This is a genomic window from Leisingera sp. ABD4_442, from assembly GCF_056160905.1.
Map to the genome: position 1 here is coordinate 1 of NZ_JBSWYB010000008.1, position 167,189 is coordinate 167,189.

139 protein-coding genes, 1 tRNA gene, 1 pseudogene and 1 riboswitch are annotated in these 167,189 nt (G+C 62.6%); of the genes and pseudogenes, 55 read left to right on the forward strand and 86 right to left on the reverse strand.

Going from position 1 to position 167,189, the window contains the following annotated elements:
• Positions 1-176 precede the first annotated feature (176 nt).
• Positions 177-770: a DsbA family protein gene (locus ACXAHG_RS08605; protein ID WP_475056844.1), complete on the reverse strand. Its 594-nt coding sequence runs from the start codon at positions 768-770 to the stop codon at positions 177-179.
• Between the two features lie 189 nt (positions 771-959).
• Between ACXAHG_RS08605 and soxC the strand changes: the two genes are divergently transcribed.
• A complete protein-coding gene (soxC, locus tag ACXAHG_RS08610; RefSeq protein ID WP_475056845.1) occupies positions 960-2,243 on the forward strand; it encodes a sulfite dehydrogenase in 1,284 nt (427 codons plus the stop codon).
• Positions 2,230-2,763 (forward strand): c-type cytochrome, encoded by a 534-nt coding sequence (locus ACXAHG_RS08615; RefSeq protein ID WP_475056846.1) that lies wholly within the window; start codon positions 2,230-2,232, stop codon positions 2,761-2,763. The genes soxC and ACXAHG_RS08615 overlap by 14 nt, the downstream gene beginning before the upstream one ends.
• Positions 2,764-2,804: 41 nt before the next feature.
• On the opposite strand, the gene ACXAHG_RS08620 is transcribed toward ACXAHG_RS08615, so the two are convergent.
• From ACXAHG_RS08620 to ACXAHG_RS08630, 3 genes are all read right to left on the reverse strand, one after another.
• A complete protein-coding gene (locus tag ACXAHG_RS08620; RefSeq protein WP_475056847.1) occupies positions 2,805-3,563 on the reverse strand; it encodes a nuclear transport factor 2 family protein in 759 nt (252 codons plus the stop codon).
• Positions 3,564-3,637: 74 nt separating this feature from the next.
• Positions 3,638-4,438: an alpha/beta fold hydrolase gene (locus ACXAHG_RS08625; RefSeq protein ID WP_475056849.1), complete on the reverse strand. Its 801-nt coding sequence runs from the start codon at positions 4,436-4,438 to the stop codon at positions 3,638-3,640.
• A complete protein-coding gene (locus tag ACXAHG_RS08630) occupies positions 4,435-5,037 on the reverse strand; it encodes a DsbA family protein (RefSeq protein WP_475056850.1) in 603 nt (200 codons plus the stop codon). The genes ACXAHG_RS08625 and ACXAHG_RS08630 overlap by 4 nt, the downstream gene beginning before the upstream one ends.
• Positions 5,038-5,144: 107 nt before the next feature.
• Here ACXAHG_RS08630 and ACXAHG_RS08635 point away from each other — a divergent pair, with 107 nt between their 5' ends.
• Positions 5,145-6,167: a ribose-phosphate pyrophosphokinase gene (locus ACXAHG_RS08635; protein ID WP_475056852.1), complete on the forward strand. Its 1,023-nt coding sequence runs from the start codon at positions 5,145-5,147 to the stop codon at positions 6,165-6,167.
• Between the two features lie 78 nt (positions 6,168-6,245).
• Here the strand turns inward: ACXAHG_RS08635 and ACXAHG_RS08640 are convergent, their stop codons facing one another.
• On the reverse strand, positions 6,246-6,743 hold the full coding sequence (locus ACXAHG_RS08640; protein ID WP_475056853.1) for a DUF2938 domain-containing protein: 498 nt from the start codon (positions 6,741-6,743) through the stop codon (positions 6,246-6,248).
• A gap of 154 nt (positions 6,744-6,897) precedes the next feature.
• Here ACXAHG_RS08640 and ACXAHG_RS08645 point away from each other — a divergent pair, with 154 nt between their 5' ends.
• Entirely contained in the window at positions 6,898-7,335 is a 438-nt protein-coding gene (locus ACXAHG_RS08645; protein ID WP_475056854.1) for a helix-turn-helix domain-containing protein, read from the forward strand.
• Between the two features lie 104 nt (positions 7,336-7,439).
• Positions 7,440-8,462, forward strand: a complete 1,023-nt coding sequence (locus ACXAHG_RS08650; RefSeq protein WP_475056856.1) for a hypothetical protein — start codon at positions 7,440-7,442, stop codon at positions 8,460-8,462.
• Between the two features lie 14 nt (positions 8,463-8,476).
• On the opposite strand, the gene ACXAHG_RS08655 is transcribed toward ACXAHG_RS08650, so the two are convergent.
• On the reverse strand, positions 8,477-8,827 hold the full coding sequence (locus ACXAHG_RS08655; RefSeq protein WP_475041867.1) for an H-type lectin domain-containing protein: 351 nt from the start codon (positions 8,825-8,827) through the stop codon (positions 8,477-8,479).
• 369 nt (positions 8,828-9,196) lie between these two features.
• Between ACXAHG_RS08655 and ACXAHG_RS08660 the strand changes: the two genes are divergently transcribed.
• The 3 genes from ACXAHG_RS08660 (at position 9,197) to ACXAHG_RS08670 (ending at position 13,489) form a co-directional block, all read left to right on the forward strand.
• On the forward strand, positions 9,197-10,693 hold the full coding sequence (locus ACXAHG_RS08660) for a methyl-accepting chemotaxis protein (RefSeq protein ID WP_475056858.1): 1,497 nt from the start codon (positions 9,197-9,199) through the stop codon (positions 10,691-10,693).
• A gap of 239 nt (positions 10,694-10,932) precedes the next feature.
• The gene (nhaC, locus tag ACXAHG_RS08665) at positions 10,933-12,405 is read left to right on the forward strand and encodes a Na+/H+ antiporter NhaC (RefSeq protein ID WP_475056859.1); all 1,473 of its coding nucleotides are present in this window, start codon (positions 10,933-10,935) and stop codon (positions 12,403-12,405) included.
• A gap of 67 nt (positions 12,406-12,472) precedes the next feature.
• Positions 12,473-13,489: a GlxA family transcriptional regulator gene (locus ACXAHG_RS08670; RefSeq protein ID WP_475056861.1), complete on the forward strand. Its 1,017-nt coding sequence runs from the start codon at positions 12,473-12,475 to the stop codon at positions 13,487-13,489.
• A 267-nt stretch (positions 13,490-13,756) separates the two neighbouring features.
• Here the strand turns inward: ACXAHG_RS08670 and ACXAHG_RS08675 are convergent, their stop codons facing one another.
• The 7 genes from ACXAHG_RS08675 to ACXAHG_RS08705 form a co-directional block, all read right to left on the reverse strand.
• Positions 13,757-14,974, reverse strand: coding sequence for a PAS domain-containing protein (locus ACXAHG_RS08675; protein ID WP_475056862.1), 1,218 nt, complete (start codon positions 14,972-14,974; stop codon positions 13,757-13,759).
• Positions 14,975-15,089: 115 nt separating this feature from the next.
• Positions 15,090-16,676, reverse strand: coding sequence for a methyltransferase regulatory domain-containing protein (locus ACXAHG_RS08680; protein WP_475041860.1), 1,587 nt, complete (start codon positions 16,674-16,676; stop codon positions 15,090-15,092).
• 230 nt (positions 16,677-16,906) lie between these two features.
• A complete protein-coding gene (locus tag ACXAHG_RS08685; protein ID WP_475041858.1) occupies positions 16,907-17,320 on the reverse strand; it encodes a F0F1 ATP synthase subunit epsilon in 414 nt (137 codons plus the stop codon).
• 58 nt (positions 17,321-17,378) lie between these two features.
• Positions 17,379-18,803 carry a F0F1 ATP synthase subunit beta gene (atpD, locus tag ACXAHG_RS08690; protein ID WP_475041856.1) on the reverse strand — a complete coding sequence of 475 codons (1,425 nt, stop codon included), beginning with the start codon at positions 18,801-18,803 and terminating at the stop codon, positions 17,379-17,381.
• Positions 18,804-18,824: 21 nt separating this feature from the next.
• The gene (locus ACXAHG_RS08695) at positions 18,825-19,700 is read right to left on the reverse strand and encodes a F0F1 ATP synthase subunit gamma (protein ID WP_475056863.1); all 876 of its coding nucleotides are present in this window, start codon (positions 19,698-19,700) and stop codon (positions 18,825-18,827) included.
• A gap of 14 nt (positions 19,701-19,714) precedes the next feature.
• Positions 19,715-21,253, reverse strand: coding sequence for a F0F1 ATP synthase subunit alpha (gene atpA / locus ACXAHG_RS08700; RefSeq protein WP_475041853.1), 1,539 nt, complete (start codon positions 21,251-21,253; stop codon positions 19,715-19,717).
• Entirely contained in the window at positions 21,254-21,814 is a 561-nt protein-coding gene (locus ACXAHG_RS08705; RefSeq protein ID WP_475041851.1) for a F0F1 ATP synthase subunit delta, read from the reverse strand.
• 500 nt (positions 21,815-22,314) lie between these two features.
• On the opposite strand from ACXAHG_RS08705, the gene ACXAHG_RS08710 reads away from it, so the two are divergent.
• Positions 22,315-23,130, forward strand: coding sequence for a hypothetical protein (locus ACXAHG_RS08710; RefSeq protein ID WP_475056865.1), 816 nt, complete (start codon positions 22,315-22,317; stop codon positions 23,128-23,130).
• Positions 23,131-23,205: 75 nt separating this feature from the next.
• Here ACXAHG_RS08710 and ACXAHG_RS08715 read toward each other — a convergent pair whose 3' ends face one another.
• On the reverse strand, positions 23,206-23,952 hold the full coding sequence (locus tag ACXAHG_RS08715) for a class I SAM-dependent methyltransferase (protein ID WP_475041849.1): 747 nt from the start codon (positions 23,950-23,952) through the stop codon (positions 23,206-23,208).
• 55 nt (positions 23,953-24,007) lie between these two features.
• Between ACXAHG_RS08715 and gloB the strand changes: the two genes are divergently transcribed.
• The 3 genes from gloB to ACXAHG_RS08730 all read left to right on the forward strand — a co-directional run bounded on the left by gloB (position 24,008) and on the right by ACXAHG_RS08730 (position 28,271).
• A complete protein-coding gene (gene gloB, locus ACXAHG_RS08720) occupies positions 24,008-24,781 on the forward strand; it encodes a hydroxyacylglutathione hydrolase (protein ID WP_475041848.1) in 774 nt (257 codons plus the stop codon).
• A gap of 176 nt (positions 24,782-24,957) precedes the next feature.
• Positions 24,958-27,282, forward strand: a complete 2,325-nt coding sequence (gene clpA / locus ACXAHG_RS08725; RefSeq protein WP_475056866.1) for an ATP-dependent Clp protease ATP-binding subunit ClpA — start codon at positions 24,958-24,960, stop codon at positions 27,280-27,282.
• Complete coding sequence (locus ACXAHG_RS08730; RefSeq protein ID WP_475056867.1) at positions 27,282-28,271, forward strand: M23 family metallopeptidase; 990 nt, start codon at positions 27,282-27,284, stop codon at positions 28,269-28,271. Before clpA ends, ACXAHG_RS08730 begins: the two co-directional genes overlap by 1 nt.
• 345 nt (positions 28,272-28,616) lie before the next feature.
• Here the strand turns inward: ACXAHG_RS08730 and ACXAHG_RS08735 are convergent, their stop codons facing one another.
• The 3 genes from ACXAHG_RS08735 to ACXAHG_RS08745 form a co-directional block, all read right to left on the reverse strand.
• Positions 28,617-30,491, reverse strand: a complete 1,875-nt coding sequence (locus ACXAHG_RS08735; protein ID WP_475056869.1) for a peptidoglycan -binding protein — start codon at positions 30,489-30,491, stop codon at positions 28,617-28,619.
• Positions 30,492-30,494: 3 nt separating this feature from the next.
• A complete protein-coding gene (locus ACXAHG_RS08740) occupies positions 30,495-31,685 on the reverse strand; it encodes a biopolymer transporter ExbB (RefSeq protein WP_475041842.1) in 1,191 nt (396 codons plus the stop codon).
• Positions 31,686-31,979: 294 nt separating this feature from the next.
• On the reverse strand, positions 31,980-32,510 hold the full coding sequence (locus ACXAHG_RS08745; protein WP_475041840.1) for a gamma-glutamylcyclotransferase: 531 nt from the start codon (positions 32,508-32,510) through the stop codon (positions 31,980-31,982).
• Between the two features lie 67 nt (positions 32,511-32,577).
• Between ACXAHG_RS08745 and ACXAHG_RS08750 the strand changes: the two genes are divergently transcribed.
• Positions 32,578-33,576, forward strand: a complete 999-nt coding sequence (locus ACXAHG_RS08750; RefSeq protein WP_475056870.1) for a DUF2125 domain-containing protein — start codon at positions 32,578-32,580, stop codon at positions 33,574-33,576.
• Positions 33,577-33,904: 328 nt separating this feature from the next.
• Here the strand turns inward: ACXAHG_RS08750 and ACXAHG_RS08755 are convergent, their stop codons facing one another.
• The 5 genes from ACXAHG_RS08755 to ACXAHG_RS08775 all read right to left on the reverse strand — a co-directional run bounded on the left by ACXAHG_RS08755 (position 33,905) and on the right by ACXAHG_RS08775 (position 40,097).
• The gene (locus ACXAHG_RS08755; protein WP_475041836.1) at positions 33,905-34,729 is read right to left on the reverse strand and encodes an extensin-like domain-containing protein; all 825 of its coding nucleotides are present in this window, start codon (positions 34,727-34,729) and stop codon (positions 33,905-33,907) included.
• A complete protein-coding gene (locus tag ACXAHG_RS08760) occupies positions 34,729-35,649 on the reverse strand; it encodes a prephenate/arogenate dehydrogenase family protein (RefSeq protein WP_475056871.1) in 921 nt (306 codons plus the stop codon). The genes ACXAHG_RS08755 and ACXAHG_RS08760 overlap by 1 nt, the downstream gene beginning before the upstream one ends.
• Positions 35,646-36,731, reverse strand: coding sequence for a histidinol-phosphate transaminase (hisC, locus tag ACXAHG_RS08765; RefSeq protein WP_475056872.1), 1,086 nt, complete (start codon positions 36,729-36,731; stop codon positions 35,646-35,648). Before hisC ends, ACXAHG_RS08760 begins: the two co-directional genes overlap by 4 nt.
• A gap of 122 nt (positions 36,732-36,853) precedes the next feature.
• Positions 36,854-38,500 (reverse strand): peptidoglycan-binding protein, encoded by a 1,647-nt coding sequence (locus ACXAHG_RS08770; protein ID WP_475056874.1) that lies wholly within the window; start codon positions 38,498-38,500, stop codon positions 36,854-36,856.
• Between the two features lie 172 nt (positions 38,501-38,672).
• Complete coding sequence (locus ACXAHG_RS08775; RefSeq protein ID WP_475056875.1) at positions 38,673-40,097, reverse strand: aminotransferase class V-fold PLP-dependent enzyme; 1,425 nt, start codon at positions 40,095-40,097, stop codon at positions 38,673-38,675.
• A gap of 104 nt (positions 40,098-40,201) precedes the next feature.
• Between ACXAHG_RS08775 and ACXAHG_RS08780 the strand changes: the two genes are divergently transcribed.
• Positions 40,202-40,663, forward strand: coding sequence for an Lrp/AsnC family transcriptional regulator (locus tag ACXAHG_RS08780; protein ID WP_475056876.1), 462 nt, complete (start codon positions 40,202-40,204; stop codon positions 40,661-40,663).
• Between the two features lie 76 nt (positions 40,664-40,739).
• On the opposite strand, the gene ACXAHG_RS08785 is transcribed toward ACXAHG_RS08780, so the two are convergent.
• From ACXAHG_RS08785 to ACXAHG_RS08800, 4 genes are all read right to left on the reverse strand, one after another.
• On the reverse strand, positions 40,740-41,312 hold the full coding sequence (locus ACXAHG_RS08785; RefSeq protein ID WP_475056878.1) for a PA14 domain-containing protein: 573 nt from the start codon (positions 41,310-41,312) through the stop codon (positions 40,740-40,742).
• Between the two features lie 148 nt (positions 41,313-41,460).
• Complete coding sequence (gene rpsD / locus ACXAHG_RS08790; protein ID WP_475041827.1) at positions 41,461-42,081, reverse strand: 30S ribosomal protein S4; 621 nt, start codon at positions 42,079-42,081, stop codon at positions 41,461-41,463.
• Positions 42,082-42,421: 340 nt separating this feature from the next.
• The gene (locus ACXAHG_RS08795) at positions 42,422-43,483 is read right to left on the reverse strand and encodes a Hint domain-containing protein (protein WP_475041826.1); all 1,062 of its coding nucleotides are present in this window, start codon (positions 43,481-43,483) and stop codon (positions 42,422-42,424) included.
• Positions 43,484-43,672: 189 nt separating this feature from the next.
• The gene (locus ACXAHG_RS08800) at positions 43,673-44,590 is read right to left on the reverse strand and encodes a LysR substrate-binding domain-containing protein (RefSeq protein WP_475041824.1); all 918 of its coding nucleotides are present in this window, start codon (positions 44,588-44,590) and stop codon (positions 43,673-43,675) included.
• 217 nt (positions 44,591-44,807) lie between these two features.
• Between ACXAHG_RS08800 and katG the strand changes: the two genes are divergently transcribed.
• A complete protein-coding gene (gene katG / locus ACXAHG_RS08805) occupies positions 44,808-47,009 on the forward strand; it encodes a catalase/peroxidase HPI (RefSeq protein ID WP_475056879.1) in 2,202 nt (733 codons plus the stop codon).
• A 165-nt stretch (positions 47,010-47,174) separates the two neighbouring features.
• On the opposite strand, the gene ACXAHG_RS08810 is transcribed toward katG, so the two are convergent.
• The 6 genes from ACXAHG_RS08810 to ACXAHG_RS08835 all read right to left on the reverse strand — a co-directional run bounded on the left by ACXAHG_RS08810 (position 47,175) and on the right by ACXAHG_RS08835 (position 54,437).
• Positions 47,175-47,546: a cytochrome C oxidase subunit IV family protein gene (locus tag ACXAHG_RS08810; RefSeq protein ID WP_475041820.1), complete on the reverse strand. Its 372-nt coding sequence runs from the start codon at positions 47,544-47,546 to the stop codon at positions 47,175-47,177.
• A 9-nt stretch (positions 47,547-47,555) separates the two neighbouring features.
• On the reverse strand, positions 47,556-48,272 hold the full coding sequence (locus ACXAHG_RS08815) for a heme-copper oxidase subunit III family protein (RefSeq protein WP_475041819.1): 717 nt from the start codon (positions 48,270-48,272) through the stop codon (positions 47,556-47,558).
• Positions 48,273-48,286: 14 nt separating this feature from the next.
• On the reverse strand, positions 48,287-48,985 hold the full coding sequence (locus ACXAHG_RS08820) for a cytochrome c oxidase subunit 3 (RefSeq protein ID WP_475041818.1): 699 nt from the start codon (positions 48,983-48,985) through the stop codon (positions 48,287-48,289).
• The gene (locus tag ACXAHG_RS08825) at positions 48,982-50,754 is read right to left on the reverse strand and encodes a cbb3-type cytochrome c oxidase subunit I (protein WP_475056880.1); all 1,773 of its coding nucleotides are present in this window, start codon (positions 50,752-50,754) and stop codon (positions 48,982-48,984) included. The genes ACXAHG_RS08820 and ACXAHG_RS08825 overlap by 4 nt, the downstream gene beginning before the upstream one ends.
• A 160-nt stretch (positions 50,755-50,914) precedes the next feature.
• On the reverse strand, positions 50,915-51,742 hold the full coding sequence (locus ACXAHG_RS08830) for a cytochrome c oxidase subunit II (RefSeq protein ID WP_475041816.1): 828 nt from the start codon (positions 51,740-51,742) through the stop codon (positions 50,915-50,917).
• A 229-nt stretch (positions 51,743-51,971) separates the two neighbouring features.
• A complete protein-coding gene (locus tag ACXAHG_RS08835; RefSeq protein WP_475041815.1) occupies positions 51,972-54,437 on the reverse strand; it encodes a CoA transferase in 2,466 nt (821 codons plus the stop codon).
• Between the two features lie 108 nt (positions 54,438-54,545).
• On the opposite strand from ACXAHG_RS08835, the gene ACXAHG_RS08840 reads away from it, so the two are divergent.
• Positions 54,546-55,451, forward strand: coding sequence for a LysR family transcriptional regulator (locus ACXAHG_RS08840; RefSeq protein ID WP_475041813.1), 906 nt, complete (start codon positions 54,546-54,548; stop codon positions 55,449-55,451).
• A 69-nt stretch (positions 55,452-55,520) separates the two neighbouring features.
• On the opposite strand, the gene ACXAHG_RS08845 is transcribed toward ACXAHG_RS08840, so the two are convergent.
• The 6 genes from ACXAHG_RS08845 to ACXAHG_RS08870 form a co-directional block, all read right to left on the reverse strand.
• Entirely contained in the window at positions 55,521-57,350 is a 1,830-nt protein-coding gene (locus ACXAHG_RS08845; RefSeq protein WP_475056882.1) for a BCCT family transporter, read from the reverse strand.
• A gap of 77 nt (positions 57,351-57,427) precedes the next feature.
• Positions 57,428-58,438: an Ldh family oxidoreductase gene (locus tag ACXAHG_RS08850; protein WP_475056883.1), complete on the reverse strand. Its 1,011-nt coding sequence runs from the start codon at positions 58,436-58,438 to the stop codon at positions 57,428-57,430.
• Between the two features lie 12 nt (positions 58,439-58,450).
• Positions 58,451-59,080: a DUF3726 domain-containing protein gene (locus ACXAHG_RS08855; RefSeq protein ID WP_475056884.1), complete on the reverse strand. Its 630-nt coding sequence runs from the start codon at positions 59,078-59,080 to the stop codon at positions 58,451-58,453.
• Positions 59,077-60,765, reverse strand: a complete 1,689-nt coding sequence (locus ACXAHG_RS08860; RefSeq protein WP_475056885.1) for a hypothetical protein — start codon at positions 60,763-60,765, stop codon at positions 59,077-59,079. Before ACXAHG_RS08860 ends, ACXAHG_RS08855 begins: the two co-directional genes overlap by 4 nt.
• Before the next feature lie 3 nt (positions 60,766-60,768).
• A complete protein-coding gene (locus ACXAHG_RS08865; protein ID WP_475056887.1) occupies positions 60,769-61,752 on the reverse strand; it encodes a membrane dipeptidase in 984 nt (327 codons plus the stop codon).
• 138 nt (positions 61,753-61,890) lie between these two features.
• On the reverse strand, positions 61,891-63,336 hold the full coding sequence (locus ACXAHG_RS08870) for an aldehyde dehydrogenase family protein (RefSeq protein WP_475056888.1): 1,446 nt from the start codon (positions 63,334-63,336) through the stop codon (positions 61,891-61,893).
• Between the two features lie 106 nt (positions 63,337-63,442).
• On the opposite strand from ACXAHG_RS08870, the gene ACXAHG_RS08875 reads away from it, so the two are divergent.
• Positions 63,443-64,330: a LysR family transcriptional regulator gene (locus ACXAHG_RS08875; RefSeq protein ID WP_475041803.1), complete on the forward strand. Its 888-nt coding sequence runs from the start codon at positions 63,443-63,445 to the stop codon at positions 64,328-64,330.
• Between the two features lie 11 nt (positions 64,331-64,341).
• Here ACXAHG_RS08875 and ACXAHG_RS08880 read toward each other — a convergent pair whose 3' ends face one another.
• Entirely contained in the window at positions 64,342-65,118 is a 777-nt protein-coding gene (locus ACXAHG_RS08880; RefSeq protein ID WP_475041801.1) for a pyrroline-5-carboxylate reductase, read from the reverse strand.
• Positions 65,119-65,131: 13 nt separating this feature from the next.
• Positions 65,132-66,154, reverse strand: coding sequence for a LacI family DNA-binding transcriptional regulator (locus ACXAHG_RS08885; RefSeq protein WP_475056889.1), 1,023 nt, complete (start codon positions 66,152-66,154; stop codon positions 65,132-65,134).
• Positions 66,155-66,267: 113 nt separating this feature from the next.
• Here ACXAHG_RS08885 and ACXAHG_RS08890 point away from each other — a divergent pair, with 113 nt between their 5' ends.
• From ACXAHG_RS08890 to ACXAHG_RS08910, 5 genes are all read left to right on the forward strand, one after another.
• Complete coding sequence (locus ACXAHG_RS08890) at positions 66,268-67,779, forward strand: tripartite tricarboxylate transporter permease (protein WP_475056891.1); 1,512 nt, start codon at positions 66,268-66,270, stop codon at positions 67,777-67,779.
• Positions 67,776-68,231: a tripartite tricarboxylate transporter TctB family protein gene (locus tag ACXAHG_RS08895; protein WP_475056892.1), complete on the forward strand. Its 456-nt coding sequence runs from the start codon at positions 67,776-67,778 to the stop codon at positions 68,229-68,231. Before ACXAHG_RS08890 ends, ACXAHG_RS08895 begins: the two co-directional genes overlap by 4 nt.
• Positions 68,232-68,273: 42 nt before the next feature.
• A complete protein-coding gene (locus ACXAHG_RS08900) occupies positions 68,274-69,233 on the forward strand; it encodes a Bug family tripartite tricarboxylate transporter substrate binding protein (protein ID WP_475056893.1) in 960 nt (319 codons plus the stop codon).
• 330 nt (positions 69,234-69,563) lie between these two features.
• Positions 69,564-70,985, forward strand: coding sequence for an acylating sulfoacetaldehyde dehydrogenase (gene sauS / locus ACXAHG_RS08905; protein WP_475056894.1), 1,422 nt, complete (start codon positions 69,564-69,566; stop codon positions 70,983-70,985).
• Entirely contained in the window at positions 70,982-72,478 is a 1,497-nt protein-coding gene (locus ACXAHG_RS08910) for an AMP-binding protein (RefSeq protein ID WP_475056895.1), read from the forward strand. The genes sauS and ACXAHG_RS08910 overlap by 4 nt, the downstream gene beginning before the upstream one ends.
• A 30-nt stretch (positions 72,479-72,508) precedes the next feature.
• Here the strand turns inward: ACXAHG_RS08910 and ACXAHG_RS08915 are convergent, their stop codons facing one another.
• The 3 genes from ACXAHG_RS08915 to ACXAHG_RS08925 are packed head-to-tail and all read right to left on the reverse strand — an operon-like array spanning position 72,509 to position 75,323.
• Complete coding sequence (locus tag ACXAHG_RS08915; RefSeq protein ID WP_475056896.1) at positions 72,509-73,270, reverse strand: ABC transporter ATP-binding protein; 762 nt, start codon at positions 73,268-73,270, stop codon at positions 72,509-72,511.
• Positions 73,267-74,316 carry a FecCD family ABC transporter permease gene (locus ACXAHG_RS08920; protein ID WP_475056897.1) on the reverse strand — a complete coding sequence of 350 codons (1,050 nt, stop codon included), beginning with the start codon at positions 74,314-74,316 and terminating at the stop codon, positions 73,267-73,269. The genes ACXAHG_RS08915 and ACXAHG_RS08920 overlap by 4 nt, the downstream gene beginning before the upstream one ends.
• Positions 74,313-75,323: an ABC transporter substrate-binding protein gene (locus tag ACXAHG_RS08925; protein ID WP_475041789.1), complete on the reverse strand. Its 1,011-nt coding sequence runs from the start codon at positions 75,321-75,323 to the stop codon at positions 74,313-74,315. Before ACXAHG_RS08925 ends, ACXAHG_RS08920 begins: the two co-directional genes overlap by 4 nt.
• Positions 75,324-75,463: 140 nt before the next feature.
• Positions 75,464-75,656, reverse strand: a riboswitch (cobalamin riboswitch).
• A gap of 127 nt (positions 75,657-75,783) precedes the next feature.
• Between ACXAHG_RS08925 and ACXAHG_RS08930 the strand changes: the two genes are divergently transcribed.
• Positions 75,784-76,305, forward strand: a complete 522-nt coding sequence (locus ACXAHG_RS08930) for an N-acetyltransferase family protein (protein WP_475041787.1) — start codon at positions 75,784-75,786, stop codon at positions 76,303-76,305.
• Between the two features lie 50 nt (positions 76,306-76,355).
• Here the strand turns inward: ACXAHG_RS08930 and ACXAHG_RS08935 are convergent, their stop codons facing one another.
• The 5 genes from ACXAHG_RS08935 to ACXAHG_RS08955 are packed head-to-tail and all read right to left on the reverse strand — an operon-like array spanning position 76,356 to position 82,664.
• On the reverse strand, positions 76,356-77,177 hold the full coding sequence (locus ACXAHG_RS08935) for an enoyl-CoA hydratase/isomerase family protein (protein WP_475056898.1): 822 nt from the start codon (positions 77,175-77,177) through the stop codon (positions 76,356-76,358).
• Between the two features lie 3 nt (positions 77,178-77,180).
• Positions 77,181-79,235 (reverse strand): acetate--CoA ligase family protein, encoded by a 2,055-nt coding sequence (locus ACXAHG_RS08940; RefSeq protein ID WP_475056900.1) that lies wholly within the window; start codon positions 79,233-79,235, stop codon positions 77,181-77,183.
• On the reverse strand, positions 79,232-80,347 hold the full coding sequence (locus ACXAHG_RS08945; RefSeq protein WP_475041783.1) for a mandelate racemase/muconate lactonizing enzyme family protein: 1,116 nt from the start codon (positions 80,345-80,347) through the stop codon (positions 79,232-79,234). The genes ACXAHG_RS08940 and ACXAHG_RS08945 overlap by 4 nt, the downstream gene beginning before the upstream one ends.
• The gene (locus ACXAHG_RS08950; RefSeq protein WP_475056901.1) at positions 80,344-81,480 is read right to left on the reverse strand and encodes an alcohol dehydrogenase family protein; all 1,137 of its coding nucleotides are present in this window, start codon (positions 81,478-81,480) and stop codon (positions 80,344-80,346) included. The genes ACXAHG_RS08945 and ACXAHG_RS08950 overlap by 4 nt, the downstream gene beginning before the upstream one ends.
• A complete protein-coding gene (locus ACXAHG_RS08955; RefSeq protein WP_475056902.1) occupies positions 81,477-82,664 on the reverse strand; it encodes a TauD/TfdA family dioxygenase in 1,188 nt (395 codons plus the stop codon). The genes ACXAHG_RS08950 and ACXAHG_RS08955 overlap by 4 nt, the downstream gene beginning before the upstream one ends.
• 101 nt (positions 82,665-82,765) lie before the next feature.
• Here ACXAHG_RS08955 and ACXAHG_RS08960 point away from each other — a divergent pair, with 101 nt between their 5' ends.
• Complete coding sequence (locus tag ACXAHG_RS08960; RefSeq protein WP_475041779.1) at positions 82,766-83,704, forward strand: GlxA family transcriptional regulator; 939 nt, start codon at positions 82,766-82,768, stop codon at positions 83,702-83,704.
• Positions 83,705-83,738: 34 nt separating this feature from the next.
• On the opposite strand, the gene ACXAHG_RS08965 is transcribed toward ACXAHG_RS08960, so the two are convergent.
• Genes ACXAHG_RS08965 through ACXAHG_RS08985 form a run of 5 tightly spaced genes read right to left on the reverse strand, consistent with a single transcriptional unit; the run spans position 83,739 to position 88,457 of the window.
• The gene (locus tag ACXAHG_RS08965; RefSeq protein WP_475041776.1) at positions 83,739-84,293 is read right to left on the reverse strand and encodes a DUF3833 family protein; all 555 of its coding nucleotides are present in this window, start codon (positions 84,291-84,293) and stop codon (positions 83,739-83,741) included.
• Positions 84,290-85,516 carry an MFS transporter gene (locus ACXAHG_RS08970; RefSeq protein WP_475056903.1) on the reverse strand — a complete coding sequence of 409 codons (1,227 nt, stop codon included), beginning with the start codon at positions 85,514-85,516 and terminating at the stop codon, positions 84,290-84,292. Before ACXAHG_RS08970 ends, ACXAHG_RS08965 begins: the two co-directional genes overlap by 4 nt.
• The gene (locus ACXAHG_RS08975) at positions 85,516-86,025 is read right to left on the reverse strand and encodes a hypothetical protein (RefSeq protein WP_475056904.1); all 510 of its coding nucleotides are present in this window, start codon (positions 86,023-86,025) and stop codon (positions 85,516-85,518) included. The genes ACXAHG_RS08970 and ACXAHG_RS08975 overlap by 1 nt, the downstream gene beginning before the upstream one ends.
• A complete protein-coding gene (locus ACXAHG_RS08980; protein ID WP_475041770.1) occupies positions 86,006-87,175 on the reverse strand; it encodes a class I SAM-dependent methyltransferase in 1,170 nt (389 codons plus the stop codon). The genes ACXAHG_RS08975 and ACXAHG_RS08980 overlap by 20 nt, the downstream gene beginning before the upstream one ends.
• The gene (locus tag ACXAHG_RS08985; protein WP_475056905.1) at positions 87,114-88,457 is read right to left on the reverse strand and encodes an NAD(P)/FAD-dependent oxidoreductase; all 1,344 of its coding nucleotides are present in this window, start codon (positions 88,455-88,457) and stop codon (positions 87,114-87,116) included. The genes ACXAHG_RS08980 and ACXAHG_RS08985 overlap by 62 nt, the downstream gene beginning before the upstream one ends.
• A 170-nt stretch (positions 88,458-88,627) precedes the next feature.
• Here ACXAHG_RS08985 and ACXAHG_RS08990 point away from each other — a divergent pair, with 170 nt between their 5' ends.
• Positions 88,628-89,401, forward strand: a complete 774-nt coding sequence (locus tag ACXAHG_RS08990; RefSeq protein ID WP_475041767.1) for a DUF1365 domain-containing protein — start codon at positions 88,628-88,630, stop codon at positions 89,399-89,401.
• Entirely contained in the window at positions 89,398-90,123 is a 726-nt protein-coding gene (locus tag ACXAHG_RS08995) for an SDR family NAD(P)-dependent oxidoreductase (RefSeq protein WP_475041765.1), read from the forward strand. The genes ACXAHG_RS08990 and ACXAHG_RS08995 overlap by 4 nt, the downstream gene beginning before the upstream one ends.
• Positions 90,124-90,141: 18 nt before the next feature.
• Here ACXAHG_RS08995 and ACXAHG_RS09000 read toward each other — a convergent pair whose 3' ends face one another.
• The 3 genes from ACXAHG_RS09000 to ACXAHG_RS09010 are packed head-to-tail and all read right to left on the reverse strand — an operon-like array spanning position 90,142 to position 92,367.
• On the reverse strand, positions 90,142-90,777 hold the full coding sequence (locus tag ACXAHG_RS09000; protein WP_475041764.1) for a ChrR family anti-sigma-E factor: 636 nt from the start codon (positions 90,775-90,777) through the stop codon (positions 90,142-90,144).
• Positions 90,774-91,415: a sigma-70 family RNA polymerase sigma factor gene (locus ACXAHG_RS09005; RefSeq protein ID WP_475041762.1), complete on the reverse strand. Its 642-nt coding sequence runs from the start codon at positions 91,413-91,415 to the stop codon at positions 90,774-90,776. The genes ACXAHG_RS09000 and ACXAHG_RS09005 overlap by 4 nt, the downstream gene beginning before the upstream one ends.
• Positions 91,416-91,458: 43 nt before the next feature.
• Positions 91,459-92,367 (reverse strand): LysR family transcriptional regulator, encoded by a 909-nt coding sequence (locus tag ACXAHG_RS09010; protein WP_475041761.1) that lies wholly within the window; start codon positions 92,365-92,367, stop codon positions 91,459-91,461.
• 114 nt (positions 92,368-92,481) lie between these two features.
• On the opposite strand from ACXAHG_RS09010, the gene ACXAHG_RS09015 reads away from it, so the two are divergent.
• Positions 92,482-94,032, forward strand: a complete 1,551-nt coding sequence (locus ACXAHG_RS09015) for a proton-conducting transporter transmembrane domain-containing protein (protein ID WP_475056906.1) — start codon at positions 92,482-92,484, stop codon at positions 94,030-94,032.
• Between the two features lie 11 nt (positions 94,033-94,043).
• Positions 94,044-96,458 carry a YbcC family protein gene (locus ACXAHG_RS09020; RefSeq protein ID WP_475056908.1) on the forward strand — a complete coding sequence of 805 codons (2,415 nt, stop codon included), beginning with the start codon at positions 94,044-94,046 and terminating at the stop codon, positions 96,456-96,458.
• Between the two features lie 49 nt (positions 96,459-96,507).
• On the opposite strand, the gene ACXAHG_RS09025 is transcribed toward ACXAHG_RS09020, so the two are convergent.
• Positions 96,508-97,287 (reverse strand): DeoR/GlpR family DNA-binding transcription regulator, encoded by a 780-nt coding sequence (locus ACXAHG_RS09025; RefSeq protein ID WP_475056909.1) that lies wholly within the window; start codon positions 97,285-97,287, stop codon positions 96,508-96,510.
• A 209-nt stretch (positions 97,288-97,496) separates the two neighbouring features.
• Between ACXAHG_RS09025 and ACXAHG_RS09030 the strand changes: the two genes are divergently transcribed.
• From ACXAHG_RS09030 to ACXAHG_RS09050, 5 genes are all read left to right on the forward strand, one after another.
• Positions 97,497-98,444 carry an ABC transporter substrate-binding protein gene (locus ACXAHG_RS09030; RefSeq protein WP_475035709.1) on the forward strand — a complete coding sequence of 316 codons (948 nt, stop codon included), beginning with the start codon at positions 97,497-97,499 and terminating at the stop codon, positions 98,442-98,444.
• 105 nt (positions 98,445-98,549) lie between these two features.
• A complete protein-coding gene (locus ACXAHG_RS09035) occupies positions 98,550-99,572 on the forward strand; it encodes a quaternary amine ABC transporter ATP-binding protein (protein WP_475041753.1) in 1,023 nt (340 codons plus the stop codon).
• Entirely contained in the window at positions 99,569-101,575 is a 2,007-nt protein-coding gene (locus ACXAHG_RS09040; RefSeq protein WP_475056910.1) for an ABC transporter permease, read from the forward strand. Before ACXAHG_RS09035 ends, ACXAHG_RS09040 begins: the two co-directional genes overlap by 4 nt.
• A gap of 2 nt (positions 101,576-101,577) precedes the next feature.
• Positions 101,578-102,459, forward strand: coding sequence for a phosphotransferase (locus ACXAHG_RS09045; RefSeq protein WP_475041750.1), 882 nt, complete (start codon positions 101,578-101,580; stop codon positions 102,457-102,459).
• Between the two features lie 8 nt (positions 102,460-102,467).
• On the forward strand, positions 102,468-104,915 hold the full coding sequence (locus ACXAHG_RS09050; RefSeq protein ID WP_475056911.1) for a GcvT family protein: 2,448 nt from the start codon (positions 102,468-102,470) through the stop codon (positions 104,913-104,915).
• 88 nt (positions 104,916-105,003) lie between these two features.
• On the opposite strand, the gene ACXAHG_RS09055 is transcribed toward ACXAHG_RS09050, so the two are convergent.
• The 4 genes from ACXAHG_RS09055 to ACXAHG_RS09070 form a co-directional block, all read right to left on the reverse strand.
• A complete protein-coding gene (locus ACXAHG_RS09055) occupies positions 105,004-106,695 on the reverse strand; it encodes a BCCT family transporter (RefSeq protein WP_475041746.1) in 1,692 nt (563 codons plus the stop codon).
• 223 nt (positions 106,696-106,918) lie between these two features.
• A complete protein-coding gene (locus ACXAHG_RS09060) occupies positions 106,919-108,340 on the reverse strand; it encodes a carnitine 3-dehydrogenase (protein WP_475056913.1) in 1,422 nt (473 codons plus the stop codon).
• 151 nt (positions 108,341-108,491) lie between these two features.
• Positions 108,492-109,409 carry a 3-dehydrocarnitine:acetyl-CoA trimethylamine transferase BcoG gene (gene bcoG, locus ACXAHG_RS09065; RefSeq protein WP_475056914.1) on the reverse strand — a complete coding sequence of 306 codons (918 nt, stop codon included), beginning with the start codon at positions 109,407-109,409 and terminating at the stop codon, positions 108,492-108,494.
• Positions 109,410-109,427: 18 nt separating this feature from the next.
• Positions 109,428-111,374, reverse strand: a complete 1,947-nt coding sequence (locus tag ACXAHG_RS09070; protein WP_475056915.1) for an acetoacetate--CoA ligase — start codon at positions 111,372-111,374, stop codon at positions 109,428-109,430.
• Between the two features lie 121 nt (positions 111,375-111,495).
• On the opposite strand from ACXAHG_RS09070, the gene ACXAHG_RS09075 reads away from it, so the two are divergent.
• On the forward strand, positions 111,496-112,545 hold the full coding sequence (locus tag ACXAHG_RS09075; protein ID WP_475056917.1) for a GlxA family transcriptional regulator: 1,050 nt from the start codon (positions 111,496-111,498) through the stop codon (positions 112,543-112,545).
• A gap of 439 nt (positions 112,546-112,984) precedes the next feature.
• Here ACXAHG_RS09075 and ACXAHG_RS09080 read toward each other — a convergent pair whose 3' ends face one another.
• The 12 genes from ACXAHG_RS09080 to ACXAHG_RS09135 form a co-directional block, all read right to left on the reverse strand.
• Complete coding sequence (locus ACXAHG_RS09080) at positions 112,985-113,581, reverse strand: amino acid synthesis family protein (protein ID WP_475056918.1); 597 nt, start codon at positions 113,579-113,581, stop codon at positions 112,985-112,987.
• A complete protein-coding gene (locus tag ACXAHG_RS09085) occupies positions 113,578-114,384 on the reverse strand; it encodes an alpha/beta fold hydrolase (RefSeq protein ID WP_475041737.1) in 807 nt (268 codons plus the stop codon). The genes ACXAHG_RS09080 and ACXAHG_RS09085 overlap by 4 nt, the downstream gene beginning before the upstream one ends.
• Positions 114,377-115,450: an ABC transporter ATP-binding protein gene (locus tag ACXAHG_RS09090; protein ID WP_475056919.1), complete on the reverse strand. Its 1,074-nt coding sequence runs from the start codon at positions 115,448-115,450 to the stop codon at positions 114,377-114,379. The genes ACXAHG_RS09085 and ACXAHG_RS09090 overlap by 8 nt, the downstream gene beginning before the upstream one ends.
• A 20-nt stretch (positions 115,451-115,470) precedes the next feature.
• On the reverse strand, positions 115,471-116,274 hold the full coding sequence (locus ACXAHG_RS09095; RefSeq protein ID WP_475041734.1) for an ABC transporter permease: 804 nt from the start codon (positions 116,272-116,274) through the stop codon (positions 115,471-115,473).
• The gene (locus ACXAHG_RS09100) at positions 116,274-117,098 is read right to left on the reverse strand and encodes an ABC transporter permease (protein WP_475056920.1); all 825 of its coding nucleotides are present in this window, start codon (positions 117,096-117,098) and stop codon (positions 116,274-116,276) included. The genes ACXAHG_RS09095 and ACXAHG_RS09100 overlap by 1 nt, the downstream gene beginning before the upstream one ends.
• A gap of 27 nt (positions 117,099-117,125) precedes the next feature.
• Positions 117,126-118,202 carry an ABC transporter substrate-binding protein gene (locus tag ACXAHG_RS09105; RefSeq protein ID WP_475056921.1) on the reverse strand — a complete coding sequence of 359 codons (1,077 nt, stop codon included), beginning with the start codon at positions 118,200-118,202 and terminating at the stop codon, positions 117,126-117,128.
• Between the two features lie 51 nt (positions 118,203-118,253).
• Complete coding sequence (locus tag ACXAHG_RS09110; protein ID WP_475056923.1) at positions 118,254-119,303, reverse strand: LLM class flavin-dependent oxidoreductase; 1,050 nt, start codon at positions 119,301-119,303, stop codon at positions 118,254-118,256.
• A gap of 10 nt (positions 119,304-119,313) precedes the next feature.
• Positions 119,314-120,822, reverse strand: coding sequence for an aldehyde dehydrogenase (locus ACXAHG_RS09115; protein ID WP_475041727.1), 1,509 nt, complete (start codon positions 120,820-120,822; stop codon positions 119,314-119,316).
• On the reverse strand, positions 120,819-121,814 hold the full coding sequence (locus tag ACXAHG_RS09120; protein WP_475056924.1) for a flavin reductase: 996 nt from the start codon (positions 121,812-121,814) through the stop codon (positions 120,819-120,821). Before ACXAHG_RS09120 ends, ACXAHG_RS09115 begins: the two co-directional genes overlap by 4 nt.
• Before the next feature lie 96 nt (positions 121,815-121,910).
• Positions 121,911-123,614 (reverse strand): helix-turn-helix domain-containing protein, encoded by a 1,704-nt coding sequence (locus tag ACXAHG_RS09125; RefSeq protein ID WP_475056925.1) that lies wholly within the window; start codon positions 123,612-123,614, stop codon positions 121,911-121,913.
• A gap of 1,042 nt (positions 123,615-124,656) precedes the next feature.
• Positions 124,657-126,954 carry a molybdopterin-dependent oxidoreductase gene (locus ACXAHG_RS09130; RefSeq protein ID WP_475056926.1) on the reverse strand — a complete coding sequence of 766 codons (2,298 nt, stop codon included), beginning with the start codon at positions 126,952-126,954 and terminating at the stop codon, positions 124,657-124,659.
• A 98-nt stretch (positions 126,955-127,052) separates the two neighbouring features.
• Positions 127,053-127,967, reverse strand: coding sequence for a LysR substrate-binding domain-containing protein (locus ACXAHG_RS09135; protein ID WP_475056927.1), 915 nt, complete (start codon positions 127,965-127,967; stop codon positions 127,053-127,055).
• A 97-nt stretch (positions 127,968-128,064) separates the two neighbouring features.
• Between ACXAHG_RS09135 and ACXAHG_RS09140 the strand changes: the two genes are divergently transcribed.
• The 5 genes from ACXAHG_RS09140 (at position 128,065) to ACXAHG_RS09160 (ending at position 134,794) form a co-directional block, all read left to right on the forward strand.
• On the forward strand, positions 128,065-129,000 hold the full coding sequence (locus ACXAHG_RS09140; RefSeq protein ID WP_475056928.1) for a glycine/sarcosine/betaine reductase selenoprotein B family protein: 936 nt from the start codon (positions 128,065-128,067) through the stop codon (positions 128,998-129,000).
• Positions 129,000-131,129 (forward strand): acetate--CoA ligase family protein, encoded by a 2,130-nt coding sequence (locus ACXAHG_RS09145; protein ID WP_475056929.1) that lies wholly within the window; start codon positions 129,000-129,002, stop codon positions 131,127-131,129. Before ACXAHG_RS09140 ends, ACXAHG_RS09145 begins: the two co-directional genes overlap by 1 nt.
• A 49-nt stretch (positions 131,130-131,178) precedes the next feature.
• On the forward strand, positions 131,179-132,393 hold the full coding sequence (locus ACXAHG_RS09150; protein ID WP_475056930.1) for a TauD/TfdA family dioxygenase: 1,215 nt from the start codon (positions 131,179-131,181) through the stop codon (positions 132,391-132,393).
• Positions 132,394-132,605: 212 nt separating this feature from the next.
• Positions 132,606-133,223 carry a hypothetical protein gene (locus ACXAHG_RS09155; RefSeq protein ID WP_475056931.1) on the forward strand — a complete coding sequence of 206 codons (618 nt, stop codon included), beginning with the start codon at positions 132,606-132,608 and terminating at the stop codon, positions 133,221-133,223.
• Positions 133,220-134,794: a rhodanese-like domain-containing protein gene (locus ACXAHG_RS09160; RefSeq protein ID WP_475056932.1), complete on the forward strand. Its 1,575-nt coding sequence runs from the start codon at positions 133,220-133,222 to the stop codon at positions 134,792-134,794. Before ACXAHG_RS09155 ends, ACXAHG_RS09160 begins: the two co-directional genes overlap by 4 nt.
• 302 nt (positions 134,795-135,096) lie before the next feature.
• On the opposite strand, the gene ACXAHG_RS09165 is transcribed toward ACXAHG_RS09160, so the two are convergent.
• On the reverse strand, positions 135,097-136,239 hold the full coding sequence (locus ACXAHG_RS09165; RefSeq protein WP_475056933.1) for a trimethylamine methyltransferase family protein: 1,143 nt from the start codon (positions 136,237-136,239) through the stop codon (positions 135,097-135,099).
• Entirely contained in the window at positions 136,202-137,077 is an 876-nt protein-coding gene (locus tag ACXAHG_RS09170) for a LysR family transcriptional regulator (protein WP_475056934.1), read from the reverse strand. The genes ACXAHG_RS09165 and ACXAHG_RS09170 overlap by 38 nt, the downstream gene beginning before the upstream one ends.
• A 104-nt stretch (positions 137,078-137,181) precedes the next feature.
• On the opposite strand from ACXAHG_RS09170, the gene ACXAHG_RS09175 reads away from it, so the two are divergent.
• The 4 genes and pseudogenes from ACXAHG_RS09175 to ACXAHG_RS09190 form a co-directional block, all read left to right on the forward strand.
• Complete coding sequence (locus ACXAHG_RS09175) at positions 137,182-138,030, forward strand: alpha/beta fold hydrolase (RefSeq protein ID WP_475056935.1); 849 nt, start codon at positions 137,182-137,184, stop codon at positions 138,028-138,030.
• A 3-nt stretch (positions 138,031-138,033) separates the two neighbouring features.
• On the forward strand, positions 138,034-138,294 hold the full coding sequence (locus ACXAHG_RS09180) for a hypothetical protein (protein ID WP_475056937.1): 261 nt from the start codon (positions 138,034-138,036) through the stop codon (positions 138,292-138,294).
• A 75-nt stretch (positions 138,295-138,369) separates the two neighbouring features.
• Positions 138,370-139,158 (forward strand): aspartate/glutamate racemase family protein, encoded by a 789-nt coding sequence (locus tag ACXAHG_RS09185; RefSeq protein ID WP_475056938.1) that lies wholly within the window; start codon positions 138,370-138,372, stop codon positions 139,156-139,158.
• A gap of 100 nt (positions 139,159-139,258) precedes the next feature.
• Positions 139,259-139,464 (forward strand): annotated as a pseudogene (locus ACXAHG_RS09190) (IS5-like element ISNeu3 family transposase); the annotation flags it as partial.
• 204 nt (positions 139,465-139,668) lie between these two features.
• On the opposite strand, the gene ACXAHG_RS09195 reads toward ACXAHG_RS09190, so the two are convergent.
• From ACXAHG_RS09195 to ACXAHG_RS09205, 3 genes are all read right to left on the reverse strand, one after another.
• Complete coding sequence (locus ACXAHG_RS09195) at positions 139,669-140,928, reverse strand: aromatic ring-hydroxylating oxygenase subunit alpha (protein ID WP_475056939.1); 1,260 nt, start codon at positions 140,926-140,928, stop codon at positions 139,669-139,671.
• Between the two features lie 2 nt (positions 140,929-140,930).
• Positions 140,931-141,866, reverse strand: a complete 936-nt coding sequence (locus ACXAHG_RS09200; RefSeq protein WP_475056940.1) for an aminotransferase class IV — start codon at positions 141,864-141,866, stop codon at positions 140,931-140,933.
• Between the two features lie 394 nt (positions 141,867-142,260).
• Positions 142,261-143,157 carry a LysR family transcriptional regulator gene (locus tag ACXAHG_RS09205; RefSeq protein WP_475041722.1) on the reverse strand — a complete coding sequence of 299 codons (897 nt, stop codon included), beginning with the start codon at positions 143,155-143,157 and terminating at the stop codon, positions 142,261-142,263.
• A gap of 105 nt (positions 143,158-143,262) precedes the next feature.
• Here ACXAHG_RS09205 and ACXAHG_RS09210 point away from each other — a divergent pair, with 105 nt between their 5' ends.
• Genes ACXAHG_RS09210 through ACXAHG_RS09220 form a run of 3 tightly spaced genes read left to right on the forward strand, consistent with a single transcriptional unit; the run spans position 143,263 to position 147,532 of the window.
• Positions 143,263-143,886 carry an HD domain-containing protein gene (locus ACXAHG_RS09210; protein ID WP_475056942.1) on the forward strand — a complete coding sequence of 208 codons (624 nt, stop codon included), beginning with the start codon at positions 143,263-143,265 and terminating at the stop codon, positions 143,884-143,886.
• A 23-nt stretch (positions 143,887-143,909) separates the two neighbouring features.
• Positions 143,910-145,067 (forward strand): aromatic ring-hydroxylating oxygenase subunit alpha, encoded by a 1,158-nt coding sequence (locus tag ACXAHG_RS09215; protein WP_475056943.1) that lies wholly within the window; start codon positions 143,910-143,912, stop codon positions 145,065-145,067.
• Entirely contained in the window at positions 145,064-147,532 is a 2,469-nt protein-coding gene (locus tag ACXAHG_RS09220) for a CoA transferase (RefSeq protein ID WP_475056944.1), read from the forward strand. Before ACXAHG_RS09215 ends, ACXAHG_RS09220 begins: the two co-directional genes overlap by 4 nt.
• 242 nt (positions 147,533-147,774) lie before the next feature.
• Here ACXAHG_RS09220 and ACXAHG_RS09225 read toward each other — a convergent pair whose 3' ends face one another.
• Both ACXAHG_RS09225 and ACXAHG_RS09230 read right to left on the reverse strand, forming a co-directional pair.
• Positions 147,775-148,959, reverse strand: coding sequence for an alpha/beta hydrolase (locus ACXAHG_RS09225; RefSeq protein WP_475056945.1), 1,185 nt, complete (start codon positions 148,957-148,959; stop codon positions 147,775-147,777).
• A gap of 650 nt (positions 148,960-149,609) precedes the next feature.
• On the reverse strand, positions 149,610-150,233 hold the full coding sequence (locus ACXAHG_RS09230; RefSeq protein ID WP_475041715.1) for a TetR/AcrR family transcriptional regulator: 624 nt from the start codon (positions 150,231-150,233) through the stop codon (positions 149,610-149,612).
• A 95-nt stretch (positions 150,234-150,328) separates the two neighbouring features.
• Here ACXAHG_RS09230 and ACXAHG_RS09235 point away from each other — a divergent pair, with 95 nt between their 5' ends.
• The 3 genes from ACXAHG_RS09235 to ACXAHG_RS09245 all read left to right on the forward strand — a co-directional run bounded on the left by ACXAHG_RS09235 (position 150,329) and on the right by ACXAHG_RS09245 (position 152,094).
• On the forward strand, positions 150,329-151,195 hold the full coding sequence (locus ACXAHG_RS09235; RefSeq protein ID WP_475041713.1) for an MBL fold metallo-hydrolase: 867 nt from the start codon (positions 150,329-150,331) through the stop codon (positions 151,193-151,195).
• A 65-nt stretch (positions 151,196-151,260) separates the two neighbouring features.
• Entirely contained in the window at positions 151,261-151,608 is a 348-nt protein-coding gene (locus tag ACXAHG_RS09240; RefSeq protein ID WP_475041711.1) for a DUF1330 domain-containing protein, read from the forward strand.
• An 18-nt stretch (positions 151,609-151,626) separates the two neighbouring features.
• Positions 151,627-152,094: a DUF4437 domain-containing protein gene (locus tag ACXAHG_RS09245; RefSeq protein WP_475041710.1), complete on the forward strand. Its 468-nt coding sequence runs from the start codon at positions 151,627-151,629 to the stop codon at positions 152,092-152,094.
• 404 nt (positions 152,095-152,498) lie between these two features.
• On the opposite strand, the gene ACXAHG_RS09250 is transcribed toward ACXAHG_RS09245, so the two are convergent.
• Positions 152,499-153,653 (reverse strand): acyltransferase family protein, encoded by a 1,155-nt coding sequence (locus ACXAHG_RS09250; protein ID WP_475041704.1) that lies wholly within the window; start codon positions 153,651-153,653, stop codon positions 152,499-152,501.
• Positions 153,654-154,080: 427 nt separating this feature from the next.
• Here ACXAHG_RS09250 and ACXAHG_RS09255 point away from each other — a divergent pair, with 427 nt between their 5' ends.
• Entirely contained in the window at positions 154,081-154,713 is a 633-nt protein-coding gene (locus tag ACXAHG_RS09255) for a tyrosine-type recombinase/integrase (protein WP_475041702.1), read from the forward strand.
• Positions 154,714-154,951: 238 nt separating this feature from the next.
• On the opposite strand, the gene leuB is transcribed toward ACXAHG_RS09255, so the two are convergent.
• Together leuB and ACXAHG_RS09265 are read right to left on the reverse strand one after the other, a co-directional pair.
• The gene (leuB, locus tag ACXAHG_RS09260; RefSeq protein WP_475041700.1) at positions 154,952-156,061 is read right to left on the reverse strand and encodes a 3-isopropylmalate dehydrogenase; all 1,110 of its coding nucleotides are present in this window, start codon (positions 156,059-156,061) and stop codon (positions 154,952-154,954) included.
• Positions 156,058-157,251, reverse strand: a complete 1,194-nt coding sequence (locus ACXAHG_RS09265; protein ID WP_475041699.1) for a TauD/TfdA family dioxygenase — start codon at positions 157,249-157,251, stop codon at positions 156,058-156,060. Before ACXAHG_RS09265 ends, leuB begins: the two co-directional genes overlap by 4 nt.
• 109 nt (positions 157,252-157,360) lie before the next feature.
• Between ACXAHG_RS09265 and ACXAHG_RS09270 the strand changes: the two genes are divergently transcribed.
• Positions 157,361-158,260 carry a LysR family transcriptional regulator gene (locus ACXAHG_RS09270; protein WP_475041698.1) on the forward strand — a complete coding sequence of 300 codons (900 nt, stop codon included), beginning with the start codon at positions 157,361-157,363 and terminating at the stop codon, positions 158,258-158,260.
• A gap of 406 nt (positions 158,261-158,666) precedes the next feature.
• Here ACXAHG_RS09270 and ACXAHG_RS09275 read toward each other — a convergent pair whose 3' ends face one another.
• Entirely contained in the window at positions 158,667-160,388 is a 1,722-nt protein-coding gene (locus ACXAHG_RS09275) for a plasmid recombination protein (RefSeq protein WP_475056946.1), read from the reverse strand.
• Between the two features lie 328 nt (positions 160,389-160,716).
• Positions 160,717-160,890 (reverse strand): hypothetical protein, encoded by a 174-nt coding sequence (locus tag ACXAHG_RS09280; RefSeq protein ID WP_475056947.1) that lies wholly within the window; start codon positions 160,888-160,890, stop codon positions 160,717-160,719.
• A gap of 130 nt (positions 160,891-161,020) precedes the next feature.
• On the opposite strand from ACXAHG_RS09280, the gene ACXAHG_RS09285 reads away from it, so the two are divergent.
• The 4 genes from ACXAHG_RS09285 to ACXAHG_RS09300 all read left to right on the forward strand — a co-directional run bounded on the left by ACXAHG_RS09285 (position 161,021) and on the right by ACXAHG_RS09300 (position 167,142).
• Positions 161,021-161,512, forward strand: a complete 492-nt coding sequence (locus ACXAHG_RS09285; protein ID WP_475056949.1) for a hypothetical protein — start codon at positions 161,021-161,023, stop codon at positions 161,510-161,512.
• A 141-nt stretch (positions 161,513-161,653) separates the two neighbouring features.
• Entirely contained in the window at positions 161,654-162,559 is a 906-nt protein-coding gene (locus ACXAHG_RS09290) for a GIY-YIG nuclease family protein (protein WP_475056950.1), read from the forward strand.
• An 89-nt stretch (positions 162,560-162,648) separates the two neighbouring features.
• Positions 162,649-164,880, forward strand: a complete 2,232-nt coding sequence (locus ACXAHG_RS09295) for an AAA family ATPase (RefSeq protein WP_475056951.1) — start codon at positions 162,649-162,651, stop codon at positions 164,878-164,880.
• 561 nt (positions 164,881-165,441) lie between these two features.
• A complete protein-coding gene (locus tag ACXAHG_RS09300) occupies positions 165,442-167,142 on the forward strand; it encodes a recombinase family protein (RefSeq protein ID WP_475056952.1) in 1,701 nt (566 codons plus the stop codon).
• On the opposite strand, the gene ACXAHG_RS09305 is transcribed toward ACXAHG_RS09300, so the two are convergent.
• A tRNA-Met gene (locus tag ACXAHG_RS09305) sits at positions 167,099-167,175 on the reverse strand. The genes ACXAHG_RS09300 and ACXAHG_RS09305 overlap by 44 nt on opposite strands.
• Between the last annotated feature and the right edge of the window lie 14 nt (positions 167,176-167,189).

Consider the following 167,189-nt stretch of genomic DNA (forward strand, 5'->3'; position numbering starts at 1 on the left):
AACTGTAATTGCCCAAATCCTACGGCAGCCGAACCGCCGCAAAAAAGCGGTGCGCATTGCCATGCGCAATTCCTTTGACAGGAGACATGGAGGGGGCTTTGCCCCCTCGGCCCGTTACGGGCCTCACCCCCAGAGTATTTTAACCAGAAAGAAGCAACGGGCTTAGGGTTCTGGCCCTAGTGGCGGCCCTGCGCCCAGAGCAGCGCGTCCTCCAGCCGGTCGTCGCCCCAGAAGACCTCCCCCGCCACGACAAAGCTTGGGGCGCCGAAGATGCCCAGCGCCATCGCTTCCTCGGTTGCGTCTGCCAGCATCTTGACGGTCTTGTCCGACACCGCCTCAGCCACCACCCGGGCCGGATCCTGGCCTGCGGCCTGCAGGCTGGCGCTGAGGTTCGGGTCCTCGCCGGCGGGCTGGCCGGCCTCGAACCAGCAGCGGTAGGCGGCCTGGGTATAGGCCTCTGCCCAGCCCTCAGCCGCGCCCAGCGCCGCCACCTGGTTGGCCAGCACCAGTTCCGGCAGCGGATAAGGCGCGGGCAGACGCACATGCAGGCCGTAGCGCCCGGCGCGGCGTTCGATGTCGCGCCACATATAGGCGCTCTTTTCCGGCTTGTCCGCGAAGGGGATGTTGTTCTGCACCGTCATCACATGGCGCACGTTGAAGGGGCGCCAGCGGACCGGAACGCTGGCCTGCGCCGCCGCATCGCCGATGCGCATCACGGTGAGGTAGCTGTAGGTGCTGCCGATCGAATACCAGAAATCCAGTCCGGGCATGGGGGCCTCCTGTCACTCTTTACCTGCGGTAGAGATTAGCAGCGGGCCGCCGTTAATCCACTTCCGCCCTCTGCCCTCCCCCTCCTGCTGCAGCGGGTTTTGTGATAAGATTACGGCAGCAGCGGGTGGCAAGACCCGCGTCCTGGGGCCCTGTGCGAGCAGCAATTGCCAGCAAGGGAGGGGACATTCATGACACGATCCGACATTGACGGCGCGGCGCTGGACTATGCCGCGGGCGGCGGGCTGCTGAGCCGCCGGATGCTGCTGGCTTCAGCCGCTGCGGGCGGCGCCGCGGGGCTGCTGCAGCCGCGTATAGCGCGGGCAGAGGCGGAGATCCCGGAATGGGCCAGGACCGCCGGGGCGCGGGCGCGCGGCTATGGCGCGCCTGCCGCGGCGGAGGCATCGGTGCAGCGCGCCATCATCGAGCCCTGGCAGGATGTGGCGCCGGCCTTCAGCCTGTCGGGCACGCCGCATCACCGCTTGCGCGGCACCCTCACCCCCAGCGGGCTGCATTTCGAGGTGCATCACGGCGGCCGCCCGGACATTGACCCGGCGCGCCACCGGCTGATGATCCACGGGCTGGTGGAGCGCCCGTTGCAGTTCGATCTGGAGGCGCTGGAGCGCTATCCGATGGTAACGGCGGCCCATTTCCTGGAATGCGCCGGCAACAGCCTGTTCAACGCGGTGATGCCGGAACCGATGCAGGCAGGCTGCGACATGCTGCATGGGCTGGTGTCGAACACTGAATGGACCGGCATTCCTATGCGCGTGCTGATGGAGGAAGCGGGCGTCAGGCCCGGGGGCAAGTGGGTGGTTGCCGCCGGCGCCGACGGGCCGAGCCTGGCGCGCTCAATCCCGATGGAGAAGGTGATGAGCGACGGGATGCTGGCGCTCTACCAGAACGGCGAGCGGATCCGGCCCGAGCAGGGCTACCCGATGCGGCTGCTGCTGCCCGGGTGGGAGGGCAACATGAACATCAAGTGGCTGACCAGCCTGTGGGTGACGGAGGCGCCGGTGCATACCAAGGATGAATCGGGCGAATACACCGAGATCCTGGCGGATGGTTCCTCAGTCCAGTTCACTTTTGGCATGGGGGTGAAGAGCTTTATCACCCACCCCTCCGCCACCATGACGATGAGCGGACCCGGGTTTTATGAAATCTCCGGGCTGGCCTGGACCGGGGCGGGCAAGGTCGCCAAGGTTGAGGTCTCAGCCGACGGCGGTCAGAGCTGGGCCGAGGCGGCGCTGGCCGGGCCGGTGCTGCCGCAGGCGCTGACACGGTTCAGCCTGCCCTGGCACTGGGACGGATCGCCCTTGGTGCTGATGAGCCGCGCTTGGGACGAGACCGGTGCGGTGCAGCCTGCGCGCGCGGACTGGAAGGCGCGCTATCACGCGTCGAACTTCCTGCATTACAACGCCATCCAGCCCTGGCAGATCACAGCAGAGGGAGCGGTTCAGAATGTCTATCTTTAAACTCACAGCCTTAAAACCCGCAGCCGCCGCCCTGCTGCTAACCGCCGCCGCCGCCCGGGCCGAAGGGCCGGGGCTGGGGCAGCCCTTGGAGGCTGCGGATATTCCGTTTTACGCCACTTATGTGGCACCTGAGGGCGCCGGCCTGCCTGCGGGCAGCGGCACCGCGGCACAAGGCGCGGCGATCTATGCTGCGAAATGCGCGGCCTGCCACGGCGCGACGGGCAGCGAAGGGCCGGTGATGCCGCCGGTTGGCCCCAATGATGTCTGGGCCAAGCCCGCAGGCCGCTATTGGCCCTATGCCACCACGCTGTTCGACTACATCCGCCGGGCGATGCCGCTGGAGGCGCCGAAGTCGCTGAGCGACGACGAAGCTTACGCGCTGGCGGCCTATATCCTGGAGCGCAACGGGGTGATTGATGCGGACACCGCGATGACGGCAGAGACCCTGCCCGCGGTGCAGATGCCGAACAACGGCAATTTCCTCGACGTCTGGACCAGGCAGGGAGCGAAACCCTGGTGAGGACGGGCCGGGCTTAGGGTCAGGGCCTTAGGGTCAGGGCCTCAGAACTTGCCGTTGTCGTTCTTCCACGCGCTGCGAGGGGGGATGGCCTCGATGGTGTCCCAGTGTTCGGCGATCCTGCCGGCCTCGATACGGTAGAGATCGTAGAAGCTGGTGTGGACGCCGCCGAGATGGCCTTCGCAAGCGCAGAGCACGAAGTTGCCCTCTGCCAGTACCCGGTGGAGCTGCTGGTACTGGATCGCGGGTGTGCCGTTCTGCGTTGCCGCGAGGGAGTCGCGCAAGGCGGGCAGGCCGTCGGCGAGGCCGGAATTGTGCTGGATGAGGTCATCGCGGACATAGTCCGGCAGCAGGTCCAGCTGCCGCTGGATCAATACATTCTCAGTATAGCTGCGCGCGAGGACGCGGTTGTCTTCGGTCCTGTCCAGGTCAGTGATTTCAGTGGTGCCGTCCTGCATCCCCCGGCCCGAGGGGTTGGGGCCGCGCAAAGGCTGGATGTTGTCCCAATGCTCCACCGCCTTGCCGTCCTCAAAGCGGAACACCTCAAACGCCGCGCGCAGGGAGGAGAAATCATATTCGATATGGGCAAAGGCGAAATCGCCATCTTCGAACACCCGCTTGAAGGTGACGCGGGGCGAGGTCTTGGCGAGGCGGTCAAAGAGCACCGCCAGCCCCTCGCTGCCCTCATGGGTCTGCGGGTTGTGCTGGATGTATTCCGCCTCGTTGACGACAGCGGCGGAGGCCGGGTCGCCGGTCTCCAGCCCTTTGAGGAGGGTTTTCAGCAAGTCCTTCTTAGATGCCATCTGTGCGGTCTCCCTTGCTGCTGGTGCCGGTCTATCCCGCCCTGGCTGCAGCGGCGGCGCAAAGGCTCAATGGGTCAAAGCGGCTGCCAGAAACCGCGCAGCAGCGCAGCGGTTTCCGCCGGGTGCGTCACCGGCAGCATATGGCCTGCGCCGGGCAGCACCGTAGCGCGGGCATCGCCCAGGCGGCGGGCCAGGCCCGCGGCGATGGCGGCCATCACCGGCGGGCTGTCCGAGCCGGTGATCAGCAGCACGGGCATGGCTACGGGGGCCAGCGCGCCCGGCGCCAGGGTTTGATTTTCATCCTCGTATAGCGTGGCGTGGCTGGCCGGGATCACCGGCATCGCGCGCATCATCGCGGCGCGCAGCTGGTCCGGCAGATCGGGCCATTTCGGCTCTCCCGGCCCCCAAAGGCGGTTGAACAGCCGGGTGGTCAGCTCCAGATCGCCCGCGGCCCAGGCGGCGTCGATGGGGCGGCTGTCCGCCTCTACCGCGGCCAGCAGCTCCGGCGCGCCGGCCCGGGCTGCCGCAAACAGGACCGGCTCGATCAGGGTCAGGCTGCGCACCAGATGCGGGCGGGCCATTGCCATGCGCAGGGCCACGGTGGCGCCAAAGGAATGGCCCACCAGGTCCACCGGAGCGGTCAGCAGGTCCAGCCCTGCCTGCACGTTCAACAGCTGGTAGTTGCCCTGCCCGTCCCAGTCCGGGCTGCGGCCGTGGCTGAGCATGTCAAAACCGGTGAGGGTGATCTCCTCCGCCAGCTCCGCGGCCAGGCCGCGCCAGGCGCCGGAATGGGCCAGCGAACAATGCACCGCCAGCACCTGCCGCGGACCCTGGCCGAAGCTGCGGGCGAAGATCTCCTGAGGCTGGTCCTTCACGCCGCCTGCCCCGCCAGATGCGCGTCCAGATCCGCCAGCCGGTCCTGGCCCCAGAACCGCGCCCCGTCCGCCGTCACCCAGAACGGCGCGCCGAACACGCCTGCGGTGACCGCATCCTCGAGGTTTTGCGCATAGGTCTCCGCGCCGGCCAGGAGACCGCTGTCGGCCAGCGCGGGGTCAAAGCCGGCGCCGCTGAGGCAGCCGCGGATCACCGCGTCATCAGCAATGTCCTTCTCCTCCGTCCAGCAGGCGCGCAGGATGGAATGCACCAGCTGGCCCATATCGCCGCCGCCGGCCGCTTGCGCCGCGATGATCGCATAAGACGACGGCGCGGCGTTGGTTGGCCAATGGGCAGGCTTCAGGTTGAGCGGCATATCGAGCTTGGCGGCCTGCCGCTGCAGCTCAATCAGGCGGTATTCCTGGCGCGAGGGGTGGCGCTCGCCAGGGGGGGTGCCGCCAGTGCGGGAAAACAGCGTCAGGATGTCCAGCGGCTTGCAATGCACCTTTGCCCCGTGGCGCCCGGCAATCTCCCAGGGGCGGGTGCCTGCGAGATAGGCAAAGGGCGACAAGGTTGAGAAGTAGAAATCGAACGCTGCCATAGGCTGTATCTCCCGCTTAGAACTATGCGCGAGGGTAAGTGCATGATAAGCGGGGTTCAATATCACGAATCTGACACATTGCCATTGCTGCCTGGGGATAACAGCCAATGCCGACCTTGAACGAACCCAAGCTGATTGCTGGGAACGCCAACCTTCCTCTTGCCCAAGCCATTACCCGCCGCATGAGCCTGCACCGCGGTGTCGACCAGGGGCTGGTGGATGCCCGCGTCGAGCGGTTCAACGACGGCGAGATCTTCGTCGAAGTCTATGAAAACGTCCGCGGCGAGGACATGTTCATCATCCAGCCGACCTCAAACCCGGCCAATGACAACCTGATGGAGCTCTTGATCATCGCCGACGCGCTGCGCCGCTCCTCGGCCCAGCGGATTACCGCGGTGATCCCCTATTTCGGCTATGCCCGCCAGGACCGCCGCACCAAGGCGCGCACGCCGATCTCGGCCAAGCTGGTGGCGAACATGCTGACCGGTGCCGGCATTGAGCGGGTGCTGACCATGGACCTGCACGCGGCGCAGATTCAGGGCTTCTTCGACATTCCGGTGGACAACCTTTACGCCAGCCCGATCTTTGCGCTGGACGTGAAGGACCAGTTCAAGGACCGGATGGACGAGCTGATGGTGGTGTCGCCCGACGTTGGCGGCGTGGCCCGTGCGCGTGAGCTGGCCAAGCGCATCAGCGCGCCGCTGTCGATCGTCGACAAGCGCCGCGAGAAGGCTGGCGAAGTGGCGGAAATGACCGTGATCGGCGACGTGAAGGACAAGATCTGCCTGATCGTCGACGACATGTGCGACACCGCCGGCACCCTGTGCAAGGCGGCTCAGGTGCTGCTGGACAACGGTGCCAAGGAAGTGCACGCCTATATCACCCACGGCGTGATGAGCGGCCCGGCGGTGGAGCGTGTCACCAATTCGGTGATGAAATCGCTGGTGCTGACCGACTCGATCCAGCCGACTGACGAGGTGAAGGCCGCGCCGAATATCCGCATCGTGCCGACCGCACCGCTGTTCACCCAGGCGATCCTGAACATCTGGCACGGCACCTCGGTGTCGTCGCTGTTCGAGGACAAGACGCTGGTTCCGATCTACGAGAGCCTTTATTCCAACGGCGGCTGAGACAGCCCCGGTTTCCGAATCTGAGAAAGCCCCGCAGTTTGCGGGGCTTTTTGCTGCCGCCCTCCCCTGTGCCGGCGCTTAGCCCGCAGGCGCTGCGGCAAGCCATTGTGCCGACAGCCACAGCCCTGCCCCGAACGTCAGATGTGTTGCCAGGCTTTTCAGCCGGGCCTGGTTCGGGGCCGGCGTCCGCCGCGCCGCCAGGCCTGCACCCATGCCCGGCTGCAGGATCAGGAACGGCGCCGCCAGTGTCAGAACGCCAAATGCCAGGGCCGGCAACAGGCTGGGCTCCTCGAGCCAGGCCTCCCCTGTTGCCGCCAGAAAAACGGCTGCAAACAGCATGCCGGTCAGGTAGTGCGCCCCCCAGCCGATCAGCCGCTCGCCGCGGACCGGCGGGCTGGCCGTGATCGGGCGATGGATCAGACGCCCCCGGGCAGCATGGCCCAGCCACCTCCCCGCCATCGCATAATCAAGCGTCTGCAGCGACAGCAGGTGTTTCTGGACCAGCGTCCCAAGGTCCATCACCGCCGTTGCACCCGCACCCATTAGTAACGCATTGATAAAGAAAGAACTTTCCATGCCGACCCTCCGTATTCTTCTGATTGGGGCTTCACGCCTGAGAATGGCCTACAACTTTAAGTCCGCTTTAAGTCAAGCCTGATTGCAAGGGCCGCCTTGCCTGCACGGCCGCGGCATGTCAGCCTTGCGCCTTGAAGCTGGCTTGAGGTGTGGAATGAAGGCATTGGATATCGCAGAGGTGGCGGAGCAGTCGGGCGTCGCAGCCTCTGCCCTGCGGTATTACGAGGATCTGGGGCTGATCACCTCGATCGGGCGCAAGGGGCTCAGACGGCAGTTCGGGCCGGAGGTCCTGCTGCAGCTGGCGCTGATCACGCTGGGCAAGGCGGCCGGGTTTTCGCTGCAGGAGATTGCGGCGATGTTCACCAGGGGCGGCCAAGCCGATTTGCCGCGCGGACAGCTGCATGCGCGCGCCGATGCGCTGGAGGAGCAGATCCGGGAGCTGTCCGTTCTGCGCGACGCCCTGCGCCATGTGGCGGACTGCCCGGCGCCCAGCCATCTGGAGTGCCCCAAGTTCCAGAAGCTGCTGCGGATCGCCCCGCGGACGGGCAGCCGGGCGGGCAGCCGGACCGGCAAGGCGCGGGCCGCGACCTGACTGCTGCGCTGATGGGGGAAATCAAGACTGGTTTCACCGCCCTGCCCGGCTAGTCTGAACACCGTGCTGCCAGTTTACTGTTAGGACCCAGGAAGGATTTTTCCATGTTCACGGTTTCGATTTCCCGCAAGACACTTACCTGCGAAATGTCAGAGGCGCCCAAGGGGCACAAGTTCCTGAAGCCGGTCGAAATGGCCTGCAAGATCGAGATGGATCTGGGGGTTGCCCCGTCGAAACCCGCGGCAAAGGTGCTGAGGGACGGGATGGACAAGGCCTTCAATGCGCTGGTCAAGGCGCGCTCGGCCAATTTTCTGAAGCAGCTGAACGGCGATATCGCGGCGCTGGGGGCAGTGATCGAAAATGACGGGATGGACAGCGCCAAGGCCTCGAAGTTCCTGCAGGACGAGGAAAAGAACATCAAGGCGCTGTGGGAGAACTGGAGCCAGCGGGTGGCACCCAAGATGGCGGATCAGGTGCTGGTGGAGATCGTCAAGAAGGCCCGCGAGCCGGAGCTGAAGAGCCTGCAGAAGCAGAAGATCAAGACGGTGGGCCGGGTGACGGTGGTGCCGGTGCTGGCGATTGCCTCGGCGGTGGCGTCGGCGGTCACGGGCAATGTGGCGGGGGTGGCCTCAGCCGCGCTGAAGGGCGCCAGTGCCAGCATGAAGATGAAGGAGGACCTGGCAAAGGCGCTGAATGCCTATGACACCGAGCTGGGGGCGGCCAAGCGCGATCTGGCGGCGGTGGCCGATGCGCTGAAGGGCGTGGCAAAGCGGATCAAGGCGATGGAAGCGCACCGGAAGTCCTCGGAGATGGCGGTGGCGCAGCTGACCGCGGAGCAGCGCAGCCTGAAGCGGGCGCTGAAGCAGGTCGAGGACAGCGGCGGCAAGGAGGCGGCCGGGCTGCAGAAGCAGCTGGACGCCAATGCCGCCAAGGTGCAGGCGCTGGTCAAGGACTGGCCGGACAGCGCCGCCATGCGGGCCGCGCTGGCGCGGATGGCCGAGGATCACAAGGCGATGGTGCAGGCCCTGGGCACGGTTGCGGCCGGCAGCGCCAAATCGCTGCGCGATGCCCGCGACCTGACCGACGGCGGCAAGGAAATCCTGAGCGTTCTTTCGAAGATGACCTGAGCCTAGAAAGGTCCCTAGTCCACATCCCAATCATCAGCGTGGGGCAGCGCACCGATGGCCATCCAGGCGGCGCGCAGGCGGGCGGCGCGGCTGTCGGCCCAGGTGCGGAAGACGATGTCGAAGCCCTGACAGGTGACATTTTCCGCCACCAGCTCTGCCCGGATGGCGGCAGAGGTATCCATATCCCAGAGCGACACCGAAACCTGCACCGCGGGCGGGCTGGCAAAGGTTTCGCGGAAGGCCACCGCGCGGCGCCGTTCGCGCGGGCCGGCGCCGGTCCACATCACCCCGCCGTCCTCGAAATCCGAGAACACCTCAATATCCCCCTGGTCAACGCCGGTACGGGGGTTGCGCAGTCGTTTCATCCCTAGCCTCAAGCTTGCCGCCTGGGCGGACGTTGGCCGATCGCAGCCAAAGACGCCAGCCCGGACGGGTAGGACGGAGCCATTCTGCGGCTGCGGTATTGAAGATCTGCATCACTGCGGCCCTGGTTCCGGAGCGGGGCGAATCGCCCGGCGCCGCCGGCCGCCGCCGGGACCACCCCAACAACCTGAGGCCGAGACGCGCAGCCCTAGAGGGTTTTAAAGTGGAAATGATTCCCGGGATGAGAATCTTTAGCCTGAATAAAAGTTAGAAAGTCAAGCCAAAACAGCTCCGCAACGGATTGTTAACGGCTGATCACCCGACAATGCACGGATTGACCCTTTTGGAGGCCCCGTTTGGAGATTTGCAGCATGAGTGCGCATGGTACTACACAGACGATTTCGAAATTCGCCCTGGATGGAGACCAGAAAAAAGACCTGGAGCGTGCCGGCGCTTTGGTCGGGCCGAAACTGGACCAGGTGCTGGACTATTTCTATGCCTTTGCCAAATCGGATGAAGAGGCGTCCGGGTTCTTTCGCAGCCAGGACACGCTGGATCATGCGCGCGGTGCGCAGAAGCGGCATTGGCAGCTGCTGCTGAGCGGCGAATTCTCCGACGAATATTTCAAATCCGCGGATACCATCGGCCGGGTGCATTTCCGCATCCAGCTGCCGTTCGACCTGTATCTGGCGGGCTATGCCCGGGCGACCTCCTATATTCAGGAGGTGCTGTCGCAGCAGTTCGGTGCCGCCTATACGCCGATGGGGCGCAAACGGATGATCCGGCTGCTGGGGGCGCTGAACCGGGTCTTTGCCATGGACACCTATCAGGTGATCGAGGCCTATTTCGCGGCGCAGCGCGAAGAGCAGGAGACCGCCTTCCGCTATATGACCGAGGGCATTCAGCGGATGTCCGCCCGCGACCTGACCCAGCCGATCCCCAGCCCGGAGGAAAGCGATTTTCCGGCCCGCTATAATGAGGTGCGGGAATCCTTCAACACCCTGATGGGCAGCATGGGCAGCGTGATCGGCACCATTCAGGACTCGGCGGCCAATCTCAGCAGCTCTGCCGGGGAGATTTCGGATGCTGCCGAAGATCTGTCCAGCCGGACCGAGACCCAGGCCGCGACGCTGGAGGAGACCGCCGCCGCGGTGGAGGAGATCACCGCCAGCATGAAGCAATCCTCGGACGCGACCGCAGAGACCAGCACCCTGGCATTGGAGGCGCAGGGGAACGCAGAAGAAGGCATGGCGGTTGCGTCGGATGCGGTGGAGAAGATGAATGAAATCTCGGCCTCTTCCGCCCAGATTTCGCAGATCATCAGCGTGATTGATGACATTGCCTTTCAGACCAACCTGCTGGCGCTGAATGCCGGGGTGGAGGCGGCGCGGGCCGGCGAAGCGGGCCGCGGCTTTGCGGTGGTTGCGTCCGAAGTGCGGGCGCTGGCGCAGCGGGCGGCGGTTTCGGCCAAGGAGATCAAGGATCTGATCAACGTCAGCACAGGCCATGTGGAGGCAGGTGTCGAACTGGTGAGCAAGGCCGGCGAGGTGCTGGACCGGATTGTCGGCGATGTGAAACGGGTGACCGAGCTTTCGTCCGGTGTTGCCTCCTCGGCGCAGGAGCAGTTCACGGGGCTTTCCGAGATCAACACCGGCGTGTCGCATATGGACAGCGTCACCCAGCAAAACGCTGCGATGGTGGAACAGACCACCGCTGCAACCGTGACCATGCGGCAGGATACCCAGGTGCTGGCCGATCTGGTGCAGACGTTCCGGGTGGCCGGCGCGGCGACTGCCGCAGCAGCCGCAGCCCCCATGGCCGGGGACTGGGAGCATGAGACGACCGGCCCGGAGGCCTCTGCCGCCTGACACCCCTGCCCCGCTGCCCCAGCGCTGCGCCGCCGGTGTCCGGCGGCGCCGTTGGGTCCGGCCGCGAGCGCCCGCAGCCTTCCCCGATCGGAAACTTTTCCCGAATCCGGCCCAACCTCCCCCATCTGTCGCAAATGCTGAGTCTTCCGGCGCGCTGGCATCGAGTCCCGGGCGCTGTTCTCTGGTCTTTGGCTGCATCCGCCTGAGACAGGCGATCAGACCCAAGGGAGGAGAAGCCCATGTCACCATCTGATCCGAACACAGTCAAACCCGGCCTGGGGATGGCGCTGCTGCCCATCGTGCTGACGCTGGCCGTTCTGGGGGTTCAGCTGTTCTATTTCGGGGATTTCACCCCGCATATCCCGCTGGCCATCGGCATTGCCATCACCGCGCTGGTCGGCCTGAAACTGGGCCACAAGTGGGACAACATCGAGGAAGGCGTGTTCCACGTCATCAATATCTCGCTGCCGTCGGTGTCGATCCTGATCACAGTTGGCATGATCGTCGGCATCTGGATTGCCAGCGGCACCGTGCCGACGCTGATCTATTACGGGCTGAAGATCCTGTCGCCGGAGCTGTTCCTGGCTGCCGGCATGGTGCTCTGCTCTATCGTGTCGGTGTCGCTGGGCACCTCCTGGGGCACCGTGGGCACCGTCGGTCTGGCGCTGATGGGGATCGGCGCGGGCTTTGGCATTCCGATGTACTGGACCGCAGGCGCGGTGGTTTCAGGTGCCTTCTTCGGCGACAAGATCTCACCCTTGTCGGACACCACCAACCTGGCCCCGGCGGTAACCGGCACCAACCTGTTCGACCACATCCGCAACATGCTGCCAACCACCGTGCCGTCGATGCTGATTGCGCTGGTGATCTATCTGGTAGTGGGCTTCACACTGATCGACACCTCGCAAGTCTCTTTTGAGCGGATCGACGCGATCACCGCGGCGCTGGACGAGGCGTTCTGGATTTCGCCGCTGATGCTGCTGCCCGCACTGCTGGTCATCGTGCTGGCGGTGAAGAAGCAGCCGCCGATCCCGTCGCTGTTTGCCGGTGCGGTTGTCGGCGGCATCATGGCGATGGCGTGCCAGGGTGCGGGCCTGCATGAGACCTTCACCTTCGCCAACAGCGGCTATTCCATCGACACCGGTGTCGCGGAAATCGACCCGCTGCTGAACCGCGGCGGTATCCAGTCGATGATGTGGACCATCTCGCTGGTGCTGCTGGCGCTGGGGTTCGGCGGCGCGCTGGAGCGGACCGGCTGCCTGCAGGCGATCATCGAGGTGATCATCGCGCGGGTGAAGAGCTTTGCCGGCATCCAGACTTCGGCGATCCTGACCTCGGTGGCGACCAACACCGTGGCGGGCGATCCGTATCTGTCGATTGCCCTGCCGGGCCGGATGTATGCGCCGGTTTACCGCGGCATGAAGTACTCGCCGCTGAACCTGTCGCGCGCCATCGAGGAAGGCGGCACGCTGGTATCGCCGCTGATCCCCTGGAACGCAGGCGGTGCATTCGTAATCTCGGCGCTGGCGCTGGGGATTGCCGACGGCAACTTTGAGAACCTGCTGTATATCCCGCTGGCCTTTGCCTGCTGGCTGTCGCCGCTGATCGGCATCTTCTATGCGATGACCGGGCTGTTCTCGCCCAAGGCCAGCGAGGATGAGATCGCCGCCTGGGAAGACAGCGGGGAGCCGGTGGCCGAACTGCGCGCCTGATCCCCCTCGCGCGCCGGAGCCTCCCCTCCGGCGCGCATTCCGATGTGATTTCTGTTAGGTTACCAATATGCATCCGCGCAGCTTTGTCCCGAAGGGTGCGGCCAGTTTCCGGGTTGAATACGACGGGCCGCCCAAAGACATCTATTTCCTGCTTCTGCCGAAGCTGACCATGCTGGCCTTCAGCGCCGCGGTGGAACCCCTAAGGATCGCCAATCAGGTGACCGGCAAGGAGCTGTACCGCTGGTTCCTGATGAGCGAGGACGGCGCGCCGGTGCCCTGCTCCAACGGGATCGGGATCAATACCGATCTGGACCTGGAGGACCTGCCGCGCGGCAGCTTTGCCTTTGTCTGTTCCGGCATTGAGCCGTCGGACAGCACCAGCCCCCGGACGCTGGCCTGGATCCGGCGGCAGAATGCCCATGGCAGCCAGTTCGGCGGCATCTGCACCGGCGCCTTTGCCCTGGCGCAGGCCGGTATCCTGCAGGATCAGCGCTTTACCCTGCATTGGGAGAACCAGCCGTCGTTCTCCGAATATTTCCCGGGGCTGGAGCCAAGTGCGAACCTCTATGAGATCGACAGGGGGCTGATGACCTGCGGCGGCGGCAATGCGGCCACTGACATGATGCTGGAGATGATCGAGACCGATCACGGCAAGGATCTGGCGGTGATCGTGTCGGACATGTGCATCCACTTCCGCTCCAACAACCGCGAGGCGCTGCAGAAGTCGGCCTATTCGGTTGCCCTCAGCAGCCGCAACCAGCATCTGATCAACGCCATGCAGTTCATGCATGACACCATCGAGGAGCCGGTGGAGATTGGCATGGTGGCAGAGCAGGCGCAGATTTCGCGGCGCCAGCTGGAGCGGCTGTTCCAGCGCTATGTCGGCACCTCGCCGGTGCAGTTCTATATCGACCTCCGCGTGGGCCGGGCGCTGGCGCTGTTGAATGAGACCAATATGACGGTGGCAGAGATTTCCGCCGCCACCGGGTTTAGCAGCGCAACCCAGCTGTCGATCCGCTTCAAGAAACGCTACGGGCAGTCGCCCGCCTCCTTCCGCAAGAGCTGGGCGGAGAAGACGGGTTAGGGTCAGGCCTGCTTTATCCTGCACCGCTGGTTTGTCTGATTTTGTTCCTGACCAGGCACAGTCTCGCAGGAATAGTGGTTCTATTTCAAGGGACTGTAACGCAGTTCAGGGGCAAAATCAGACAGATCCTGCGGACGCGTGAACCGCTGCACAGCAGCGGCTTTGACCGCTTGGAATTGACACCGCCAGTCCCAGCGCGCTCAAAACCACTGCTTTCCTGCCGTTCGCGCGCCAGCAGTGCATGATAAAGGGGGCCTGACCCTAGGGTCAGGCCTCTTCGCTGGCGAGGGCGGTGCTGAGTTCGGAAATCTTTTCCAGCCGCGCCGAGATCCGGTCCTGGAACAGGCCCAGCTCATCAATGATAGAGTTCAGCGCCTCCCCGACATGGCCCAGCCGGGCGCATTCGATCTTGCACAGCACCCGGGTGGTGGTCAGCGCCATGAAATGCCGGTGCAGGGTCAGGCAGGCCTTCTGGATGCGGTCGGCCTCGAACCGGACATCCTGCAGGCTGGCGCGGGCCTTGCCGTTCTGATCATCGGTCAGCTGCCGCAGGATCGCCTGCTCGCGCTGGATGTCGACATCTGCGGCGGCGTCTTCCTGTTCCAGCTGGTGGCCGCATTCGGTCAGGATCCGGGCCAGGCCTTCGACGAAGATGGCCGCCGTTACCGTCCCCTTGATAGCGCGGAAATTGCTGTTCTTGCCCCAGACATGCGCCTCGAACCAGTTCGACATCTCTCGCGACATGGCGCTGTAGTTCTGGGACAGCACCGTCACTGGCCCGCCCGCCGGTTCAATCCGCGAGGCAATGACCCGCAGATTATGGGGAATGGTGCGCATGGATTCAAACTCCTGCACCAGCGCCTCTGTCTCCTCCACCAGCTGGCCGGCCGTAGCGTGCATGGCGCGGCGTTCAGCCAGCCGGGCATCCGCCGGGCGGCGCAGGCCTGCGTCGCGGGCCAGCAGCTCCTCTGCCAGGGCATGGCCGGCAAAATCGCTGTAGGTGGCAAAGCCAAGCTCCTGCAGGCGGGCCAGCAGCAATGCGGCGCCGTCCTGCGGGCATAGCCCCTCTGCTTGCTCTGCCTGGCGCAGGCGGCTGTATTCCTGCTCCACCGTCTTGAGCAGCGGGCTGGCGGGTTTGATGCGCGCCGAGAGGTAGCCGCCTTCGCAGGGAGTGACGACGGCAAAAACCCAATAGAAGCTGCCGTCGCTGGCGCGGTTTTTGACATAGGCGCCGACAGTGCCGCCGGCCTTGATCGTATCCCAAAAGAGCTGGAACACGGCGCGGGGCATGTCCGGGTGGCGGATGATCTTGTGCGGCGCGCCCAGTAATTCCTGCAGCGGGTATTTGGCGACCCGGCTGAACACGGCATTGCCGGCCAGGATCACGCCGCGGCTGTCAGTGCGGGAAAAGAAGACTTCGTCCAAGGCAAAGGGGGCTTCCTTGCCCCGGGAAGGCGCGGTCAGCGTGCGGTCTTCGAAAGACACGTTTCAGTTCCTGTCGTGATTGTCTCGTGCGCCTACCTGTTTACGCGCCACTGCTTTTCAAAATCCTAATGAGGGGCGGAGCACGCATGATTTCCGCCCCCTTAAAAGCTGGCCGTCAGGCCGCCGCTTCCTGTGCCTTCTGCTGCTGGGCCGGCTCTTCCAGGGTCAGGCCCAGGCTGATGCACAGCGGCAGCCGGCGGGCCGCGAAATTGCCCGCGCGGGCGCGCAGCAGGGCGATGTTTTCCGCATCGGTTTCCAGCACGCGCCCCTCGTGCTGCAGCCGCTGGCCCTGCGGTGCCAGGATGCGCCAGGCCAGATCGGCCCAGTCTGCCGGGGTTTCCAGCCCCTCGCTGCGGGCCAGCAGGAACAGCTGCTCCAACCGGTCCAGCTCTACCCCGCCGCCGGTGACGGGCGAGGCCAGGAAGCGCAGGGTGTCGCTGTCCTCTGCCCGTTTGCAGACGGCCAGGTTGAAGGCGCGGCAGGCGGCGGCGCGGTCTGCTAGCCCCTCCTGCGGCGGGCAAGGGGCGATGCAGCCGGTGCCTGCCAGGATTCGCAGCATCCGGGCGATGCTGCCCCAGTCCATGGCGCCGAACACCCCCTGGTCCAGCAGCGCACGCACGGTCGCGGGCCCCTCTGCCAGGGCCTGCAGCACGGGGGCGTATTGATCCTGCTCCAGCGGGATCTCCTGGCCGCGGTGGTGGAATTTCAGCGCGCCGCCGCCATAGGGGCGCGTCAGGGCCAGCGGCGTGGCAAACCAGGCGCCGATTTCACCGCGCGGCGTGTGGGCCAGGCGGCCCTTTACAAATATGTCGGTGCGGAACTGCTCATTCAGCAGCACATCGCGCAGGCCTTCGCGGCGGTCCGGGTCGGGTTCGCTGTCCAGGAGCGCCTGCTGCTGCGGCGTGAAGCGGATGCAATCCAGGTTGTCCAGCGGGTGCACGGAGCCCGCAAAGTTCAGCTTGGCCTGCGCCAGCTCTGCCGCCAGGTCCTCGAAATAGAAGGGGGTCCAGTCCTTATTGAAATACTCATGCGCCAGGTAGTTGGCGGGCATGGCTCCCATATGCTCCAGCCGGGCGGCGGCAGAGGGATTCTTGGCAAAGAAGCCGGCACCGGCCCCGGCCAGGTCCTTGGCAAAGGCCATGGCATCGCTGATCCGCTCTGTCAGCGGGCCGCCGCCCTGTTCCGCCCGGCCGGCCAGCAGGCGGCGCAGCGGCATTGCCGTGGCCCAGCCCGGCTGCGCGTTGCAGCTGACATAGACCAGCCCGCCCGGCCGCAGCCGTTCGGAAATGAAGCGCAGGATATGCTGGCGGTTTTCTGCGGAAACCCAGCTGTAGACCCCGTGCAGCGCGATGATGTCGAAGGTTTCAGGCAGATCCGGCGTTTCGGCAAAATCCGCAAAGCTGCGTTCGTGGAACTGCATGTTGGCAAGCTCCGCCTCCGCTGCCAGTTCACGGGCGCCCGCGATATGCGAAGGGCTGAAATCCATCGCGTGGAAGTCGATATGCGGGTTGGCCGCGGCCAGCAGATTGGCCGAGAACCCCTGGCCGCAGCCCAGCTCGCAATAGCGAAGCCTGCCAGTGTCCAGCCCGTGCCTGTGCCCCTGGCTCATCGCGCCGAACTGCAGCAGGGCGGGCGTCAGCTGGCTGTGGAAGTCATAGGTGTAGTCGATGCCGGCGACATAGCCGGAAGTCCAATCGGTCACGGGGGCTCCTGCAGGTTGGAAACACGTCATGCAGGGCAATTTCGGAAAATTTGGTGAGAATAGGGTTAATTTCGCTCCGCCCGAAAAACCGATCACCCGAACGTGACGCCGCAGGGCTTGCAGCCGGAGTTTTGGCATAACTCCGGCCAGGAACACGCTTCCCGCCTTCCCCAAAAGAAAACCGGCCCCCATCGGGAGCCGGTTTCAAAATCGTCCAATCCGCGGCTGGATCAGAGGGACATATGGGTGCCAAGGGCTTCCATGTCGGCGAGCAGCTTGGCTGCGTCCTCAACCAACCCGTGGGGCTGGTCTTCCTCTTTTGCGGTCTTGTACATCTCGCGGGCTTCCTCGATCAGCGTGTTCATCTGATCGCGGGTCATCTCGGCCATCGGGATCGCGCGTTCGGCCAGAACCGACAGGCTGTCGCCTGCGATTTCGGCAAAACCGCCGGTCACCAGATACTCCGAGTTACCTTCCGGGCTTTCGACCTTCAGCACGCCGGGGCGCAGGGTGGTGATGGTCGGCGCGTGCTGAGGCATCGCCGTCATGTCACCCTCGGCTCCGGGGATCTGAACCGCGCTGGCCTGCAGCGAAGCCAGGCTCCGCTCGGGGCTGACGAGGTCGAATTGCATCGTTTGTGCCATTGGGGCCTCCTTTCAGGGTTCCCCTGCCCCGCCGAACGGCGCAGGGGAAAATCCGTGCTTAGGCGGCTTCCGCAGCCATCTTCTCGGCTTTGGCCAGCACTTCGTCGATGCCGCCAACCATGTAGAAGGCGCCTTCGGGCAGGTGGTCGTATTCGCCGGCCACAACCGCCTTGAACGACGAGATGGTGTCTTCCAGGGAAACCTGGACACCGTCGGAGCCGGTGAAGACCTTCGCAACGTCGAACGGCTGGGACAGGAAACGCTGGATCTTACGCGCACGCGCAACGGTCAGCTTGTCCTCTTCCGACAGTTCGTCCATGCCGAGGATCGCGATGATGTCCTGCAGCGACTTGTAGCGCTGGAGGATCTGCTGAACGTCGGAAGCCACTGCGTAGTGCTCTTCGCCAACGATCTGCGGGTCCATCAGGCGCGAGGAGGAGTCCAGCGGGTCCACAGCGGGGTAGATGCCGAGCTCGGAGATCGCACGGTTAAGAACGGTGGTCGCGTCCAGGTGGGCAAAGGTGGTTGCCGGTGCCGGGTCGGTAAGGTCGTCCGCGGGAACGTAGACGGCCTGGATCGAGGTGATCGAGCCGTTCTTGGTCGAGGTGATGCGTTCCTGCATGGCGCCCATGTCGGTTGCCAGGGTCGGCTGGTAGCCCACAGCCGAAGGAATACGGCCGAGCAGAGCGGACACTTCCGAACCCGCCTGGGTGAAGCGGAAGATGTTGTCCACGAAGAACAGAACGTCGGTGCCGGACTGGTCGCGGAACTGTTCGGCCAGGGTCAGGCCGGTCAGTGCAACACGGGCACGGGCTCCCGGAGGTTCGTTCATCTGACCGTAAACCAGGGCAACCTGGGATTCTTCCAGGTTGTCGGGCTTGATCACGTTGGATTCGATCATTTCCCAGTAGAGGTCGTTGCCTTCACGGGTCCGTTCGCCAACACCGGCGAACACGGAGTAGCCCGAGTGCACCTTGGCGATGTTGTTGATCAGTTCCATGATGAGAACGGTCTTGCCCACGCCGGCGCCGCCGAACAGGCCGATCTTGCCGCCTTTGGAGTAAGGCGCCAGCAGGTCGATCACCTTAATGCCGGTCACCAGAACTTCCGACTCGGTCGACTGTTCGTTGAACTCGGGTGCAGGCTGGTGGATGGCGCGGGTCTCGGATGCGTTGACCGGGCCCTTTTCGTCCACGGGCTCGCCCACGACGTTCAGGATGCGGCCCAGGGTGGCGTTGCCGACCGGGATCGAGATCGGGGCGCCGGTGTCGGTCACTTCCTGACCGCGGACCAGGCCCTCGGTTGCGTCCATTGCGATGGTGCGGACGGTGTTTTCGCCGAGGTGCTGAGCCACTTCGAGAACCAGGGTCTTGCCGTCGTTCTCGGTGTTCAGTGCGTTCAGAATTGCGGGCAGGTGGTCGTCAAACTGGACGTCCACAACGGCGCCGATGATCTGAGTCACCTTGCCTTTTGCTTGTGCCATTTGTTGGTCTCCGGTTGTCTCTTAGAGCGCCTCAGCGCCCGAAATGATTTCAATCAGCTCATTGGTGATCACGGCCTGGCGCGAGCGGTTGAACTGGATGGTCAGCTTGTCGATCATGTCGCCCGCGTTGCGGGTTGCGTTGTCCATCGCGCTCATCCGCGCACCCTGTTCGGATGCACCGTTTTCCAGCAGGGCGGAAAAGATCTGGGTCGCCACGCCGCGCGGCAGCAGGTCCGCCAGGATCTGCTCTTCGCCGGGCTCGTAGTCATAGACGGCGCCAGTGCCTTCGCCTTCCGATGCCTCGAAGGACGCCGGAATGATCTGCTGTGCGGTGGGGATCTGGGTCACGACGTTGACGAACTCCGCGTAGAAGATCGTGGCAACGTCGAATTCACCTGCGTCAAAGCGGGTGAGGATCCCCTTGGCGATGTCCTGCGCGTTGGCATAGCCAACCCGTTTGACCTCGCTCAGGTCCACATGGCCGATGAAGTCATCGCCAAGGTCGCGCTTCAGGGCGTCGCGGCCCTTCTTGCCGACAGTCAGAATTTTGACTGTCTTGCCCGCGGCCTTCAGCTCAGCCGCCTTTTGGCGGGCGAGCTTGGCAATGTTCGAGTTGAAGCCGCCGCACAGACCGCGTTCGGCGGTCATCACGACAAGCAGCTGGTTCTGGTCGCTGCCGGTGCCGCGAAGCAGCTTGGGCGCTGACTCGCTGCCGCCGACCGAGGCCGCCAGCCCTGCCATCACGGCATTGAACCGCTTGGTGTAGGGACGGGAGTCTTCGGCAGCTTCCTGGGCGCGGCGAAGTTTCGCCGCGGCCACCATCTGCATGGCTTTGGTGATCTTGCGGGTCGATTTGACCGACTCGATCCTGGTTTTAAGGTCCTTAAGACTCGGCATTGCCTCGTCCCCCCTTAAGCGAAGCTAGCGGCGAACTCGTCCAGCGCAGCCTTAACCTTGTCAGCCAGCTCGTCCTTCACCTTACGGTCGTTGTTGGTGATGTCGGCAAGCAGGTCGGCATGTTTGCCGCGCAGGTGGCTCAGCAGGCCGGCCTCGTAGCGGCCAACGTCCTTGACGTCGACTTTGTCGAGGTAACCGTTGGTGCCGGCGAAGATGACGCAGACGATTTCAGCGTTGGTCAGCGGCGAGTACTGGGCTTGCTTCATCAGCTCGGTCAGACGGGCGCCACGGGCCAGCAGCTGCTGGGTGGCGGCGTCCAGATCGGAGCCGAACTGCGCGAAGGCAGCCATTTCGCGGTACTGGGCCAGCGACAGTTTAACCGGGCCTGCAACCGAGGACATCGCCTTGGTCTGGGCCGAGGAGCCAACGCGCGAAACCGACAGACCGGTGTTCACGGCGGGGCGGATGCCCTGGTAGAACAGTTCGGTTTCCAGGAAGATCTGGCCGTCGGTGATCGAGATCACGTTGGTCGGAATAAACGCGGACACGTCGCCGCCCTGGGTTTCGATGATCGGCAGCGCGGTCAGCGAGCCGGCACCGAAGTCCTCGTTCAGCTTGGCCGAACGCTCCAGCAGGCGGGAGTGCAGGTAGAAAACGTCGCCCGGGTAGGCTTCACGTCCCGGCGGACGGCGCAGCAGCAGCGACATCTGACGGTAAGCAACCGCCTGTTTGGACAGGTCATCATAGATGATCAGCGCGTGGCGGCCGTTGTCGCGGAAGAATTCCGCCATTGCGGTTGCGGCGTAGGGTGCCAGGAACTGCAGCGGTGCCGGGTCGGACGCGGTTGCGGCCACGACGATGGAGTATTCCATCGCGCCGGACTCTTCCAGTTTCTTCACCAGCTGGGCCACGGTGGAGCGCTTCTGGCCAACCGCGACGTAAACGCAGTACAGCTTCTTGCTCTCGTCGTCGCCGGCGGCGTCGTTGTAGGACTTCTGGTTCAGCATCGCGTCCAGAGCAACGGCGGTCTTGCCGGTCTGACGGTCGCCAATGATCAGCTCGCGCTGGCCGCGGCCGATCGGGATCATCGCGTCAACCGACTTGAGGCCGGTTGCCATCGGCTCGTGAACCGATTTACGCGGGATGATGCCCGGTGCCTTCACGTCAGCAACGCCGCGGGTGACGTCTTCGATCGGGCCCTTGCCGTCCAGCGGGTTGCCCAGGCCGTCAACAACACGGCCCAGCAGGCCGTTGCCGGTGGGCACGTCCACGATGGAGTTGGTGCGCTTGACGGTATCGCCTTCTTTAATGTCGCGGTCAGAGCCGAAGATCACGATACCGACGTTGTCGGCCTCGAGGTTCAGCGCCATGCCCATGATGCCGCCCGGGAATTCGACCATTTCACCGGCCTGAACGTTGTCGAGGCCGTAGACGCGGGCAATACCGTCACCGACGGACAGCACGCGGCCGATTTCTGCCACTTCGGCTTCTTGACCAAAATTCTTGATCTGGTCTTTAAGGATCGCAGAAATCTCTGCTGCTTGGATACCCATTTATCCGACCTCTTTCATTGCATTCTGTAGGGAGTTGAGCTTGGAGCGGATCGAGCTGTCGATCATCTTCGAGCCCACTTTAACGACAAGACCGCCGATGATGGAGGCATCGACGGAAGCATTGATGGTAACTTTCTTGCCCACGCGCTCGGCCAGGGTTTTGGCCAGCTTTTCGCTTTGGGTCTTGGTCAGCGCCTTGGCTGAGACCACTTCGGCGGTCACTTCGCCGCGGGCATCGGCCAGGCGGGCGCGCAGCGCCTCGATCAGCGCAGGCACCACAAACAGGCGGCGCTTGTCGGCCATCAGAGCCAGGGTATTGCGCAGGACGGGATCGAGTCCCATCTTGTCTGCCACCGCGGTGATGGCGGCGCCCTGCTCTTCGCGCGACACGAGCGGCGAGTTGATCAGGCCGTTGAGGTCGTCGCTGCCAGCCAGCGCGGCTGCCAGGTCATTGATGCTGGATTCAAGGCTGTCGAGCGCCTTGTTTTCTTCCGCGATGTCGAACACCGCCGTGGCATAGCGCGCAGCAATGCCTGCAGAAATCGAAGCTGGTTCGGACACGTCCACCCTTCCGATATGTTTTTGGCCCCGGTTGGCGTACCTGGCATCAGGAGGCGTCCGGGGGCGTGAGTCATCCCCCATTGGCAGCGGGGCGTTGAAATCAGCGTGGGTCTAGCAGAGCGGATGCGACCTATCAACTCTCTATAACGGTAACACGGGAAAGCAAGTTTCCCATGTTTTCAATAGCTTGCGGGAAGTGCGGCCCTTTGACCACAGTATATTATTAAAAAAGTGCGGCTGAACTGCAGGATTTGGCGATTCCGGAAAGCGGCATTTGCGGCAAAAATCGTCACATATGGGGGGAAATCCACCATTTCGGGCAGCTGTTGCGGCTTTGGCGACATTCAGGGAATCGAAATGAAGCGGCACCGGCCCCGGCTTCCATCCGCGGCGGCGGCCGCCACCGCAGCCGCGTCCAAAAGGCATGGACACTGGACATAACAGCTGGCCCTTGCAATTAATGCGTTTGTTTTGAGAGCACTTTCAACCGGGACCTCTTCATGCTTGCAGCCATTCTGATCGCAACTGCTGGTGTTGCCATTGCGGCAGCCGTTATCGACAGCGATGATGAAGATCAAAGCGCCGAACCCTCAGAGGAAGGCCGCACGCCGCCAGTCGAAGAGGACGGTCTGACAATCGTCACCGAGGATGGCGAACCGGAGCAGATCGACCCTGAAACGCTCGACGAACTTTACGGTGCCAAAGTATTTGAAGGAACCGGTGAAGACGAGACGGTCTACATAGATCCGGACACCACCAGCGAGTTCCGCATCTGGCTTGGCCAGGGCGGTGCGGACACAGTGGTCACGGGGCTTGGCCAGAACATCGACACCACGGACGAAGACGCCGGGAACAACGGGGAAACTGCCGATACCGTTCGGCTGATCTATACGCCCGGGCAGCCGGAGGAAGTGTTTGAACGCGGCACCGTGCGCGGCAGCTTCCGAATGGATGAAGAGGACGAGCTGGATCTGGAGTTTCCGGAAGGCACCGGGGGAACCATTCTGCCGGTCTATTATGTGACCTCCTATTACCCGGCTGATGCCTGCTGCTCTGGCGGTGAAGATCACGGGCTGGCGCTGATCTATGTTCCGGAGGGCGTCGAGTACTCGGAAGAGGATCTGGTGGAAAACTACGAAACCTCCTGGGAGGACCGGGGAATGGTTCCAATCGCAGAACTCAACCTGGGGCAAAACGGCTGGGTTGATAATACGCACGACGGCGGCGAAGCCTATGAATACGACAATGTCACCAATCCGCCCGTGCTGAGCAGCAATCTGGAGTTTGCTTCTCAGATCACAATCAATACGGCCTGAGCAAATACGGCCTGAGAACAGCTCCGGACAGCAGCAAGCTGCCCTGCGGAAGCGCGGCGCTTGGCGGTGCCGGGATCAGGCCGGTTCCGGCATCGGATTGGACAGGCCTTCCAGCACCCGGATGCGGCTGGGGGTCTTGCTGCGGATCATATGGCCCTTTTGCGGGTAGGTCTGCTTGCTGACCTCGACCATGAACACCCCGCCGGCCAGCATCGCGGGCAGTTTGCGGCCCATCTTTTCCAGCATGGCGCCGGATTTCAGCCAAAACCGCTTGTGGCTGGGCAGCCGGTAGAGCGCGGCGGTGTGCTGTTCGATGGCAAATTGGTGCGCGCGCAGCTGTGCCTCCAGCTGACGCAAGGTATAGGGGCGGCCAAAGCCGAAAGGGGTCCGGTCCGAGCGCGCCCAGAACCCCGCCCGGTTCGGGACGACGAAAATCGCCCTGCCCCCCGGCCCCAGCGTCCGCCAGCACTCTTCCAGCAGCTTGGAGGGCTGTTCCGAGGTCTCCAGCCCGTGCATCACCACCAGCCGGTCGATGCGGCCGGTGTCCATGGGCCAGCTGGTCTCCTCGCACAGGACCGAAACATTGGGCATGCCTGCAGGCCATTGCATCACCCCCTGCGGCCCCGGCATCAAGGCCATCACCCGGCGCGCCTGCGGCAAGTAGGGGCGCAGCAAGGGCGCAGCAAAACCGAAGCCTGCCACAGTTTGCCCCTCTGCCTCCGGCCATAATTCCAGCAGGCGGCCGCGGATCGAGGCCTGCGCTGCACGCCCCAGCGTGCTGCGGTAGTAGAAATTCCTCAGATCCTGAACATCAAGATGCATTGCGGGCGCCTGCTGCTTCGGCCAATCTGGGCGCAGTTTAGCAATGTAAAGGCGAATGACCATGCCTCTTGAGATCATCACCCTGCCCTGCCTGTCGGATAACTATGCCTTTTTGATCCATAATCCGGCGTCGGGCGAGACCGCGCTGGTGGATGCGCCCGAGGCCGGCGCCATCAAAGCCGCCTTGTCGGAGCGCGGCTGGGGATTGGACTGGATCCTGCTGACCCATCACCATTGGGACCACGTGGACGGGGTGGCAGAGCTGCGCGAGGCCTATGGCGCCAAGGTGATCGGTGCTGAGGCGGACGCGCACCGGCTTCCGCCGCTGGATATGGCGGTGCAGGACGGCGGCAGCTTCACCCTGATGGGCGAAGAGGTGCAGGTGATGGATGTATCCGGCCATACGGTGGGCCATATCGCCTTTTACATGCCCGGCGCCGCGGCGGTTTTCACCGCCGACAGCCTGATGGCGCTGGGGTGCGGGCGGCTGTTTGAGGGCTCCCCGCAGCAGATGTGGGCCAGCCTGTCGCGCCTTGCCGCGCTGCCGCCGCAAACTATGGTTTATTCAGGACATGAATACACCCAGGCTAACGGTGCCTTTGCAGTCGCCGTGGACCCCGGCAACCCGGCGTTGCAGGCGCGGGTAAGCGATATCGCAAAGGACCGGGCGGACGGGGTGCCGACGGTGCCGTCCTTGCTGCAGCTGGAACTTGACACCAACCCGTTCCTGCGCGCTGGTGACAGTGCGGTGAGAGCCCATCTGGGCATGCAAGACGCTGAAGATTCAGACGTTTTTGCCGAAATCCGCAGCCGCAAGGACAATTTCTGAGCCAATCAAGTGTATCGGGGCGCAACAGGGAGAAAATAATTGTGACCCCAAAATGAAGAAAAGACCTTGAAGCCGGCGCTCTATCAACCAAACTCTAACCTTATAAGCACATGGTTGAACTGAGGGGTTGGTTAATACCGCCCCACCGGCCAACCCAAGATCAGAGGAGCACGCCCGTGCCTTCATTCTCGAGCACCCTGGAACAGGCCATTCACGCAGCGCTGGCGCTGGCGAATGAACGCCGTCATGAATTCGCAACACTGGAACATCTGCTTCTGGCCCTGATCGACGAGCCCGACGCGGCCCGCGTGATGCGCGCCTGCAGCGTCGACCTAAGTGAGTTGCGATCCTCGCTGGTGGAGTTCGTGGATGAGGATCTTGCCAACCTTGTGACCGATATCGACGGATCGGAGGCGGTGCCGACTGCCGCCTTCCAGCGCGTCATTCAGCGTGCCGCGATCCACGTGCAGAGTTCGGGGCGGACTGAGGTAACGGGGGCGAATGTGCTGGTCGCCATCTTTGCCGAACGCGAGAGCGACGCCGCCTATTTCCTGCAGGATCAGGAGATGACCCGCTATGACGCGGTGAATTTCATCGCCCATGGCGTGGCCAAGGACCCGGCCTACGGCGAATCCCGCCCGGTGAGCGGCGCGACGGAGCAGGAAGAGGACAATCTGACCGCTGCGCCCGAGGGCGAGAAGAAAGAGTCGGCGCTGGCGAAATACTGCGTTGACCTGAACGCCAAATCCCGCGATGGCGATATCGACCCGCTGATCGGACGCGACCACGAGGTGGAGCGCTGCATCCAGGTGCTGTGCCGCCGCCGCAAGAACAACCCGCTGCTGGTCGGCGACCCCGGTGTCGGCAAGACCGCCATCGCCGAGGGCCTGGCGCGCCGCATCGTCTCTGGCGAGACCCCGGAGATCCTGTCGGAAACCACGATTTACTCCCTGGATATGGGCGCGCTGCTGGCCGGCACCCGCTACCGCGGCGATTTCGAGGAACGGCTGAAGGCGGTGGTGACTGAACTGGAAGATCACCCGGATGCGGTGCTGTTCATCGACGAAATCCACACTGTGATCGGCGCCGGTGCAACCTCTGGCGGCGCGATGGATGCGTCCAACCTGCTGAAACCTGCCCTGCAGGGCGGCAAGCTGCGCACCATGGGCTCCACCACCTATAAGGAGTTCCGCCAGCATTTCGAAAAGGACCGGGCGCTCTCCCGCCGGTTCCAGAAAATCGACGTGAATGAGCCGACGGTAGAAGACTCCATCGAGATCCTGAAAGGGCTGAAACCCTATTTCGAGGAGCATCACGGCATCAAGTTCACTGGCGATGCGATCAAGACCGCGGTGGAGCTGTCGGCGCGCTACATCAACGACCGCAAGCTGCCGGACAAGGCGATCGACGTCATTGATGAGGCTGGTGCTGCACAGCATCTGATCATCGAGAGCAAGCGCCGCAAGACCATTGGCGTCAAGGAGATCGAGGCTGTGGTGGCCAAGATCGCCCGCATCCCGCCCAAGAACGTGTCGAAGGACGACGCCGAGGTTCTGAAGGATCTGGAGAAGTCGCTGAAGCGCGTGGTCTTTGGCCAGGATGATGCGATCACTGCACTGTCCAGCGCCATCAAACTGGCCCGCGCGGGCCTGCGCGAGCCGGAAAAACCCATCGGCAACTACCTGTTTGCAGGTCCGACCGGCGTCGGCAAGACCGAGGTTGCGAAACAGCTGGCCGACCAGCTGGGCGTCGAACTGCTGCGCTTTGACATGTCGGAATACATGGAGAAACACGCGGTCTCCCGCCTGATCGGCGCGCCTCCGGGCTATGTCGGATTTGATCAGGGCGGCCTTTTGACAGATGGCGTTGATCAGCATCCGCATTGTGTGCTGCTGCTCGACGAGATCGAGAAGGCGCATCCGGATGTCTACAACATCCTGCTGCAGGTGATGGATAACGGCCAACTGACCGACCACAACGGCCGCACAGTGAATTTCCGCAACGTGATCCTGATCATGACCTCCAACGCCGGAGCCTCGGATATGGCAAAGGCCGCCATCGGCTTTGGCCGCGACCGCCGCGAGGGCGAGGACACCGCCGCGATTGAGCGCACCTTCACGCCGGAATTCCGCAACCGCCTGGATGCAGTGATCTCCTTCGCGCCGCTGGGCAAAGAGGTGATCTTGCAGGTGGTCGAGAAATTCGTGCTGCAACTGGAAGCGCAGCTGATGGACCGCAACGTCTCGATCGAACTGACCCGCAAGGCGGCTGAATGGCTGGCCGACAAGGGCTACGACGACCGCATGGGTGCGCGCCCCTTGGGCCGTGTCATTCAGGAGCACATCAAAAAGCCGCTGGCCGAGGAGCTGTTGTTCGGCAAGCTGACCAAGGGCGGCGTGGTGCAGGTCGGCATCAAGGACGGCAAGCTGGATCTGCGCCTGGAAGGCCCGGGCAAGCCGCGGATCTCCGGCGACAAGCCGCCGCTTCTGACCGCGGATTGATGCGCCGCGCCATCGCCTTGATTTCCCTATCGCTCGCCGCGCCTGCCGCGGCGGGCGATTTTCGTTTGCAGTTGCCGCTTGACTGCACCTTAGGCGAGGATTGCCACATCCAGCAGTTCGTGGATCATGACCCCGGCCCTGGAGCGGCGGATTTCACCTGCGGCAGTTTGAGTTATGAAGGCCACAAGGGCACGGATTTTGCCCTGCCCTACCTGTCGGACATGGAGGCGGGTGTTGCTGTCCGCGCGGCCGCGGACGGGGTTGTCCTGGGTACCCGCAACAGCATGGCCGACCAATATGCTACGGAGGCAAATGCCGCCGCGATTGAGGGCAAAGAATGCGGCAATGGCGTGGTGCTGCGCCACGGCGGCGGCTGGGAAACCCAGTATTGCCATATGAAAAGGGGCTCTGTCAGGGTGGAACCCGGCGCCAGGGTCAAGGCCGGCGATGTGCTGGGCGAGGCCGGCCTGTCCGGCAAGACCCAATTCCCGCATCTGCACCTTTCGGTGCGCAAGGAGGGCGCGGTCGTGGACCCGTTTGCACCGGAGGCTTTGAATGCCTGCGGCTCCGGCGGCGGCACGACGCTTTGGGCGGAGCCGCCGGCCTATCAGCCGGGCGGCTTCCTGGGTGCGGGCTTCAGCCCTGCCCTGCCGGACTATGAGGCCATCAAGGCGGGCCGCGCGGATGCGGCGCCGCTGGCCCCGGATGCACCTGCCTTTGTGTTCTGGGCCTATGCCTTTGGCGGCCGGACGGGCGACGGAATTGCGCTGACGGTGACCGGCCCGGGCGGAGAGCTCATCTCCCACAGCGAGACCCTGGAGAAGACCCAGGCGCAGTTCTACCGCGCGGCGGGGCGCCGCCTGCGCGGCGGGCACTGGCCGGCCGGCACCTATACCGGCACCGCCCGGCTGCTGCGCGGCGGGCAGGAAGTGGACCGTTTCACTGCTGCCATGACGGTCCCGGCCCCCGCGGCAAACGCCGCCGACTAGACCCGTCGCCCGCAGCCGCCGGGGCGCAAGCCGCGGCGGCTGCGCGACCCAACCTGCGCGGACAGCCCCCGGGCTGGCCTGGCGCCGGGCGGGAGATTGCCGGAGCTGCAAGGCCCCTGCAGGACCGCCTTCAAATTTGATAATTCCCGCCTTCGCAATAGTTTAAGAAGGGCCCTGCTGCCCGGTGGGGCCGCAACCCGTGTGTAACTAGTAGCTTGTCTCCATTAGTGAAGCGGGTTGCACCCCGCAAGCCGCCGCCGTCAGGTGCCGGGCAGACGACAGGCGGGACCGGGCGGACCGGACAGAGCGGACGGACCCAGGCCGCAGCACGGCAGCGGCGGAGCCCTACTTCTCGGTGAACTTCAGCTCGATCCGGCGGTTCTGGGCGCGGGCCTCCGGAGTGTCCGCGGGATTGACCGGCTGGTATTCCCCGAACCCGTTGGCCGCCAGGCGCGAAGGCGGCACCCCCAGCGCCTCCACCATGTAGCGCACCACCGACAGCGCCCGGCCCTGGCTGAGTTCCCAGTTGTCGGCAAATTTCGGATGCCCCAGCAGCGGCGAATTATCAGTGTGCCCATCCACCCGGATGATCCAGCTGATCTCCGGCGGGATCGCCGCCACCACGCTTTGCAGGATCGACACCACCTTGGCGATCTCCACCCGGCCTGCCGGTGACAGGGTGGCGCTGCCCGGGTCGAACAGCACCTCAGAGGCAAAGACAAAGCGGTCGCCCTGAATCCGCACCCCCTCTTGCGTGCCCAGGAGATCGCGCAAGCGGCCAAAGAATTCGGACCGGTAGCGCGCCAGATCCTGCGCCTCATCCGCAAGGCGGCCTGCTTCGGCTTCCAGCCGCGCAGCCTCGGCCTCAAGCCGTTTGCGCTCCTGCTCTTCCAAGAGCCGCCGCTTGCGTTCTTCGGAGGCCGCCCGGGCCAGGGCTGCGTTCAAATCCTGGCCCAAGTTCTGCAATTGCACCTGCTGTGCGGCATCACGCGCCTGGAAGTCATCCAGAATGGCCTGCAAACCGCCCAGCTGTTCGCGCAGGGCCGCCACCTGCTGGTTGAGCAGCGCGGTTTCGCGGCGGGCCTCTTCTGACACCGCCTGTTCCTGCGACAGCGCATCCCGGGCCTGGGCCAGCAAGGCGGCGCGTTCCTCCGCCTGGGTCAGCCGTTCGGAGGCGCTCGCCTCTGCCGTTTCCTGTGCGGCCAAGGCCGCCAGCAGGCGCTGGCGCAGCACATCCAGCTCACCAGCCTGCTCACCGGCCTGGGTTTGTGCAGCCGCCAGGGCGGCCCTGGCCTCTGCCAGTTCGGCCGCCAGCCGGCCGGCTTCGGCATCAGAGCCTGCACGGGCGGCCTCCAGTTCCGAGAGCTGTGCGTCCAGTTGTTTCTTTGCGGCCTCCGCCGCTGCCAGCAGGGTCAGCGTGTCCTCTGCCTGCTGCCGCTGCGCCTCCAGCGCCAGGGTCATCGCGGTCAGCTCCGCATCCGCGGATTGCAGTTTCTCCCGCAGCGCCTCGGCAGCGGCGGCCTCGACCAGGCGGGCCGCTTCCTCGGCGCTCAGCTGTTCCTGAAGGCCGGCGATTTCCTCGGTCTTTTCGGCCTGTTCCGTCTCAAGGCTGGCGATCAGCGCTTCCATCGCCGCGCGCTCCGCTGCGGCCAGGCGAGCGGCCTCTGCCTGGGCGTCGATCTCGCCGCGGGCCTGAGCCAAAGCGAGGTTCAAGGCGTCCTGCTCGCTCAGAAGAGCGGCGCGGGCCGCCTCCAGAGTTTCGCGCTCTGCGCTCAGGTCCGCAACCCGTGCCTGGGCAGCGTCGCGGCTGGCGATCAGGGCCGCCACTTGGGCTTCGAAACTGGTGAGGCGGCTGGCGGCCTCGGCCAGTTCCCCAGCCTGGCGGTCGCGTTCCGCGGTGAGCGAGGTGATCAGGCTGCGGGCCTGCGCCAGGTCCTGTTCGGCTGTGTTGAGGGTCGAGGTCAGCGCCCCCAGCCGGGCGTTCAGGCGGCTGTTTTCGCGTTCTTCCAGCCCTAGGGCAGAGGCCAGCGCGCTGACTTCGGCGGACAGCTCATCCAGCTGGCTTTCCTGGCCGGTGATCGTCTCGCGCAGCACAAATTGCACCACCATGAAGATGGTTAGCACAAACATCAGCACCAACAGGAGCCCGGTCATCGCATCGACGAACCCCGGCCAGATCGAGGCCTGGAACCGCTGTCCTGTGCGCCGGGAAAGGGCCATGGATTATTCCCCCGCGTCCCGGCCCGGCAGGCCGCCGCGTGACAGTCCGCGCGGCCGTGCAAAGGCCTTGATCAGCAGTTCGATGTCTTTGCGCAGCTCTGTCAGGCTTTCCTGACGCCCGGCTGAAATTTCCTCGAGGATGCGCAGCATCTGCACGTCGATCGATCGCAGCCGCATCCGGCTTTCGGCGTCAATGCCGCCCTGTTCGCTCTGGCTGCGCAGGATTTCGGTCAGCGCCTCCTGCCCCACCGCAACCCGGTCCAGCGCCGCAGTAATGGTGCCGGTCTGATCCTGGCGGCGGTTCATTTCCTCGATGGTTTCGACCAAGTCAGAAAGCCGCTGATCCACCGCCGCGCGGCCCTCGGCGGTTTCAACGAACATGACCTGCAGCGCCTCCATCTGCTCTGCCATGGTGTCGAGCACCTGGGAGACCACACCGCTGTCGCTGGCGCCGTCCTCGCCCGAGGAGAAGCTGACCCGGGTGATCGAGGAGAGCCATTCCTCCAGCTCGCGGTAGAACCGGTTCTGGCCGTGGCCTGCGAAGAGTTCGAGCAGACCGACAATCAGGGAACCGGCCAGGCCGAGGAGCGAGGAGGCGAAGGCGACACCCATGCCACCCAACTGCGCCTCAAGCCCGGTCATCAGGCGGTTGAAGACCGACAGGCCTTCTTCGCCCTCCTGCGGGGCCAGGCTGCGGATGGTGTCGACAACGGCGGGAACGGTGGTGGCAAGGCCGTAGAAGGTGCCGAGAAGGCCCAGGAAGATCAGCAGGTTGACGATGTAGCGGGTGATCTCCCGGTCTTCGTCGATGCGGCTGGCAACCGAGTCCAGTATGGAACGGGTTGAGGCGGAGCCCAGCTGCATCCGCGCAGACCGCGAGCCCAGGAGCGAGGCCAAGGGGGCCAGTATCGAGGGCGGGCGGCGGTGGTCCTGGGTATCGCCCGCGGCAAAGCGTTCGATCCAGCGCACCGAGCCAATCAGCTGCACCACCTGCCAGAAACAGGCCAGTACACCGATCACGAAGACCAGAACGATAAAGCCATTGAGCCAGGGGTTTGCCTGAAACACCGGCAGCACCCGCGGCAGGGCGACAAAGGCGCCGAACCCCGATAGCCCCAGTGCGATCAGCATCATGATGATCTGCCGCACCGGCTGGGAGAACTGCGGCCGGGTCTTGCGGTCTGGCTGCGCCATATTCTGTGGCTCCTGACACTTTTGTCTGCTCGTGTTGCGTTCGCAGCCTATAAGCAAAGTGTCAAAAGCGCCAAGGCTTTATGGCTGTCCGGCTGAAACGGCGGAAGGAACCGGCACTGTGTCCCAATCCTGGCCCAATCCTGGAACTGAGCATTCGCCCGGGCGGAAGCGGCACGCGCCCGCCGCGGGGCGGGTGGACGCGTGCCTGCCGCTGGCGCGGCAGGCCGGGCCTGTGGCTGAGGCGGTCCTCTAAAACAAGAAACCAGCCTCGTCCCGGCCGGCCCTGTGAAGGCTTTAAGCGGTGATTTCCCGTACCCGGCCCGCCAGCCAATCCAGATCGCTGTCATGCAGGCCGATCTCGGCCAGATGCTCCGCCGTGTTGTAGAGGTATTCGGTATTGGGGCCGCGGCCACCCACCGCATGGGCGATGATCTGGGCCTGTTCTTCCAGGCTGAGGCCACCGCAATACTGCACATGATGCGGGTCAATCACATAGGTGACGGCGGTGACCATGGAGCCATCCGCCAGCTCAACTTCCAGGTCGCGCTCCAGATAGGCCGAGGAGATCAGCTCGCGCTCGCGCAGCTCTGCCAGGGTCTGCTCCTCGTGGCCTGCTTCGACCGCCAGGGCGATGCCCTTGCAATGGGCATCCTGGACGGCGTCCAGCGCCAGCACCAGGCCGGGCTTTTCCTCGCTGCCGCGGTGATGGACCGAGGACATGCAGAAGGAGCGCGCATAGCCGTGCAGCACCGCAACCTCGCGCCGCGCCACCGGGAAACCGGGGTTCCAAAGAAGTGATCCGTATCCGAATACCCACATCGTCATGTTGTCTGGCCCTTTCTGCTCCTCCCCTATAAACAGCAATCCTGCTGCGGACAAAAGAGGCTATCCGATGCGCCTGGCGAAACTGCTGATTGCTGCTTTTCTGCTGTGGAGCCTGTATTGGGCAGCAGCGGCCTGGGGGCTGAGGAGCGGGATCGCGGCCTGGTTCGCGGCGCAGGAGAGCCGGGGCTGGCAGGCAGAGCACGCGGGGCTGAAAACGCAGGGCTATCCGTTCCGCCATCAGACCCGGATCAGCCGTCCCGCGCTGGCGGATCCGCGCAGCGGCACCGCCTGGCGGGCAGACTGGCTGGAACTGGCGAGCCCCGCCGCCTGGCCGGGGCAGCTGGAGCTGCACTTTCCGGCCACGGCACAGCGGCTGTCCTATTTCGACCAGACCGTGGTGATCACCGCAGACGGGCTGCAGACGGGATTGCATCTGAAGCCTGGAACGGCGCTGGAGCTGGAGCAACTGGCCGCCGCGGCGGACAGCTGGCAGATTGCCCGCGGCGGCGAAACGGTGCTGAGCGGCAGCGACTTGGACCTGCGCATGGTGCAGACCGCCCGCCCCGAGGCCTACCGGATCTCGGCAGATATCCGGGAGTTTGCACCGCGCGCGGCCTGGCGGCGGCTCTTGGCGGCCAGCGCGCCGCTGCCGGAGCGGTTCGATACGCTGACGCTGGAAATGACGGTTGCCTTTGACGTGCCCTGGGACCGCTCCGCGCTGGAGCAGCGGCGGCCGCAGCCGCGCCGTATCGATCTGAAACTGGCCGAAGCGCACTGGGGCGGCCTGCGTCTCAGGGCAGCCGGCGCACTGATGGTGGATGACCAGGGGCTGCCGGAGGGCGAGATCGCGCTGCAGGCAGAGAACTGGCGCGGGCTGGTGCTGATGGCCGAACGCAGCGGCGTGCTGGCGCCTGCATTGCGGGGCACGGTGGAGCGGGTTCTGGGGCTGCTGGCCGAGGCCAGCGGCAACCCGCGCAATCTGGATATTACGCTGGAGTTTGCGGACGGCTATGTAACGCTTGGCCCGCTGCCGCTGGGCCATGCGCCGCGGCTGATTATCCGCTGACAGCCCCAGCCTGCCCGCCCCGCCTGTCAAGGGCCGCGCAGCGGTGGCGCATAGCGCCGTTTACCCTTTACAGGCACATACCATCACACTTGGAATGGCGCTTCAGGGCAATCCTGCCCCTGAAGCGCCTCTCAGCAGTTCTTTACTGCGCGCGCAGCGCGCCCGGCCCAAGGCTGTAATGTGCCCCTTGGGGCACTTTCAGGCGCGGGAGCTCGCCGCCTCGCTGCGGCTGGCGCTTGGCTGCCCGGCGTTACTGCGAGGCTCTGCCTCGCGCTCCGGGATATTTGCGGCCAGATGAACAGGGGATCCTAGGTTGCCGTCTGTGCCGTCAGCGGCAATAGGATCCGCCGCGGTGGCGGGCCACGTCGAGGTGGAAGTGATCCCTGTGATAGCGGTCGGCCTCGGGCCCCAGCACAGTGCCGAAGGGGCCGCAGGCGGCGCGCCAGATCTTTTTCAGCTTCTTGCGGGTCTTGCGGTTCTGCCAGCCCTTCAGGACGGTGACGGTCTCGCCGCTGGCAAGCGTGAAGCCGGAGATGTCGATCGCCCGCCCCTTGCCGTGTTCCGAAATCTTGGCGCCGGGGCGGTTGTTGCGGGTGCGGCAGGCGTAATGGGCGGCAACGCGCAAGCCCACCACCTTGTTGCGGCGGCCAAAGGCGGTTTCGACCTCGCGGTTGATCCAGGTCTTCAGCGCGCGAGCGGTGTTGCAGGTCATCAGCGAGGGTTGGCTGAGGCGCACGCCTGCGATCTCGCGCACCCTCACGGCGTCCTTGGCGCCGCAGCCGGGCAGCGTGCCCGCAATATCGCCGGCTTGATCGCCCTGAATGCCAATGTCGCCGCAGACTGAGCCCTTGCGGCGCTGACGGCGCTTGAACAGCACCTGCTCCGCCAGGCTGTCCGGGCGCGCGAAGGGCTGTAAGGAGGCCCCGGGGGCCAGCAGCGGCAGCGCAGCCGGACGGGCCGCCGCGGCAAGGACCTGCTCAGATTGCGGACGCAGGGCCGGGCGGAGGTCTGCCGCCGGTGCAAAGGCCGCGGGTTCATAAGCTGTGGCCGCGGGCCGTGCGGCGGGCTGGAGCGACGTTTCCGGCGCCGCGCCCGATGCTATGCCGGCGCAGACGGCGGCCAGCAGCGTCAGTAGTGCCAGCCCGGCGCGCATCACTTCTTCTGGCTCCGCCCGAAGTCCGGCGCGTCGGTGTCCTGGCCGGCCTCGATGATGCCGCGGCGGATGGCGCGGGTGCGGGTGAAATAGTCGTGCAGGTGGTCGCCGTCGCCGGTGCGGATGGCGCGCTGCAGGGCAAAAAGCTCCTCCGTGAAACGGCCCAGGATTTCCAGCGTGGCATCCTTGTTGGTCAGGAACACGTCACGCCACATAGTAGGATCCGAGGCCGCGATGCGGGTGAAGTCGCGGAATCCCGCAGCGGAATATTTGATCACCTCGCTGTCCGTGACCCTTCGCAGGTCGTCGGCGACGCCCACCATCGTGTAGGCAATCAGATGCGGTGTATGCGAGGTGACGGCCAGCACCAGGTCGTGGTGGTCGGCGTCCATTTCGTCGACATTGGCGCCCATGCCCTCCCACAGCGCACGCAGTCGGGCGGTGGCCTCCGGATCAGTGCCCTCAACCGGGACCAGCAGCGACCAGCGGTTATCGAACAGTTCGGCAAAGCCGGATTCCGGGCCGGAATGCTCCGTCCCTGCTAGCGGGTGGGCGGGCACGAAATGCACGCTTTCGGGGATGTGCGGCTGCACCGCGTCGATCACGTGGCGTTTGACAGAGCCCACATCCGACACGGTGGCGCCGGGCTTCAGCACTGGCGCGATGTCTTCCATCACCGGGCCCATGGCGCCGACAGGCACACAGAGCACCACCAGATCGGCGTCGCGAACCGCGTCCTGCGCGCTGTCGCAGACGCGGTCGCAGAGGCCGATCTTGCGCGCTGTCGCACGGGTTTCCGCGCTGCGGGCATAGCCGGTGACTTCGCCCGCCAGGCCTGCGCGTTTCATCGCCCAGAACATCGAGGACGCAATGAGACCCAGGCCGATCAGCGCGACGCGGCCATAAACGTGTTCGCTCATGCCTGCCCCTCTTTGAATGCTTTGACGCCTTGCGCGATGCGGCGGCAGGAGTCCTCGTCGCCGATGGTGATGCGCAGCGCAGTCGGCAGGTTGTAGCCCGCCACCCTGCGCACGATCAGCCCCTGCGCTTGCAGGTACAGGTCGCAGGCCTCTGCCTCTGCCTGGCTGGAGAAGCGGGCCAGGATGAAATTGGTGCTGGAGACGTCTGATGGAACACCAAGTTCTGCCAGCGCATTGGCCAGCCAGGCGCGCCATTTGGCGTTTTCCGTGCGGCAATGGTCCACGTAACCTGTGTCGCGCACCGAGGCCTCAGCCCCTGCCAGCGCGGTGCTGGAGACGTTGAAGGGCCCGCGCACCCGGTTCAGGACATTGATGATTTCCTTGGGGCCGTAACCCCAGCCGATCCGTGCGCCGCCGAGGCCGTAGATCTTGGAGAAGGTACGGGTCATGAAGACGTTGCCGCTGGAGGCAATCACGGCCGCGCCGGCATCAAAGCCTTCGACATATTCCGCATAGGCACCGTCGAGCACCAGGAGCGCGCCCGCGGGGATGCCATCGGCCAGCCGCGCCACCTCGGCCTCGCTGATCATGGTGCCGGTGGGGTTGTTGGGGTTGGCGATGAACACCAGCTTGGTCCTGGCGGTGCAGCCCGCCAGCAGCGCATCCACGTCTGTGACGCGCTCGCGCTCCTTCACCTCCACCGGGGTGGCCCCGGCGGCCAGGGCGCTGATGCGGTACATTGCAAAGCCGTGTTCGGTATAGAGCACCTCGTCCCCCGGACCGGCGTAAGCCTGGCACAGGAAGGCAATGATCTCGTCGCTGCCGGCGCCGCAGATGATCTGTTCCGGATCCAGCCCGTGCACCTCGCCGATGGCCTGCCGCAGCGCCGCGTGATCCGAGCTGGGATAGCGGTGCATATTGGCCGCCGCGTCCTGCATCGCTTGAATGGCGCGCGGGCTGGGGCCAAGGGGGTTCTCGTTCGAGGAGAGCTTCACAACATTGCTCACCCCTTTCACATGGGCAGCCCCGCCCTGATACAGAGCGATGTCCATGATACCGGGCTGCGGTGTGAGTTGGGTCATAATACGGGCTCCTTAATTCCAACCCGTCATAGCGGCCCAAACGCGGACGGGGAAGCACCAAGATGACGCTCCCCCATTGCTGCCGTCCCCCCGGCGGCAGCGCCAAGACACTGCAGCCTGCGTTAATGCGCAGCTGCCGACTTGGGCATCTTGCGTTTGGCTTCGGCCATGATGATCTTCTGGATCTGCTTGCGCAGTTCCATGTCCTTGCGCATCGCCTCATTGGCCTGTTTCTGCATGGTCGAGGCCGATTGCGAGCCGTCGGCGCCATTCAGCGCCTCGCCCGCGTATTTGCTGAGCGTTTTGCCGGAGATCTGTTTGGCAATCTCGCCATAGATGGCATCACCGTGAAGCTTGATGAAATCCTCCGTGGCCTTGGTGCCGTATTTGGCAATCAGGTCCTTCTTGACCGCGCCCTCCATTGCGGCAGGCGCCAATTTGGTCTTGAGGAACTTTTCTGCAGCCCCCGTAAAGCCGGAAGAGAATTTCTCCAGCGCCTTGCCTGCGCCTGCGGACATGATGCCTGCGGTCAGGATCTTGGCGATGCTTTCCTTGATCTCCTTGGTGTTCGGCGGGCGGCCCTTTTCGATCAGGGGCTTGGCCAGACCGATGGTTTCCTTAAGGGCCTCTGTCACCATGGCCTCGCCGGCCTTGGATTTCAGGAACTTCTCAAAGAAAACTTTCACCGCCTTCTTGGGCATCTCCCGCGACAATTTGGAGGCTGCGGCCTTGGCCAGGTCGTCGGCGAGGCCCGCCGAGAGCTTGGCCGTCAGTTTGCCGCCGGCAGCACCCGCAAGGCCCGCGATGAAGCTGTCGATGAAGACCTTTTTGGCAGCACCGTCCCAAGTGACCTTGTTGCCCGCCAGATGCTCCCCCAGCTGGCCGGCACTGGATTTCAGTGCCTCGGTGCTGGCGGCGGCGATAGCATGGGCCTTAGCGGGCGACATCCCTTTGGTCGCAACCAGCCGTGCGGTCATATAGGTTTCGACCACGGCAAAGGAGACCTCGCGCACCACTTCGAGCTTCCAGACGATGCCGCCGGCGGTGGCAATCCGCTGGTCGATGAATTTCTTGAAGGCCTTGCCGCCGGTGTTATAGGCCTTGGACGCCTTGACGTCCTGTTTATAAACCTTTTTCCAGTCCGGCTTTTTCTTACTGGTCAGTGTCTTGAGGAAGCTTGCCTCGGACCGGGCATTGAGGATCGCGGTCCAGGGCGGGTCGGTCTTATCGTTGACCACGCTGACGGCGAATTCAGTCAGCGCATTCAGGAAGGTGTCATTGCCCTGGCGAGTGCTCTCGACCTCATTGCAGAAATCGACCCAGGACTCGGCCTGGCCGTACATCATGTTGGCCTTGGCCAGCAGCTTGCGGCGCAGCTCCTCCTGGCCGGCTTCGAACTCGGCAACGGTGATCAGCTTGGTCTTGCCGTTCTCGACGACCTCGACCCGCTCGATCTTGGTGTCGGCAGCGTGCATTGCGGCCAGTTTGGGCAGGCCTGCGTTCCAGGTGCGCATACCGGGATCGACGATGCCGTCGGGCTTTCTGAAGCCCAGTTTCTTTTTCTGGAAATCCTTGATGGTCTTGATCAGAGCCCCATCGCATTTGGTGCTGACCTCGATCGAATAACCGTTTGCCTTGAGCATCAGGCGGACGAGTTCAACGTCGGCGGGGGCGTTCTTGACCGGTTTGAATTTGCTTTCGCCGGTCTTGGGGTCCGGTTTGGTGATGCGTTTCTTGTCACCAACAGGGGCGGAAAGCTTGAGGGCCATGACTTTGCTCCAACTCTTTAACAACTGGTTGAAGTGTGCCATGGCCCTGTTAGCGCTGTCCCGGGGGATTTGCCGCGCAGTTTCCCCCTTTAAACGCCGGGCTGTGATGCCTAGATATCACAAGTATGTGAGGCGCTTCCCCAGGCCGGGAAAGCGCCCTGCGCATATGGGTTCAGGCCACCAGTGCCTTGAACCGTGCGGTTTCCGGATCAGCGTTGTAGCGGGCAGACAATGCTCCTGCCCTGAGGGTCAGTTCATTGACGCTGGCGATGATATAGGCCGCCGTCTCCGCCTCCATCAGGTAAGAGAAGTTGAGCCGCACCCAGCCGGGTTTCTTCATTTCCTCGCCAGCCTGCAGGTCGGCAAACAGGGTTTCGCTTTCTGCCTGGCCTATGCCCAGCAGACGGTGCGCATAGGGGCCTGCGCAGGCGCAGCCGCCGCGGGCCTGGATGCCGAAGACGTCGCTGAGCATCCGGGTGAACAGCTGCTGGTGCACCGGATTGCCTGCGCCGTCCGAGACCAGGAAGGAAAAGATCGGCAGCCGGTGCGCATGAGGGTGGCCAAGGACGCGCAGCCGCGGGTTTGCCGACCAGCCGTCCCAGGCCATCTGTGCAAACTGCGCTTCGCGGGCTTCGATCTGCTCCTGCCCCACGGCTTCCTTGACCAGGAACGCCAGGGCCGCACGGATGTCGCCGATCACATTGGGGGTGCCGGCCTCCTCGCGGGTTGCCAGGTCGCCGCTGTATTCATGGCGCCAAGGGGAAACAAAGCTGACTGTTCCCCCTCCCGGCCAGGAGGGGCAGCGGCGGCGCACGGCTGCTGTGCTGACGATCAGCACGCCAGAGGCGCCGGGACCGCCCGGGAACTTGTGCGGCGAGACCACCACGGCGTCTTTGCGCGCAGCCCCGTTACCGCCCATATCGACAGGCAGGTAGGGGCCGCCGCCGGCGTAGTCCCAGACCGCCAGCGCGCCCTGGGCATGCAGCAGGCGGCTGATTGGGTCCGGATCGGTGATAATACCAGTCACGTTGGAGGCCGCCGAGAAACTGCCGATTTTAAGATCGCTGCCTACGTGGTCCTGCAGCGCCTGTTCCAGAGCTGCGAGATCCACTCCGCCGCCGGGGGCTTCCGGGATTTCCACCACCTCAGCCTTGCTCTCACGCCAGGGCAGGATGTTGGAGTGATGCTCATAAGGGCCGATGAAAACAACCGGCCGGTCTGCCTCGTTCACGCCGAACAGGCTGACCAGCCGGTTTAGGCCCGCGGTGGCGCCCGATCCGGTGAAAATCACCGCATCATCCCCAGTGGCGCCGGTCATGCGGGCGATTTCAGCCCGCGCCTCGCGGCGCAGGCGGGTCATTTGAGTACCGCAATAAGAGGCCTCAGTATGGGAGTTGGCGTAGAAGGGCAGCACCTGGGACGCCACAAAATCCTCCACCTGGCGCAGCGCCCGGCCGGAGGCGACGTAGTCGGCATAGACCAGCGGCACCTCGCCATCGAGACCGGGGATCATCACCCCGTCGCCGATCACGCTGCGGCTCAGGGTGCCGTCCTGTGCGGCCTGCGCGATTGTCTGTTTGAATGCTGCCAGTGTCATGCCGTGCCTCCGAAATCTGTGGAGGCATCATGAACGGTAGTAGGTGGGAAAACTTAATCAATTCCTGAGTGGTTTACATAGATCCGGTGTCATATGATCTGCACATGAGCAAAACAGCCGATCAAATTGACCGCGCCATTCTGGGGGCGCTGCAACAGGACGCCAGCCTGTCGCAACGGGAACTGGCCGACAAGGTGGGGCTGTCGCAGAACGCCTGCTGGCGGCGGTTGAAGGCGCTGAACGAGAGCGGGCTGCTGCAGGGCTCCACCGCGCGGCTGGACCGCAAGCAGCTGGGGCTGGATCTGGTTGTGTTTGTGCTCTTGCGTACCCGGCATCATTCAGCGGAGTGGCTGCAGACCTTCCGCCGCCATGTGCTGACCATTCCCGAGGTAGTGGATTTTCACCGCATCGGCGGCGATTACGATTACCAGCTGAAAGTGGTGACCGAGGACATGGCGAGCTATGACAGGGTGTATCAGCGGCTGATCTCCGGCGTGGAGCTGGACAGCGTGACGTCCTATTTTGCGATGGAGGCCATCGCAGAGGGACGCCCGTTGCCGCTGTAGCGGAGGTGGGGGGCGCTGCCCCCAGCCCTGCGGGCTTCCCCCGGAGTATTTGCAACCAGAAAGAAGCCGCAGCCGGTCAGTGGCCGAAGGCGCTGTCTTTCATCCATTTCGGGCGTTTGCCCTCAGGCCCCATGCGCATGTGCAGGCAGGCGGTGCCCTGACGCTGGAAATAGAGGATATCAACCGGATACCAGCCGGCCGCAGGCACTTCGACTTCTGTCAGGATTGTGCTGTCACAGGATTGGCGTCCATCGAATTCACCCACCACCTGGCCGCCGATCGTGGCGCGCAGCCCGTCGTTGGTCAGGAAGTCGATGCTGTGGATACCGGGCTGGGCGATATTTACATAGCCGGTAATCCGCGCGACCACGTTCAGCGCCCGTTTGGCGGTCAGGGTGTTTTGCCCCTCTTCCGTGTCGCGATTGTCCAGGCCTGCGATAGGCTGGCCCGGTTCGCTGGAGATTTTCAGCGCCGAGGAGGCCTCTGCCAGAGATTTCACGTCATGGGGATAAGCGTAGACGACGGCCAGCCCCGGCTTGACACCAGAGGGCTGCGGGTCTGCCGGCGCCAGTTTCAACGGTGCGGCGCCCGCGGCGGCAGCGGCCAGGCAGACGGCAGCAGCGGCGGCGGCTTTGAATACGGATTTCATCTCTCACTCCCTGTCGTTTTGCTGTCAGGATAGTGGCAGGCGGCGCGCAGGGCTACCGGCTTTTGCGGATCCGGCTGGACCGCGGGCAAACGAAAAAGGGCTGCCCCAGAGGACAGCCCTTCCGCCAGATGCCCAAGGGGCAGAAGGCTTAGTTCTTGGCGTAGAATTCGACGACCAGGTTCGGTTCCATCACAACCGGGTACGGCACGTCGCCCAGGGCGGGTGTGCGCACGAAGGTTGCTTTCATTTTGGAGTGGTCGGCTTCGATGTAATCCGGCACATCGCGCTCAGCCAGCTGGGTGGCTTCCAGAACGGCAACCATCTGCTTGGACTTGTCGCGGACCTCGATCACGTCGCCTTCTTTGACGCGGTAGGAGGGGATGTTCACGCGCTTGCCGTTCACGGTCACGTGGCCGTGGTTCACGAACTGGCGGGCCGCAAAGACGGTGGCCACAAACTTGGCGCGGTAGACGACGGCGTCCAGGCGGCGCTCGAGCAGGCCGATCAGGTTTTCACCGGTGTCGCCGGACACACGCACGGCTTCGCCGTAGATGCGGCGGAACTGCTTTTCGGTCAGGTCGCCGTAGTAGCCCTTGAGCTTCTGCTTGGCGCGCAGCTGGATGCCGAAGTCGGACAGTTTTCCCTTGCGGCGCTGGCCGTGCTGGCCCGGGCCGTAGTCGCGGCGGTTGACCGGGGACTTCGAGCGGCCCCAGATGTTTTCGCCCATGCGGCGGTCAATTTTGTACTTGGCAGACGTGCGTTTGGTCACGGCTGATCTCCTTCTTTAATGGCATTGCAGCTGTTTCCGAAAACCGGCTCCCACATTCCGGGCTGCAATCGCATCTGCCACTGCACCGTCTGTGTTCACCTGCTCCAGGATCACCCGCAACAATCGAAGGGCGTTGTCCTCTTGCTCCGCATCCAGGATCCGGGCATGACAGGCATCCCCTTGCGGGGGCCACCAACACCAATGAAGCCGCGCTTATATAAGGGGACGGGGCAGAGTCAACACGAACCGGAGCAGTTTCGCCGGAAATTCCGCCCGCGAGGCGGGCATTTTGCCCGCCGCCGGTATCAGGGCCGCCGGAACGGCAGGGAAATGGCCCGCCTTACGCGGCCTCGTGGCCCAGAATCACCGCCTCTGACGTGCTGAGATTGCGGCGCGCATGAGCGCCATAGGACAGCGGATTGCGCTCCAGCTCCGGCTGCAGGCGGAACAGCCGCGCCCGGTCGGCCTCGCTGAGCGTGATCAGCGAAGCGTTGGAGGGATGGAAGCTCTCTGTTTCCACCCCGTTGGCCCAGAGCACCTGATGATTGGCCAGCATCAGATGGATATAGGTCACCTCGCGCACTGAGGCGTCGGGCTGGATGGTGCTGCCGTTGACCAGATCGCTGGCAGCGACCAGGACCTCAGACGTGTTGAACAGCGCCCGCACCCGGTCGCCGCGCAGCAGCATCCTGTGGTCGGGAGAGACCAGCAGTTCCTGTTCCGGCCGGTCAATGCCGAGCGCGCCCGCGTGAATGCGGATCGGGCGCAGCCGGGGCATCACGAACAGCCGGGCGCCGCTGATCCGGCGCGAGCCGATCCACAGGATTTCCTGGGCACCGTTGTCGCGGGTCTGCACTTTTTCGCCTTCGCGCAGCTGCTCGACCCGCTTGGGGCCGCCGGGCGTGGCAATCAGGGTGCCGGGGGTAAAGCAGATTACCCCGGATTCGCCCTGGGGCCGGCCGGAATGGATGCTGCCCAGCGCGTGATGCACCACCCAGAGATCGGCGCCGCGGGGCGGGATTTCATCGACGAACATCAGCAGCGGGCGCTGGCCCGGGCCGACTTCGATCAGGGTAACAGTGTAACTTTGCACGCCATTGGTCACAACAAAGCTGCTGTCCATCAGCGGCTCGTCGACTTCCACCGCGTCAACATCCGTGCGGTTCTGCACCGCAGCCCCGACCAGACGGCGCACCGACCGTGCCGCCCGGCGGCGCAACTCTGCTTCGCCGTTTGCCATATCCAGCCGCAATAGCCCTGCCGGCCCGTCCACCCGCACAGCATCGCCGTGCCAGGACCAAGCCGCCCCCACATCCAGAGCGTCCACCGGTGCGGCCGGGAGGCCGTCGATCTCGGTTTGCGACCAGGAAATAACAAACGTGCCACGAAAGCCCGTTTTCATCTGCCTGTATGCCTGCTTCAATTATTTATTATTAACGGAACGTTAACAAAGCGTCTTCCGGCTGGAAACGGATGGATTCTCAATTCGATGTGAGCGTGTTTTTTACGCACCAATCACGCTAAAGGCGATTGGCCTTCAGGCAAACCGGCACCGTTGCACCGGTTTCCGGGTCTGGCGCCGGCCCGGCAGTCAGGCCTGCACAGCAAGCCTCCGACGCAGATCTTCCGCGGTTTCCTGAACCACTGCGGCGACCTGCATCAGCTGCCGGGCCAGCGGGTTGCTGCGCCGCCAGATCATGCCGATTGTCCGCGATGGTTGCGGATCCCCGAAGCGGGCCACCGAAACCACGGCTGAGCGGGTTTCCACCGGCACCGCCATTTCGGGAATCAGCGTGACCCCGATTCCGGCGCTGACCATCTGCACCAGCGTGGACAGCGAGCTACCGTCCAAGAGCTCGCGCGGGGCGGCGGATTGCATATTGCAGAACGACAGCGCCTGGTCGCGGAAGCAATGCCCTTCCTCCAGCAGCAAGAGCCGCATTTCACGCAGGCCTTCCGGCCCTGGCACCGGTTTGCCCGCATCCTCGCCCGGGCGGACCAGAACAAAGTCTTCGGAAAACAGCGCCGCCTCCTCAAACGCGGGCTCCGAAACCGGCAGCGCCACGATGGCGGTATCCAGCCGCCCCTCGCCCAGTTCCTCCAGCAGCTTTGGCGTGACCGTTTCCCGGACCCTGATATCGGCCTCGGGGTATTGGCGGGTCAGATTGCCGACGATTGCAGGCAGCAGATAGGGCGCGATGGTGGGAATCACTCCCAGCCGCAGCCGCCCCGCCAGCCCTTCGCGCGAGGCGCGCGCCAGTTCGCCCAGTTCATCCACCGAGCGCAGGATGCCGCGCACCCTGTCCGCCAGATCCTCGCCAAAGCTTGTTAGCCGCACCTGGCGAGCCGCGCGCTCCACCAGCTGCACCCCAAGCACCTCCTCCAATTCCTTGATTTGAACAGACAATGCCGGCTGAGACACGGCGCAGGCCTCGGCTGCGCGGCCGAAATGGCGGTGCTGGGCCAGCGCCTCGAAGTAGCGCATTTGGCGGAGGGTCACATTGATCATAGGATTTCATTATCACCGCGATGAAAAAATGCAACTTAAGCCAATCACTTTTCCCTGCTAGCCTCATTTTCAGGAAGACAGGGAGGACCGGCATTCGCAGCTTTGGCCCGCTTTTATTTCAAGGCGGACCACGGGCTGCAGTCACGCTGCCGCACAGGTCCCAAACGCCTTCTGCCACGTAGCACATCAGAATTTGCAGCCACGATCGGAGAGAATAATGGACGGAAATAATCCCGCAGGAAAATGCCCGGTGATGCACGGTGCGGCGCTGAACACCGACAGCGGCGGAACCTCGAACCAGGATTGGTGGCCGAACCAGCTGAACCTGAAGATCCTGCATCAGCACTCACCCAAGTCGAACCCGATGGGCGCTGATTTCAATTACGCCGATGCGTTCAAGACGCTGGACCTGAAGGCGCTGAAAGCGGACCTGATGGCGCTGATGACCGACAGCCAGGGCTGGTGGCCTGCGGATTACGGCCATTACGGCGGGCTGTTCATTCGCATGGCCTGGCACAGCGCCGGCACCTACCGCACCGCGGATGGCCGCGGCGGCGGCGGCACCGGCAACCAGCGGTTTGCGCCGGTGAACTCCTGGCCGGACAACGGCAACCTGGACAAGGCGCGCCGCCTCTTGTGGCCGATCAAGCAGAAATACGGCAACAAGATCTCCTGGGGCGATCTGATGATCCTGGCGGGCAATTGCGCCATTGAATCGATGGGCGGGCCGGTGTTCGGCTTTGGCGGCGGCCGCGAGGATATCTGGGCGCCGGAGGAAGACATCTATTGGGGGACTGAGACCGAGTGGCTGGGCGACAACCGCTATTCCGGCGAGCGTGATCTGGAGAACCCGCTGGCGGCGGTGCAGATGGGCCTGATCTATGTGAACCCGGAGGGGCCGAACGGCAATCCGGACCCGGTGGCCTCGGGCCATGACGTGCGCGACACCTTTGCGCGCATGGGCATGAATGACGAGGAAACCGTGGCGCTGGTGGCCGGCGGCCATACATTCGGCAAGGCCCATGGCGCGGGCGACCCGGCGCTGGTCGGTGCTGAGCCGGAAGCGGCTGCGATGGAGCACATGGGCTTGGGCTGGATCAATGAGCACGGCTCCGGCAAGGGCGGCGACACCACCACCTCAGGCATCGAGGGCGCCTGGAAGCCGAATCCGACCACCTGGGATATGGGCTATTTCGACGTTCTGTTCGGCTATGAGTGGAAGCTGGAGAAAAGCCCGGCGGGTGCCCAGCAGTGGCACGCACAAGACGTGGCGCCGGAGCATATGGTGGTGGACGCGCATGATCCCAGCAAGCGCCATGCACCGATGATGACCACCGCGGACATGTCGCTGCGGATGGACCCGGAGTACGAGAAGATCTCGCGCGATTTCCACGCCAACCCGGAGAAGTTTGCCGATGCCTTTGCCCGCGCCTGGTTCAAGCTGTGCCACCGCGACATGGGGCCGAAGGTGCGTTACCTGGGTGAGGACGTGCCGTCTGAAGACCTGATCTGGCAGGATCCGGTTCCGGCGGTGGATCACGCGCTGGTGGATGCCAATGACATCGCCGATCTGAAAGCCCGGGTGCTGGCCTCGGAGCTGACGGTTTCTGAACTGGTGTCCACCGCCTGGGCGTCTGCTTCGACCTACCGTGGCTCGGACCATCGCGGCGGCGCCAATGGCGGCCGTATCCGCCTGGCCCCGCAGAAGGACTGGGAGGTAAATCAGCCGGAACAACTGGCCCGCGTGCTTGGCGTGCTGGAAGATATCCAGAACGCGTTCAACGGCAGTGACGCTGGCGGCAAGAAGATCTCCATGGCGGACCTGATCGTGCTGGCCGGCGGTGCCGGTGTAGAAGAAGCCGCCAAGGCTGCCGGGCATCCGGTAGAGGTGCCCTTTACCCCGGGCCGGACTGATGCCAGCCAGGAGCAGACTGATGTTGAGGGCTTTGCTGTGCTGGAGCCGGAGGCGGATGGGTTCCGCAACTACCAGAAGGCGGCCTATAGCGTGCCGGCCGAGAAGATGCTGGTTGACCGGGCGCAGCTCTTGGGTCTGGGTGCGCCGGAGATGACCGCGCTGGTCGGCGGCCTGCGGGTTCTGGGTGCGAACCACAGCGGCTCTGCCTATGGTGTTTTCACCGACCGGGTGGGTACCCTCAGCACCGACTTCTTCACCAATATCACCGATATGGGTGTGGAGTGGAAACCGGCAGACGACGGCACCTATGAGGGCCGCGACCGGGCCAGCGGTGCGGTGAAATGGACCGGCACAAGGGCGGACCTGGTGTTCGGCTCCAACTCGCAGCTGCGGGCGCTGGCCGAGGTCTATGCGCAGGGTGATGGCGAAGCGGCGTTCGTGCAGGATTTTGTGGCGGCCTGGGTCAAGGTGATGAATGCCGACCGGTTTGATCTGTCAGCGTAACCTGCGCCTTACTTGAAAAGAAGGCGCTCCGGGGAACCGGGGCGCCTTTTTCGTTGCAGCCTTTGGGATACAAAGCGAAGGGCAGCGCCTGACCTTGGGTGGGCGCGATAGCGCCTTCCCATGGGGAAGGTCAGGCGCTGCCCGGCCTTCGGCCGGACGGTACGGTTATTCGGCTGCTGCACTTCCTTGGCCAAACTCAATGACACGTGTCTCAGCCGTGTAGTCCGACTCGATAATCAGGATCGCCAGCAGCCCGATCATCGCCAGGGGGGGCAGCAGGATCGCATAGATCAGCGCCAGCCGCTCCCAGGCCATATGCATGAAGACGGCAATGATCAGCCCGGCCTTCAGCGTCATGAAGATCAGGATCAGGCTCCAGCGCAAGAGCCCCTGCAATTGCGCGTAGTCGACCCAGTAAGAGGCGGCGCTGAGCACGAACAGCAGCACCCAGACCACGAAGTAGAGCTTGATCGGATGCTGCTGCCCCTCGTCATGCGCAGCATGGCTGCTGTCCACTGTGTGCGGTGTGTCTGTCATGGCGGCCCCCTACCACAGATAGAAGAATGCAAAGATGAAGACCCAGACCAGGTCGACGAAGTGCCAGTAGAGCCCCATGATCTCTACCGCCTCATAGTCCCCGTTGCCCGCCGACATCCAGCTGCGCTGGTCGCGGTCGAACTCGCCGCGCCAGACCTTGAGTGCCACGATCACAAGGAAGATCACCCCGATGGTGACATGGGTGCCGTGGAAGCCGGTGATCATGAAGAAGCTGGCGCCGAACTGCTCTGCCCCCCAGGGGTTGCCCCAGGGGCGCACGCCTTCGGAAATCAGCTTGGTCCATTCAAAGGCCTGCATCCCCACGAACGTCGCACCCAGCGCGGCGGTTGCCAGCATCAGAAGCGCTGTGGCCTTGCGCGCCTTGCGGTAGGCGCAGTTCACCGCCATCGCCATGGTGCCAGAGGAGGAGATCAGCACAAAGGTCATAATGGCGATCAGGATCAGCGGCAGGTTTGCGCCGCCAATATGCAGGGCAAAGACCTCGCTGGCGTTGGGCCATTCCACTGTGGTGGAGCTGCGGGCGGTCAGGTAGGCGACCAGGAAGCAGGCAAAGATAAACGTGTCACTGAGCAGCAGGATCCACATCATCGCCTTGCCCCAGGAGACCTTCTTGAACACCCGCTGGTCCGATCCCCAGTCGGCGGCGAAGCCGCTGTGCCCCTGTTGCAGAAGCGTCTGGTCCTGGCCTTGTAGTTTGCTCTCCATCTCTCCTCCCCCCCCTATCCCACGGCGGCACGGCACAGCGCCAGAAAGGCGTTGCCCCAGCCCTGCAGCAGCGCAAACAGCATCAGCCAGAAGGCCAGCAGCACATGCCAGTAAAGCGCGCAGAGCCGCACCCCCGGCAGCAGCGCCTTAACGTCCCCTGCCCCGGCGTGGCGCAGGCAGAGGGCGGCAAGGGCGATGATGCCGCCCATCACATGGAGCCCGTGCAACCCGGTGATCAGGTAAAAGAAGCTCGCTGCCGGAACGCCGTCCAGCCTGTAACCGTCTTCGGTCAGCGCCAGCCACACCTGAACCTGTCCGGCCAGGAAGGCCAGCGTTGCGATGCTGGCGGCAATCAGGCTGGCCTTCAGCCAGCGCGCGGTGCCGGCCCGGGCCGAGATCACCACGAATTGCAGAAAAGAACTGGCCAGCAGCAGAAGTGCGGTGTTGAGCCAGACCCGGCCCGGCAGCGGCACCAGCTCCCACGGCGTTTCCTCTATCTGCATGACAAAGGCGCTGCCCAGCATGGCAAAGAGGCCGCCCGCCACCACCAGGAACACGGCAATGAACAGAACACCCGGCGCCTTGCCCGGGCCATGGCCCGCCAGCGGCGCGATGCCGGTTTCCAGCCAGGGCTTGGAGGCCAGGCGCTGTTGCGACAGCCACAGGCCTGCGGCCAGGGCGACCAGCGCCAGGAAGGCAAGGATGACCGTCACAGCCGCCTGCCCTCCCCGTCCGGGACCCAGGGATCTGTCTGGGCGACAAAGTCCTCGGGCGCGCCGGGCACGCTGTAGTCATAGGCCCAGCGGTAGACATTGGGCAATTCCTGCCAGTTGCCGTGGCGAGGCGGGATGTCCGGCGTCTGCCATTCCAGCGAGGCGGCCCGCCAGGGGTTGCTGCCGGCGGCGCGGCCGCGTCGCAGGCTCCAGAAGAGGTTGAACAGAAACAGCACCTGCACCGCCCCCACAATCAGCGCGGCAGAAGAGATGAAAGCATTCAATCCCCCCACTGGCGCGGTCAGAAATTCCGGCTCGCCGATCTCAAAATACCGCCGCGGAACGCCGACCAGCCCCACGTAATGCATCGGAAAGAACACCGCATAGGCGCCGATGAAGGTGACCCAGAAATGGATATGCCCCATCGCCTGGTTCAGCAGCCGCCCGGTCATCAGCGGGTACCAGTGGTAAATCGCGCCGAAGATCACCATGATTGGTGCCACCCCCATCACCATGTGGAAATGAGCAACCACAAACATCGTGTCTGATAGCGGCACATCGACCACCACATTGCCGAGGAACAGCCCCGTCAGCCCGCCGTTCACGAAAGTGACGATGAAGCCCAGCGCAAACAGCATCGGGATGGTCAGATGGATGTCGCCCTTCCACAGGGTCAGCACCCAGTTGTAGACCTTGATCGCGGTGGGGATGGCGATGATCAGCGTGGTGGTGGCAAAGAAGAAGCCGAACCAGGGGTGCATGCCCGAGACATACATATGGTGCGCCCAGACGATAAAGCTGAGCGCGCCGATAATGACGATGGCCCAGACCATCATCCGGTAGCCGAAGACGTTCTTGCGCGCGTGCACGGCAATCAGGTCGGAGACGATGCCAAAGGCAGGCAGCGCCACGATGTAGACCTCAGGATGGCCGAAGAACCAGAACAGGTGCTGGAAGGCAATCGGGCTGCCGCCGCCGTAGCTGAGCTTTTCGCCCAGTTCCACCAGCGTCGGCATGAAGAAGGAAGTACCCAGCAGCCGGTCAAACAGCATCATCACGCAAGCCACAAACAGCGCGGGGAAGGCCAGCAGTGCCATCACCGTGGCGGTGAAAATGCCCCAGACCGTCAGCGGCAGCCGCATCATCGTCATGCCGCGGGTGCGGGCCTGCAGCACGGTCACCGCATAGTTCAGCCCGCCCATGGTGAAGCCGATGATGAACAGGATCAGCGACACCAGCATCAGGATGATGCCGCTTTGCGCACCACCCGGGGTGCCGGAGAGAACAGCTTGCGGCGGGTAGAGCGTCCAGCCTGCGCCGGTGGGGCCGCCGGGGACAAAGAAACTGGCAACCAGCACGAGGACAGCCAGCAGGTAGACCCAATAGCTGAGCATGTTGACGAAGGGGAATACCATGTCCCGGGCGCCGACCATCAGCGGGATCAGGTAATTGCCGAAGCCGCCCAGGAAGATCGCGGTCAGCAGATAGACCACCATGATCATCCCGTGCATGGTCACAAACTGGTAATAGGCCTCTGGCGTGATGAAGTCGAAAGTGCCGGGAAAGCCCAGTTGCAGCCTCATCAGCCAGGACATCACCAGGGCCACCAGGCCGATGGCAACGGCGGTGCCGGAATACTGGATGGCAATGTATTTGGCGTCCTGCGAGAAGACATATTTGCCGATCCAGCTGTGCGCATGCGGCGGCATCACATCGGCAACCTCGCGCGGTGGCAGATTGCTGTCGTGGTCAGGCAGGGTGTCGGTCATTCCGTTCCTCCCGGGACTGCTTGGTTCTGTTGCGCGCCAACCTGGCACTGTTCCACCCGGCGGCACGCCGGGCAGCGCCCGGCCGCCCCGTCAATCCGGAGACTTGCCTCCGGCAAAACGGAGCGGGCGCTTCGCTTCCGCCCGCGGCCGGGCACGGCCCTTACCGTTCTGCCAGTTTTGTTGCGGGTTCAGACGCCGCATTGGCATAGTCTTCAAAGGTCAGCTGCTCTTGCAGCCATTCCTGGTATTCCTCCGCCTCCACCACTGTCACATAGCCGCGCATGAAGGAATGCGCGGTGCCGCAATATTCGGCGCAGAGCACTTCGAACGCGCCGGTGCGGGTCGGGGTGAACCAGATGTAGGTGACCATACCCGGCACCATGTCCATCTTGGCGCGGAATTCGGGCACGTAGAAATTGTGCAGGACGTCGATCGAGCGCAGCAGCAGCTTTACCGGCTGATCCACCGGCAGATAGACTTCGCCGCCCTCGACGATGATGTCATCCTTGCCGAAGCGGTCATGCGGGTTGACGCCCAGGGGATTTTCGCCGCTCACCCATTCCGCGTCCGCGGTGCCCAGGACCCCGTCTTCGCCCGGCAGCCGGTAGGCCCAGTTCCATTGCTGGCCAAAGACCTCCAGCTCGGTGGCTTCTTCCGGCACGGTGACGAACTGGTGCCAGACAAACAGGCCGGGCACCAGCATCGCCGCCACGCCAACAGCAGTCACACCGGTCAGCCACCATTCCAGCCTCTTGTTTTCCGGATCGAATTCCGCCTTGTGGCCGGGCCGGTGCCGGTACTTGAGCACGCAGAAAGCCATGAACAGGACCACAGCGGCAAAGACCGCCCCGGTGATCCAGAAGGTTATGACCAGCGTATTGTCGATATAGTCCCAATTCGACGCGATCGGCGTCCACCACCATGGGCTCAGCAGATGGAACGCGACAGACCCCGCCACGATCAGCACAAGTACGACCGCAATCAGCATCCCGCCCCCTTTCCCGGCACTCCGGACGATCCGGGCAACCCCGAATTGCCCGGCAGGCAGGTTCATTTGGCATGGACACCAGCATATAACAATTTCACAAATTAATCCAGAAATGGAAAACCAGACACATCAAACCGCCAAATAATTTCCAATTCCCTGCAATATGGCGAATACCAAAAGGGCGCTCTGCCGGAGCGCCCCTGAACAGTTCCTGCAGCGGTTCTGCAGGTCATTCCGGGAGGTATTTCACCGACCAGCTCTCGCCCGCGGCGCCGCTGGCGATCATCGCTTCGGCCTGACCTTCGGAAAAGCCAAGCCGCGCCAGGATCGCGCGGGTGCTTTCCCCGTATTTCGGCGCCGGGCCAGGGATAGTGATGCGGCCGGCCTGCGGGCGCACCGCATTGGGCGCCACCAGATCGCACCAACGGCCCATCGGGTGCCGGTCGTGGCGGATGACCCGGAAGGTGGCCCCGGACAGGTCAATACCTCCTTCGCTTTCCAGCTGCAGCGCCGCGTCGCGGGTTTCGTGCAGCGAGGACAGCGGCACCGCCGTAGCCGAGGTGCCGGCAAAGGCCGCGCGCCAATAGTCCAGCGGCTGGCTGGCAAAACGTTCCGACAGCGCGGCGTGCAGCTGGCCTTCCGGCAGTTCTGCCAAGTCCGACAGCTCCGGCACCCGCGCCAGTGCTGCGCCGCGCTCAGTCGGGGCGGCAAAGAAGAACCAGCAGTCGGCGGCCTGGTAGCAGTGGTAGAACGGGCCCCAGCCCAGGGCGCCCCGGCCCGTGGGTTCATCGAAAGGCACCCGGCCCTCGTGATCATACATGAACTGCGCCTGGATCAGGTTGCCGGCGCCCGCGAGCGAGGCGCGGGCAACCCCGCCCTTGCCGGTTTCCCTCAGCCGCAGCAGCGCGCCGCCCAGGGCCACACAGGCGCAAAAGCCGGTCAGCACGTCGATGGTGCCGAAATGGGCGTGCTCCTCCGGCGTCTCCATGCCGCCGCCGAAACGCACCATCACGCCGGTTGCCGCCTGCGCCAGGTCGTCATAGCCCAAATGATCCGACTTCGGCCCGCGCAGAGGTCCGCCAAAGGCATCAAGCTGCACCAGGATCAGACGTGGGTTGATTTCGGCCAGCCGCTCAGGCGACAGTCCCAGCTTGTCCCGCTGCTCATCGGTGCCGTTCATGGTGATCACATCGGCGTCCGCAATCAGCCGCGCCAGCGCCTCCTGGCCTTCCTCGCTGCGCAGGTTCAGCAGGATGCTCTCCTTGCCGCGCTGCGCGTGGATGCCGAAGACGACGGTGTTCCAGGGGTCCACCGACGGCTCCACCGCCTGCACCAGGGTCACCTCGGCGCCATAGCGGGCCAGTGTAGAGCCGATGGTCGGACCGGCGATCACATTGGTGAGGTCGACGACCTTGAGCCCGTCAAGCCAGCCCCTGCCCTCCCGGCTGCTGGTGCCGCCGCGTTCGGGGTCCGCCAGCAGCGCCGCCAGATCGGCCTGCACCGCACTGGATTTCTGCGCCGCACCCTCATCACCTGACAGCCAGGCCACATTGCCCATCTGCCGCATGGGCCCGTGTTTGGCGTCCTCCACCTGCAAGACCAGACCCGAGGCCAGCGCATGCGGGTCGTCCAGCCACTCCTTGGTAAAGCGCTGCGCAGTGGCGGGCGCTTTGGCGGCGCCGAACAGCGCCTCCCACTCATGCGCGGGTTTGGTGAGGAACGCCTGTTTCATCGCCGTTGAGACACGCTCGCGGTCGGACGGTCCCACCGGGTAATTGCGCATCGACCATTCGGCGGGCCAATCCTTGGTGTCGAGGTAGGCAGAGAAATCCGGCAATTCGTCGGCCAACGCTTTTAGCCCCAGCGTCTCCAGCACCCGGCGCGGGTGGGTGGCGACTGAGCCGCTCACCACATAGAAGCCGCGCCCGTCAGCACAGGTATAGGTGCGGTAGAAAGGATCGAGGAATTCCGACAGCTCCTCAAACGCCAGGTTCATCGGCAAGCCTTCGGTGGCGCGCCGGTCCAGCTCCACCTCGCGGGGGGATTTGTAACGCTCGGGATAGTCCTCGATCTGCTCGCAATTATAGACCAGCCCTTCCAGCAGGGCGGCGGCAAGCGGCACCTCGATATGGTCGCCGCCATTCTGCTCCCGCGCGTTCAGGGCAAACAGCACCGACATTGCACCAAAGCTGGCGCCATAGGCCGAGGCCAGGGTCAGCGGCGAGAACGAGGGGTTGATGCCCATCAGGCGACGGTTCAGCCCCATGTCGGTGAACTGGCCGGTGTAAGCGGCAATCACCGCCTCCCACGCGGGCAGGTCCGCGAGTTCCGCATCGGTTGAGGCAAAGCCCGGCAGCGACAGGTACACCAGCTGATCATTGGCAGCGCGCAGCACCTGCGGTCCGAGGCCGAGGCGGTCCATCACGCCGGGGCGGAAGTTCTCGATCACCACGTCGGCACGTTTGGCAAGCGCGATGGCGGTGGCGCGGCCCTCGTCCGATTTCAGGTCCAGCTCCAGCGCCTGCTTACCACGCGACAGCATGTCGAAGGCCGGACCGTCAAAGCCAGTGCCGCCGGGCGGGGTGATGCGGATCACCTCGGCGCCCATGTCGGCCAGCATCATGCCGGTCAGGGGGCCGGCCAGGTAATGGCCGAAGTCAAGAACGCGAATGTGGGAGAGAGGGCGCTGCGGCATGGGATGGTCTCGGCTGTTGTCCGTTGAAAGGGTCAGTCCGGCCCAGATTATCTTTGCACCCGCCAATATCCACTGGTCAAAACCGCATGGCCTCCCTAACATTTCCTGATGGAACGCTCGATACGCCCCACTGCCGGATCGCTGAATGCCCTGTTGGTGCTGGAGGTGGCGGTGCGCCATGCCAGCCTGTCGCGTGCCGCGGCGGAGCTGGGGCTTAGCCAGCCTGCGGTCTCGCGCCATATCAAGGCGCTGGAAGACCGGCTGCGCCAGCCGCTGTTTGAACGCAACAACAACCGAATCACGCCCACCGCCAATGCCATCAGGCTGGCCGATGCCATTGCATTGGGGCTTGGCCATGTGGATCAGACATGGACCGAAGTCCTGGCGGCCCCCGATACGGGCGAAGTCACGCTGGCCTGCACCTTCGGCTTTGCCGACCAATGGCTGATGCCGCGGTACTCGGATCTGCGCGCTTACCTGGATGGCAACAGGGTGCGGGTGGTGACCACTGACCAGTTGGGCGATATCGACCTCTCCCAGCTGGACGCTGCGGTGGTCTGGGATCCGTCCCGGATGCCCGACCGCCCCTATTTTCCGCTGATCCCGGCTGAAGCCTTTCCCGTCTGCAGCCCCGGCTTCCTTGAGGCGCATCCCGAAGCCGCCACGGATATCTCGCAATTGCCACCGGAGTTGTTTTTGCATTTCGACCCGGGCTTCCTGACCTGGCAAAGCTGGTTTGAGCAGGCTGGCCTTGCGCCGCCGCAATTCGGCACCGCGGCCGAGTTTGACGCCTACCCGTTCCTTCTGCAATCGGTGCGCCACGGCGAAGGGGTCGGGCTGGGCTGGACCGGCATCGTCGACAACGCGCTGGCTTGCGGTGAAATCATACGGCTGGGGCCTACGGTGTCGGACCGTGCCCACAGCTATTTCTTGCAGCACCGGATGCCGGGCAGCAGCGGCAGCGCACTGGAGCGGATGCTGAAATGGTTCAAGCTGGAGGCACAGGCCGGCTAGGCGGAACGGAAAAGGGCCGGAGGATTTCTCCTCCGGCCCTTTTTGTGCTTTTTGCTATTGAGGCCAGGTTTACTCAGCAGGTGCGCTTTCCGCGGCCTTCTCGCGCTGACCGTCGCGGAACAGCGCCTTGGCCAGAGACACGCACATCAGGCCCATGACCATGGTGAAGGGCAGCGCGCCGATGATCATCGCGCTTTTCAGCGCTTCCATCGGGTCGGCGCCGCCGTTCTGCTTGCCTGCAAACAGCAGAGTGCCGATCACCGCGGTCAGGATCAGGCCCCAAACGATCTTGTGCTTGTTGCCGATGTTCTGGTCGCCGCCGGACATGATGGTGTTCATCACCAGGATGCCGGAGTCCGCCGAGGTGACCAGGAAGGTCATGATCAGCACCACGCACATGATGGTGATGCCGGACAGCAGGCCGCCGTCGATCATGCTTTGCAGAGTCACGAACAGCTTGGCAGTGTTGGAGGCACCGATGATGGCACCTTCTGCTGCGCCGTTCAATTCCAAGTCAATGGCGGTGCCGCCCAGGATGGTCATCCAGGCAAAGCAGACCAGTGCCGGGGCGAACACACAGCCGATGATGAACTCACGCACCGAGCGGCCGCGCGAGATGCGCGCCAGGAACAGGCCCACGAAGGGCGAGAACGCGATCCACCAGGCCCAGTAGAAGGTGGTCCAGCCAGCCTGCCAGCCGAACTGGCGCTGTGCCTCGCCCGCTGCGTAGGATGCTGCCAGAACGTCGTCGGACAGGGCAGCCGCTTCGCCTTCCAGGCCCGACTTGAAGCCGTCGAAGGAACCCCAGGCGTTGGTGGCACCGCCGCGCAGCGCATCCGCATAAGGGGCCGCTTCGGCCGGCAGCGCCGCCGAGAACTCAGCCGCCGACTGCGGGCCATAGGCGCCAAAGCTCAGCGAGACGAAGTGCAGGATATAGTCCACGATGGCCGAGGCATAGGTGGTCATGGCGAACATGAAGGAGCCAAAAACCACGAAGGTCAGCAGCAGGATGATCGACAGAACCAGGTTCAGGTTCGACAGATACTTCACGCCGCGGCCCACGCCGGACACAGCTGAGATGATCGACAGGCCCATGATCGCGAACAGGCCGGCCAGCAGGCCAACAGTGCCCGGAGCAGGCGCGTCGCCGCTCATGTCCATCATCCATTCCATGCCGGTGATCGCATAAACGCCGTCCACGAACTGGGAGACGCCGAAACCGATGGTCACGGAGACACCCAGGATGGTGGCAACAACGCCCAGAACGTCAACGACGTGACCCAGGAAGCCGTTCATAAGCCGGCCGAACAGCGGCGTCAGCGCGGTCCGGATGGTCAGCGGCATGTCGCGGGTATAGGCATAGTAAGCCAGCGACAGGCCAGTCACCACGTAAATCGCCCAGGCATGGAAGCCGTAGTGCAGGAACGTGTAGCGGAAGCCGGACTGAACGGCTTCTTCGGTGTTGCCGGTCACTTCCTGTGCCAGGACCACCGGGTTGGACCCCCAGAGGCCCAGCGGTTCAGCGGTTGCAAAGACCATCAGGCCGACGCCCAGACCGGCGCCGAACATCATCGAGAACCAGGAAAAGTCCGAGAACTCCTTGCCCTGGCCCGGTCCCCCCATGATCCGCTTACCTGTTTGCGGCAATGCGGCGACCACAAACAGGAAAAAGGCGAAGAAACCGACGATGACGATGTAGAAGGCGTTGAAATCCTCAAGGATACGCCAGTTGAGGCTGCCCAGCACGCCCGTGGCGTTTGCCGGCCAGACCAATGCCCAGAGAACCAGGGCGACCATGATCCCCTTGCTGAGCAAGGCGATCTCGACGCTGTGCCCCTTATAGAAGCCATCGTCGGAGGTCTTGATCTCCAAATCCGTAAAAGGTTGCTTTATTGACATGCGTTTCCTCCCGTTTCGCACGTGCCGCACCGGGGTGCGGGATGTCCGGCGGGTTGCGGTCCCGCCGGGGATTGGCGTCAGCCCAAAAGGGCTTTGATCCTGTTCAGCGTTGCCACGCTGACCGCGACGCCATCGGTCTGGGCCTTTATCCGCTTGCTGCGGCGCCCGTCGCCCGGCAGATGTGCGCCAGTCTGCCCGCGTACTGCTTCCACGATCCCGGCCATTCCAGCACAAAAAGCGTCATTTGATGTCGCCCCCGGGTCGATTGCGATGAACATTTGGCCGGTTTTCGGCGGGCCGCCTGCGGTGCCGGAGAACGGCGAGGCGTTGATGCCAAGGGTGGCGCCGGTCAGAGCTGCGGCCATGATTTCAGTCAGCAGGGCCACGCCGACGCCCTTGTAGCCGCCCGACGGCGCCATCGAGCCCTTGAGGCCCGCGTCCGGATCGGTGGTCGGGTTGCCATCGGCGTCCAAAGCCCAGCCCAGCGGGATTTCCTTGCCCTCGCGGGCGTGTTTCATCACCTCGCTTTTGGCGATGGTGCTGGCGCTTTGGTCGATCAGCAGTTCCGGCTCGCCCCCCTCGCCCGGCACGGCGATCGAGAACGGGTTAGTACCGACCACCGGTTTCTTGCCGCCCGACGGCGCGATGGAGGCCGGCGCGTTGGTGAAGCCCAGCCCCACCAGCCCGGCAAGGGCCAGGCGGGCGGTGTGATAGCCAAGAACACCGCAGTTATAGCTGTTGCGGATCGCCAGAACCGCGATGCCCTGCTCTTTGGCGGCCGGGATCAGCGCCTCAAAGCCCTGGTCGATGGCGGAATGGGCAAAGCCGGTGGCGGCATCCACCGCGATGACACCGGGACGCGGGCGTGCCAGTGCCGGAACCGCCTGCCCGTCCACCTTGCCGCATTGCACATGCTCGGCGTAGATCGGGATATAGGCGAGGCCGTGGCTGGCGACACCATCAGCCTCGGTCGCCGCGGTGGCAACCGCCAGCGGCCGGGCGTTGGCCTCGGACGTGCCGGCGGCGACCAGAGCGCGGAAGGCGATATCCTCGATCTCGGCGAGGGACATGTTTTGGGTTTCAGTCATTTCGGTGCCTCTTCAGTCGTTGTCCGACAGCCCGGCGCCGGCGCCCAGCAGGCGCGACTCCTCGGTGGCCGGAGCGTAGGTTTTATGAGCAAAGTGGTTGAGCACAGCCCAGGCCGCCTCCGCCGGTTCGGCGCGGGTGAGGAGCGGGCGGGCGGCAGTCATGCTGCCTGCTGCACGGACGGTCAGGCTGACAGCGGCCTCCGCAAGGGTGCCTTCAACCTGCAGCGCGCCGCCATCGGTCACCGCCTGGAACCCCTCACCTTCTACCGCGACGCAGGTGCCAAGCCGGCGTGCGGCCAGCGCTGCAAAAGGCAGGATCATTGCAGGCTGTGCAACCGGCCCCATGGTTTGCGGCGCCTGTTGCAGGCGGGCGGCGCAATCCGACAGGGCGGCGCCGGTTGCCAGCGGGCAAAGCGGTGCTTCGGCCCGCCACTCCCCTTGCAGGCTTTGCGGCACATGTGCGGCCAGGTCAGCGGCATATCCGGCCTCTAGCAGCCCGGCCAGCACGGCAGCCCCGTCCAACCCCTGCGCACAAAGCCAGCGGGTGGCCTTGGCGGCTTCCTCGGCCAGGCCCCAGTCATATCCAGCACCGCGGGCGGCGCGTTTGGCGGTGGCTTCCACTTCGTTCAGCGCATAGCTCATTGGTCTGCCTCCGGGTACACCCACAGGTCCGCATTGGCGGTGGTCAAATCGTCGGGATAAGGCGCGCCCGCATACATGCAGATCCGCACCCAGCGGTCTGAGCGCGGGTCGAAATGGGTGGCGCCGAAGAACGAGAGTTTCGCCCGCAGCATGTCGATCGGCAGCACCCGGTCGCTGATGGTGTTGCTGCGGATCTCGCCGTAAGGCGCCACCTGGCTCATCTGCGCCCGGCGCACAGTGTGGCGGTGTTCCGGGTGGCGCAGCAGGAAGGCTGCAACCCGCTCCTGTCCGTCCCAATCTGCCAGCGCCGCATGGGCCAGGGCCGCGTCGCGGGCCGGGGCGAGCGGCTGCTCATACTCGGCAATCGGCTCGTCAAAGCGTTCGCCCATGCGCGGCTCCAGCTTTTCTTCCGAGACATACCAGGCACGGGCGCAGTTCTCGCGCGCTGCCCAGTCCAGATCCAGCGCCCAGCCAAAGCTGTCCTCAATGAGCTGGCGCACCTGGGCAACGGGCATCGCGCCGTCGATAATGAAGGCGTCCTTGTTGGCATCGGCCATACAGTCGGACAGCCCGTCCACCAAGCCAGCATAGGGTTCAAGGATCAACGAAGCCGCCAGTTCTTGCCCTTCCAGGCCCAAGGCTGTCTCGCTCCAGCGGATCAGCCGGTCCCAGGGACGGTCATTCAGCAGATCATCCGCCGCCACCCAGGCGGCCAGCGCCTCCAGGTCCTTGTGCAGGCTGGCCAGTTTCTCGATCTGCACCGGGTGTTCGGAGCGCCAGCGGGCGGCGGAAATTTCGCTCCGCCGCAGCATCCGGCGGAAACAAGCGGCTTCCTCTGCCGAGGCAGTTTCGACCGAGCGCACCCGGGCAATCGCCTCTTCCCGGGCCATGATCCAATTGTTGAACAATACCGGATGGTTGACGATGTAGGGTGCCATGCCGAGACCGGTGGAGTTGCCGATGCCCAGCCGCCGCGCGGTTTCGGGTGCTAGCGGCACCGCTTGATCGCCGCCCTTGGCACGGGCCATATGTTCCACCAGGTCACGCACAAAGGCACGGGTCAGGAAGACAGAGAGCATTTCGGCCTGGAACGGCGCATTCAGCTCTTCCCGGCCAGCAATCGCCTCGCGGTCCGCGGCACCCAGCTTGCCTGAGCCGTAGACCGCAGTAGTACGCATCAGATAGCCAACGGCCTCTACCTGCGCCAGGTCCGGCTGCCGGCCCTGCGACAGCGCATCGACAAAATGCGCCCACAGGCGCACGGAACGGTTGGCGCGGGAGACGGACAGGGATTTCTCGTTGACCCGGCCTGCCTCCTGATAGGGCACGTTCTTCGAAAGCCGCTCAATATCCGCGTCCGTCGGCACCCCGTCAAACAGGGTGAAGGTCGCGTCCCAGGCGGTGGCAATCACCCGGTCCGAGCGCATTTCCGGCGGCAGGTCGTGGGCGAAGGCAATCAGGGAATAGGTCCGCGCAGGGCCGGTGGCGGTATAGACCGCCACGCCGACGCCCTTGGCATCAATATCGAACTTGGGCCGCGCAAAGCTCCAGTTTTCCCGGGCCATGCGCCGTGTCAGCACCCGCATGAAGCTGAGGCGGCACTGATGCAAGGAACCGAGTCGGCTGAGGCGCATCACCTGCGCCGGGTCCCGTCGTGATATTGTTGTCTGCGCGGTTGTTTCCATGACCTATCCCTTTGGGCCAAAGTTTTCGGCAAAGAACCGGTACCAGTTCCCGCCCATGATGCCGCTGACCTCGTCATCGTTCATGCCCGTCGCGCGAAGGCCCTCTTCGATGTTTCCAAAGTCGCGGTTGTCCTTGAACCAGCTTGGCATTTCCGGGAAACCCGGAGCGGCGGCTGATCCTTCGCCGTAATCGATTTCCTTGCTCCAGCGGCCGACGCGCATCCATTCCACGACGCTGTCGGGCTGGTCCTGGCAGAGGTCGGTGCCAATGCCGAGGTGCTGCACGCCGTATTTTTCGGCAGTGCGGGCAATCATCTCGCAGAAGCTTTGCAGGGTGCAGGCGCCCTTGTCCTTGAGGTGGTGCGGATAGACCGAGAAGCCCAGCATGCCGCCGTGGCCGGTGACTGCGCGGATCACATCATCCTTCTTGTTGCGCAGCGCGGGCGACCATTCATGCGGGTTGGCATGGGTGATGGCGATGGGGCGGGTGGAAATCTCTGCCGCCTCGATGGTGGAGCGGTCGGCGGAGTGGCTCATGTCCACAACCAGGCCCACCCGGTTCATCTCCTTGATCACCTGGCGCCCCATACGGGTGATGCCGGGATCCTCGGCCTCGTAACACCCCGTGGCCAGCAGCGACTGGTTGTTGTAGGTGAGCTGCATGAAACGCGCACCCAAAGTGTGCAGGATCTCGACCAGGCCGATATCGTCTTCCATCGGCGAGGGGTTCTGGAAACCGAAGAACACCGCGGTGCGGCCAGTCTCGCGGGCCTTGTCGATGTCAGAGGCCCACTGCCCCTTCATGATCAGGTCCGGGTACTGCTCGAACCAGCGGTTCCACTTCTCGAAGTTCAGAACCGTCTCGCGGAAGTTCTCGTGATAGGCAATGGTGACATGGATCGCGTCCACGTTGCCCTCACGCAGCTGGCGGAAGATCTTTTCCGACCAGTTGGCATATTGCAGGCAGTCGATACGGTATCCGGTCATTCAAGCACCTCGGTTTTCTAAATCCAGCAACCAGCGTTCAGACAGCGGGCGAGATGCGCCCGTCCTAGGGGAGAGAAGATGGACGGGCGCTTCTGCTAACTGGCAGCCCGGCTGCGCGGCACTGCCAAGGTTTCAGTCTCAGGCCGGCTTGCCGGCGCTGATGTAGGCGGTCTTGACGGTCGTATAGAACTCCGCCGCTGCCTTGCCCTGCTCGCGCGGACCATAGGAGCTGTCGCCGCGGCCGCCGAAAGGCACGTGGTAATCGGTGCCTGCGGTCGGCAGGTTGACGGTCACAACACCGGTGCGCGCGTTGCGGCGGAAGTGGGTGGCGCGGGCCAGCGACTGGGTGACGATGCCCGAGGTCAGGCCGAAGTTGGTGTCGTTCACCACAGACAGCGCCTCGTCATAGCTGCCGACCTTGATCACGCTGGTCAGCGGCGCGAACATTTCCTCCCGGTTGATGCGCATGTCATTGGTGGTGTTCAGGAACACGCCGGGGGACATGTAGAAGCCCTCGTGCGGCATCTCCAGGCGCTGGCCGCCGCAGGCCAGTTCGGCGCCCTCGGAGGTGCCCAGATCGACATAGGCCAGGTTCTCATTCAGCTGCTGTTCGCTGACCACCGGGCCCATCTGCACGCCTGCTTCCAGCGCGTGGCCCACTTTCATTGCCTGTGCGCCTGCCACCAGTTTTTCAACAAAGGCGTCGTGCACGGCTGCGTGGACCACGAGCCGGGAGGAGGCGGTGCATTTCTGACCGGTGCCGCCAAAGGCGCCGCCCAGCGCCAGGGTGACGGCCAGATCCAGGTCGGCGTCGTCCATCACCGCCAGCGCGTTCTTGGAGCCCATCTCCATCTGCACTTTGGTCAGGTTCTGGATCGCTGCGGCGGCAATGCCCTTGCCGACCGGCACCGAGCCGGTGAAGGAAATGGCGTTCACCTTGGGGCTTTCGACCAGTCGCTGGCCGATCGAGCGGCCGGAACCCATGACCAGCGAGAACAGGCCCTTGGGGATGTCCTGGCGCTCGATGATTTCGGTCAGGGCCACGGCGGACGCCGGGGTGATGTTGGCGGGCTTCCAGACAACGGCGTTGCCGTAACAGAGCGCCGGCGCGATCTTCCAGGACGCGGTTGCGGTCGGGAAATTCCAGGGCGAGATAATGGCGACAACGCCCACAGCCTCGCGGCGCACGTCGACTTCAATGTCCGGGCGCACGGAGTCGGCGTTTTCACCGATCTGGCGCAGGCATTCGGCAGCGTAGTAGGTGAAGAACTGGCCGGCGCGGTAGACTTCACCTTTGCCCTCGGCCAACGGCTTGCCTTCTTCGCGACTCAGCAGCGTGCCCAGCTCTTCGGCGCGGGCCATCAGCTCATTGCCGATGTTCATCAGAACCGCCTGCTTGCGCTCCAGGCCATAGGCAGCCCACTCACGCTGCGCGACTTGAGCCTGATCCAGGGTCGCTTCCAGCTGATCGGCGCTGGCCTGGGCAAACATGCCAACCAGATCGCTCAGATCCGACGGGTTGCGGTTTTCGATTTCGCTTTCGCCAGCCAGCCATTCGCCGGCAATCAGGTTCAGTTTGGTCACGGTACGGGCCCCAGATGCTGAATTTCAGGTTTGCAGCAGGATGGACTTCCGCCCCCGCATCAGTCAAACTCAATAAACTGAATGCAATTTCAACTATTCTGAAGTCATGGCCCTGAAGATCGAAATGCTGCGCGCTTTTTGCACCGTGGCGCAAACCGGGAACCTGTCTGAGGCGGCGGACAGGCTGGGCCGGACGCAATCCGCTGTTTCAATGACGCTGAAACAGATGGAGGAGCATCTGGGCAAGAAGCTGTTCGAAGGCGAGCGCAAGAACCAGTTGTCGCCGCTGGGCGAGCAAGTCTTTGAACTGGCCCAGAAACAGGTGCGCCAGTTCGATCAGACCCTGCAGAGCATCGAAATGGCGGCGGAGGCGATCCACGGGCTGATCCGCATCGTCTCGGTGCCGTCGGTCGCGGCACTGGTGTTTCCATCTGTGCTGGAGCACATGACAGAACGCTACCCGGGACTGAAGGTCGAGCTGCGCGATACCGATACCCAGCAGGTGCTGGACGCGCTGGCCGAGGGCAAGGCAGACATCGGCATCGCCTCGGGCTATCACCCGGTGAACGGCGTCAAGGCGGTGCCGTTGTTCGAGGACCGCTTCGGGCTGGTCTGCTCTACCGACCACCCGCTGGTGCTGCAGGAGCATCCGCCGGTGATCGCCGAAATCACCGGCGCTTCTTTCGTGCGCAACGCGCTGTGCGATCTGATCCGCAACGAACGCTTTGTCGCGGCCAGCGGTTCGGCCGATGTGACCATCCACAACACCCATTCGCTGATCACCATGGTGCGGACCGGAAAATGGGTGACGGTGCTACCCCAGACCGTGGCCCGTTTCATGCCGGAAACCACCGCCTTCCGCCCCATCGCCGACCTGCCGGACAAGCGCGAGGTGTATCTGTATCAGCGCGAACGCAGCCGTTTTGCCGCGCTGACAGAGGAATGCTGCGCCTTTATCCGGTCCTGCGATCTGTCCGCGGACTTGCCTGCCTGAGTTGCCAGGATCTACAGCTTGGCCGTCCGCAGCCGGGCCGCGATACTGTCCAGCCCGTCCGTCAAAGCTTTGCTGCCGCCTGCACTATCAAACATCTGGAACAATTGCTCATTCAGGCCGCCCGGGGTGGAGTGTGCTTCCCTGAGAGTGCCAAAACTGCTGCCTCTGTCCGCCTCGGCCCGGTTTGCCAGCCCGCTGAAGACACCGGTCAGATAGGCCTGCGCGCCATCTTCGCAGCAGCCTTGCGCCGCAAGCCAGCCCGATGCAGTTTCCAGCACACCGAAATATGTGCCCATCAGGGCGCTGGCGGCTGCGTATGCATCGAACTCCTCAACCGTGCTGGTTGTCACGGCCGTACCCAGCCCCGCAAAAAGACCAGCCATGGCCTGATCCTCCGGGTAGAGAACCGTTACCCCGCGCCGGTCCGCCACGGCAGGCAGCGGGATTGCGCGGGTAAGCTCCACGTCAGCGCCGATCCATTTGCGCAGCCGCTCATGCGTCACCGTGGCAATCAGGCTCACCACCTTCTGGCCTGCCCGGAAGGTCAGAGGTTGCAGCACCTCCTCGGCCACCTGCGGCAGCACCGCGAGGAACAGAATGTCCGCCTGATCCGCGATCTCCTGGTTGTCTGCCGTGACCTGCACCTGTGCCGAGGCTGCCGCCAGCCGGGCTGAAACCGCGCGGCTCCGCTCGGACAAGAGGAACTCGTGCCCAGCGCCTTCCTGTTTCAGCAGACCAGTGACGATGGCCTCGGTGATCACCCCGGTGCCGATAAAGCCGAATTTCATACCCCTGCCCTCCTCAAATCCGCGCAGTTGTGCCGCGCAGGATGGGCTCCAGCTCACAGCACAGTTTGAACGCCTCCGGCGCCTCTGAGGTGATATAGCTGGTGAACCGCTCGCCTGCGAGCGTGCCGATGGTTTCCGCCGGGATCCGCACTGTGGTGAGGCCGGGTTCGATATCTGCCGAGCCTTTGAAATCGCCGATCCCCATGATGGACAATTCATCCGGCACCTGCAGCCCGCAATTCTGCGCCCCGTAGAGCGCGCCCTGGGCGATCACGTCGTTGCCGCAAAGCAAGGCAGTCGGGCGCGACGCCCCGGACAGCAGCTCCAAGGCCGCCTGCTTGGCCTGGGAAACACTGTAGGGGGCCTCGGATTTCCGCTCGCCGGGCACGGAAATACCATGGGTTTCAAGCACTTCCATTGCCGCCGTCAGCCGGTGCCAGGCCCGGTCATTACCGCGGGTGTCGGGAAAGATCAGACCAATGTCGCGGTGGCCCAGCCCTAGCAGATGCTCTGCCGCCATTCGGCCCGCCTGCCGGTTGTCGGCGCCAACGCAGGGCAGCTCCGCATCCTCCGCGTAGTTCCAGATCGCCATCGCCGGGGTTTCCTGCTGTGCGATCAGCCGGGCGGTGGCGTCGGAATGCTCCAGCCCGATCAGCGCCACCCCGTCGACCCGGTGCTCCATCAGCTTGCGCACCATCGCGTATTCCCGGTCCAGATCATAGCCATGCGAAGCCAGCAGCAGGGTAAAGCCGGCCCGGTCAATGGCATCCGAGAACGCCTGGATCACCTCGGCAAAAATCGCGTGGTTGATGGTTGGCACCACCAGACCGATGGTGCCTGAGCGTTTGCCATGCATCATCTGCGCCGCGCGGTTCCTGACATAGCCCAGTTTCTGCACCGCGCGGATGATCTTCTTGCGAGTCGCAGGGCTGACCAGATCGGGGTGATTGAAAGTGCGCGACACCGTGGAGGGCGACACTTTGGCCGCCTTTGCCACAGCAACGATATCGACGTTACCCTTTTGTTTTGGCGTCATTATTTCCCCTCTTCCGGCAGAGTTTATGAAAACGTTTGCAATACTATTTTCATGGCCTAACCTGTTTTGTCAACAAAAGCAAAAGCGCGATCAGCCGGGTTGGGAGGCCCTGAATGGAGTTCATTTATTACTTCGGAGACGTATTCTCACCGCTGTCATTCCTGCTGCTCCTGGGCGGCACGATTGGCGGGCTGATCCTGGGGGCGACCCCGGGGCTTTCCCCCACGATGGCTGTGGCGCTGCTGATCCCCTTCACCTTCCACCTGGAGGCGGTTCAGGGCCTGATCCTGCTAGGCGCCGCCTATACATCTACCGTGGCCGGCGGCGCGGTCAGCGCGATCCTGCTGAAAATCCCCGGCGCGCCTGCCAATATCGCCACCACGCTCGACGGCCACAAGATGGCCAAGCAGGGCAAAGGCGCCAAGGCGCTGCAGCTGTCCTTCCTCGCCTCCGCTGTAGGCGGCATCTTTGGCGTGCTGCTCTTGATCTTCCTGACCCCGGTTCTGGCAGAATGGGCGCTGGCATTCGGCCCTTCGCATCTGTTCTGGCTGGCGATCCTGGGCGTAACGGTGATCGGCTCTCTGGACTCGGCCTCCGTAGTCAAAGGCCTGCTGTCCGGCTGCATCGGATTGTGGCTGGCGACCATCGGCTTTGACGACATCATGGGCGCCCAGCGGTTCATCTTCCACCCGTCGCTGGGCGGCGGCATCAATATCATTGCGGCGCTCATCGGCCTGTTTGCCATCCCGCAAGTGCTGACCATGTTCGCCAAGGGGCGCCGCGCGGAAGGCGCCGAGGTGATCGAAGTTCAGAAACATTCCGTCCTCGACGCCACCCGTGAACTGCTACGCCGCCCCCGCGCGCTTGGCATCGGCACCATCACCGGCTCCATCATCGGGCTGATCCCCGGCGTGGGCGGCCAGATTGCCGGGCTGGTTGCCTATGACCAGACCAAGAAGTTCTCCGCCGAGAAAGAGAAATTCGGCCAGGGCCACAGTGAAGGTGTGATCGCCGCGGAATCCGCCAACAACGCCATGGTCGGCCCCTCGCTGGTGCCGCTGCTGACACTATCGATCCCGGGCAGCCCTACCGCCGCGGTGCTTCTGGGCGGGCTGCTGATCCACGGTATTTTCCCGGGCTCCGACCTGTTTGACAATCACCCGGACGTGGCCTGGACCTTTATCAACTCGATGCTGGTGGGCCAGGTTCTGATGTGTCTCTTCGGCCTTTATGTGGCAGGCCTTGCCGCCCGTGTTGCCCAGGTGCCGCAATCCGTGATGGCCGCAATCGTGCTCGCCCTTTCCGTCTTTGGCGCCTACTCGGTGCAAAGCTCGATGGGCGACGTCTATGTCATGGCCTGCCTTGGTATTGGTATGTACTTCCTGGAGCGTTTCGGTTTCTCCGCTGCGCCGCTGGTGCTGGGGCTGATCCTGGGCCCGATCGCGGAGTCCAACTTCATCCAGGGCGGCATGATCGCGGACGCCACTGTCGGCAAGGCCAGCTACTTCCTGTCCGGCGGGCTGAACATCTTCCTGATCGCCGTGGTCGTCGCCTCCATCGCCTACTCGGCCTGGATGGAGCTGCGGACCCGCCGCTACACCACCAAAGAGGAGGCGCAGGCATGAACCGGTCTCAGCACATCCTTGGCTCCGGCCTGGTCTTTGCCGTTGGCATCTGGGTCGCCTGGGTCAGCTATACGCAACAGCCCGCCGAAGCCTTCCTGTTCCCGCGCCTGATAGCCTCCGTCTTTGTGGTGCTGGCAGGCTGGACCTTCGGCAAGGCGGTCCTGGGCCTCAGCAAGGTCGGCTCGGGCATCTCGCGCACCATGTTCATCAGCATGGTGCCGGGGCTGGCGGTGATGGCGGTCTATGTCTTCTGGGCCGCCAAGGCGCTGGGGTTCTACACCGCCACCGCCGTCGCCTTTTTCATTCTGCTGTCGCTCTACGACCCGGCGCCGCATTCGCAAGGAAAGACCTGGGTCAAGCGCGCGCTGATCACAGCCGTGTTCGTGGCGGTGATGTACGGCCTCTTTGCCAAACTGCTGAGCGTCTACACGCCGCGGGAAATTCTGTTCTGACCGGCTTGAGCACGGTCCGAAACCAATAGGGAGGAGAAGAAAATGAAGAAACTGATTGCAAGCGCCGCCATAGCGCTGATGGGCCTGGCAGGCACCGCCATGGCTGAGGAATATCCAGAGCGGCCGATCATGATGATGGTCTCCTACGGGGCCGGCGGGGCGACCGATTTCCAGGCCCGGATCGTCACCATGACCGCCGGCAACGAGGACGCGCTGGGAATGCCCATCGCCATCATCAACAAGCCCGGCGCGGGCGGCCGTGTCGGCTGGAACTGGTTTGCCACCCAGGCCGATGCCGACGGCTACACGCTGGCGGCCTACAACGTGCCCCACTTCATCGCCCAGTCGATCAAAGGCGGCGTGCAGTATTCTGCCGACAGCTTTGAACCCATCGCCAATTGGGGCGCCGACCCGGCGGTGTTTGTGGTTGCGGCTGACAGCCCCTTCAACTCGATGGCGGACGTGATTGCCCACGCTAAGGAGAACCCCGGCAAGCTGACTTTCTCCGGTGCTGGCCTGTTTGTGGGCCACCACATCGCCGCGCTGCAGATCGAAAAGGCGGCTGGCGTCAAGATGGCCTATATCCCGACCAAGGGTGGCGGCGCAGCGGCCATGAAAGCGGTGATCGCCGGTGAGGTGATGGGCGGGGTCAACAACCTGTCCGATGCCTTCCGCGCGCAGGAAGCGGGCAATGTGAAAATCCTCGGCGTCGCCGACCTCGCCCGTTCCGACTTCCTGCCCGATGTGCCCACCATGCAGGAGCAAGGGCTGGACGTGGACAATTCCTCGGTCAATTTCCGCGGCGTGATGGTGCCCAAGGGCACCCCGCAAGCGGTGATCGACGAACTGGCCGCAACCGTGCCGGAGATGTTCGCCAATCCGCGCGTTGCCAAGAAGATGCAGGCCGGCGGCTCGCCCATGCACATCATGACCCGCGACGAGGTCAAGGAGATGTGGGCGGCGCGCGAACAGACGCTGAAGGAACTTCTGGCCGGGCTCTGATCCTTAGGGCCTGCTGACCTTCGCCCTGCGCCGTTGGGTTCTGCCAAAATCCGCCAGCACAAGGCAATTTCGCGCAGTAAGGGTGGCCCCATTTCAAGCGGAATTAACGCAGAGATGGCGGATTTGGGCGAAATCCCTTCGGGACGCGGTGAATTTTGCACCCGGCGGCGCGAACTTACCCTTCCGGTCAACCAGACCGCTGCGGGTAAATTCACTGGCCGGACACAAAATTCGCCTCGCGCCAGCGGTGCAGGGCGAAGGTCAGCAGGCCCTTGTGCCGAAACCCTCCGGGGCAGCGCCCCTGCCCCGGACAATCAATCGAGGAAAGACATGAACGCTCAGGACGAGATCGCCTCCGGCATCGCCGAGGTGGAACAGATCGTGGCGCGCGCCCGCACCGCCCAGCAGGCCTTTGAGGCAGATGGCAGCCAGGCGCTTTATGACAAGGCAGCCCTTGCGGCAGGCTGGGCCATCATGGAGCCCGCCCGCAACCGCGCCTTGGCCGAGCTGGCGGTGGAAACCACCGGCCTTGGTAATGTGGCGGACAAGATCACCAAGAACCACCGCAAGACGCTGGGCCTGCTGCGCGACATTGCCGGCGTGCAGACCCACGGCATCATCAGTGACGACCCGGAGACCGGCATCACCGAAATCATGCGTCCCATTGGCGTGATCGGCGCCGTTGTCCCCTCGACCAACCCTGCGGCCACGCCTGCCAACAACATCATCAACGCGCTGAAAGGCGGCAATGCCATCGTGGTGGCCCCCTCGCCCAAGGGTGTCGCCTCCTGCGAGCTTCTGCTTTCCTATATCCATGCGGAGTTCGCCAAGTTGGGCTTCGACCCGGATCTGGTGCAGATGATCCCTGCGCCCGGCTCCAAGGCCAAGACCCAGGCGCTGATGGAGGCCTCCGACAGGGTGATCTGCACCGGCAGCCAGAACAACGTCCACCGCGCCCAGTCCTGCGGCACGCCCGCTGTGGCCGTCGGCGCCGGCAATGTGACCGTGATCGTGGACGAAACCGCAGACCTGGCGGATGCAGCCGCTAAGATCACCGCCTCCAAGACCTTTGACAACGCCACCTCCTGCTCCTCGGAGAACTCCGTGGTGGTAGTAAATGCAATCTATGATCAGTTCATCGCAGCCCTCGCCCGGGAAGGCGGCGCGCTGGTACGTGAAGCAGACGCCGCCGGTATCATTTCCAGGCTTTGGCCCGATGGACAATTGAACCGCGAAGTCATCGCCCAGGACGCCGGCAAGATGCTGGCTGCGCTGGATATGTCCGGCAAAGTCCCCGCAGACACCAAGTTCCTGGCGGTGGAAACCAAGGGCATCGGCCCGGACCACCCGCTGTCGGGCGAAAAGCTGAGCCGCATTCTGGCCGTCTACCGGGCCGCGGATTTCGCCGATGCCAAAGCCATCGCATCCCGTATCCTTGACTATCAGGGCGCTGGCCACTCCATCGGCGTCCACACAGCCAAAGACGGCCGCGCGGTGCAAATGGGCCGCGACATGCCCACGTGCCGGGTGATCGTCAACCAGGCCCATACCTTCGCCACCGGCGGCGCCTTTACCAACGGAATGCCGTTCTCCCTGTCGATGGGCTGCGGCAGCTGGGGCGGCAACTCGATCGACACCAACCTCAACTGGCGCCATTTCGTGCAAACCACTAAAATCGTGCGCGAAATCCCGGCCCGCGAACCCGCGCTCCAGGACATCTTTGGCAGCTATTGGGCGGAGGCGGGCCAATGATGGAACCGCCCAAGGGAACCATCCGCAGCTGGCTCGACACACGCGCAGAAGAGGGCGGAACCGGCTTTGTCTTTCCGGACGGCGGCCCCGATCTGAGCTGGCAGGAGCTGCGCGATACGGCGCAAGCCATTGCCCGATATCTGACCGCTAAGGGCATCGCCAAAGGCGAAAGCATCGCCATCCTGCACCCCAATGGGCGCGAGGCGCTGGAATGCCTGTTCGGCGTGCTCTACGGCGGCTTCCGCGCCACCATGATCAACCTGGTCGCGGGCAACAGCGCGGTGTCTTACGCCCTGCAGCACAGCGGCGCCCGCTTTGCCTTTGTCCATGACAGCCAGGCAGAGCTGTTTGAGCAAACTGCCGACCTGTCTTTCCTCTCCCCTTTGGACAGGCCGGCAGCACCTGGTGGTCCGCCGGCAGAGCTGCACCCGCTCTCTGCCGGGGACCACGCTTTGCTGATGTACACTTCCGGCACCACCGGCCAGCCCAAGGGGGTGGTGCACAGCCACGCCAGCCTGCTGGCCGGCGGCTGGACCACTGCCGTCGCACATGAGCTGACCCCACAGGATCGCGGCCTTTGCGTGCTACCAATCTACCACATCAACGGGCTTTGCGTGACGGTGATGGGCACGCTGATCTCCGGCGGCTCGCTGGCGATGTGCGAGCGCTTCTCCGCCAGCCGCTTCTGGGCCCACGCAGGCTGGTCGCAGGCGACCTGGTTCTCGGTGGTGCCCACCATTATCTCGCACTTGCTGCATTCGGACCTGGACCCCGTCGACAGCACCCGCGCCCGCATCCGTTTCGGCCGCTCTGCATCGTCGGCGCTGGCTCCGGACGTGCAGCATGCGTTTGAGGACCGCTTTGGCATGCCTATTATCGAAACCATGGGACTGACCGAAACGGCAGCCCAAATCCTATCGAATCCATTGCCCCCGGGCACCCGCAAGATCGGCTCCCCCGGCATTGCCTATGGCAATGAAGTCGCCATCCTCGACGCCAATCAAACCCCCATCACCGATGGCCGCGAAGGCGAGCTGGCGGTGCGCGGCCCCAATGTGATGCTGGAATACCTCAACAATCCTGAGGCCACCGCCGGCACCTTCACCCCGGACGGCTGGCTGCGCACCGGCGACCTGGGCCGGACCGACAACGACGGTTATGTCTTCGTCACCGGACGGCTGAAGGAATTGATCATCAAGGGCGGTGAAAACATTGCCCCGCGCGAGATCGACGAGGCGCTTTACTCCCACCCGGATGTGATCGAGGCCGCCGCCTTTGGCCGCCCCTGCAAGAGTTATGGCGAAACGGTGGAGGCAGCGGTCACGGTCCGCGAGGGGTCCAGCCTGACACCGCTGGAATTGATTGAGATCTGCCAGTCCCGGCTGGGACGGTTCAAGTCGCCGGATGAAATCCACTTCCTGCCAGACCTTCCCAAGGGACCGTCCGGGAAGATCCAGCGCAACAAGATCCTAACAGTGATAGGGAACGGCTGAACCAGGGCCTTGACTGCCTTGGCTTTGGTCTCAGGCAAGGTGAAACGACAGAAACGGGTCCGCGCCATTTGCGCCACGCATCCAGCGGGCCTTGATCCCGAAGATTTCGGACACCGTTTCCGGGGCCAGCGCCTGCTGCGGCGGCCCCAAAGCGGCAAGCCGCCCGTTTGACAGCACCGCCACCCGGTCGCAGGTCATTGCCTGGTTCAGATCGTGCAGGGCGACCACCGCGGTCACTTTCAGGTTCCGGATGCATTCCAGGATCGACAGCTGATGATGGATATCCAGATGGTTCGTCGGCTCATCCAGCAGCAGCAGCCCCGGCTGCTGCGCCAGCGCGCGCGCAATATGCAGCCGCTGCCGCTCGCCGCCGGAAAGGGTGGCCCATTCGCGCTGCGCGAAACTCTCCATTTCAACGGTGCGCAGCGCCTTGTCCACCAGCGCCGTGTCCCTGCCATTCCACGGCTTCAGCGCCGAAAGCCAGGGCGTGCGCCCCAGTTCCACCACTGCCCTCGCGGTGATCCGCTCGACAGTATCAGACTGCTGCTCGACAATGGCGATCCGCCGGGCGATCTCACGCCGGTTCAGCCGGGCCAGGGGCTCTTCCGCAAGCAGCACCTCGCCCTGCGACGGCCGCGCCAGGCCGGACAGCAGCCGCATCAGCGTCGACTTGCCAGAACCGTTCGGCCCCACCAGCGCCAGGGTCTCTCCTGGATGCACGGTCAGGGAAACCTCCTGCAGCAGCTGCTTGCCGCGCACGGAAAAGCTCAGGTTGCGGGCCTCGATCTTCATCGCGGCCCCCTCTGGCCGCGCACCAGGATGATGGCAAAGGCCGGCGCCCCGATCAGGGCAGTGACAACCCCGATGGGCAGCACCTGGCCGGGGATGATGATGCGGGACACGATGTCGGCAGCGATTAGAAAAACAGCGCCCGTCAGCGCCGCTGCGGGCATCAGCCTGCGGTGGCTGGGGCCTGCCAGGAACCGTGCCGCATGAGGGATCACCAGGCCGACAAAGCCGATGGAGCCGACAATCGACACCATCACCGCGGTCATCAGCGCGGTGGCAAAGATCAGCACCACCTGTACCCTGCGGACGGGAATGCCGAGCGACGCGGCCGAATCGCTGCCAAAGGTGAAGGCGTCGAGCGCACGGGCATGGAACCGGCAGATCATCCAGCCCGCCAGCGCCAACGGCACCGCCAGCCACACATCCGGCCAGCGCACGCCGCTGAGGTTGCCCATCAGCCAGAACATGATGCCGCGGGCCTGATCGGCATTGGCGGATTTGGCAATGATGAAGGCGGTGAGCGCATTGAACAGCTGCGAGCCTGCTATGCCCGCCAGCACGATCTGCGCTGCAGCCGCGCGGCTGCCCCCTGCCCCGGCCGCCCGCGCCAGGATGGCCACAAAGCCAAAGGCCAGCAATGCGCCGTTGAAGGCGCCAAAGGACAGCGACAGTGCACCGCCGCCCAGCCCCGCGATGGTGACCGCAACCGCCCCCGTAGAGGCACCGGCTGAAATACCGAGGATGTAGGGGTCTGCCAGCGCGTTGCGCAGCAGCGCCTGCAGAACCACGCCCGTCACCGCCAGAGCTGCCCCGCAGGCCGCAGCCACCAGCGCCCGCGGCAGCCGGTAGCTCCAGATGATGCCCTGATCCACCGGATCCACCGGCAGCCCAGCACCCGCCAGCTTGTTGGCCAGAACCGACAGGACAAGGTCAGGCGCAAGCGCGGTCTCGCCGATCATTGCGCCTGCCAGAACCGCCGCAGCCAGCACCGGCAAAGCCAGGCAAGCGCCCCGGACGCTTTGCCACGCTAGTGCGGCGGCTGCGCTCATTCGCCGTTGCCGATCGCGCTGAGTTCAGCTGCCAGGTCCTCCAGCGCCGGGATCGCGCGGATGGTGGCATCCATGGCCTGGGCATCCATCACCACGATACGGTTGTTCTTGACCGCGTCCATCTGGCTGGCGACCGGGTCATTGCGCAGGAAGTCCAGCTTTTTCTCGTAGTCATCCGCGGCAAAGCGGCGGCGGTCCATGCGGGCAATCACGATCACCGTCGGGTTCGCCTTGGCGATGGTTTCCCAGCCAACGGTCGGCCATTCCTCGTCCGTTTCGATGACGTTCTTCAGGCCCAGCTGCTGCATCATGTAGCCCGGCGCGCCCTTCTGGCCGGCCACAAATGGATCGCTCTCCATTTCCGGCGAAGAGAACCAAAACACGGCGGAGGCGCCGTCCAGTGCAACCTCCTGCGCCTTGGCAACAGCAGCGGCTTCGCGCGCCTTGTAGTCGGCAACCAGTTCTGCGCCCTTTTCAGCCTCGCCAAAGATCGCCGCCAGTTCCTCGATGCCCTGGTAAAGGCTCTCGGTGGTGAACATCTGGGTCCTCGTGCCGTCACCGCCGGTGGTGTTGTCTTTGCCGACGCAATCCGCGGGCATCACATAGGTCGGGATGCCGAGGTCATGGAACTGCTCGCGCTTGGCAACGATACCTTCGGGGCCGACATGCCATTCATACTGTGCCGCGACCAGACCGGGGCGCTTGGCCACCACGCTTTCAAAGCTCGGGTCGTTGTCTGCCAGGCGTTCGACCTTGTCGTTCAGCTCAGCATATTCGGGCAGCACATCGTTGAACCAGACCGAGGTGCCCAGCACCTTTTCGCCCAGGCCCAGCGCATAAAGCACTTCGGTGGCGGCCTGGCCGACGGTCACGGAGGAGGCAACCGGCGCCTCGAATGTGACGGTCTCGCCGCAGTTCTGAATGGTCAGCGGAAAGTTTTCGCTGGCGGCGGCAGCCTGTGCAGCAGCAACGAAAGAAAGGCCCATCAGGCCGGAACGCAGAAACATGATTTCGATCTCCATGTGTCAATGACCGGAGAACGGGTGAAAGGGTATTGACCGCTAAGGCAGGAGGTCAGCCCCCCATCGCGTCACCGTCCAGCGGCGGCGCATCTTACCGGCAACCTCCCCGGACAACCCCGTCCGGTGTGCTTCAGTTTTCACCGGCAGGTCTCCTGACTGGCGGGTCATTGCCTGCGCCGTCTTCCCGGGCCGTTGAGGTCCAGTGACATCATGGCGCAGCACTCGCCGCCTACAGTTGCGGGGGCAGTTCCGTTTGGCGCCGGTTGGCGCCGCGGATTCCCTCTTAGCCCTTTCGGGACCGGTAAATCGCCCGTAGCGCATCGCTTCCGTTGCGGCAAGAAAAAGTTGCGGTCCCTGCCACAATCCTGCGGGCAAAACATCTTCGCCCCCGGTGGCGTCTACCGGCCATTGAGTGATGCGATCTTATTGGTATCCTGTGAGCCGTATGACCCGGCCCCGTCTCCATATCCGTTCCGCTGCGGCAGCTGACCTGCCGCAAATCGCTGCCTTGCATACAGAGAGCTGGCAGTCCGCCTATGCCGGTGATTTCCCGCAGGCGCGGCTGCACGGGGAGATTAGCAGCCAGCTTTTGCGCAAATGGCAGGCTTACCGGCCGGAACCGGGGGATATTCTCTTGATCGCGGAACACGCCGGACACCCCGCCGGGCTGCTTGGTTTTTGCGCCGTCTGGTGCCGGCCGGAACCCTATCTGGACAATCTGCATGTCTCTCCGGCGGCACAGGGGTCAGGTGCTGGCAGCAGCCTGTTCCGGGCCGCGGTGCAACAGTTGCTTTCCAAGGACCAGCGCAGCCTGTCCCTGACTGTGTTTCAATCCAATCAGCGGGCACGGGCGTTTTATGCAGGGCTGAACGGCCAGGAGACCGGCACGCTGGAATTGGATGTTTTCGGGACCCTGATCCCCAGCGTTACAGTCACTTGGCCGGATCTCTCCCAACTCCCGCTCTAAAACCGCGGCCTACCCCGCCGCCCCCCCCCGGCTGCCCCTCTGATCCGCTTTCAGTCCAGCCCTTCATAGCGGGCATTGGCCTCTTTCAGCGTAGCCTTCAGGCCCTTCTCGATCGTCGATTTGGAAAACGCTTCATATTCCGGGACCGGCTGGGCGCCCATGATTGCAACCTGCTCCAGGTAATAGTCCGTGGCTGTGCGCAGGCCCTGCATCTCATAGACACGGTTCAGGTACATCTTGTGCATCCGCTGCATCTCGCGCGGCATCCGGGCCATCAGCAGCGCCTTCTTGCGGGTGGCCTCTTTCAGCTGTTCCAGCGGCACCACATCAGTGATCAGCCCCATTTCCTTGGCTTCCGCCGCGGTCAGTTCACGGCCCGTCAGCAGCAGGTCCTTGGCAGTTTTCATGTTCACCAGCCAGGGCAGGAACATGCAGTGGCCGGAGATGCCGTATCGCACCTCGTTATAACCAATGCGGGTATCATCAGAGGCGATGGTGATGTCGCAGAACAGGCTGAGTTCAAACCCCTTGCCGATGGCGATGGAATTGACGCTGGCAATGACCGGCTTGGTCACTCGCCAGGGGGTTGTGAATTCCTCGAACTGCTTGAAGTAATGGGCGCGGTATTCATAAATCGAGGTCCGGTCCTCCTCCGCGTCTTCATCCAGATCATGCCCGGCGCAGAAGCCGCGGCCGGCGCCCTGGATCACGATCACATTCACATCGTCATCGGCATCGGCGCGCTCCAGCCCGGCTTGCAGTTCGGCAATGAGTTTCAGGTTCATCGCATTCAGCTTTTCCGGCCGGTTCAGGGTCAGCCAGCAGATATGGTCGGCGTCGACCTCGTAGATCAGATGGGTGTAGTCGGTCATGGCTCAGCCTTTCAGGGTCAGGACCGCGTCGGCAACCACCGCGCGGGTTTGGGTGAGCAGCAGCGGGTTCACTTCCAGCTCTGCAATTTCAGGGTGATCGGCAGCAAAGGCGCAAAGCGCCTCGATGGCGTCCAGCGTTGCGGCGAGGTCTACCTCAGGCCGTCCCCGGTAGCCGAGGATCAGCGGCGCCAGCTTCAGGCCCCGCAAAGCCGTTTCGATATCCGCACGCGGTGCGGGCAGGATCAGGGTGGCGGTGTCCTGCATCAGCTCCACCGCGATGCCGCCAACGGCCAGCGTCAGGGTGAGGCCGATGTCCGGCACATGGCGGATGCCAGCCAGCAGCTCTCCGACTGGATCCTGTATCATTTCCTCGATCAAGAAGCCTTCCGCCACAAGCCTTTGTTCAGCGAGGCGTTCTGCCATGGTACTGATTGCAGCAGGCAGGTCTTCCGGCGCGATGTTCAAAGCCACAGCGCCCGCCTCTGTCTTGTGCAACAGCCCCGGCACGATGGCTTTCACCGCGCAGGTGCAGGGGATTTCCACCAGGTTGTCCGGACCAAGTACAACCCACTGGCGCGGCACGTCCAATCCCGCTTCGGCGAGACGGGTTTTCGCCTCCGCTTCACTCAGCGTCCTGCCAGGCTGATAGGCCGGGCAGTCCTCAGCACACAGGAGCATCGCTTCGGGATCCATTCTCTCCCGCATGGCGCCATAGCGCGCCGCATGGGCAACCGCCCGCAAGCCATCCTCGATCCCCTGCAGCGGCGCCATACCGCTGGTGATCATCCGCTCGCGGGCTTCACGCGGCAGCGCCTCGGCCAAGGTGTTGACGAAGGCCGCCGGGCGGCCGCCCTTGGCCTCGGCCAAGGCGCTGGTGGTGGCATCCCAGGTCGACATATCCCAGCCGCCTTCGGGCGGGTAGCACATCACCTGGGCAAAGAGGTCATACCCATCCTGCGCAAAGGCCTGGTAGATCGGCAACTGATCGCCTTGCGGCCAGCCATGGGCATCGGAGATATCCAAGGGGTTCGCGGGCCCCACATAGGCAGGCAGGGCCGCATCAAGCGCGGGCGCGGCCTCTGCCGAGGGCGGTAGCATCTGCAGCCCCGCCTTTTCGGCAATATCGCCGCCCAGCACCGCATAAGAGCCTGAGGAGGTGATGAATCCTGTCTTCATACCCTTTGGAATGGGCGTGAAGCTCAGCATCTTGACGGTTTCGATGGCTTCCGAGGGCGTCGTTACTTCGATCCAGCCAAAGCGGCGGAATAGGGCCGAAGCCACCGCCGCATCGCCCGACAGGGACGCGGTATGGGATTGCGCGGCACGGGTACCTGCCTCGCTGCGACCGCCTTTGATGGCCACCACCGGAATGCCCTTGCGCGCGGCCTTGGCAGCGGCCTGCGAGAGCTTTGCAACATCGGCGATGCCCTCGAAATAGACATTCACCGCCGTTACCCGGCTGTCATCCAGCACCGCGTCCAGCATGTCAGCGACGCTGACCATCGCCTGGTTGCCGAGCCCGATCATATAGGCAATGGGCTGCGAACGGTCGGCGCATCCCAGGTCGCTCAGGTAGGCGCCGCCGTTGGAGATCACCGCCACCCCTTGCTGCGGCGCGTGATTGCCGAAGTGATCCATCATGAAGGCGCTGCCATCCAAGAAATTGGCGATACCGGGGCAATTGGGGCCGATCACCGGCATATCTCCGGCTGCCTCGATCATTTCCGCCTGCCGCGCGGCGCCATCGGCGCTTTCGGAGAAGCCGGAGGTGATGCAGACCACCCCGCCGCAGCCGTTCCCGGACAGGGCGCGCACGGTTTCGATGACCGCCTCCTTGGGGATCACCAGGATGGCGAGATCCGGCACCCAAGGCAGTTCCGCAGTCGAGGGCACGCAATCCAGCCCGGCAATCTTTGCCCGCTTGGGGTTCACAGCCATGGCCTCGCCAGTGAAGCCATTGGCCTTCATGTACTCAATCGCAGGCGCTATGCCGCCGCCGCCAAACCAGGCCACGCGGGCCGGGTCCAGCATCCGTTTCAAACGCTCCGCTTTGGTCACAGGCTGTACTCCGCCACTGGTTCGCCCAGCACGTCCGAGTTGACCTCAACGCCAAGGCCAGGCGCGCAGTCCTCCGGCACCTTCACGCGGCCGTTGACCACCGGGAACGGGTTCTTCACCACCGGCACCGCGGGCAGGTGGTAGTCATAAAGGCCAAAGGTTGCCGCCGCAGGCAGCCCCTGCGCCAGGTGGGACACCGCAGCCAGCGTCAGGCCGGTGCCATAGAAATCCTCGATCCGCATCGGGATGCCAAGGCGCAGGCCGGTTTCTGCCAGATGGCGGTGCTCGGAGATGCCGCCGGTGCAGCCCATCTTGAGCACCGCGGCATTGATCACCCCATCCTCAGCCGCGCGGATGAAGCTGTCCTGATCCTCGATCGCCTCGTCCAGCATCAGCCCCAGTCCCGTGTGACGGGCAACGGTGCGGCATTGCTCGTAGGTTTCGCAGGGCTGTTCGATCAGCGGCGCCAGGTCACGCACCAATGGCATCACCTGCATTGCCTGATCGACACTCCAGGCACGGTTCACGTCGAACCAGCAGCGCTCATCCTCGCGCATGGCCTCTTGGCAGGCGCGGATGCGGGCGACCTCCAGCTGCGGGCTGCCGTGGCCGATCTTGATCTGGAACAGCTTGTACCCTTGCGCGCGGAATTCCTCGATCTGGGCCACCTGCTCCTCGGGCGAGGCGGTGTTCACCAGGCACAGGACCGGCATGTCCTCAACCACCCGACCACCCCAGAGGTCGACCAGCGGCAGGCTCCGCGCCTTGCCTTGCAAGTCCCACAGCGCCATGTCGATCACCGATTTCGTCGGCTTGTGGCCGCGCATGGCAAAGCGGATGTCTTCCATCCGGGCGCGGTGGTTCAGCGGGTTCTGGCCCAGGAGTGCCGGTGCAATCAGCTCAATCCCTGCGCGGGCCGACTGCGGCGAGGTCGGCAGGTAGTAGGAGGGTGCAGTCATCGTCTCACCCCAGCCCGTCAGCCCGGCGTCGGTGCCGATCCGCAAAACCGTGGTCTCCAGCGGGACCTCCATGCTGAGGGCCTTGGTATAGCGGGTCTCAACCCCCCATTGATCCAGCACCACGCGGTAGACGGTCAGTTTGGTGATCTTCATATGCGCTCCTCCCTGGACGCGTCCTGCGGCGGGATCAGCACCATGCTGCCCACATGGTGTTTCTGCAAAAACGCCTCCTGCGCGGCGGCGATTTCAGACAATGGCCGGGTGGCTGCCACAGCCGGTTTCAGCCCGCCCGCGTGCAGGATTTCTATGAGCCGCGGGAAGGTCTCCTGCAGATAGGCGGTGGAGCCGAAGAAGCTGAGGGTCTTGAGGTAAAGCGTGCGCAGATCGAGGGCCACATTCGGCCCGGCAATGGCGCCTGCAGTGACATAGCGCCCGCCGCGTTTCAGCAGCGAGAGGTATTCGGTGAAGCGGTCTCCGCCCACCACATCGGCAATCAGGGTGAACTTGCGCCCCTCCGTGGCGGCCAATGCGGCACCTGCGTGGTTTGCAGTTGCCCGGTCGATCACATGGTCGGCGCCGATGGCCCGCACGCCCTCCGCCTTGGCCGCGCCGCAGACGGCCACGACCTCCGCGCCATAGTGCTTGGCGATCTGAATGAGGAAAGTGCCAACCCCGCCGGAGGCACCGGTGACCAGCACCAGGTCGCCGGCCTTGAGGCCTGCCATCAGCATCATGTTCATCGCAGTGCCGCCGGAACAGGGCAGCGTCGCCAGCTGTGCATCCGAGAACGGCAAGTCATCTGCCACCGTCACGGCGTTGCGTGATGGGACCTTGGTGAACTGGGCAAAGGCGCCGTCATGTTCCGAGCCGAGAAAACCCGCGTTCTCCAGCCACTCCGGGTCTTCCGGATCATAGATATAGGGCGCGCAGACCACCCGCTCGCCAATGCGGGCCGGGTCTACCCCCTGCCCCACGGCGGCAATGCGGCCAACACAGTCAGCGCCTTGGATGCGCGGAAAGCGGATGTCGCCGGCCCAATCACCCATGCCGCCCTCGTCAACACCAAAGCCTTCCTGCCCGCCGGCCTCAGTGGTGCCATCGCCGACAGCGGAGTTGTACCAGCCGGTGCGGGTGTTGATGTCGGTGTTGTTCATGCCTGCGGCGGTCACCTGGACCAGCACTTCACCCGGCCCCGGCTGAGGCACCGGGACGTCGGTACGGTACTGCAAGCAATCCAGCCCGCCATAGCCGGTCAGATGCACCGCCGCCATTTGTTTGGGGATCATGACTGTGCCTCCTGCTCTGCCTCGGCCCGGAACTGGCGCTGGAGCGTGCGGATGCGCGAATGCAGGTCGTCACGGTCGGAATAGATCCCCTCGATGAAACGCGTGCCGCCCTTGGCGTCGTAACCCGCCCGGCCGTGCAAGGCGCGGCGGTTGTCGAAGGCCAAGAGGTCGCCCGGCTCATAACGGAACACCATCTCGTAACGGGGATCCTGCGCCCGGGCGCAAAAGGCGCGGTAGGCCCTGTAGGCGCGGGCCTGCACCTCCAGCGGCGCCTTCAATGGCGCGCGCAGGAAGGTGTTGTAGCGCACGCCGGTGATGTTGCCTTTGGCGTCAGTCTCCACCACCGGCCCGCGGGCGCGGTAATCCGAGCGGCGGGCGCGGTTCGAGTACTCCCAGACATCCGTCACCAACGAGTGGAAATGCTCCGGTTCCTCCTCCCGCATGTCCTCGGCGATCCGGTAGGCGTCCACATAGATGCCCTCGCCGCCCGTGGTGGTATTGTCGCGCGTATACAGGAACTGCAGCCCGTGCGGGGTTTCCCGTGTCGGCATGTCGATATGTTGCAGCAGTTTGTCCGGTGTGAAAGCCTGACTGTCCGGGTCGTCCTTGATCTCGAGCACATATTGGCGGCCGAAGTTGCTTTCGCGGACCGGGCCGATGCGGGTGACGATCTCCTCCAGCAACCCGTCCTGCTGCGGCAACCCGCGCAACCGGGCCACGCCGTAGTCACGCAGGGCCTCCAGCCATTGCAGGAAGACGCGCGGGTTTTGCAGCGCCTCGGGACCGTCGAACGTCAGCGGCTCCGGCAGCTCCTCGCCGCGCCACAGGATTGGCGGTGCGGGCTCCTCCTCGCCGAACCAGGCGGTTCCGCGCAGCCAGCCGGGGTGGTAGGCACTGGCAGTGCCATCGGAGAAGCTCACTTGCACTGCTCCGTTTTCAAGCATCCCGGCCCCGGTAACAGCCACCTCTGCCTCAATCCCGTTTGGCGATATGCACATCTCCCGCGCCTTGGGATGGATCGTTGCCGCATCAGGGCTGTTTTCGCGCAAGAGCAGCACGTGGTGCCGGCTGGTCAGGCCGTCCGACCAAACCACTTCAAGCGCTTCCGCAGTATGTTTCAATTGCGTTGCGTGATGATCAACCGGCCAAACGTCGAAGTCCGGTGTCCAAGGCAGCTCACTCATGTCGTCTCCTCCGTTCAGACGACTGTAGAAAGAGAAGTGAAAAGCCTCTTGACCGCAAATAGCAAAAACTTAACATTAATTTACAAACTAGGCGGAGAGCCATGCCGCAGGCTGACATCGTTTTGACTGACAACTTCCCGGCCTTGTCGCTGACGCTGGTGACAGAGCCCCTGCGCGTCGCCAACCGCGAGAGCGCCGGCACCGTCTGGCGCTGGCGGTTCCTGTCGGTTGCGGGCGGTATGCTTGCCAGTTCCAGCGGTATCGAAATCAGAACAGAACCGCTGGACCGCGCAAAAGCGGACGTGGTGATCCTGCTGTCCTCCTACCACCCGGAAACGGCGGTGGCCGGGCCATTGCTCAGCTGGCTCAAACGGCGCGCACGCGAGGGGGCGGTGATGGGCTGCGTCGACACCGGGGCGCTGATCTTTGCCGAAGCCGGGCTGCTGCGCAGCCGCCCGGCCGCGGTGCATTTCGAGGCGCTGCGCGGCTACCGCGAAAAATTCCGCGCCGAAATGTTTGCAGACAGATTGTTTGATATTTCCGCGAACCGGTGTTCCAGCGCAGGCGGGGTGGCCACTTTTGACATGACCCTTGGCCTGATCGAGCGTTTCAATGGGCGTCAGCTGGCCAGCCGGGTGGCGGAAATCCTCAACTACCGTCCGACCAATCACAGCGGTCCGCAGCAGCGGCTGCTGACTGATACCTCGCTGGCGCGGCTTGACCGCAACCTGGCCAAGGCAGTGGACCTGATGATCGCCACGCTGGACCAGCCGGTGCCGGTTGCCGAGATTGCCGCCCGCACCGGGGTTCCCCTGTGGACGCTGGGGCGGCTGTTCAAGCACCATCTGCAGGAAACCCCGTCGGCTTACTATCGGAACCTGCGCCTTTCCGAGGCCCGCAACCTGCTGCGCAACTCAAGCCTGCGCATCGGTGAAATTTCCGGCTTGTGCGGGTTTGAGAACCCCGAAAGCTTCGCCCGCGCCTATAAACGCAGGTTCGGCACGCCCGCCTCCGCAGAGCGGCAGCCGGCTGGCACTTAGGCCGCCCCCTGCTGGTCCATGCGCGGGCTTGCGCTCATTCCGCGGCGGCTGGGCGCATAGTGGCAACCAGTTCCGCAACCTTGATGCCGAATTTACGCATCTCGGATTTGTTCAGGATCACTCCGCTTTCTGTCAGATACAGCCAGTCAATGGCGGTCAGCCGGTGGCCCCCGGATTCCTGCGGCAGGATGATTTCATACTCCATCCTGACCGTGGCGCCCGACACCACCCCATGCGCCACCCCCTCGATATCATCGGCAGTGGCAGTGAACCTGTTGCCCTCGCCCAGCTGCAGAAACCACTTGCGGCTTTGAGTGCGGCCATTGGAATAGGTGAATTCCTCGGTCAGCGTGCCGGTGTCGCCATCCCATTCCCCGTGCATCCGGGCCGTGAAACTGTTGGTCATCGATCCTTTGGGGCCAAAAATCAGCCCTTCTGAAAGGATACCCCCCGACAGATGGGATTTCAGTGAAAACTGCGGCCCGGTCTGCGTATAGGCGGACGGATCTTGCGCCCGGAAGCTGAAGAACAGCGACCGGGCCAGCACTGCGGCCAGGATGATCAGCAGAACAGCGGCAAAGAGTTTCATGCGGGTTGTTCCTCCGTGGGAAGCGTCAAGACCAGGCCCAGCGCCGCCAGTTTCAAGACGCAAGGGACAAGGGCGTAAAGGACATTCAAAACCGTCAGGGCCATGGCGCTGTTGGCGGCGCCAGGGGTGAACCCGCTGCGCTCCAGCAGCGGCAGAACGGCAAAGGCGGCCAGGGCCAATGCCAGCTTGCCGGCAAAGGACCAGATGCCGAAGGCGAGAGAGGCCCTGAGGCCTGCACGGGTCAGAGCGACGGAGAACATCGCAGGCAGCAGCACCATTTCCGCGCCCAGCGCCGCGCCGGACGCAATGCAGACCGCTGCGAACCCCGCCAGGCTCCCCGGCGCCAGCAAAGCCGCGCCCGCAAAACCGAGAACAGCCAGCGGCATGGCGGTCAGCAGGGTTGCCTTGGCCCCGATCCGGCGGCTGACTGCCGCCCAGCCGGGCACGCTGATCCCGGCGCTCAGGAAAAACAGGATCAGCAGCGGCCCGGCCATGCCCGCCAGCTGCAGCCGGTCCTCTGTGAAAAACAGGAACAAGGTCGCGGTGACTGCAACCGGCAATGCGTTCACCAGCGCCAGCAGCAGCAGCCGGGTTGCGCCCGCCTGACGCAACCCGGCCAGCGACAGCTGCTGCGCTGCCGGAGCCGGCCGCCGCCACAATGGGCGTGAGAGAATGGCGGCCAGCACTGAGATCCCTCCCAGCAAAATTCCAAACGCAGGATATCCTTGCCCCCCGGCACCAAGGGCTGCCAGGGCCGCGGGGCCTGCGGCGGCAAGGATCACCCCCGCCAGCATCCCCGCCTCGCGCCAGGCAGCCAGATCCATCAGCGCCCCGGCTTCAGGGCGGCGGGCCAAGGCAGCAGAGCAGCCGTAGAGCAAGATCATGCCCAGGCTGTAGGCTGAGAACAGCAGCACCAGCACCGCTGTCAGATGCAGCGGCACTGCCGCCCCCGGCTGCAGGCTGAACAGCAGCGGAAACCCTGCAGCCAGCCCCGCAGCTGCGGCCATCGCAAACAGGGGCTGCGCCCCCGGCCAGCGGTCGATGGCCCAGCCGAACGCTGGATCCTGCACCAGGTCAACCAGCCGGATTGCCAGCAGGATGGTTCCGGCGGCGGCGAGATCAATGCCAAGGCTGACCGAGGCGAACCGCGGCAGGTGGATGTAAAGCGGGATGCCGGCCGCGGCCAGCATCAGCGCATAAAGGCTGACGCGCGGATACAGCATCATTCCCCCTTCAAGCGCCGGGTAAAGGCGGCCGAGCGGGTGTCCGGACCCAGAAAAATCTCCATAAACCGGGTCTTGATGCCCGGATGGCTCAGGCTGCAGGTCCTCTGGCCGTTGTTCCAGAATGCGATCGTGTCCGGCCCCCTGGAAACCGCGGTGTAGCGGTCGCCTTTGCGCACATCGCGGAAACAGCGCTCCAGCTGCCCCCGCACCGGCGGCGTGCCGCCCAGCCTGCCCAGCTCGCGCAGCGTGCCTTCCACTAGGCCGCCGCCGCTCAGGCTGCGCAGGTAGGTCAGTTCCAGCGCGAAATCCCGGCTCCAGTCCAGCGGCGCGCCGCCGCGGGTGAACAGCCGCGCCTGATAGAGCGGCAGCCCGGCCAGGCGGAACGTGGCCGCCCCGCGCAGCTCTGCGCCGGGCAGCGCGCGCTCTATCACCGAAGCCAGAGCGGTGCCCGGCAGGGCCGCGGCCAGCGCCAATGCCAGCAGGGCCTTATGCGAGAACAGGCGCATGTTCCAGCTCCACCTGAACCACATTGGTGTGCCCCACCGCAAAGGAGGCAGCGCAGATCTCCAGGTAATACTGCCAATTGCGGCAGAACCCTTCGCCGTAGCCCAGCCCCAGAACCCGCGGCTTCTGCGCGGCCAGGCGTTCGGCCCAGATCCTGCAGGTCCGGGCATAATCCTGACCGAATGCAAAACTGCCGCTGACCCTCAGCCCGGCCTGCCGCGCCTGATCCCGGATCACGCTGTCCGACAACAGCATCCCGCCGGGGAACACGTATTGGCGGATATAGTCCGAGGAGGTCCGGTAGGTGTCAAAGAAGCTGTCCTTGACGGTGATGGCCTGCAGCACTGCCCGCCCGTCACGCGCCAGTTTCTGTTTCAGAACAGAAAAATAACTGGGCCAGTAGCGCGCGCCCACCGCCTCTATCATCTCGATTGAAACGATGTTGTCATAGGTCCCGCCGATGTCGCGGTAGTCGCACAGCCGGATGTCGGCACGCCCGTCCAGCCGGGCATCGGCGTAGCTGTGCTGGTTGCGCGAAATCGTGATGCCGGTCACATCCCGCCCGTCTTCGGCCGCTTGCTCCGCAAATCCGCCCCAGCCGCAACCGATTTCCAGCACCCGCTCGCCGCTGCCCAGCCGCGACAGGATCCGGCCGTTCTTGCGGCCCTGGGCGCGGGCCAGGTCATCCCCTGCCTGGTCGAACAACGCCGAGGAATAGGTCATCCCCTCATCCAGCCACAGGCCATAGAATTCATTGCCCACATCGTAATGCGCCCGGATGTTGCGCCGGGCGCCGCGGCGGGAGTTGGCCCGCAGCAGCGTATCCGCCAGGCGGAACCGGGCCCGGTTCAGCGGGCTGGCATGGTCATAGGCCGCCAGATGGTCCCGGTTGCGCATGGCGACCGACATCAGCGTTTCGATCGACGGCGTGTCCCACAGGCCCTCCACATAGGTTTCCCCCAGCCCGACCTGCCCATGCGCAGCCAGCGCGGGCACCACCGACCAGTCGCGGATCACCATCTCTGCCTCAGGGCCTGAGGTGCCGAAGTTATACCGCTCGCCTTCAGGGGTGCGCAGGATCAGCCGGCCTTCATGCAGACGCTCGCAGCTGGACAGGAATTTCGTTTTCAGGGCCCTGCTGGTAAAGCGCATTTTCCATTCCTTCTGCTTGGGGCTGGCCATTCAAAGCGCGCACGATGCGCATGGTGCTGGCGATACCGTCTTCGTGAAATCCATGCCGGTTCCAGGCACCGGCAAACCAGGTGCGGTTCTGGCCCTGCATCGCCCGGATCCGATCCTGCGCCTGCAATGCTGCGGCATCAAAAACCGGATGGGCAAACTCCTTGACGTCATAAATCGCCGCCTCAGGGATCCTGCTGGAGGGGTTCAAAGTGACAAACAGCGGGTCGTCCTCCGGGATGCTTTGCAAGCGGTTCATCCAATAAGTGACGCCGACGGCGCCATCCTGCGAGCGGTAGGCCCAGCTGGACCAGCAGCCGCGGCGCTTTGGCATCTGGCGCGGGTCGCAATGCAGCACGGCACGGTTGGTCTGATACCGGATGCTGCCCAGCGCCGCGGCCTCAGCCGGGCGGGCATCTTCACCCAAAAGCGCCAGCGCCTGATCCGAATGGCAGGCCAGGATCAGCTCGTCATACTCCTCTGGCAGCTGCCCTTCTGCTGCAACGGTCACCCGGCACGGGCTGCGCCAGACCTGCTGAACCGGCGACGCCGTGCGGATCCGGCAGCCGCGCGCGGCCAGCGCCGCCTGCAGCCGGCGCACATATTCGATACTGCCGCCCTTGACGGTCCACCACTGGTGCTTGCCTGCCCCAGCCAGCAGCGCATGGTTGCGGAAGAAGCGGACCAGGGACCGGGCCGGAAACTGATCGACCTCCGCCACCGGAGTAGACCAGATTGCCCCGCACATCGGCATCAAGTAGTGGTCGCGGAACCATCGGCCCAGCCCAAGTTCATCGACCAGCGCACCGATGGTCTTGCTGTCATCGCCGGCGGCCGCCTCAGCCTGTGTGCCGAACCGGATGATATCCCGGATCATCGCGTAAAACTGCGGCCGCAGCAGGTTGCCCTTTTGCGCTGTCAGTGCAGTCAGAGAATTCAGCCCGTATTCCAGCCAGCCGTCATCAATGCTGGCGCCAAAGCTCATTTCGCTTTTGATCACCGGCACGTCCAGATCCCGGAACAGCCGGGTCAGATACGGATACGTGGCATAATTAAAGACGATAAAACCCGTATCGACCGGCTGATCGCCGTTTTTTCCAGCCATCACGGTGCGGGCATGGCCGCCCAGACGCGGCGCAGCCTCATACAGGGTGACATCATGAAAGAGAGAGAGGTAATAGGCAGCCGACAGGCCGGAAATGCCGCCGCCGGCAATGGCAATCCTCTTGCGCGCAATACTGGTCTGATCGAACATGCTGATCCCGTTTTTGGTGCAATGTCTGTCAGATACGGCCCGCCGCGCAGCTTGGATCACTCATCAGGTCAGAAAGAGTTCCGCCCTGCCCGTCCGGAAAGCAAAACACGGGATGCAAAAACGGCCGCAAAAGAAGTGAACCAAAGGGCCGCCGTCCGCGTAGTAAGCGCATGACCCTGGATCATATTGCAGCCAAAACTTTCCATGCCCGCCGCGGCGCGCTCAAAAACGCATTCCGCTACGGGGTGGATTTTGTGCTCACCGATCTGGGCGAAACCCGCCTCTGGCTGCTCTCGCGCAACCGTTTCAATCTCTGGTCGCTCTGGGACCGCCGCCATGGCGGCGCCCGCGGCGCAGGTCACGGGCTGGCCTGGTTCCGCGGCGTGCTGGCCGCCCGGGGCATAGACCTGCGCGGCACCCGGCTGCTGCTGCTGACGCAGCCCAGTTTCCTGTGGTTCCACTTCAATCCCGTCAGCTTCTGGATCGCCCTGCGCGGCGGTCAGCCAATCGCCTTTGTTGCCGAGGTCAACAATACCTTTGGCGGCCGCCACTGCTATTTCTGCGCACATGACGATTTCAGGCCGATCCGCAAAGCGGACCAGCTGACAGCCGTTAAAATGATGCACGTCTCCCCTTTTCAGAAGGTCGAAGGAAGGTACCGCTTCAATTTTCATCTGAATGGCAGCGAGGTCAGCATCCGCATCGTCTACGAGAACGGGGATCAAGGTGTGCTCGCAACTCTGTCAGGCACCCGGCACCCTGCAACCAGCGCCAGCCTGTTCAAGGCAGCCCTGCGCCGCCCGTTTGGGGCGCTGCGGGTGCTGGCACTGATCCACTGGCAAGCCGCGATACTCTATTTAAAGCGCGCGCCGTTCCTGAAAAAGCAAGCAGCGCCCGATCTTCTGGTCTCAGACAGCTGCAACCTGGAACAGGCCCGGCGATGACCCATTTTGCAGGTAAGACCTATTGGCTGGTCGGCGCCAGCGAGGGGCTGGGCCGCGAGCTGGCCAGAGCGTTATGCGCCGAAGGTGCAAACCTGATCTTGTCCGCCCGCAGCGCAGACCGGCTGGACAGTCTGGCCCAGCGCCTGTCAGGCGCGCGGGTACTGCCCGTGGACGTGACCGATGCAGATGCCGTGCGCACCGCGGCGGAGGGCATCCGGGAGCTGGACGGGCTGATCTATTGCGCAGGCACTTACGACCCGATGCGGGCCACTGAATGGGACAGCGGCAAGGCCCTGCAAATGCTGGACGTGAACTTCACCGGCGCGCTGCGCGTGCTGGGCGAAGTGGTGCCGCGGTTCACAGAAAGCGGCCGCGGCGATATCACTCTGATCGGATCACTGGCAGGCTATCATGGGCTTCCTGCATCCATCGGCTATGGTGCCAGCAAATCCGCGCTGGTCAGCCTGGCGGAAACCATGCGCTTTGACCTGCGCGGCACCGGTGTGACTGTGCGCCTGGTCAATCCCGGCTTTATCAAGACCCGGCTGACCCGGAAGAACAGCTTCAGGATGCCGATGCTGATGGCGACGGAAGACGCCGCTGCCAGGGTGGTTTCTGCGATGCGCAGCAGGCGCTTCCGCACCGACTTCCCCGCACCGTTTTCGTGGGCGGTGCGCAGCCTGTCCTTCATTCCCGGCTGGCTCCTCTATCGCGGCAAATGAGCCAGCTGCGCTCCGCTCTCAGATCCGGAACAGCGGCTGCAGCAGACGCGGCACCAGCGCGCTGAAGCGCAGCGGTGCATCGGTTGCAGCCAGGCAAATGCAGGCCTCTTGCGCCCCGGCAACCGGCGTATGATCCAGCGCCTCGTCGGCAATCTCCAGATCACCCACGCCAAAGGTGCCGGTCTCGTCGCTGAAACTGCCCTGCAGAACCAGTGTCAGCTCCAGCCCGTTGTGCCCGTGATCCGGCACCGCCTGTCCTGCTGGAATGTGCAAAAGCCTAACGGAACCGCTCCGCCCGGCCATCAGGATATCCTGCTGAACCCCCATACCCAGCGTCTTCCAGCGCGGCTTGCGCCCCTTCATCGCAGCAATCACCGGCCCTGGATAGATGCCGGAACGGTCATAGACGGGCTCAGGCGTGAACGGCGTGTCCAGCTGATCCAGCACAGACTGGCGCAGGCCGGCGGACACCGGCTCCGCTGCGCTTTCGTCCAGCAGAATACCTCCCACCGCCTGATGCGCCTCCAAGGCCGCACGGCACTGCGCGCACATTGAGACATGGGCCGCCACAACAACGGAAAACACCTCCGCAAGCGTGCCCGCGGCATAAGATGCCAGCATGGCATCGGGAATGTGATGGCGGATGGCACTCATGGCATGAGGTCCTTCAATTCGTGCCTCAGGCGCTGCAGGCCAAGCCGGATCCGCGACTTGATCGTGCCTAAGGGAAGTCCGGTCTGGCGGCTGATCTCCTGATGGGTCAGCTCCCCCAGATAGGCCTTTTCCAGGATATCGCGCTGCTCCGGCTTCAGCTGGGCCAGCGCCTGTTTCAGCTGTCCGGTTTCCTGCTCCAGCCCCAGGATCTGGCTGGCATCAGGTTCGGTGCCGGGGTCTTCCTTCAACTCCTCGGGCACCGGGCGGTTTTCCTTGCGGGCAATGTCTATCTGCCGGTTTCGCGCGATCTGATAAATCCAGGACGCCACCTGCGCCCTGTGCGGGTCGAAGGTGGCCGCCTTGCGCCAGACTGTCAGCATGACGTCCTGCACGATTTCCTCTGCCTGCGGGGGCGGCGCACCGGCGCGGATCACAAAGCCCTTCAGCCGCGGCGCGAAATGATCGAACAACGCGGCAAAGGCGGTGCGGTCGCGCCTGTCGCGCACGGCGATCATCCAGACCGTCTGCTGCGAATAACCAGGAGCGTCTTGCGTCACGGATCTGCTTTCCTCACGGCGCGCCAGCGACGCCGGAGGCCGGGAACGCAAAGGCTGGATATCTGCGGTTTCGGTCAGCATAAACCGGATACGGCGCAGATGGGTATATGGATCTTTTTCTTTTTCAGCTTTGCTGCGCGTGCCCGGCGGCAAAAGCCGGATCCGGAGTGCTGGACAGCAGCTCCCGCACCAGCGGATTCGGAAACCGCCGCCGCAGAGTGATCGCAAAGAATGTTTCGCGGATGCGCGGATGCTCCGCCGCCTCCACCAGCCGCCCGGACTTCAGCTCGTCCTGCACCACGATCGGTGCCACCAGCGCCAGCCCGATATCCTCCCGCGCCATCAGGCGCATCATCGCCATGTCATCCACCTCTGCCACGACCTGCGGCCGCACACCCAGGCGGCTGGCCATGGCATCAAAGGCCGTCCGCATCGAATTGTCAGTGGTGGGCAGAACAAAGGGCTGGGTTTCCAGCAGCTCGGCAACCGGGCGGTCCGGCTGCAGCCGGCCGGGGGAGCCGACAATGCTCACCGCCTGTTCCGCGATGCGGTGGGTCTCATAGGGAGCCAGCGAATCGCCTGGCGGCTCCCGGTTCATCAGGACCACGTCCAGATTCAGCGTCTGCAGCCCCTCCAGCAGCTCCGCAGGGCCGCCGGAGCGCAGGATCACCTCCACATCGGAGCGCTGCAGGATCGGCCGCAGAAAACTGATCTGAAAGTTCCGCGACAAGGTCGCCAAAGACCCTATGCGCAGCGCCTGCCGGCTGCGTCCCGTCTCCTGCAATGTCGCCACAAGTTCTTGCCCTGCCGAAAAAATCGCATCCGCATGATCCAGCGTGATCCGGCCCGCCTCGGTCAGATGCAGCTGGCGGCCGCGCCGCTCGAACAGATCATGCCCCAGCCGTTCCTCCAGCTGTTTGATCTGCACAGAGAGCGCGGATTGCGACAGGTTCAGGCGCTGCGCAGTGCGGGTCAGATTGCCGTCATGCGCAACGGCCCAAAAGTAGCGGAGGTGGTGATAATTCAGCGGCATACGTTCTATTATTCAGAACGAAAACTTCAAAACAATGTATTTTTACTAACTAAAACCTTTCCCTAGGTTGCGGCGCCAGACCGGCACCTGCCGCCGAAACCAGGGAAATGAACCATGAGCCACCTCTTTCTGCCTTTGCTCAGCCCGCTGCTGCTTCTGGCGGCGGCCTGCTATGCCAGCCGAAACCCGGGCCGCCGCCCCCGCGTTGTGCCGCAAGCGGCGGAATGGGCCGCGCTCGCCGCCCTCGCCGCCGCCGCAGTCTCTGTGCTGCTGCTGGTGCTGCAGGGGCCCGGGACCTCGCCGCTCATCGGCCTGGCGGGCGCTGGGCTCTCTATCCGGCTGGATGCCGTCAGCGCCGTGATGCTGGTGCTGGTCAGCTTCATCGGCTGGATTGTCCTGCGCTACACCGCCACCAGCCTGGACGGCGAGGCCCGCCAGGGCGCCTTCACCGGCTGGATGGCCGCCACCCTCGCCGCGGTGATGCTGCTGGTCACGGCCGGCAATCTGATCCAGCTGTTTGCAGCCTGGACCGCGGCCAGCCTGACGCTGAACCGACTGCTGCTGTTTTACCCGGACCGCAATGGTGCCCGGCGCGCCGCCCGCAAGAAAGCCCTCGCCGCCCGGCTGAGCGAGGCTGCGCTGGCCGGGGCCGTGGTACTGCTGATCATCGGCCACGGCACTACCGACATCGCCTCGATCCTCAACGGCATCGACCCCGGCGCACTGACCGCCGCATCCGCGGCCCTGATCGCAGCCGCAGCCGTTCTGGCCTGTGCCCAATTCCCGCTGCACGGCTGGCTGACCGAGGTCATGGAAGCCCCAACCCCGGTCTCTGCCCTGCTGCATGCCGGCGTGATCAATGCCGGCGGCTTCCTGCTGATCCGGCTTGCCGACCTGATGCTGGCGGCGCCCGGCGTGATGGCGCTGCTGGTGATGCTGGGCGGGTTCACCGCGCTGTTCGGCAGCCTGGTGATGCTGACACAACCGGCGGTCAAAACCTCGCTGGCCTGGTCCACCATCGCCCAGATGGGGTTCATGATCATGCAATGCGGCCTGGCCTTGTTCCCGCTGGCGCTGCTGCACATCACCGCCCATTCGCTGTACAAGGCGCATGCCTTCCTCAGCGCGGGCAATGCGGTGCGCAACGTTGCCGCCATCCGGCGCCCAGGCCCGGTTGCGGTGCCCAGCGCCCGCAACGTGATGCTGGCCTTCGCCACAGCCATCGCGATCTACGGCCTGACCGGCAGCGTGTTCGGATTTGACGGCAAGTCGGTGCAGGCCATCGCGCTAGGCGTGATCCTGATCTTCGGTGTCGCCTACCTGCTGGCCCAGGGCCTGGCCGATGCCGCGCCCGGCGCCCTCACCCGCCGCACTATGCTCTATGCCGGCACCGTCTCTGTCAGCTACTTCCTGCTGCAGATGGCCGCCGCGCAGCTGACCGCCGGCGCGCTGCCCCCAGCCCCGCAGCCCGGACCGCTGGAATGGGCGCTGATCCTTCTGGCGCTGGCCAGTTTCGGCGCCGTCGCCGTGGCGCAGTCCACCTTCCCGCTCTGGGCCCAGCACCCTGCCGCTGCCGGCCTGCGCGTCCACCTCTCCAACGGTCTTTATGCCAACGCGGTCTTTGACAGGCTGCTCAGCGGCTGGTCCAAGAAATCCCCTGCCTGAAGGAACCCGGAATGTTTGCAAAACTCGAAACCTTCCCCGCCCCGCTGCTGGAACTCGTGGCTGAGGCCGCCAGCGCCGCCAAGGCAGTGCCGCCGCTGTTTCCGCTGCAGGCCAGCGTTGCGGTGAACCCTTTCCTGGGCCAGTCCGGCGAGCCGCTGGCGGTCACCGCTGCCCGTATGGCGCGGGTGGCAGGCACCCGGATCACCCCCAGCCGCACCCTGTGGGCCAAGCAGTTCGAGGCCGGCCGCATCCTGGAGGACGACCTGCAGAATGCTCTTGCCGCCATCGAAGGCCGGTTCGGCCGGCCCAGCCTCGCAGAGGTGAAATCCGCCCTCAGCACCCCTGCGCCGCAGCCAAAAGCGCTGCCGACCGTGGCGGAACTGGCGGCGGATGCCTCCGGCATCGACTGGCCCGGTCTGATCGAAGACCGCATCGGTGTCTGGGCCGCCAGCCATTTCGACCAGGGCCAGGCGCTGTGGCAGCCCGGCCGCACCGGCGGCGCCTTTGCGGCCTGGCGCGAGTTTGCCTCCCGCGATCTGACACCCGAAATCCACGGGCTGGCCGGTTTCGGCGCCTTCGTTGCAGCCACAAACCGCTCGCATTGGCGTGCCATTGGCCGGGCCTGTGAAACGCTGGATCTCGGCACCGCCGCCGCGGCCACCGCGTTCCACCGCTGGCTGACCGCCCTGGGCGGCTGGGCGCAATACGCCCGCGGCCTGCTGTGGCAAGCGGAACTGGACGGCCGTAGCGAAAACGCGGTGACAGAGCTGCTGGCCATCCGCATGGTCTATGACGAGGCGCTGTTCACGTTGTACAAGGATCGGATTGCAGCCGAATGGGCCGCGGCCGTGGCCGGGCACGAAGCCCCGCTCGCCCCGGACCGGGACATGATCATCGACGCGGTGCTGCAAGACGCCGCCGAGCGGGCAGAGCAGCGCAGGCTGGCGGAAACCCTGGCCGCCTCCGCAGGCCCTGCACCGCAGGCCGCAGACCGCCCCAAGCTGCAGGCCGCCTTCTGCATCGACGTGCGCTCCGAGGTTTTCCGCCGCGCGCTGGAAGCCCAGGACCAGGGCATCGCCACCATCGGCTTTGCCGGTTTCTTCGGCCTTGCCAGCGCCCACCAGGCCGAAGCCTCCGACGTGGTAGAGACCCGCGGCCCGGTGCTGCTGCCCGCCTCTGTCCGTTCCGGCACCGCAGAGCCCGAAGCCCGCGGCCTGAACCGCCGCTATGCCGCCCGGGCCAAGCGTGCCTGGGGCCGGTTCAAACTGGCGGCCGTCTCCTCCTTTGCCTTTGTCGAGGCCGCCGGGCCGGTCTATGCCGGCAAGCTGCTGCGCGACTCCCTGGCAGCGGGCGGCAAGACGGCCGCCAGCCCCGCCCCGCGCCTGGATCCCGCAATCAGCCTGGAGCAGCGGGTCGGCATGGCGCACACCATCCTGAGCGCGATGTCGCTGACCCAAGGCTTCGCCCCGCTGGTGCTGCTGGCAGGCCATGGCGCGGGCGTCACCAACAACCCGCATGAAAGCGCCCTGCACTGCGGCGCCTGCGGCGGCCACGCGGGGGATGTGAACGCGCGCCTGCTGGCTGCCCTCCTCAATGACACCGGGGTGCGTGCCGGGCTTGCCGCCCGCGGGATCGCCATTCCGGACGACACCCTGTTTGTGGCGGCGCTGCACAATACCACCACCGATCTGGTCACCCTTTACGACCAGGACGTGCCCCAGGGCGCCCATGCAGAGGAGCTGGCAAGGCTGCGCGGCTGGCTGGCAGAGGCCGGCACTCTGGCCCGGGCCGAGCGCGCGGCGCGGCTGCCGCGGGCAGACACCGGTGCCCAGCTGCTCCGCCGGGCGCAGGACTGGGCAGAACTGCGCCCGGAATGGGGCCTGGCCGGCTGCCGCGCCTTCATCGCCGCCCCGCGCCACCGCACCAAGTCCAGCGGCCTGGCGGGCCAGGCGTTCCTGCACAGCTATGACTGGCACAGCGATGAGGGCTTCGGCGTGCTGGAGCTGATCATGACCGCCCCCGTGGTGGTCGCCAGCTGGATCAGCCTGCAGTATTACGGCTCTTCGGTTGCGCCCGCCCTGTTCGGCGGCGGCAACAAGCTGCTGCACAACGTGGCCGGCGGCATCGGCGTGCTCGAAGGCAACGGCGGCGCCCTGCGCCCCGGCCTGCCCTGGCAGTCCGTGCATGACGGCAGCGCCTTCCAGCATGATCCGCTGCGCCTGTCAGTGGTGATCGAAGCCCCGCGCGAGGCGATGACAGCCGTGCTGGAGCGCCACCCAGGCGTGCGGGACCTGTTCGACAACCGCTGGCTGCACCTGATTGCCATGGATCAGAACGGCAAATTGGCCTGGCGGTATTGCGGCGGCCTGACCTGGGCGCCCTTCGACGCGCCAGCCAATGCCGAAACCGCAATCGCAGCCGAATAACCCCTGCAACACAACAGATGCGGGCTGCTGGAATGGCGGCCCGCTTTTGCTACTCGACGACGATCAGGTCGGTATCCATTGCCTTCAGCATGTCCTTGATCGCCTGCGAGGGCTGGGCGTCAGTATAAAAGACGTCAAACTTGGTGTCCTTGCCGATCGACACCGGCGCGCGTTTGTTGAACTTGTCCCGGTCGGCCACCACAATCCTGATCTGCGCGTTGGCGGCGGCGACCCGCGCCAGGTTTGCTTCCTCCAGATCGTGCAGCATGAACCCAAGTTCGGCATTGATCGCCCCGGCCGAAAAAATGGCGAACTGCACATTCAGCCGCCGCACCAGATCCAGCGCCTCAGCCCCGAAGGCACCGCCATCATGCGGCCGCAGCTCTCCCCCCGCCAGAAACACCCGGTTGTTGTTGCGCGAGGCCAGCGCATGGGCCACCAGCACAGAGTTGGTGACCACAAACAGGTTCGACCGCTCCCGCAGCTCCTGCGCCACATAGGCGGTGGTGGAGCCCACATCCAGAAACACCGAATCCCCGTCGCTGATGGTCTTGGCGACCTCCCGTGCCAGGCGTTGCTTCTCAGCGGCATGGGTGCCCATCCGGCTTTGCAGCGGCAGTTCGACCACATCCTCCACCAGATGCACCCCGCCATGCACCTTGCGCACCACCTGCGCATCTTCCAGCGTGCGGATATTGCGCCGGATGGTCTCATTGGTCACGCCCAGCCTGCCCGCCAGGTAGCTGACCCGGCAGGACCCGCCGGCCTGCTGCAGTTCCCGCAGGATTTCCTCTTCGCGCTGATTGGTGGTTTTGCGGATTTTGGTCATTGGGCCTCCTGTTGTGTTGCTACGCGAGAAAGCCACAAAAAACAACATTGCCGCCTTGTTTGCAGGAAAGATGACCCAAGTACACCCATGAAGCTCACGAAATATGTGGCTTATTGTGGTTTTCTATTGACTGAAACCGGCAGGCACCGCAACATCTCAGCACGCGACGCCAAGAATCGCACAAAATGCCACATAACAGGGAATTCCTTATGCTGAGAAACTTCAATGCTTTGGGAGCCGTGGCGCTGACAGCCGCCGTTTCCGCATCCTCCGCCTGGTCCGCAGAATCTGCCGACCCGATTAAACTGACGCTGCACGACTGGTCCGGCCAGCTGATCAATACCAAGATCATGGGCAGCATCCTGCAGGAAGCAGGGTATAACGTCGAATACGTCCAGGCCGATTACATCGCGCAATTTGCCGGGCTCAAGACCGGTGACCTGCATCTGGCCATGGAAATCTGGGAAACCACCGGCCGCGAGGCACTGGATGACGCCACCGCCACCGGCAAGGTGATCAACGCAGGCGAAACCGGGCTGATGGCGATCGAGGAATGGTGGTACCCCTCCTATATGAAGGAAAGCTGCCCCGGCCTGCCCGACTGGCAGGCGCTGAAGGACTGCGCCGAGGAATTCGCCACCGCCGAAACCTCACCCTATGGCCGCTATGTCGGCGGCCCGGTCACCTGGGGCGGCTTTGACGAAGAACGCGTCGAAGCGCTGGAGATGGATTTTGAAGTGGTCCACGCGGGCACCGATGCAGCGCTGTTTGCGGAACTGGAATCCGCCTACCAGCGGCAGGATCCGATTGTCCTGTGGGTCTATGTGCCCCATTGGGCGCCGGCCAAATACGACGGCGAATTTGTCGAGTTCCCGCCCTATTCCGCGGAATGCTACTCCGATCCCTCCGTCGGGGTGAACCCGGACCTGGCCTATGACTGCGGCAAGCCGCGCGGCCCGATCTGGAAAGCTGCCTGGGCGGGGCTGCCGGAGAAATGGCCGGGCGCCTACGAGATCGTGCAGGCCTACAATATCTCCAACGAAGAGATGAGCGCCATGGTCGGCAAGGCAGATCTGGACGGCGTCGGCATCGACACTGTGGTGTCTGACTGGATGGCCGCCAACAAGGACCGCTGGTCCGGCTGGATCGGCAACTGATTTCACTCCCTGGGGCTGCTGTTTGCTCTCAAGGCAGCCCCGGCTTTTTCCCCGCCCGATCAATTTCGCCGGCCGCCCCTGCGGCCCGGCCCCGGAGCCGCCTTGATGACCCCCAAGACCAAACTCTCCTGCCGCAACGTCTGGAAGCTTTATGGCGCCAATGCGGACACCTTTCTGACCGCCAACCCCTCCCCCAGCGGCGGGGACATCCGCAAGGCAGGCATCATCGGCGCCGTGCGCAACGCCCAAATCGACATCGCCGAGGGTGAGATCTTTATTATCATGGGGCTGTCCGGCTCCGGAAAATCCACCCTGGTGCGCTGCCTGTCGCGGCTGATTGAGCCGACCGGCGGCCAGGTGCTGTTCGACGGCGTCGACCTGCTGACCGCCAGCGAGCAGGAGCTGATCGAAATCCGCCGCCACAAGATGGGCATGGTGTTCCAGCATTTCGCTCTGCTGCCGCATCTGACCGTGCTGCAGAACGTGATGTTCCCGCTGACCGTGCAGGCCGCCCCAAGGGCAGAAGCCGAAGCAAAGGCACGCGAGGTGGTGGAGCTGGTAGGCCTCAAGGGCCGCGAGGATTACTACCCGCGCGAATTGTCTGGCGGCCAGCAGCAGCGGGTCGGCATTGCGCGCTCGCTGGTGACGGAACCCGACCTGTGGTTCCTGGATGAGCCGTTTTCGGCGCTGGACCCGCTGATCCGCCGCGAGATGCAGGATGAATTCCTGCGCCTGCAGGCAAGGCTGCACAAAACCATCGTCTTTATCACCCACGATTTTGAAGAGGCCGTGCGCCTGGCCGACCGCATCGCCATCATGAAGGACGGCGAGATCATCCAGGTCGCCACGCCAGAGGAACTGGTGCTGAACCCGGCCACCGATTATGTTGCCGAGTTCACCCGCCACATCCCCCGCTCCAAGGTTCTGACTGTCGGCGGCATCATGACCCCAGGCGCGGGCGGCGAAGGCACACCGGTGCCGCAAAGCGCGCGGGTGTCGGAAGTCGCCGAACAGATCATCGCCGCCGACGCCCCGCGCCCGGTCTGCGACGGCAGCGGCCAAATCATCGGCTGCATCACCCGCCAGGCGGTTGCCAGGGTCCTGTTCGGCACCGGAGAGCCGGCATGAGCGCCCGCCTCTTTGCCCGCCTGACCGGGCCCGCTGCCGCGGCCTGGGGCCTGGTGCTGGCCACGGTTCTGCTGGGCTGGTTCGGCCGCGACCTGGCCAAGGCGCTGGATGCGCGCTGGCTGGTCAAAGTGCCCTCCGGCTGGGTGATCCCGTTCAAGACCCATATCTCCTCCGCCATGACCTGGCTGGTGGAGGATGCGGCCATCGGCCCGCTGCGTTTTACCGATATGACCCGCGCCATCGCCTGGCTGATCGAACAGCCCTACCAGCTGATGCTGAGCCTGCTGGCAGACGGTTTCCTTGTCTCTTCCGCCCCCGGCGCGCAGGCGCTGCTGCCTGCCGCCAGCTGGATCGCCGTGACCGCTGGGGTCATCGCCCTGGGCCACTATTGCCGCAACTGGGGCCTGGCGGCGATGGCTGGCGCCTGCTTTGCCTACCTCGCGGTCTTCGGCCAATGGGACAGCGCCATGGTCACGCTGGCCTCTGTCCTGATCGCGGTGCCGATCGGCGCGGGCGGTGGGCTGCTGGCGGGGATCTGGGCCTACCGCCATCCGCTGGGCGAGCGTATCCTGTCGCCCATTCTGGACCTGATGCAGACCATCCCGATCTTCGCCTATCTGGTGCCGATCCTGTTCATGTTCGGCTTCGGCCCGGTTTCGGCCCTGGTCGCCACCATCATCTATGCCACCCCGCCGATGATCCGCATCACCATCATGGCGCTCAAGTCGGTGGACCCGGAGATCCTCGACTTCGGCCGCATGGCCGGCACCACCCCGCGGCAGCTGATGTGGCGGGTGCTGGTGCCCTCCGCCAGCCAAAGCCTGATGGTGGGGGTGAACCAGGTGATCATGCTGACCCTCAACATGGTGATCATCGCCTCGATGATCGGTGCAGGCGGGCTGGGCTTCGACGTGCTGGCCGCGCTGCGCCGCCTGGATATCGGCGCGGGCTTTGAGGCCGGTATCGCCATCGTTGTGCTGGCCATCGCCGTCGACCGGCTGAGCCAGGCGCTGGCGGAACGCATGGGCCAGGTGCATCACGCGGCGCCGGGATCCTGGGCTGCCCGCCACAAGCGCACGGTGCTGGTTTTGGTGCTGCTGGCCATCACCTGGGTGCTGGGGCATTTCTCGCCGCTGCTGCTGGACTATCCGGCCAGCCAGACCATCACCACCGGCGCCTTCTGGAACGATGCCGTCAAATATCTGAACGTGAATTATTTCGATGCGTTTGAGGCGGTTAAGGTCTTCTTTCTCAACTGGTTCATGCTGCCGATCAAGAAAACCCTGCTGGGCATTCCCTGGCCCTGGGCCATCGCCATGCTGACCCTGCTGGGCTGGCGGGCCGGCGGCTGGCAGCTGGCGCTGCTCTGCGGCAGCATGTCCGCGCTGATCGCCTTCAGCGGGCTCTGGGCCAAGGCGATGGTCACCGTCTACCTCTGCGGCGCCTCGGTGATCCTGGCCACCCTGATCGGCGTGCCGCTGGGTGTGCTGGCCGCACTCAGCAAGCGCGCAGGCGTTGCCATCGGCCTGCTGATCGACACGCTGCAGACCCTGCCCAGCTTTGTCTACCTGATCCCGGTGGTGATGCTGTTCCGGGTCGGCGACTTTACCGCAATGATCGCCATCGTTCTTTACGCGCTGGCCCCGGCGGTGCGCTATGCGGCCCATGGCGTGCGCAGCGTCAGCGGCGAGCTGATCGAGGCCGGCCAGGTCTCCGGCTGCACTCGCTGGCAGCTGCTGCGGCTGGTACGGCTGCCGATGGCACTGCCGGAAATCCTGCTGGGCATCAATCAGACCATCATGCTGGCCCTGTCGATGCTGGTGATCACCGCGCTGGTCGGCACCCGCGACCTCGGCCAGGAGGTGTATATTGCCCTGACCAAGGCCGACACCGGCCGCGGCCTGGTTGCCGGGCTTGCCATCGCCTTTATCGCCATCATCGCCGACCGGCTGGTCAACGCCGGAGCCCGCGGCGCCCGTATCCGCTTTGGACTGGAGAGCTGAGCATGAGCCAATCCGATCTGCTTGACCAAATCCGCGCCCTGCCGGTCTGGCAGGGGGAGATCACCGCCGAACCGCTGAACGGCGGCATTACCAACGTCAACTACCTGGTCCAGGACAGCGCCGCCAAATACGTGGTGCGGGCCGGCGACGACATCCCGTTGCATCAGGTGATGCGCTTCAACGAGCTGGCCGCCAGCCGCGCCGCCCATGCGGCGGGCCTTTCGCCTGCGGTGGTGCATACCCAGGGCGGGCTGACGGTGCTGGAGTTCATCGAAAGCCGCACCCTGACCGAGGAGGACGTGCGCGACCCGGCTATGCTGCCGCGGGTGCTGGAGCTGGTCAAATCCTGCCACCAGGAGGTGCCGCGCCACCTGCGCGGCCCGGCGCTGGTGTTCTGGGTCTTCCACGTGATCCGCGACTATGCCGCGACCCTGCAGGACCAAAACAGCCCCCACGCGGCACTGGCTGCCGAACTGGCCGCCACCGGCAACAGGCTGGAACAGGCCGCCGGCCCCTTTGACATCGTCTTTGGCCACAACGACCTTCTGTGCGGCAACTTCCTGGACGACGGCCACCGGCTCTGGCTGATCGACTATGACTATGCCGGCTTCAACTCGCCGCTGTTCGACCTTGGCGGGCTGGCGTCAAACAACGGGCTGTCGCAGCAGCAGGAGCAATGGCTGCTGGAAACCTACTTCGAGGCGCCGGCCAGCGATGATCTGCTGCACCGCTACAGCGCCATGAAATGCGCCTCGCTCCTGCGTGAGACCATGTGGAGCATGATCTCCGAGATCACCTCCGAAATCGACTTTGACTACGCGGCCTACACCGCCAGCAACCTCGCCCGCTTCCGCGCGGCGCTCGACGATTTTCAAAACACCTGAGGACTGACATGACCGAACTCCCCTCAACTGCCAAGGCAGTCATCATCGGCGGCGGCATCATCGGCTGCTCGACCGCCTACCACCTGGCCAAGCTGGGCTGGACTGACACCGTGCTGCTGGAACGCAAGAAACTGACCTCAGGCACCACCTTCCACGCCGCCGGCCTGGTCGGCCAGCTGCGATCCAACGCTAATATCACCCAGCTCTTGGGCTATTCCGTCGACCTTTATAACAAGATCGAAGAGGAAACCGGCCTGGGAACCGGCTGGAAGATGAACGGCGGGCTGCGCCTCGCCTGCAATGAGGAACGCTGGACCGAGGTCAAACGCCAGGCCACCACCGCCCATTCCTTTGGCCTGGAGATGGAGCTGCTGACCCCTAAGGAGGCCCAGGACCTGTGGCCGCTGATGGATATCTCCGACGTGATCGGCGCCGCCTACATGCCGACCGACGGTCAGGCCAACCCCTCCGACATCACCCAGGCGCTGGCCAAGGGTGCGCGTATGGCCGGGGCGAAGATATTCGAGGACACCAAGGTCACAGATATCGAGATCGAGAACGGCAAGATCCGCGCGGTGATCACCGAACAGGGCCGTATCGAATGCGAAAAGGTGATCTGCTGCGCCGGCCAGTGGACCCGCACCTTTGCCGCCAAGTTCGGCGTCAACGTGCCGCTGGTGCCGATGGAACACCAGTATATGGTGACCGAACCGTTTGAGGGCGTGCCCCCGGGCCTGCCGACCCTGCGCGACCCGGACCGGCTGACTTACTATAAGGAAGAGGTCGGCGGGCTGGTGATGGGCGGCTATGAGCCGAACCCGATCCCCTGGGCCAAGGACGGCATCCCCCAGGGCTTCCACTACACGCTGCTGGACAGCAACTTTGACCATTTCGAGCAGCTGATGGAGCTGGCGCTAGGCCGGGTGCCCGCGCTGGAACACGCAGGCATCAAGACCCTGACCAACGGCCCCGAGAGCTTTACCCCCGATGGCAATTTCATCATCGGCGAGGCGCCGGAGCTGCGGAACTTCTACGTCGGTGCCGGCTTTAACGCCTTTGGCATCGCCTCGGGCGGCGGTGCAGGCATGGCGCTGGCAGAATGGGTGAAAAATGGCGAGCCGCCGTTTGACCTCTGGTCCGCAGACATCCGCCGCTTTGGCCGCCCGCATTTCGATACCGACTGGGTCCGCACCCGCACAGTCGAGGCCTACGGCAAGCATTACACCATGGCCTGGCCGCATGAGGAGCACTCCTCCGGCCGCCCCTGCCGCAAGTCGCCGCTCTATGACACCCTGAAAAGCCAAGGCGCCTGCTTCGGCGAGAAACTGGGCTGGGAGCGCCCGAACTGGTTTGCCGATGCCGCCAAGGGCGAGACGCCCAAGGATGTCTACAGCTTCGGCCGCCAGAACTGGTTTCAGGCAGTGGGCCGCGAACACAAGGCCGCGCGCGAGGCCGCGGTGCTGTTCGATCAGACCTCATTCGCCAAATTCGCCCTGAAAGGGCCGGACGCGCTGGCGGCCATGAATTGGATCTGCGCCAATGACGTGGACAAACCTGTGGGATCGCTGGTCTATACCCAGATGCTGAACCGCAAGGGCGGCATCGAATGCGACCTGACCGTGGGCCGGGTGGCGCATGACGAGTTCTACATCGTGACCGGCACCGGCTATGCCACCCATGATTTCGACTGGATCCGCCGCAACATCCCTGAAGGCATGAACTGCCAGCTGTTCGACATCACCTCCTCCAACGCGGTGCTGTCGCTGATGGGCCCCAAGGCGCGGGAGATCCTCTCTGCCGTCACCCGCGACGACGTCTCAAACGCGGGTTTCAAGTTCGGCACGATCCGCACCATCGGCATCGCCGGCTGCCCGGTGCAGGCGCTGCGGGTGACCTATGTGGGCGAACTGGGCTGGGAGCTGCATCTGCCGGTCGAATATGCCCAGACTGTCTATGCCGCGCTGATGGAGGCCGGTCAGCCGCACGGGCTGACCAACGCGGGCTACCGCGCCATTGAATCCCTGCGCCTGGAAAAGGGCTACCGCGCCTGGGGCTCGGACATCGGCCCGGACCACACCCCGCTGGAATCCGGCCTGGGCTGGGCGGTGAAACTGAAGAAGGACATCCCCTTCAATGGCCGCGAAGCCGCCGAGGCGCAAAAGGCCGGGGGCGTCAAAAAGATGCTCGCCTGCTTCACCACCGATCCCGGCGTGGTGCTGATGGGCCGCGAAACCATCTACCGCAACGGCGAGCGCGCGGGCTGGCTCACCTCCGGCGGTTATGGCTACAGCGTGGAGCAATCCATCGGCTACGGCTACATCCGCAACCCCGAAGGCGTTGATGCCGATTACGTGCTGAGCGGCAAATACGAGCTGGAAGTCGCCACGGAACGGGTGCCCTGCAAGGTGCAGCTGACCCCGCTCTATGATCCGTCGATGAGCCGCGTGAAGGCCTGAGGAGCCGTCACAGGCCGTTCCTGCTGCAAAAGAAAAGCCTCGCCCGGGTATCTGCCGGGCGAGGCTCATTTTACCAATCTCCAGCGCTTCAGGCGTGCAGATCCTGCGACAGGCGGGTGCCATCTGGCGCTGCCGTGCTCTCGCTGATCGGCGCCGCCGAGGGATCGGTCTTCAGCGACCGGTACAGCCCCAGTGTCATCCCGATGATCACAAAGGAAATCGGGAAGGCCGCCGCAATCGACGCGGTCTGCAGCGCGCCAAGGCCGCCCGCCATCAACAGCACAATCGCGGTCGCCCCGATGCCCGCGCCCCAGATGATCCGGAACTTCTTGGGCGGGTTGTCGTCGCCCATCGACAGCATGGTGGTGATCACCAGCGTGCCGGAGTCCGCCGACGTCACAAACCACGAAAACAGCAGCAAGGTCGCCAGCGCCGACAGCGGCCAGGCGGTCCAGCTCAGATCGCCCAGCCAGGAGGTGGCGCCCAGGTTGCCGATGGTGCCGTAAAGCGCCGCAGGCAGGTCCCAGTCGCGCACGGTCTGGATCACACCCGCGCCGCCTTCGGCTGCCGGGCCGCCGGCCATGTTCAGCTCCTGCCAGATCGCATTGCCGCCGAACATGCACAGCCAGAAGAACGCAATCGCGGTCGGCACAAACAGCACGCCCACCATGAACTCCCGGATGGTGCGCCCGCGCGAAATGCGGGCGATGAACATGCCCACCATCGGCGCCCAGGCAATCCACCAGCCCCAGTAAAAGATGGTCCAGCCGCCCTGCCAGGCGATGTTTTCCTCGGAGCTTGCGGTCCAGAACCCCATCGGGATGAAGTTCCAGATGTAATCGCCCAGCGTGGTCACATAGAAGCCCAGCAGCCACTTCAGCGGCCCGATCACCACAAAGGCCGCCAGCAGGAACATCGACAGCCAGATGTTCCATTCAGAAATGATCCGGATGCCCTTGCCCACGCCCGACACGGTCGAAACGGTGGCAATGATCGTCACGATCACAATCAGCGCAATCTTCAGCGTCAGCGTCGGCTCCAGCCCGAACAGCACATTCAGACCGGTGGCCATCTGGCTGGTGCCCAGCCCCAGCGAGGTTGCAATGCCAAAGACCGAGCCAAACACCGCCAGCAGGTCGACGCAATGCCCCCAGGAGCCATAGATCTTCTCGCCGATCAGCGGATAGAGCGCCGACCGCATGGTCAGCGGCAGCTTCTTGCGGAACCCGAAATAGGCCAGGCACAGTCCCACGATCACATAGAGCGCCCAGCCATGGAACCCCCAGTGGAAATAGGTCACCCGCATCGCGTCGATCGCGCGCTGCATGTCCATCTCCGAATGGCCCGCCAGCTCTGCGTGCGGATTGTTCGGATAGCCCCAAACGGCGGAGTTATCGAAATAGAAGATCGGCTCAGCCACGCCAAAGAACAGGATGCCGATACCGATACCGGCCGAGAACAGCATCGCAAACCAGCTGAAGTTGCTGAACTCGGGCCGCGCATCATCATCGCCCAACCGCAGGCTGCCGAACTTCGAGAACATCAGGAAGAAGCAGAAGAACATGATCCCGGCCAGCACCGAGATGTAATACCAGCTCAGACCGCCCTCGATCCAGCTGCGCACCGATTTGTACAATCCGCCCGCGAACTCGACGTTCAAAACGGTGAAAATCACAAAAGCGGCGATCATCGCCTTTGCCGCCATCCCCATGCCTGGGTGCAGGCCGGTAAAGAAACCGGACTTCGCCACCAGATGGCTGTTGGAATTGCTCTCGGACATATGGTCCTCCCTTTGTCCCTATTTGCAAATGCGCCCCGGATCCTCCGCCCGGGACAGCAGCCCGGCCCGGGCAGGCGGGATGAAGCCCTCCCGCCTGCCCCGCAGGTCCGGAAAATCCCTCCCCTGGCTGCCGCCTTTTACAGCGGGCAAACCGCGGGCCGGATCGGGGAGGAGACCCGGCCCGCATAAAGAAACCGGCAGCCGCAAACTGCCGGTTTCCAAATCATCCCCTCTGGCCGACGTGGCGCCCGGCACCTTCCGGCAGCGGCAGTCCTGCATGGGCGGCGGCATAGCCTGCCAGCCTGTCCGCAACCTCCGGCGAGGGCAGCGAGGTGCCGCGCGCGTTCAAATCCATATGCAGCAGCAGCGTCTCGACAGTCGCCGCCAGTTGCCCTTCGGGGCCAATCAGGCGGTGGAACAGATGCATCTTCTTGCCTTCGCCCTGCAGCACCTGGGTGGTGACGGTCAGCGCGTCGCCCTCGTGCAGTTCATCCAGGAAGCGCACGTGGTTTTCCACGGTGAAATAGCTGCCACCCGCGGCGATGTAGTCCGCGCCGCAGCCGATCATCTCCATGAAGCGGTCGGTCGCCTGGGCCGAGGCCTCGGTGTAATGGGCCTCGTTCATGTGGCCGTTGTAGTCGGTCCAGCTCTGCGGCACCGGACGGCTGACGGTGACCGGCAGGTCCGCCGCGTCCGGCACGGGCAGCGTTGCCTCATGGGTGTTGATGACCCCGCCAGCACCGCTGCCGGATTTCTTCAGCGCCCGCATCATGCCGACCAGATTGTCGTCGCGCAGCCGCTCGAGTTCGCGGATCGGCATATGGCCGGACTGGGCATCCGACTGGCCCGCAATCAGGTCAACCAGCTCCTCGGTGAACTCCGGCACATCCATCAGCTTGGTCCAGGGCCATTCCAGCGCCGGGCCGAACTGCGCCATGAAATGCTTCATCCCCGCTTCGCCGCCGGCAATCCGGTAGGTCTCGAACAGCCCCATCTGCGCCCAGCGGAGGCCAAAGCCCATGCGGATCGACTCGTCCAGCTCCTCAGTGGTGCAGATGCCGTCCTTGATCAGCCACAGCCCCTCGCGCCAGACCGCTTCCAGCAGCCGGTCGGCGATATGGGCGTCGATCTCCTTGCGCACGGTCAGCGGGTACATCCCTACCTCCCGCAACAGGTCCGAGGCTTGCGCACAAGTGTCCGCATCCCCCACCAGCTCCACCAGAGGCAGCAGGTAAACCGGGTTGAACGGATGCGCCACCACGGCGCGGGCGCCTTCGGCGTTCAGCTCCGACGGTTTAAAGCCCGAGGTAGACGAGCCGATCACCGCGCTGGCCGGCGCATGCGCCTGGATCTGCGCATGGATCTTGTGTTTCAGCTCCAGCCGCTCCGGCACGCTTTCCTGGATCCAGGATGCCTCAGCCACGGCCTCGGCCATATCCGCGTGGAAGGTCAGCGCCCCCTCGGCAGGCAGCGCCTTGTCATAAAGCGACGGCAGCGCGCGGCGGGCATTGGCCAGCACTTCGCCGATCTTGCGCTCCGCTTCCGGGTCCGGGTCGAACACCCGCACGTTCCAGCCATTCAAAAGGAACCGCGCGGCCCAGCCGCCGCCGATAACCCCGCCGCCGATGATTGCTGCTGTTTTCATCTGATGTCCTTTTCAAAACGCCCGGCACTTCTTCTGGCCGAAAATATCCTGGGGGTTTGGGGGCAAGCCCCCAATCCTCCCTCGTGCCGCAGCGCGGCGGTGCACAGGGGGTGTACAGGGGGTGCACGCATAGCACCCCCCGGTTCCCCGCTTACTTCGCCACCGGCGCGCGCTTAGTCAGACCCAGCTTCTCGCGCACCGCGTCGGGGCCGATGATCCTGGCACCCATGCCCTCGATCACGCCAACCGCGCGCTCCACCAGCTGGGCGTTGGTGGCCAGAACGCCCTTCTCCAGGAACAGGTTGTCCTCAAGGCCGACCCGCACATTGCCGCCCGCCAGCACCGACTGCGCCGCATAGGGCATCTGATCACGGCCCAGCGAAAACGCCGACCAGGTCCAATCCGACGGCACGTTATTGACCATCGCCATGAAGGTGTTGAGGTCGTTCGGCGCGCCCCACGGAACACCCATGCACAGCTGCACCAAGGCGTTCGGCTCCAGAATTCCCTCTTTTACCAATTGCTTGGCAAACCACAGATGGCCGGTGTCAAACGCCTCGATCTCGGGCTTCACGCCCAGATCGGCCATCATCTGGCCCATCGCACGCAGCATGCCGGGGAAGTTGGTCATGACGTAATCGGCCTCGGCAAAGTTCATGGTGCCGCAGTCCAGGGTGCAGATTTCCGGCAGGCATTCCGCGATATGAGCCATCCGCTCGGTGGCACCGATCATGTCGGTGGCGGCTTCGTTCACCGGGAACGGATTCTCGACGCCGCCGAACACGATATCGCCGCCCATGCCCGCGGTCAGGTTCAGCACCACATCCACCTCGGAATCGCGGATGCGGTCGGTAAGCTCCCGGTAATACTCAAGTTTCCGCGACGGCGCGCCAGTCTCGGGATCGCGCACATGGCAGTGCACCACGGCGGCGCCGGCCTTGGCGGCCTCAATCGCCGACTCAGCGATCTCTTTGGGCGAGCGCGGCACATGGGGGGATTTGTCCTGGGTGCCGCCAGAGCCGGTGACGGCGGCGGTGATGAAGACTTCACGGTTCATGGTCAGGGGCATGGTCTCGCTCCTTTGGGGTTAAGCTTGCAATTCAGGGTGATCCGCAAACAGCGCCAGCGCCTGCGGGTTCGCGAGGCCGGATAGGTTGCGGACAGGCTGTTTGTTCACCACATCCCGCACCGCCAGCTCGGCGGTCTTGCCGGACTTGGTGCGCGGGATGTCGGCGACGGAGATGATCTTGGCCGGCACATGGCGCGGCGAGGCGTTCTTGCGGATTTCCGTTTTGATCCGGTTGGTTAGCCTGTCATCCAGCGCCACCCCTTCAGCGGTCTGCACAAACAGCACCACCCGCACGTCATTGTCGAAGCTCTGCCCGACCACCACCGCATCCGAGACCTCGCCGATCTTGTCGAGCTGCCGGTAGATCTCTGCCGTGCCGATCCGCACGCCGCCCGGGTTCAGCGTCGCGTCCGAGCGGCCCAGCACCACATAGCCGCCATGTTCCGTGCGGATGGTGAAATCGCCCTGCCGCCAGATATCGGGATAGGTCTCATAATAGCTGGCCCGGTAGCGGGCATTGCCGGGGTCGTTCAGGAACCGGGTCGGCATCGACGGATGCGCATTGCGGCAGACCAGTTCGCCCGCCGTGCCCTCGACCGGCTCGCCCGCGTCATTCAGGGTTGCCACATCCAGCCCCAGCATCGGCGCCTGGATCTCTCCCTGATGCACAGGCAGCACCGGGCAGCCGCCGATGAAACAGCCCAGAATATCGGTGCCGCCGCAGATCGAGGCCAGCTGAACATCCGCCTTCCAGTCGGCATAGACATGGGCAAAACCTTCGGGCGACAGCGGCGAACCCGTCGACAGGACCACCCGCAGGCTGTCCAGCAGGTGGCTATCCATCGGCCGGTTGCGGCGTTTCAGGGAAGTATCCACGTATTTGGCGGAAACACCAAAGTGGGTGACTTTCTCGGAGTCCAGAATACCGAACAGCCTGTGCATGCCCGGGTGCATTGGGCTGCCATCAAACAGAACGATCACCGCCTCGGAGGCCAGCGCCGCCACCTGCCAGTTCCACATCATCCAGTTGCAGGTGGTGTAATAAAACATCCGGTCGCCTGGACGCAGGTCGCAGTGCAGCTGCTGCTCCACCAGCATCCGCAAGAGGGTGCCGCCACCGGAATGCTCAATGCACTTGGGCTTGCCAGTGGTGCCGGAGGAAAACATCACATAAAGCGGATCGCGGAAACCCATGGGGCGGCAGGCCAGCGCCGGGGTGTCTGCCTGCTTGAAAGTCTCATAGGCGGTCATGCCCTGTGGCAGATCCTCAGCCCCGTTTGCATAGGGCCAGACCACGATCTGCTGGATCGACGGCACCCGGGCGGCGACCTCGGCAATGGCGGCGCGGGTTTCAAACATCTTGCCGTTGTAGAAATAGCCGTCGGCGGCAAACATCAGCTTGGGTTCGATCTGGCCGAAGCGGTCCACCACCACATCCGGCCCGCTTTCCGGCGCGCAGGAAGACCAAACCGCCCCCAGCGAGGCGGTCGCCAGCATCGCCGCCACGGTCTGCGGCATATTCGGCACGTAGCCGGCAACATGGTCGCCCGCCTTAATGCCTGCCTCACGCAGGGCGGCGGCCAGCTGTTCCACCTCGCGTTTCAGCTCAGCCCGGGTCCAGGCCATGCGGCGGCCGTCCTCGCCGATAAAGACCACAGCTTCGCGGCCGTCGGCGTTCTTCAGAAATGTCTCAACGGCATTGAGCCGCGCTTCGGGGAAGAACCGCACCTGCATCGGGTCCGCATCCGCCAGCAGCGGCACCATGCCCTTGTCCCCTGCCAGCCCGCAAAATTCCCAGGCCAGCGGCCAAAATGCCTGCGGCTGCGCAACCGACCAGGCATGCAGATCCTCAAAACTGTCCAGCGCCGTTCCGGCGGCCTCGGCAGCCTGCGCCATAAAGCTGGACAACAAGGGTTTACGGCGCGCCGAAAGATCCGGCTGCCAGAGAAGGGAAGCAGTGGTCATAGAGGTCTCAGTGGCTGAAAAGCGGGCGTCGTGTCGTCTTCGGCGGAACGTCAAGTAGCTTGACTTGAGGGTGTCTAGCGCTTTGAGTGCAGCGGGATAAACACAGTTTTGGACATATTACATGCAAAAACGGTCAAAACTGCCACATGTCTTTGAGTTTCTATTGTTCGATGGTTTCTCAAACATGGTGCTGGCCAGCGCGATGGAACCATTGCGCGATGTGCGGATGACGGCCGGCCAGGACACTGCCGCCTGGCGGGTCAGCACCCTGGGCGGGGCGCCGGTCACCAGTTCCAGCGGTCTGAGAATTACACCGGACAGCGCCTTCGACGCGCAGCAAAGCGACCGTGCCCTGGTGCTGGTCGCTGGCTATAACATGCGTGAACAGGCCACGCCTGCGTTGCTTGCCAAGCTCAGAACTGCAGCCCAGAGAGCAGATCTGGTTCTGGCTCTGGACACCGCCGCATGGATGCTGGCGCAGGCTGGTGTTCTGGACGGCCATACAGCCACAATCCACTGGCAGGAACTGGATGCCTTTGCCGAGGCCTTCCCCAAGACAGAGGTCTCCACTGCGAGATTTACACGCTCCGGCCCGTTCCTCACCTGTGGCGGCGCCAGCACCGCACTCGACATGATGCTGAGCCTCATTCAGGAACTCTATGGCTCTGCAGCCGCGTTTGGGGCCTCGACTATGTTTGTCTATGATCCGTCGCGCCAGTCGGAGCTGAACCGTGGCGCCGCCAGGCTGGAACAGAAGGGATCGCCGAAGATCTTGAAAGCGGCGAACCTGATGGCCGAGAATATCGAAACGCCATTGCACACTTCGGAACTGGCTAAACGGGTTTCACTGTCAGAGCGCACCCTGGCCCGTGCGTTCCAGCGCGAATTGGGAATGACACCGGGCAAGTACTATAAAATGCTGCGGCTCCAGCACGCCAAATACCTTGCAGAAGAGACACATCTTAACCTCGAACAGATTGCCCACCGGTGCGGTTTTTCCTCCGCCTCCGCACTGGGGCGTTCCTTTAGCGGGCTGTACGGCCGCACGATCCGGGACGCGCATATTCAAGAGAAGCCGTGGAGGAGTTCCGCGCAGCAAGCCGAAGACCGTCAGGGACATGACGCAGCACCCGGGTTTGATGGCCTTCGCCAGCCCGTTGAGCGTGACTGAAGTGTCCTGCAGCTTGCTGCCGCAGACGATGAAACAGGCGCCGGGTGAACCTGGTTCCTGAACTGAAAGCGAACATCTCTTTCAGCTGCACAAGCTCCGTGGCCTGCCGTTTCTTTCCGGCAAGGTCCAAAATGGTCAAAATCCTGCTTTGGCCAAGAGAGCCAGATGTTTCTGCTTCAGCCCGTATGGCCGCATTTCTTTTTCATCGGGTGCGAGAACTTACAGTTTCCAGCCTGTTCCCGGCGTTCGCCGCAAGCAAAGCCCGGGCTGACTTGCCCATCTCCTTTGCGCGACAGGTATCTCAAGACTGGCACTTGCTTCCCCTAGGACAGACCGCCTGTTCAGCAAAAATTCGAGCGGCCAGGACAAGTACAGGTGGCCCTGGCACGAAATCTGCCAGAGCCGGGTCTTTGTTTTGTCTTTCCGCTGGACGTCTACTTTACAGCGGCCGTTCGGTCTGATCGTGGCCCAGGTCTTTCATGTCCTGGAACCGGTCACCGATGCGGTGGTGGGGCCTGCCGCCGGTGGCGACGCCGATGGCGATCAGAACCTCGTCCGGGGCGGGCGCATCAGGAATGTTGAATTCCACCGTCATGAAGTGCGAACGGGCGCCGCCCTTGGTGGTGTGGCGCAGCGGGAAAGTGATCGAATTGCCGGGGCCGCCGCGCTTGTTGGTAAAGGGGATGAACTCGCTGCTTTGCACCGCGTCACGCAGGAAGTTGCCGAAACGCAGTGTATGGATCAGGGCAGACCCGTGCTCGATCTCGCCGTTAACACCGACAATGGCGGTTTTGCCAAAGGCTTCGACTTCGCCGCCGCCGCCCACCAGCGGCATCAGACGGTTCACCATTTCTTCGCCCAGCACCGGGGCAAAGGCATGGATTTCCGGGGTCAGATCCTCGACAAAACGCCCGGACCAGGGATTCTTCAGCACTGCTGCCACTGCAGCCATGCGCAAAGGCGGGTTGGCAGGCTTGTGGCCCTCGATCAGGGTGTCTTCGATCCAAGCAACGTATTTGCGGACTTCTGGGGTCATGTCTTGGTCTTTTCTGTTGGGCCGCCATGGGCAGCAAGGAAGGGGTCAATAAGGGTGGCGATCTGGTCCGGCGCTTCCAGGAGCACCGAGTGTTTCAGGCGCGGCAGGATATGCAGGCGGGCATCGGGCATCCGGGAAGCCATGAATTCAGACATCCGCGGCGAGGAGCCGATATCGTTCTCGCCGGTCATCACCAAAGCCGGGACGGTGACCTTGTGCAGCTCGGCACCCAGGTCGTTGCCCGCCAGCACCCGGTAGGCGGCGACGTAGCAGTCCGGGTCGTTCTTCAGCGATTTCTGCCGCCGGGCCTCCAGTACCTCGGGGTGGGCGGCGACAAACTCCGGTGTGAACCAGCGGTCCACGGCATTGGCCAAATGAGTGAGGGCGCCGTCGCGGGCCAGAGTTTCGGCGCGCTCATTGACGCGGGCCTGCTCCTCGGGCGTGCGGCCGCCGACGGAAGACACCAGCGTCACGCAACGCACCCGTTCCGGGCAGCTCAGCGCGATTTGCTGGGCAATCAGCCCGCCGAGGGAAAACCCGATCACTGAGGCAGTTCCGATGCGCAAATGATCCAGTAGCGCCACGGCGTCCTCGGCCAGGCCTGGCAGCGTGTATGGCCCCGGCGTGCGCCGGGATTGCCCGTGCCCGCGCAGATCAAAGCGGATGTAGCGGCGGGAAGACAGATGCGGCAGCACCCCGTCCCAGCTTTCCAGGTCGGAGCCGACGCCGTGGATCAGCAGCACCGGATCACCCGCACCTTCATCCTGGTAATTCAGCGCCACATCGGCGGAACGTTCAAACATCGGCCAGGATCCTTGCATCCTCGGCCCGGAAGCTAAGGGTGGCTTGGCAACCCATCTCCAGCGCGGTGGCCTCGGCCTGGGCGGCCTGTTCCAGCGCTGCGACCTCGGTGCCGTCTTCCAGCGCGATGATTGCTTTGCGGGACTGGCCGAGGTAGATCAGCTCCTTCACGGTGCCGGTGAGAGTGTTCGTTCCGCCAGCACCCGCGCCGTTCACCACACGCAGCCGCTCGGGCCGGACCGCCAGCACTGCAGCCGCACCCTCCGCCAGCGGTGCGCCCAGCTGGCCGGTCAGCCCCCGCACAGAGGCCCCTGCCCCGCTGCAGCCCTGGGCCGCTCCGGCAATGAAATTGGTTTCGCCGATGAAATCCGCCACAAATTTGGTTTGTGGCGCCTCATAGAGCTCCCGCGGAGACCCCACCTGCTCGATCCGTCCATTGCTGAAGACGGCAATCCGGTCGGACATCACCAGCGCCTCTTCCTGGTCATGGGTCACATAGAGCACTGTGGTGCCCATGTTCTTGTGCAGATGCATGATCTCCAGCTGCATATGTTCGCGCAGCTTTTTGTCGAGCGCGCCCAGCGGCTCGTCCATCAGCAAAAGCCGAGGCTTGAACACCATGGCCCGGGCCAGTGCCACCCGCTGCTGCTGGCCGCCCGACAGCTCCTTGGGCAAGCGGCTGCCGAAACCGGCGAGGCCGACCATCTCCATGGCCTCCTCTGCCCGCTTGCGGCGGTCGCCTTTCGCCACCCCGCGCATCTCCAGCGGAAAGGCGATGTTCTGCGCCACCGTCATATGCGGGAACAGCGCGTAATGCTGGAACACCATGCCAATGTCGCGCTTCCACACCGGTATCGGGTCCAGCGGCTGGCCATTGAGGCTGATCCCGCCGGCAGTGGGCTCAGTAAACCCGGCAACCATCATCAGCGTGGTGGTCTTGCCCGAGCCCGATGGCCCCAGGAAGGTGACGAACTCACCGTCCGCCACATCCAGGTTGATGTTCTTGGCGGCGTCAATCGGGCCATAGGCTTTGCCGAGACCGGCCAGTTTCAAAAGAGGTTCAGTCATGTCGAAGTATCCTCGGGGGTCTACAGGCCCGGCTCGCGGCCCGAGCGGCGGCGGGCTATGCCGTCCGCCAGCAGCGCAAGCAGGGAGAACAGGAACAGCACAGTGGCAATGGCGGCAATTGTCGGGTCGGTGTCACCCTTGATGTTGGACCACATTTGCACTGTCACCGGCCGCACCCGCGGGGTGGACAGGAACAGCGACACCACCAGCTCGTCAAAGGAGATCACCATGGCAAACAGCATGCCGGACATCACCGAGGGCGAGATCAGCGGCAGCGTCACCCGGCGGAAGGCAATCCAGGGCGGCGCGCCGCAATTCGCCGCGGCATCCTCCAGCCGCTTGTCGAACACCGCCAGGTTGGCGCTGACTGTCGACAGCACATAAGGCAGGGTCAGGATCACATGGGCCAGGATCAGCCCCCACAGCGAGCCGTAAAGCCCCCAGATCCGGAACACGCCAAAGATTGCGGCGGCAGTGATGATAACCGGCACCACCAGCGGCGCCATCAGCACAGCCCGGACTGCCAGCGCCCATTTGCTCTCCATCCGGCTGAGCGCCAGGGCGGCGGCGGTGCCCAGAACGGTGGCGGCGATGGCGGCCGGCACCATGATTTTCAGCGAGGTCACCAGCGTCCGCGTCCAGGTCGGGTTGCTGAACATCTTCTCGTACCACTGCAGCGACAGGCCGGGCGGCGGGAAGGTGAGGTAAAGTGCCGAGCTGAAGGAGATCACAAAGATGATCACCAAGGGTGCCAGCATGTAAACCACCAGCATCACATTGATGAGGCCGCGCAAGGCGCCCCAGAATTTTGCGGAATAGAACATCAGATCCGTCCCCGGCGCAGTTTCGACACGCTTTTGATGATCAGGAACAGGAGGCCGGTGCCGATCAGCAGCACAATCGCCAGGGCCGAGGCCAGCGGCCAGTCGCCGAATTCATCGATGCGCTCAAAGATCAGCTGCGCGATCATGATGTCGCCGCGCCCGCCCAAGAGGGCCGGTGTGATGAAATAGCCAAGCGCAATGATGAAGACGAGCATCGCTCCGGTCCCAAGCCCCGGCAAGCAGAGCGGCAGATAGACCCGGAAGAAGGCCCGTACTGGCGTTGCGCCCAGATTGGTCGCGGCCCGGAAGAAAGATCCGTCAATCCGCGCCATCACGGAGTAAAGCGGGAATACCATGAAGGGCAAAAGCACTTGCACCATCCCCAACAGCACGCCGAAACGGTTGTAGACGATGTCCAGCGGCTCGGCGATCATGCCGATGCCTGTCAGGACATCGTTGATAATGCCGCCGCGCTGCAGGATCACCAGCCAGGCAAAACTGCGCACCAGGATCGAGGTCCAGAACGGGATCAACACCACAAAAATCAGCAATTTGCGGATCCAAGGCCGCGCATGGACCATGGAATAGGCCACCGGAAAGCCGATCAGCGCGCATAAGGCGGTCGTCGCCCCGGCAATTGCCACCGTGTTCCAGAGCACCCCCAGATAGATGTTTCTAGAGAAAATGGTGGTGTAGTTCTGCAGTCCCCAGACAGGTTCGGAGACGCTGCGCTGCAACAGCCAGCTGACCGGGTAGAGGAAACAGACCCCGATCAGCAGAACTGCCGGTATCAAGAGCCAGAGAGTACGGTTTCCAGCCGTCATCGCACAGCATCTCCTGTTGTCATGGCGTTAGCTGAGCTTCCACTCGTTCCAGCGCTCGGTCAGCGGGCCAAGGTTGTCGCGCCAGTAGGCCGCGTCGATCAGGAAGCCCTTCTCGGCGTTCTCCGGCGTGGTGGCGAGCCACGGCACAACGCTGTCCTCGACCTTGTCAAAGGCTGCGGGATTCACTGGCGCATAGGCCAGCGTATTGGCCATCAGCGCCTGATTGTCCGCATCCACGGTGGCATTCATGAAATGCTGCGCCACTTCGGCATTCGGGGCACCCTTGGGGATCACCAGATAGTCGATCGAGCGGATGTTCTGGTTCCAGGTCAGATCGACCGGCGCGCCCTTCTTGTGCACATCAAACGTCCGGCCGTTCAGCAGCACGCCGACGCCGACCTCGCCATCCACAAACAGCTGCTGCGCAGCAGAGTTCGACTTGTACCAGATCACGTGGTCCTTGATGGTATCCAGCTTGCGGTAGGCGCGCTCGATATCCAGCGGATACAGGTCCTCGGGCGCTACACCGTCTGCCATCAGGGCGATTTCCATCATCGGATAGGCCCGGTCGCGCAGGGCGCGCTTGCCGGGGAATTTCTCGACGTCGAACACGTCGGCCCAGCTTTGCGGGGTGTTTTCACCCACCACATCGGTGTTGAAGGCAATGTTGTAGGACCACACGATGCAGCCTATGCCTTTCTGGTGCACATAGGCCTGATCCAGCGCGCTGGCGTCGACGATATCGAAGTCTAGATCCTCAAACAGCTCCTCATTGGCGAATAGGAAGGTGTCGGTCACATCAACCACATCCCAGATCGGCTGGCCGCCCTCGACCATGGTGCGAAGCTTGGAGCCGCTCATCGGGCCGTCCTGGATCACCACCGCGCCGCTCTTTTCCATGAACGGGTTGCAGTATGCTGTTTCCTGCGCCGCCTGATAGCTGCCGCCCCAGCTGGCAAAGACCATCTCGCGGCCCGAAAGATCCGCCGCGGCCATCGCCCGGCTGGTGCCGGCCGCCAGCGCGGCGGCGGAAACGCCCGCCGCCAAGGATGTGGTCAGGAATGTGCGGCGGCTGAAGCCCGCCCCGGTTTTGCGTTCAGTCATTTCTTCCTCCCTAAGGTAGACTGTAGTGTGCGTGACGCGCCGGAACCGTCTTTAAGCGGCTTTCTTGGCGCGGAAATGCGGGATGACGCGATCGGCAAACAGCTCCATCGACCGCAGCGTGCGGTCCCTGGACATGCCAAAGGCCACGCCAAGCATAATGTGATTGATGCCAAGCGCCTGGTAACGTTCAAGCTTTTCAATGATTTCGTCCGGTGTTCCGAACAGCAGGTTATCGCACAGCGCGTCAGCCTGATACTCGTCGCGGTTGGCGACTTCATCAAAATCCACCGGCTCCGGGAAGCCGTCCTTGACCGTGCCGAGCCCCTTGAACAGGTTTTCGAAGTTGCGGCCGAAATTGATCGCGGCGCGCACAGCTTCTTCCCGACCGGCCTTGTCCTCATAGACCGCAACATTGCGCATGGTGGCGTGCTGCAGATGCTCTGATCCCGGCACCGCCGCTTGGGTTTCGTTGAACCGGTCAACCAGCGCCTCGACCTCGGAAAACGGGCGGCGCAGCGCAGTGGACATGATGTTGCAATTGTTCTTCAGCGCAAATTCAAAAGTGTTGGGATCGCGCGCCGCGATCCAAATCGGCGGTGCCTTCTGCAGCGGCTTCGGCACGCAGGCAACCGAAGGGAAGTTCCAGATTTCGCCCTCATGGGCATAGTCGCCCTGCCACAATTTCTGCACCGCCGGAATGATCTCCCGCAAGTAGCGGCCGCCTTCGCCCTGCGGCATGCCCCCGGCCATGCGGTCGAATTCATACTGATAAGAGCCGCGGCCCAGGCCCAGCTCCAGCCGCCCGCCGGTCAGCACGTCGCACATCGCCGCTTCGCCGGCCAGCCGGATCGGGTTCCAATAAGGCGCGGCCACCACGCCGGTGCCCAGGCGCACGTTATTGGTATGGGCTGCCCAGTGCGCCAGCAGCTGAAACGGGTTTGGCGAGATGGTCAGCTCGATGGTGTGATGCTCGGCGGTCCAGACGATGTCAAACCCGCCTTGGTCGGCGGTTTTCACCAGGTCGAGCGCTTCGCCCGCAACATCTTCCATGCTGCGCGAAGTATCGAACCGGGCCATGTTTACAATTGCTGAGAACTTCATGAGGACAATCCTATTTTGTAACACGCATCACAAAGGCGTCCTGCTGGGCGCCCGAATAGTCGATCACGACTGTCTTGATGCGGCTGAACTCTTCGATGGCGGCAAAGCCGTTGTGTTTGCCGTAGCCGGAATCCTTGTGGCCGCCCGAAGGGGACATGACAGAGGGGCTGCGGTAGGTGTTGATCCAGACCATGCCGGCCTCGATCCTGCGCATAAAGCGCAGCGCGCGTTGGAGATCTCGCGTCCAGATGCCTGAGGCCAGAGCGAAATCGCTGTCATTGGCCTGCCTCATAAGGTCATCATCGTCGCGGAATTTCAGAATGGCGAGCACGGGGCCGAATATCTCTTCCCGGGCAATGCGCATATCGTTGGTGACGTCAGTGAAAATCGTGGGCTCGACAAACCAGCCCTCCCCCAGCCCCTCGGGCCGTCCGCCGCCAAAGGCCAGCGTGGCGCCTTCCGATAGAGCGCTTTGGGTGAATTCCTCGACCTTCTCTACCTGGCTCCACAGTGCAAGCGGCCCCAGCTGCACGTCGTCCCGGCGCGGATCGCCGATATCGATCGCGCGGGCCTTCGCAATGATCTTGGCAACGACTTCGTCATAGACGCTTTCCTGGATGAAACAGCGCGATCCCGCCACGCAGGTCTGCCCGGCGGCGGCAAAGATTCCTGCCACCACGCCATTGGCGGCGGCATCCAGATCGGCGTCACCACATACCACATGGGGTGATTTGCCGCCCAGCTCCAGCGCAGCCGGGGTCAGCTGCTCCGCCGCGCCCTTGGCGATCACCTTGCCGGTTGCGGGACCGCCGGTGAAGTCGATCTTGGCGACGCCAGGGTGGGTGATCAGCGCATTGCCCGCGGTGTGTCCCAACCCGGTCACCACATTGAACACCCCGTCGGGGAATCCCGCTTCCTTCATCAGCCCGGCAAAGGCAATTGCGCCGGCCGAGGCGTGTTCCGAGGGTTTCACCACCACCGCATTGCCGCAGGCGAGGCAGGGCGCCAGCGCCCGCATCATCATGAACAACGGCGAGTTCCAGGGGATGATCACCGCCACCACACCCAGCGGCTCGCGCACGGTGAAATTCAGCATGTCGGGCTTGTTGACCGGGATCGTGGTGCCCTCGATCTTGTCGGCCATGCCCGCGAAATAACGCAAGGCCACCGGCAGCGCCTGGCTCAGCGCCCGCATCTCGCGCAACAGCTTGCCGTTGTCCTTGGTCTCGACCTCAGCCAGCCGCTCCACATGCGCATCCAGCAGCTCCGCCAGCTTCAGCATCAGCAATCCGCGCTGGCTTTGCGTCATGTCGCGCCAGGCCGGGTTGGTCATCGCCGCATTGGCGGCTTTGACAGCGGCGTCGACCTCAGCATCGGTGCAATCGGGCACCTGGCACCAGACCTGCCCGGTGGCCGGATCATAGCTGTCAATCAGCATCCCGGCTGAAGCCATGTATTCGCCGCCGATGTAAACGGGCAAGCTGGTGTCACTAAGGGTGTCTACGGTGAAAGCTGTCACTTGGCGCTCTCCTGATCGGTGATGAATTTGGTCCAGGGGGTGGCGCTGCGCTCAATCGGGTTGATCTGCCCGACGCTGGAGGAGCCATCGACATAGAGGCCGAACCGCGCCTCGGCGTACTCAGATTGGAACCGGCGCAGGATCGAGCGCACTTGCGGCACCGCCACCTCCTGCAGGGGCAGCGCATCAACCGGGAACAGGCGCAGTTCGCCTTCCGCGGCGCCAAACTCCATTTCGCCCTGGAAAATCAGCCATGTGGCATTGCCCGAGGGCGCATCAAAAACCGAGTAGAGAAAGCCCAGCTCCGCCGCGATGCCTTGCCCCGCCAGCGATTTTTCTAGCGCCGCGCGGCCCTCCCGGAAGCCCGCACAGACACCGCCCATCGGCAGCGACCAGCCGTCCTGCGTCTTGCGCAGCAGCACCTCGCCGCCGCAATCCAGCACGCAGCCGACCCGCACACCGCCATGATGCGAGACGGAGTCCGCGGCCTCCTCCGCCAGGCCAAGGTCCAGATAGTGGCCGCGTAGGTATGCCAGGGGCCGCCCGTCGGTCTGGCCGAAATCTGTGATTTGGCCGATCAGGATCACATGATCGCCCGCATCCACCAGGTTGTCGGTGGTGCAATCGAACCAGGCGACAGCATTCTCGATCAGCGGCGTGCCCTCCGCACCTTCGCGCCAGGCTGTCCCTGCAAACCGGTCCTCCACCTTGGAAGCAAAGCGGTTCGACACATCCTTCTGTGCCTCGCCAAGAATATTGACCGCAAAGCGGCTGGCCCGGGAGAAGTGGCCAACGTTGGAAGAGGTCTTGGCAAGGCACACCAGGAGCAGCGGCGGCTCCAGGGAAACCGAGGTGAAGGAATTGGCAGTGAAGCCGATCGGATTGCCGTCTGCATCGCGCGCTGTCACCACGGTAACACCCGTGGCAAAACTGCCAAACGCCTGCCGCAGCTGCCGCCGCCTGTCTTCGCTGTCTGTGGCCAAAGTGCTCACGGGTCCGGTCCATTCCTGGTTCTGTTGCACACAGGTTAGGAGTGGAAAGCGCCCGCGGTCCTCCGTTGGCTTGATCTAGATCAGAAAGTATTTTTCCTACGATTCATAGGAATCTTTCAGCTTCCGCAGCCGGATTGCCAGATCCAGCTCAAAACATTTGTCCGAATCGTCGAAATCAAACCCGTGCTGATCGCTCAACTGTTCCAGCCGGTAGCGTAAGGTCGACACATGGATGCCCAGCACATCCGCCGCCTCCTGGTACCGCCGCCCTGTCTTCAGGAAGGCCTCGATGGTTGCCGCCGCCACTTGCGCCTTGCGCCCCGTGCCTGTCAGCACGCCGGGCAGCACGCTGCCCAGGTAAGCCTCGACCTTTGCCATCTCGGCCGAGGCCATCAGCGCCGGGAACTCCCCAACATTCACTGGCGTTACCCAGCCCGAGGCCTGCATCGATTGCGCCACCTCCAGCGTGTTGGCACAGGTCTCCCGAGCCTTTGGCAGATCCTCAAACACCTTCACCTGCTCCGACATCACCAGCGCCGTGCCCTCGGGCAGCAGCGAGCGGATGCGCGACAGAAACAGCCCCTGCTGCCGCACGGCACCGCCGGCGCGGTCATCGAGCAGCAGCATCAAATCGCCATCCAGCAGACAGGAGACCGAGGCCCCGAACACCGATTGCGCGCTGCGCAGGATAAAGCTGTGGGTGCCGTCATCGACGCTGCCGCCAAGCAGCCGCAGCACCACCAGCCGCAGCGGCGCCTGCAGGTCGAAATCGAGCCTGTGCGCCTCGTCCAGCATCTCCTCGCGGTCGCGCCATTCACCGCTGAACAGGCGCGACAACAGCCGCCGCGCCGTGACCCGGCGCGACTTGAACTCGATGAAGCTACGCAGGATGAAGGACGAAAGCGCCAGCCGCCCCGCCTGCGCCGCGATGCGCTCGTGATCACTCAGCGGCTGATGGCGGAAGAAAAACAGCGCCCCCACATGGCTGCCGTCAATCTGCAAAGGGCTCACCTCGGCGCGGATGGTGGAGCCTGCCACCGACAGGTCCATCACCGTGCCGCTGGCCAGCCCGCGCGCGGCAATTGCGGCAGCGATCAGATCCTCCGGTACCCGCCGGGCTGTGGCCAGCGTGACCGGCGGCGGCACTTCCGGGTCGAACAGCCCGCGTCCGGAGGTCAGGTCCACCGCCAGCCAGCCCGCCGGAAACAAGCTGCTGAGACCTGCGGCCAGCGTGCCCGCTGCCTCAGTGTCCAGTGTCTTGGTCAGCGAGGCGGTCATGTTCTCCAGGATCGCCCGCATCCGAGCGGCCTGTTTCTGCTGCTCCTGCAGCTTGCGCATTTTGCGCACTGCGATGGTAACCAGTTCCGCCACGCATTGCAGAAAGCTGAGGTCAGTCTCGTCGACACTTATGATGTTCCGCGAGGCCACCGAATATACCATCTGCCTCCGCTGCGCGTCGCGCACCCCCAGCGGAATCATCACTGACGTGTGGTAACCACGGCGGATCGCGTCCTCGCGGAACCCCGGGAACTCATCCTGGGCAGCCGCATCCTCCAGGATCAACGGTTCGCCCTCCGCCAGAACCTTTCCTACCGGGCTCGAGCTGGCATCCCACCCCGGAAATCCGGTTAGATCGCTATTGTTGAAGGGATCGTGCCGCACGATCGGAATGGCAAGCCCGGCTTCTGGATCCAGCACTTGAATACTGCTGAGATCCCACTGCGAATGCTGGCACACACCGCGTGTAAGCAACAGGTTGGTTTCCTCAGCATCCTGGCTTTCGTCTATAAACCGGGCCAAGCTGGAGATGTTTCGGAAATGACGGGCTAGGTTGGGATTTCCAGATCGAGGCAAGACAGGCTACAGCTCCGTGCAAGGCGCGTCATTAACACTGCCGGAGACCGGACTAGGCCGCCAATCAGCTGACTTTGGTGCATGAGCCTAGTTTGAGTTACGAAGGAAATTCAACAATGGACTGAGATAACGCAATTTCCTTGAAAACTAACCAGCATTTCGGGACGCTGCTGCCCTATGCATTGGAGTGCCCCATCTGACACCCGACATTAAGGGCGAAGAGCTGACCATCGACCTGATTGGCGACCTGGCAGCTGTCCTGTCAGCCGCAACCTCGTCGGAAAGCGCCCGCGTTGCAGCGGAGCTATCCAAACTTCAACATCTGCATCAGGAACTTAGCGCTAAAACGCAAACAGCCCCCGGAGGGGGCTGTGTGTCTGCGCCTACTCTGCAAGTAGAGCTGGTTGCGGGAGCAGGCAACCGCCGTATCCTACCTGCCCTCTCCGCAATCATTTAGACGTATGATAGCGCACTGCTAACGGCAACTTTGCCTCAAAAGCACCATTTGCAATCTCGGGCTCACCTAGCGTTTCTGATGGGTCTGAAGCGGGACGAAGCCGTCATTCGCTGCGGTTGCAAGATGCCTTTGCCTTACGCCAGCCTGCCTATCCCGAAGCGGCGGGAAGTGTGAATTCGCTGCATCTGCGAGAGCAACTCCCGCAATCTGTGAAAGCAGTCATTCTAAATCTACGGAGCAATATCTGTCATGCAGCTGCCAGCATTAAGGTCAACAATGCACAGAGATACAAGAATTGCAGAATCCTGCAAAGCACACCTGGTTGTCGTCTATACGGCAAAGCCCGGGTCTTGCTCTGTCGTTTAGCCGCAAAAGAGGGCCACAATCAAAGTGCAAAACTATATTTCTATTTTCTCAATCCATACTAGGCTGCCGTTTCCGAGAGTATGGCCATTTCTAGTGTAGAACCCTGCACGTTCGCGCAAAACGTGCTACCGATCGGATCCCGAATCCCGTGAATATCGCTTGCGGCTAATGTGAGGGCTCGAACGCGGAAACCGGCGGCACCTGCTGCGTGACCGGTCTGACTTCAACCAAAACCGTCTGTGCCGTCGTGGCTTGGGACATTTTGGATGTTGGTGCGTCCTTGGTCAGGATATTGGGGTTACCGTGCTTGTCCCGTGTCCCTGTCTGCCCGGGGCATTCAGGATCGTACCACGCACCGGTGGCTAGCTTGATGACATTAGGCGCCAGATCAGAGGATAGGCGCAGACCTGCTAGACAGCTTCCGCGGTCATTATAAACCTCGACGATATCGCCATCCTCGAGGCCCCGCTTTACTGCATCATCTGGATGCATCAGAAGCGGCTCGCGCCCTTTGATTTTCGACTTCAGGCTTTCGGTTCCATTGTCCAACTGACTGTGCAGTCGAGTGCGCGGTTGCGGGGTTATCAAATGCAGGGGATAAGTTTGAGTCTCTGCCGCGCCCAACCATTCATAGGGTTCAAGCCAGACGGGATGACCCGGGCAGTCATCATATTCAAACCCTGCCACGGTCTGCGAGAATATCTCGATCCGCCCGCTTGGTGTCGGCAAGGGGTTGGCGTCCGGATCAGAGCGAAATTCCTTTAGCAGCACTTGGTCTTCAGACGGTGGCGGAAGCGTTGTTTCTCCGGTCTCCCAGAACTGGTCGAACTCCGGCAAGGTATCGCCCTTGTCTGCAGCCGCTGCCACCGCGCCCTGCCACAGGCGCCGCAGCCAGCCTATTTCATCAAGCCCTTCGGTAAAGGTCTCGGCGCAGCCTAAACGCTCGGACAATGAGCTGAAAATCGCATAGTCATCGCGCGCCTCACCCACAGGGGGAATGGCCTGTTTCATTGCTAGCATGTGATGATCATGGCGACTGATGCACAGATCATTCCGTTCCAGAGGCGTTGTCGCGGGTAAAACGATGTCGGCATGGCGCGCGGTGGCGGTCCAGAAGATTTCGTTGACGATGATGCTTTCAGGCTGCCGAAAGGCTTCGACAAGTCGGTTCAGATCCTGATGATGATGGAACGGATTGCCCCCTGCCCAATAGACCAGACGCACATGGGGATAGGTGTAATCCTTGCCATTGTAGGAAAATTGCGCGCCCGGGTTGAGCAGCATGTCCGAGATCCGGGCGACAGGGATGAACCGATCGACCGCATTTCGACCCTGCGGCAGTGCCGGCCAGGACATGTCGAGTACCGGTGCGCCGATAATGCCATCACTGCCATAGCCGAAACCGAAACCGCCTCCGGGAAGGCCGATCTGCCCCAGCACGGCGGCCAGGACAATGGACATCCAGAAGGGCTGATCATCATGATCGGCGCGCTGCAGGCTGGCGGCGCACAGGATCATGCAGCGCGTTGCCGCCATGCGTCGCGCGAGGGCCCGGATCTGATCCGCAGGCAGCCCGGTTATCGCGGCTGCCCACTCGGCGTGTTTTGCTTGACCGTCCTCATGCCCCAGCAGATAGGCCCGCATCTGGTCAAAGCCGACGGTGTAGCGGTCGAGAAAGGCCTGATTATGCAGGTTTTCGGTGACCAGCGTATGCGCCAGCCCCAGCATCAGGGCGGTATCGGTGTTCGGCCGTGGCGCGATCCATTCCGCCTCAAGCTCCGGCGCGGCATCGCTGCGGTCGGGTGAGATGTTGATGAAGGACAGCCCGGCCTTGCGGCATTCGGCCATCAGTGGCCTGATCCTGTGTTGCGTTACGCCGCCGCCTGCGATCTGAGTATTGCCTAGTGGCACGCCGCCGAACATGACGACGAGGTCGCCGTGATCGCGCAGTACCGGCCAGACGGTGGAGTTGCGAATGAGTTCCCTCAAGGGACCCACGACATGCGGCGCGATCACCAAGGCGGCGGCAAAACTGTAGTTATCGACGCTGTCAATGTAGCCGCCCGCCGCGCGCATGAAACGATGCACCTGGCTTTGCGCATGATGAAACCGTCCGGCGCTGGCCCACCCATAGGAACCCGCAAAAATCGCGTCGTTCCCGTGACAGGTGCGAACTCTTTCAATTTCTCTCGCGGCAATGTCCAGCGCCTCGTCCCAGGGCACGCTTATGAAAGGTTCCGCTCCGCGTCCGGCGCCAGTTGCCTTTATCCCATGTTTCAAAAAACTTTCGCGGATGGCGGGGCGTTGTACGCGCGCGGCGCTCTGGGCGGCTTCGGCGGCGGCGGCCACAAGCGGCGAAGGCGTCGGATCCTGGGGGTGCGGGTGGATGCCGATCAGACGGTCGCCTTCGACTTCGGCAAATCCGACGCCCCAATGCTGGGCTGTGGGGATAAGGTTTCGCATGGCAGCCCTATGACGTTTGGGTTGCTGGAATGCTGCGCTGGTTCAGATGAACAGACAATCAATAAATCCGGCCTTGCCGGACAATGATTTGTTTCGCTTCACCCTTGTACGCGTTGCCGTGTCACGTCGGTCAGCCAGTCGGCAATAAGCGCCACGTCGCGCCGCGGGCGGCCCTGTTTCGGTTGCACCAGATAAAAGGCCTCTCGCGTCTGGTGGCGAATGTTGAAAGGCGCCACAAGGCGACCGGCTTCCAGATCATCCTCGACCAGGAGGGTGCGACCCAGTGCAAACCCATGCCCGGCCTTGGCCAGTTGCAGGGCGATCGGGGTGGAATCCACGGCAAGGTGAGGTTCAGGCGCACCAGTCCCAACTCCGGCGGTGCTGAACCAATCTGCCCAGCCATCAATCGGGCTGATGTTATGGATCAGCCTTTGCAACAGCAGGTCTGCCGGAGCCATCGGAGTGTCGAAGCGCGCGAGCAGGTCAGGCACGCAAACCGGAAAGATCTCTTCCACGACAATCTGCTGGGCGGAAACATCCGGCCAGCCCCCCTGTCCGTGACGGATTTCGAGATCGACGGACAAATCCGAAGCCTCAAGGTTCCAGTGATAGGTTGTCAGGACCAGACGGCAATTGGGAAAGGCCCTGTGCAGACCAGGTAGCAGCGCCCCCAGCCAACTGATCGCCAGAGAGGCCGGCGCCTTGATCACGATTTCCTGCCGGTCCGGTGTGCCAAAGATCTTCTTTGTTCCGGCCTCAAGTTGACCCAGGGCGCTTTGAACAATCGGCAGATAGGCCTCACCATGTTCAGTCAGGGTCAGCCCCCGGGGCAGCCGATGAAACAGCTTTCTGCGAAAGATCTGCTCGAGCGACCGGACATGCTGGCTGACTGCGGCGGAAGTGATGTGCAGCTCCTTCGAGGCACTCGTAAAGCTCAGGTGCCGGGCTGCCGCCTCGAACGACCTCAGGCTCGCCAGCGGTGGAGACAGAAGGCTGCGCGTTTCGTCCGCCACAAGTTTTCCTTTCGGGTCTGCATCGTTTTCTTTTCTTTCAGTTTGTCGCCGCCGTGGCAAACTTCAATCTGTTTTTCGGGCCAGCGAGGAAAAGTTCATGCCGACAGACGCCAACCCAGTGTTTCCCGTATCCCCTCCGCCCGGGATTGAGGCCGTCGATCATATCGCCGTGACGCAGGCCTATTACGAGGAACGCGGTTTCGATAGCTACCAATGGGCGTCAAACCCTCAGCCATCGGCGCTGACCCGTCTTTCGAAACCGCTGTCCGAGGCGCGTTTGGCGCTGCTGGCGTCCGGTGGCGTCTACCGCAGGGGCCAGATCGGGTTTACCTACAAGGACGACACCAGCTTTCGCCGCGTGCCTCTTGACACACCGCCGTCAGAGCTGGGTTTCGTGCATCTCGGCTATGATCTGCGGGGCGCAAGGCGCGATCCCGGTGCAGTCTTTCCCGCGCGCGCCCTTCGGGTGATGGAGGAAGAGGGGATTGTGGGCGAGCTTTGTGATGATGCCCTGACTTTCATGGGCGGCATCTACTCGCAGCGCCGCGCACAGCAGGAGCTTATCCCGGCGCTGGTTGACGAGGTTACTGCGATGGGCGCCGACACAGCGCTCTTGGTGCCCGTCTGCCCGATCTGCCACCAGACATCGGCCCTCATGGCGCGCGCGCTTGAGGAAAGGGGTATTGCCGCGCTCACTCTGACAAGCGCCTGGTCCATCACCGCGCAGGCCAACCCGCCCCGTGCGGCATTCACTGATTTTCCGCTGGGTCATACATCGGGAGAGCCGGGGACATTTGAGGAGCAGTGCAGGCTTTTGCGCGAGGCCCTGCCGCTGTTGGAAACGGCGACGCATCCGGCCACATTCAAGGATCTCGGGTGTCAGTGGAGCAGCCCATGGAAACATCTGGATCTCAATGCTGATGCGGGTGTCGACTGGCCGCCCCGACTGGCCACGCCACAATATCAGTCTGATGATCATCGCGACGCGGCCATCGCCGCACACGGCGCTGACGCTGCGTTGGGGAATGCATGATGAAGGATGGAGATGCGATGGCGTCGGCTGCGCTGGCAGCTCACAAGCTCGACCGGATGTTCAGGCCTCGCAATGTGGTGTTCATTGGCGGCGGCAATCTGAAACCGACCATGCGCTATCAGCGCGAGATGGGATTTGCGGGCGAGACATGGATCGTCAATCCCAAATACGATGAGATCGAAGGCTATCGCTGTTACCCTACCGTTGCCGATCTGCCGGGCATTCCCGATCTGGCCTTTGTGGCTGTGCGCAACGAATTGGCCATCGAGGTGACGGCGCAACTGCGCGAGGCCGGATGCAGCGCCATTGTCTGCAACGCCGCAGGGTTTGCGGAAACCGGCCCTGGCGGCGTCGCGCTTCAGGAGCGGTTTGTCGAAACGGTGGGTGATATGGCGGCGCTCGGCCCGAACTCGGCCGGGTTTTCCAACTATATCGATCCGCTTGGCGTGATGATGGACAATTTTGGCACGAATTTCGTGTCTGAGGGCGCAGCCATCGTCAGTCAGGGCGGCAACCTTCTGTGTGATGCGGTGTTTTCGGATCGAGGCCTTCCGATCACGCATCTTGTCGGTTGCGGCAATCAGGCCGTCACCAGCGTCACGGATTGCATTGACTACTTCCTTGAAGACCCGCGTGTGAAGGTGATCGGCCTGTCTTTCGAGGGCCTCCCCTACCCATCCGACCTGCGCAAGGTCGCGGTCAAGGCGCTGAAATATGGCAAGCCTATCGTGGCCATCAAGTTCGGCAGGACCAAGGCGGGCGCCAACGCGTCCGCCTCGCACACGGCGTCCATGACCGGCGACAATGCGGCTTGGGAAGCGCTGTTTGACAGGTTGGGGATCGTATCGGTCGCCTCGGATTCCGAATTCTTCGAAACGCTTAAGCTGTTTGCATCGGGGCAAGTTCCGAAAGGGCGTCGAGTTCTGGTAACCTCGCTGTCCGGGATCCTTGGCATCCTGCTGGCCGACAACCTGAGCGATGCGGGGTTTGAGCTGATCCAACCCACTGGAGCGCGGGTCGACAAACTGCGTGACCTGCTGCCTGCAATCGCAACCCCCTGCAACCCGCAAGACATGACTATGGCCGTCTGGGCCAATGCGGATTTGCAGGTCGATGTCTATTCGGCGCTCCTGGAAGAAGGTTATGACATTGCCCTGATGATCCAGAACTACCCCCGCGAAGGAACGTGGGACATGTCGGATTTCAAACCCCAGGTCGAAGCTCTGGCCAGGGCGGTGAAAGGGCGCGATGTCGTTGCAGCAGAGCTTGCCACACTGGTCGATTGCTTTCCGGCAACCGCCCGGAACCATACCGCCGAGCTCGATCTTGTCCCGCTTCAGGGCTTGAAAGAGGGGATCGCTGCGCTGGCCCACGGGGTGCGGTGGTATGAACGCCGTGCGGCCTTGTTGACTGCCGGATCGGATGCGCTCTTGCCCGGTGCGGTGTCGCAAATGCAGGGCGACCCCATCAGGTTGAACGAAGCCGAAGCCAAATCCCGTCTTGCCGCATATGGATTGTCTGTTCCCGAATGCCGTGTTGTTGCGCCTGAAGACGCTGCAATGGCTGCTGCCGAGATTGGCTTTCCTATGGTGCTCAAAGCCCTTGATGCGACTCTGGCCCACAAGACCGAGGCTGGCGCGGTCTGCATTGGTCTAGACAGTGCCGCAGCCGTGGGGGCGGCTGTGCAGAAGATGCGTCAGGATCTGGCTAGCCATGCGCCGAGTATCGTCTTTGATCAGGTTCTGGTGGAACATATGGTGGGCGATGTTGTGGCCGAAATCATGGTGTCTGTGACACGCGACCCGCTTGTCGGACAGGTCATGATGGTCGCCGCCGGCGGAGTGGATGCGGAATTGTGGAACGATTCCACGCTGATCGCTTCGCCATTCACGCGTTTCGAAATCGGGCGGGCTCTGGACCGACTGAAAATCGCAAAACGTCTGGCCGGGTGGCGCGGTAGACCAGAGGGTGACCGCGAGGCCCTGCTGGATGCGCTTGAAGCGGTGGGACGGTTTGCTTTGGCCGAGCAAGCGGTCGAGATTGAAATCAACCCCATTCTGGTCTCGCAAAACGCCGCCGTTGCAGCGGATGCAGTGGCGCAGATGCCAGACCAGACAGTGAAGCCCTGAAGCCTTTCGAGCCAGGCCTGACGTGCAAAGCGGAAATACGGAGAGCGGCATGACCGAAATTCAGCAGATCAGTTTCGACAATGCGACGCGGCGATTGACGCTGCTCTGGCCCGATGGTCGGGAAAGTTTGTTCCCTTACATCTGGCTGCGCCATTTCCTGTTCCACCCAGCAACGGGCCGACCCGAACAGGGGCCGGATGACCCCTGCCTGATCATCGAAGACCCGGAGGTATCCCGTCTCGATCGATTTGAGCAGAATGGGGATATGCTGCGGCTTTTCTGGTCGCATGATCAGTCGGTTACAGAGCATGATATTGCGACATTGAGAAAGAACTGTCTGAGCCCCGAGGCGCAGCGCGCCCGGCGCATCCTGCCCAAGGCATGGCTCAAGGAGGACGCCGAGACCTTTCCGTGGTTTACCCCCGAGGATCTGGCTAATCCCGTTCAACGGCTCGACATGTTCCGACATCTCCGTGATTACGGCATCGTGTTTTTGCGCGGCATCGGATCTGCGCCCGATACCCTTCCCGACATCGCGCGGTATTTCGGCCCGATCAGGCGGACTCATTTCGGCGAATTGTTCAATGTCCGCTCGAAACCCGAAGATACGACAGGGACAGGTGCTGGTATCGGAGCAACTGCTGCGAATGCCCAAGCGCCGCATGTGGACGAAGATTTTCGGGACTATGTCCCCGGCATCAGTTTCTTCCACTGCCTCAAAGCGGCAACGGGCGGTGGCGGCGCTTCGATCTATATCGATGGCTACTCTGCAGCAGAGCGACTTCGCTTCAAGAATCCAGATGCATTCGCTTTCCTGAGTAAGGTCCCGTTGCTTTCCGTAGCTGCCCGCAATCCGAAAGAACGGTTCCGGTCTCGGTCACGGGCGATTGCGGTGGATGATGACGGCATAGTACACGGTGTCGCGCTGTCGGATCGTACGATGCCGCCGCTGATACTGCCCATCGACCTGATTGAACCCGCCTACAAGGCGCTCGCTGCATTCCAGCGTGAAGTATACGACTACGGTTTTGCGCTTGAACGGGTCCTCAAGCCGGGGGAATGTGTGATTTTCGACAACCACCGCGTTCTGCACACGCGGAGGTCTTTTGATCCGCAGGCGGGGGAGCGATGGCTACAGCAAGTGTCTGTAGATCGCGATGAGTTTGCGAATACGCTTCAATGCCTCGCTTTAGAGCTCGGCCAGGATTCCGAGGCGGAGATCGAACAAGACGCAGGGTTGCTCACGCAGGTTCGGTATCTGTAAGATGGCTGAAAGGAGACTAAAGAGTTTAAAAACTCAATCCTTGAAACGGCTTACATTGCGTAGAAACGTTCAGGCCGGTGGTCCAGCGTTTGGGGTAACCCCAAGCCAACCATGCACTAAATTCCGAATTGGACTACTTAAGTGGGTTTACTCACAGTTTCTGGATCAGAGCGAACCGGCTCAATTTCGTTTCGGCTAATATGGGGTGTGATATGGATCTGCACGAAAAGCGGTCGCAGGCGATTGTTGACACTATGGTACAGGTGAAATCTCTGCTGGAAGCGGGAGCAAGTGTTGACACGCTGAACCGGGCGAAAGATGTCCTAGGTGCGCTGGCGCTGCAAAGAGAGCTGTTTCCCGAAGACGATTTCCCCTGGCCTACGGATGAGGCGGGTAACAATTGTTGGTGCCTGTACAGCGAAAAAGACGGTCGTTTTGCGCTCTATCTTGATCTCATCCACAAAGGACAGGGGACTGTGCCGCATGACCACGACTCCTGGGGCATTGTGACCGGTGTCGAAGGGCAGGAGAAACATTATCTTTTTAAGCGTGTCGATGGCGGATCAGGTCCGGGAACAGCAACGCTTGAGTGCGCCGGAGCGATAACGATCGGTGCGGGGGAAAGTGTTTCAATGTTGGCAGACGGCATTCATGCAATCGAAGCTGTCGGGGGCGATCGGTCGATGATGTTGCACTGTTACGAAAAGGGGTTTCAGCTGCAAAGAGGGCGCTTGGAATTTGATACAACTACCGACACTTGTTTTCACAGTGTCGATGCCGCAGGCGACATCCGCGATTTCCCCCTTCATCCAGAGGCTGTCGTGTCGTGAGCCCCTTGATAACTCTGAGTGAATTCACGCAACTTTATGAGGGAAACGAAGAATTCGCCGTAGTCGACCCGCGTGAAGAACTGATGTTTGCGCGCGGTCACTTGTTTGCAGCAACCAATATGCCTCTCAGCCGCATGGAAATGCTTGTCGGCGCGGGCATACCATTGAAGTCGACGCTCATTGTGATTTGTGATGATGGCGACGGTCTTGCACAACGGGCTGCGGCGGTTCTTTCCGGGCTGGAATATTCTGCGATCCGGATATTGGAAGGGGGACTGCCCGCCTGGGAACTGTCAGGAGGCGCGATATTCACTGGCGTCAACGTCCCCTCAAAGGCCTTTGGCGAAATGGTCGAACGTGAACTGGCTACGCCGGGCATCACCGCCGCTGAACTGCATGAAAAAATAGCGCGGTCCGATGACTTCATATTGTTAGACGCGCGCCCCATGGCAGAGCACCAGGATTATTGCATTCCTGGATCCGTCAGTTGCCCAAGTGTCGAAATGGCGTTGCGCGCGACTGAATTGCATGCCGACCCTGGCAAAGAGATAGTCGTGCATTGCGCCGGGCGCACGCGAGCAATCATTGGCGCCCAAACGCTGGTCGAAACAGGTGCGTTTCGTTCCGTGCGCGCGCTGGAAAACGGGACGCCCGCGTGGGAGTTTCTGGGGCTGACGGTTGAGCGCGGAAATGAAAACGAGGCGCCGCTGCCGGACCATGCAAGCCCTAGGGCACAGGCGGCTGCAAACAGGATACGTGCCCGCTGGAACATTCCGGCGCTTGATGCCGCCGGTTTGAAAGCATGGCGATCAAACGACGGCACGCGCTATATTATTGATGTGAGAGGTGCGGAGGAATTCGCCGCCGGACATGTGCCCGGCGCGTTGCACGTTGCAGGTGGACAATTGCTCCAGACTACGGAAAAGCACCTGCCCGTCAAAAACTCCCATATCGTCCTGACCGACTCGGATGGCGCCCGTGCTGTGACCACGGCCATGTGGCTGCGCCGGATGGGGTGGAAAAACGTTTCCACCTACCAGATTGATGCTGATGTTGGGGGGCTGGAGATACCCCAGAATGGGGCGTTTGACACATTGGTCGATGATTTGGTGTCGCAGGCCGAGGCTCTTTCCATGCACAAATTGGGAACGGCAACCTTCTGCGACTTGCGTCCAAGCTATGTCTATCGCAGAGGCCATATAGCTGGTTCGGCATTTTTGACTCGCGCCAATCTGGAGACGGACGCAGCCGCCCTTGACGCAGGAAAACCGGTGATCCTAGTTGCCGATGATGTACGATATGCAGATCTGGTAATGCGCGATCTTCGGAAGATGGGGCGCACTGTTCGTGTGTTGCAAGGCGGGTTCCAGGCATGGCAAGCTGATCGCTCGCCAACCGAAAGCGGCCTTGGTTGGCTGCTGAGCCGTCCGATCGATGTTTACCTGGACCCCGAACATTTTGACGAATTGGATATCCGAATTCGCGAGAACCACGCCTATCTAAACTGGGAAGTCGCCCTGATCGACCACATTGTTGGAGACCCAGCGCTCCAATTCGATTTCTCTGCCTAGCGCAGGCCCGCCGCACCTTGTGGCGGGCTTTATACGGTCGCCCTACGGAAGTTTTGGAGCGTTGGCTTCAGCATGTGTCTGTTGTTCGTGATGAACTTGCTAACACGCTTCAATGTCTCGCCCTTGAGATGGGGGCAAAACTGAAGCGGATGTCGAGCAAGACACCGGTTTGACGACGTATGTTCGCCTCTAGCGTAAACGTTCTCATCAAGCAGGACGGGGGCGCCGAAAGGGAAGTTTTTTGAAAGTGATTGCTTCTCTCTTGCCGTTTCCAAACCGAGTTTATGATTTACGTTAAGGCATCACACGTTGATCTGCGCACGCGTATTCTTGCGATACGGGTTTGAGGCCAAAAGCTCCTCGTCTGAAACGAACTTCTCCATTCCAATGGTTCGCCCAAATTCGAGCCATCCAGCTGAATGAAGAATAAGGTCGGCACGCCCGAGCAAGGAGGCACTGACAGCACCAGAGCCTTCATATCCTGCCTGGGCATCGTTCAGTTTGGAAGACGTAACCATGCCATCCCCACGACAGGGAATTCCCAGTCGTTTCATCAGTTGGCAGCCAGCGAGTTGCGCCAGTTGAGACTCTGGAGTTCCAAAAACAGGGCCCATGAACTGCATGGAAAAGGGGGTGGCGAAAATTCCACCGACCACCGGGCAACCAGCTCGGTAAATTTGCGTCAGCGCTAGTCCTACCATGATTTCGGCCAGCCCTTGCGCCAATGCTCCGGCAACTGTCACTGGCGCTGTCGCCCCCATCATCATGTAGGAGGCAATCAAACTTGCCTGGCCGAGTTCTGATGAGGCGCGCAGGCAGCGCAGCGGGTTTGGTTGATAGACCAGTGGTGGCGTAATGTTGATCAAGTGCAGCAATCGGCAACCGTCTTGGTGACCGGTCATGCTTGCTACATCTCGCAGGGCTTCTTCAGAAATCACAGTGCCCATCATGGGCTTGTCCGACAGCTCCATATGAGCCCGCGCCAACTTTGTGTACGGTACCAGTTCCTCTTCCTGGTGAGCAATACAAAGCTGAAAACCAGTGCTTCCCAGGATTTCGGAGCGGTCGCAAAGACGAACAAGTTCCCGGTAATCTTCCAACTGCCCCAGACGGACTTCCCCGTCCCGACGCCGCACATTTGGGGGGCCGTAGAAGGGCACGAAAACGGGTTTTCCGCCGCCCACCCTGACCGAAGCCTCATCTGTTCTTCCTTGCCACACAAACGACGCGGGGGCCTGGCTTATCAAGTCGCGCAGAATATCTGCATCGACTTGCACTCTTTGGCCATCAATCCGGGCGCCAATGGATGCCAATGCTTCCAGACTTTGGGAGTCTTCCTGAATTTCTACTCCAACTTCATCCAAAATCTGTGCCGCATGCGCCTCGACCGTCTTCAAGGCTGTTTCGTTAAGCAACGCGTAGTGGGATTGCATTTCTAACTTCACGAGAGATTTCCTGAACTAGGGCGCGTACAGCGTCGCTTCTTTCTTTGGGGCGAGTGCGTGCGATGTAGACAATGGGCGGAGGTTCCGGGAATTCGCCTTCAATGACAACGATATCGGGTGCCAAATGCAGGCCATTTATAACCGCGACGCCGAGGCCAGAACGCGTTGCGGACAACAGGCCAGCTGCACTTGGGCACTCCAACACGGTTTCAAACGAGTGCCCTGATTCAGTTCCTTCTGTCTTGACCCATTGCTTGTAAAAACACTGATCATCAAAGGCGAGATAGGGAACTTGGGAACACGGCTTCAAAGGAAAGTCATGCGACTTTATCCAATGTAAAGTGTCTTCGTAGATTACAAGATCGCTTGGTTTCGCATCGCGTTTGAAGATCTGCATTACAGCAATGTCGATCTCGCCAGCCTCCAATCGTTCAGCCAAAATCAGGCTTTGGCTTATTTTAGTCCGGACACTGATTTCGGGATGTAAACGGGTAAATCGACCGAGTATGCGGGCCAAGCCGCCGCTCGTCGTATCCTCCGTCATGCCCAGTTTGATTGTTCCAGACAACTTCTTTTTCCCTAGCGCGGCCAAGGCTTCGTCATGCAGCTCAATCATACGTTTCGCGTATTCCAAAAGCCGTTGTCCGTCTTCCGTGAATTGCGGAGCTCCAGCACGTCGGGCCAAGAGGTTGCAGTCTAGTGCTTTCTCTAACCGTTTGATTTTATGACTGACTGCAGGCTGTGAAAGCGCCAGGTGTTCGGCCGCACGCGTAACGCCCCCATGAGTTGAGATCGCCAGAAGGGCGCGCAAGCCATCAATATCAAGCCTCTCGGTCATTCACGCCTCCATTCGGAATTTTTATCATGTTATGACAAACATTCATTTGATTCATATGGTAGCTCGGAAGTACTTCCTTGGAAAGTCAATTCTGGGAGTTTCTCATGACACATCTCGTGAACCAATACGCTATCATCAACGGCAACCGCATCGCTCATGGCGTGCATGGCGAAGGAGAGCCTGTTGTACTCATCCACGGCACCCCGTCGTCGTCCTATATCTGGCGCAATATCCTGCCTACGCTGGTCGATGCAGGGTACAAGGTCCATGTCTTCGACCTGTTGGGCTACGGCCTGTCTGAGCGCCCGCGCGATCCGGCCACCGACACGTCGGTTACCGGCCAGGTGCGGATCCTGGAAGGTCTGTTGGACATTTGGGGGATCGACAGCCTGCATGTCATCGCCCACGACATCGGCGGCGGCGTAGCGCAGCGTTTCGGTATCTTCTCGCCCGAGCGTGTACGTACGCTGACTATGATTGACGTCGTAAGCTTCGACAGCTGGCCGTCAAAGCGCACCCACGAACAAATGCAGGCAGGTTTGGAAAAGCTGATCAAAGCACCGGACGCTGAGCACCGTGAGCACTTCCGCGAATGGCTGTATTCGACCGTTCAAAACAAAGAGCGTTTGGCCGAAACCTCGATGGAAACCTATCTGGATTTCATTTGCGGCCCGGTTGGTCAGGGCAGCTTCTTCCAGCATCAGGTCATGCATTATGACCCCAAGCACACCGATGAAGTGGCGCCGCGTTATGCCGAGCTGGGTGAACGCCCTGTGCAGCTGATCTGGGGGGCGAATGACGGCTGGCAAGTGGTTGCATGGGCTCACAAGCTGAACGACGCGATCCCCGGCTCGGAACTGCATGTTCTGGAAGATTGCGGCCACTTCGCGATGGAAGACCAGCCCGAAATGATTTCGGAACTGCTCGCAGATTTCCTCAAGCGAAATAGCTGATAGATGCGTTTCGCGACCGTTAACCTCTTTGCAAGCCGTCGTCAGGTTACGACGGCTTGTGAAATTATCGGGTCGTCAATGGCGATCGTGTATTCGCTGTTGTTCGCCCTCAATATCGGGGCGGAAGTATTGGCGTTCTCGATGCTGTTCGTCTCGAGTTTCCTGTTTGGCGCCTGGGCCAAAATGGATCGTCGATGGGCGTTCCTGGCCTTGCAGCTGTTCTACGCAGCATCCGCCATAATAGGGATCCTCAGGTGGAGCTGACCGCTGGCCTGTTTCCAAACAAAAATGGCGCATGGCGCCAAAACCACTCAAAAAACTGCAAATCAGGAGATCAGTATGATCTATGCATCTCATGACCGCGATATTCGCGACATGTATGTTCGCGATAATCATGTCGGCTATGGCATGGGGTTGGGTGTCATGCTGTTGGATGACGCCTATCCCGGGTTTCCCGGTGATGTACGCAACCCAAGCGCATTCCCATTCCCGATCCAATATGACATCGCAACAGATGTCAGCAACAAGACCCTGGTTTGGGACGAGGATAAAACCCCGGTCCGGGCGCCGATCATTGCGTCTGCCAAACGACTTGAACGGTATGGCCGTAGGGCAATTGCCGCTGAATGTGGGTACTTTGCCTATTTCCAGGAAGATGTTGCAGCTGCTGTAAACGTACCCGTCTTCACCTCGAGCCTGCTTCAGGTGCCGTTTGCGCAAACCCTCGTCGGCAAAACCAAGAAAGTTGCGATTCTCTGCGCGCAACGTCGCTTTCTTACCGAGAAGCACCTGACAAGCGTTGGAATTGATCCGGATTCAAATCTGGTCATTGGTGGGGCGCAAGACGAGTTGGGCGTCACCGAGTTCAACAACCTTTGGGATCCGGAAAAGCGACCGGAAAAACCGTATGCGAACTACGAAGCCTGTGAGAGCCAGATGGTTGAAGCAACCAAGAAGCTCGTTGCTCGTGATCCCAACATTGGTGCGATTGTCTATGAATGTACAGGCATGCAACCCTTCTCGCGCGCAGCGCAGCGTGACGTAGGTCTACCCATTTTCGACTGGGGGACTTTGCTCCACTACGCTTACTCAGCGGTCGCATCCCGCGATTATTATGGTCACGTATAAATCGCTATCAATGGCGTTCTAGAGGAGAAGGGTTGGCGGCAGTTGGAGAAGTCAAATGAAACGAGGGCTCTTACCACTTAACGCTCTTCGAGCTTTTCGGATGATCGAGGACCCCGACAACAGCTATGTCTCGCTCGACTGCAGCCTGGTGCGCGCGCATCAACAGGCGGCCACCGGCAAGGGCTCAAAAGGGGGACGCAGGCTCTGGGGCGTTCCAGAGGTGGTATGACGACTAAGATCCACCTCGCCACCGATGCCCTTGGCCGGCCTTTGCGCATCATCCTGACACCGGGGCAACGCGGCGATGCGCCGATACCTCTTGCTTTTTCGGCTGTTGATCTGTCTCCCATGGTGTCTGCCTTTTCAGTTCGCTCTACTCAGGAGCTGGCCCTCTCTTGACCGTTAGCGGTCCCCTCGCGAGGTGAGCCAGCTGCAGCTCGAGTGCGCGTGATGATGGTTGCAGTCCTCACGCCAGGTTCAGTCTAGGCGGCCCCAAAGGCCTTCCGCGGCTCAGCCTTCCAGCCGGGCGGTATACCACGCGCCAAACTGGCTAAGCAGATCCTCGGTCGATGCGTATTGACCTGGCTGGTAAGCCCGTGAGTTCACTCCCAGCTGATTATTGCCAACCAGATCGGCATCCTGGCGGGTCGTGACATCCCACAGCCAGACCAACTCATCTCTGCGATAATCGTTACCTTCCTGGCATCCCCGCCGGACCAGCCAGGTGATGTCGGTGCGCGAAGTGGTGGCGGTGAGCGGCACCAGCTGCAAGATCACAATATGGTCGTTGGCAACGTAGATGTAGGTCAGCGGGCCAATGAAGAGAAAGGCCAGGCCGCCGCTGTATTCCTGCAAGCCGCCCATGAGCGGTGCCAGCCCCCGGCCATCTTTGGACGCTGTCAGCCAGCCATCCCGGATCGGCCGCGAGTGGCCGCCGTAAGGCTGCCGTTGGTCACTGCCGCCGCTATAGTCTCCCACGATATGCCCGCGGCCGGACCAGGCCTGGCGCCAGACCTGCACATGCGGCGCATAGGCATCTCTGTCCGCTTCGTTCACGCGCACATAATGGTTGATCTGCGTGTACTCCGGATGTGCGGGCACGCAATGATGGCATTCACGAAAATTCTCGACCGCCAGTTTCCAGTTGCCGGGCATTTCGTAGCGCGCATGCGCAGCAACTTGTGCCTGGGCCGGGTCATTTGCCGCAATCAGCGGATCGAGCCTTTCCATCAGCGCATCAAAATCCGCGATGCCTGGATCGTCGATGGCGGAGAGATTGATGAAAATCAGCCCGTGCCACAAGCGCATTTGGCAAGGGGGCAGCCCATTTGCGGCCTTGTCGTAATCGTCCGGCATCCCACGGGCCTGCCGCAATGTGCCGTCGGTCTGGTAGACCCAGGCGTGGTACGGGCAAGTCAGCAGCTTGGCATTTCCCCGCGGTGACAGGCAAACCCGGCTGCCCCTGTGCCGGCAGACGTTGAAGAAGGCGCGCACCTCACCGTCATAACCGCGGATGACAATGATAGACTCGCCAAAAATCTCATAGAGAAAGTAATCGCCGCTGTCCGGTATGCTCTCGGCATGCCCGGCGAAGAGCCACTGTTTTGCCAGCACCCTTTCGCGGTCCAAGGTGAAGACTTCCGGATCAGTGTAAAACACTTGCGGAAGAGTATGGCCATGGCGATGCGCTTGAAGTGCGGACGCGATTTCGCGCGGCAGCTCTTCCTTGGCAGCGGAACCCGAAACTTGCGCCGGATGTTCAATACCCACTGTCACAGCCCTGTGCTGGGCGGCGCATCGGACAGGAAGTTCAGATACTGGCCAACGTAGTCCATTCCCACCAGTTCGGCAAAACCATCCATAATGCGCTTGGTGACAGGGCCTGGCACGCCGCCTTCGTAACGGTGTCCGTTCAGCGAAGCCACCGGGCAAGCGCAAAGACTGGTTGAGGTGAAAAACGCCTCTTGCGCTTCAAGAGCGGCTTCAAGCGGCAGATCCTGCTCGCGAACCGGAATATTCAACTCACCGCACAGATCAATCACCACCTGCCGGCTGACGCCCGCCAGAACACACTCTGTCGTGGGCGTCAGAACCACGCCATTGCGGACCACAAAGAAATTGCAGCCCGCACCTTCGGCGATATTGCCGTTGTGATCGGGCATGAGCGCCCACGCCCCCGGAAACTCCGCAGACACCTCTTTCTGCGCCAGGATCATGTTGAGGTAGTTATTGGTCTTGGCATTCGGATTGATGGCGCCGGGCGCGATCCTGCAGCGCCCGGTCATCCTGGCATCGATGCCGTTAACGAAGAAAGGCGCCCTCGCCCGCAACGGAATCGGGATGCAGTCGATAATGACTGTGGCCCCGGAGTTTTGCGGAGGTTCCCCGTCAAAATTCTGCAGCCCGCCGGTGACGCGGAGCGTGACCCAATAATCTTCACCGGATCGCAGCATTGGCAGGTTGGCCTGAACCAGGTTTTCCGTCGCATTGATCATTTCCTGGCGCGGCATCCCCGGATCGATCCTGGCGTAGGAGAGGCTCTCGATCAGCCGGTCGATGTGCTCGTCCAGCTTGAAGAGCTTTCCGCCAAAGGTTCTGATCGTGTCAAAAATGCTGTCTCCGTAAACGAGCCCGAGATCTCTGATGGATACGGATGCTTCTCTCTCCGGAACAAGCGCCCCGTTCACATAGGCAATCCGGCCTGCCATCTCGAACCCTCCCATTGTTTTGATAGAAATGCAGCAATCTGGCGGCCGCGTGTCATGCTTGTTTGCGACATTCTCAGGGATTGCCGGTCAAGCAGCCGCTATGGGTCGAAGGTTGGCATCGGCGGAATACGGCCCTTTAGGCAATGAGGAGTTTTTCAATGGAATAGGCCCATTCCTGCCATTCATCTTGTCAGGCGTCTGCGGCGCAGCTTCGCCGGGCCGTCCATTCGCTGCAACCGCGAGATCGAAAAGTTACCGAGGCCGGCTCTGGGGGCGAATCTTCCCTTAGAAAATTGATAGCCGAAGTCCGTTTTGATGAGGCACGGCGGTCAAAACTGTGGGGGTAGCCGGTAAGATTCCCCAATCTCATTGTTATGCTTGGTCACCGGGTCAACTAGGATTTCCGGATCAAGTTCTCCTTAAGCCTCAGAAATGACGGGTCGTTGCTTTGTCTCTCGCTATAAACGAGATAGTATCCGAAGCCTGGGCGGCTGACCGGGGGACCGATACACACCAGTTTACCGGATGCGATCAGATCGTCTTCGATCCCGATCGTGCCAATGCTGATACCTTCGCCGGCACAGACCATGTCGAGCATCGTCGGGTAGCTTTGCACCACGCTCAACGCTTGCCTGCCAGGGTACTCCCCACCAGTCAGCGACAGAAAGCGCTCCCAATCCATCCAGCCAATGCCGTTGGGGTCGCCATGATCCAGCATGAGCCTGGGGTCGAGTGACCGCAGCGGATCCTTCGGATCGAGTTGGGGATGGTCCTTCAGAAAGGATGGGGCTGCAATGATCCGGCATTGCTCGTCAAACAGGTGATCCGCGCAGTTCTCCCCGAAATCGCCATGTCCAAATCTTATGGAGAAGTCGACCCCGGGCTCATCGAAAATCCGATAGTCATCAGAGGTGACAAGGTTGATATTCTTACCGGATGCCGCCCGCATTCCGCTGATCCGGGGCATGACCCATAGATGGGCAACTCCGAAGGAAGCACCGACCACGAATTCATCCTTGTTGGCCGGCAGGATCCCACGCACCCCCAATTCCAGCCTGTCAAATGCAGCCGTCGCAAGATCAGACAGCCTTTGACCTTCGAGGGTCAGTTCAACCTTACTGCCGTGACGCAGAAACAGCGGGGTTCCGATCCAGCTTTCCACGTTGGCGATATGCCGGGTGACGGCAGGCTGCGCGACCGAGAGCTCTTGTGCGGCGGTTGTGAAATTGCAGTGCCGTGCAGCCGCCTCAAAGGCCAGGAGCGCGTTAAGAGGGGGAAGCTTACGGCGCACTTTCGCGCTCCCATCATATCAAAATGTTAGTCCACGATGCCGATTTTTGGGATCGCGGTAAAGGTTTTGCTGATGCAGCCTGACCGAAGCAACCGGAGGGCAGCCATGGACAAGGTCAGTTTCACCCAGATGAAGGACGGCACAAAAGAGGAGTATGAACTTCTGAGTGAACGTGCCGTCGATGATGCCAAGCAAACAGCCGACCGTTTGCTGGAGGCACTGGTCGAACTGGACAGTGAAATGGCGGGTTACCAGATCACCCGCATGGGGCATTCGGTGCAATCAGCCACACGCGCCTGGCGCGACGGGGCGGACATTGACTGGGTCGTCTCAGCGCTGCTGCATGACATCGGGGATATTTTTGCACCCTACAATCATGATGAATATGCCGCTTCGATCCTGCGGCCCTTTGTCCGCGAACAATGCGCCTGGGTGGTGCAAACACATGGCGACTTCCAGATGCTTTACTATGGCCATCATCTGGATGGCTATGATCAGCACAAGCGCGAACGCCACCGCGGCCACCCCTGTTTCGACGACAACGCCGAGTTCTGCGAACGCTGGGATCAGGCCAGTTTCGATCCTGACTATGACGACCTGCCGCTGGAGTTCTTTGCCCCGATGGTGCGCGAAGTCTTCAGCCGCGAGGCCTATGCCCCGGATGTGATCCAAAGCGGCATACGCATCCCATTGGTTCAGCCTGAAATTGCCAAGCAACGCGCGGCGTGACCGCCAGCCCGGAGAACAAGACCATGACCCAAGAAAACCTGCGTGCGCTGGCTGCGGATTACTATGCAAGCCCGGAAATCCACGCCGAAGAACGCGAAAAACTGTTCTACAAGGCCTGGCAATACGCCTGCCATGTCAGTGAACTGGCTGAACCCGGCGATTATGTGGCCACCAGCATTCTGGGTCAGAACGTATTTGTGGTGCGCGATCAGGACGATGAAATACGCGCTTACTACAACATCTGCCCCCATCGCGGCCACAAGCTGGTTGAGGGCACAGGCCAGACCCGCGCCATCGTTTGCCCCTACCATCATTGGAGCTTTTCTCTGGATGGATCGCTGCGCCATATGCGCAAGCGCGACACCAGCCATATCCCTGAACAGAAAGAAGTGTGCCTGAAAACAGTGCGGGTGGACCGCCTGCTGGACTTCATCTTTGTCAATCTGGATCCGGATGCGGAACCGATTGCAGATTACTGGCCGGGGATCGAGGCGCAGGTGCGCGAAAAATGCCCCAAGGTGGACAGCTATGTTCTGGGCAAAACGGCGGCGGCTATTCACGAGGTCGATGTTGCCGCCAATTGGAAGATCCAGATCGACAATTACCTGGAATGCCAGCACTGCCGCCATGGGCATCTGTCTTTCACCGACATGCTGGACATCAACAACCAGACCTATGAGCTGAGCAAGAACGCCGCCTACAACTTTATCCCCGGCAACGGCAAGGCCGACAACATGGCCTATCCGCTGGATCTGGAGCATGACGAAACCGATCTGCATTTCTGGTTCCTGTTCCCCAATGTGGGCATTTCCCAGTTTGCCGGTGTGCCCAATATCACCCTGTTCCAATGGAACCCCATCGGCACCGACCGGGGCCTGCGCTGGAGCATCAACCTGGAGCCCGCCGAAGACACCGACCCTGGGATGCGGGAGCGGCAGGAGAAACGGGCAATTTGGGGGCGCGATGTGCTTCAGCCCGAAGATATTTCATTCCTGCTGTCCGTTCAGGAAGGCATGTCGCAACGCTCGTTCGATCAGGGGTGGTACATCGTGGATTGGGAAAACATTGAGTTTTCCGAGGCGATGATGCGCCATTTCCACACGCTCTATCTGGCCCATATGGGGTGCGGAGAGATGCCCGGGGATGTCTCAACGCGCCTGGTTGAAGAGCCCGCGCAATGAGCGGTGCAAGGCCGCTCACCGGCGTCCGGGTTCTGGACTTCGGCCACTACCTGGCCGGTCCGCTGGTCGGCATGATGCTGGCGGACATGGGGGCCGAGGTCATCCGGATCGACCCGCCTGACGGTCCGCGATGGGATGATCCTGCCTTTGCCATGCTGTCACGCGGCAAACATGTGGTCCGGCTGGATCTGAAAAGCGCGGAAGGTCGGCAAAAGGCAATCGAGCTGGCCAAACGCGCCGATGTTGTGATCGAGAATTTCCGCCCCGGTGTCATGGACCGGCTTGGCGTCGGCCCATCGGTTCTGAGGGCGGCAAACCCCGCCCTGATTTACCTGTCTATGCCCGGCTTTGCCTCAACCGACCCTGAGTTGGCGGGGATGGCGGCATGGGAGGCCATCATTGCCGCCCGCACCGGCCAGTTCACCGATATGGGGTTGAACCGTCGGCTGATGGGGATCAAGGCGTCGTTCTCCCCGCTGCATCTGGCGTCGGCCTATGCGGCGAGCTACGGGTCGATGGCGGTACTGTTTGCGCTCTATTCGAAAGACAAGACCGGCGGCGATCATATCGAGGTGCCGCTGGCGTCGTCGCTGTTTGAGGGGCTGGCCTACAATCACGAACAGATCGAAGATTACCCCGACCGCTACAAATCCCCGCGCGAACTGGAACTGGACCGCCGGGCGCGCATGGGTGAACCCTGCAATCTGAGCTTCGCTGAGCTGTCGGAATTTCTGGACCCGTTTTACCGCACCTATACCTGTCAGGATGGGCGCGGGTTTTATGTTGTGGCTGGCAGCATTGCGGCTCATCCCGCACGCGTATTGGAAACGCTGGGGTTGGAACACCTGCTGGAAGATCTTCCAGTTTTTGACCCTTACTTGGACACCAAAGACTGGCCGGACGAATGGACGCTGAGCAATTACCCGGTCGGAGCTCTGGACCGCGCAAGGATCGCAGAGGCGATGAAGGCCGCCTTCTTGACCAAGCCCGCGCATGAATGGGATGCGCTATTTGGCGCGGCCAAGGCCCCGGCAACCGCGCAGCGCAGCACCGCTGAATGGCTTCACGATCCGCATGCGTTGGCGTCTGGTTTGATCTTGTCCGTTGATGACCCAAGCTATGGATTGATGCAGCAAATTGGCAATGTCGCCTGGTTGGCTTCAGACACGGGTGCAACGGTCAAACACGCCCCGTGCGATGGCAGTGCCTTGGTCGAGACGATCCTGGCCGAAGCGCCACGCGATGCTCTAACGGGGAGTGAAAGCGCTGGCTGGCTGGACGGTTTGAAAGTCGTCGATCTGACCAATGTGATTGCAGGCCCGACGATTGGTTCAACACTTGCGCGTTTCGGCGCCAAGATCACCCATGTTCAACCAGTCAGGCCTTCGGTCGATCCGTGGAATGCGGTTGTCTTTGGACTTCAGGCAAACCGGGGAAAGGAGAGTATTCTGCTGGATCTGAAGTCCAAAGCCGGGCGCGAGGCGCTCAACCGCCTGATTGCGGAGGCCGACGTTGTCACCCTGAATGCAACGGACGATCAGCGGGACGCTTTGGGACTGTCGGCAAGCGATCTGGCTCTGATCAACCCCCAGGCAATTCTGGTGCAGCTTGATGCCTTTGGCGGGCCGATCCGGGGGCCGAAATCAGATCACCTCGGCTATGATGACCTGGCGCAGGCGGCAACGGGCATCATGACCCGGTTTGGCGGCGGTAAAGAGACCCCGGAAGAGCATGCCCACGCCGGTACGATCGATGTTCTGGCTGACTTGACGGCCTGTGTCGCCTTGGGCGGTGCCTTGTTGCAAAAGCAACGTACCGGCAAGGTTGATATTGCCCGATCATCGCTTTCGGCAGGCGGGAACATGATACAGGCGCAGTTCATGTATGACTATGCCGGCCGCGCTGCATTCGATGAACCTTCCGGCCGCGCAGCTTTAGGATCTGACGCGTTCTACCACTGTTACGAAGCATCGGATGGCTGGTTTTTCTTTGCGGCTCCAACCGAGAAACGTGACCGGTTGGCGGTGACTACTGATCTGGCCGGGCTGGCGCAATGCCCCGATCTGATCAGCCGGCTGGCGCAGCGGTTCAAAACCAAGCCCATCGCCTATTGGGCGGAACATCTGAATGCGGGAGCAAGCGCTGTGGTTCCTTTGGCCTCGATGCTGGAAACGCGTGACGACGCCCTGGAAACCGATAGCAACGGCCCGGCCGATATCGAACAAGCCACCTATAGAGCTGTGCGCCACGACACCCACCCCATGGGTCATTGGTGTGATCTGGCTGCGCCCAATGCCATCCGCCCAGAGCGTGCGCAGATAAGGGTGCCCGGCCCAGCACCAAAATACGGCAGTGACACAAGGGCCGTGTTGAGGCGGGTTGAGTTCTCTGAACGGCAGATCGACGACATGCTCGCCGAAGGTTCCGCTGAAGAAAGTTGGTCGGTGAGTTACTTGCCGAAATAGCCGGAGTTCAACTGTTTCTCGGCCATACAAAGCTGGATGGCACCGTTTGATACCTTGGCGCTGAACTTGAAGATGCGCTGGCGATCTCAGAAGCCGTAGAAATCTAAAGGTATGGGCCGTCTTCACGGACGGCCCATTCCTGCCGTTCATCCATGACAGTGCTCGCCGCAGTGCGGCCCGTCAGACCGGACTTTCGCCGAGCTGCAATAATCTTTGCCTGCTCGAATTCACAGTTTGCGGGACTAAGCCGACCTTAGGAAATCGAGCGATACATGCATAATCGTTTCCCATGCGTCTGTTCCTGGCAGAGGCACGTGATTTCTACCTTCCACTATTCTCAACTGCGCATCTCGCAGCAAAGAGGCCAGCAGGCTAGATTGGCTTATTGGATTGACGGAGTCTTCAGTTGTGTGAACTACGAGGACCGGCACCCGTACTTGGTCGAGGAGGTTTGATACGTCGAAGGTGTCTATCGAACGCCTGAGTTCGATCGCAGTGTCCGGTGATGCAGAGGCCAACTGCATCTTGCACATGTCATCAATCTGTGCCGCCGATGCATCGGGCATAAATAACGTCGCATAAGCCTTGCCAAATGCACCGCTTGGCTTGCCCCAACCTTCTGATATTAGGTCAAGGAAGGTATCCGCCTGAACAGAGTTAGGTTCGGGCTCACGGACGGCGCGGCCCTGAAAAAAACCACCGTACAAGACCATTCGGCTGACGCGCTCAGGATAGGCGGCCGCGAATGCCAGTGACACAGGCACCCCTTGTGAAGTCGCCCAGATCGGGAAGCGTTCGAGTTCGGCGTCGTCGGCCACAGCAAGCATGTCCTCGACCAGCCGTTCAAGCGCGAAGTCCGTCGCGGAGGTTCCCGAAAGCCCGGTCCCCCTCTGATCGTATCGCGTTAGAGAAAAATGTGCGCCAAGGCGATCAAGCGTCGGTCGCCTGACTTCACTCTCCCAATCCATATTCAGATGCGTCAGGAATTGCCCGGCCCTCATCAAAGGCAGACCTTCGCCGCTTGTTGCGTAGGCGATGACAGTGCCATCCGCCGATCGAGCAGCTTTGGTGATCTGGCGATCAGAACGTGGTGTAGGTGTATCAGGGCTTGTCCACGCAACGCAGAAGATTTCAACAGAGAACCGATAACCCCGCTTACTCAGCGTCTCGAGCATGCGGTTCGCACGATCGTTGTCGCCAATGGCTCGTCTGACTGCATTGATCCTGGTTGAAATAGTTGAATCTGAGACAATCCTGCCATCCCAGACATATTCAACAAGGTCGTCGCGCGAGATCACTACTCCTGGATTCCGCAAGAAGTATTCCAACAAGTCGAAAACCTGCGGCTCAAGACGTACGGATTTACCTGACTTCCAAAACATCTGCCGACCAGTATCGACAGCGCAATCTCCGAAAGTGACCTTCATAGACAAAGCATGACTCAATGTGGGCAATCCGAGAAGGCAGAAAAATTTCTCAAGAAAATCTGGATGCTCTCTTCAAGTATTCGCTCGCCCGCGAAGGCACAGTGTTCACGTCGCAAAAGGAGCAAACACATGCCAACCCCTAATTCTCAGATGCCTGACCTTCGCCAAATCGGCGCTGATTGCGCATTCGGTCGCAGCCAGCAGTGCGATTACATATTTACCGCCGTCCGTTCAGTGTTCATTCGACTTCGCCATTTTGCCATAAAAACGCAAGACCATAGAACGCAAAAATAGGTTCCGAAATCTTCTTCACCGCGCCAACACCAGTGTCTTTTTTGGGCTCTCTCCCGACACCGGAGCCTACGCAGCATTCGGCCAACGGGCATCCTTGATCAAGGCGAAGACGGCCCAAAGCTGCCACCCAAGACCTTCCAGTCTTCTGCTTTGCAGCTTCCCCAGAGCAGCCATTCGCAGTCAGGTGCAGAATTTCAAGAACAGGCGAGACAAAGTATGAACTCGCTGCGGTTGCTCGAGCGTCAGCGATTGGCCAACGCGTCGAGCCCAATCCGTGCCTCACACTAAGATCACTTCGGCCCAAAGGCGTTCGCGACTGCGAGCATTCTTACTTCGTGAAAACCTGACGTTTCCCATCAATACTGTGACTGCAATCCCAGCAAGAATGCGGAGACCATGTCGGATATTTCTGCTTCGCGCTCCTCGTCCACTTCTTTTCCGTTCAGCCATGTGACGCTCAGGAAGACCAAGATCATCGACCGGCGGGCAATCGCCAATTGCCCCAGCTTTCGCCGCCCAAGCGCATCCAGTCCAAGATGACGGCTGATCAGCTCGGCTTCGATATCCAGCCCCTGAACAATAATGGCCTCGTTTTCATCAAAGGCATCACGGGTGGGGTCGTGGGCCTTTGCGAAGTCGTCCAATGACAGGCTTACGATTCCCTTCCGTTCAGCCAAATAGCGGGTCGTCCGCCTGTTGAGTTCCCGAATTGCATCTTCACCGTCCAACTCCTCAGGCAGATCCAGCAACAAGTGCTCTTCTGCCAGGGACTCCCCAATGAGAGCTGTCAGGATGGCGCCCAGACCTTTGAAATGCTTGTAGATAGACGCAGGCTCAATCCCAACAATTCGGGCGATTTCTCTTATTTTCAATCCAGATGCGCCCTTCTCGCCAGCCAGTTTCTCGGCTGCGGCAAGAATGGCGTCACGCGTCGCGAACCCCTCGTATTCCCGGGCAATTTCTTTTGGCCGTCCCACCATGGCTTGGTGTCATCTCCTGTATTTCAGGGCCTCCTCTTGACTTCTTTGCTAACGTTGTTAGCTAAGGCAAACAATGTTAGCTTTGAGGGGCCTATATGAGACTGCCTGCCACGTTTGCCACCACGGCGCTGATTGCGCTGGCAACCACTGCGAATGCACAGAACAGCCCGATGACCGAAGTCGCGGTTGGCGTCTTCCACTTTTTTGCCATGGGATACTCCAGCATGGTGGTTGTTGGAGACGACGGCGTCCTCGTGACAGACCCGTCTTTCACGCCGCGGGCTGAGATCCTGAAAGCAGAACTCGCAAAAGTCACGGACAAGCCCGTTACTCACATCGCTCTCAGCCACGAGCATTTCGACCACATTGGCGGGACCGAAGTGTTCGAAGGCGCCGAGATCATCCTGCAGGAAAACGGCCTGGATGTTCTGAAGCTGTCGCCGCTCATGCCCATGCCAGCCATCACCGTGTCGTTCGACGACAGCCACACCGTGGACCTGGGCGGCCAAACCGTTGAGTTGCATCACCTCGCCGTGGCCGATGGCGTCGCGACCACCGTTGCACGCGTGGCGGACAGCGATGTCGTATTTTCGGTGGACATGTACATGCCGCGGGAATTGTCGCCGCATGAGTTCAAGGAGGACACCAACTTTGTTGGCTCGGCCATTGTTCTGAACACTTTGGTGGATTGGAACCCGGCCTACGCCATCAACGGGCATTCAAGCGGCAACAGTGTCGAGGCTCTTCGGGAAAACGCCGCGTTTTTGAATGAGCTGCAAGCGAAAGTAGAGGCCCGTTTTCAGGAGGCATTTGCCAGCGGCAATCCGTCTGCGCCGGTGGAGCTGCTCTTTACCATTCCGAACGAGATCGAGATGCCCGAATATTCGGACTGGAAAAACTACGACACCGCCTTCCCCGGCTACGCGCGCCGCATGGCTCTGTCCGTTTTCCACGGCGGCTGAACGGCAATGCCCTGTTCCGGGCGGCACAAAACTCAATCTGCAACAAACACAAAAGGGAACCCAACATGTCCGTCATGTCAGTTGGAAAGGAAGCCTATCTTCTGTTCAGCTTCACAGAGGAAGGAGATATGAAGAATTTTGGCGAATATGCAAAAGCCTCTAACGACGTTCTCGAGCAGTTCGGAGGCGAGCTCCTTGTTATAGGCGCGCGGGAGGCCTCCATTTCCAAGTTCGAGGGCAAATGGCCGGAAGGCGCAGGTCTTACCCTGATACGGTTCCCCTCCCGCGAAAACCTTGAGAACTTCTGGAACAGTGATGAATACCAAGCCATCATTGACCTTCGGACAGCGATTTTGCCGGCCAATTTCACCATTGGGTTCTCGCACGGTTGGCGGGGCGAAGCCGCCTCATAACCCTTACGGCACACCTCGATGAAAGACAGAATCATGTTCAGTTCAATCGCTAAATCCGCTGCAATGGCAAGTCTTATCGCTTGCGCAGCCGTGCTGCCCGTCCAGGCTGAAATGGCAAAAAGCTCATACAGAATTGCGCTGGATGAGGCAGAATTCTTCCAGCCTGAGGGCGCACCATTCGAGCTGGCTGTCCTTTGGGGCAATCCCCAGGAAGGACCGTCGGCGGTCCTGATGAAATTCCCGCCGAACTTTCCCGGAGCGATGCACTCACACACCCATGGATACCACGGTATGGTCGTAAGCGGTGCGTCAAAGCACTATGTCAAAGGGGAGAGCGAAGCCGAGGTGCCGCTGCAAACCCCTGGAGACTACTGGTATCAGCCGGGCGGCGAGCCACACAATGACTCCTTTCCCACCGATGAACCTACGGTTCTGTTCATTCAATGGGACGGCCCAATGGACGTTCACTTCCACCCGGAAGATTAGATCTCAGGTCAAAATGGAGGGGCATGTGTCCCTCCAGACGCATTTCTCCGGAATCGGCCCAAAGCAGCCCTTGATCGGGGGTCCCGTAGCTCCAGCGCAGCTTCCCCAGAGCGGCCATTCGCAATCAGGTGCAGCATTTCAAACCAACCAATGCCTCCGTGGCGGGACGGAGCCGCCTTTCGCCGCATATTCAGCTTGGACAGCCCCACACGTTTGCTTTGGGCAAGAACCGGACTTTGCTGAATCCGGTAAAGCACACCTTGTTGCCACCGTGAGGCTGGAGAGGGCTGCAGTGCAGCTTCCGCTTTTCCGCCGCTCGTGTTTCCTGCGGCATTTTTCGAAGGCCGAAGAACCGCACCACAGTATGGAGCTGCCGTTATTGGTCCTTGTCCCGTCATCCCGCATCATGCCGGAGGCGGCGCCCGGCCAGGTCTTCTGCCGCCGACTAGGAAAGAAACTGGCCCGCATTGGTCTGCTAGCGTCCAAAGAAACCAGGTCCCGAAATAGACAAAGGCAACGAGGAGCATGAATTCAAACCACCAGGGCGCCGAAAACTGAGCCGCAACCGCCAGTCCAACCAAGGTCAGCGGAAAGTGCAGCACATAAAAGGGAAACACTGCGCGGTTTAACTCGCGCAGCAGCGGACTTGATCTGCTGAGATACCGTGCAGCCAGGCCCAGGGCTGCTACACACCAGCACCAGGCTGTTGCCGCCTCGATTACCGAAAAGGCAGTCGTGTTCGGTGGGGTTAAGCCCGCAGAGAGCCAGCCCCCAGCCGCAAGCGTCTGGCCCGCTGCGGGATCCTCTAGCAGCGTGATTGCGAGCAGCGCGGCCTTGCTTCCGAAAAGCAAGACCGCGCAAGCCAGAAGCCACCAGGCATGCCCGCACGCCCAGTCCAGAAAACGGACATGATCGGCGCCGATCAGATAGCCGCCCAGGAAGAACAGGAGGTAGAGGACAAACTGATAATTGTCTCCTGCCAGGGCGGCTGCATAGGGCTTAAGGACAGCAACGGCCGCCGCCGACAGAAGGACCAGGATCGTCAGCAATGCAACTGGCCGCGGCACCCGCGGCCCAAGGCGCCGCCGAACGAGGAAGACTGGCCAGCACAGCACCGTGTAGAGTGTGAGGTTGATCAGGAACCAAAGGTGCTGAACCTGCTGCAGCTCCGGTTCCGTCGCCCAGCTCCACCAGAAGGAAGGAAAAGCCTCAGTCTCTCCCGTCAAGGCCGCGATGGCATAGCCGCCGAAGACATTGATGAAGAAGGTGCCGAAAAGGAGAGGCGCCCCGAGCCGCAGGAATCTCCGGCTCATGAAGCCTGGCCCTACGCCCCTCAAGGTCAGAAACCAGGTGCCGACACCGGCAATCATGAAGAGCGACGGAAGACGCCAGCTGTGGCTCCAATAGATAAACAGGGTCAACCCGTCGCCCGCCAGCCGGTCGTTCACGAAGTGGTAGATGCCTATCCCCCAGTCAACAAAGCCAACGGCGGCATGGTGCGGAACCAGCAATGCAAAGAGAATAATCCGGAGCCAGTCGAGTTCGTGCCTTCTCGTCATTCGATACCTCCTGCCGGATCTTCGGACCTCCGGTCGGCACAATCGGCGCGATCAGACCGCGCTGTCCGGTAAATCCGCCACCATGCTTAACGTCTGCCCTTGAGCTGACGCGGTCAATGGGTTTGGGGAGCGGCCAGCCAGCGGTCACATTTGCAGAGGATGACACGCCCGTTTCAGGATGCGAAGCGCCCGTCTGTTCTCTACGCAGCGGGCGATCAGACCGAGCCCCACAGTACCGAATGCTGCGTGCGACACAGATGTCCGCTTCGCTGAACCGGTTTAATCAAACATGCGAGGGTGTGCCCGGCAGCCAACGGCAGCAATGGGCTCTTTGTAACCATGAAAGGATCGGCCTTTATCGTGTTACCCTGAGCTGCCAATGTCGGATTGGCGATGCGGCGGATCGTGGCGGATTGGAGGAACCGCCATGACTATCGCAAATCTACCAGCCATACGCGCCTGCCGCCCTGCTTGGAACAAGGGACGGGTTGTTGGACAGAAACGTCCGCTGATGCCGAAACATGTTTGGGCCATCCGGGTACGATTGGAAATCGCGGAGAACCATCGCGAGCTAGCTCTCTTCAATCTAGCTATAGACAGCAAATTACGCGGTTGCGACCTCGTGAAGCTGAAAGTCGCAGATGTGTTCGCCTCTGGTCAGGTCAAAGAACGCGCCTCAATCATTCAGAGCAAAACCCGGCGGCCGGTCAGGTTTGAGATCACTGACGGAACGCGCAACTCGATTATGCGATGGATGAAGGAACCCCTTATGATCGGGTCCGAATACCTCTGGCCAGGGCGGTTTCACGAACGGCTGCATATTTCGACGCGCCAGTACGCACGTCTGGTCCGCGAATGGGTCAAGTCCATCGGTCTGGATCCGACTTCATACGGAACACATTCAATGAGGCGAACCAAAGTTGCGTATATCTATCGCAAAACCGGCAATCTGCGTGCTGTCCAGCTTCTGCTTGGACACACCAAGATGGACAGCACAGTTAGGTATCTCGGAGTTGAGCTCGAAGATGCCTTGGCAATCTCTGAAGCCATTGAAATCTAGTTGCAAAGGGCCGCCGACAGTGCGGCCCTTGCCAGACATTCACAGCTTTCTTTCAGCCACCCGGAAGCGGTCGTTGGTGCTGGGTGCGGCATTGCTCCCCTTCACTGGGTGGAAGAAAGCGAGCCCTCCTAAGACAGCATGGTCATAAAACTAAACTTCACCGAGGATAACTCACAGATTGGACGGGATCAGCCTGTCCCAGGGCCGGTGAAGACGTCCAATTGGGTCTTCCCTATCATTATGTGTTCAACCCTAGACTATTCAATACAGATTGCGTGACAGCGGCGGTATCAGCAGCCCCACCCAGGTCCGGAGGCAGCAAACCTGCAGTCAATGCGTCATCCACGGCCTGTTCAATGGCTCGTGCGGCATGAGGCTTTCCAAAGCCATGCTCGAACATCATTGAAACTGACAGGATTGCGCCCAGCGGGTTGGCGATGCCCTGTCCTGAGATATCCGGTGCGCTGCCATGGGTCGGCTCGTAGAGCCCGCCCTTCACGGGGCGCCCAGACTTTGCGGCCGCGGGCAGGGTTGCCGAAGGAAGCATGCCCAGGGACCCCGAGACCACAGCGATCAGGTCCGAGATGAGATCCCCAAAGAGATTGTCACCCAGCAGCACATCAAATTCCCGCGGGGCGCGTGCCACTGCAAACAGTGCGTAATCCATCAGCAGGTGGCTGAGTTCGATATCGGGGTATTCGTCGCGCCCGATCCGCTCGACCGTTTCCCGCCAGAGTTTGCCGCTCTCCATCACGTTCGACTTGTCCAGCGAGGTGACGTGCCCGCGCCGCCCGCGTGCCGCCTCAAAAGCGCAGCGGGCGATGCGCTCAATCTCTGCCGAGCGGTATTCGCTGATTTCAAAGGCCCGGATCTGACCATCGTTCAGCACCTCGCGCCCCCGGGGTTCGCCGTAGTAAATGCCACCCGAGTTTTCCCTCACCACCAGCAGGTCAGCCCCTTCCACGACCTCGCGCCGGTAGGGTGTCGCTGGCAGGAGCGCCCGCCATGCACGCGCCGGACGCAGGGCGTTGTAAACATCCAGCTCGATCCGAAGCCGGGTAAGCCCGTCGGTTTCCGTGACCGGCCCGTCGATCTTGATGTTGTCCCATTCCGGCCCGCCCACGGCACCAACCAGAATGGCATCCGCCGCGCGGGCCTTGGCGGCCACCGCATCGGTGCAGAAGGTGCCATGCATGTCCCAGGACGCGCCGCCGAGAAGGTCCTCCTCGATCTCAACCGCCACACCAAAGAGATCCGCAGCCCGGCGCAGCACTTTTAGCGCGCTGGCCGTCACCTCCGGCCCGATATGGTCGCCGCCGAGCGCCAGAACTTTGAACGGAGCGCTCATCCGGCCATTCCCTGCGGCAGCACCAGATGCATGGCGTCCGGGTCCAGGTCGCGCTGCAGCAGGCGCATGCTGGAGTGGAAATCGTCCAAGTCGACCGAAGACGTGAGAACGGCACGGGGAGGCGTTTCGGGTGTGAACCCCGTCCGCCCGTGCAGCAACCGCTGATTGTCGAACAGCAGCCCTTCGCCTGCCTTCAGATCCAGTGTCAGGCGAAGTTCGTCACTGTACAGCAAGTCAAACAGCCGTTTCAGCGCGCGGTAGACCGGAACAACCTGATCGGCAGGCACATCCAATGGCGAGATCTGCCTCTCGTTCATCCGCACCCCGCAGACCTCGCCCCGGCCGTCCAGCCGGATGAGCGGCAGGCGGGACTTGTACCAGCGCATATTGCCATGGCTGTTGTCGCCAGGGTCAAAGCGCTGGCAGGTCACAGGCGTGTTGCACAGCAGCTCGAACTCCTCAGGCCATTGCGCCTTCAGGCGGCGAACGGCTTCGAACCCGTCCACCAGCGTCGAGGCCCCGCCGTTCGAGCTGGGCCGCAGAACCTGGAACACGGTGATGCCTATGGCGGCATAGCGGTAGGGTTCATCCACATGCGGATCCAGCGGGCCGGTGGTGTCTCCCACATTGGTCACAGTTGTCTTCTTTTTCAGCGTGTAAGTACCGTAGTGCGTCTGCCGCTGCGCGCCCGCCAATTGGATCATCCGCTGGCTTTCTGACCGGTCGGTTGGCGCATCCACGATCTTGCAGAAGCCGTAATCCCGCACTGTTTCGAGGATTTTCAAACGCGCCGCAGGGTCAGCCTCAGCTTCAGCCAGAGACCCAACCGGAATATCCGCGCTGATGGATCCGTCCCAAAGGATCGGCTGCACACGCCTGCGGACACGCTCAGCCTCAGAGTAACAGTGATTGCGCAGCCAGCGCGCCGCGTATTCCGACCGGTGCCCGTCCGGCCAGAGGACCTGAACGCTATTGTCCGCCACTTCCGCGCTCTCGATCGGGATGTCTTCATCTATATGGTGCAGGCGGATGCCGCGCACGCCGGTCTCAGGCGTTCCGCAGACGGGGCACCAGCATTGATGACGCAGCCAGATGGGATGAAACCGGCTTTCGTGGCCGTCCTCAAAGACAACGGTCAGAAGACCGGTCTCTGCAGAAGCTGAGCTGATACGGTGGCGTGCTGATAGCATGAACTGTTCCTCGCGGGTTTCCTGTCCGCAACTAGGCCGCCAGCGAATACATTTGACAAATTCCAATTCAACACATGATGGTTGAGCTAAGCTCAAATATGGAGCGCACATGCTGCCCGACCCCAAAGACCCCTCCTATCTGGGTGCCCTCGTCTATTTTCACCATGCTGCGGAAAGCCTGAGCTTTTCCCGGGCGGCCCAGGCACTGAACGTGACGCCGTCGGCCGTCAGCCACCGCATTGCCGCGCTGGAAAACACACTCGGGAAACGGCTGTTCGAGCGCCGCGTGCGGGAAGTCCGGCTCACCCAGGATGGTGCCGAACTGGCACGGGCCACAGCAGTGATCTGGAACGAGCTCAAAGAGATCACGGGGAAATTGACAGCCCAGGAGGTGCTGCGGGTCTCGGTCGGGCCCTATCTGTCCTCGCAATGGCTCATGCCCCGGATCGGCGCGTTCGAAGCACAGCATCCCGGTCTGCGGGTAGATTTGATCCATATGATCGGACAGCCGGATTTCGGCCTGGCCGATGTCTCGATCATCTGGGCCGAACTGGATAGGCCCGCAGCGGGAGCGACACTGCTGTTTGATACTAACGCCATCCCGGTTGCCGCGCCTGGAGTTCCGACAAGCGGAAACTTCTGGGAGGAAGTACTGCCGCCCATCCACTACCGCGACCGCTCAACCTGGCGTCATTGGCTTTCGACAATCGGCGCCCCCGCAGATTTTGCAGAACGCGGCGAAATCCTAGAAGAGCCGCATATGGTTCTGGAAGCTGCTGCCTATAGGAGGGGCATTGCGATCGGTTTTCTGCCCTTTATCGGCAAGTTCCTGGAACAAGGGCGGCTTGTTCAAGTGGGAACGCATTCTGTCCGCTCCAACCGGGGCTACCGGATGGAGGTAAACTCGGACGGTCGCCCTGTGGCCACACTGTTTGCCGATTGGGTAAATCACCGGGCAAAAGAGGATGTGAATTATACAGCGACGGGAAAGCAATCCGGGTCAACTTGAAGGGTAGACACCGCAATCTCAAAACGATGGGTCAGATAAAGAACTTGGTCGCGTCAGATTGCGCTGCAGGGGCAAGCTGAGGGCATCGTTTGGTTGCTTGGAGCCAAGGGGTCACTGTTCATATTCACCCGCTGAGAATGCTGGTAAACCGGCCTCATCGACAATCCAATCCCGGAAGGCTTTCAGCTGCTCCTGCTCTATCGCATCCGGCGGGCAAACGGGCTGAAGCCGGTTTTCTGCCCTTCGTGCCAGTTGCTTCGACACGCTCCGAGATCCGAGATGGCTTCGTTGCCGCCTTGCGGCTGTGCAGAAATCAGCTGGCCCAAATGAACGTTGGAATGTCAGCTTCAACAGATGACCCCACAAGATCTAGCTCTTGCAGAGAAGGTCCGCATTCCGCCCCTTGCTACAGTGGCCCGTTTCCTGGCTCCCTATGCGAGATCCTCGTCAGCCGCGCTTCATCTTCCGGCTCCCATTTCTCGCGCAGGCCGCGAACATAATCCGCGTCATGCTTCAGCTTTTGCCGCTCCTTGGCGAGGACGCGTTTCACGGTCCGGGCCACCAGTTGAGCAATGCGCGTGACCATTCCCATTGCTGGACGGATTTCTTTCAGCTTTCCCTCCCTCACGCCCTTGGTCTTCGGAGCTGTCGCGCCCCAAGCCAGGCCTGCCTGCTGATCTGCAGACGCCTCCCGCCAGTAGATCGCCCCATCAGCAACCAGATTCAATCCGCTTTCAATCGCATCCGTGATGACCTCCGCCTCCGCTGCTTTCAGCCGGACCTTTTCTTCTGCCTCCTGCAGCCTCGTCTCCTCAGCCAGCCGGGCAGCCCGGGCCTCAGCAACTGCTTTCTCTTCCTGGCCGCGGTGCTGAACCATCTGCAGCAGCTGAGCGGCCAGATCAGATTTCTCCGCCTTCGCGGCGTTCAGCACCTGCTCGGCCTGTTGCCTTTCTTGGATAATCCGCGCGCGTTTTTCCTCTTCGGCCTTCCGCGCTGCCGTTTCGTCCCGGTACTTTTCTGCAGCTTCTTCCGCCCTTGCCTCATACCCCTTAACCCTCGGCTCCAATGCCCCGACCTCAGCCACAATTTTCTTTTTCAGAGCATTCGCGGCGTCAGCCGCTTTTTCCTTCTGCACAGCCTCTGCCTCCGTCGCATCGCGGCGGCGGATCATCTTTGCAGTTTCCCGCGCGGCCCGCTGTTTGCGGGCCCGCGCCTCTTTCACCGCGCGCTTGCGCGACTTTTTGACCGTGGCCTTGGCCAGGTCCCGGCCGTTTTCAACGGCCGCCTTTGCCTCATCCAGAGCATCGCCCAGGATGCGCTTCTTCTCCGCTTGCGCCTTGAGGCGCTCCTCGGCACGCCACTTTGATGGCGGCACATGCTGCCGCCGCTCGGGCAGAGGTTTTCCCTCTGCCCGCGCCTGGCGCCGGGCCTCGGCACGGCGCTCCCCCCGGGTGATCCCGATTGTCTCGAAGGCCTCTCCGGCAAGATTCTGGGCATGCTCATAGCTTTTGATGAGCGGGTTCTCAGATGCCTGCAGCAGGATCTGATGCCCGCGGTTGGCGGATGGTTTCTCGGTCCAAACGGCCACGACAAAGTGGATATGGTAAGCCTCCTCATCGACGTGGGCACTGGCATAGCGCAGCTGACCATGTGGAAAGTTTTGACCGAGGAACGACATGGCGGTTTTGCGGAAAGCAGAGACACGTTCCGGATCCCATTCAGAGAGCCCTGCCCCGCCCAGCCAATCTTTGTTGACTGTGATGATGCCTTCCCGAAGCGGACCTCTGCTGCAGGACCGCCAGGGGTCTGCAGGCCCTTCCGCCTCCAGCTTCCTGGCGTCCTTCATGCGTGACTTGGCCTTCAGCGCGCGCAAATGCTCCTCGTGATTGTGACGGCGCATCTCAGCAATTTCGCCGCGTATCTGCTGCTGCCAGCCCGGCTCGCCGGCCAGCACCTGGTTCAGCCGCGACAGCTCCTGGTCGACATGATCCAGGTCGCCGCCGCCGCGCTTGTCATGCATCTTGAACTTGCCGAGGCCCTGCGGAAACAAGCCTGCAAAGCGCAGCACAACCGGTGCCTCATCAAGAATTACGGGCTGGGCTTGGGTGAACTTGGGCTGTAGGGTCATCTTGCTGCTCGGATCTGCTTCTCTGATCCGAGTCTCCGCGAAGACGAAGAAAATCCCGATAGGCTTATTTTTGTTTTTGTGAGGCTTGTACTCACTAGGCAAGTTGCAATCCCGGGCTGGGCCCCGGAATTGCAACTTACCAGTTCGCGAGGGGGATACCCCCTTCGATCCCCTCCTCGTCAGCTTGTTTCAGGCCTTCGCCTTCAAAAGCTTCCTGCGGCCAGCAGCCTGCTGGACCCGCCCTGCCGGGGGCCGTGGATGACTTATTCTTTTTGGGGTTTTCTGGGCCTCAAGAATGGGAGCAAATACGACTTCAAGCTCAGCGTCGTTACTTCTGATCTCCGCTTTCTAAGTTGGCATCCAAGCCAATCTCGATCAAACGCCGAATAGCTTCATTTTCTGACTGCAAGCGGTTTTCGAACCTGAAGTCGGCAATACGTTTTGCCTGTTCTTCTGTCAGATTCACAAGTTTCTTTACTGGGTAGACTGTCTGCTTGGCCATAGGACACCACTAAGCGATATGCAGCATATTGACAATACCACATATAACGCATATGCTCGATATGCGGACGGTAGAGGTGTCGTTACCACCTTACCGTCCTAGTCACACTGACCTCGACTAGGAGACCAGCATGACTACCACTCCCGTTATCACGTGCCTTCGCACGGCAAAAGACCCGTGGCCCGCATCTGTCGCAGATGACGGCCCCGGCTTCATCGCCCAAACTTTCGACACGCTGATCGAGGCAATGGACGAAGCCCTTACTTTGGAGCGTGATCTGTCGCACGCGCTCTCCTGGGATCCCGCATCCACCGATATCCAAGAGGCCGCAGAAGCCAAATGGCAGGATTGCTTGTCGCTAAGCGGTGAGATCTTTACCGCATCTCCGGCCTCCGCATCGGACCAACCGCTGCAGCGCATGAGCATGCTGCTGCACTTTCTGATCGAGTCCACGGGACCGGAAGAGGCTCGCAGATTTCAGCAGCTGTACTTTGAGAACCAGGAGCTGTTCAGCGTCGAGGACGCTGTACTTCGGCCCCTGATGCAAACAGCCGCACGTCAGATGAACGCACTCGTCGAACTCTCCTTAGCGGCTGAAGCGCAGAACTTACTTCCGATCTAAACCCAACCTCCCAGCATTCTTCTGACCCGCCCCGCAGCGGACACACTCGCTGCGCCCGGCTCAGCCATGCCATTTCTGAAGTTTCAGCAAGCGCCAGTTCCAGCGCCTGCCCTGCCCCTTTTTGCCTATGCGGAGGCTCCCATGCCCCACTCCACCTGCGAACATTTCCCGCAAACAGTCCATCCCCACTGGCGCGCCGCCGCCAGCGCAAAAGGTTTCAAAATCGTCCAGCGCATCAAAGACCGGTATCATCTGCTTCTAGCCTGCCAAAGCTGCGGTCTGACACATGCCAGCAAGATCTTTGTTCTCATGAACAGCCAGCCGCAGTGCCCGCACTGCATTCAAGACCGGTGGCAGGCCGACGCTGTGGCCGCAGGTTTGAAGTGGGCAGGCCGCGACCCGGAAGACCGGCACTATGCCCACTATATCGCCCCCTGCGGCCATAACTTGCGCCGGCAATTTGAGATGGTGAAGCGGGCAGCCGAAGGCCTTTGCAGTGTACGGTGCGAGATTTGCCACGCTGACAAAGAACAGGCTGAAGCAGAAGAACGAGGGTGGCACCTGATCGGAGAAGACACAGGTGGCAACCAGAACTACCGTCTGTACCGGCATGCGTCCTGCGGCCATGTACAGCGGATCGCCCGTGCCAACATGCAGACCGGCCGGTTTCAATGCAGCAACTGCGGCGAGGGCTGGAGCAGTGCGCCAAGTTTTCTCTACGTCATGAAGCTTAAACTCGCCAAAGGTGCCAAGCTGATCAAACTCGGCTACAGCCGCGATCCCGTCTCCCGCCTTTACCACCAACTTCTGAAGACCAAGGAGACGGAGGCGCAGGTCCTGCGGACAGTTCCCATCAGCTCCGGCCACACGGCTGTGCAAATTGAGAAAGGCCTGCATGCGCGGCTGAAGGCAGAGCACCCCGACAGCGTCGCGCCGCCAGACCTCTACGCAGATGAATTGAGGGTCAAAAGTGAGGTCTATTTTCCGGATGTGTGCCAGGTGATCTTCGCGATGCTCGACGCCATCAAGGCGGAAGAAGACAGCTAAGCGCCTCCCTCCCCTTCAATTTCCGACCTGTATTCCGCCCGGCCCCGCTGGGCGCCCGATCCCTTTTGCCTGTTCACAGGAGGCTTGCTATGAACCAATCCAACCACTCCCCCGCGCGCCCCGATTGGTGGAAGTTCGCTGAAGACTGCGCCCGCCGCTATCATCTCTACTACGAAGAGCTGCAGCAGACGCGGCGCAAGACACTCAAAGAAGACGCGCCAGCCGACGGTGCCGACACCGAGGAGCCGCTTGTGTCCACGCCCCCGGAACAGCCCCATTCTTTGCTGCAGCATCTGAGCGAGCACCCGAACGCGCGCCATCTGCCGCCAGAACTCTGGGAACACCTGGAGCAGGAAGGCGCCGACCCATTTGCCTGCGATGAGACAGGTCGTTGGCTGCCGCACACAGACCTGCCGGCAGACAAGCTGCTTCTTCTGCTTCGGATCGCCGCGGCCTTCGGCTCCCCGGCTGCGGTGGACACGCAGCTTGCCCGTGGCGCCGTGCTGATCCTGCACAACATTCCTGCCTCCGGGTTTTCAAGCGTGGAAAATCTCCTCAACCACGCCCTGCTGCCGCCGGGCTGGCAGGCCTATGACGGCCGGCGCCAGGTGCAACTGAACCAGCGCGTGACCCTCGCTGTCCCCAGTGCCCGCGATGGTGCGATTGAACAGCAACACATTGATGAGCTGCACGATCTGATCATCAAGGGTCTGGCGCACAGCCAGCCTTTGTGGATCTGCCTGCCGGATGAGATGGCACTGCCGTCGCCGCTGGTGGCGGAGCACTGTCATCAGCTGGCATTGCCGCAAGTGGACGCGGATTTTCTGATCGCCCTGCTGCGCCAAACGCACAGCCGCACGGGCCGCATTGATGAAGCCGCCGCCCGCACCGCACTGCCCACGAACGGCCAGCTGCAAGAGCTCTCCACTCCCGCACTCTCTTTTGCCCTGCGTGCGCCCACAGCGAAGAAGATGGCGCAACGCCTGTCCCAGGCGCTTGCTGCCGCTGCCGCTTCACCGCCCGAAGCCCACGCGCCAAGGGAGGAGATCACCGGCATTGGCCCGGCCTATGACACCGCCCGGCAACTGGTCGCAGACCTGCGCCTGTGGGCCGAAGGCGAAGTGGCCTGGAATGAGATCCCGCACTCCTTGCTGCTTTTTGGCCTGCCGGGCACCGGCAAGAGCCACCTCGCCCGCGCTATGGGCCGGAGCGCCGGGGTCAATTGCGTCGAGACCAGCTGCGCCGAGTGGCAAAGCGCAGGGCATCTTGGCAATCTGCTGCTTGCGATGCGAAGAAGCTTCGATAAAGCCCGGAAGAATGCGCCGTGTATCCTTTTCATCGATGAGATCGATGCGATCAGCTCGCGCACCAGCGGCGACACCCACGGCAGCAGATATGGATCGCAGGTGATCGCTGGTCTCCTGGAGCAGATGGACCGCATCGGCCTGGAGGAAGGGATCATGGTGGTTGCTGCCTGCAACCACCCGCAGCACATCGACCCCGCGGTGCTGAGAGCCGGGCGGTTTGACATCAAGATCGAGATGCCGCTGCCAAGCAAGGAGATGCTGCAGCATCTCCTTGCCGAGCGGCTGCAGAACACATTCTCTGAGGATGTGCTGCAGCAGCTGGCACGGGAATGTATCGGAAAGACCGCCGCCGACGTTGACGCCGCGGTGCGCTCAGCCCGCAGTGAGGCCCGGCACAGCGGCTGCCCGCTCGATCTGCAGCTTCTGCGCCGCCATTTGCAAGTCATGGCACAGGAGGAGAACCACGACCTGCTTTACCGCATCGCCATTCATGAAGTCGGTCACGCCATCACCTCGTGGAGCTACGGCGAGACGATCACGCAGGTCCGGGTGGCTGCCGCAGGCGGAACAATCGAACGGGATGTTCCCGCGAATGCAGGTCTGACGGCAGATTTCGACCGTCAACTCTACGTCCACCTCGCGGGGCGGGCGGCGGAGCGGCTCATCTTTGGGACTGTGTCCGCTGGCGCTGGCGGCAGCGCCACCTCCGACCTCGGAAAAGCAGCTCGGATGGTCCTGGCGATGGAATTTGAACTGGGTTTAGGGGCCTTCGGCAACGGCTGGTTTGGACCGCAGGATCCGGCGCAGCTGGCAGAACCCGACCGCAAACGCCTGCGTGAGAAGCTCGACTACGCGGAGGACCACGCGCGCGCACTGCTGTACCCCCATCAGCAGTTGCTTAAGGACATGGCTGAAGACCTGGTGCAAAAACGAGAGTTCGATGCCAAAACGGTCCGGTCCTGGCTGCGTGATGTGCCGCGCAAAAATGGTCCAGAGCAGCTCCTGGACCAGTAGATGCGTTCGCCAACCAAGCCGCGCCGCCGCGAGGTTTGCACAATTCTTATGTGCAATCTCCAGCGGCGCAGGCTGCGGTTGGTCCAAAATCCGGAAAACTCCCTTCCGGAAAGGTTTTGCCCGCGCGGCAAACGCCGCCGGTCCGGCCGCAACGGCGCGCAACTCAGCTCTCCGCCCCCCGCAAACCGGCCCAAAAGGCAGGTTGTCCACATAAACCCGGCCCCGGGGCGGCATCTCCGCCTTTTCACGGGGCCCGCCGCCCTCCCGCACCCGTTATGATGAAGCCAACAGCCGCCGGGGCAGTACTCCGCCGGACCAGCATCATCAATAAATCGCCCCGGGCACCGGCCCGGGAGCGGCGGGAGACCTCGGCCGATGGCACGGGACCAGAAGAGCTATGTCAATTGCCAGGAGACAGCCTGTCTCTCCGGCACATCTCAGACAAACGGCCAGGCCAACTGCCCGGACCCGCTTCTGCACATCATACGGCTCCTCGCCCGCCAGGTTGCTCAGGAAGACATCGCGGCACAGAGGAGCCAACCGCCTTCGAAGGAATAAGCCATGAACCCAACACCCGTTCTCCGCGCTGCCATCTACGCCCGGTACTCCACAGACAAGCAGAAAGACACATCGGTCGAGGACCAGATCAGGCTGTGCCGCCGTCTGTGCAAACAGAAGGGATGGCAGGTGACGGAAGTATTCACCGATCACGCGCTCAGCGGCAAGAATGCCCTCCGTCCGGGATACCAGCGGCTGATCCAGACCGCAGAACGCGGCCTGATCGACGTTATTGCCGCCGAAAGCCAGAACCGGCTCTCGCGGGACATGGCGGATTCCGCAAGCCTGCTGAAGCGCATGAACTTCTTCGGAGTCAAGATCCACACGGCTTCGGAGAATGAACTGGATGACATGAAGGTCGGCGTCGGCGGGCTGGTGTCCACCATGTTCCTCAAGGACCTGGCCCAGAAGACACGGCGCGGGCTGGAGGGGCGCATTGCCAGGGGCAAATCTGCTGGCGGGATTGCCTACGGCTACCGGGTGAAGCGTGAGATCCTGCCCGACGGCACGGTCAGCACCGGCGACCGGGAGATCGAGCCGGACGAGGCCGCCGTCATCACCCGGATCTTCCGGGATTACGCAGACGGCCTTTCCGCGCGCTCAATCGCTGCCGCGCTGAACGCCGAAGCAGTGCCTGCTCCCCAGAGCGGCAAGGGCACCGGAGTCTGGAACCCCTCAACGGTCTCCGGGAACATCAAGCGCGGCACCGGTATCCTGAACAACGAGCTGTACATCGGGCGCCTGGTCTGGAACCGACTGACCTATGATAGCAACCCGGACACCGGCAAACGCTTGTCACGCCTCAATCCGCCGGAGGACTGGAAGATCGAAGAAGTCCCACAGCTTCGTATTCTGGATGATCAGCTCTGGCAGGCGGTGAAGACGCGCCAGGGGGAAGTGCGGCAAGCGATGAACCCGGCGGGTGTTCTGACGGAACGGCCGAAGCTGGAACGCGCGCGCCGGCCCACGTATCTGCTGTCAGGCCTCCTGCGCTGCGCCTGCTGCGGCGCCAGCTACACGCTGATCAACAAGACGCGCTACGGCTGCGCAGGTGCCCGCAACAAGGGCGCTGCGGTCTGCACCAACCGTGCCACCATCGGCCGGGCAGAAGTGGAAGAGAGGGTGCTTTCCGGGCTGAAGCAGCGCCTGCTGGCACCGGACCTGCTGGCGCAGTTCGCGGAAGAATACCGAAAGGCCTTCAACGACGCCGCCGCGGGCGCCTGCCAGGACCGGCAGAAAGCCGAACACGCCCTCAAGAAGGTGGAGAGCCGGATCGCCAACATCCTGACAGCCATTGAGGACGGCATGTACACCGCCTCGATGAAGGACAAGATGTCTGAGCTGGAGGGTGAGAAGGCCCGCCTGGCGGCGGTCATCGCGGACAATCCGGAGCCCCCTGCCCTGCGGCTGCATCCGAGCCTGTCGGCCCGGTACCGGGAGCTGATCGAGGACCTTGCTGGCGCCCTGAACGCGCCAGAGGTGCGGCGGGAGGCGACGGCGTCGCTGCGGGCTTTGATTTCGGAGGTTCGGATGGTTCCGGACGCAGACGCACCGGGCGGGCATCAGCTTGAACTTGTTGGGGAATTGGCTGGGCTGACGGCTTTGGGGAGCCCTGAATCGACAAAGCCCCCGCTGTTTGCGGAGGCTTGGTCGGAAACGATGGTTGCGGGAGCAGGATTTGAACCTGCGACCTTCAGGTTATGAGCCTGACGAGCTACCTGGCTGCTCCATCCCGCGGCATTTTGGTTGTC

Excerpts from the sequence above, each read along its gene's own strand:
- ACXAHG_RS08605 (WP_475056844.1), bottom strand. The coding sequence starts at position 770 with ATGCCCGGACTGGATTTCTGGTATTCGATCGGCAGCACCTACAGCTAC.
- soxC (WP_475056845.1), top strand. The coding sequence starts at position 960 with ATGACACGATCCGACATTGACGGCGCGGCGCTGGACTATGCCGCGGGC.
- ACXAHG_RS08615 (WP_475056846.1), top strand. The coding sequence starts at position 2,230 with ATGTCTATCTTTAAACTCACAGCCTTAAAACCCGCAGCCGCCGCCCTG.
- ACXAHG_RS08620 (WP_475056847.1), bottom strand. The coding sequence starts at position 3,563 with ATGGCATCTAAGAAGGACTTGCTGAAAACCCTCCTCAAAGGGCTGGAG.
- ACXAHG_RS08630 (WP_475056850.1), bottom strand. The coding sequence starts at position 5,037 with ATGGCAGCGTTCGATTTCTACTTCTCAACCTTGTCGCCCTTTGCCTAT.
- ACXAHG_RS08635 (WP_475056852.1), top strand. The coding sequence starts at position 5,145 with ATGCCGACCTTGAACGAACCCAAGCTGATTGCTGGGAACGCCAACCTT.
- ACXAHG_RS08640 (WP_475056853.1), bottom strand. The coding sequence starts at position 6,743 with ATGGAAAGTTCTTTCTTTATCAATGCGTTACTAATGGGTGCGGGTGCA.
- ACXAHG_RS08645 (WP_475056854.1), top strand. The coding sequence starts at position 6,898 with ATGAAGGCATTGGATATCGCAGAGGTGGCGGAGCAGTCGGGCGTCGCA.
- ACXAHG_RS08650 (WP_475056856.1), top strand. The coding sequence starts at position 7,440 with ATGTTCACGGTTTCGATTTCCCGCAAGACACTTACCTGCGAAATGTCA.
- ACXAHG_RS08655 (WP_475041867.1), bottom strand. The coding sequence starts at position 8,827 with ATGAAACGACTGCGCAACCCCCGTACCGGCGTTGACCAGGGGGATATT.
- ACXAHG_RS08660 (WP_475056858.1), top strand. The coding sequence starts at position 9,197 with ATGAGTGCGCATGGTACTACACAGACGATTTCGAAATTCGCCCTGGAT.
- nhaC (WP_475056859.1), top strand. The coding sequence starts at position 10,933 with ATGTCACCATCTGATCCGAACACAGTCAAACCCGGCCTGGGGATGGCG.
- ACXAHG_RS08670 (WP_475056861.1), top strand. The coding sequence starts at position 12,473 with ATGCATCCGCGCAGCTTTGTCCCGAAGGGTGCGGCCAGTTTCCGGGTT.
- ACXAHG_RS08685 (WP_475041858.1), bottom strand. The coding sequence starts at position 17,320 with ATGGCACAAACGATGCAATTCGACCTCGTCAGCCCCGAGCGGAGCCTG.
- atpD (WP_475041856.1), bottom strand. The coding sequence starts at position 18,803 with ATGGCACAAGCAAAAGGCAAGGTGACTCAGATCATCGGCGCCGTTGTG.
- ACXAHG_RS08695 (WP_475056863.1), bottom strand. The coding sequence starts at position 19,700 with ATGCCGAGTCTTAAGGACCTTAAAACCAGGATCGAGTCGGTCAAATCG.
- atpA (WP_475041853.1), bottom strand. The coding sequence starts at position 21,253 with ATGGGTATCCAAGCAGCAGAGATTTCTGCGATCCTTAAAGACCAGATC.
- ACXAHG_RS08710 (WP_475056865.1), top strand. The coding sequence starts at position 22,315 with ATGCTTGCAGCCATTCTGATCGCAACTGCTGGTGTTGCCATTGCGGCA.
- ACXAHG_RS08715 (WP_475041849.1), bottom strand. The coding sequence starts at position 23,952 with ATGCATCTTGATGTTCAGGATCTGAGGAATTTCTACTACCGCAGCACG.
- gloB (WP_475041848.1), top strand. The coding sequence starts at position 24,008 with ATGACCATGCCTCTTGAGATCATCACCCTGCCCTGCCTGTCGGATAAC.
- ACXAHG_RS08730 (WP_475056867.1), top strand. The coding sequence starts at position 27,282 with ATGCGCCGCGCCATCGCCTTGATTTCCCTATCGCTCGCCGCGCCTGCC.
- ACXAHG_RS08735 (WP_475056869.1), bottom strand. The coding sequence starts at position 30,491 with ATGGCCCTTTCCCGGCGCACAGGACAGCGGTTCCAGGCCTCGATCTGG.
- ACXAHG_RS08740 (WP_475041842.1), bottom strand. The coding sequence starts at position 31,685 with ATGGCGCAGCCAGACCGCAAGACCCGGCCGCAGTTCTCCCAGCCGGTG.
- ACXAHG_RS08745 (WP_475041840.1), bottom strand. The coding sequence starts at position 32,510 with ATGACGATGTGGGTATTCGGATACGGATCACTTCTTTGGAACCCCGGT.
- ACXAHG_RS08750 (WP_475056870.1), top strand. The coding sequence starts at position 32,578 with ATGCGCCTGGCGAAACTGCTGATTGCTGCTTTTCTGCTGTGGAGCCTG.
- ACXAHG_RS08755 (WP_475041836.1), bottom strand. The coding sequence starts at position 34,729 with ATGCGCGCCGGGCTGGCACTACTGACGCTGCTGGCCGCCGTCTGCGCC.
- ACXAHG_RS08760 (WP_475056871.1), bottom strand. The coding sequence starts at position 35,649 with ATGAGCGAACACGTTTATGGCCGCGTCGCGCTGATCGGCCTGGGTCTC.
- hisC (WP_475056872.1), bottom strand. The coding sequence starts at position 36,731 with ATGACCCAACTCACACCGCAGCCCGGTATCATGGACATCGCTCTGTAT.
- ACXAHG_RS08770 (WP_475056874.1), bottom strand. The coding sequence starts at position 38,500 with ATGGCCCTCAAGCTTTCCGCCCCTGTTGGTGACAAGAAACGCATCACC.
- ACXAHG_RS08775 (WP_475056875.1), bottom strand. The coding sequence starts at position 40,097 with ATGACACTGGCAGCATTCAAACAGACAATCGCGCAGGCCGCACAGGAC.
- ACXAHG_RS08780 (WP_475056876.1), top strand. The coding sequence starts at position 40,202 with ATGAGCAAAACAGCCGATCAAATTGACCGCGCCATTCTGGGGGCGCTG.
- ACXAHG_RS08785 (WP_475056878.1), bottom strand. The coding sequence starts at position 41,312 with ATGAAATCCGTATTCAAAGCCGCCGCCGCTGCTGCCGTCTGCCTGGCC.
- ACXAHG_RS08795 (WP_475041826.1), bottom strand. The coding sequence starts at position 43,483 with ATGAAAACGGGCTTTCGTGGCACGTTTGTTATTTCCTGGTCGCAAACC.
- ACXAHG_RS08800 (WP_475041824.1), bottom strand. The coding sequence starts at position 44,590 with ATGATCAATGTGACCCTCCGCCAAATGCGCTACTTCGAGGCGCTGGCC.
- katG (WP_475056879.1), top strand. The coding sequence starts at position 44,808 with ATGGACGGAAATAATCCCGCAGGAAAATGCCCGGTGATGCACGGTGCG.
- ACXAHG_RS08810 (WP_475041820.1), bottom strand. The coding sequence starts at position 47,546 with ATGACAGACACACCGCACACAGTGGACAGCAGCCATGCTGCGCATGAC.
- ACXAHG_RS08815 (WP_475041819.1), bottom strand. The coding sequence starts at position 48,272 with ATGGAGAGCAAACTACAAGGCCAGGACCAGACGCTTCTGCAACAGGGG.
- ACXAHG_RS08825 (WP_475056880.1), bottom strand. The coding sequence starts at position 50,754 with ATGACCGACACCCTGCCTGACCACGACAGCAATCTGCCACCGCGCGAG.
- ACXAHG_RS08830 (WP_475041816.1), bottom strand. The coding sequence starts at position 51,742 with ATGCTGATTGCGGTCGTACTTGTGCTGATCGTGGCGGGGTCTGTCGCG.
- ACXAHG_RS08835 (WP_475041815.1), bottom strand. The coding sequence starts at position 54,437 with ATGCCGCAGCGCCCTCTCTCCCACATTCGCGTTCTTGACTTCGGCCAT.
- ACXAHG_RS08840 (WP_475041813.1), top strand. The coding sequence starts at position 54,546 with ATGGAACGCTCGATACGCCCCACTGCCGGATCGCTGAATGCCCTGTTG.
- ACXAHG_RS08845 (WP_475056882.1), bottom strand. The coding sequence starts at position 57,350 with ATGTCAATAAAGCAACCTTTTACGGATTTGGAGATCAAGACCTCCGAC.
- ACXAHG_RS08850 (WP_475056883.1), bottom strand. The coding sequence starts at position 58,438 with ATGACTGAAACCCAAAACATGTCCCTCGCCGAGATCGAGGATATCGCC.
- ACXAHG_RS08855 (WP_475056884.1), bottom strand. The coding sequence starts at position 59,080 with ATGAGCTATGCGCTGAACGAAGTGGAAGCCACCGCCAAACGCGCCGCC.
- ACXAHG_RS08860 (WP_475056885.1), bottom strand. The coding sequence starts at position 60,765 with ATGGAAACAACCGCGCAGACAACAATATCACGACGGGACCCGGCGCAG.
- ACXAHG_RS08865 (WP_475056887.1), bottom strand. The coding sequence starts at position 61,752 with ATGACCGGATACCGTATCGACTGCCTGCAATATGCCAACTGGTCGGAA.
- ACXAHG_RS08875 (WP_475041803.1), top strand. The coding sequence starts at position 63,443 with ATGGCCCTGAAGATCGAAATGCTGCGCGCTTTTTGCACCGTGGCGCAA.
- ACXAHG_RS08880 (WP_475041801.1), bottom strand. The coding sequence starts at position 65,118 with ATGAAATTCGGCTTTATCGGCACCGGGGTGATCACCGAGGCCATCGTC.
- ACXAHG_RS08885 (WP_475056889.1), bottom strand. The coding sequence starts at position 66,154 with ATGACGCCAAAACAAAAGGGTAACGTCGATATCGTTGCTGTGGCAAAG.
- ACXAHG_RS08890 (WP_475056891.1), top strand. The coding sequence starts at position 66,268 with ATGGAGTTCATTTATTACTTCGGAGACGTATTCTCACCGCTGTCATTC.
- ACXAHG_RS08895 (WP_475056892.1), top strand. The coding sequence starts at position 67,776 with ATGAACCGGTCTCAGCACATCCTTGGCTCCGGCCTGGTCTTTGCCGTT.
- ACXAHG_RS08900 (WP_475056893.1), top strand. The coding sequence starts at position 68,274 with ATGAAGAAACTGATTGCAAGCGCCGCCATAGCGCTGATGGGCCTGGCA.
- sauS (WP_475056894.1), top strand. The coding sequence starts at position 69,564 with ATGAACGCTCAGGACGAGATCGCCTCCGGCATCGCCGAGGTGGAACAG.
- ACXAHG_RS08910 (WP_475056895.1), top strand. The coding sequence starts at position 70,982 with ATGATGGAACCGCCCAAGGGAACCATCCGCAGCTGGCTCGACACACGC.
- ACXAHG_RS08915 (WP_475056896.1), bottom strand. The coding sequence starts at position 73,270 with ATGAAGATCGAGGCCCGCAACCTGAGCTTTTCCGTGCGCGGCAAGCAG.
- ACXAHG_RS08920 (WP_475056897.1), bottom strand. The coding sequence starts at position 74,316 with ATGAGCGCAGCCGCCGCACTAGCGTGGCAAAGCGTCCGGGGCGCTTGC.
- ACXAHG_RS08925 (WP_475041789.1), bottom strand. The coding sequence starts at position 75,323 with ATGTTTCTGCGTTCCGGCCTGATGGGCCTTTCTTTCGTTGCTGCTGCA.
- ACXAHG_RS08930 (WP_475041787.1), top strand. The coding sequence starts at position 75,784 with ATGACCCGGCCCCGTCTCCATATCCGTTCCGCTGCGGCAGCTGACCTG.
- ACXAHG_RS08935 (WP_475056898.1), bottom strand. The coding sequence starts at position 77,177 with ATGACCGACTACACCCATCTGATCTACGAGGTCGACGCCGACCATATC.
- ACXAHG_RS08945 (WP_475041783.1), bottom strand. The coding sequence starts at position 80,347 with ATGAAGATCACCAAACTGACCGTCTACCGCGTGGTGCTGGATCAATGG.
- ACXAHG_RS08950 (WP_475056901.1), bottom strand. The coding sequence starts at position 81,480 with ATGATCCCCAAACAAATGGCGGCGGTGCATCTGACCGGCTATGGCGGG.
- ACXAHG_RS08955 (WP_475056902.1), bottom strand. The coding sequence starts at position 82,664 with ATGAGTGAGCTGCCTTGGACACCGGACTTCGACGTTTGGCCGGTTGAT.
- ACXAHG_RS08960 (WP_475041779.1), top strand. The coding sequence starts at position 82,766 with ATGCCGCAGGCTGACATCGTTTTGACTGACAACTTCCCGGCCTTGTCG.
- ACXAHG_RS08965 (WP_475041776.1), bottom strand. The coding sequence starts at position 84,293 with ATGAAACTCTTTGCCGCTGTTCTGCTGATCATCCTGGCCGCAGTGCTG.
- ACXAHG_RS08970 (WP_475056903.1), bottom strand. The coding sequence starts at position 85,516 with ATGCTGTATCCGCGCGTCAGCCTTTATGCGCTGATGCTGGCCGCGGCC.
- ACXAHG_RS08975 (WP_475056904.1), bottom strand. The coding sequence starts at position 86,025 with ATGCGCCTGTTCTCGCATAAGGCCCTGCTGGCATTGGCGCTGGCCGCG.
- ACXAHG_RS08980 (WP_475041770.1), bottom strand. The coding sequence starts at position 87,175 with ATGCGCTTTACCAGCAGGGCCCTGAAAACGAAATTCCTGTCCAGCTGC.
- ACXAHG_RS08985 (WP_475056905.1), bottom strand. The coding sequence starts at position 88,457 with ATGTTCGATCAGACCAGTATTGCGCGCAAGAGGATTGCCATTGCCGGC.
- ACXAHG_RS08990 (WP_475041767.1), top strand. The coding sequence starts at position 88,628 with ATGACCCTGGATCATATTGCAGCCAAAACTTTCCATGCCCGCCGCGGC.
- ACXAHG_RS08995 (WP_475041765.1), top strand. The coding sequence starts at position 89,398 with ATGACCCATTTTGCAGGTAAGACCTATTGGCTGGTCGGCGCCAGCGAG.
- ACXAHG_RS09000 (WP_475041764.1), bottom strand. The coding sequence starts at position 90,777 with ATGAGTGCCATCCGCCATCACATTCCCGATGCCATGCTGGCATCTTAT.
- ACXAHG_RS09005 (WP_475041762.1), bottom strand. The coding sequence starts at position 91,415 with ATGCTGACCGAAACCGCAGATATCCAGCCTTTGCGTTCCCGGCCTCCG.
- ACXAHG_RS09010 (WP_475041761.1), bottom strand. The coding sequence starts at position 92,367 with ATGCCGCTGAATTATCACCACCTCCGCTACTTTTGGGCCGTTGCGCAT.
- ACXAHG_RS09015 (WP_475056906.1), top strand. The coding sequence starts at position 92,482 with ATGAGCCACCTCTTTCTGCCTTTGCTCAGCCCGCTGCTGCTTCTGGCG.
- ACXAHG_RS09020 (WP_475056908.1), top strand. The coding sequence starts at position 94,044 with ATGTTTGCAAAACTCGAAACCTTCCCCGCCCCGCTGCTGGAACTCGTG.
- ACXAHG_RS09025 (WP_475056909.1), bottom strand. The coding sequence starts at position 97,287 with ATGACCAAAATCCGCAAAACCACCAATCAGCGCGAAGAGGAAATCCTG.
- ACXAHG_RS09030 (WP_475035709.1), top strand. The coding sequence starts at position 97,497 with ATGCTGAGAAACTTCAATGCTTTGGGAGCCGTGGCGCTGACAGCCGCC.
- ACXAHG_RS09035 (WP_475041753.1), top strand. The coding sequence starts at position 98,550 with ATGACCCCCAAGACCAAACTCTCCTGCCGCAACGTCTGGAAGCTTTAT.
- ACXAHG_RS09040 (WP_475056910.1), top strand. The coding sequence starts at position 99,569 with ATGAGCGCCCGCCTCTTTGCCCGCCTGACCGGGCCCGCTGCCGCGGCC.
- ACXAHG_RS09045 (WP_475041750.1), top strand. The coding sequence starts at position 101,578 with ATGAGCCAATCCGATCTGCTTGACCAAATCCGCGCCCTGCCGGTCTGG.
- ACXAHG_RS09050 (WP_475056911.1), top strand. The coding sequence starts at position 102,468 with ATGACCGAACTCCCCTCAACTGCCAAGGCAGTCATCATCGGCGGCGGC.
- ACXAHG_RS09055 (WP_475041746.1), bottom strand. The coding sequence starts at position 106,695 with ATGTCCGAGAGCAATTCCAACAGCCATCTGGTGGCGAAGTCCGGTTTC.
- ACXAHG_RS09060 (WP_475056913.1), bottom strand. The coding sequence starts at position 108,340 with ATGAAAACAGCAGCAATCATCGGCGGCGGGGTTATCGGCGGCGGCTGG.
- bcoG (WP_475056914.1), bottom strand. The coding sequence starts at position 109,409 with ATGCCCCTGACCATGAACCGTGAAGTCTTCATCACCGCCGCCGTCACC.
- ACXAHG_RS09070 (WP_475056915.1), bottom strand. The coding sequence starts at position 111,374 with ATGACCACTGCTTCCCTTCTCTGGCAGCCGGATCTTTCGGCGCGCCGT.
- ACXAHG_RS09075 (WP_475056917.1), top strand. The coding sequence starts at position 111,496 with ATGCAAAAACGGTCAAAACTGCCACATGTCTTTGAGTTTCTATTGTTC.
- ACXAHG_RS09080 (WP_475056918.1), bottom strand. The coding sequence starts at position 113,581 with ATGACCCCAGAAGTCCGCAAATACGTTGCTTGGATCGAAGACACCCTG.
- ACXAHG_RS09085 (WP_475041737.1), bottom strand. The coding sequence starts at position 114,384 with ATGTTTGAACGTTCCGCCGATGTGGCGCTGAATTACCAGGATGAAGGT.
- ACXAHG_RS09090 (WP_475056919.1), bottom strand. The coding sequence starts at position 115,450 with ATGACTGAACCTCTTTTGAAACTGGCCGGTCTCGGCAAAGCCTATGGC.
- ACXAHG_RS09095 (WP_475041734.1), bottom strand. The coding sequence starts at position 116,274 with ATGTTCTATTCCGCAAAATTCTGGGGCGCCTTGCGCGGCCTCATCAAT.
- ACXAHG_RS09100 (WP_475056920.1), bottom strand. The coding sequence starts at position 117,098 with ATGACGGCTGGAAACCGTACTCTCTGGCTCTTGATACCGGCAGTTCTG.
- ACXAHG_RS09105 (WP_475056921.1), bottom strand. The coding sequence starts at position 118,202 with ATGACTGAACGCAAAACCGGGGCGGGCTTCAGCCGCCGCACATTCCTG.
- ACXAHG_RS09110 (WP_475056923.1), bottom strand. The coding sequence starts at position 119,303 with ATGAAGTTCTCAGCAATTGTAAACATGGCCCGGTTCGATACTTCGCGC.
- ACXAHG_RS09130 (WP_475056926.1), bottom strand. The coding sequence starts at position 126,954 with ATGCGAAACCTTATCCCCACAGCCCAGCATTGGGGCGTCGGATTTGCC.
- ACXAHG_RS09140 (WP_475056928.1), top strand. The coding sequence starts at position 128,065 with ATGCCGACAGACGCCAACCCAGTGTTTCCCGTATCCCCTCCGCCCGGG.
- ACXAHG_RS09145 (WP_475056929.1), top strand. The coding sequence starts at position 129,000 with ATGAAGGATGGAGATGCGATGGCGTCGGCTGCGCTGGCAGCTCACAAG.
- ACXAHG_RS09150 (WP_475056930.1), top strand. The coding sequence starts at position 131,179 with ATGACCGAAATTCAGCAGATCAGTTTCGACAATGCGACGCGGCGATTG.
- ACXAHG_RS09155 (WP_475056931.1), top strand. The coding sequence starts at position 132,606 with ATGGATCTGCACGAAAAGCGGTCGCAGGCGATTGTTGACACTATGGTA.
- ACXAHG_RS09170 (WP_475056934.1), bottom strand. The coding sequence starts at position 137,077 with ATGACCGAGAGGCTTGATATTGATGGCTTGCGCGCCCTTCTGGCGATC.
- ACXAHG_RS09175 (WP_475056935.1), top strand. The coding sequence starts at position 137,182 with ATGACACATCTCGTGAACCAATACGCTATCATCAACGGCAACCGCATC.
- ACXAHG_RS09180 (WP_475056937.1), top strand. The coding sequence starts at position 138,034 with ATGCGTTTCGCGACCGTTAACCTCTTTGCAAGCCGTCGTCAGGTTACG.
- ACXAHG_RS09185 (WP_475056938.1), top strand. The coding sequence starts at position 138,370 with ATGATCTATGCATCTCATGACCGCGATATTCGCGACATGTATGTTCGC.
- ACXAHG_RS09200 (WP_475056940.1), bottom strand. The coding sequence starts at position 141,866 with ATGGCAGGCCGGATTGCCTATGTGAACGGGGCGCTTGTTCCGGAGAGA.
- ACXAHG_RS09210 (WP_475056942.1), top strand. The coding sequence starts at position 143,263 with ATGGACAAGGTCAGTTTCACCCAGATGAAGGACGGCACAAAAGAGGAG.
- ACXAHG_RS09215 (WP_475056943.1), top strand. The coding sequence starts at position 143,910 with ATGACCCAAGAAAACCTGCGTGCGCTGGCTGCGGATTACTATGCAAGC.
- ACXAHG_RS09220 (WP_475056944.1), top strand. The coding sequence starts at position 145,064 with ATGAGCGGTGCAAGGCCGCTCACCGGCGTCCGGGTTCTGGACTTCGGC.
- ACXAHG_RS09225 (WP_475056945.1), bottom strand. The coding sequence starts at position 148,959 with ATGAAGGTCACTTTCGGAGATTGCGCTGTCGATACTGGTCGGCAGATG.
- ACXAHG_RS09230 (WP_475041715.1), bottom strand. The coding sequence starts at position 150,233 with ATGGTGGGACGGCCAAAAGAAATTGCCCGGGAATACGAGGGGTTCGCG.
- ACXAHG_RS09235 (WP_475041713.1), top strand. The coding sequence starts at position 150,329 with ATGAGACTGCCTGCCACGTTTGCCACCACGGCGCTGATTGCGCTGGCA.
- ACXAHG_RS09240 (WP_475041711.1), top strand. The coding sequence starts at position 151,261 with ATGTCCGTCATGTCAGTTGGAAAGGAAGCCTATCTTCTGTTCAGCTTC.
- ACXAHG_RS09245 (WP_475041710.1), top strand. The coding sequence starts at position 151,627 with ATGAAAGACAGAATCATGTTCAGTTCAATCGCTAAATCCGCTGCAATG.
- ACXAHG_RS09250 (WP_475041704.1), bottom strand. The coding sequence starts at position 153,653 with ATGACGAGAAGGCACGAACTCGACTGGCTCCGGATTATTCTCTTTGCA.
- ACXAHG_RS09255 (WP_475041702.1), top strand. The coding sequence starts at position 154,081 with ATGACTATCGCAAATCTACCAGCCATACGCGCCTGCCGCCCTGCTTGG.
- leuB (WP_475041700.1), bottom strand. The coding sequence starts at position 156,061 with ATGAGCGCTCCGTTCAAAGTTCTGGCGCTCGGCGGCGACCATATCGGG.
- ACXAHG_RS09265 (WP_475041699.1), bottom strand. The coding sequence starts at position 157,251 with ATGCTATCAGCACGCCACCGTATCAGCTCAGCTTCTGCAGAGACCGGT.
- ACXAHG_RS09270 (WP_475041698.1), top strand. The coding sequence starts at position 157,361 with ATGCTGCCCGACCCCAAAGACCCCTCCTATCTGGGTGCCCTCGTCTAT.
- ACXAHG_RS09275 (WP_475056946.1), bottom strand. The coding sequence starts at position 160,388 with ATGACCCTACAGCCCAAGTTCACCCAAGCCCAGCCCGTAATTCTTGAT.
- ACXAHG_RS09280 (WP_475056947.1), bottom strand. The coding sequence starts at position 160,890 with ATGGCCAAGCAGACAGTCTACCCAGTAAAGAAACTTGTGAATCTGACA.
- ACXAHG_RS09285 (WP_475056949.1), top strand. The coding sequence starts at position 161,021 with ATGACTACCACTCCCGTTATCACGTGCCTTCGCACGGCAAAAGACCCG.
- ACXAHG_RS09290 (WP_475056950.1), top strand. The coding sequence starts at position 161,654 with ATGCCCCACTCCACCTGCGAACATTTCCCGCAAACAGTCCATCCCCAC.
- ACXAHG_RS09295 (WP_475056951.1), top strand. The coding sequence starts at position 162,649 with ATGAACCAATCCAACCACTCCCCCGCGCGCCCCGATTGGTGGAAGTTC.
- ACXAHG_RS09300 (WP_475056952.1), top strand. The coding sequence starts at position 165,442 with ATGAACCCAACACCCGTTCTCCGCGCTGCCATCTACGCCCGGTACTCC.